186 protein-coding genes (1 of these 186 cut by a window edge) are annotated in these 202,971 nt (G+C 65.4%); 88 read left to right on the forward strand and 98 right to left on the reverse strand.

Features of this window, described 5'->3' with window-relative positions:
• Positions 1–91, reverse strand: partial view of a TRAP transporter substrate-binding protein gene (locus ACFWP0_RS12870; RefSeq protein ID WP_377842492.1) — the start only. 932 nt of this gene lie to the left of the window's left edge; only the first 91 of its 1,023 coding nucleotides appear in the window; its start codon is at positions 89–91; the stop codon falls past the left edge of the window.
• Between the two features lie 112 nt (positions 92–203).
• Here ACFWP0_RS12870 and ACFWP0_RS12875 point away from each other — a divergent pair, with 112 nt between their 5' ends.
• Positions 204–1,265, forward strand: a complete 1,062-nt coding sequence (locus tag ACFWP0_RS12875) for a LacI family DNA-binding transcriptional regulator (RefSeq protein ID WP_377842493.1) — start codon at positions 204–206, stop codon at positions 1,263–1,265.
• A gap of 23 nt (positions 1,266–1,288) precedes the next feature.
• Here the strand turns inward: ACFWP0_RS12875 and ACFWP0_RS12880 are convergent, their stop codons facing one another.
• Together ACFWP0_RS12880 and ACFWP0_RS12885 are read right to left on the reverse strand one after the other, a co-directional pair.
• Positions 1,289–1,705 carry a VOC family protein gene (locus ACFWP0_RS12880; RefSeq protein ID WP_377842494.1) on the reverse strand — a complete coding sequence of 139 codons (417 nt, stop codon included), beginning with the start codon at positions 1,703–1,705 and terminating at the stop codon, positions 1,289–1,291.
• Complete coding sequence (locus tag ACFWP0_RS12885; RefSeq protein WP_377842496.1) at positions 1,702–2,229, reverse strand: helix-turn-helix transcriptional regulator; 528 nt, start codon at positions 2,227–2,229, stop codon at positions 1,702–1,704. Before ACFWP0_RS12885 ends, ACFWP0_RS12880 begins: the two co-directional genes overlap by 4 nt.
• Before the next feature lie 92 nt (positions 2,230–2,321).
• Here ACFWP0_RS12885 and ACFWP0_RS12890 point away from each other — a divergent pair, with 92 nt between their 5' ends.
• The gene (locus tag ACFWP0_RS12890) at positions 2,322–2,807 is read left to right on the forward strand and encodes a GNAT family N-acetyltransferase (protein ID WP_377842781.1); all 486 of its coding nucleotides are present in this window, start codon (positions 2,322–2,324) and stop codon (positions 2,805–2,807) included.
• A 246-nt stretch (positions 2,808–3,053) separates the two neighbouring features.
• On the opposite strand, the gene ACFWP0_RS12895 is transcribed toward ACFWP0_RS12890, so the two are convergent.
• On the reverse strand, positions 3,054–4,274 hold the full coding sequence (locus ACFWP0_RS12895) for an alpha/beta hydrolase family protein (RefSeq protein WP_377842497.1): 1,221 nt from the start codon (positions 4,272–4,274) through the stop codon (positions 3,054–3,056).
• A gap of 96 nt (positions 4,275–4,370) precedes the next feature.
• Positions 4,371–7,748 carry an autotransporter outer membrane beta-barrel domain-containing protein gene (locus tag ACFWP0_RS12900; protein WP_377842499.1) on the reverse strand — a complete coding sequence of 1,126 codons (3,378 nt, stop codon included), beginning with the start codon at positions 7,746–7,748 and terminating at the stop codon, positions 4,371–4,373.
• A 357-nt stretch (positions 7,749–8,105) separates the two neighbouring features.
• Here ACFWP0_RS12900 and ACFWP0_RS12905 point away from each other — a divergent pair, with 357 nt between their 5' ends.
• The gene (locus tag ACFWP0_RS12905; RefSeq protein WP_377842500.1) at positions 8,106–8,564 is read left to right on the forward strand and encodes a MarR family winged helix-turn-helix transcriptional regulator; all 459 of its coding nucleotides are present in this window, start codon (positions 8,106–8,108) and stop codon (positions 8,562–8,564) included.
• A 78-nt stretch (positions 8,565–8,642) separates the two neighbouring features.
• Positions 8,643–10,190, forward strand: a complete 1,548-nt coding sequence (locus ACFWP0_RS12910; RefSeq protein WP_377842502.1) for an MFS transporter — start codon at positions 8,643–8,645, stop codon at positions 10,188–10,190.
• 7 nt (positions 10,191–10,197) lie between these two features.
• Here the strand turns inward: ACFWP0_RS12910 and ACFWP0_RS12915 are convergent, their stop codons facing one another.
• The 7 genes from ACFWP0_RS12915 to ACFWP0_RS12945 all read right to left on the reverse strand — a co-directional run bounded on the left by ACFWP0_RS12915 (position 10,198) and on the right by ACFWP0_RS12945 (position 19,036).
• Entirely contained in the window at positions 10,198–11,460 is a 1,263-nt protein-coding gene (locus ACFWP0_RS12915; protein ID WP_377842504.1) for a nitrate- and nitrite sensing domain-containing protein, read from the reverse strand.
• 13 nt (positions 11,461–11,473) lie between these two features.
• The gene (gene cobA, locus ACFWP0_RS12920) at positions 11,474–12,253 is read right to left on the reverse strand and encodes a uroporphyrinogen-III C-methyltransferase (protein ID WP_377842505.1); all 780 of its coding nucleotides are present in this window, start codon (positions 12,251–12,253) and stop codon (positions 11,474–11,476) included.
• 17 nt (positions 12,254–12,270) lie between these two features.
• A complete protein-coding gene (locus tag ACFWP0_RS12925; protein WP_377842507.1) occupies positions 12,271–14,019 on the reverse strand; it encodes a protein kinase in 1,749 nt (582 codons plus the stop codon).
• Positions 14,020–14,032: 13 nt separating this feature from the next.
• On the reverse strand, positions 14,033–14,845 hold the full coding sequence (locus tag ACFWP0_RS12930) for a formate/nitrite transporter family protein (protein WP_377842508.1): 813 nt from the start codon (positions 14,843–14,845) through the stop codon (positions 14,033–14,035).
• Positions 14,846–14,895: 50 nt separating this feature from the next.
• On the reverse strand, positions 14,896–15,246 hold the full coding sequence (gene nirD, locus ACFWP0_RS12935; RefSeq protein ID WP_377842510.1) for a nitrite reductase small subunit NirD: 351 nt from the start codon (positions 15,244–15,246) through the stop codon (positions 14,896–14,898).
• Positions 15,246–17,807, reverse strand: a complete 2,562-nt coding sequence (nirB, locus tag ACFWP0_RS12940; RefSeq protein WP_377842511.1) for a nitrite reductase large subunit NirB — start codon at positions 17,805–17,807, stop codon at positions 15,246–15,248. The genes nirD and nirB overlap by 1 nt, the downstream gene beginning before the upstream one ends.
• 341 nt (positions 17,808–18,148) lie before the next feature.
• The gene (locus ACFWP0_RS12945) at positions 18,149–19,036 is read right to left on the reverse strand and encodes a LysR family transcriptional regulator (RefSeq protein ID WP_377842513.1); all 888 of its coding nucleotides are present in this window, start codon (positions 19,034–19,036) and stop codon (positions 18,149–18,151) included.
• Positions 19,037–19,276: 240 nt separating this feature from the next.
• Between ACFWP0_RS12945 and ACFWP0_RS12950 the strand changes: the two genes are divergently transcribed.
• A complete protein-coding gene (locus ACFWP0_RS12950) occupies positions 19,277–20,896 on the forward strand; it encodes a GMC family oxidoreductase (RefSeq protein ID WP_377842514.1) in 1,620 nt (539 codons plus the stop codon).
• Between the two features lie 62 nt (positions 20,897–20,958).
• On the opposite strand, the gene cfa is transcribed toward ACFWP0_RS12950, so the two are convergent.
• Positions 20,959–22,149 (reverse strand): cyclopropane fatty acyl phospholipid synthase, encoded by a 1,191-nt coding sequence (gene cfa / locus ACFWP0_RS12955; protein ID WP_377842515.1) that lies wholly within the window; start codon positions 22,147–22,149, stop codon positions 20,959–20,961.
• Positions 22,150–22,406: 257 nt separating this feature from the next.
• Between cfa and ACFWP0_RS12960 the strand changes: the two genes are divergently transcribed.
• From ACFWP0_RS12960 to greB, 3 genes are all read left to right on the forward strand, one after another.
• A complete protein-coding gene (locus tag ACFWP0_RS12960; protein ID WP_377842516.1) occupies positions 22,407–23,342 on the forward strand; it encodes an alpha/beta fold hydrolase in 936 nt (311 codons plus the stop codon).
• A 68-nt stretch (positions 23,343–23,410) separates the two neighbouring features.
• Positions 23,411–24,256 carry a 3',5'-nucleoside bisphosphate phosphatase gene (locus ACFWP0_RS12965; protein ID WP_377842518.1) on the forward strand — a complete coding sequence of 282 codons (846 nt, stop codon included), beginning with the start codon at positions 23,411–23,413 and terminating at the stop codon, positions 24,254–24,256.
• Between the two features lie 68 nt (positions 24,257–24,324).
• On the forward strand, positions 24,325–24,876 hold the full coding sequence (gene greB, locus ACFWP0_RS12970) for a transcription elongation factor GreB (RefSeq protein WP_377842519.1): 552 nt from the start codon (positions 24,325–24,327) through the stop codon (positions 24,874–24,876).
• 124 nt (positions 24,877–25,000) lie between these two features.
• Here greB and ACFWP0_RS12975 read toward each other — a convergent pair whose 3' ends face one another.
• The 3 genes from ACFWP0_RS12975 to ACFWP0_RS12985 all read right to left on the reverse strand — a co-directional run bounded on the left by ACFWP0_RS12975 (position 25,001) and on the right by ACFWP0_RS12985 (position 27,946).
• Positions 25,001–26,029: a DctP family TRAP transporter solute-binding subunit gene (locus tag ACFWP0_RS12975; protein WP_377842521.1), complete on the reverse strand. Its 1,029-nt coding sequence runs from the start codon at positions 26,027–26,029 to the stop codon at positions 25,001–25,003.
• Positions 26,030–26,111: 82 nt separating this feature from the next.
• Positions 26,112–27,410 (reverse strand): TRAP transporter large permease, encoded by a 1,299-nt coding sequence (locus ACFWP0_RS12980; RefSeq protein WP_377842522.1) that lies wholly within the window; start codon positions 27,408–27,410, stop codon positions 26,112–26,114.
• Positions 27,407–27,946: a TRAP transporter small permease gene (locus tag ACFWP0_RS12985; RefSeq protein WP_377842524.1), complete on the reverse strand. Its 540-nt coding sequence runs from the start codon at positions 27,944–27,946 to the stop codon at positions 27,407–27,409. The genes ACFWP0_RS12980 and ACFWP0_RS12985 overlap by 4 nt, the downstream gene beginning before the upstream one ends.
• Before the next feature lie 349 nt (positions 27,947–28,295).
• Here ACFWP0_RS12985 and purL point away from each other — a divergent pair, with 349 nt between their 5' ends.
• The gene (purL, locus tag ACFWP0_RS12990) at positions 28,296–32,345 is read left to right on the forward strand and encodes a phosphoribosylformylglycinamidine synthase (protein WP_377842526.1); all 4,050 of its coding nucleotides are present in this window, start codon (positions 28,296–28,298) and stop codon (positions 32,343–32,345) included.
• A gap of 105 nt (positions 32,346–32,450) precedes the next feature.
• On the opposite strand, the gene ACFWP0_RS12995 is transcribed toward purL, so the two are convergent.
• Positions 32,451–33,374, reverse strand: coding sequence for a LysR family transcriptional regulator (locus ACFWP0_RS12995; RefSeq protein ID WP_377842527.1), 924 nt, complete (start codon positions 33,372–33,374; stop codon positions 32,451–32,453).
• A gap of 222 nt (positions 33,375–33,596) precedes the next feature.
• Here ACFWP0_RS12995 and ACFWP0_RS13000 point away from each other — a divergent pair, with 222 nt between their 5' ends.
• The 12 genes from ACFWP0_RS13000 (at position 33,597) to ACFWP0_RS13055 (ending at position 46,970) form a co-directional block, all read left to right on the forward strand.
• Positions 33,597–34,757 carry an ABC transporter substrate-binding protein gene (locus tag ACFWP0_RS13000; protein WP_377842783.1) on the forward strand — a complete coding sequence of 387 codons (1,161 nt, stop codon included), beginning with the start codon at positions 33,597–33,599 and terminating at the stop codon, positions 34,755–34,757.
• Positions 34,758–34,834: 77 nt separating this feature from the next.
• Positions 34,835–35,350: a phosphonopyruvate decarboxylase gene (locus tag ACFWP0_RS13005; RefSeq protein ID WP_377842529.1), complete on the forward strand. Its 516-nt coding sequence runs from the start codon at positions 34,835–34,837 to the stop codon at positions 35,348–35,350.
• Between the two features lie 15 nt (positions 35,351–35,365).
• Positions 35,366–35,962, forward strand: a complete 597-nt coding sequence (locus ACFWP0_RS13010; protein ID WP_377842530.1) for a thiamine pyrophosphate-dependent enzyme — start codon at positions 35,366–35,368, stop codon at positions 35,960–35,962.
• A 31-nt stretch (positions 35,963–35,993) separates the two neighbouring features.
• Entirely contained in the window at positions 35,994–37,424 is a 1,431-nt protein-coding gene (locus ACFWP0_RS13015) for an aldehyde dehydrogenase family protein (RefSeq protein WP_377842532.1), read from the forward strand.
• 18 nt (positions 37,425–37,442) lie between these two features.
• The gene (locus ACFWP0_RS13020; protein WP_377842784.1) at positions 37,443–38,390 is read left to right on the forward strand and encodes an NAD(P)-dependent oxidoreductase; all 948 of its coding nucleotides are present in this window, start codon (positions 37,443–37,445) and stop codon (positions 38,388–38,390) included.
• A 150-nt stretch (positions 38,391–38,540) separates the two neighbouring features.
• Positions 38,541–40,166, forward strand: a complete 1,626-nt coding sequence (locus ACFWP0_RS13025; protein ID WP_377842533.1) for a methyl-accepting chemotaxis protein — start codon at positions 38,541–38,543, stop codon at positions 40,164–40,166.
• A 204-nt stretch (positions 40,167–40,370) separates the two neighbouring features.
• Complete coding sequence (locus tag ACFWP0_RS13030) at positions 40,371–41,843, forward strand: M20 family metallopeptidase (RefSeq protein ID WP_377842535.1); 1,473 nt, start codon at positions 40,371–40,373, stop codon at positions 41,841–41,843.
• Between the two features lie 5 nt (positions 41,844–41,848).
• Positions 41,849–42,406: a DUF1415 domain-containing protein gene (locus ACFWP0_RS13035; protein WP_377842536.1), complete on the forward strand. Its 558-nt coding sequence runs from the start codon at positions 41,849–41,851 to the stop codon at positions 42,404–42,406.
• A 281-nt stretch (positions 42,407–42,687) separates the two neighbouring features.
• Complete coding sequence (locus ACFWP0_RS13040) at positions 42,688–43,677, forward strand: Bug family tripartite tricarboxylate transporter substrate binding protein (RefSeq protein ID WP_377842538.1); 990 nt, start codon at positions 42,688–42,690, stop codon at positions 43,675–43,677.
• Positions 43,678–43,686: 9 nt separating this feature from the next.
• On the forward strand, positions 43,687–44,991 hold the full coding sequence (locus ACFWP0_RS13045) for an alpha/beta fold hydrolase (protein WP_377842539.1): 1,305 nt from the start codon (positions 43,687–43,689) through the stop codon (positions 44,989–44,991).
• A gap of 178 nt (positions 44,992–45,169) precedes the next feature.
• Entirely contained in the window at positions 45,170–46,090 is a 921-nt protein-coding gene (cnbCb, locus tag ACFWP0_RS13050) for a 2-aminophenol 1,6-dioxygenase subunit beta (RefSeq protein WP_377842540.1), read from the forward strand.
• 61 nt (positions 46,091–46,151) lie between these two features.
• Positions 46,152–46,970, forward strand: coding sequence for a tRNA U-34 5-methylaminomethyl-2-thiouridine biosynthesis protein (locus tag ACFWP0_RS13055; RefSeq protein ID WP_377842542.1), 819 nt, complete (start codon positions 46,152–46,154; stop codon positions 46,968–46,970).
• 19 nt (positions 46,971–46,989) lie between these two features.
• On the opposite strand, the gene ACFWP0_RS13060 is transcribed toward ACFWP0_RS13055, so the two are convergent.
• Positions 46,990–47,574, reverse strand: coding sequence for a YceI family protein (locus ACFWP0_RS13060; protein ID WP_377842543.1), 585 nt, complete (start codon positions 47,572–47,574; stop codon positions 46,990–46,992).
• Positions 47,575–47,744: 170 nt separating this feature from the next.
• Between ACFWP0_RS13060 and ACFWP0_RS13065 the strand changes: the two genes are divergently transcribed.
• Complete coding sequence (locus ACFWP0_RS13065) at positions 47,745–48,227, forward strand: MaoC family dehydratase (protein WP_377842545.1); 483 nt, start codon at positions 47,745–47,747, stop codon at positions 48,225–48,227.
• Between the two features lie 4 nt (positions 48,228–48,231).
• Here the strand turns inward: ACFWP0_RS13065 and ACFWP0_RS13070 are convergent, their stop codons facing one another.
• Complete coding sequence (locus ACFWP0_RS13070; protein WP_377842546.1) at positions 48,232–49,533, reverse strand: UDP-N-acetylglucosamine 1-carboxyvinyltransferase; 1,302 nt, start codon at positions 49,531–49,533, stop codon at positions 48,232–48,234.
• 119 nt (positions 49,534–49,652) lie between these two features.
• A complete protein-coding gene (locus ACFWP0_RS13075) occupies positions 49,653–50,798 on the reverse strand; it encodes an MFS transporter (RefSeq protein WP_377842786.1) in 1,146 nt (381 codons plus the stop codon).
• A gap of 250 nt (positions 50,799–51,048) precedes the next feature.
• Between ACFWP0_RS13075 and ACFWP0_RS13080 the strand changes: the two genes are divergently transcribed.
• Positions 51,049–51,660, forward strand: a complete 612-nt coding sequence (locus ACFWP0_RS13080; protein ID WP_377842548.1) for a TetR/AcrR family transcriptional regulator — start codon at positions 51,049–51,051, stop codon at positions 51,658–51,660.
• Between the two features lie 15 nt (positions 51,661–51,675).
• On the opposite strand, the gene ACFWP0_RS13085 is transcribed toward ACFWP0_RS13080, so the two are convergent.
• On the reverse strand, positions 51,676–52,386 hold the full coding sequence (locus ACFWP0_RS13085) for a GNAT family N-acetyltransferase (protein ID WP_377842549.1): 711 nt from the start codon (positions 52,384–52,386) through the stop codon (positions 51,676–51,678).
• Between the two features lie 104 nt (positions 52,387–52,490).
• On the opposite strand from ACFWP0_RS13085, the gene ACFWP0_RS13090 reads away from it, so the two are divergent.
• Positions 52,491–53,453: a GlxA family transcriptional regulator gene (locus ACFWP0_RS13090; RefSeq protein ID WP_377842551.1), complete on the forward strand. Its 963-nt coding sequence runs from the start codon at positions 52,491–52,493 to the stop codon at positions 53,451–53,453.
• A gap of 15 nt (positions 53,454–53,468) precedes the next feature.
• Here the strand turns inward: ACFWP0_RS13090 and ACFWP0_RS13095 are convergent, their stop codons facing one another.
• Positions 53,469–54,425 carry a GlxA family transcriptional regulator gene (locus ACFWP0_RS13095; RefSeq protein WP_377842552.1) on the reverse strand — a complete coding sequence of 319 codons (957 nt, stop codon included), beginning with the start codon at positions 54,423–54,425 and terminating at the stop codon, positions 53,469–53,471.
• A 167-nt stretch (positions 54,426–54,592) separates the two neighbouring features.
• On the opposite strand from ACFWP0_RS13095, the gene ACFWP0_RS13100 reads away from it, so the two are divergent.
• Complete coding sequence (locus ACFWP0_RS13100; RefSeq protein WP_377842553.1) at positions 54,593–55,204, forward strand: cysteine hydrolase family protein; 612 nt, start codon at positions 54,593–54,595, stop codon at positions 55,202–55,204.
• Between the two features lie 30 nt (positions 55,205–55,234).
• Here the strand turns inward: ACFWP0_RS13100 and ACFWP0_RS13105 are convergent, their stop codons facing one another.
• The 3 genes from ACFWP0_RS13105 to ACFWP0_RS13115 all read right to left on the reverse strand — a co-directional run bounded on the left by ACFWP0_RS13105 (position 55,235) and on the right by ACFWP0_RS13115 (position 57,045).
• Positions 55,235–55,720, reverse strand: coding sequence for a hypothetical protein (locus ACFWP0_RS13105; RefSeq protein WP_377842554.1), 486 nt, complete (start codon positions 55,718–55,720; stop codon positions 55,235–55,237).
• 25 nt (positions 55,721–55,745) lie between these two features.
• The gene (locus tag ACFWP0_RS13110; protein ID WP_377842555.1) at positions 55,746–56,354 is read right to left on the reverse strand and encodes a hypothetical protein; all 609 of its coding nucleotides are present in this window, start codon (positions 56,352–56,354) and stop codon (positions 55,746–55,748) included.
• A gap of 208 nt (positions 56,355–56,562) precedes the next feature.
• Positions 56,563–57,045 carry a nucleoside deaminase gene (locus ACFWP0_RS13115; protein ID WP_377842557.1) on the reverse strand — a complete coding sequence of 161 codons (483 nt, stop codon included), beginning with the start codon at positions 57,043–57,045 and terminating at the stop codon, positions 56,563–56,565.
• A gap of 82 nt (positions 57,046–57,127) precedes the next feature.
• Between ACFWP0_RS13115 and ACFWP0_RS13120 the strand changes: the two genes are divergently transcribed.
• Positions 57,128–57,769, forward strand: a complete 642-nt coding sequence (locus ACFWP0_RS13120) for a glutathione S-transferase family protein (protein ID WP_377842558.1) — start codon at positions 57,128–57,130, stop codon at positions 57,767–57,769.
• 16 nt (positions 57,770–57,785) lie between these two features.
• Here ACFWP0_RS13120 and ACFWP0_RS13125 read toward each other — a convergent pair whose 3' ends face one another.
• A complete protein-coding gene (locus tag ACFWP0_RS13125; protein ID WP_377842560.1) occupies positions 57,786–58,379 on the reverse strand; it encodes a YSC84-related protein in 594 nt (197 codons plus the stop codon).
• A 132-nt stretch (positions 58,380–58,511) separates the two neighbouring features.
• Here ACFWP0_RS13125 and ACFWP0_RS13130 point away from each other — a divergent pair, with 132 nt between their 5' ends.
• On the forward strand, positions 58,512–58,814 hold the full coding sequence (locus ACFWP0_RS13130) for a hypothetical protein (protein ID WP_377842561.1): 303 nt from the start codon (positions 58,512–58,514) through the stop codon (positions 58,812–58,814).
• Positions 58,815–58,955: 141 nt separating this feature from the next.
• A complete protein-coding gene (locus ACFWP0_RS13135) occupies positions 58,956–59,114 on the forward strand; it encodes a hypothetical protein (RefSeq protein WP_377842563.1) in 159 nt (52 codons plus the stop codon).
• Between the two features lie 22 nt (positions 59,115–59,136).
• On the opposite strand, the gene ACFWP0_RS13140 is transcribed toward ACFWP0_RS13135, so the two are convergent.
• Both ACFWP0_RS13140 and ACFWP0_RS13145 read right to left on the reverse strand, forming a co-directional pair.
• Entirely contained in the window at positions 59,137–59,892 is a 756-nt protein-coding gene (locus ACFWP0_RS13140; protein WP_377842788.1) for a DUF899 domain-containing protein, read from the reverse strand.
• 212 nt (positions 59,893–60,104) lie between these two features.
• Positions 60,105–61,004 (reverse strand): LysR family transcriptional regulator, encoded by a 900-nt coding sequence (locus ACFWP0_RS13145; RefSeq protein ID WP_377842564.1) that lies wholly within the window; start codon positions 61,002–61,004, stop codon positions 60,105–60,107.
• A gap of 112 nt (positions 61,005–61,116) precedes the next feature.
• Between ACFWP0_RS13145 and ACFWP0_RS13150 the strand changes: the two genes are divergently transcribed.
• Positions 61,117–62,145 carry an NADP-dependent oxidoreductase gene (locus tag ACFWP0_RS13150; protein WP_377842566.1) on the forward strand — a complete coding sequence of 343 codons (1,029 nt, stop codon included), beginning with the start codon at positions 61,117–61,119 and terminating at the stop codon, positions 62,143–62,145.
• Between the two features lie 58 nt (positions 62,146–62,203).
• Here the strand turns inward: ACFWP0_RS13150 and ACFWP0_RS13155 are convergent, their stop codons facing one another.
• Together ACFWP0_RS13155 and ACFWP0_RS13160 are read right to left on the reverse strand one after the other, a co-directional pair.
• Positions 62,204–62,626, reverse strand: a complete 423-nt coding sequence (locus ACFWP0_RS13155; protein WP_377842790.1) for a hypothetical protein — start codon at positions 62,624–62,626, stop codon at positions 62,204–62,206.
• Between the two features lie 128 nt (positions 62,627–62,754).
• A complete protein-coding gene (locus ACFWP0_RS13160; RefSeq protein WP_377842568.1) occupies positions 62,755–64,266 on the reverse strand; it encodes a M81 family metallopeptidase in 1,512 nt (503 codons plus the stop codon).
• 283 nt (positions 64,267–64,549) lie between these two features.
• Between ACFWP0_RS13160 and ACFWP0_RS13165 the strand changes: the two genes are divergently transcribed.
• Positions 64,550–65,440: a LysR family transcriptional regulator gene (locus tag ACFWP0_RS13165; RefSeq protein ID WP_377842570.1), complete on the forward strand. Its 891-nt coding sequence runs from the start codon at positions 64,550–64,552 to the stop codon at positions 65,438–65,440.
• A 178-nt stretch (positions 65,441–65,618) separates the two neighbouring features.
• Here the strand turns inward: ACFWP0_RS13165 and ACFWP0_RS13170 are convergent, their stop codons facing one another.
• Positions 65,619–65,795: a hypothetical protein gene (locus ACFWP0_RS13170; protein WP_377842572.1), complete on the reverse strand. Its 177-nt coding sequence runs from the start codon at positions 65,793–65,795 to the stop codon at positions 65,619–65,621.
• Between the two features lie 32 nt (positions 65,796–65,827).
• Between ACFWP0_RS13170 and ACFWP0_RS13175 the strand changes: the two genes are divergently transcribed.
• From ACFWP0_RS13175 to ACFWP0_RS13205, 7 genes are read left to right on the forward strand one after another with little or no spacing between them, the layout of a single operon-like run.
• Positions 65,828–66,901, forward strand: a complete 1,074-nt coding sequence (locus ACFWP0_RS13175; RefSeq protein ID WP_377842574.1) for an ABC transporter permease — start codon at positions 65,828–65,830, stop codon at positions 66,899–66,901.
• Between the two features lie 9 nt (positions 66,902–66,910).
• Entirely contained in the window at positions 66,911–67,813 is a 903-nt protein-coding gene (locus ACFWP0_RS13180) for an ABC transporter permease (RefSeq protein ID WP_377842575.1), read from the forward strand.
• Positions 67,814–67,820: 7 nt separating this feature from the next.
• A complete protein-coding gene (locus ACFWP0_RS13185) occupies positions 67,821–68,678 on the forward strand; it encodes an ABC transporter ATP-binding protein (RefSeq protein WP_377842577.1) in 858 nt (285 codons plus the stop codon).
• On the forward strand, positions 68,675–69,439 hold the full coding sequence (locus ACFWP0_RS13190) for an ABC transporter ATP-binding protein (protein WP_377842579.1): 765 nt from the start codon (positions 68,675–68,677) through the stop codon (positions 69,437–69,439). The genes ACFWP0_RS13185 and ACFWP0_RS13190 overlap by 4 nt, the downstream gene beginning before the upstream one ends.
• A gap of 10 nt (positions 69,440–69,449) precedes the next feature.
• Complete coding sequence (locus tag ACFWP0_RS13195) at positions 69,450–71,276, forward strand: S9 family peptidase (RefSeq protein WP_377842581.1); 1,827 nt, start codon at positions 69,450–69,452, stop codon at positions 71,274–71,276.
• 38 nt (positions 71,277–71,314) lie between these two features.
• Positions 71,315–72,916 (forward strand): ABC transporter substrate-binding protein, encoded by a 1,602-nt coding sequence (locus ACFWP0_RS13200; RefSeq protein WP_377842583.1) that lies wholly within the window; start codon positions 71,315–71,317, stop codon positions 72,914–72,916.
• A 9-nt stretch (positions 72,917–72,925) separates the two neighbouring features.
• The gene (locus ACFWP0_RS13205) at positions 72,926–73,921 is read left to right on the forward strand and encodes a serine hydrolase domain-containing protein (protein ID WP_377842584.1); all 996 of its coding nucleotides are present in this window, start codon (positions 72,926–72,928) and stop codon (positions 73,919–73,921) included.
• 33 nt (positions 73,922–73,954) lie between these two features.
• Here the strand turns inward: ACFWP0_RS13205 and ACFWP0_RS13210 are convergent, their stop codons facing one another.
• From ACFWP0_RS13210 to ACFWP0_RS13230, 5 genes are all read right to left on the reverse strand, one after another.
• Positions 73,955–74,941 carry a tripartite tricarboxylate transporter substrate binding protein gene (locus tag ACFWP0_RS13210; protein WP_377842586.1) on the reverse strand — a complete coding sequence of 329 codons (987 nt, stop codon included), beginning with the start codon at positions 74,939–74,941 and terminating at the stop codon, positions 73,955–73,957.
• A gap of 38 nt (positions 74,942–74,979) precedes the next feature.
• On the reverse strand, positions 74,980–76,128 hold the full coding sequence (locus ACFWP0_RS13215) for a mandelate racemase/muconate lactonizing enzyme family protein (protein ID WP_377842587.1): 1,149 nt from the start codon (positions 76,126–76,128) through the stop codon (positions 74,980–74,982).
• Between the two features lie 76 nt (positions 76,129–76,204).
• Entirely contained in the window at positions 76,205–77,113 is a 909-nt protein-coding gene (locus ACFWP0_RS13220) for an NAD(P)-dependent oxidoreductase (RefSeq protein ID WP_377842589.1), read from the reverse strand.
• A gap of 31 nt (positions 77,114–77,144) precedes the next feature.
• Positions 77,145–78,605, reverse strand: a complete 1,461-nt coding sequence (locus tag ACFWP0_RS13225; protein ID WP_377842590.1) for an NAD-dependent succinate-semialdehyde dehydrogenase — start codon at positions 78,603–78,605, stop codon at positions 77,145–77,147.
• 24 nt (positions 78,606–78,629) lie between these two features.
• Complete coding sequence (locus ACFWP0_RS13230; RefSeq protein WP_377842592.1) at positions 78,630–79,610, reverse strand: 2-hydroxyacid dehydrogenase; 981 nt, start codon at positions 79,608–79,610, stop codon at positions 78,630–78,632.
• Between the two features lie 175 nt (positions 79,611–79,785).
• Here ACFWP0_RS13230 and ACFWP0_RS13235 point away from each other — a divergent pair, with 175 nt between their 5' ends.
• Positions 79,786–80,574 (forward strand): FadR/GntR family transcriptional regulator, encoded by a 789-nt coding sequence (locus ACFWP0_RS13235; RefSeq protein ID WP_377842593.1) that lies wholly within the window; start codon positions 79,786–79,788, stop codon positions 80,572–80,574.
• Between the two features lie 52 nt (positions 80,575–80,626).
• Here the strand turns inward: ACFWP0_RS13235 and hpaH are convergent, their stop codons facing one another.
• The 5 genes from hpaH to ACFWP0_RS13260 all read right to left on the reverse strand — a co-directional run bounded on the left by hpaH (position 80,627) and on the right by ACFWP0_RS13260 (position 84,597).
• A complete protein-coding gene (hpaH, locus tag ACFWP0_RS13240; protein WP_377842595.1) occupies positions 80,627–81,409 on the reverse strand; it encodes a 2-oxo-hept-4-ene-1,7-dioate hydratase in 783 nt (260 codons plus the stop codon).
• Positions 81,399–82,286, reverse strand: a complete 888-nt coding sequence (locus ACFWP0_RS13245) for a fumarylacetoacetate hydrolase family protein (RefSeq protein WP_377842596.1) — start codon at positions 82,284–82,286, stop codon at positions 81,399–81,401. The genes hpaH and ACFWP0_RS13245 overlap by 11 nt, the downstream gene beginning before the upstream one ends.
• Positions 82,283–83,155, reverse strand: a complete 873-nt coding sequence (locus ACFWP0_RS13250) for an amidohydrolase family protein (RefSeq protein WP_377842598.1) — start codon at positions 83,153–83,155, stop codon at positions 82,283–82,285. Before ACFWP0_RS13250 ends, ACFWP0_RS13245 begins: the two co-directional genes overlap by 4 nt.
• Positions 83,156–83,167: 12 nt before the next feature.
• A complete protein-coding gene (locus tag ACFWP0_RS13255) occupies positions 83,168–83,548 on the reverse strand; it encodes a RidA family protein (protein WP_377842599.1) in 381 nt (126 codons plus the stop codon).
• An 80-nt stretch (positions 83,549–83,628) separates the two neighbouring features.
• Entirely contained in the window at positions 83,629–84,597 is a 969-nt protein-coding gene (locus ACFWP0_RS13260) for a Bug family tripartite tricarboxylate transporter substrate binding protein (protein ID WP_377842600.1), read from the reverse strand.
• A 248-nt stretch (positions 84,598–84,845) separates the two neighbouring features.
• Between ACFWP0_RS13260 and ACFWP0_RS13265 the strand changes: the two genes are divergently transcribed.
• Both ACFWP0_RS13265 and ACFWP0_RS13270 read left to right on the forward strand, forming a co-directional pair.
• A complete protein-coding gene (locus ACFWP0_RS13265) occupies positions 84,846–85,478 on the forward strand; it encodes a flavin reductase family protein (RefSeq protein WP_377842602.1) in 633 nt (210 codons plus the stop codon).
• A gap of 38 nt (positions 85,479–85,516) precedes the next feature.
• Positions 85,517–86,269 (forward strand): IclR family transcriptional regulator, encoded by a 753-nt coding sequence (locus ACFWP0_RS13270; protein ID WP_377842791.1) that lies wholly within the window; start codon positions 85,517–85,519, stop codon positions 86,267–86,269.
• Between the two features lie 1,181 nt (positions 86,270–87,450).
• On the opposite strand, the gene dgt is transcribed toward ACFWP0_RS13270, so the two are convergent.
• From dgt to ACFWP0_RS13285, 3 genes are all read right to left on the reverse strand, one after another.
• On the reverse strand, positions 87,451–88,905 hold the full coding sequence (gene dgt, locus ACFWP0_RS13275; RefSeq protein ID WP_377842603.1) for a dGTPase: 1,455 nt from the start codon (positions 88,903–88,905) through the stop codon (positions 87,451–87,453).
• 171 nt (positions 88,906–89,076) lie between these two features.
• On the reverse strand, positions 89,077–90,069 hold the full coding sequence (locus ACFWP0_RS13280; protein WP_377842605.1) for a DUF6896 domain-containing protein: 993 nt from the start codon (positions 90,067–90,069) through the stop codon (positions 89,077–89,079).
• A gap of 333 nt (positions 90,070–90,402) precedes the next feature.
• Complete coding sequence (locus ACFWP0_RS13285) at positions 90,403–93,801, reverse strand: TM0106 family RecB-like putative nuclease (RefSeq protein WP_377842606.1); 3,399 nt, start codon at positions 93,799–93,801, stop codon at positions 90,403–90,405.
• Between the two features lie 544 nt (positions 93,802–94,345).
• On the opposite strand from ACFWP0_RS13285, the gene ACFWP0_RS13290 reads away from it, so the two are divergent.
• Positions 94,346–95,680, forward strand: a complete 1,335-nt coding sequence (locus ACFWP0_RS13290) for a deoxyguanosinetriphosphate triphosphohydrolase (protein ID WP_377842608.1) — start codon at positions 94,346–94,348, stop codon at positions 95,678–95,680.
• Between the two features lie 413 nt (positions 95,681–96,093).
• Positions 96,094–97,221 carry an HNH endonuclease gene (locus ACFWP0_RS13295; RefSeq protein ID WP_377842609.1) on the forward strand — a complete coding sequence of 376 codons (1,128 nt, stop codon included), beginning with the start codon at positions 96,094–96,096 and terminating at the stop codon, positions 97,219–97,221.
• Between the two features lie 872 nt (positions 97,222–98,093).
• Here ACFWP0_RS13295 and ACFWP0_RS13300 read toward each other — a convergent pair.
• The 11 genes from ACFWP0_RS13300 to ACFWP0_RS13350 form a co-directional block, all read right to left on the reverse strand.
• Positions 98,094–98,930, reverse strand: a complete 837-nt coding sequence (locus ACFWP0_RS13300; protein WP_377842611.1) for a class I SAM-dependent methyltransferase — start codon at positions 98,928–98,930, stop codon at positions 98,094–98,096.
• A gap of 142 nt (positions 98,931–99,072) precedes the next feature.
• A complete protein-coding gene (locus ACFWP0_RS13305; RefSeq protein ID WP_377842612.1) occupies positions 99,073–99,348 on the reverse strand; it encodes a hypothetical protein in 276 nt (91 codons plus the stop codon).
• Positions 99,349–99,645: 297 nt separating this feature from the next.
• Positions 99,646–100,821 (reverse strand): CMD domain protein, encoded by a 1,176-nt coding sequence (locus ACFWP0_RS13310; RefSeq protein WP_377842614.1) that lies wholly within the window; start codon positions 100,819–100,821, stop codon positions 99,646–99,648.
• 24 nt (positions 100,822–100,845) lie between these two features.
• Positions 100,846–102,177 (reverse strand): acyl-CoA thioester hydrolase/BAAT C-terminal domain-containing protein, encoded by a 1,332-nt coding sequence (locus ACFWP0_RS13315; protein WP_377842615.1) that lies wholly within the window; start codon positions 102,175–102,177, stop codon positions 100,846–100,848.
• A 3-nt stretch (positions 102,178–102,180) separates the two neighbouring features.
• Positions 102,181–103,764, reverse strand: coding sequence for an ABC transporter substrate-binding protein (locus ACFWP0_RS13320; protein ID WP_377842617.1), 1,584 nt, complete (start codon positions 103,762–103,764; stop codon positions 102,181–102,183).
• Positions 103,765–103,839: 75 nt separating this feature from the next.
• Positions 103,840–104,853: an ABC transporter ATP-binding protein gene (locus ACFWP0_RS13325; protein WP_377842618.1), complete on the reverse strand. Its 1,014-nt coding sequence runs from the start codon at positions 104,851–104,853 to the stop codon at positions 103,840–103,842.
• Positions 104,850–105,860: an ABC transporter ATP-binding protein gene (locus tag ACFWP0_RS13330; protein ID WP_377842620.1), complete on the reverse strand. Its 1,011-nt coding sequence runs from the start codon at positions 105,858–105,860 to the stop codon at positions 104,850–104,852. The genes ACFWP0_RS13325 and ACFWP0_RS13330 overlap by 4 nt, the downstream gene beginning before the upstream one ends.
• The gene (locus ACFWP0_RS13335; RefSeq protein ID WP_377842622.1) at positions 105,857–106,774 is read right to left on the reverse strand and encodes an ABC transporter permease; all 918 of its coding nucleotides are present in this window, start codon (positions 106,772–106,774) and stop codon (positions 105,857–105,859) included. The genes ACFWP0_RS13330 and ACFWP0_RS13335 overlap by 4 nt, the downstream gene beginning before the upstream one ends.
• A complete protein-coding gene (locus tag ACFWP0_RS13340; RefSeq protein ID WP_377842624.1) occupies positions 106,771–107,745 on the reverse strand; it encodes an ABC transporter permease in 975 nt (324 codons plus the stop codon). The genes ACFWP0_RS13335 and ACFWP0_RS13340 overlap by 4 nt, the downstream gene beginning before the upstream one ends.
• Positions 107,742–109,211: an NAD(P)-binding domain-containing protein gene (locus ACFWP0_RS13345; RefSeq protein ID WP_377842625.1), complete on the reverse strand. Its 1,470-nt coding sequence runs from the start codon at positions 109,209–109,211 to the stop codon at positions 107,742–107,744. The genes ACFWP0_RS13340 and ACFWP0_RS13345 overlap by 4 nt, the downstream gene beginning before the upstream one ends.
• Entirely contained in the window at positions 109,208–110,185 is a 978-nt protein-coding gene (locus ACFWP0_RS13350) for a LysR family transcriptional regulator (protein ID WP_377842627.1), read from the reverse strand. The genes ACFWP0_RS13345 and ACFWP0_RS13350 overlap by 4 nt, the downstream gene beginning before the upstream one ends.
• Positions 110,186–110,413: 228 nt before the next feature.
• Between ACFWP0_RS13350 and ACFWP0_RS13355 the strand changes: the two genes are divergently transcribed.
• Positions 110,414–111,103 (forward strand): hypothetical protein, encoded by a 690-nt coding sequence (locus ACFWP0_RS13355; RefSeq protein WP_377842628.1) that lies wholly within the window; start codon positions 110,414–110,416, stop codon positions 111,101–111,103.
• 116 nt (positions 111,104–111,219) lie between these two features.
• On the opposite strand, the gene ACFWP0_RS13360 is transcribed toward ACFWP0_RS13355, so the two are convergent.
• The 3 genes from ACFWP0_RS13360 to ACFWP0_RS13370 form a co-directional block, all read right to left on the reverse strand.
• Complete coding sequence (locus ACFWP0_RS13360; RefSeq protein WP_377842630.1) at positions 111,220–111,486, reverse strand: hypothetical protein; 267 nt, start codon at positions 111,484–111,486, stop codon at positions 111,220–111,222.
• Positions 111,487–111,578: 92 nt separating this feature from the next.
• On the reverse strand, positions 111,579–111,962 hold the full coding sequence (locus ACFWP0_RS13365; RefSeq protein ID WP_377842631.1) for a hypothetical protein: 384 nt from the start codon (positions 111,960–111,962) through the stop codon (positions 111,579–111,581).
• A 43-nt stretch (positions 111,963–112,005) separates the two neighbouring features.
• Complete coding sequence (locus tag ACFWP0_RS13370) at positions 112,006–112,554, reverse strand: DUF4189 domain-containing protein (RefSeq protein ID WP_377842633.1); 549 nt, start codon at positions 112,552–112,554, stop codon at positions 112,006–112,008.
• Between the two features lie 211 nt (positions 112,555–112,765).
• Here ACFWP0_RS13370 and ACFWP0_RS13375 point away from each other — a divergent pair, with 211 nt between their 5' ends.
• The gene (locus ACFWP0_RS13375) at positions 112,766–113,188 is read left to right on the forward strand and encodes a CopG family transcriptional regulator (protein ID WP_377842634.1); all 423 of its coding nucleotides are present in this window, start codon (positions 112,766–112,768) and stop codon (positions 113,186–113,188) included.
• A gap of 26 nt (positions 113,189–113,214) precedes the next feature.
• Positions 113,215–114,315: an alpha/beta hydrolase family esterase gene (locus ACFWP0_RS13380; protein WP_377842636.1), complete on the forward strand. Its 1,101-nt coding sequence runs from the start codon at positions 113,215–113,217 to the stop codon at positions 114,313–114,315.
• A gap of 23 nt (positions 114,316–114,338) precedes the next feature.
• Here the strand turns inward: ACFWP0_RS13380 and ACFWP0_RS13385 are convergent, their stop codons facing one another.
• Positions 114,339–114,680, reverse strand: a complete 342-nt coding sequence (locus ACFWP0_RS13385; protein ID WP_377842637.1) for a hypothetical protein — start codon at positions 114,678–114,680, stop codon at positions 114,339–114,341.
• Between the two features lie 18 nt (positions 114,681–114,698).
• On the reverse strand, positions 114,699–115,157 hold the full coding sequence (locus ACFWP0_RS13390; RefSeq protein ID WP_377842639.1) for a hypothetical protein: 459 nt from the start codon (positions 115,155–115,157) through the stop codon (positions 114,699–114,701).
• A gap of 112 nt (positions 115,158–115,269) precedes the next feature.
• Here ACFWP0_RS13390 and ACFWP0_RS13395 point away from each other — a divergent pair, with 112 nt between their 5' ends.
• Positions 115,270–115,716, forward strand: coding sequence for an Imm1 family immunity protein (locus ACFWP0_RS13395; protein ID WP_377842640.1), 447 nt, complete (start codon positions 115,270–115,272; stop codon positions 115,714–115,716).
• Here ACFWP0_RS13395 and ACFWP0_RS13400 read toward each other — a convergent pair.
• From ACFWP0_RS13400 to ACFWP0_RS13425, 6 genes are all read right to left on the reverse strand, one after another.
• Positions 115,706–116,206, reverse strand: coding sequence for a hypothetical protein (locus tag ACFWP0_RS13400; RefSeq protein ID WP_377842641.1), 501 nt, complete (start codon positions 116,204–116,206; stop codon positions 115,706–115,708). The genes ACFWP0_RS13395 and ACFWP0_RS13400 overlap by 11 nt on opposite strands.
• Before the next feature lie 52 nt (positions 116,207–116,258).
• Entirely contained in the window at positions 116,259–116,636 is a 378-nt protein-coding gene (locus ACFWP0_RS13405) for a DCC1-like thiol-disulfide oxidoreductase family protein (RefSeq protein WP_377842643.1), read from the reverse strand.
• A gap of 166 nt (positions 116,637–116,802) precedes the next feature.
• A complete protein-coding gene (locus ACFWP0_RS13410) occupies positions 116,803–117,030 on the reverse strand; it encodes a hypothetical protein (RefSeq protein WP_377842644.1) in 228 nt (75 codons plus the stop codon).
• A gap of 117 nt (positions 117,031–117,147) precedes the next feature.
• Positions 117,148–118,518 carry an HdeD family acid-resistance protein gene (locus ACFWP0_RS13415; protein ID WP_377842646.1) on the reverse strand — a complete coding sequence of 457 codons (1,371 nt, stop codon included), beginning with the start codon at positions 118,516–118,518 and terminating at the stop codon, positions 117,148–117,150.
• Positions 118,519–118,591: 73 nt separating this feature from the next.
• Entirely contained in the window at positions 118,592–118,780 is a 189-nt protein-coding gene (locus ACFWP0_RS13420) for a hypothetical protein (RefSeq protein WP_377842647.1), read from the reverse strand.
• A gap of 99 nt (positions 118,781–118,879) precedes the next feature.
• Positions 118,880–119,494, reverse strand: coding sequence for a DUF2239 family protein (locus ACFWP0_RS13425; protein ID WP_377842793.1), 615 nt, complete (start codon positions 119,492–119,494; stop codon positions 118,880–118,882).
• Between the two features lie 198 nt (positions 119,495–119,692).
• Between ACFWP0_RS13425 and guaB the strand changes: the two genes are divergently transcribed.
• Together guaB and guaA are read left to right on the forward strand one after the other, a co-directional pair.
• Complete coding sequence (gene guaB / locus ACFWP0_RS13430; protein ID WP_377842648.1) at positions 119,693–121,153, forward strand: IMP dehydrogenase; 1,461 nt, start codon at positions 119,693–119,695, stop codon at positions 121,151–121,153.
• 102 nt (positions 121,154–121,255) lie between these two features.
• A complete protein-coding gene (gene guaA / locus ACFWP0_RS13435) occupies positions 121,256–122,848 on the forward strand; it encodes a glutamine-hydrolyzing GMP synthase (RefSeq protein WP_377842650.1) in 1,593 nt (530 codons plus the stop codon).
• Positions 122,849–123,088: 240 nt separating this feature from the next.
• On the opposite strand, the gene ACFWP0_RS13440 is transcribed toward guaA, so the two are convergent.
• The 11 genes from ACFWP0_RS13440 to ACFWP0_RS13490 form a co-directional block, all read right to left on the reverse strand.
• Entirely contained in the window at positions 123,089–124,702 is a 1,614-nt protein-coding gene (locus tag ACFWP0_RS13440; RefSeq protein ID WP_377842651.1) for an NAD(P)/FAD-dependent oxidoreductase, read from the reverse strand.
• A 153-nt stretch (positions 124,703–124,855) separates the two neighbouring features.
• On the reverse strand, positions 124,856–125,533 hold the full coding sequence (locus ACFWP0_RS13445) for an ArsR/SmtB family transcription factor (protein WP_377842653.1): 678 nt from the start codon (positions 125,531–125,533) through the stop codon (positions 124,856–124,858).
• A 212-nt stretch (positions 125,534–125,745) separates the two neighbouring features.
• Positions 125,746–126,306 carry a dihydrofolate reductase family protein gene (locus ACFWP0_RS13450; protein WP_377842654.1) on the reverse strand — a complete coding sequence of 187 codons (561 nt, stop codon included), beginning with the start codon at positions 126,304–126,306 and terminating at the stop codon, positions 125,746–125,748.
• 163 nt (positions 126,307–126,469) lie between these two features.
• A complete protein-coding gene (locus ACFWP0_RS13455) occupies positions 126,470–127,255 on the reverse strand; it encodes an enoyl-CoA hydratase/isomerase family protein (RefSeq protein WP_377842656.1) in 786 nt (261 codons plus the stop codon).
• 62 nt (positions 127,256–127,317) lie between these two features.
• Positions 127,318–128,913 carry a class I adenylate-forming enzyme family protein gene (locus tag ACFWP0_RS13460; protein WP_377842657.1) on the reverse strand — a complete coding sequence of 532 codons (1,596 nt, stop codon included), beginning with the start codon at positions 128,911–128,913 and terminating at the stop codon, positions 127,318–127,320.
• The gene (locus tag ACFWP0_RS13465) at positions 128,914–129,720 is read right to left on the reverse strand and encodes an SDR family NAD(P)-dependent oxidoreductase (RefSeq protein ID WP_377842659.1); all 807 of its coding nucleotides are present in this window, start codon (positions 129,718–129,720) and stop codon (positions 128,914–128,916) included.
• An 11-nt stretch (positions 129,721–129,731) separates the two neighbouring features.
• Positions 129,732–130,703, reverse strand: a complete 972-nt coding sequence (locus tag ACFWP0_RS13470; RefSeq protein WP_377842660.1) for a Bug family tripartite tricarboxylate transporter substrate binding protein — start codon at positions 130,701–130,703, stop codon at positions 129,732–129,734.
• A gap of 27 nt (positions 130,704–130,730) precedes the next feature.
• A complete protein-coding gene (locus tag ACFWP0_RS13475) occupies positions 130,731–131,702 on the reverse strand; it encodes a Bug family tripartite tricarboxylate transporter substrate binding protein (protein ID WP_377842661.1) in 972 nt (323 codons plus the stop codon).
• A gap of 38 nt (positions 131,703–131,740) precedes the next feature.
• A complete protein-coding gene (locus ACFWP0_RS13480) occupies positions 131,741–132,523 on the reverse strand; it encodes an SDR family NAD(P)-dependent oxidoreductase (protein ID WP_377842663.1) in 783 nt (260 codons plus the stop codon).
• A gap of 69 nt (positions 132,524–132,592) precedes the next feature.
• Positions 132,593–132,907: an NIPSNAP family protein gene (locus ACFWP0_RS13485; RefSeq protein ID WP_377842664.1), complete on the reverse strand. Its 315-nt coding sequence runs from the start codon at positions 132,905–132,907 to the stop codon at positions 132,593–132,595.
• Entirely contained in the window at positions 132,904–133,635 is a 732-nt protein-coding gene (locus ACFWP0_RS13490; RefSeq protein WP_377842666.1) for a GntR family transcriptional regulator, read from the reverse strand. Before ACFWP0_RS13490 ends, ACFWP0_RS13485 begins: the two co-directional genes overlap by 4 nt.
• A 170-nt stretch (positions 133,636–133,805) precedes the next feature.
• On the opposite strand from ACFWP0_RS13490, the gene ACFWP0_RS13495 reads away from it, so the two are divergent.
• Entirely contained in the window at positions 133,806–134,033 is a 228-nt protein-coding gene (locus tag ACFWP0_RS13495) for a hypothetical protein (protein WP_377842667.1), read from the forward strand.
• 66 nt (positions 134,034–134,099) lie between these two features.
• Positions 134,100–135,029 (forward strand): endonuclease NucS domain-containing protein, encoded by a 930-nt coding sequence (locus tag ACFWP0_RS13500; RefSeq protein WP_377842669.1) that lies wholly within the window; start codon positions 134,100–134,102, stop codon positions 135,027–135,029.
• A 90-nt stretch (positions 135,030–135,119) separates the two neighbouring features.
• Here ACFWP0_RS13500 and ACFWP0_RS13505 read toward each other — a convergent pair whose 3' ends face one another.
• Positions 135,120–135,503: a YybH family protein gene (locus tag ACFWP0_RS13505; RefSeq protein WP_377842671.1), complete on the reverse strand. Its 384-nt coding sequence runs from the start codon at positions 135,501–135,503 to the stop codon at positions 135,120–135,122.
• A 131-nt stretch (positions 135,504–135,634) separates the two neighbouring features.
• Between ACFWP0_RS13505 and ACFWP0_RS13510 the strand changes: the two genes are divergently transcribed.
• The 8 genes from ACFWP0_RS13510 to ACFWP0_RS13545 all read left to right on the forward strand — a co-directional run bounded on the left by ACFWP0_RS13510 (position 135,635) and on the right by ACFWP0_RS13545 (position 143,746).
• A complete protein-coding gene (locus ACFWP0_RS13510) occupies positions 135,635–136,627 on the forward strand; it encodes a GlxA family transcriptional regulator (protein ID WP_377842673.1) in 993 nt (330 codons plus the stop codon).
• Positions 136,628–136,826: 199 nt separating this feature from the next.
• Positions 136,827–137,525: an ABC transporter permease gene (locus ACFWP0_RS13515; RefSeq protein ID WP_377842674.1), complete on the forward strand. Its 699-nt coding sequence runs from the start codon at positions 136,827–136,829 to the stop codon at positions 137,523–137,525.
• A complete protein-coding gene (locus ACFWP0_RS13520) occupies positions 137,522–138,487 on the forward strand; it encodes an ABC transporter ATP-binding protein (protein WP_377842676.1) in 966 nt (321 codons plus the stop codon). The genes ACFWP0_RS13515 and ACFWP0_RS13520 overlap by 4 nt, the downstream gene beginning before the upstream one ends.
• 2 nt (positions 138,488–138,489) lie before the next feature.
• Complete coding sequence (locus tag ACFWP0_RS13525) at positions 138,490–139,131, forward strand: ABC transporter permease (protein ID WP_377842677.1); 642 nt, start codon at positions 138,490–138,492, stop codon at positions 139,129–139,131.
• Between the two features lie 50 nt (positions 139,132–139,181).
• Complete coding sequence (locus ACFWP0_RS13530; protein ID WP_377842679.1) at positions 139,182–140,081, forward strand: glycine betaine ABC transporter substrate-binding protein; 900 nt, start codon at positions 139,182–139,184, stop codon at positions 140,079–140,081.
• 57 nt (positions 140,082–140,138) lie between these two features.
• Positions 140,139–140,951, forward strand: coding sequence for a nitrilase-related carbon-nitrogen hydrolase (locus ACFWP0_RS13535; RefSeq protein ID WP_377842681.1), 813 nt, complete (start codon positions 140,139–140,141; stop codon positions 140,949–140,951).
• Positions 140,948–142,138 carry an acyl-CoA dehydrogenase family protein gene (locus ACFWP0_RS13540; RefSeq protein ID WP_377842682.1) on the forward strand — a complete coding sequence of 397 codons (1,191 nt, stop codon included), beginning with the start codon at positions 140,948–140,950 and terminating at the stop codon, positions 142,136–142,138. Before ACFWP0_RS13535 ends, ACFWP0_RS13540 begins: the two co-directional genes overlap by 4 nt.
• Before the next feature lie 18 nt (positions 142,139–142,156).
• Positions 142,157–143,746, forward strand: coding sequence for a class I adenylate-forming enzyme family protein (locus ACFWP0_RS13545; RefSeq protein ID WP_377842684.1), 1,590 nt, complete (start codon positions 142,157–142,159; stop codon positions 143,744–143,746).
• 21 nt (positions 143,747–143,767) lie between these two features.
• On the opposite strand, the gene ACFWP0_RS13550 is transcribed toward ACFWP0_RS13545, so the two are convergent.
• The 3 genes from ACFWP0_RS13550 to ACFWP0_RS13560 all read right to left on the reverse strand — a co-directional run bounded on the left by ACFWP0_RS13550 (position 143,768) and on the right by ACFWP0_RS13560 (position 147,871).
• Positions 143,768–144,343, reverse strand: a complete 576-nt coding sequence (locus tag ACFWP0_RS13550; RefSeq protein WP_377842686.1) for a c-type cytochrome — start codon at positions 144,341–144,343, stop codon at positions 143,768–143,770.
• A complete protein-coding gene (gene soxC, locus ACFWP0_RS13555) occupies positions 144,330–145,658 on the reverse strand; it encodes a sulfite dehydrogenase (RefSeq protein ID WP_377842687.1) in 1,329 nt (442 codons plus the stop codon). The genes ACFWP0_RS13550 and soxC overlap by 14 nt, the downstream gene beginning before the upstream one ends.
• A gap of 140 nt (positions 145,659–145,798) precedes the next feature.
• Entirely contained in the window at positions 145,799–147,871 is a 2,073-nt protein-coding gene (locus tag ACFWP0_RS13560) for a helix-turn-helix domain-containing protein (RefSeq protein WP_377842689.1), read from the reverse strand.
• Positions 147,872–148,071: 200 nt separating this feature from the next.
• On the opposite strand from ACFWP0_RS13560, the gene ACFWP0_RS13565 reads away from it, so the two are divergent.
• The 7 genes from ACFWP0_RS13565 to ACFWP0_RS13595 are packed head-to-tail and all read left to right on the forward strand — an operon-like array spanning position 148,072 to position 154,766.
• A complete protein-coding gene (locus ACFWP0_RS13565) occupies positions 148,072–149,373 on the forward strand; it encodes an ABC transporter substrate-binding protein (protein ID WP_377842691.1) in 1,302 nt (433 codons plus the stop codon).
• 25 nt (positions 149,374–149,398) lie between these two features.
• Positions 149,399–150,304, forward strand: coding sequence for a branched-chain amino acid ABC transporter permease (locus tag ACFWP0_RS13570; RefSeq protein ID WP_377842693.1), 906 nt, complete (start codon positions 149,399–149,401; stop codon positions 150,302–150,304).
• Positions 150,304–151,260, forward strand: coding sequence for a branched-chain amino acid ABC transporter permease (locus ACFWP0_RS13575; RefSeq protein WP_377842694.1), 957 nt, complete (start codon positions 150,304–150,306; stop codon positions 151,258–151,260). Before ACFWP0_RS13570 ends, ACFWP0_RS13575 begins: the two co-directional genes overlap by 1 nt.
• A complete protein-coding gene (locus ACFWP0_RS13580) occupies positions 151,257–152,012 on the forward strand; it encodes an ABC transporter ATP-binding protein (protein ID WP_377842696.1) in 756 nt (251 codons plus the stop codon). The genes ACFWP0_RS13575 and ACFWP0_RS13580 overlap by 4 nt, the downstream gene beginning before the upstream one ends.
• Positions 152,009–152,767, forward strand: coding sequence for an ATP-binding cassette domain-containing protein (locus ACFWP0_RS13585; RefSeq protein WP_377842698.1), 759 nt, complete (start codon positions 152,009–152,011; stop codon positions 152,765–152,767). The genes ACFWP0_RS13580 and ACFWP0_RS13585 overlap by 4 nt, the downstream gene beginning before the upstream one ends.
• Positions 152,764–153,996 (forward strand): CaiB/BaiF CoA transferase family protein, encoded by a 1,233-nt coding sequence (locus tag ACFWP0_RS13590; RefSeq protein WP_377842700.1) that lies wholly within the window; start codon positions 152,764–152,766, stop codon positions 153,994–153,996. Before ACFWP0_RS13585 ends, ACFWP0_RS13590 begins: the two co-directional genes overlap by 4 nt.
• Positions 153,996–154,766, forward strand: coding sequence for an enoyl-CoA hydratase/isomerase family protein (locus tag ACFWP0_RS13595; protein ID WP_377842702.1), 771 nt, complete (start codon positions 153,996–153,998; stop codon positions 154,764–154,766). The genes ACFWP0_RS13590 and ACFWP0_RS13595 overlap by 1 nt, the downstream gene beginning before the upstream one ends.
• Here the strand turns inward: ACFWP0_RS13595 and ACFWP0_RS13600 are convergent.
• A complete protein-coding gene (locus ACFWP0_RS13600; protein ID WP_377842703.1) occupies positions 154,739–155,533 on the reverse strand; it encodes an APH(3')-II family aminoglycoside O-phosphotransferase in 795 nt (264 codons plus the stop codon). The genes ACFWP0_RS13595 and ACFWP0_RS13600 overlap by 28 nt on opposite strands.
• Before the next feature lie 189 nt (positions 155,534–155,722).
• Between ACFWP0_RS13600 and ACFWP0_RS13605 the strand changes: the two genes are divergently transcribed.
• The gene (locus ACFWP0_RS13605; protein ID WP_377842705.1) at positions 155,723–156,997 is read left to right on the forward strand and encodes a hypothetical protein; all 1,275 of its coding nucleotides are present in this window, start codon (positions 155,723–155,725) and stop codon (positions 156,995–156,997) included.
• 1 nt (position 156,998) lies between these two features.
• Here ACFWP0_RS13605 and ACFWP0_RS13610 read toward each other — a convergent pair whose 3' ends face one another.
• The 8 genes from ACFWP0_RS13610 to ACFWP0_RS13645 all read right to left on the reverse strand — a co-directional run bounded on the left by ACFWP0_RS13610 (position 156,999) and on the right by ACFWP0_RS13645 (position 164,323).
• Complete coding sequence (locus tag ACFWP0_RS13610; RefSeq protein ID WP_377842706.1) at positions 156,999–157,565, reverse strand: hypothetical protein; 567 nt, start codon at positions 157,563–157,565, stop codon at positions 156,999–157,001.
• Entirely contained in the window at positions 157,562–158,143 is a 582-nt protein-coding gene (locus ACFWP0_RS13615) for a hypothetical protein (RefSeq protein WP_377842708.1), read from the reverse strand. The genes ACFWP0_RS13610 and ACFWP0_RS13615 overlap by 4 nt, the downstream gene beginning before the upstream one ends.
• A complete protein-coding gene (locus ACFWP0_RS13620) occupies positions 158,140–158,733 on the reverse strand; it encodes a hypothetical protein (RefSeq protein WP_377842710.1) in 594 nt (197 codons plus the stop codon). Before ACFWP0_RS13620 ends, ACFWP0_RS13615 begins: the two co-directional genes overlap by 4 nt.
• A 155-nt stretch (positions 158,734–158,888) precedes the next feature.
• Entirely contained in the window at positions 158,889–159,728 is an 840-nt protein-coding gene (locus tag ACFWP0_RS13625) for a class I fructose-bisphosphate aldolase (RefSeq protein WP_377842712.1), read from the reverse strand.
• Positions 159,729–159,745: 17 nt separating this feature from the next.
• A complete protein-coding gene (locus ACFWP0_RS13630; protein ID WP_377842714.1) occupies positions 159,746–160,726 on the reverse strand; it encodes an aldo/keto reductase in 981 nt (326 codons plus the stop codon).
• Entirely contained in the window at positions 160,723–161,763 is a 1,041-nt protein-coding gene (locus ACFWP0_RS13635; RefSeq protein WP_377842716.1) for an ABC transporter permease, read from the reverse strand. The genes ACFWP0_RS13630 and ACFWP0_RS13635 overlap by 4 nt, the downstream gene beginning before the upstream one ends.
• Entirely contained in the window at positions 161,763–163,286 is a 1,524-nt protein-coding gene (locus ACFWP0_RS13640; protein ID WP_377842718.1) for a sugar ABC transporter ATP-binding protein, read from the reverse strand. Before ACFWP0_RS13640 ends, ACFWP0_RS13635 begins: the two co-directional genes overlap by 1 nt.
• Positions 163,283–164,323, reverse strand: a complete 1,041-nt coding sequence (locus ACFWP0_RS13645) for a substrate-binding domain-containing protein (protein WP_377842720.1) — start codon at positions 164,321–164,323, stop codon at positions 163,283–163,285. Before ACFWP0_RS13645 ends, ACFWP0_RS13640 begins: the two co-directional genes overlap by 4 nt.
• Positions 164,324–164,504: 181 nt before the next feature.
• Here ACFWP0_RS13645 and ACFWP0_RS13650 point away from each other — a divergent pair, with 181 nt between their 5' ends.
• The 9 genes from ACFWP0_RS13650 to ACFWP0_RS13690 all read left to right on the forward strand — a co-directional run bounded on the left by ACFWP0_RS13650 (position 164,505) and on the right by ACFWP0_RS13690 (position 177,425).
• Positions 164,505–165,995 carry an FGGY family carbohydrate kinase gene (locus tag ACFWP0_RS13650; RefSeq protein WP_377842722.1) on the forward strand — a complete coding sequence of 497 codons (1,491 nt, stop codon included), beginning with the start codon at positions 164,505–164,507 and terminating at the stop codon, positions 165,993–165,995.
• Positions 165,992–167,761 carry a glycerol-3-phosphate dehydrogenase/oxidase gene (locus ACFWP0_RS13655; protein WP_377842724.1) on the forward strand — a complete coding sequence of 590 codons (1,770 nt, stop codon included), beginning with the start codon at positions 165,992–165,994 and terminating at the stop codon, positions 167,759–167,761. Before ACFWP0_RS13650 ends, ACFWP0_RS13655 begins: the two co-directional genes overlap by 4 nt.
• Positions 167,758–168,513, forward strand: a complete 756-nt coding sequence (locus ACFWP0_RS13660; protein WP_377842726.1) for a GntR family transcriptional regulator — start codon at positions 167,758–167,760, stop codon at positions 168,511–168,513. The genes ACFWP0_RS13655 and ACFWP0_RS13660 overlap by 4 nt, the downstream gene beginning before the upstream one ends.
• A gap of 327 nt (positions 168,514–168,840) precedes the next feature.
• Positions 168,841–169,554, forward strand: a complete 714-nt coding sequence (locus tag ACFWP0_RS13665) for a gluconate 2-dehydrogenase subunit 3 family protein (protein ID WP_377842728.1) — start codon at positions 168,841–168,843, stop codon at positions 169,552–169,554.
• Between the two features lie 3 nt (positions 169,555–169,557).
• Positions 169,558–171,333, forward strand: a complete 1,776-nt coding sequence (locus ACFWP0_RS13670; protein ID WP_377842730.1) for a GMC family oxidoreductase — start codon at positions 169,558–169,560, stop codon at positions 171,331–171,333.
• Positions 171,334–171,345: 12 nt separating this feature from the next.
• Positions 171,346–172,659 (forward strand): c-type cytochrome, encoded by a 1,314-nt coding sequence (locus ACFWP0_RS13675; RefSeq protein WP_377842732.1) that lies wholly within the window; start codon positions 171,346–171,348, stop codon positions 172,657–172,659.
• Positions 172,660–172,931: 272 nt separating this feature from the next.
• Positions 172,932–173,480, forward strand: coding sequence for an AAA family ATPase (locus tag ACFWP0_RS13680; RefSeq protein ID WP_377842734.1), 549 nt, complete (start codon positions 172,932–172,934; stop codon positions 173,478–173,480).
• Between the two features lie 34 nt (positions 173,481–173,514).
• Positions 173,515–175,158 (forward strand): VRR-NUC domain-containing protein, encoded by a 1,644-nt coding sequence (locus tag ACFWP0_RS13685; RefSeq protein WP_377842736.1) that lies wholly within the window; start codon positions 173,515–173,517, stop codon positions 175,156–175,158.
• Positions 175,155–177,425, forward strand: coding sequence for an ATP-dependent DNA helicase (locus ACFWP0_RS13690; protein WP_377842737.1), 2,271 nt, complete (start codon positions 175,155–175,157; stop codon positions 177,423–177,425). The genes ACFWP0_RS13685 and ACFWP0_RS13690 overlap by 4 nt, the downstream gene beginning before the upstream one ends.
• Positions 177,426–177,432: 7 nt before the next feature.
• On the opposite strand, the gene ACFWP0_RS13695 is transcribed toward ACFWP0_RS13690, so the two are convergent.
• On the reverse strand, positions 177,433–177,795 hold the full coding sequence (locus tag ACFWP0_RS13695) for a group III truncated hemoglobin (protein WP_377842795.1): 363 nt from the start codon (positions 177,793–177,795) through the stop codon (positions 177,433–177,435).
• A 132-nt stretch (positions 177,796–177,927) separates the two neighbouring features.
• Entirely contained in the window at positions 177,928–179,457 is a 1,530-nt protein-coding gene (locus ACFWP0_RS13700) for an MFS transporter (RefSeq protein ID WP_377842739.1), read from the reverse strand.
• Between the two features lie 93 nt (positions 179,458–179,550).
• Here ACFWP0_RS13700 and ACFWP0_RS13705 point away from each other — a divergent pair, with 93 nt between their 5' ends.
• From ACFWP0_RS13705 to ACFWP0_RS13750, 10 genes are all read left to right on the forward strand, one after another.
• A complete protein-coding gene (locus ACFWP0_RS13705; RefSeq protein ID WP_377842741.1) occupies positions 179,551–180,435 on the forward strand; it encodes a LysR family transcriptional regulator in 885 nt (294 codons plus the stop codon).
• Positions 180,436–180,521: 86 nt separating this feature from the next.
• Complete coding sequence (locus tag ACFWP0_RS13710; protein WP_377842743.1) at positions 180,522–182,123, forward strand: enterochelin esterase domain-containing protein; 1,602 nt, start codon at positions 180,522–180,524, stop codon at positions 182,121–182,123.
• 134 nt (positions 182,124–182,257) lie between these two features.
• Entirely contained in the window at positions 182,258–183,724 is a 1,467-nt protein-coding gene (locus ACFWP0_RS13715; RefSeq protein ID WP_377842744.1) for an amidase, read from the forward strand.
• A gap of 196 nt (positions 183,725–183,920) precedes the next feature.
• Positions 183,921–185,540, forward strand: a complete 1,620-nt coding sequence (locus ACFWP0_RS13720) for a methyl-accepting chemotaxis protein (RefSeq protein WP_377842746.1) — start codon at positions 183,921–183,923, stop codon at positions 185,538–185,540.
• 8 nt (positions 185,541–185,548) lie between these two features.
• Complete coding sequence (locus ACFWP0_RS13725; RefSeq protein WP_377842748.1) at positions 185,549–186,064, forward strand: chemotaxis protein CheW; 516 nt, start codon at positions 185,549–185,551, stop codon at positions 186,062–186,064.
• Positions 186,061–187,344, forward strand: coding sequence for a CheR family methyltransferase (locus ACFWP0_RS13730; RefSeq protein WP_377842750.1), 1,284 nt, complete (start codon positions 186,061–186,063; stop codon positions 187,342–187,344). Before ACFWP0_RS13725 ends, ACFWP0_RS13730 begins: the two co-directional genes overlap by 4 nt.
• Positions 187,337–187,999: a chemotaxis protein CheW gene (locus tag ACFWP0_RS13735; RefSeq protein ID WP_377842752.1), complete on the forward strand. Its 663-nt coding sequence runs from the start codon at positions 187,337–187,339 to the stop codon at positions 187,997–187,999. The genes ACFWP0_RS13730 and ACFWP0_RS13735 overlap by 8 nt, the downstream gene beginning before the upstream one ends.
• Complete coding sequence (locus ACFWP0_RS13740) at positions 187,996–190,260, forward strand: hybrid sensor histidine kinase/response regulator (RefSeq protein ID WP_377842753.1); 2,265 nt, start codon at positions 187,996–187,998, stop codon at positions 190,258–190,260. The genes ACFWP0_RS13735 and ACFWP0_RS13740 overlap by 4 nt, the downstream gene beginning before the upstream one ends.
• Complete coding sequence (locus tag ACFWP0_RS13745) at positions 190,257–191,267, forward strand: chemotaxis response regulator protein-glutamate methylesterase (protein WP_377842755.1); 1,011 nt, start codon at positions 190,257–190,259, stop codon at positions 191,265–191,267. The genes ACFWP0_RS13740 and ACFWP0_RS13745 overlap by 4 nt, the downstream gene beginning before the upstream one ends.
• Before the next feature lie 34 nt (positions 191,268–191,301).
• Positions 191,302–192,315, forward strand: coding sequence for a diguanylate cyclase (locus ACFWP0_RS13750; protein ID WP_377842757.1), 1,014 nt, complete (start codon positions 191,302–191,304; stop codon positions 192,313–192,315).
• 29 nt (positions 192,316–192,344) lie between these two features.
• Here the strand turns inward: ACFWP0_RS13750 and ACFWP0_RS13755 are convergent, their stop codons facing one another.
• The 5 genes from ACFWP0_RS13755 to ACFWP0_RS13775 all read right to left on the reverse strand — a co-directional run bounded on the left by ACFWP0_RS13755 (position 192,345) and on the right by ACFWP0_RS13775 (position 196,778).
• On the reverse strand, positions 192,345–193,004 hold the full coding sequence (locus ACFWP0_RS13755; protein ID WP_377842758.1) for a GntR family transcriptional regulator: 660 nt from the start codon (positions 193,002–193,004) through the stop codon (positions 192,345–192,347).
• Positions 193,005–193,104: 100 nt separating this feature from the next.
• On the reverse strand, positions 193,105–194,166 hold the full coding sequence (locus tag ACFWP0_RS13760; RefSeq protein WP_377842760.1) for a hydroxyacid dehydrogenase: 1,062 nt from the start codon (positions 194,164–194,166) through the stop codon (positions 193,105–193,107).
• A complete protein-coding gene (locus ACFWP0_RS13765) occupies positions 194,163–194,840 on the reverse strand; it encodes an RraA family protein (protein WP_377842796.1) in 678 nt (225 codons plus the stop codon). The genes ACFWP0_RS13760 and ACFWP0_RS13765 overlap by 4 nt, the downstream gene beginning before the upstream one ends.
• Before the next feature lie 35 nt (positions 194,841–194,875).
• A complete protein-coding gene (locus ACFWP0_RS13770) occupies positions 194,876–195,841 on the reverse strand; it encodes a Bug family tripartite tricarboxylate transporter substrate binding protein (protein WP_377842762.1) in 966 nt (321 codons plus the stop codon).
• Between the two features lie 61 nt (positions 195,842–195,902).
• Positions 195,903–196,778 carry a DUF1932 domain-containing protein gene (locus tag ACFWP0_RS13775; RefSeq protein WP_377842764.1) on the reverse strand — a complete coding sequence of 292 codons (876 nt, stop codon included), beginning with the start codon at positions 196,776–196,778 and terminating at the stop codon, positions 195,903–195,905.
• Between the two features lie 259 nt (positions 196,779–197,037).
• On the opposite strand from ACFWP0_RS13775, the gene ACFWP0_RS13780 reads away from it, so the two are divergent.
• Complete coding sequence (locus ACFWP0_RS13780) at positions 197,038–198,321, forward strand: cystathionine gamma-synthase family protein (RefSeq protein WP_377842765.1); 1,284 nt, start codon at positions 197,038–197,040, stop codon at positions 198,319–198,321.
• Positions 198,322–198,342: 21 nt separating this feature from the next.
• Here the strand turns inward: ACFWP0_RS13780 and ACFWP0_RS13785 are convergent, their stop codons facing one another.
• A complete protein-coding gene (locus ACFWP0_RS13785) occupies positions 198,343–199,863 on the reverse strand; it encodes an MFS transporter (protein WP_377842767.1) in 1,521 nt (506 codons plus the stop codon).
• A 162-nt stretch (positions 199,864–200,025) separates the two neighbouring features.
• Between ACFWP0_RS13785 and ACFWP0_RS13790 the strand changes: the two genes are divergently transcribed.
• Both ACFWP0_RS13790 and ACFWP0_RS13795 read left to right on the forward strand, forming a co-directional pair.
• A complete protein-coding gene (locus ACFWP0_RS13790) occupies positions 200,026–200,898 on the forward strand; it encodes a LysR family transcriptional regulator (protein ID WP_377842768.1) in 873 nt (290 codons plus the stop codon).
• A 481-nt stretch (positions 200,899–201,379) separates the two neighbouring features.
• Positions 201,380–202,971 (forward strand): type VI secretion system Vgr family protein (locus ACFWP0_RS13795; RefSeq protein WP_377842770.1); only part of this gene is annotated, 1,592 nt, incomplete at its 3' end.

A 202,971-nucleotide genomic window follows, 5' to 3' on the forward strand; every position in this document is an offset into this window, starting at 1 on the left:
GGGCGATCAGCGGAAAACCGCCGCCGGCCAGGGCAAGGGCGGGAACCGCGCAGAGGCGGCGCAGGGCACTGCGGCGTGTAAGCAGCTTCATGGTTGTCTCCATAATCGTAGTTATGATGTTTTTTGATGTGCCACAAATACGCCAAAGCCATGCGGCAGAGTGGACAATAGTGAATAGGCGCTATCATCGTCAAACCTTATTCATGATGGTTTTTGATGTGAATAGAGATCCCTCCGAACGCAAGCTCGCCCGTCTGGCGGATGTGGCAGCCCGTGCCGGCGTATCCACCGCGACCGCCGACCGGGTGCTGAACCGCCGTCCCGGCGTGCGCACCGCCACCGCGCAAAAGGTCTTCAAGGCGGCCGTCGAGCTGGACTACCTGCCCGAGCAAGAGGTCTATGCCGCCGCCGCGCCCGAGCCGATGCGGCTGGTGTTCCTGCTGCCGCGCGGCAGCAACCGCTATCTGCGCATGCTGGGCGACACCGTCAGCTACGCCCACGAACACTTCGCGCCGCTGAACGCGAAGTGCCAGGTCGAGTACGTGGAGAGCTTCAACCCCGACGCGCTGGCCCAGGCGCTGGCCAAGCACGGCAAGCGGGCGGACGGCATCGCCTTCATGGCGCTGGAGCATCCGGTGGTGCGCGAGGCCGTCAACGCCCTGGCGCAGCACGGCGTGCCCACGGTGACGTTGATTTCAGATATCGCCAACAGCGCCCGAACGGCCTACGTGGGCCTGGACAACCGCGCCGCGGGCCGCACCGCCGGCTACCTGATCGCGCGCTTCATCGGATCGCGCGCGGCGCACGTGGCGCTGATCGCCGGCTCGCGCCACTACCGCGCGCACGAAGAGCGCGAAAGCGGTTTCCTGCAGCTATACGCGGAACAGTTCCAGGCCATGCAGGTGGTAGACCTGCGCGAAGGCTACGACGATGCGCAGCGGAACTACGAGCAGACCCGGCAGCTGCTGGAGCAATACCCGCAGCTTGCCGGCATCTACAACATCGGGGGCGCCTCGGACGGCGTGGCGCGGGCGCTCAAGGAGGCGGGGCTCCAGCACAGGGTGGTGTTCATTGGCCACGGCCTGACGCCCGACACCCGCTCCCTGCTGATCGACGGCACGATGGATGCCGTCATCACGCAAAGCCCGATGGAAGCGCTGATGAGCTGCGTGCGGATCTTCAGCAACCTGCGCGACAAGCGCAGCGCCATGAACGGCGTGGAGCTGGCCCGCAGCCAGGTGATCTTCCGGGAGAACCTGCCCTAGGCGGCCGGGCCGGGCACAGGCGCCTATGCCGATGCTTTCGGGGCCTGGACCATTTTCCAGCCGTTGCCGGCGGGGTCGCGGAATCCGGCGTCGACGCTGCCGTAGCGGTCCGTCGGCTCCTCGGTGAACTCCACGCCCAGCGCCTTCATCCGGGCGTAGCTGGCGCGGCAGTCGGCCACCGAGAGCACCAGCGGGGGCATGGCGCCCTTGGCGACCATGGCGCGCAGGGTTTGCGCGGTGGCGTCGTCGTGGATGGGAGGGCCCGGCCGGAACAGGCCAAGCTGAAACGAGGGCTGATCCGGATGCTGGACCGTGAGCCAGCGGTAGGGTCCATTGCGCACGTCCGTGTGCACCCGGAACCCGAGCTTGCCGACGTAGAAGGCGAGCGCCTCGTCCTGGTCGTCGACGTACAAGCCTGCGACATTGATACCTTCGTTCATGACTCCTCCTTGGTGGATGGCCGGACTGTACCCGTGGCCATGCGGCGGCGCTTCTCCAAAACTGCGATGCTGAGATCGGGGCGCTGCGCGGCCTTCATCACACAGGCGGGGACGCCGCCGGCCTGGGGCATGCTGGCGCGGGCCTCGACGCGCATGGCGCCGGGGCTGCGGCCCGTGATGTCGCGGAAGATGCGGCCGAAGGTGCCCAGGCTCTCCCAGCCGGTCGAGTAGGCGATATCGGTGATGCTCATTCCGGTATCGCGCAACAGGGCGATGGCCCGCTCGATGCGCCGCGTCAGCAGATAGCGGTGCGGCGGAAGGCCGAAAGCCCGCTTGAAGGAGCGCGCGAAATAAGCCTCGGATACGCCGCTGACCTCGGCCAGGCGCCTGACGGGCCAGGCCTCGTGCGAAGCGGCGTCCATGCGGTCCTTGGCGCGCAGCAGGCGGCGCAGCAGGGCTGCATCCTGCAATGCGCCCGGGGAAGGGGCAGGCGGCTGCGCGTCACGGGCGTCGCGAGATGGCATGATTTCCAAAGACTGGCGAGATGCGGATAGTTTATGGGACGGGCGGGCCTGAAGGTAAACTGCCAACACCAGCAAATCAGGGTTTACGAGTGATGGCCAGCGAATTAAAGGTGCGAACCGCGCAACCGGGCGACCACGAATGGATCGTTGCCGCGCATGGCGATGTCTACGCTACGGAGTTCGGTTTTGACAGAAGTTTCCAGGACCGGATCGCCGAGAAAATGTCCGCATTTCTTGAGCTGCCCGGCGCGTTCAACCGCGTCTGGGTGGGATGGATAGGGGACGAGCGCGCGGGGTCGATTGCCATCTCGGACAGGCCCGGCGATGTGGCGTTTCTCAATTTCGTCCTGGTCTTGCCGCAGCATAGAGGCAGAGGCGTCGGGCATGCCCTGATGCGGACAGCCATCGAGCACGCCCGCGCGCACGCCTTGAAAGAGGTGCAGCTTGAAACCTATAGCTGTCTTGTCGACGCGCGAGCGCTCTATAAACGCCTGGGATTCCGCACGACGCAGGCCGCGCCCGCGGAACAGGCGTTCGGGCAGGCTTTCGAGCAAGAGTTCTGGGCCCTGCGTCTTTAGGATCCGCTTCGCGGCCCTGGTCCCCGAACTGGATGTCTCCAATCTGGATGCCAGTCTTGAATTCTGGTGCGGGCTGCTCGGGTTCGAAATCGCCTACGCGCGTCGGGAGGCGGGCTTTGTCGATTGGCCGCTCTTTCGCCCCATCGAGGAAAAACGCTACCGGGTTGGCTCGGGCTGGTCGTCATGCAAGGAGTTCCTGGTGCAGGACCCGGACGGCTACCTGTTGAGGTTCGCTGCCGACGCGGCTTAGCGCCCGCCGCTACCCAATACGCCGTCAAGCCAATCCAGCACACGGCGGTTCAGCAGCGACCGGTTTGCCGTCTCGCAGTGATCGCCGGCGCCTTCGGCGGCGGTAAAGCGCAGCAGCTCCTTGGGGCAGCGGAGCCGGTCAAAGAAGGACTGGGTGCCGCCCGCCAAGGGATCGTGTTCGGCAAGCGTCATCAGCGTGGGGCACGAGATCTCCTCGGCGCGGTCGTCCATCGTGAACGGCTCGATCGCGCGCAGGTAGTCGCGCAGGTTGCCGACGCCGTGGACCCAGAACCCGCGTTGGACGATTTTCCATCTGAGGGTGGGGTCGGACGACGCGATCTGCGTCAACCGGTCCAGAACCGGCTGCCCGAGTTCGGCCAGACTGGCTGCGTCTTGCGGCGCGACGCCAAACTTGAGCGCAAATTGACGGAACTGCCCGGCAAGGCTCCATTGCCCCGGGTCGGCGATGCAGGCGGCCAGGCGATGCTCGCCAGAAGCGGCCCGCGGTGCGAGGTGCCCGCCCAGGCTCCAACCGCTCAGCACCAGGCGCCGGGCGTCGACCACGGGAAGTTCCACGACATGATCGACAACGGCCCGGACAACCGTCTCCCAGTCGGGACGCAGGCGCATGTCCTGCTCATAGAGCATCTCGCCCTGGCCGGGCCCGTCGAACACCAGGCAGTGATAGCCGCGGCGGCTCGCGGCCACGGCGGAGGCGAAGTACATGTCGGTGACGGTAGCGTCGTATCCGTTCGTCAGGATGATGAGCGAACGGACCTCGGTCTCTTGTCCCCTGGCTGGGATCAGGTAGGCGGGCATGGAAGTGCCCTCGAATGGAACGCGCAACGGAACCACGGGAAATCTGGAAAGGGCGAGCCCATTGTTGAACGCGGCAATCTGCTTGCGGAATGCGGCCACAAGACGCGGATCCGCCGGCGCGCCATAGAACGGGCGATAGGAGGTCGCGTAGAACGCGCTTGCGCGCAGGAACGATTCGCTGGCGCTTTCCCTGAGGCCGCGGCGCTCCGCTTCCCGGGCTTGCGCCGCCAGCCGGTCGCCGGCGGCGATCCAGGCCTCGTGGAAGGCCAAGTCGCCGCCATCCCCGACGGCGCGCCCGACCGCGAGGATTTCACCGAGGTCCGCGCCGCCATAGGGGATGTAGGCCACCGGCCGCGTGCCGAATTCGTCGTGGAGTTCGTTCTTGAAGGCCAGGCCCATGGTGATGCTCCGTCTCTGTTCAGGCATGCACGTCACAAAGGGTGCGGGGCTGTCCACACGCATGGTCCCCGCCCCTTGCAGGCTACATGAGCAGCGCTAGAACAGGTAGGAAAAGTTCAGTGTTCCGCCATAACCGCGCTGGCTGTTGCTGCCCTGCTGTCCGAACAGCTGGCCGGACACCTTGACCGACCGTGTGATCTGCCCTTCGGCGCCTACCTTGAGCTCCAGTGCGTTGCGCGAAGGCGTCATGTCCAGCGTACTGGTTCCCATCCGCACCGATGCATCATCGAAGCTGTGCAGCCAGTTGGCTTCCAGGAACGGGCGCACGGCGCCTTGCTGCTTTTCCTGCGTCGTGTACGGATAGATCCGCACCCCGGCGCGCGACGTGGCCGCGTTGGCGCTGCCATTGCGCAAGCGTGTGCCTTGAAGGTCGGTGTCGTCAGCGCCGTAGTGGCCGTAGATCAGTTGCGCGTGCGGTTCGACAACCATGCCGCCCAGGGCGGCGTCCGGTGCGAACGGCAGCATCGCGTAGCCGGACTCGATCGATGCGGACCACACATTGGAGTGGTAGCGCGCCGAGCCAAGCTCGCTGCTGATCTGGTTGGAATAGCGCCCGAACTGCAGCCAGCTATCGAAAAATGCGCCCAGGCGGGTCTTGTCGTTGGCATAGTAAGTGCCGTAGATCCCCATGGAGTAGCCTGTGACTTTGCCGTCGGCGCGGGCCTTGGCGGTGCTGTTGGCGGCAGGCAAATACAGGGTGGATACTGAATCCGTGCGCGCCTCGCCGTAGCCCGCCATGACGCCCGCATAGATCACGCCGTCCTGGCCGACTCTGTGCTGCAGAAGATCGCCGCCCAGTTGCAGAAGGGTTTGATCCGTGTCGAACTCCACCTTGCCGTCAGCCATTGTCATCCCGGTATCGCGGCGGCCCTGGGCGCGCGCCCACAGGCTGGAGCCCTCCGCATCGTCTCCGGGTGCCACGCGAGCGGTCTGGCGATCACGCAGGCTGTGATTGAACAGTGTGATCGCAGCCGACCTGTTGCCCAGATAGGCGCCGGTCTCCGGCGAGACGTTCTTGAAACTCGGGGCGACGACATCCGGCAGCGCGGGTTCGGGCGCAATGATGGGCGTAGCGGGGTCTGACGGGTCCTCATGGATGACGGGTTCGATCGGAGGCTCTGGGGGATCGACAGGCAAACCAACAAACTCCGAGGAAAGGTACCAATCGGATTCGGCGCCGCCGTCACCGCCGCGCAACAGCGCATAGTCGTAGCCGTTGAGAGCGACCGTGCCCGCGCTGGCCCGGAAACCGGATGAACCCGGATCCAGGTGGAATGCATCGGCCGTCGTCGTGCCTCCATTGATGGCTTGAACCACTCGGATTCCGTGCTCCGTTGCCGCGCCGACGCCTCCGGCGTTGACGATTCGCATGGCGGTGTCGCCGGTGGCGGCGCCTCCGTCAATGACCAGCTTGTCCGTGGGCGACGCGTCGTCGCCCAACCGGGTATTGAGCACCAGCGTGCCGCCGCCGGAATAGTCGTTTACGGTCAAGGTCTTGAAGCCGCCGGCCGCGCCTGGCGACATAAAGGCCACGGTGCCCGAGTTGTTCAGGGCGCCCACCGAGGAGTCGCTGCGGACATTCCAGGTACTGGAGGCATCCAGCGTCAGGCTGTTGACGCGGCCCGTGCCGCTGGAGGCGGCGCCGCCCGTCAAGACGGTGCCTCCATGCAGCAGCAGGTTCACGGCGCCGCTTTGCGCCAAGACATCGCCCGTGAGGCGGGAACCGGAGGCGTCCAGATTCACCACGCCAGTCTCGATGACCGTCGTCACGCCGCCGCTGCTTACCGAGACCGGACGCGATTGCAGGAACATGCCGCCATCTTCCTGGCCGCCGCTGCGGCCAACCATATCGACGTTTCTGAGCGTGAACGCATGATCGCCACCCGAGGCCAACAGGGCGGCGCCGTCCTGCGTGCTGATCGAGCCTCCAGTCATCGACAGGCTATTGTTTGCGCCCGCTGCGGTGATGAAGCTCCAGATGCCGCGGGCATTGGCGCCGGATGTGCGCAGAACGACGCTTTCCAATGCCACGAGGGCGCGGTTGCTGGCGGCCAATGCCGACGCGCCGGCGCCTTCCGTTGCGACCGTGGTGTTCGAAGCATTCAAGACGGCGCCCGTCCCGCTGGCATAGAGCCCATAGCCGGAATCGCCATGCGTCACGACCGACGAGTCGCGCAGTGTCATCGAGGCGCCGCCGATTCGGGACATCGCGCCGACGGCTCCCACTCCAAAGGTCTCCACGTCGACGTTGTCCGCCGTTAGCGTGGCGGCGGCGCCGTATTCGTGCGAGACGTACAGGGCGTGGGCATTGGCGCCAAGTGTGGTGACGGACCCGTTGGCCAGGGTCGCGGTGCCCGAGCGGCTGTCTATGCCCACGGCATTGTCCGAGCCCTGGGTAAGCACGCTGAAGTCGCGGGCGTTGAGAGTGGTGTTGACGGAAGGCATCCAGATGCCTTGAGCCAGGACGGCAGACCCGCGGACGCCTGCGACGATATCGACGTTGTTCAGCGTTGCCGACGATCCTGCGCCGTTGATGTTGAGCCCGTATCCGTTGATGGACGTCAAACTCGCGTCGGAGATGTTGGCCGTGGAACTCGGGCCAAGGAGGATGGCATCGCCATTCGCTGTGGAGATGCGGCCCCCCTTCATGATGAAGGCCGAGCCCGAGCCGAGGTTCGCGCCCCGGCCAGTGGAGGTGACCGTGGTGTTGATGGCGGTGATCGTGGTGCCCGAGCCCCAAGCGGCCATGGCATCCATGCCGGATCCCGTAGCGCTTTGGATGATTGTTGCGCCGTCCAAAGCGACCACCCCGCCGTTGTTCGCGGAGACGGGTTGGCTGGTGATGCCGGTGCTGCGGATCGTCAGGTTTTTTGCACTGACTTCCGATCCCGCGTCGACAGCATACACGCCATAAGATACGACTCCCTTGACGGATATCTCGCCGCCGTCCAGGCTGATCTTGCCTTTATCCTTCGCATACGCGCCGTGGGAGGAGTAGCCGCTGGTTGACACCTCAGTGCCGCTGGTTTCAATCGAACTGCCCTGGCCGGTCGACACCAGTCCATATCCGTAATTCGGGCTCAGTGTCTTGACGATGCTGTTGGTCAACTTTACCGACCCGCCAGCGCTCGCCGTCACGCCGGTCACGCTGTTGACGGCAGCCGAACCCGCTGTCACGGTGATGTGGTCGCCCGTTACGCTGTTGCCCGTTGTCGAAACATTAATGGCGCCCAAGCCGGTTGAGGATGCCGGAGCATAGGTGACGGTATCGCCTGCGTTTAGATTGAGGTTGGTTCCGCCGGGCTGGTTCGTGACGCTGACTTGCCCGAGTTCTGCTGACCAACCCGAGAGGGGTACGGTCGGAAGCAGGCCGCCGAGGATGCTTAGCACCAGGGGGTGAAGCTTGAATTTCATGATCGTATCGCGCCGCGGCCGCCTCATTCGGGGGACGCCTCGCTTGTCAGGTGGATAACGGAATCATCTTCTGTCCTACGGGTTTACCCGGGCTGTAGGAAATTTCAGATTCAGTTCGCGATGCTTCCTCAAGCGGTTTTCGCGCCAGGCGCATGGGGCAAGGCTGATGTGCCTTGGCTGCGGAGGCAGCCTCCCGGCGAGCGCGGCGGTCGGCGCGTCCTCCGAAGGGAGGAAGCCCACACGGGACTTCGCGGCGCTGGTCGCCGAACTGAGCGTCTGGAGAACAATGCGCTTGCTATTTTGCTGCCTAGGCAGTTAATATCCGGGCGTTGATCCCGGACGGCATGCGCCAAGGTCATGATGAGCAAAGCTACCTCTTCCGTACTGAGTGAATTGTGCACCGGCGAGCTCGGCTTCCTGGTGACGTCCGTGCGCAACGGCATCCATGCCGCGCTGGACCGCGAACTGGAGCCCCTGGAGATTACGGTGCAGCAATATGTGGTGCTGAACTGCCTTGCCAAGGGGTGGGGCCGCACGCTCAGCGATTTCTGCCGCGTGCTGGCCTATGACTCCGGCGCCATGACCCGTCTGCTGGACCGCATCGTGGCCAAGGGGTTCATCCGCCGCGTGGAAAACGAGGCCGACCGCCGCAGCTCGCTGATCGAACTCACCGAGCGGGGGCAGGCGGCCTTGCCGCAGGCGCGCCAGGTGACCGAGGTGGCGTTTCGCCGGCTGCTGGCCGGATTCTCGGAACAGGACGCCGAAACGCTGCACAAGCTGTTGTCGCGCATCGTGGTCAACGCCAGTTCGGACTGACGCCTTCAGTCCGTTTTTTTTTGTTTATTTATCTGCCTAGGCATATACAGCCTGGGCACAAAGATAGGCCTAGCCGTCATGCAAGCCCCGTCCCCCGCCCAAACCTTGGCCAAGCCGCCGATCGCGCTGCTGGCGACGATCGGCGCCCTGACCTTCATCGATTTCCTGCAGAACGGCATGGTGGCTTTCGCCGCCGCGCCCATCATGGGAGAGATCGGGGCCAGCCCCGAGGAATACGCCAACGTCGCCGTCGTGTACGCCTGCGTTGCGGTGGTGATGATCGCGCTGCAGGGCTGGCTGGTGCATCACCTGGGGCTGCGGCGCTACCTGCTTGCGTCGCTGGCCTCGACGGCGGCGGGCGCGCTCGTCTGCGCGCTGTCCCGCGATGAGGCGGGATTTCTGCTGGGCCGGGTGCTGATGGCGGTGGGCTGCGCGGCGATGTTGACGTCTTCGCGCCTGGCGGTGAACCTGATTCCGCCAGGTCCGGCGCGGTTTCATGGCATCAAGGCGCTGGCGACGGGGCTGTGCACGGGCACGGCGCTGGCGCCATGGCTCGCGTCGGTCGCCGTGGACCACGACGGCTGGCCGCTGATGTTCTGGCTGGCGGCTGCGCTGGCGATGCTGGCGATGGTTCCGGTTGCGCTGGCCATGCCGGGCAGGGAAGGCGGCGCCACCGTTGCGGGACAGGCGCGGTTGGCGCCGATCGCCGCGCTGGGGTTGGGCAGTTTCCTGTTGCTGCACGCCTTGCAGCGTTCCTACTACGACTTTTTCAGCGAGCGCTGGCTGTTGCTGCTGTATGCGGCGGCGGGACTGGCGGCGCTGGCGTACTTCGCGCATTCGGAAACGCGCAACGGCGCGCCGCTGCTCAAGCTGGGCGGCATGAAGGAGGCGCGCTTCCTGAGCGGCCTGGCGCTCTTCATGCTCTGCTACCTGATGCTGGGCGCCAACGGCTATCTCGTGCCGCTGATGCTGCAGCGGGGGCTGGGGCAGTCCTGGTCCACGGCGGGCGAGTTCTTTGCGCTGGGGCTGGGGGCCGGCGTGCTGACCTTCGCCATGATGTCGCAGCTGCTGCCGCGCTGGCCCTCGCCGCGCAAGTTCTTCGTGGCGGGCTTTCTGGCGCTGGCCGCGTTCGGCGCCCTGATGTCGCGGCTGACGCCCACCGCGAACCTGTGGGCCGACGTGTTCCCCGCGCTGGCCTGCTACGGCATGTTCATCATGATCGTCATGCCCACCACCGCCATGCAGACCTTCACGGGCCTGACGCGGGATCCGGCGGTGTTCGCGCATGCGCAGCAGGTGAAGAACATGCTGGCGCAGATTGGCCAGGCGCTGGGCATCATGGTGGCCACGGTGGGCCAGCAGTGGTTCGCATCCAGGCACTACGACGCGCTGACGCGCGGCATCGCCGCCGGCAACGCGCGCTTTGAGGCGGCGATGCGCCAGTTGACCGACTATTTCTCGACGATGGCCGACCCCGTCCAGGCGCAGCAGATGGCCATGGCGCAGATCGCGCAGATGGTCAGCCAGCAATCGGCGCTGCTGGCCAACCTGGATCACTTCCGCGTGCTGGCGGCGGTGGCGCTGGCCGGGGCCCTGGTCAGCCTGGCGCAGCGGGTTTTCCGCTAGCGCCGGGTCAGTTGCCAGCCAACTGGCCGATCACCTGCCGCGCCACGTCCGATAGCGACAGGCCGCCGTCCATGGCCGCGCGCTGCAGGCGCTCGTGGGCGGCTTGCTCGGTCAGGCCGTATTGGCTGATCAGCAGCAGTTTGGCGCGGTCGATGCGCTTTTTCTCTTCCAGCGCGCCGCGCACGCTGCTGAGCGCATCGTCGGTGCGCTGCATGCGCAGCGTCTGCTCGCGCATCATGTCCAGGATCGAACGTTCCAGCTCGCTGCCCACGCCATCGGGGGGCGGCGCGTCCAGGAGGCGGCTTTGCACGCTGAACACCATGCTGGGCGCGCGGCCGCTGGCATGGTCGGCATACCGGCTCAAGAGCAGCCGGCGGTCGTCCAGTTCCTGGCGGGTCTCGGCGATGCGGCGTTCGCATTGCTGCGCCAGCGCCCGGGCCAAGAGGCTCTCGACCTCGCGCATGGCGTCGATGCGCGCGGTGTAGAGGTCGAACCACAGCTCGGCCAGCGCCCCGTCCACACGTTGGGCGGCAGCGGTGTGCTGGGCCATTTCGCGCATGCGCTGCACGGGCTGGCCCTGTTGCTGGATCCGTTCCCAGCATTGCAGCGCTTCGCCTTCCGCGTACTGGGCGTAGATGTCGAAGCTGCGCCCCTGGTTGGCGGCCAGGCCCAGCATGCGCGCCTTCTGGGCGTCGGTGAAAAAGCCGGCGGTAAAGCCCATGACGCCGCAGGCGCGTTCCTGGCCGCTCAGTTCCTTGCCCTGCATGAAGTTGAGCAGCGCCACCAGGATGCGGGTGACGCCGGGGTCCAGCGCCGAGTCGGCGGCTTCGAACACCACCGCCAGCAGGCTGCCGATGACCTGGGTGAAGCGCGCGTCCGCTTCCGCGGCGGGCAGGGACTGGTCGCGTACCTGGCGGCGCAGGGCGGGCAGTTCGTCCAGGCGGAACAGCGCAAAGGCGATGCAATTGAGCAGGCGGGCCTTGCCGCTGCTGTGCGCGGTGTCGGCCGCCAGGCCGTCCAGGAAGCGGCGCGCGTCGGCTTCGACGCCGGCGGCTTCCTCGCTCAGGCCCGCGAGGGTCTGCAGCAGGCGTTCCTGCGGGCCGCAGAGCGTCAGGTTGGAATAGCCGCGTTCCTTTTGCAGCGCATGCACCAGGGCGCTTACGCGCACCACCAGTTCGCACGTGCCCGCCAGGGCCTCCAGTCCATGGAGTTCGCTGCGCCGGGCGGCAAGCAGGAAACGCAGCGGGGGCGGCATGTGGCGTTCGGCCATGGGACTTCCGGATTCAGGCGCTGCGGCGAAGGTCGGGCGCAAAGCGGGCCGGCGCCGGCATGGGCGCATCCGCGGCGCCGTACAGCTGGCAGGCGGCGACCTCGCCGATGATCAGCACGGCGGGGCTGCGCAGCCCGAAGGCCGCCGCGTCGTCCGCCATGGCGCCCAGGCTTGAGCGGCATTCGCGCTGGTCGGACAGGGAGGCGCGTTCGATCATCGCCACGGGAGTGTGGGCGGCCATGCCGGCCGCCAGCAACTGGCTGCTCATGTCTTGCACTTTCGCCACCCCCATGTAGACCACCAGCGTCGTGCCGCTGCGCGCCAGGCCCGCCCAGTCGGGCATTGTGCCGTCCTGGGAATGGGCGGTAATCAGTGTAACGCCCTGGGCCATGCCGCGTTGCGTCAGCGGAATGCCGCAAGCGGTGGCCGCGGCCAGCCCGGCCGTGATGCCGTTGACGATTTCGCAGGCGACGCCGTGATCGCTCAGCCATTGCGCCTCTTCGCCGCCGCGGCCAAAGATGCAGGGGTCGCCGCCTTTCAGGCGTGCCACGCGCAGGCCCTGGCGCGCATAGCGCAGCATCAGTCGCTGGATGAATTGCTGCGGCGTTGAACGGCAGCCGCCGCGTTTGCCGACATAGACGAGGCGCGCCTGCGGACAGTAGTCCAGCACCTGCGGGTTGACCAGGTCGTCGACCAGGACGACATCGGCCTGGCCGAGCGCCTTGACCGCTTTGAGGGTCAGCAATTCCGGGTCGCCGGGGCCGGCGCCGATCAGCCAGACGGTGGGATTCATGTTGGGAGCTCCAGGCTTCAGGGTTTGATGAGCAGGATGGCGATGACGATCAGCTGTATCAGGCACAGGCCTTTCCAGAAGGCCAGCGGATTGCGTTCCAGCAGGGGCAGGCGTTCGCCCTTGCGCGCGGCGTCGTCCGGATGGCGCAGCGCGTACGTGAATTCGGACAGTTCAGGGGTGCGGGCCCGCGGATCGGGATGCAGGGCGCGGCTGAGCACGCTGTCGATCCAGGCGGGGATCTCGCGGTCGCGGTCCAGCACGGAAACATAGGTCAGGCGCAGCTGCGCGGCGCGGCTGCGGGCGCGGGCCGCCTCGGCGCCATAGGGCAGCCGCCCGGACAGCATCTGGTAGAGCATCGCCGCCAGCGCGTAGATGTCCGACCGCGTTGTGCCGGCTTCGCCCAGGAAGTACTCGGGCGCGGCGTACTGCGCGGTGCCCAGGACGGGCGGCGGCGCGTCGTCGGGCTGAGCCAGGTCCTCGATGCCGGCCGTTCGGGTCGAGCCCAGGTCGATGATTTTTGCCGTGCCGTCCGGCGTGATGATGATGTTGTCCGGCCGCAGGTCCTGATGCACGATCTCCAGCCGGTGAAACGCCTGCAGGCCGCGCGCGATCTGTTCGATGATGGCGATCGCCGGTTCCAGCGCCGGCCGCGGGTTGGCGGCCATCCACTGCGTCAGGGTGCGGCCTTCGATGTATTCGCTGACGGTATGGAGCGTGCGGCGCGGGCGGGTGCGCGGCCAGGCTCGCACGACGTGGCGGCTGTCGATGCGGCGGGCGATCCATTCTTCGGTCAGCAGCCGTTCCAGGTAGGCCGGGTCGTGGCGCAGGTCCAGCGACGGGATCTTGATGACGACGGTGTCGCCGCTGGCGATGTCCTGCGCCAGGTAGACGTGGCTGCGGCTGCTGGCGCGCAGTTCGCCGGTGATGCGAAAGCCCTCGAACTCCTGGCCCACGTCCAGCAGGGGCGGACAGGGCAGGTTGCTGGAATACCGGGCGATTTCGCCGGCCTGGCGCGCGGGCAGGGCATCGATGCGCACGATCTGCATGGTCAGGTTGTCGTCGCTGCCGCGCTCCAGGGCCAGCCTGACCAGCGCGCGGGCGGCGTCGTCCAGGGCGTCGGCGTGCGCCGCGACGGCGTCCTTCATGTCCTGCGCGTCGATGTGCTCATACACGCCGTCGGTCGCCAGCAGGAAGACGTCGCCCAGCTCCACGGGCTGGGTGTGATAGTCGATCTCCAGGTGCGGGGATAGGCCCAGCGCGCGGCCCAGATAGCTTTTGTCGTGCGCGACCCAGACGCGGTGGTCGTCGGTCAACTGTTCCAGCATGCCGCCGCGCAGGCGGTAGATGCGGGCGTCGCCGATATGCAGGATGTGCGCCGTGGTCGCCTTGAGCACCATGACGGTCAGCGTGCACACGTAGCCCCGGTCCTGGTCCTGGCCATGGCGCTGGCGGCTCTGCGAATGCAGCCAGCCATTGGCCGCGCTCAGCACCTTCTGCGCGGACTTCTTCACCGACCAGGTTTCCGGGGTGCAGTAGTAGTCCTCCAGGAAGCTCGCCACGGCGGTTTCGCTGGCGATATGGCTGACGTTGCTGCTGCTGATGCCGTCGGCCAGCGCGATCGCGATGCCTTTTGCTCCCAGCAGCGGCTCCCCAGGCACGCACAGGCCATGGAAATCCTGGTTGACGGGCTTGACGCCGGGCTCGGTGTGCTGGCCGACCGCCACCTTCAGGGAGGCGGCGAGGGCGCCGGGCGCGTAGCTGTCCATGGCGCGCGCGGGCTCAGCTGAAGCGGCGCTTCGGCGCGGTCTTCATGTGCGTGGTGTAGAGCGTCAGGCCGGTCAGCGAGAGGCCGCCGATCAGGTTGCCGAGCACCACGGGGATTTCGTTCCAGATCATGTAGTCCATGATCGAGAAATTGCCGCCCATGATCATGGCCGACGGGAACAGGAACATGTTGACGATGGAGTGCTCGAAGCCCATCGCGAAAAACAGCATGACCGGCATCCACATGGCAATGACCTTGCCGCTGACGGTGGTGGAGATCATCGCGCCCACCACGCCCAGCGACACCATCCAGTTGCACAGCACGCCGCGGATGAAAATCGTCAGCATGCCGCCCGCGCCGTATTCCTTGTAGCCCAGCGTGCGGTTTTCGCCGATGTGCGAGATGACCTGGCCGACCTTGTTGGGCGGCACGGAAAAGCCGTAGGTGAAGACGATGGCCATCAGCACGGCCACGGTCAGCGCGCCCAGGAAGTTGCCCACGAAGACCAGGCCCCAGTGCTTCAGGATGGCGTTGACGGTAACGCCCGGGCGCTTGTCGAACAGCGCCAGCGGCGTCAGGACGAAAACGCCGGTCAGCAGGTCGAAGCCCATCAGGTACAGGATGCAGAAGCCCACGGGAAACAGGGCGGCGCCCAGGATGGGCGAATCCGTCTGCACGGTGACCGTCACCGCGAACACCGCGGCAATCGCCAGGATGGCGCCCGCCATGAAGGCGCGGATCAGGACGTCGCGGGTCGCCATGTAGATCTTGGACTCGCCGGCATCCACCATCTTGGTGACAAACTCGGAAGGAACTAGGTAGGACATGATGTTTCCTGTTGCTGGGCTGATATGGAAAATGGGTCCGGCGGCGCCCGTCAGGCGATTTCCACCGCGTCGCCGTTAAAGCGCGCCTGCCAGGTCCGCAGGCGCTGTTCGGGGTATTGCACGCAGCTGCCGTCCGCCAGGCGGAAGTGCTGCTTGTAGAGCGGCGAGGCCACCACCAGGTCGCCGCCCAGATGGCCGACGATGCCGCGGCCGATCACGTTGGCGCCCGACTTGGGGTCGCGGTTGGACACCGCATACAGGCTTTGCCCGGCGGCGTCCGGCAGGTAGAACAGCGCCACCTGCATGCCGTCCACCAGCGCGACCACGCCGGAGTTCGGCACCAGGTCCTGGCGGTCGCAGGCGTGGAGCCAGGCGGGTTGTAGGGAGGCGGGTGCGCGCATCAGACGATCTCCTCGGCAATCGGGATGACGCGCGGGGTGGCGCGCGCCGGGGCGGGCTTGGGCTGGCCGCGTTCCTCCACGAACTGGATGTCGGGGTCGCCGCCCCGGTCGTTCACGAAGGTGCGGAAGCGCTTGAGCTTTTCCGGGTCGTTGACGGCGTTGGCCCATTCGCATTCGTAGCGGTCCACCACCAGCTGCATCTGCGCTTCCAGTTCGGCGGCGAGGCCCAGGCTGTCTTCGATCACCACCTGCTTGAGGAAATCCAGCCCGCCTTCCAGCGACTCGCGCCAGACCGAGGTGCGCTGCAGCTTGTCCGCCGTGCGGATGTAGAACATCAGCACGCGGTCGATGTAGCGGATGAGGGTTTCGTCGTCCAGATCAGTGGCGAACAGCTCGGCGTGGCGCGGGCGCATGCCGCCGTTGCCGCACACATACAGGTTCCAGCCGTTTTCCGTGGCGATCACGCCGATGTCCTTGCTTTGCGCCTCGGCGCATTCGCGGGTGCAGCCGGACACGGCGAACTTCAGCTTGTGCGGAGAGCGCAGGCCCTTGTAGCGGTGCTCGATGTCCAGCGCCATCTTCACGCTGTCCTGCACGCCGTAGCGGCACCAGGTGCTGCCCACGCAGGACTTCACCGTGCGGGTGGACTTGCCGTAGGCATGCCCGGTTTCGAATCCCGCGGCGATCAGCTCCGACCAGATCGCGGGCAGCTCGTGCAGCTGCGCGCCGAACAGGTCGATGCGCTGTCCGCCCGTGACCTTGACGTACAGCTTGTACTTCTTGGCGACGGCGCCGATGGCGATCAGGCCGTCCGGCGTGACCTCGCCGGCCGGAATGCGCGGCACCACGGAATAGGTGCCGTTCTTCTGCATGTTGGCCATGAAGGTGTCGTTGGTGTCCTGCAGCGGCACCAGGTGCGGGTCCTGGATGGGGCGGTTCCAGCACGACGCCAGGATCGAGCCCACGGCGGGCTTGCAGATGTCGCAGCCCACATGGCCGCGTCCGTGGCTGGCCAGCAGTTCTTCAAAGGACTCCATGCCGCCGACGCGCACGATCGCGTACAGCTCCTGGCGGGTATAGGCGAAGTGTTCGCAAAGGCTCTTGTCCACGGCCACGCCGCGGCTGGCCAGCTCATGTTCGACCACCTGCTTGAGCAGGCCGGCGCAGCCGCCGCAGCCCGAGGCCGCCTTGGTGCATCCCTTGACGCCGGTCAGGTCCGTACAGCCTGCGTCGATGGCGTCGCAGATGGCGCCCTTGTTCACGTTGTGGCAGGAACAGATCGTGGCGGTGGCGGGCAGCGCGTCCACGCCCAGCAGCGGGGCGGCTTGCCCTTGCGGCAGGATCAGGCTGGAAGGGTCCGCGGGCGGCGCGATGCCGTTCTGCGCGTATTGCAGCAGCGTGTCGTAGTAGCTGTTGTCGCCGACCAGGACGGCCCCCAGCACGCGCTTGCCGTCGGCGGACACGACCAGCCGGCGGTAGCTGGAGCCGGCCTCGTCGATGTAGCGGTAGCTGCGCGAGCCCGGCGTGGCGCCGTGCGCGTCGCCGATGGAGCCGACGTCCACGCCCAGGAGCTTGAGCTTGGTGGACATGTCGGCGCCCGTGAAGGGCTGCTCGGGGGCGCCGCACAGGTCGGCCGCGACGATGCGAGCCATCTGGTAGCCGGGCGCCACCAGGCCGAAGACGCTGCCGTTCCAGGCCGCGCATTCGCCGATGGCGTAGATGTGTTCGTCGCTGCTGCGGCAGTGGTCGTCGATGGCGACGCCGCCGCGCTCGGCCAGCGCCAGTCCCGCCTTGCGCGCCAGCGCCACTTGCGGGCGGATGCCGGCCGAGAACACGATCAGGTCGGTTTCCAGCGGCGCGCCTTCGGCAAAGCGCATGCGGTAGCGGTACTGGGTGCCGGGCTTGATGTCCTGCGTGGCGCGCGACAGGTGCACGCCCACGCCCAGCGATTCGATGCGCGCCTTGAGCGCTTCGCCGCCGGCTTCGTCCAGCTGCACCGGCATCAGGCGCGGCGCGAACTCCACCACATGCGCTTCCAGGTTCAGCGACTTGAGCGCGTTGGCGGCTTCCAGCCCCAGCAGCCCGCCGCCCACGACCACGCCGCGGCGCGCGCCGCTGGCGGCTTCGCGGATCAGGTCTAGGTCGTCGATGGTGCGGTACACCAGGCGCGACGCGCCCTCGGCGCCCGCGATCGGCGGCACGAAGGGATAGGAGCCGGTGGCCAGCACCAGCTTGTCGTAGGCGGTGCGCCCGCCGGCCGTGACCACCGCTTGCTGATGGCGGTCGATCTCCAGCACGGGTACGCCCAGATGCAGGGTGACGCCGTCGTGTTCGTACAGCGAGGCCTCGCCCAGCGCCATCGACTCGGCATCGCGCCCGTTCAGGTATTCGGACAGATGCACCCGGTCATAGGCGCGGCGGGGCTCCTCGCCAAAGACGTGGATGCGATAGCGCTCCAGAGCGCCGCGCGCGATCAGCTGCTCGACGCAATGGTGGCCGACCATGCCGTTGCCGATGACAACCAGCGTCTGCAAAGAATCGGAAGTGGCCGCTACATTCATGGGATATCCCCAGGCTTGGATATTCGGGTTTCAGAAGACAAGCGGCGCCCTGGACCTTTCGGTCGGGGCGCCATTGCCGGTGCTGCTCAAGTTGTCTTGCCGGCCTTGCGGCCCGCACAAGAGTCATCAAGCAAAGTCCGTGCCAGAAATTCCTGGGGGTAGTGAAACGGAGGAATTTCCCTGTGGATTCATAGGGAAAGTGGGGGCGGCAAGCCGGACCGCGCGCTTGTCGGCCCGCCGGGGCGCACCGCGGCGCATGCCTCGAATCGGTGCATATCCTTGTGCGCCTTGCACCCGTTTGGCGCAGCGCAACATGGCCGTGGGGGCCGCAGGGCGCGGCTTTAGCCGAATGCGGCCTGCACCGCGGCAAACGCGGCGGCGACGAGCGGATCTTCCCGGCGCGAGGCCTGGGTGATGAAAGACAGCTCCGCCTGGATCGACAGCCCCTTCACCAGCAGGAGCCCGCTGGCCTGGGACTCGCGCAGCGCGATGGAGTCGCGGACCAGGGACAGTCCCACGCCCGAGCGCACCAGGTCCAGCATGGAGGCCTCCTGGTCCACTTCGGCCACGGCATTGGGCGCGATGCCCAGCGCGTCGAACTTGTCCGAAAGCAGCCGGTGGTGCACGGAGTCGGGCGGCGTCCAGATCCACGGCAGCGCCGCGATCTCGGCCCAGCCCCGGCCCGCCACCTGCGCGCCCCAGCCCTTGGGCGCCACCACGTAGTACGCAAAAGCCGCCAGCGGCAGCGCGTCCAGGCCGGCGGCGCTTCCGGCCGGTTCCTGCGGCCCCAGGGAGAAGCCCACGTCCAGGTCGCCCGAGCGCACCTGCCTGGCGACCGACCCGGACATGCCGTGGCGCAGGGTGGGGCGGATCTTGGGGTAGTGCTCCACCAGATACTGCAGCGTGGCGCCCAGGCGCAGGAATTCCGGGTCCAGGATGGTGCCGATGCGCAATTCCCCTTGCACCGTGTCGCGCAGGGCGCCGATGGCGCGCTGGAAGTCTTCCAGCGCGTCCAGTATCCGCAGCGCCGACGGCAGCAGCGCCCGGCCGTCCGCATTGGGCGCCAGGCCCTGCGCGGTGCGCGTGAACAAGGTCAGGTCCAGCGACTCCTGGAAGCTCTTGAGCTGCAGGCTGAGCGCGGGCTGGGTCAGGTGCAGGTGCTCGGCCGCGCGCGTGAGGTTGCCCTCTCGGGCCACGGCGGCGAAGGTGCGGATGTGCTTCAGGTCCATGGCATACCCTGGAAAAAATGCCCCTAGGCGGCTCACGCTACGCATGCTCGCAGCCGGCGGCAAAAAAATAACGAACCATTATTAGAGTTTCTTATAAGCCGCTTTTCAACAATTCATTGGACAGCCACAGGCGGCTGCGCCAGAGTCTCGGAAGATGCCCGGCGCACACTCGTTGCCGCAGCCGGGTCGGCTCATTGTGCGGGCGCCTGTCCGGCGCTGGCGACTTGATAAGAAGAGCTTATGGAGACATACGACTACATCATCGTGGGCGCGGGCTCGGCGGGCTGCGTGCTGGCCAACCGCCTGAGCCGCGATCCCGCCGTGCAGGTCTTGCTGCTGGAGGCCGGCGGGCGCGACAACTACCACTGGATCCATATCCCGGTGGGCTACCTGCACTGCATCGGCAACCCGCGCACGGACTGGATGTACCGCACGGCCGAAGAACCGGGCCTGGGCGGACGGTCGCTGATCTATCCGCGCGGCCGGGTGCTGGGCGGCTGCTCGTCGATCAACGGCATGATCTACATGCGCGGCCAGCGCGAAGACTACGAAGACTGGGCGGCGCTGTCGGGCGATCCGGCCTGGAGCTGGGACCAGGTGCTGCCCGTCTTCAAGCGCAGCGAGGACTATCACCGCGGCGCGGACGAGCATCATGGCGCGGGCGGCGAGTGGCGGGTGGAGTCGCAGCGTTTGCGCTGGGACATCCTGGAGGCCTTCGCCAGCGCGGCCGAGCAGGAAGGGATTCCGCGGGTGCAGGATTTCAACCGCGGCGACAACTTCGGCAGCGGATACTTCGAGGTGAACCAGCGGTCCGGCTGGCGCTGGAACACGTCCAAGGCGTTCCTGCGGCCGGTGCGCAAACGCCAGAACCTGCATGTGATGACCGGCGCCCTGGTCGAGCAGCTGGAATTCGAGGGCAAGCGCTGCGTCGGCGTGCGCCTGAACCGCGGCGGGCGCGCCACGACGCTGCGGGCGCGGCGCGAAGTAGTGCTGTCGGCCGGCGCCGTGAACACGCCGCATCTGCTGGAAGTCTCGGGCATCGGAGAGCCCGCGCGCCTGCGCGAAAGCGGCATTGCGCTGCGCCATGCCCTGCCCGGCGTCGGCGAGAATCTGCAGGATCACCTGCAGTTGCGGGTCATCATCAAGGTCAACGGCGTGAAGACGCTGAACCGCATCGCCTCCACCTGGCTGGGCAAGGCGGGCATCGGCCTGGAATACCTGGTCAGCCGCAGCGGCCCGATGAGCATGGCGCCTTCGCAACTGGGCGCGTTCGCCAAGTCGGACCCTGGCCAGGCCCGCGCCAATGTGGAGTTCCATGTGCAGCCCTTGTCGCTGGGCGCGTTCGGCGAACCCCTGCATGGCTTTGACGCCTTCACCGCCAGCGTCTGCAACCTGCGTCCCACGTCTCGCGGCAGCGTGCATGCCCAAGGACCCGCGGGGCAGAAGGGCGCCGAGGCGCCCGTCATCCGCCCCAACTACCTGAGCACCGAAGAAGACCTGCAGGTGGCGGCCGATTCCATCCGGCTGGTGCGCCGCATCGCCGCCGCGCCGGCCCTGCAGCGCTATAAGCCTGAGGAGTGGCTGCCGGGTCCGGCCTTCCAGACGGAGGCCGAACTGCGGCAGGCGGCCGGCAAGATCGGCACGACCATCTTTCATCCGGTGGGCACCTGCGCGATGGGGCGGGACGCGGACAGCGGCGCGGTGGTGGATGCGCGGCTGCGCGTCCATGGCCTGGAGGGCTTGCGCATCGCCGACGCGTCGGTCATGCCGCTGATCACCTCGGGCAACACCAATTCGCCGACGATCATGATCGCGGAACGCGCCGCCGACATGATCCGGGAAGCGGGCGCGGGGCGTTAGGGCCGGACAATGCAAAGGAGCCGCTTCCGGGCGGCTCCTTGCTTTTCGCGGCGATGCCGCCTTCAGCGCAGCGAACGGTACGTCTGCTGGCGTTGCGGGTGCGTCAGCATCACTTGCCAGAGCTGCCCCTCGCGGGACCGGAAGAAGCCGGCGCAGCACATCAGATAGTATTTCCACATCCGGTAGAAGCGGGTGCCGTAGCGGGCCTCCAGCGCGGGCCAGGCCCGGTCGAACCTGTCCCACCACGCCATCAGCGTGCGGTCGTAGTCGGCGCCGAAGTTGTGCCAGTCCTCGATGATGAAGCGGCCTTCCACGGCCGTCGCGATCTCGCGCGCGGACGGCAGCTTGCCGTTGGGGAACACATAGCGGTCGATCCACGGATCGGTGCTCTGGCTGGTGGAGGCGATGCCGATCGTGTGCAGCAGGAACGCGCCTTCCGGCGCCATCAGGCGCTGCACGTTGGTGAAGTAGGTGTCGTAGTTCTTCGGGCCCACGTGCTCGAACATGCCTACCGAGACCACCTTGTCGAAGCGGCCCTGCAGGTCGCGGTAATCCTGCAGCAGCAGCTCCACGGGCAGGCCCTTCACGCGTTCCTGCGCCAGGGCCAGTTGTTCCTTGGACACCGTCACGCCGGTGACCTTGACGCCATAGCGCTCGGCCGCGAACTTGGCCAGCCCGCCCCAGCCGCAGCCGATGTCAAGGAGCGTCTCGCCTTCTTTTAGCTGCAGCTTGCGGCAGATCATGTCCAGCTTGGCCAGCTGCGCCTCTTCCAGCGTCTGGGCGTGTTCCCAGAAGGCGCAGGAGTAGATCATGCGGCTGTCCAGCATGGCCTCGAAGACGTCGTTGCCCGCATCGTAGTGCTGCTCGCCGACTTCAAACGCCCGGTTCTTGGATTGCAGGTTGAACAGCTTGTGGCGCAGGTGTTCGGCGATCAGCTTGATGCGCGCCACGCCCAGCGCCGCATCGCCCATGTCCGCGCGCAGCAGGCGGGTGAAAAGCTCGTCCAGTTGTTCGCAGTCCCATTCGCCGTCCATGTAGGACTCGCCCAGGCCCAGCGACCAGCTGGCGAAGACCCGCTCGTACATATGCTTGTCGTGGACCTGGATATCCCACGGGCGCGTGCCGTTGATCTGGACGTCCGCGCGCGCCAGGACGTCCTGGAGGACTTTGGGCGGTTGGGGAGGAGGGGGGCTGGCGGAGGAGTGATCGGTCGGGTGATCGGTCAGCTGAGACGCGGGACTGCTTTGCTGCATACGGACTCCATATCAATTTTGGGATGACTGATCTGGCAATGCCTGAAGCTTTTTACTGTCGTCCTGTCGGGCGCGCAACGCCAATTTAAATGTTGGATCGCGCCGATAGGCAATGGCAATTTCCGGAGCGCCCGGCCGTGGGGGCGCCGGTCTGGATGGGGAGATCGTAGCGACGACCGGGCGGATAGTCCAGCGGATGGCGCTAAGATACCGGCCTAGCCGCCGCATCGGCGCGCGCGGATTCGTGGAGTGGATTGATGGTGGACGCCAGGCTGGAACCCCGTTTGGACTTTGTCACGTGCGCCAGCCCGGCGGGCTTGCACCGCATGGCCTACTGGGAATGGGGCGACCCGGCCAACGAGCGGGTGTTGCTTTGCGTCCACGGCCTGACCCGCAGCGGCCGCGACTTCGATGCGCTGGCGCGCCGGCTGGCCGACCGCTATCGCGTGGTGTGCCCGGACGTGGTCGGGCGCGGCCGGTCGGACTGGCTGGTCAATCCGGCGTATTACACGGTGCCGCAGTACCTCTCGGACATGGTGACCTTGATCGCGCGCGTCCGGCCGGCCCGGCTGTCCTGGGTGGGCACGTCGATGGGCGGGCTGATCGGCATGGCGTTGTCGGGCGCCGCCGTGTTCGCCAAGGCCATGCTGGCGATGCGCCCGCACGCCGGCATGCTGCCGCCCGCGCAGGGCATCCGTTTCGACAAGCTGGTGCTCAATGACGTGGGGCCGCGCCTGGAGAACGGCGCCTTGTCGCGCATCGGCCAATACGTGGGCGAGCCCGGCGAATTCGCGTCGTTCGAACAGGCCGTGGCCACGATGCGCGTCAACTCCGAAACCTTCGGGCCGCACACCGACATGCAGTGGGCGGAGCTGGCGAAGTACCTGTATCCCGAGCAGGGCGGAAAATGGGTCAAGCACTATGACCTGGCGATCGCGCAGGCGCTGGCCTCCCAGACTCCCGAAGAGCTTGCGGCCGGCGAACAGATCCTGTGGCGCTCGTATGACGCCGTAGACTGCCCGGTGCTCATCGTGCGCGGCGAACGGTCCGACCTGCTGACCCGCTCCACCGTCGACGAAATGCTCAAGCGCAATCCGCGCGCCCAGGCGCACGAGGTCGCGGGCGTGGGCCATGCGCCTACGCTGATCGCCGACGAGCAGGTGGATCCGGTGGCGAATTTCCTGCTGGCCTGAGGGCAGCGCGGCAATATAGGGACGGCACGGCGCTATCCTTGGCGCCGGGCCTTCTCTACAATAGCCCCATGAAATCGCCCACCCTGAACATCGATCTGCATTGCCATTCCACCGTGTCCGACGGCGCGCTTGCGCCCCGGGACGTGGCGCGGCGCGCGCACGCCAACGGCGTGGATGTCTGGGCATTGACCGACCACGATGAAGTGGGCGGCCTGGCCGAAGCCGCCAGCGCGGCCCGGGACCTGGGCATGCGCTTTGCCACCGGCGTCGAGATCTCCGTGACGTGGGCGGGCCTGACCGTGCATATCGTGGGCCTGCGCTTCGATCCCGAAAACACCGGCCTGGTCGAGGGCCTGCGCAAGACCCGCTCCGGCCGCGCCGAACGGGCCAAGCGCATCGGCGACCGCCTGGCGGACATGGGCATGCCCGGCGCCTACGAAGGCGCGCTGCCGTTTGCCGGCAACCCGGAACTGATCAGCCGCACGCACTTTGCGCGCTACCTGGTGCAGGCCGGCTACTGCCCGGATGTGCAAGCCGTGTTCACCCGGCACCTGGGCGACGACCGGCCGGGCCATGTGCCCATGCAATGGGCCACGCTGGCCGAGGCCGTGGGCTGGATACGCGGCGCGGGCGGCCAGGCCGTCATCGCGCATCCGGGCCGCTACAAGTACACGCCCATGCAGTTTGCCGCGCTGTTCGACGAATTCCTGCAACTGGGCGGCGTGGGCATCGAGGTCACCACGGGCAGCCATACCGTCGAAGAAGCCCGCCAGTATGCCGACGTGGCGCGCCGCTACGGCTTTCTGGCCTCGCGCGGCTCGGATTTCCATAGCCCCAAGGAAAGCCGGATAGACCTGGGCCGCCTGCCGGCGCTGCCCTCCGACCTGAAGCCGGTCTGGCACGACTGGTTCTGACGCGGGCGGCGCGCGCCGTCCATCCTGCAAGCCATCGACAGTCATCGCGCCGCCGCGGCGCAACCGCCATGAATAAAGCCTTTGTTAAAGAGTCCGACCACGAGGACGACGACGATCTGCCGCAAGCCCAGGCCTTGCCCGCAGGCACGAAGAACTACATCACCCCCGAAGGGTACGAGCGCCTGCGCGCCGAACTCACGCACCTGATGAACGTGGAGCGTCCCTCGGTCGTGCAGGTGGTGTCCTGGGCCGCGTCCAACGGCGACCGCTCGGAAAACGGCGACTACCTCTACGGCAAGAAGCGCCTGCGCGAGATCGACCGGCGCATGCGCTTCCTGACCAAGCGGCTGGACATCGCCGAGGTCGTGGACCCGAAGGCCCAGCCTAACCGCGACCAGGCGTTCTTCGGCGCGACGATCACCTACGTGGACAAGGCGGGCGAAGAGCATACCGTCACCATCGTCGGCGTCGACGAGGCGGAACCCCTGGCCGGCAAGATCAGCTGGATCTCCCCCGTGGCGCGCGCGCTGATCAAGGCCCGGGAAGGCGACACGGTCGTGCTGCGCACGCCGGGCGGCATCGATGAGCTGGACATCCTGGAAGTCAGCTATCCGGACTAGAAAAAAATAACGGGCGCCAGCTTGTGGCCGGCGCCCGTCTGGTGGGCGGGATCTGACGTCCCTGCCTCGGTTGGCGGCTTGCGCCGCCGGTTCCCCTGGGGCTTGCTGCGAATCTGTTGCGGGCTTACTTCTTGCGTTCGGCGATGGACTTTTCGGCCATGTTGACCAGGTCTTCGCCGATCTGCTTCTTCCACTTTTCGTAGACGGGCTTGGTGACCTTGACGAAGGCGTCGTGGTCCGCCTGGGACAGCGAGGTCACGGTGACGCCGTGGCCGGCGATTTCCTTCAGCAGCGACGGGTCTTCAGGCGTGACGCCCTTGCGCGCGATCACGATCTGCTGCTTGCCTGCGTCCAGCGCGGCCTGGCGCACGATGTCGCGGTCCTTCTCGGACCAGGAATTCCAGACTTCGCGGTTGACCACGAAGATCAGCGGATCGGCCACGTAGTTCCACAGCGTCAGGTACTTCTGGCCCACGGTGTACAGCTTGGAGCCGGTGTAGATCGACAGGGGATTCTCCTGGCCGTCGACCGCGCCGCTGGCCAGCGCAGGCTGAGCGTCCGCCCAGCTCATCTGCGTGGGATTGGCGCCCAGCGCGGTGAACGTGTCGATGTACAGCGGCGAACCGACCACGCGCAGCTTCATGCCCTTCATGTCTTCGGGCTTCTTGATTTCGCGCTTGGAGTTGCTGACCTGGCGGTAGCCGTTCTCGCCCCAGGCCAGCGGCACCACGCCGGCCTTTTCAATGAGCTTGAACATTTCCTTGCCCACGTTGCCCTGCACCAGCGCGTCGATGGCGGCGTAGTCGGGCATCAGGAAGGGCAGGGAGAACAGGTTGAGCTGCTTGACCTGCGGCGACCAGTTGATGGTGGAGCCCACGGCCATGTCGATCACGCCCTGGCGGATGGCGGTGAATTCGCGGGTCTGGTCGCCCTGGACCAGCGAGGTGCCGGGGTAGACCTTGATGTTGATGCGGCCCTGCGTGCGCTCGCGCACCAGGTCTGACCAGATTACCGCGCCCTGGCCCCACGGGAAGGTGGTGCCCACGACGATGGAGAGCTTGTACTCGGGCTTGTAAGTCTGCGCGTGCGCGGGCGCCATGCCCACCACGGCGGCGGCGCACAGCGCGGCCCCGATCAAATTGCGGAATTTCATGTTGCGTCTCCTCTCTTTGCGAGTCTGTCTGTTGTTGTAATGAATATCCGTGCAGCCTTCCGGGTCGCCCCTTCCGGCCTTCTCAATAGCCCAACTTGCGCGGCAGCCACAGCGCCAGCTCAGGAAACACCAGCACCGCGACCAGCACCAGGAACATCGCGCCCAGCAGCCACACCACCCAGCGCACCGTGGACTCCATGGGCACGCGCGCGATGCGGCACGACACCATCAGGTTCACCGCCAGCGGCGGGGTGAACTGGCCCAGCGCCACCTTCAAGGTCAGGATCACGCCGAACCACACCGGATCCCAGCCGTAGGCATTGGCGATAGGCATCAGCAGCGGCACGAAGATCAGGAAGATCGAGATGCCGTCCAGGAACATGCCCACGGTCATCAGCAGCAGGATCAGCAGCGCCAGCACGCCCCATTCGCCCAGTCCGGAATTGACGATGGCGTGGGTGATCGGGTCGATCACGCTGAGCGTGGACAGCGCCCAGGCGAAGATGCCCGCCAGCGTCACGACCAGCATGATGACGGCGGACAGCTCGGCGGCTTCGCGCAGGATGGTGTACAGGTCGCGGAATTTGATCGTGCGGTGGATGAAGCCGCCGACGAACAAGCCATAGAACACGGCCACCACGGCGGCCTCGGTGGGCGTAAACCAGCCCATCCGCATGCCGCCCAGGATCAGCACGGGCGCGGCCAGGCCCCAGGACGCTTCGCGCAGGCTCCTCCAGAAGGGCGGACGCGGCAGGTGGGATTCCAGCGCGCCCATCTTGTATTTGCGCGACAGCCAGACGGCGGGCACGATCAGGGCGAAGCCGGCCAGGATGCCGGGGATCATGCCGGCGGCGAACAGGGCGGGCACGGACGCGCCCGGCACCAGCACCGAATAGATGATGAAAGCCACCGACGGCGGAATCAGGATGTCGGTGGCGGCGCCCGCCGCGACCACCGAGGCGGAAAACGAGCCGGGATAGCCCGCGCGCGACATGGCGGTGATCATCACCGCGCCCACGGCCGCCGCGCACGCCGGCCCCGAGCCCGAGATGCCGCCCAGGAACATGGCCACCGCGATCGACACCAGCGGCAGCATGCCGGGGCCGCGGCCCACAATGGCGATCGCAAAGTCCACCAGCCGCTTGGCCACGCCCGAGCGGTCGAAGATGGAACCCACCAGCACGAACATGGGGATGGCCAGCAGCGGGTACTTGGCCAAGCCGGCGTAGAAGTTCTGCGGCACGGTCAAGAGGCCATACCAGGGCGTGTCCAGGTTGGACAGCACGATGGCGACGGTGCCGCCGATGCCCAGCGCCACGCCGACCGGCACGCCGATCAGCATCAGGGCGATGAAGACGACGAAGAGAATGGTGGCGATCATTGCTGCCCTTCCCGCGGCGCCTTGGCGATGCGGCGCAGCGTGCCGACGGTACGCAGCGAGATCGCCGCGGCCATCACCGGCAGCCAGATCGAATACCACCAGGTGGGCACGCCGATCGCCGGCGAGGTTTCCTCGTACAGGTATTCGTCCAGCACCAGCTTCACCGACAGCACCGTCAGCAGCAGGAAGAACGCCAGCACGCAGCCGTTCGCGATCAGCGCCATGATGCGCTGGCGGCGCGGCGAACCGGAGTCCGCCAGGATCTCGATGCGGATATGGTGGTTGCGCACAAAGGCCACGCTGCCGCCCGCCATGGTCAGCACGATCAGCAGGAACACCGAGATTTCTTCCGTCCAGGCGAAGGACTGGTCGGTGAAATACCGCACCAGCACGTTCAGGAAGGTAATGATGGCCAAGGTCGCCAGGAGGATCACGGCCAGCCAGTCTTGGATGGCCAGCGGCACCTTCACGGCGGGATCTGCTTCTATGGGGATGATCGGTTCGACAGGCTCGGCGGGGGCTTCGGGGCGGGACATGTGAGGCAACGGCCAGCGCGCGCAGGCGCTTTATTAGTAGGGTCGCTGCATCCTACCGTTGCCCCGCCGGGGCGGGTCTTCGTGTTTTCCCGCGGTGCGGGGCGGCAGCAACATGGTGCATTGCATCAAGCACACGCAGCCGGACCGTTGCCGCTATGAATAAACCGGGGCGGCGCCACCGCTTTACCGGGATATTGCTCTGCACCATGCGGAGCCATCGCTTGTGGAATTCTTTTGTAACAATAGCCGGAATGGGCCGGTGGGACGCTTCTTGAACAACGGCTCCGGGAAAACCCCTTAAACGGGTAAAATCGATTCTTTGCACCCCTCTTTATACGGCGCCCGCATCGTGTCCCTAGTTCAGCATCTGCCTGGTTCCTCCGTCCTGTCCTCCTTTCGACGTGATCGCCTTCTGGCGCAATTGAAGGAAGCCGGCCTGCCGGTGGCCGACATATCCGCCCGCTACGAGCACTTCGTCAGCACCGACGCCGCCCTGACGGCCGAACAGCAGCAACACCTGACCCAGCTGCTGGACTACGGCACGCCCAGCACGGCGGACGCCCCGGCCAAGAGCCTGTCCCTGCTGGTGATCCCGCGCCTGGGCACCATTTCCCCGTGGGCCAGCAAGGCCACCGACATCGCCCACAACTGCGGCCTGTCGTCGGTGCACCGCATCGAACGCGGCGTGCGCTACGTGATCACGCCCGAGCGCGGCCTGCTGGGCACGAAGACCTTCGACGACGCCATGCTGGCCCGCGCGGCGGACTGCCTGCATGACCGCATGACCGAAACCGTGGTGGATGCCGGCTTCGACGGCCAGGCGCTGTTCCAGCCGCTGGCCGGCAAGCCCATGCGGACCGTCGGCGTGCAGGCGCGCGGCGCCGAGGCCCTGGCCGAAGCGAACATCTCGCTGGGCCTGGCCCTGTCCGAAGACGAAATCGAATACCTGGCCAAGTCCTTCACCGACCTGGGGCGCGACCCCACCGACGTGGAGCTGATGATGTTCGCGCAAGCCAACAGCGAACATTGCCGCCACAAGATCTTCAACGCCGAATGGGTGATCGACGGCCAGGAACAGCCCAACACGCTGTTCGGCATGATCCGCGCCACGCACAAGGCGCAGCCCGAAGGCACCGTGGTCGCCTACTCGGACAACGCCGCCATCATGGAAGGCGGGCCCGCGCAGCGCTTCCAGGCCGGCGTGCCCGGCGTGACGGGCGAGGGCGCCGAAGGCGCCAAGTACATCCGCCGCGACACCACCGTGCACACCCTCATGAAGGTGGAAACGCACAACCACCCGACCGCCATCGCGCCGTTCCCCGGCGCCTCGACCGGCAACGGCGGCGAGATCCGCGACGAAGGCGCCACCGGCCGCGGCTCCAAGCCCAAGGCCGGCCTGACGGGCTTCACCGTGTCGCACCTGCGCTTCGACGACGCCCTGCAGCCCTGGGAAGCCGACCACCACGGCCTGCCCGAGCGCATCGCCTCGCCCTTGTCCATCATGATCGACGGCCCCATCGGCGGCGCGGCGTTCAACAATGAATTCGGCCGGCCCAACCTGCTGGGCTATTTCCGTTCGTTCGAGCAGACGGCCGGCGGCACGCGCTGGGGCTACCACAAGCCCATCATGATCGCGGGCGGCCTGGGCAGCATCGACGCGGGCCTCACGCACAAAGACGTCATTCCGCCCGGCGCGCTGCTGATCCAGCTGGGCGGCCCGGGCTTTCGCATCGGCATGGGCGGCGGCGCCGCCTCCAGCATCAGCATGGGCAGCAACTCGGCCGAACTGGACTTTGATTCCGTCCAGCGCGGCAACCCCGAAATCGAGCGTCGCGCGCAGGAAGTCATCGACCGCTGCTGGCAGCAGGCCGAGAACAACCCCATCATCGCGATCCACGACGTGGGCGCGGGCGGCCTGTCCAACGCCTTCCCGGAACTGGTCAACGACGCTGGCCGCGGCGCCATCTTCGACCTGAAGCGCGTGCCGCTCGAAGAGTCGGGCCTGTCGCCCGCCGAAATCTGGAGCAACGAATCGCAGGAACGCTACGTCCTGTCGATCCTGCCCAAGGACCTGGAACGCTTTGACGCCATCGCGCGCCGCGAACGCTGCCCCTACGCGGTGGTGGGCGTGGCCACCGAAGAACGCCAACTGCGCGTGGTGGACGGCGAAGGCCTGCCCGGCCTGGACGCCATCCGCCCGCAAGGCGAGGCCGAAGTGCGTCCCGTGGACGTGCCGATCGACGTGATCCTGGGCAAGCCGCCGCGCATGACGCGCGACGTCAAGCGTTTGCCCGGCGTGTCCGGACCCCTGGACCTGGCCGGCATCGACCTGACCGAAGCCGCCTACCGCGTGCTGCGCCACCCCACCGTGGCCAACAAGTCCTTCCTCATCACCATCGGCGACCGCACCGTTGGCGGCCTGTCCAGCCGGGACCAGATGGTCGGCCCGTGGCAAGTGCCGGTGGCTGACTGCGCCGTGACGCTGGCCGACTACGAAGGCTTCCGCGGCGAAGCCATGGCCATGGGCGAACGCAGCCCCATCGCCATGCTGGACGCCCCGGCCTCGGGCCGCATGGCCGTGGCCGAAGCCCTGACCAACCTGGCCGCCGCCGACGTGGCGCGCCTCGAAGACATCAAGCTGTCGGCCAACTGGATGGCCGCTTGCGGCGTGGCCGGGCAAGACGCCGCGCTGTACGACACCGTGTCCGCCGTCAGCGAACTGTGCCAGGCCACCGGCCTGTCCATTCCCGTGGGCAAGGATTCCTTGTCCATGAAGACGTCCTGGGAACAGGACGGCGAGCAGCGCCAGGTGGTGGCGCCGGTGTCGCTGGTGGTCACGGCGTTCGCGCCGGTGGCCGACGTGCGCGCCAGCCTCACGCCGCAGCTGCGCACCGACGCGGGCGACAGCGTGCTGATCCTGATCGACCTGGGCCGCGGCCGCCACCGCATGGGCGGCTCGATCCTGGCGCAGGCCTACAACCAGATCGGCGAGACCGTGCCGGACATCGACGCGCCGCAAGACCTGCGCGCGTTCTTCATCACCATCCGCACCCTGGCCGAAGCCGGCACCATCCTGTCCTACCATGACCGCTCCGACGGCGGCCTGTTCGCCACGCTGGCCGAAATGGCCTTCGCCGGCCGCACCGGCATCTCGGTGAACCTGGACATGCTGACCTTCGATCCGCAATCGGCGGACTGGGGCGACTACAAGATCCGCCCCGAACAGGTGGCGGTGCAGCGCGACGAGCTGACGCTCAAGGCGCTGTTCACCGAAGAAGCAGGCGCCGTGATCCAGGTGCCGGCCTCGCAGCGCGACGCCGTCATGCAGGTGCTGCGCGGCGCGGGCCTGTCGGCCCACTCGCACGTCATCGGCGGCCTGAACGGCGCCGATGAAGTCGAGTTCTACCGCGACGGCAAGAAGATCTGGGGCCAGCCGCGCGCCGACCTGGGCCGCGCCTGGAGCGAAGTGTCCTACCGCATCATGTCGCGCCGCGACAACCCTGCTTGCGCCCAGGCCGAGCTGGATGTCTGGAACGACACGAAGGATCCGGGCATGCGCCCGAACGTTTCCTTCGATCCGCAGGAAGACGTGGCCGCGCCGTTCCTCAACCTGGCCAAGCGTCCGCGCGTGGCGATCCTGCGCGAGCAGGGCTGCAACAGCCAGGTGGAAATGGCCTGGGCGTTCGACACCTCGGGCTTCGAGGCCATCGACGTCCACATGACCGACCTGCTGTCCGGCCGCGTGGACCTGGCGCAGGTGCAGGGCCTGGTCGCCGTGGGCGGCTTCAGCTACGGCGACGTGCTGGGCGCGGGCGAAGGTTGGGCGCGCACCATCCGCTTCAACAGCAAGCTGTCGGACCAGTTCGCCGCGTACTTCGCGCGTCCCGACACCTTCGCGCTGGGCGTGTGCAACGGCTGCCAGATGATGGCCGCGCTGGCCCCGATGATCCCGGGCGCCGAGCACTGGCCGCGCTTCACGCGCAACCAGTCGGAAAAGTACGAGGCCCGCCTGTCCATGCTGGAAGTGGCCAAGTCGCCGTCGATCTTCTTTGCCGGCATGGAAGGCGCCCGCGTGCCGGTCGCCGTGGCCCACGGCGAAGGCTTCGCCGACTTCTCCCAACAGGGCGACGCCGGCCGCGTGCTGGCCGCCGCGCGCTTCATCGACAACAACGGGCAAGCCTCCGAAGCCTATCCGTTCAACCCGAACGGCAGCCCTGGCGGCCTGACCTCCGTCACCACCGCCGACGGCCGCTTCACCGTCATGATGCCGCACCCGGAACGCGTGACCCGCAACGTCATGATGTCGTGGGCGCCCGAGAAATGGGGCAATGCCGACACGGGCGGCGCGTACAGCCCGTGGATGCGCATCTTCCGCAACGCGCGCGTCTGGCTGAAGTAAAGGCTGACGCTTCCGCCGGGGTGGTTTTCCCGGCGCATGCGCGACACACCCCGCCGCCTGGGCATCCTGCCCGGCCGGCGGGGTGTTTTTATTGGGCCGCCGCGGCTATTTGCGGATCTTGAGCGACTTCATGAAGCGCTGCGCGCGCGACACGGCGTCGTGCGCCTCGGACGCAAGCGCGGCGACGAAGCGTTGCGCGGCCAGGCTCAGCGGGCGGCGCGGATGGTTGACCACCACCAGTTGCCGCTGCATGTCGGCGTGGATCCGCCGCACGGACAGGGCGCCCGCGTCCAGTTCATGCGCGATGGCGCTGATGGGCAGGATGGTGGCCCACGCGCCCGACTTGACCAGTTCCAGCGTAGGGGTCAGCGCGTCCATCTCCAGCCGGGGACGCGCGCCGGGGCTGCGCTTCTTCAAGACCGGATCGATGATCGCGCGCAGGCCCTGGCCCAATGACGGGACGATCAGCGCGTCGATGGGCAGCTCGCCGAATTCCACGTTGCGCAACGCGCTGTCCGACGCCGTGACCAGCACCAGTTCCTCGCTGACGAGCGGCGTGGTTTCCAGGCTGCGCACCGGCTGGATGAGATTGACGATGGCGACATCGAGTTCGCCCGCATCCAGCCGTTCCACCAGCCCCGCGCTGTAGGCCTCGGTCAAACGGATGGTGACGTCCTTGTTTTCGGCGGTGTAAAGAGAGAGGGCGCGCGGCACGATGCTGGCGCCCAGCGAGGGCACCGTGCCGACGCGGATGAGGCCCGACGTGCCGCCGCTCAGGTCCAGCATGCGCTGGCGCACGCTCTCGACCTCCTTGGACAGGGGCAACAGCATCTTGTAGAGATCGACGCCCGCGGCGGTGGGCGTGACTCCCCGGCTGGAGCGCTCGAACAGCTGGACCTTCAAGGTCTTTTCCAGCTTGGCCAGTTGCGTGCTCAGGGCGGATTGGACGATGCCCAATTCGGCTGCGGCGCGCGTCATGCCGCCGTTCCGGTACAGGCAAAGAAAGCACTCGATCTGGCGCAGATCCATGGTGTGTGGCGTGGAGTTGGAAAACCGGATTATAGGGATGAGGCCGTGTCGCTGGGCCCCGCTCTACGGGTTAACGATATGCCGATAATAGATTGTAGATAGATATATTATTAAAAAAAGAGATGGCTTTGGCGATCCTGCGGCAAGGCCGACATAGCGAGGAGACAAGACGTGGAAACCAGTACGAAAGTGTTAGGTGCCGTCGCGTTGGCGGTAGTCGGCATGTGCGGGGCGGGGGGCGCAAGCGCCCAGAGCGACAAGGTGAAGATCGCCTTCGTCACCGACATGAGCGGCCCGTACTCGGACTTTGACGGCGCGGGCGGCCTGGACGCCATACGCATGGCGGTCGCGGACTTCGGCGGCAAAGTGCTGGGCAAACCCATCGAGATCCTGTCGGCCGACCACCAGAACAAGGCCGACATCGCGTCGAACCGCGCCCGCCAGTGGTGGGACCAGGACAAGGTGGACCTGGTGGTCGGCGGCTCCAATTCGTCGGCTTCGCTTGCGATCAGCACGATCGCCGCCGAAAAGAAAAAGGTCTTCATCAGCGCGGGCGCGGGCGCCGACAGCCTCACCGAAGAGGCCTGCACACCCTACACGGTGCGCTACACCTATTCGACGTCCGCGCAGGCGCGCGGCACGGCGGCGGCCATGGTCCAGCAGGGCGGCAAGAGCTGGTTCATGCTGACCGCCGACTATGCGTTCGGCTATTCACTGGAAAAGGCCAGCATGGATGTGGTGCAGGCCAGCGGCGGTTCGGTCACGGGGTCGACCCGTCATCCGCTCAATACGTCCGACTTCTCTTCCTACCTGATGAAGGCGCAGGCATCCAAGGCGCAGGTGCTGGGCCTGGCCAATGGCGGCGGGGACCTGATCAACTCAATCAAGACCGCCAAGGAATTCGGCGTCAGCGACAAGATGCGCCTGGCCGGCCTGATGGTCTTCATCACGGACATCCACAGCCTGGGCCTGGACACGACCGCGGGCATGTACCTGACCGACGGCTGGTACTGGGACCTGGACGACCGCTCGCGCGAATTCAGCAAGCGCTTCCATGAGCGCAACAAGAAGATGCCCACCACCTTCCAGGCGGGCGACTACTCCGCCGTCACGACCTACCTGAAGGCCGTGGAGCGCGCCGGAACGACGGACTCGGACGCCGTCATGAACGCGCTCAAGTCCATGCCGATCGACGACATGTTCACCAAGGGCTATATCCGCGCCGACGGCGCCATGGTGCACGACATGTACCTCATGCAGGTCAAGTCGGCCGCAGCCTCCAAGGGCGAATGGGACTACTACCAGAAGGTGGCCACGATTCCGGGCGAGGATGCCTACGCGCCCACCAAGCCCGGCATCTGCAAGCTGAACGCGCGGATCTGAACGGACGCGGCGCAAGCCGTTTGCGGCGGGCTCGCGCCGCAGGCAAGTCTTCATCCACACACCAGAGGGAACGAATCATGGCAGAGAGTTGGCCCGAAATGGTCTATCAAAACCTGAAGGAGGCCGGAATCACGCAGATGGCGTACGTGCCGGACGCGGGGCACAGCCAGCTGATCAAGCTGTTCGAGGCGGATCCGGGCGTGGAAGCGATTTCCCTCACCACGGAAGAGGAGGGCGTGGCGATGCTGGGCGGCGCCTGGCTGGGCGGAGCCAAGGGCGTCTTGCTGCTGCAATCCAGCGGGGTCGGCAACTGCATCAACATGCTGGCCCTGATTCAGGAGTGCCGCATGCCGTTCCTGTGCCTCATCACCATGCGCGGCGAATGGGGCGAGTTCAATCCCTGGCAATGCCCCATGGGCCAGTCCACCGAGGCCGCGCTGCGCGGGGCCGGCGTGTTCGTGCAGCGGGTGGAGCACGGCAGCGACGTGCCGGAAACGGTGCGCGCGGCAAGCCTGCTGGCGTTCAACTCGAACCGGGCGGTGGCCGTGGTGATCTCCCAGAGCATCCTGGGCATCAAGAACTTCAACAAGTAGCACGAGGCAAGCGATATGAACGCTAGCGCGACAATGAACCGGCGGGCGGCGGTGGCCCGGATACTTGAACAACGGGGCGATGCCCTGGTGGTGGCAAGCCTGGGCAATCCCACCTACGACGCCTCGGCCGCCGGCGACGACGACCGGAATTTCTACGTGTGGGGCGCGATGGGAGGCGCCTGCATGGTGGCCCTGGGCCTGGCGCTGGCGCAGCCGCGGCGCCAGGTGCTGGCCTTTGCCGGAGACGGCGAGATGCTGATGGGCATGGGATCCTTCGCTACGATAGGCGTGCGCGCGCCGTCGAACCTGAAGATCATCGTGATCGACAACGAGCACTACGGCGAAACCGGCATGCAGCCGGCCCATTCGGGACGCGGCGTGGACATCGCCGGGATCGCCCGGGCCTGCGGCATCGCCGATTGCGCCACGCTGCGCAGCGAGCGCGAACTGGAGGAGAGAATCCCCGGCCTGTACCAGCCGGGCCTGCAATGCCTGGTGTTGAAGGTGGCGGCGGCGCCCGAACCCAGCAGCCTGCCGCCGCGCGACGGCCCCTACCTGCGCTCGCGGTTTCGCGAGGCAGTGCTGGGCCAGGGCAAGGGCGGCCATGCATGATCCATCAACGATTCATGACGAGGAGCGGACAGTGACGCAGAAAGCGAATTTCATCAATGGAGCATGGGTAAATGGCGACGCCACCTTGGCGAACCTGAATCCCGCGGACCCGCAGGATGTGATCGGCCAGTACGCCTGCGCCAGCGAGGCGCAGATGCGGCAGGCGGTGGAGGCCGCCCGCGCCGCCGCGCCCGCCTGGGAACGCAGCACCACGCAGTCGCGCAGCGACATCCTGTTCCGCGCCGCCAACGAGATCCTGGCGCGCAAGGAAGAACTGGGCGCCCTGGTTTCGCGCGAAGCCGGCAAGACGCAGGCCGAAGGGCTGGGCGAGGTCGTGCGCGCCGGGCAGATATTCCAGTTTTTCGCGGGGGAAGCGGTGCGCTATGGCGGCGAGAACCTGCCGTCCGTGCGCCCGGACATCGGCGTGCAGATCAGCAGGCACCCGGTTGGCGTGGTGTCCATGATCACGCCGTGGAATTTTCCGATCGCGATTCCGGCCTGGAAGATCGCGCCGGCGCTGGCCTTCGGCAATACGCTGGTGCTCAAGCCCTCCGAGCACACGCCTGGCGTCGCCTGGGAACTGTTCAATATTCTTGAGCGCGCCGGTCTGCCTCCCGGCGTGGCCAACCTGGTCAATGGCGAAGGCGCGGCGGCTGGCCGAGCCTTGCTCGAGGGCGTGGACGCCGTCAGCTTTACGGGCAGCGTCGCCACCGGCCGCAAGATCGCCGCCGCGGCATCGGAACGCATGATACGGGTGCAGCTGGAGATGGGGGGCAAGAATCCGCTGGTGGTGCTCGATGACGCCGACCTGGACGTGGCGGTGGAGTGCGCCCTGAACGGCGCCTTCTATTCGGCGGGCCAGCGATGCACCGCAAGCAGCCGCCTGATCGTTGCCGAGGGCATACATGACCGCTTCGTGGAGACGCTGGCCGGACGCATGCGCAAGCTGGTGGTGGGCGACCCCCGGGACCCGGCCACGCAGATCGGGCCGGTCATCAATGCGCCGCAACTGGAGAAGATCCTGGGCTATATCGAGTTGGGTCGCGGCGAAGGCGCCACCGTGGCCGAGGGCGGCAAGCGGGCCGATGCATCCACCGCCGGCCATTTCCTGCGGCCGACCCTGTTCACGGACAGCAGCAACGCGATGCGCATCAACCGCGAGGAGATCTTCGGCCCGGTCGCCGCCGTGATCCGGGTGTCCGGCTACGACGAGGCCCTGCAGGTCGCCAACGACACGCCCTTTGGCTTGTCGTCGGGCATCTGCACCACGTCGCACAAGCATGCCAACCATTTCCGGCTCAATGTGCGCAGCGGATTGACGATGGTGAACCTGCCCACCGCCGGCCTGGACTACCACGTGCCCTTCGGCGGCGTGAAGGCCTCCAGCTTCGGCCCGCGCGAGCAGGGCCGCTATGCGGTGGACTTCTACACGTCAACCAAGACCGCCTACATCGGCTTTTGATCCATCAACCGCAGGACGATCCGGCGCGACAGACGCCGGCAGGAGACAGGCATGGAAAAGATCGGATTTATCGGCTTGGGGCGCATGGGCAAGCCCATGGCGCTGAACCTGCGCCGGGCAGGGTTCGAGCTTGTGGTGCTGGACATCAACCAGAAGGCGGTGGATGAGCTTGTCACGGCCGGCGCGGCGGCCGGCGCCAGCGTGGCGGACGTGGCGCGGCAGTGCGGCATCATCGTGACGATGCTGCCTTCGTCCAAGGAAGTCGAGCAGGTGGCGCTGGGCAGCGGCGGGATTTTCGCCAACGCCGCCAAGGGCAGCGTGCTGATGGACATGAGCACCATCGACCCGCTGGCGACCGACCGCCTCCAGGAGCAGGCGCTGGCCCTCGGGCTGAGCGTGGTGGATGCGCCTGTCGGCCGCCTGGCCGAACACGCGGACCGGGGCGAGTCGCTGTTCATGGTGGGCGCAAGCGAGGCCGACTTCGCCAGAGTCCGGCCGCTGCTCGACGCCATGGGCACCACCACCTACCATTGCGGGCCGGTGGGTACGGGCGGGCGTACCAAGCTGGTGAACAACTACGTGGCGGTCACCCTGTGCCAGGTGAACGCGGAGGCCCTGGCATTGTCCCAGCGCTTTGGGCTGGACATCACCAAGACGCTGCAGGTGCTGTACGGCACGTCCGCCTCGAACGGGCAGCTGCGGATGAACTTCCCTAACAAGGTGCTGGTGGGCGACACCGCGCCGGGCTTCACCATCGACCTGGCGCACAAGGACATGTCGCTGATCGTCGCCGCCGCGCATGCCGCCAAGGTGCCGATGCCGGTGGCCGCGGCCGTGCACGAGTCCTTCAGCCTGGCGCGGGCGGGCCAATTCGGCGGAATCGACTTCTCGGGCATCGCGGACGCCATCTGCCATTTCGCGCAGATCGAGAAGCCGCGCGTTCCGGAAGGCTGGAAACCCGGTTGAACGTCGAGCCCTGGCCGCGCGCGTTTCCCGGCTGCGTCAGCGGCCGGGGCGCGGCCATGAAAATGTGCGTGTAACCCAATGAGATATTTAACTTTTCATTGCATTGAGCCGTTAAGGGGATAGCGTTATGCAACCCCCGGAGTGGCTTCAATGTTCAAGAATTTAAGTATCCGCGCAATCCTGACGACCGCCTTGGGCGTCTTCTTTGCACTCTTTCTGGTGACCGGCATCGCGGTCTATCAGCAACTCACGTCCAACCGCACGTCCATCGAGGTGATGCTGGACACCAACCTGGTCCGCGCCAACTCGCTGGACGACGCCGCGTCGGAACTGCTGCGGGCCCGCGTGGTGCTGTTGTCGGCGCAAAGCGCGCTGCTGGAAGGCAAGAGCCTGGACAACATGGCCAGCATGCAGCGGCTGGACGGCTACGTGACTAAGGCAACCGGCCTGATCGACACGGCGCGCAAGCTGCCGGAACTCACGCCGGCGGGCAAGCCCCTCTTCGACGCCGCGCTGGCCGCCTATGACGTCTACGCGCGCGAAGCCATCGTGCCGCTGATCGTCGCCATCCGCGCCGGCAATGCCAAGGAGGCCGGCCGCATCAACCTCGAGAAGGTCACGCCGATGGGCATCTCGTTCACGCAGGCAATCCAGCAGTATGTGGACTACGCGGACGCAGTGGGCCAGCGCGTCGCGAGCGAAGCCGCCACGCGCATCAACGGCGCGATCGTTTTCCTGATCTGCCTGCTGGTGGTGGTGGGGGTGCTGGTGGTGGGCCTGTACGCCGTCTTCGCCCGCTCGGTCTTCCGCCCGCTGCATGAGGCCGGCCGCTTGTTCGACCGCATTGCCGGCGGCGACCTGACCAACCGCATCGAACAGCGCGGCAACAACGAGATCGGCGTCCTGTACGCCGCCGTCAAGCGCATGCAGGACAGCCTGGCGCGCACCGTGTCCGCCGTGCGCCTGGGCGTGGAAGAGATCCACACCGGTTCGCGCGAGATCGCCGCGGGCAACATCGACCTGTCCTCGCGCACGGAGCAGCAGGCCGCCTCCCTGGAGGAAACGGCCGCCAGCATGGACGAACTGTCTTCCACCGTGAAGAACAACGCCGAAAGCTCGCGCAACGCTTCGCAGCTGGCGGTGGCCGCGTCCGCGGTGGCGACGCGCGGCGGCCAGGCCGTGAGCGACGTGGTCGGCACGATGCGCGGCATTGCCGACAGTTCCAACCGCATCGCGGACATCGTCGGCGTGATCGACGGCATTGCCTTCCAGACCAACATCCTGGCGCTGAACGCCGCCGTGGAAGCGGCGCGGGCGGGCGAGCAGGGCAAGGGCTTCGCGGTCGTGGCCAGCGAAGTGCGCGCCCTGGCGCAGCGCAGCGCGGCCGCCGCCAAGGAGATCAAGGGCCTGATCGACGACTCCGTGCAGAAGGTGTCCGTCGGTTCGGACCAGGTGGAAGCCGCCGGCGCGACCATGCAGGAGATCGTGACCTCGGTGCGCCGCGTGACGGACATCATCAACGAGATCTCCAGCGCCTCCGAAGAACAATCGCAAGGGATCCAGCAGGTGAACCAGGCGGTGTCGCAGATGGACAGCGTGACGCAGCAGAACGCGGCGCTGGTCGAAGAGGCCGCGGCCTCCGCTGCCTCGCTCGAAACCCAGGCGCAGCGCCTGCGCGAGGCCGTGGCGGTGTTCAAGCTGCAGACCGGCCGGGTGATCGACGCCGATGCCCCGGCCCTGGGCCGCGGCGGCGAGCCCGCGCTGATCGGCGCCTGAGCCGCGATTGCAAAAGCCGGCCAGGGCGGCTGGCCGCAACACCCCGGAAAAGGTGTCAGACACCTAAAAAGGTGTCTGACACCTCAGCTTCCTCCGGTGTCAGACACCGTCCCACATTAACAAATAGGGACGAAAGATGCCGTCCGGCGGACCCAGGCATAAAATAGCGGATTGCCCATCCCCGCACACACAGGATCCCGCGCCATGAACGCACGTATCCCCGAAGACGCACTGCCGCCCACCCTTGATCCGAAAGCCCTCCAGGCCTTTGTGGACGACAAGTGGGACAACGAGATCATCCCCGCGCTGACCGACTACATCGCCATCCCGGCAAAGAGCCCGGCGTTTGACGCCGATTGGGAAAAGAACGCGTTCATCGAGCGCGTGGTGCGCGACGCGGCGCAATGGGTGGAGGCGCAGAAGGTCTCGGGCCTGAAGCTGGAAGTGGTGCGCCTGCCGGGCCGCACGCCCGTCATCTTCTTTGACGCGCCCGCCACCCGCAGCGACAACGGCGACACGATCCTGCTGTACGGCCACCTGGACAAGCAGCCCGAATTCTCGGGCTGGCGCGCGGGCCTGGGCCCGTGGACGCCCAAGTACGAAGACGGCAAGCTCTATGGCCGCGGCGGCGCGGACGACGGCTACGCCGTGTACGCCTCGCTGACCGCCATCATGGCGCTGGACAAGCAGGGCGTTCCGCGCCCGCGCTGCGTGGGCATCGTCGAGACCTGTGAAGAATCCGGCAGCTACGACCTCTTGCCCTATGTGGACGCGCTGCGCGACCGCCTGGGCAACGTGGCCCTGGTGGTGTGCCTGGACTCGGGCGCCGGCAGCTACGACCAGCTCTGGATGACCACCTCGCTGCGCGGCATGGTGGCCGGCACGCTGGAAGTCCAGGTGCTGGACGAAGGCGTGCACTCGGGCGACTCCAGCGGCGTCGTGCCGTCGTCGTTCCGCATCCTGCGCCACCTGCTGGACCGCCTGGAAGACAGCGCCACCGGCCGCCTGCTGCCGCAAAGCCTGCACTGCGAGATTCCCGCCGAACGCATCGAACAGGTGTCCGCCACCGCCCGCATCCTGGGCGACGAAGTCTGGCGCCGGTTCCCCTGGAGCTGCGGCGCGGAAGGCGGTTTCGTGCTGCCCATGACGACCGAACCCGAAGAGGCCCTGCTGAACCGCACCTGGCGCCCGACGCTGTCCGTGACCGGCGCCGAAGGCCTGCCGCCCTTGTCCAGCGCCGGCAATGTGCTGCGTCCGCGCACCGCGTTCAAGCTGTCGCTGCGCCTGCCGCCGCTGGTGGATGCCGTGGCCGCCTCGCAGGAAATCAAGGAACTGCTGGAAGCCGACGCGCCCTACAACGCCAAGGTCATCTTCAAGGCCAACGAAGGCGCCGCCACCGGCTGGAACGCGCCCGCATCCGTGCCCTGGCTGACCCAGGCCCTGGATGCCGCGTCCCAGCAATACTATGGCGCGTCTTGCGGCTACATCGGGCAGGGCGGCACCATTCCGCTGATGAGCATCCTGCAGAAGGGCTTTCCCAAGGCGCAGTTCATGGTCTGCGGCGTGCTGGGCCCCAAGTCCAACGCCCACGGCCCCAATGAATTCCTGCACGTGCCCTATGGCAAGAAACTGACTGCAGCCGTGGCCCAGACCATGGCCGCCATGCCGGCCGCCTGACCCAGATGATTTCCACTTCCGACGCTTACGCCAATGTGGTTGCCGAAACCCGCCATTGGCTCAACCAGGCCGTGATCGGCCTGAACCTCTGTCCTTTCGCCAAGGCGGTGCAGGTCAAGGACCAGATCCGCTTTGCCGTCAGCGACGCCACCGACGCCGAAGGCGTCCTGACCGACCTGCAGGACGAATTGGCGCTGCTGGCCGAGGCCGATCCCGAAAAGATCGACACGACGCTGCTGATCCTCCCCGACGCGCTGGACGACTTCCTGGACTTCAACGACTTCGAGGACCTGTCGGACCGCCTGCTCAAGCGCATGCGCCTGGTGGGCGAACTGCAGGTCGCGACCTTTCACCCGCAGTTCCAGTTCGCCGACACGCAGCCGGACGACATCGAGAACTACACCAACCGTTCGCCATACCCCATCCTGCACCTGCTGCGCGAAGACAGCATCGACCGCGCGGTGGAGTCCTTCCCGGACGCCGCCGACATCTACGAAAAGAACATCGAGACGATGCACAAGCTGGGCCTGGAAGGCTGGAAGAAGCTGATGGCCAAGGCCTGACCAGCCGAAGCCCGCGGGGCGGCTGAGCGGCACCCTTGGTCGCCAGCCGGTCCCCTGCGATCGCATACCAAATACCGTTTAGCGAAATCGCTGCAACGCAGACCCAAAGGGCCGCCCCGGGATATCCCTAGATAGCCCATCCGTTGTATTGCATACAACATACGATCCATGTGACCGCCGCCGTTCGGCGACCGGCCTGTACGTCCTTCCCCATTTCATCGTCTTGCCTCGCGGCCGTTCCCTGGCCGCGCGTTGGCCTTTGCCCCAGTCTGGAGAGCCGTATGCGATTCACCCGCCGTCATGCCCTGGGCGCGCTTGCCGCGCTGCCCCTGATCTCGCGCCCGGCCTGGGCCCAGCAGAACTCCTTTCCGACCCGGCCCGTGCGCCTCCTGGTGGGCTTTGCGCCCGGCGGCCTGACCGACATCGCCGCGCGCGCCCTGGCCGAACGCATGGGCAAGACGCTCAAGCAAAACGTCGTCGTGGAGAACCGCCCGGGCGGCCAGGCCATCATCGCCACCGTGGCGGTGGCGAGGGCCGAGCCCGACGGTTACACGCTGGGCTTCGCGGGCACCAACGGGATGATCCTGAATCCCTTGCTCTACAACAACCTGCCGTACCAGCCGTCGGACTTCAAGCAGCTGGGCTCGATGGGCAAGTCGCCCATGCTGCTGATCGTGCATCCCGACCTGGGCGTGAAGAACGTGCAGGAGTTCATCGCCCTGGCCAAGAAGAAGCCCGGCGACATCACCAGCGCGCACGCCGGGCGCGGGGTGATCAATCACCTGGCCCTGCTGCATTTCCAGTCCAAGACGGGCACGCAGTTCCAGGACGTGCCCTACAAGGGCAGCGGCCCCGCGCTGCTGGACCTGATGGCCGGCACCGTGCAAAGCACCTTCGACTTTCCGACCTCGGCGCTCGCGAACATCAAGTCGGGCAAGCTGCTGGCGCTGGCCGTCACCGCCGACAAGCGCCTGTCCAGCCTGCCGGATGTGCCCACCATGAAAGAGGCCGGCGTCGACGACTTCGAGCTCTACACCCGCATGATGATTTCCGGCCCCGCCGCCATGCCCGCCGCGGTGGCGACGGTGCTGGAGAACGCGGTGCGCGAAGGCACGCGCGACCCCAGCCTGGTGCAGCAGTTCGCCGAGCAGGGCGTGGCCGTGGAGTTCACGTCGTCGGCGGATCTGGACAAGGTCATCGCCGACGAGTCCGCCATGTGGGCCCAGGTCATCAAGGCCAACGGCGTGCCCAAGACCGACCTGAAGGCATAAGGAGGCGCCATGACGCAACCCCGCATTGCCGTAACGCCCGAACGCGCGCTGATCGACGTCGAGCGCGACATCCGCATCGAAGGCTTTCCCGCCTACGCCTTCATCACCGTCACTGCCAGCATGACGATGTGCGGCGCGGCCTGGCGCTCCGAGGCCGTGTTCGTGGCGGGCCACGACGGCCGCCTGGACCTGCGCCGCGATTGCCCCGTATCGGGCGCCTACGCCGAGCCGGCCGCCATGGGCATCGTGTGGTCCATGGCCTGCCAGGACATGGACCGCGTGGTGTTCCCGCCCGACAGGACCGACGCGCTGACCGTGCGCGTGCGCGCCGAAAGCGGCGCGCTGTCCGCCGAGGCCACGCTGGTCCAGGACTTCCTGGCCGACGGCGTCACGCACCGCGCCGTGCGCGAGGAACTGGGCGGCATGACCGTGTCGGGCGAACTCTACACGCCCGCCGGGCCGGGGCCGCATCCCGTCGTAATCTACATGAACGGCTCCTCGGGCGGCGTGAATGCGCCGCGCGCGGCCTTGTTCGCGGCTCGCGGCTACCAGTGCCTGGCGCTGGCCATATTCAATTACGACGGCCGGCCCAAGTACCTGAACGACATGCCGCTGGAGTATTTCGAAGCGGCGCTGAAATGGGTGCGCCAGGCCCTGCAGCCGCGCGGCGGCTTCGTGGCCGTGTCGGGCATCAGCCGGGGCGGCGAGACCTCGCTGCTGGTGGCCTCGCACTATCCGGAACTGGTCAGCGCCGTCGTCGCGTATGTGCCGTCGCCCGTGATGCATGGGGTGGTCAGCGCCGGCGCGCCCGGCACGGGACGCAACGCCCAGGTGTGGACCAGGCAGGGCGAGCCTTTGCCGCACCTGTGGCGGGACAACGCCACGGCGGACTGGGAAGCGGCCTATGCGTCCGAGCCGCCGTATCGCCAGACCCTGGCCTTCCTGAGCGCCACGCGCGATGCCGCCGCGTTCGAGCGCGCGCGCATTCCGGTGGAGAACTATCCCGGCCCGATGATGCTGGTCAGCGCCTCGGACGACGGCTTCTGGCCCAGCACGGCCTATTCGGAAATGGTGGTGCGCCGGCGGCAGGCCGATGCGCTGCCGTCGTTCCACTACGTGTGCGCGGGGGCGGGGCACCATGTCCACTATCCCCATCTGCCCGCCACCCTGATCAGCAAGCCGCATGCGATGTCGGGACTGCTGCTGGACGCGGGCGGCACGCCGTCGGCCAATGCCGCGGGCAACGAGGGGTCCTACCGGGCGGTGCTGGATTTCCTGGCGCAGGCGCAGCGCGGGCAAGCCGAATCCGACTAGTCCGGAAGACGCGACAGGGGGGATGCGCCCTACAGGGATTTTCCCTAGGCGCATCCGCCGGTTTTTTGGGTTATTTGTACGTATACGTAATGAATGCCGCCACAGAGCGGCCCCGACATCACGCGTCAGTCCGGCCGCAGGTCGAATGGCAAGACCCGTAGGCCACCACGGAGACACCATGAAAGACGGCGAAATCCTCTCGGGCTTCCTGGCCCCGCATCCTCCGCACCTGGTCTACGGCGAAAACCCGCCCCAGAACGAACCCCGCTCGCAAGGCGGCTGGGAAATGCTGCGCTGGGCGTACGAACACGCGCGCGACAGCATCGAACGGCTCAAGCCCGACGTGCTGCTGGTGCATTCCCCGCATTGGATCACCCAGGTCGGCCATCACTTCCTGGGCGTGCCCGAGCTGGCGGGCAAGTCCGTGGATCCCATCTTCCCCAACCTGTTCCGCTACGACTTTTCGCTGAACGTGGATGTGGAACTGGCCGAGGCCTGCTGCGAGGAAGGCAGGCGCGCCGGCCTGGTCACGAAGATGATGCGCAACCCGCGCTTCCGGGTGGACTACGGCACCATCACCACCTTGCACATGGTGCGGCCGCAATGGGACATCCCGGTCGTGGGCATTTCCGCCAACAACACGCCTTACTACCTGGACACCAGGGAGGGCCTGGGGGAAATGGACCTGCTGGGCCGCGCCACGCGCGAAGCCATCCGCAAGACCGGGCGGCGCGCGGTGCTGCTGGCCAGCAATACGCTGTCGCACTGGCACTTCCACGAAGAGCCTGCCATTCCCGAGGACATGTCCAAGGAGCATCCCGAGCGCTACGACGGCTACAAGTGGGACATCCGCATGATCGACCTGATGCGCCAGGGCAGGATGCGCGAGACCTTCCAGCTGCTGCCGCAGTTCATCGATGAGGCTTTCGCCGAGGTCAAGTCCGGCGCCTTCACCTGGATGCACGCGGCCATGGACTATCCCGAACTGCCCGGCCGCTTCTACGGCTATGGCTCCGTCATCGGCACCGGCAACGCCATCATGGAATGGAATCTGCAGGACGCCGGCCTGTCGCGCATCGCCCAACCCGCCGGCGCCTGAGCGCGCCCATTGCCGGAAGAGGGCGCGCCGGACGCGCCCCAGGCCTCTCGGAGAAATCGCCATGACCGTCGTATCCGCATTCCTTGTCCCGGGCAGCCCCTTGCCGCAGCTGCGTCCCGACGTCGCCCCCTGGGGACGGCTCGCCTGCGCCATGCGCGCCGCGGGCGCGGCGCTGGCGGCATCGCGCCCCGACTGCGTGCTTGTCTATTCCACGCAATGGATGGCCGTGCTGGACCAGCTGTGGATCACACGCGCACGCAGCATCGGCCTGCACGTGGACGAGAACTGGCACGAGTTCGGCGAACTGCCGTTCGATATCGCCAGCGATGCGCCATTGGCGCAGGCCTGCGTCCAGGCTTGCGCAACGGCCGGCGTTCACGCGCGCGGAGTCGACTACGACGGTTTTCCTGTCGATACCGGCACCATCGCCGCCAGCACCATGATGGGCTTCGGCGGCACGTCTTTGCCCACGGTGATCGCCGCCAACAACCTTTATCACGATGGCGCGCAGACCGAGGCGCTGGGCCGGCTGGCCGCCGAGTGCGCGGGCCGCCAGGGCAAGCGCGTTGCCGTGCTGGGCATCGGAGGCCTGTCGAACTCCATGTTCCGCGAACCCGTGGAACTGGAGCAGGACCGCATCATCAGCGAGGCGGACGATGCCTGGAACCGGCGGATCCTGGACATGATGGAAGCTGGCGATGCGGCCGGACTGCGCGACCAGATCCCGCACTACGCGCGCGAGGCGCGGGCGGACATGGGGTTCAAGCACTTTTACTGGGTGCTGGGGGCGCTGGACGGCAGGCTCCAGGGCGCAAGAGTGCTTGAGTATGCGCCCCTCTACGGCAGCGGAGGGGCGGTGGTGGAGATGATGGCGAACTGAGGCGGGCGGAAGGCCTACTTCAAGGGCGCCGCACCGCCTCCACCTGGATCTCCAGTTCCACCTCGGGCTTGAAGCCCATGTCCAGGCCGAAGGTCAATCCAAAGTCCTTGCGGCTGAATTTCGTGGACACGTCGGCGCCGCATACCTCGCGTTTCTGCATGGGGTGGTCGATGCATTTGAAGTCGTCGATGTCCATCTTGACCTGCCGTGTGACGCCGCGCAGGGTCAGGTCGCCGGTCGCCTCCTTGGGGCGGTCGCCGTCGAACTTGGTGAACTTGCCCTTGAAGGTGGCGGTGGGGTATTTGGCCGCGTCGAAGATGTCTGGGGCGACGGCGTGCTGGTTCATCTCGTCGTGGCCAAAATCCACCGAGTTGATGTCGACCGTGACTTCCACCGTGCCGGTGCGCGCCTCGCGGTCCAGCACGACCACGCCGCGGGACTGGTTGAATTTGCCGCGCCAGGTGGAAAGGCCGCCGAAGTGATCGGCCTCGAAGCTCGGGTAGGTATGCGAGGGATCCAGGTCATAGGTCGCTGGCGCGGCCGTGGCGGCAGCGGCCGGCATCAGCGCGGCGGCGCCCAGCAACAGGGACGGGATCAACTTCATTGCGGCTCCTTGTGTATGGCGATCTGACCCGCGGGCGGGGCGCGGGCGTGAGCAGACGCATCACAATAACATTCAGGAAGAAGTCAGAAGTCGCGCTCCGGGCGAGGCAATAATTTAAAATTGCGAACGGCCGCCCACTCGTTCGACACGGGGCCGCAGGAGATATCAGCATGGCATCCACACCAGGCCCGCAATCGCTCTTCTATGAAGACCTCGCGGTCGGCGACGTATTCGTCAGCCAGCCGCACCAGCTGGACGAAGGGCAGGTAATCCGCTTCGCCGAGCAATTCGATCCCCAGCCCTTCCACCTGGACGCCGAGGCGGCCAAGGACTCGTTCTTTCAGGGCCTGGCCGCCAGCGGATGGCATACCGCCGCGATCACCATGCGCCTGCTGGTCCAGAGCGTGCCCCTGGCGGGCGGAGTCATCGGCGCCGGCGTCGAAATCAGCTGGACACGGCCCACGCGGCCGGGGGACGCCTTGAAGGTGACCAGCACGATCGCCAGCATTACGGCATCGCGCTCCAAGCCGGATCGCGGGATCATCGTGCTGGAGAGCATTACCTCGAACCAGCTCGGCGAAGACGTGCAGAAACTGGTGAGCAAGGTCCTCTGCTTCAAAAGGCCCGAGCAAGGCGCCAAGCCGGCAGCCTGAGGCCTTATTCCTCGTTGGCCCACTCCACCTGCACGCCCAGGCTGCGCAGGTTCTCGACAAAGCGCGGATGGGCGCGGCGGATCGGCGTGGCGTTGCGGATCTCCGAACGGCCCTTGATGCTGCTGGCCACCATGAACAGGGCGATCGCTACGCGGATGATGTAGGGGCTTTCAACCACCGCCGGCGTCAGCGGCGTGCCGCCAAAGGTCACCACCCGGTGCGGGTCCGACGAGAACACATGCGCGCCGAACTTCGACAGCTCGCCGGTCCAGCCCAGCGCGCCGTCGTAGACCTTGTTCCAGAACATCGCATTGCCTTCGGCGCATACGCCCAGCGCGATGAAGATGGGCAGCAGGTCCACCGGGAAGTACGGCCACGGCGCCGCCTCGACCTTGGTCAGCACATTGCTGGTGAAGGGCGTCTGCACCTTCAGCGGCCCCGAGCGCAGCGCGCGCGACCAGCCGTTTTCGTGCACGATCTGTACGCCGAACTTGGCGAACGTGCGGTCGATCAGCGGAAAATTGCCGGGCGTGCTGTTGCGCACCACCACGTCGCCGCCCGTGATCGCGCCCAGCGCGAGGAAGGTCGTGATTTCGTGGAAGTCTTCCTCGAAGGTGAACTCGCCGCCGCCCAGGCGCACGCCGCCGCGCACCGTCAGGCGCGAGGTGCCGATGCCGTCGATGTCGGCGCCCATCATCGCCATGAAGCGGCAGAATTCCTGCACATGCGGCTCGGAGGCGGCGTTGGTCAGCGTGGACTCGCCTTCGGCGGCCGCCGCGCACAGCACGAAATTCTCGGTCGTGGTCACCGACGCGTAGTCGAGCCAATGATGGGTGGGCTTTAACGGGCCGCTCGCGCGGACCAGCAGGGAACCGCTGGCGCGTTCGACTTCGCCGCCGAACGAACGGAAGATGTCCACGTGCGGATCGATCTCGCGCACGCCCAGCGTGCAGCCCTTGACGTTGTCTTCCAGGCGCGCCACGCCAAACCGGGCCAATAGCGGCGGCACCAGCATGATCGAAGAGCGCATCTCTTCGGGCAGCCGGTGAACGGCGGCGTCAAACGCGGTGTCGCGGTGGTGCAGCTCCAGCGTGCGCGTCGCGTCGTCCAGCCGGATCTCGCTGCCCAGCGTGCGGAAGATGTCGAGGATCTTGCGGACATCGGTGATGTCCGGAACCCCGTGCAGCCGCAGCGGCTGGTCGGTCAGCAGCGTGGCGCACAGGATCGGGAGCACCGCGTTCTTGTTGGCCGAAGGGACGACGCGGCCGCGCAGGGGCGTGCCGCCGTGGACGATGAGATTGGACATGGGGGTGTGGCCGGCCGGGAAAGAAATTAGAGGAATCGCCGGGAATTGTACCGGCGTCCTTTAGAAGGGGATTTAGACCAAAAGCCCCCAAACGTTTCAAACTGAAATGCTCGCCCAGCCTAGTGGCCGATGGCCACCGCGCCGGCGCTGCGCAGTCCGGGCCGGAAGGCATGCGCATGCGACGACGAGACGATGGCCAGCGCGATCGCCGCCAGGATCACCAGTGCCCACGGGAAGGCGCCGACCCCCCAGGTTTCCAGCAGCATGCCTCCCACCACGCCCGCCGCCGCAATGGCGCCGTTCCATGCCACGACATTCATCGAAAGCGCCACATCGGCGCCCTTGCCCGCGGCGTCCGCCAGCGCGGTCTGCAGCAGCGTCGCCGCGCCGCCAAAGCTCACGCCCCATACGGCCATGCCCAGGTAAACCACGGCAGGACTGGCCGCCGCCAGGCCGAACGCCAGCGCCGTGAGCGCAAACGCGGCAAGGCTCGCCAGCACCGTCGCGCGCAGGTGGCGGTCAACCAGCTTGCCCGTGATCCAGATGCCGACGAGCGCCGCCGTACCGAATATGAGCAGCACGAGGTCTACCCGCCCGGCCAGTCCGGCAGGCGCGACGAAAGGGGCAATGTAGGTATAGAGGATGTTGTGGGCGAGCATCCACGCCACCACCACAGCCAGCACGGCCCGGACCCCCGGCGTCGTGAACACCCTGCGCAGCGGCATCCGTTCATGGGCGGACTGCCCGGGATAGTCGGGCACCTTGGCAAGCACCCAGGCGATCAGCGCCAGCGTCAACGCGGACATGATCCAGAACGCCATGCGCCAGCCCACCGTCGACCCCAGCAATGTCCCCAGCGGGACGCCCAAGGACAGGGCGATGGGCGTGCCCACCATCGCAAGCGCCAGTGCGCGCCCCTGCTGATAAGGGGCGACCATGCGCCGCGCATAGCCCGCCAAAAGACTCCAGGCCAGCCCCGCGGCAACCCCGGCAAAGAATCTCGCAACCAGCGTCAGCCAGTAATTCGAAGACAGGGCAGTGGCGGAATTGAAGACCAGGAATCCCACGATGGTCATCAGCAGGACGTTGCGGCGGCGCCAGCCGCGCGTGGCGATCGTCAGCGGTATGGCGGCCAGCAGCGAGCCCAAGGCATAGGCCGTGACCATCTGCCCCGCGAGCGACTGGCTGACCCCCAGCCCGTCGCTGATCTGCGGGAGCAGGCCCGCGGGCAGGGTCTCGGTCACGATGCAGATGAAGCCGGTCATGGCCAGGGCCAGGAGCCCGGCGATGGGGAGGCGGTCGGACTCAGGCTGTCCGGTATGAATGAAAGAGTGACTCACGCAAGAATCCTTAAGAAGATGAACCCGGATCGAGACGGCAGGCAACCGGGCTGGTCCGCAGCGGCGGGATTGCCTTAGTTATGTATCGATCAGTACAAATGTAGTCGGGCCGGCTTCGCGTTGTCAACGACTTATGTATCGAGTAGTATTTATGTCGGGATCAAGGAGGGCTGAAATGGCGCAGATGGGCAGGCCTCGCGCATTCGACCGCGAGCAGGCGGTCGACCAGGCATTGAATCTTTTCTGGGAGCAGGGCTACGAATCGACCTCGCTTGCCCAGCTCAAGGCGGGCATCGGCGGGGGCATCTCCGCGCCCAGCTTCTACGCGGCCTTTGGGTCGAAGGAAGCCTTGTACGCAGAAGCCGTGCAACGCTACCTGGACACTTACGCGCGCGTGAACGACAGCCTCTGGGACGATGAAATCGCCCCTCGGAAGGCCATCGAACTCGCGCTGCGCCGGTCGGCGAAGATGCAGTGCGAATGGGGGCATCCCAAAGGCTGCATGGTGGCCCTGGGCGTCATGAGCGCGCCCACTCCCGAGCACGCGGCGGTCGCCAAGCCTCTGGCGGACTCGCGCCAGCGGACCCGCGCCGGGTTCCTGCGCTGCGTCGAGCGCGGCATCGCCAGCGGCGAGCTCAGCGCCGATGCCGACGCGCGGTCGCTCGCGACCGTTTTTGACAGCTTCCTGGTGGGGGTGTCCACGCTGGCGCGCGACGGCGTCCGTTACCCGAACTTCGATGCCGCAATCACCCAGGTCCTGAAAGTCTGGGATGCGGCGCAATCCTAGGCATGGACGCGCCAGCTATGCCAGGTCCGGGCCCTGTTCGGCGAGTCCGATCAGGCTGAGAAAGAACGTCTGCCGCAGCGCGAATCCCAGGCGTTCGTACAGCGCGATTGCATTGCGGTTGTCGCTCAGCACATGCAGGAACGGCGATTCTCCCCGCTGCTGGATATCCCGTTGCAGCCTTTGCACCAGGCGCGCGGCAATGCCCTTGCCGCGCCACGCGTCGTCCACGCAGACCGCGCTGATCTCGACGTGGCCGGCCGGGTGCATCCGCTCGCCCGCCATCGCAATCAGGCGGCCGCCCACGCGTATGCCGATGTAGTTGCCCATTTCGTGCGTGCGCTTGCAGAAGGGACCCGGCTTGGTCTTGTGCGCGAGGTCGAACATGTCGTTCGCATCGGCGTGACGCAAGGGGATCACATCCGGATCGTCCGCGCCGCCGGGCTCGGGGCCGGTCGCCACCATCTGGTGGATCACGCCCACCGGCTGCGCCCGAAGCGAATCGGGAGGCGAGGGCGGTTGGGGGGAAAGCAGCGCAACCTGGTGGCCGGACGGCAGCAGCCGGCCAAGCGCCAGCCAGGCCTGGGGGGTTTCGGACTCCATCGCGGCAAACGGCGCAACTTCAGGGTGGTAGCGGCAGGCAAGAGCGTTGCCCAGGCCGAGGTGGGCCTGTTCCGTGGAAAGCGCCGTCCAGATCGGGTTGTCGAGGCTATGCGGTAGTTGGTCCATGCCGGTTCCTGTAGTTCAGCGAGTTGCGTACTTGGGGCTCACTGTAGACAGGAACGGACGTCCGCTCTATTGTCGTAAATGACATTTTTGGAGTTATTCCCGCCATGAAGCTAACGGTGCTGGCCCTGGACGGCTGTTTCGACACGGGCCTGTCCGCGATATTGGATGCCTTCACCACCGCCAACGAGCTGGCCGAGATCCAGCAACCCGGCGAAGGCCCCCGGTTTGACATCAATGTGGTCGGCATGCGCGGCGAAGTGCGCACGGGCCTGGGCATGCGCGTCCCGGTCAAGCCCGCCAGCGCAATGGGCAAGCCCGACTGGCTGATCGTGCCGGCAATCGCCGCCAAGATGCCGGACCAGCTGGTGCCGGCGCTGGCCCGGCGCGACGTGCGGGATGCGCTGGCGCTGCTGCGCGAGGCCCGCGCCGAAGACGTGAAGATCGCGGCCGCCTGCATCGGCACCTTCGTGCTGGCGGAATCGGGGCTGCTGGATGGCCAGGAGGCGACGACTTCCTGGTGGCTGGCGCCGCTGTTCCGCCAGCGCTATCCCGAGGTGTGCCTGGACAGCACGCGGATGATGGTGCCTTCGGGCAACTTCACGACGGCCGGCGCCGCAATGGGGCATCTGGATCTGGCGCTGTGGCTGTTGAACCAGGCCAGTCCCGCCCTGGCTTCGGTGGTCGTCCGCTACCTGCTGGTGGACGCGCGGCCCTCGCAAGCGCCCTACATGATTCCGGACCATCTGGCGCGCGCCGATCCGCTCGTCGAGCGCTTTGAGCGCTGGGCCCGCGACCGGCTGGCCGAGGGCTTTTCGCTGGACGCGGCGGCGGATGCCCTGGCCACCAGCACCCGCACCTTGCAGCGCCGCATCGAGGCCGTGCTGGGAAAATCCCCCTTGTCGTACTTCCAGGACCTGCGCGTGGAGCGGGCCGTTCATCTTCTGCGAACCAGCCGCCTGAACATCGAGGCGATCGCGGCGGAGGTCGGCTATGCGGACGGCGCAACCCTGCGCAGCCTGCTGCGCCGCCGCCTGGGACGCGGGGTGCGGGAGTTGCGCCTGGGGTGACAGGGCGGGGCGAGCCTACCGGGACAGGCCGGTGAACTGCCTGCGGTACGCCGACGGCGAAATCGAAAACGTATGGGTGAAGTGCTGCCGCAACGACACGGCGGAGCCGAAGCCCACGCTGTCGGCAATCAGGTCCACGCCCTTGTTGCTGGTTTCAAGCAGCCGCTGGGCCGCGGCCAGGCGGTGGTTGAGCACCCATTGGGACACCGTGGCGCCGGTCTTGGCCTTGAAGCGGCGGGTGAAGTTGCGCCGGCTCATGCCGGCTTTGCCGGCAAGCAGGTCCAGCGTCAGCGGCTGGCGCAGGTTCTCCATGGCCCAGTCCAGCGTGGCGCTGAGCTTGTCCGACCCGTGCTGGTCGGGCAGCGGCTGCTCGATGTATTGGGCCTGTCCGCCGTCGCGGTGCGGCGCCACCACCATGCGCCGCGCCACGCGATTCGCGATTTCCGCCCCGTGGTCGCAACGCAGCAAATGCAGGCAGCAGTCGATGGCGGCGGCCGTGCCCGCCGACGTCAGGATGTCGCCGTCGTCGATGTACAGGGATTTGCGGTCCAGCCGGACCTTGGGAAAGCGCCGCACGAAATCGTCGCTCCAGGCCCAATGCGTGGCGGCGCCGCGGCCTTCCAGCAAGCCGGCTTCGGCCAGCACGAAGGTGCCCAGGCACAGCGCGACAATCCGCGCGCCCCGCGCATGGCCGGCCCGCAAGGCTTTCAGCAAGGCGGGCGGGGCGGGCTCTTCGGGATCGCGCCAGGCGGGCATGATGATGGTGTCGGCCTCTGCCAGCGCCGACAGGTCGTGCTCCACCTCGATCTTGAACCCCGACATGGTCGGGATCGGCCCGGTCTTCTCGCCGCAGATCAGCAGCCGGTAGCGCGGCACGCCGAGCCTGGCCAGGTCGTCGCCAAACACCATGCAGGGCACGGACAGGTGAAAAGGGCTGATGTCTTCGAAGGCGATGACGGCGACGGTATGCATCTTTTGATCGAGCCAGAGGCAAGGGGAAGGTTGGCCCGATTCTATCAATTGTTGTCCATCGGGCCACTATCGCCAAAGCGGCTCCGGCGGGACACTGAGGTCTGCATCCAACTTGCGGCTACCCGTCGCGGGCCGCCGCTACCGTTCAACATCGCAGAGGGCAAACCATGAACCATCCCACTATCCGCACCCTGGCCGGCGCCACCGCCCCGGCATCCATCGACGCGTCCACCACCGCCTTGCTGGTGATCGACTTCCAGAACGAGTACTTCAACGGCAAGATGCCGATTCCCGACGGCAAGGCGGCGCTGAGCAATGCGCAGCGCCTGATCGCGCATGCGGACGAGGCCAAGATTCCCGTGTTCCATATCCAGCACGTGACGCCCGCCGGCAGCCCGGTCTTCGCCGACCAAAGCCCCGCGGGCGAGTTCCATGTCGACCTGCAGCCGGCCCCGCATCACACGGTGGTGCGCAAATCCTCGGTCAGCGTCTTTCCCACGACCGACCTGGACCAGCAATTGAAGGCCGCCGGCGTCAAGACCCTGGTGATCACCGGCCTGATGACGCACGCTTGCGTGGCCGGCGCGGCGCGCGACGCCGTGCCCTTGGGCTATGAGGTCATCGTGGCGGAGGACGCGTGCGCGACCCGGGACCTGGACCGGGCCGACGGCAGCGTCGTGGGGCACGACAGCCTGCATCGCGCCGCCTTGGCCAGCATCGACGACACGTTCGGGGATGTATTGACGACCGAGCAGGTGCTGAAGCTGCCGGTGGTTTGACAAGGCGCGCCCTGGCGGGCGCGCCCGGCCTTATGAAACGGCCGGCTTGTCGCGATTCTTGCGGATAAGCACCGTGCCCGCGATCGTCAGCAGCAGGCCGCCGCCCAGGTAAGGCAAGCCAAAGATCAGCATGAAGAAGAAAAGCGCGGTCTTCGCGTCCCGCGCGTCCGCGGCCGAGGGGCCATAGACGGCGGGATCCATCAGCAGCAGGTTGACGGGTATCGTCGCCAGCAAGGCGACGCCCAGCAGCAGGCATCCCCAACCGATCAGGCGCCGCATGTTGGAGATGCGAGCCAACGCCACGGCGACCGCGATGGCGATCAAGGCGTATAGAACTACGCTCGCCAGCTGCATCCTTTCCATGACGGCGGGATCGGAGGGAACGAATGGCTCGCCCGCCGGCTGATGCAGCCCGAACACGATCAGCAACAGCGGGTGGGTGACGCTAAACGTGGCGCTGCCGACAAGCAGCCCGAACACAATGCTGGAAAGCCATTTGATCGCGGTAGGGGGCATATGGGCCGTGGCGGTTGTCTGGCGGTTAATAGTAGATATCGACGTAGTCGGTCAGGCGACCGCAGCTTTCCATCTGCTGCAGGCGCCAGTACTTGCGCTTGCCGGTTGCCTTGAACTCGAAGTCGCCGGTGCGCTCGCACCTGCGGCCCTTGTCCGGCGCATCCAGGATCAGGATCGTGCCGCGAAACAGGAAGCGGTCGCTGTCGATCGAGACGATCTCGCCGTTGACCTTCAGCGTGCCTTCGAAGTTGGCCTGCGTGCCGTCGATGCGCACCACGTCGTTTACATCCTTCGCGCTCAGATGGCCGCGCTGCGCGGACCAGAGCCACTGCACGGAAACGCCGCTGTTGTTCAGCAGGCGTTCGTAGGCGGCCTGGCTCTTGATGTCGGTCTTTTGCACGGGCGCGAGGGCGGACGCGGCGCCGGCCGGCGCGGGTGCTTGCGGCGCGGGCGCTTGCGTTGCGGGCGCTTGCGTGGCTTGGTGAGCGCGCTGGGGCAGAACGGCCGCGCCCGGATCCTGTGCGGCAATGGCCGGCGCGGCGGCAAAGGCTACGCCCAACGCGAAGAGTAGAAAGCCGGACTTGCGTTTGATTCCCGATGCGTTGCTGGTGTCGCGATCAACGTTGGTTTGCATGGTCTGTATCAAGAGGGGAATAAGGGAGCGCCGTGGCTTTTTCGTTGAACGGGGTCAGGACCGATTGGCCCTGACCCCGATTACGGCACGGGCGCCAACTTAGCATGACCATTACGCTCAAATAATTGCTGTCTTCCGAGGATATGTATCTGTTCGTTAGCCAGCAAACCTATTCCCCCGAAACCCCTCAGGCCCTTCCTGCAGCGTGCTAAGCCCGGCGTCGCACCTTCTCCTGATGCAGCAAGCGGACCTGCTCGGCAAATTCCGGCACCGGCCCCTCGACCTCCACGCCTTCCACGACCTGCGCGATGGACAAGGGCCGCACGCGCGACGCCGGGACTCCCCAGCCCTGCATCCATTCGGCGTACTGCCTGGACGAGGCGGCGTACACAATCCGGCCCAGTCCCACCCATCCATGCGCCGCCGAGCACATGGGGCAGTGCTCGCCCGACGTATAGACCGTGCAGGTCCCGCGCTCGGCTTCCGGCACGTTGTTGGCCGCCCAGCGGGCGATCTCGAATTCCGGATGCTGCGTGTGGTCCCCGCCGGCCACGTGGTTGTGGTCTTCAAACAGCACCCTGCCGTCGGCGGACACCAGCACCGATCCAAAGGGCTCGTCGCCGGAATCCAGCGCCTGCCTGGCCAGCGCGACGCATCTGGCAAGGTGCTTCTTATCCTGTTCGTCAACCATGTGGAATCTCCTTGTGCAGCGGGGAAAAGGGTAGAGTAGCTCGACTATCCGCAGGCCCATCCAAACAGAAGGAGCCGTCGCCATGCTGACCGTCCATCACCTGGGAAAATCGCAATCCGAGCGCATCGTGTGGCTGTGCGAAGAGCTCGCCATCCCGTATGAACTGAAAGTCTACACACGGGACCCCGTCACGCGGCTGGCTCCGCCCGAGTACAAGGCCCTGCATCCGCTGGGCACCGCGCCGATCATCAACGACGGCGGCATTGTGCTGGCGGAATCCACCGCCATCGTCGAGTACATACTTGCCAAGCACGGCAAGGGCGCCCTGGCGCCGGCGTCGGGCGATGCGGCTTTCGTGGATTATCTGTACTGGTTCCATTTCTCCAACGGCAGCCTGCAGCCCAGCCTGATGCGGAGCATGGTCTTGAGCCGCGCCAACGTGCCGGCGGACAATCCGACGGTGCAGTTCGCGGACGCCCGGCGCAAACACGGCCTGGGCTTGGTCGAAAAACGCCTTGGCGCGGCGGACTATCTGGCGGGCGACGCCCTGACTGCGGCGGACATCGTCGCGGTGTTTTCCCTGACCACGATGCGGCTGTTCTTTCCGTTCGACCTGTCGCCGTATCCGAATATTCTGGCTTACCTGAAGCGCATCGGCGCACGCGACGCCTATCGGCGCGCCATGAAGAAGGGCGATCCGGATATGGCGCCGATGCTGACCTGAACCGATCCAGCCGGGGCTACAGCAGCAGCGGTGAAATCTTGCTGCCGTCCACGGACACGCCGGCCATCAGGCCGCCGTTATTCATGACAAAGCCCACGATCGGTTGCTGGGCGGTGTTGGAATCAATGCTGCCATTGACGCCCACGTTCGCCACGGCGACGGTGGCGTCGGCCCCTATCGTCCAGCCGCTGCTGGCGCGGAACTTGGCCAGGGCGTCATCCGTCATGAACAACACCACCATGGCCTTGGACTGAGCACCCGCCTGCAAGCCGATGGAGCCGCCGGTGATGCTGTAGTAGCCGGTGTCCTGGCCGTTCATCCGCAAGACGCCCGTTCCATGCTGGGCGCCCACGATGAAGCTGGCGCTCAGCACGGCCGGAAACACCAGCACGCCGCGGGCGCGTTCCACCAGCTGCCTGGACTGCGGCGAGGACTCGTACAGCTTGGACAAGGTGGCGTCGGTGGCGGCATCCAGCTCCTGCCTCTTTTCGGCCGGGGTGGCCGTCGCCCGCGAATCCGTCGTCGTGCAACCTGCAAACAGCACGCTGGCCATGCCCAGCGTCAGGGCGGCCACGCTGGTTCTGCGCAATTTTGAAGAGATATCAAGCATATAAGCTTCCTTTTGGTTGCCGGCCCACGATTCATGCCCGTGGCAGCAGATTACTCCGGTCCGCCGCGTTAAGGCGCGGTTCCCAACCCGCCACGAGAAAAAACGCGCCCGTCGCCGGTTTAACATCGCGCCATGCTACTCATCATCTTCCTCTGGATTGCGCTAGCCCTCGTGGTCGGCGTCCTGGCGTCCGGCCGGGGGCGCCACGGCTTCGGGTGGACGATGCTTGCCTGCCTGATCAGCCCGCTGCTCGCGGGCATCTTCCTGCTGGTCATCGCCGACCGTTCTCCGCACGCCAAGCGTCCTGTTCCGGCGACGCATGTCGACTGCCCCGAATGTGGCGGACGCATACTGCGGGAGGCGCGCGTCTGCCGCTATTGCGGCGCTACGCTGGCCATTCCACAGGAGCCTCCGACGCTGCATGGCGATCCATAAGCACGGGATGTTGCCAAGAACATCGCTGACGCATCGACGCTAAACTGTGCCGCGCTCTCGGCAGCGCTTCCCGCGGGCCATCCATTCAACATCAGCATTCATGCCTACACCACGCTTTGCCCTTGTCCTCGCGATCGTCCAGTGAGCTCCAGTCTTGAAGGCTTCTGGTTCGACCCCGCCGACGCGTCCATAGCCCTGGAAAGGGCACTGCGGCGGCGCGCCGAAGCGATCGATGGGGACAAGGCCTACACGCTGATCGAAGAAGACGGCGAAGTCGAGCAAGCGTTGGCGCCCGCGTGATCCCATGCGCCCATGACCCCGATCACACCTGGCGCTTTGATCCTTTGCTTTGATTCCTGAACGCCTTCTCCCCCGCGTCGGATATCTCCACCCACTTCTTGTCCGGCGGCGCGTCCGGCACATAGCTGTCGTGCCAGTTCCACCATTTATAGGGCGGTGTCTGGGGGTACCCCTCGGGTGAATCCTCCCAGGCCTCCTGCCGGCCCAGCGGCGTGATGTCCAGATAGTTCCAAGTGCCGCCCATCTGCTCGTCGCCGCGGTTGTTCAGGAAATACGTGCGGAACACGCGGTCCCCGTCGCGGATGAACACGTTCGTCCCATGCCACTCATCCACCCCAAAATCCGCATCGAAACTGTCGGTGAGGGTGAACCACGGCATCTTCCAATTCATCCGGGCTTTCAGGCGGGCGATGTCGGCTTGCGGGGCGCGCGAGACGAAGACCAGCGTGGTGTCGCGGGCATTCAGGTGGGCCACGTGCGCGACCTGGTCGGCCACCATGGAGCAGCCGCGGCACGCGTGCTCGGGCCAGCCGTAGACGCCAGGCTCGAAGAAGGCGCGGTAGACGATGAGCTGCCGGCGGCCGTCGAAGAGGTCGGGAAGGGCGAGGGCGCCGTTGGGGCCTTCAAACACGTACTGCTTGTCTATGGGCGTCCATGGCATGCGGCGGCGTTCCGCGGCGAGGGCGTCGCGGGCGTGGGTGTGGGCTTTTTCCTTGATCAGAAGTTGCTGGCGGGCGGATTCCCAGTCTTGGGAGGAAACGAGCGGGGGCGTGCGCATGGCGGATTGGGCGCCGGCGCTGTCGCGTGTGGGGGACTTGGTCATGGCTTTGAACCTCCTGGCGTATGTCGATGTCCTCTTCGGCATGGTTGAACGGCGATTGCTTGGGCCTAGGGATAGTTTGGCACCAGGCGCCGGCGCGCAGGAGTAACAGATGTGGCGCTATTTCAATGGCCTACATTGCCTTCTGGCGGCAAGCGGACAAAGACGCGTCAGGCCGGCACGAGCCCCGCATCGCGCGGCAACCTGGGCGCGGCCCATCCCTGCAGGCTTTCCCGCAATAGCGATACGGCGGCCTGGCCGCTCTCGTTCAGCCGCTTCGACGCGTACATCCCAAACTGCGCGCTCAGGGCCGGCGCGCCATCGGGCCCGATGGAAATGATCCGCATGGTGTCCGGCCGCAAGCATTCGGTCGTCAGCACCGCAACGCCCAGGCCGTTCTCGACGGCCGCGATGGTGGCGCCCACGTTGTGGCTGGTCAGCGAGACCCGGAAGTCGCGCCCCGCCGCCGTCAGCGCGTCGAACACCAGCCGGCGCCACGAGCAGGGCTCGGCATACACGATCAGGTCCAGCGGCTGGTCCGGGGCCGGCGTGTCGTCTATGCCGCACACCCAATGCAGGTCCACCGACCACGTCTCCACGGGCTCATCCACAAATGCGGCGCAGACGCCTATGGCCACGTCGAGCGCACCCTCCTGCCAGCGCGTGGCAAGCCGCTCGCCATCGTCGACCACCACTTCCAGGTGCAGCTGGGGGCAGGAACGCTTCAAGCGGCCCAGGGCGGCAGGCAAGGCCGCCACCGCGACGTCCTCCGACAGGCCGATACGCACGCTGCCCGCAACGGCGCGTTCGCGCAGCCGCGCCGCGGCCGTCTCGCCCAGCGCCAGGATGCGGTTGGCATAGCTCAGCAGCAACTCGCCTTCGGTGGTGGGCGACATCCCCCGGCCCGTGCGGTGCAGCAGCCGCTTGCCCACCATTTCTTCCAGCCGCCGGATCTGCGTGCTGAGCGCCGACTGGGCCCGACCGGCCTGATCCGCGGCGCGGCTCAGGCTGCCATGGCGGCAGACGGCAACAAAGGTGCGCAACAGGGCCGGGTCAAAGTCGCCTGACATTATCAATCCGTTAAGTCTGAATTATTGGATATCAGTCTACCTTTATCTCTTGGAGATGCCTAGGATCGGGTTGTCGCTAATTGGCTGACCTAATCCACGGAGGTTCTTTCCCATGTCTGATACCCAAAACCTGCGCGTCGTCCTCGCATCCCGCCCCGTCGGCCGCCCGAAACCCACCGACTTTCGCTTCGAGCTTGCGGCTATCCCCGAACCCGGCAACGGCGAGGTCCTGCTGGAAACGCAGTACCTGTCGCTGGATCCCTACATGCGCTGGCGCATCAGCGCCGCCAAGTCCTACGCGCCGCCCATCGAGATCGGCGACGTGATCGTCGGCGGCACGGTCGCCCGGGTCAAAGCGTCCCGCCATGCCGATTGGCGAGAAGGCGACATCGTCCTGTCCGAATCCGGCTGGCAGCGCTACGCGTTGTCCGACGGCAGCAACCTGCGCCGGCTGGATCCCGGCATCGCGCCGCCGTCCACCGCGCTTGGGGTGCTGGGCATGCCGGGCTACACCGCCTACGCCGGGCTGCTCAACATCGGCCAGCCCAAACCCGGCGAAACCGTCGTCGTCGCCGCCGCCAGCGGCGCAGTCGGCTCGGTTGTGGGCCAGATCGCCCGCATCAAGGGCGCGCGCGCCGTGGGCATTGCCGGCGGCCCGGAGAAGTGCGCCTTCGTGAAAAACGAGCTGGGCTTTGATGTCGTCGTGGACCACCAGGCGCCCGATTTTGCGCAGAAGCTGGCGCAAGCCTGCCCGGATGGCATCGACGTCTACTTCGAGAATGTCAGCGGCCACGTGTGGGATGCGGTGCTCCCGTTGCTGAACAAATTTGCCCGCGTGCCGGTGTGTGGGCTGATTGCCAACTACAACGATGGCCCGTCGATCCAAAGCGGGCCGGATCGGCTGCCCGCGACGATGCGCGAAATCCTGGCCAGGAGCATCACGCTGCGCGGATTCATCGTGTACGACTTTGCCGGGGCGCAGGAGGACGAGTTCCAGCGCGAGGCTGCGGGTTGGATCGCCGAGGGCAAGCTGCGCTGGAGGGAAGATGTGGTTGACGGGCTGGAGCAGGCGCCCGAGGCGTTTATCGGCCTGCTGGAAGGGAAGAACTTTGGGAAGTTGGTGGTGCGGCTAGGGGACTAGCCCAAGGCTGGCCGGCGTGATCCTTCTGCAAGGGCGCGCCGGCGCGACTGGAAATCGCTTACTCGTCAGTGCGCCAGGACTTGCGGCGCCGTGATTTCGGTTTGGGAACCACCCCCAGGCGCGGATCCCGCGCCAGCGCCAGCGCGACGAGCTTTGCCGCAATGGCCTCGAACGCCTCATCGGTCTGCGGCAAATGCAGCCACTTCCCCAGCTCGGGGTGGGGCGCCAGGCTCGGCATTTCAGCTATCAGCGCTGCGTGGCGTTCATGCGAGGTGCACACCATGACGCCGTTCCAGGGTTCGTCCCGATCTGCAACGACGAGGTAGAGCTTTTCGTCCAGGTATGCGGCATCGCAGCCGAACATCTTGCGGCGGATGTAGTTCGCGTCGCGCTCCAGGGGATCAAGGATCCAAAGGAGCGAGTTCAGGCGGGCGGCGCGCTGCCTTTTGGGCGGGGCGAATGGGTCGGGCTGGTTGCGCATTTGGGAAGTGTAGCCAATGGGGCGTCCCGCCTGCACGTTGCTGCGATGTTCAGCAAAATCGCCTCCCGTCGTTGGATAGGTAGAACGCGCGCCGCGCGCATCCTGCCCGGCCGGCAACGGGGGGCGTGTCATGTTGCCGGCGGCCACTCAGGCGATCCATAGGGGTAGAAGTTCTTGAGGTCGAGGTTCTCGTACCGCAACCCGTCCAGGCGCACCGTGCCCAGAAAAGGTTCATCGGGCTCGACCAGCAAAATGGCTTTGGCGAAGCCACTGTCGTCAAAGCCGCGCCGAAAGTGCACGCGCGATTTGATCGCCAGAATATCGAAGCCTGCCGGATCGGCTTCCAATTTGCCGATCTCTTCCAGTTCTTTGGCCTGGACAAGATAGCGGCTGAGAATCAGCAGATTTCCATCGCCAAAAGCGATGTTGACGCTGTCCAGATAGCGCTGCCGGCCAGTGCCTTTCTCGCCGACGTGAACGATCTCGCCCGCGACACGCACCGGCTCGCCGGAGGAGGGATCGACGCGCCCGCCCACCGCCATATCGAAATGCTGTCCGACCTGAACGCCGGCTTCCTGCAGCGTCTGGATGGCTTGCTCGTCAGCGATCGTGGCGATCAGCGTGCGCGACAGGTTTTGCTCCAGCACCTGCTCCAGAATCCAGGTGGCGTAGCCCGAGCGATCGCTATGGTCCGCGAGTACGACGGGCTTGCGGCCTTCGGCGGCAAATTTCTTGGCCTGCTTCACGCCATCGGCAATGGACAGGACCTTTGTCGTGTCGAGCAGGTCTTCACGCCTGCGCCAGATCCATTCGCTCATGTCGTCGACTACCTTGCGCGCCAGGCCGGGATTGCCATTGGTCAGCGCCTGGACGGTCATCCCGGCATCCGGCACGTCCGCCCACGGAAAGCCGAACAGCACATTGACGAACAGATCGGGTTCGCGGGCCTCCCAGACGAGCGCGCGCTGAATCATGTCCATCCATGGCGACGCGCCGGTCCATTGCTGCACGGTGGCGGAAATGATGGGAACCTTGCGTTGGAAGTTGACCGGCTTGAAATCGCCCCGTATTGCGCGGATCAGCATCCGCGCGGCGCGCTCGCCTTGCAGGTGGCAGTCGTAATGAGGAAAGTACTTCACCGAGAAAGCCATATCGGCCGACTCCAAGAAGGCTTCGTCCTCGTTGGCATGGGGATCGAACGTGGCCGAAATGAATGCGGCCGGCCCGATCACGTCGCGTACGCGACGCGCAAGTTCGGCTTCGGGACGCGCTATGCCGCGCACCGCCATCGCGCCATGCACAGCCAGATAGACGCCATCGAACGGGCCTTGCGCGCGCAGTTCGCGCAGCATGATGCCCACGAAGTGCTCGAAGGCCTCGTGGGTAATCCAGCCAGATCCCGTTCCGGTCTTGGGAAACAAGGGCGATTCGATGCCTGTCACTTCCACATCCGGATACTCGCGCGCCACCTTTACGAATCCGCCGACATAGCCGCGCGTGTCGGAAGCCAGCAGTTCCTCGCCACGCGCCGGAGATCCTTCGTAGATGAAATCATCCAGTGTCGTGTCGTTGCCCAGGAAGGTGACGGTCTCGTGCATGAAGTGCAGTACGGCAACGCGGATCTTTTTTTCGAGTTTCATGGATAGGGAGGCTGGGTGGCTTTGAGACGTCTGTTAGTCTTCCGTAGTGCGCGCAGACAGTCCAGTACCGATTGTGGAAGGGCCATTGCAAAAAATTGAAAGCTCCCGCGCCGCAGTCAAAATGGACAGTCCCCATCGACGCCCGCGCCCGACAGGAACCCGTGTGTCGTGAGATAAAATTTCGTCGGATTTTCCGGGGTTTCCCTTAAATTTTCGCGTTCGCCCTTCACCTGTTTGCACCGGTGACTATCGAATGCGGACCGCCCAGAATTCACTCGTTCCCATGATCAGCTCGGCCCTTCGATATTTTCTTCAAGTCGCCAATTGCGGCTCAGTCACATCGGCAGCGGAGATCTTGCATGTCGCTCCTTCGGCGGTCAGCCGGCAGATACAGGGCCTGGAACAGAAGCACGGCACCGCGCTATTTGAGCGAAATGCGCGCGGCATGCGTTTGACTGAAACCGGCGAACTCCTTGCCGTCTATGCGCGCAGGGCCATCCTGGAGTCAGAGCGCGTCAGCGAGGAAATCTCGGCCAGGTCGCGTCTGGGCAGGTCGACCATCCGAGTCGGCGCCAACGAAGGCTTCGGGCGGGAGTTCATCCCGCACGCCATCGGCGAGTTCCGCAAGGCCTCGCCCGAGGTGAACTTCGACATGCGCATGATCAGGCGCAGCGAGGTGCGAAAGGCGGTCATGCTGGGCGAGGTCGATCTTGGCATGGCCTACAGCATGCTTCCCGTGGAGGGCGTGGACGTTATCTTTTCGCAAAGCGCTCCGCTATACGCGGTCATGTCCCCCGCGCACCCGCTGGCCAGCCGGGACATCCTGTCGCTGCACGATATCGCTGCCCACGATGTGGTCATGTCCGGTGTGGACAGCAGCACTCGAACCTTGGTCGACTACTGCTGCATGCGTGCGCGCATCGAACTGAACTATGTCTTCATTTCCGATTACTCGGGCGCGCTGCAGCACTACATCCGCGACTACGAAGCGATCACCCTGGCCGGCAAGCTGGCCGTGTGGTACGCGCTGGAGCGCGGCGACGTGGTGGCCGTGCCTCTGACGGATTCGGATATCTACGATCGAACGGTGCAGATCTACACCATGCAGGGCCGGCAATTGCCTCGCTCAGTCGAGGAATTTGCGCAATTGCTTGTCCAGATGGCAAGCCGCTGAGCGCTGCGCGAGAGTCAAGCCATGCAGGAACACTCTCACTAGACAAAACGCCATGTTTGCGCCATTCTAAAAAAAAGAACTCACGCACGATGACTATGCGTCATCGATTGCATTTGGGGAATTTATGCAGATGGGCACTAATCCCGCCAGGGATTGCGTCGCGGCTATTTTCGAGTATTCAACCAGCCAGCCCCATCAGCACCCATCTCATTGCCATATTGGCCATGGCCCTTGCGTTAAGGGCAACACTCAAAACCCAAAAAGACAAGCGCGCTCGCACCGTGGTGTGGCGGCCGTCGTTCAACGCGGCCGCGTTGCTGCCGTCCGTCATGCTGCCGACGGCCGTTTCCTGCATGAATCCCGCATCTATTGCGTCGAGGTCTCGATATGAATGTGGCATCTCCTGTTTCCGGCGGGGCAGTCGCGCGCCGGCGGCGCAAGACCGTCCTATCCCCGAAAGCCGGCGCGATTCTCGCTCGGCTCGGGTCTATGGCCGTAACGCTGGTCGGCCTGGCTGCGCTGACTTTCTTCATAGGAAGACTGCTGCCGCTGGACCCGATTCTTGCCGTGCTTGGCGACAACGCCACTAAGGAAGCATACGACCGGATGTATGTGCAGATGGGGCTCGACCAGCCGCTCATCGTCCAGTTCGGAAACTACCTGTGGAACATCCTGCATTTGGATTTTGGCAATGCGCTGCTTTCCGGCCGCCCGGTCAGCGAAGAGATCGCCCGTACGTTTCCGGCGACCATAGAGCTGGCCACCGTCGCCATGCTGATCGGCACCTGTCTGGGCGTGCCGCTGGGGGTGGCCGCGGCCGTCTACCGGAACAGCTGGGTTGATCACGTCGCGCGCGTGCTTTCGCTGCTGACGTATTCCGCGCCGAACTTCTGGCTGGGGCTGATGGGCCTGGTCCTGTTCTATTCGACGCTAGGCTGGGTCGGCGGCCCGGGCCGCATCGATATGGTCTACGAGTTCGACCTGGAGCCGGTAACCGGGTTCTTCCTGGTCGACTCGCTCCTGTCGGGAAACATGGAAGTCTTCCGCAATGTGTTTTCACACATCATCCTGCCCGCGTCGATTCTCGGACTGGGCTCGATGGCCTATATCAGCCGCATGACGCGCTCGTTCATGATCGAGCAGTTGGAGCAGGAGTACGTCATTACCGCCCGGACCAAAGGGCTCAGCAAGTGGCGGATGATCTGGGTGCATGTGTTCCGCAACATCGCCATCCAGGTCATTACCGTCGTCGCGCTGTCCTATGCCTTCTTGCTGGAGGGCGCGGTGTTGACGGAGACGGTCTTCGCCTGGCCGGGCTTTGGCCGCTATTTGACGAACTCGCTGCTCGCGGGCGACATGAATTCGGTCGTCGGCTGCACGTTGCTGATAGGCGTGATTTTCGTCACGCTCAATCTCATCTGCGACCTGCTGTATTGGGCGCTCGACCCGCGCACCCGCTAAGGACAAGGCATGCTGAATCAAACCACGCTTGCGCCGGCTTCGGCGCAGGGGGCAAGCACTACGCGCGAAGCCCGCGCGCAGCAGTTCAAAGTCATGGCTCTGAAAATGCGCCGGAACACGTCGGCGATGATCGGACTCATACTGCTGATCATCATTTTTGCGGCTGCGATCTTCGCGCCCTGGCTCGCCACTCACGACTACACCGCCCAGGACCTGGCGAACCGCCTGGCCATGCCGTCCGCGGCGCATTGGCTCGGCACCGATGAACTGGGCCGGGACATTTACTCGCGGCTGTTGCACGGCGGGCGCATCACGCTCTACATCGCCTGCCTCACCGCGCTGATTTCCGCGCCCATCGGATTGCTGGTCGGCGTGGTCTCCGGCTATTTCGGCGGCTGGATCGACATGATCCTGATGCGCATCACCGACATCTTCCTGGCATTGCCTTCGCTCATTCTGGCGCTGGCGTTCGTGGCGGCGCTTGGCCCCAGCATCGAGAACGCGATCATCGCGATATCGCTTGCGTCCTGGCCCCCGATCGCGCGCCTGGCGCGGACCGAGACGATGATGATCCGCAAGGCGGACTACATCGCCGCCGTCCGGCTCCAGGGCGCTTCGTCACGGCATATCCTGCTGCATCACATCGTTCCCACCTGCATTCCTTCCGTGATTGTGCGGCTGACGCTGAACATCACCTCGATCATCCTGTCGGCGGCTGGCCTTGGGTTTCTGGGGCTGGGAGCGCAGCCTCCGTCGCCGGAATGGGGCGCGATGCTTTCTTCCGCCCGCCAATTCATTCTCTCCAATGGCCATATCGCCGCCGCGCCCGGGATCATGATCCTGCTGACGTCTATCGCGTTCAATCTCGTCGGCGACGGCCTGCGCGACGTGCTCAATCCGCGCCAGGAGTGAGGTCCCCGTGACGAATCCCATCATCTCCGTCCGCAATCTCAATATTCATTTCAATGGCGCGCTGCGCACGACCCACGCGGTGCGAGGGGTCAATTTCGACCTGGGCCATGAAAAGCTGGGCATCGTGGGCGAATCCGGCTCCGGCAAGAGCCAGACCGGGCGCGCGATCATGCGGCTGTCCGCCAGCACCGCCAAGGTGACGGCGGACAGCATGAGCTTTGGCGATGTCGACCTGCTGCAAGCCACGGAAAAGCAGATGTGCGCCGTACGGGGCCGCGACATCGCGATGATTCTGCAAGACCCGAAATTCTCGCTGAACCCGCTGATGAAAGTGGGGGACCAGATTGCGGAAGCCTACCTGACCCACCACAAGGCCTCGAAGGGCGAAGCGCGGGAAAGGGCATTGGCGATGCTGGAGAGCGTGCATATCCGCGATCCGAAACGGGTCTACAACGTATTGCCGCATGAAGTGTCCGGCGGCATGGGCCAGCGGATCATGATCGCCATGATGCTGATCCCGGAACCGAAAGTGATCATTGCCGACGAGCCGACCTCGGCGCTGGATGTCACGGTGCGCCGGCAAGTCCTGAATGTTCTCGACGAGCTTGTGGACCGCACGGGAGCCAGCCTGATCTTCATCAGCCACGATCTGAACCTGGTCGCCGATTTCTGCGACCGGGTGCTGGTGATGTATGCGGGGAGGGTGCTGGAAGACCTGCCGGCGAAGGAACTGGGGAAGGCGAGGCATCCCTACACCCGCGGGTTGCTGGACAGCCTGCCGCGGCTGGACAAGCCCTGCGATGAATTGCCGGTGCTGCGTCGTGATCCCGCCTGGCTGACCGAATCGCTTAGGGGCTCGCAATGAACGACACCCTGCTGGAGGCAGCGAACCTGGAGGTTTCCTACGGATTGGGAGCAACCGCCATTACCGTGGTTCACGAAACGGATTTCCGCGTCGCAAGAGGCGAATCCTACGGCTTGATCGGCGAGTCCGGTTGCGGCAAATCGACCATACTCAGGACTGTCGCGGGGCTGAACCCGAATTACGAGGGGCGCATCCTGCACGCCGGACGCGAATTGCCGCGCGTACGAAAGCGCGAGCACTATCGTGTCATGCAGATGGTCTTCCAGGACCCTTACGGCTCGCTGCACCCCTACAAGATGGTGCAGAACGTGCTGGCCGAGCCCGTGAAGCTGATGGGCCTGGGCGATGTGCAACGCCGCATCGACGAGGTGCTGGGCAACGTGGGCCTAGGGCCACAATTCAAGTACCGGTATCCGCATGAACTCTCGGGCGGCCAGCGCCAGCGGGTCGCCATTGCGCGGGCCCTGATCGTCGAACCGAATCTGCTGCTGCTGGACGAACCGACCTCCGCGCTCGATGTGTCGGTGCAGGCAGAGATCCTGAATCTGCTGACCCGGCTGCGGCGCGAGCTTGGGCTGACCTATCTGATGGTCAGCCATGACCTGGCCGTGGTTGCGCACATGTGCGACCGGGTCGCCATCATGCAGCACGGCCGGATACTGGAAGAGCTGACGGGCGACGACCTGCGCGCCGGCCGGATGACGGCGGACTACACAAGGGAATTCCTGGCCGCCAGCGTCCCCGCGCTGGCTCGCAACTAGGCAGAGCGCCATGACCGATTTTTCCACTGAGCAAACTGTTGCCCGCACTGACATTCCCATCGCGGATTTGATCGATCTGCGCGAAACCCGGTCCCAGGCGCTTGCGCCCGATGGCGGTCTTATGGCCTGCATTTCAAACCGGTCAGGCTTGCCCCAGATCTGGTTCTGCGACCCGGATGGCGGGAACATGCGCCAAGCGACCGACCTGCCGGAGCGGGTGGATCAGATCGCGTTCTCGCCCAAGAATCGCGACCTGCTGTTCACCACCGATGTCGGGATGGATGAACGCTTCCAGCTCTGGCTGCTGCCGCAGGCATCGGGACAGGCGTATCCGCTGACCTCGGCGCCTGGCGTGGTGCACAAATGGGGCGCCTGGAAGCCGTGCGGCACCCAGATTGCCTGGACGGCCAATGACCGGGATCCCTATCTGATGGATGTCGTCGTCATGGATCTGGCCACCGGTCAAACCGAGAGGGTACGAAAGGGCGCCGGTTTTCAAGAAGTGCTGGCATGGACGCCGGATGGCGGCAGTCTCATCCTGCGCGACTCGACTCGCGGAACCGCTGATCAGGATCTGTTGCTGTTGTCGCTGCAGACGGGCGAGGTCCGGCCATTCCTGCCGCGGGCCGGACGAACGATTTTCCGTTCGGTCAAGCTGCACAAGGACGGATCCGGCGCCTTCGTGCTGTGCGACCAGGCGCGCGATTTCCATGCGGTGCAATGGCTGGATTTCGCGGAGCAACGCGTCAGCGTGCTTGCCTCGATTGAAGGACACGACATCGACGCCTTCGCGCTCACGCCCGATCATGCCCGCATGGCGCTGGCCGTCAACCGCGACGGCTACACAACGTTGATGGCGACTGGGGACACGCTGGCCGATCTGCGCGAAATTGCCTTGCCGTTTGCCGGCGTGGCAACGTCGCTGGCCTGCGCCCCGGATGGCGACCTTCTGGCCACCCTTGAGAGCCCGGTGCAGCCTCCGTCCGTTTGGCGCTGCAACCCGGCTACCGGCCGCTGCACCCAGGTCACGCCGCCCGTCCCGGGCAAGGTGGATCTGCGGTCGCTGGCGATGCCGGAGCCCGCGCGCCTGGCAAGCTTTGACGGCACCGTGGTGCCTTATCTGGTGTACCCACCTATGGGCGAAAAGCCCGCGGCAGGCTGGCCGGTGCTCTTCATCGTTCATGGCGGGCCCGAGATGCAGTGGCTGCCAAACTTTCGCGCCGACGTGCAGCATTACCTGTCGCGCGGAATCATGGTCATCGCCCCGAATGTACGCGGATCGACGGGCTACGGACGTCCATATCATCAGGCCGACGACGCAGGCAAGCGCATGGATGCGGTGGGCGATCTGCTGGAGCTTGCGCGCGCCATTGCCGCGCGGCCCGACGTGGACGCTTCGCGGATCGGGGTCATGGGCCAGTCCTACGGTGGATTCATGGTGCTGGCCGCGTTGACCGAGGCGCCGGAGCTATGGCGCACTGGCGTCGATATCTACGGAATCTCCAACTTCACCACGTTGATGGAGACCACCGGCCCATGGCGGCGGGCGATGCGCGCCGCCGAGTATGGAGACCCTGTGCGCGATGCCGGCTTTCTTGCAAGCATTTCGCCCGTGCACGCGCTGCGACGGGTAAGGGCGCCCTTGCTGGTCGTGCATTGCGCCGACGATCCGCGCGTGCCGCCGGAGCAGGGCGAACAGGTTTTCTCGCGTCTGCGGGGTTTGGGCTATCCGGTCGAAATCCTGCGTGTGCCACATGAGGGTCATGGCTTCTCAAGAGTCAGCAGCAAGCAGCGCGCTTATGGCACGGTCGCCGCATGGCTGGCCAACACCCTCTAACCGTAGCAGTCGTACAACTTTGCTCAGGAGTTCATATCTTGAAGAACGGTGTCAAACGCAATATCGCCCTGCTTTCGGCGCTGAGTGCATTCACGCTGCCGGCCGCCGGCGCCACCCCCGGCAACGCGCTGGTCATGGCCAGCAACATCGATGCGATCTCGACCTTTGACCCGGCGCAGGTGGCCGAGGCTCTCACCGCGGAGATCTTGGCAAACGTCTGCGACGCGCTGGTGGCATCCGACCCGCAAGACGCGTCGAAGTATGTTCCGGCCCTGGCCAAGAGCTGGGAAGCCTCGGAAGACGGCAAGACCATCACGTTCCACCTGCAGGACAACATCGTTTTTCCGGACGGCAGCCCCGCGAAGGCCAGCGACCTGATCTGGTCGATGCGCCGCGTGCTTTCCCAAGGCTTCGGCAATGCCGCGACCCTGACCGAGTTTGGCTTCGACAAGCAGAACATGGAGCAAACGATCACGGCGCCCGATGACAAGACCATCGTGCTCAAGCTCGACAGGCCCTATCCGGTGGAGCTTGTCGTGGGGTCCATCGCCGAAAACCGCGTGGCGTACATGCTCAACCGCAAAGCCGTCGAATCCCGTGCCAAGGGCGACGACATGGGCAACGGCTGGCTGAACTCGAATACATCCTGTGTCGGTCCCTACAGCCTTGCGCGCTGGAACCAGGGCGAATCCGTGGTCCTGCAAGCCAACGAACACTATAGCGGTCCGTCCGGGAACAAGCTCAAGCGGATCGTCATCCGCCATGTGGCCGAGGCCGGCACCCAGCGCCTCTTGCTTGAGAAAGGCGACATCGATGTTGCGCGCAACCTGAATCCCAACGACCTAAAAGCCATAGCCGCGAACGACAAGCTCCAGGTTTCGAGTTCGCTGCAGCCCACGATGTACTACCTGGGAATGAGCCTGTCGGATCCGATTTTTGCCAAAGAGAAAGTGCGTCTGGCGATGCGTTACCTGATCGACTACCAGGGCCTCGCGGCCAGCGTGATGAAAGACATCGGCGTGCCGCGCGCAAGCTTCGTGCAGCTTGGCGCCTTTGGAGCGCTGGACCAGAAAGAGGGCCAGCCTTTCAAGCTGGATGTGGAGAAGGCCAGGCAATTGCTGGCCGAGGCCGGCTATCCGAACGGCTTCAGCTTCAAAATGATCATAGGCTCGGACCCCTATGCCGACCCCATCGCCCAGACGATGCAGCAAGCCGCGGCGAAGGCGGGCATTACGATGAGCATCGAAAGAATGGCCAATGCCCAACTCTATGCCAAGACCCGCGCCCGCGATTTCCAGGGCGCGCTGCTGGGCTTCAAGGCCTCGGTCGCGGACGCAAACAGCATGGCATCGCGTTTCGTCGCCAATCCCGACAACGCGTTGGAGGCCAAGCTGACGCAGTATCCCAGCTGGCGCTCGTCTTACTACAGCGAAGACATGAACAAGGAAGTCGAAGCGGCGCTCTTCGAGCGCGACCCGGCTAAGCGCCAGCAGATGTACCACGACCTACAGCGCGAGATCATGCAGAAGGGGCCGATGGCCTACATCATGCAGATCCAGCACAACGCCGCCATGTTGAAGACGGTGCACAACTGGAAATGGAACGGCTTTCGCGTCTACTACGGCGACGCGACGAAATAAGGCGCCAAGATGACTGAACTTGATTGCACCAATCCCGAAGGTTCCTGGGAAGGCGCCGACCCGATAGCCGCCGGCTGGAAGGCCGGCGGCCTGGACGCCGTGAAGTCTCTTTGCGAAACTCAGGAGACCGACTGCCTACTGATCGTCCAGGGCGGAAAGATCGTCTGGTCCTGGGGCGACATCACGCACAAGTATCTTTGCCATTCGATGCGCAAGTCGTTCCTGGCGGCGATGATGGGCGAGGACATTGCCTCGGGCGTCATCCGGCTGGAGGCGACCCTCGAAGAGCTGGGCATAGACGACAACGAAGGGCTGTCCATCATCGAGAAGCGCGCGGATGTCCACGACCTGCTCACCGCGCGTTCGGGCATCTATCATCCTGCCGGCTATGAAACCGAATGGATGAAGATGATCAAGGAAAAGCGCCATTCGCACTCGCCCGGCACCTTCTGGTGCTACAACAACTGGGACTTCAACGCCCTGGGCACGATATTCGTTCAGCAGACCGGAAAATCCGTCGCCCAGGCCTTTGCCGACCGCATCGCCAGCCATGTGCGCATGGAAGATTTCAGCCTGGAAGGCGAGAGGCCGGACGCGTGGCTCGAGACCTTCGAGGAAAGCCGGCACAACGCCTATCCTTTCCGCATGTCTTCGCGCGATCTGGCGCGCTTTGGACAGCTCCTGCTGCAAAAGGGACGCTGGTCGGGGCGCCAGGTGCTGCCCGAAGGCTGGGCCGAAGAAAACGTCCTGCCTTATTCGCATGCCGGCCAGCAGGGCGCTTACGGCTATATGTGGTGGCTGGAGCGCGACGGTGTCTTCGTGCCGGGCTGCGTCACCCCGAAGGGCAGCTATGCCGCGATGGGAGCAGGCGGGCATTACTGCCTGGTGGTCCCGGCGCTGGATATGGTGGTGATACACCGCGTGGATACGGACATCAAAGGCCGCGCGATCAGCAAGCCTGGGTTTGGCAGGCTGCTGAAGGCGATATTTGCGGCCAGGGGGTGATGGCTGGCCTTCGCTTTTTGGCCATGCCGGCGGTTACTCGATCTTGATTCCCGCGCGATCGATGACGCCGGTCCATTTCTGGACTTCGGAACCGACCAGCTTCTTGAACTCAGCCGGGGAGCTGGCCACGATTTCCACGCCCTGTTTGCCGAATCTATCGATCACGTCTTTATCCCGCAGCATGCCCGTCATGCCCGCATTCACTTTCTTCACGACATCCGCGGGCGTGCCTGCCGGGGCTTGCATGCCAAACCACACCGTCACCTCATATCCGGGCACGCCAGCTTCGACCACGGTTGGAACATCGGGCAGCAGCGCAGGACGCTTGGCGCCCGTGGCAGCCAGCCCGGCGAGCTTGCCCGCCATGAGGTTGGGGTAGACGTTCGGCAAGTTGTCGAACAAGACATCGATATCCCCGGCAAGAAGGGCGGAAACAGCAGGAGCACTGCCCTTGTAGGGAATGTGGGTCATCTTGGTGCCCGTCAATTCCAGGAACAGCTCCATCGACAGATGGTTCGATGAACCGGAGCCCGTCGAGCCATAGTTGAGCTTGCCCGGGTTGGCCTTGGCGTAAGCGATAAGCGCTTTGACGTTCTTGAACGGCGAGTCGGCACGCACGGCAAGAATATTCTGTGTGCTGCCCGCCCAGATCACCGGTTCGAAATCCTTGAGGGCGTCGTAGGGCATCTTTTCTCGGTAAAGCCCAGGCAGCGCCGAGAACGGCAGCGGCGTGATCAATAAGGTATAGCCGTCCGGCGCCGACTGCGCGACGATGGTGTTGCCGATCAAGGTGTTTCCGCCGGGCTTGTTCTCGACGACCACCGACTGTTTCCATGCCTTGGTGAGGTACTCGCTGGCTGTCCTGGCGAGCGTGTCGTTGAACCCGCCTGGCGTATAGGGAACAACGATCCGGACAGGCTTGCTGGGGTAGGTTTCCGCCGCGTTGGCCAGGAATGGACTGGCCGACGCTAGCGCGAGACTCAGGCCACCCAGCAGCGAGATCAGTTTTTTAATGTTCATGATTGTCTCCTCGACCCTGGGGTCTTGTGTCTATTGATCTAGAACTTCACGACATATCCCGGCCCATCCACTGCTGGAAACTTGTTGAATATGGACTCGTCGACGTCCACCCCCAGGCCGGGCCCGGTGGGCGGTTCCACGCAACCGTCCGCGCCGATCGCGAAGGTTGAGCCGAACATGTCCCGGAACGGATTGAAGTGCGAAACGCAGGCTTCGAAATACCCGGCGTTCTCGGTTGCCGCCAGAAAATGCAGCGTTGCGGCGTGATTCAGGCCGGTTGCCGAGCTGTGCGCATTGATGGGGATACGGAAGGCGGAAGCCATCGCGGCGATCCGCAGGGCCTCGGTAATGCCGCCGGTCTTCGAGAGATCCGGTTGCCAGACCTGTACCGCTCCCGCCTCAAGCATCTGGGCGAACTCAAACCGCATGAAGTGGTTTTCGCCTGCGGCAAGCGGAACAATCGGAGTGATCTTGGCCGCTTCGCGATAGGAGGCGAAGTCGTTGCACGCAAACGGTTCCTCCAGCCAGCCCGCCTGAATGTCCGCCAGCACCGGCAGCACGCGGCGCGCCTGGGCAATGGTGTAGGCCGTGTTCGCATCGGTCAGGATATCGATGTCGTCTCCCAGCACTTTCCGTACGTGCAGGCAGCGGGCAATATCGTCCTTGACCGTGTCGCCGATGCGCAGCTTGACCGCGCGGTAGCCTTGCTCGATGTATGACTGCGCTTCTTCCGCCAGGGCTTGCGGTGCCTGGTATCCCAGGGCAATGCCGCCGGCGTAGGCAGGCAGGCGCTTGCGCGAGCCGCCCAATAGTTCATAGAGCGGCATGTTGGCCGCTTTGCCGCGGATGTCCCACAAAGCCATATCGATGCCGGACAACGCCAGGGCGGTGCCGGCCCCCAGGCCATGGCTCGAAAACTGCATGCGATGCACACGCTGCCATGCGCCCACGACGTCGGTCGCGGGCATGCCGACAAGCAGCGGCGACAGTGTGTTGTGGATGAGGCTGACAATGGCCCCCGGGCTGCGCCCAGGATGCGATTCGCCGTAGCCCACGATGCCTTCGGATGTTTCCACGCGCACGACGATGGCATCGCGCTTCAACGTACTGCCCACTCCCATGGTCACTGTCTTGCCTTCGGGCAGACGGTAGGAAATTGGCACTGCGGTAATGTGGGTGATTTTCACGGGATCTCCTTTTTTACACAGCATTCACGATTGACGGGACGGACCGGGCGATACGCGCGGCTTTGGTTGGGTTGAGTCATTTCCCTGCGGCGGCAGCGGGTGGCGCGCCGCCAAGACGGTCAATCAGCACAGGCACCGGAGATTGTCCGAGGCCTGCCTGGGTGGCGTCTTCATATAGCTGCCTGACTGCCAGGGCAAGCACATCATGAGCGCTTTGCTCTTCGGCCATGGTGCAGTAGTAGCCCATGTCCTTCAGCGCATTGGATATCGAGAATCGGAAGCCCGAAGGATCTTCGGATTCGATATAAGGGCGCAGGCGATTCAGCACGACGCCGCCACCGCCGCCCGCGGCCAGAATGTCGCAGAATGTCTTCGGGTCCGTTCCCGCCTGCTGTGCGCACGCGGCTGCTTCGGCCAACACAGCCGAGAATCCAAGAGACACATAATTGTGCAGCAGCTTCATCTGGTGGCCGCTGCCCACGCCGCCTGCGTAGGCAATATTCTCGGCATAGCTCCGGAGCACGGGCAGGCAGCGCTCGTAGACCTGCCTGTCGCCGCCCACGATCAGGTTCAGGCGGCCCTCCGCGGCTTCCTTGGGTGTGCGCGTCATCGGGGCATCCAGGAAGTATCCGCCCGCATCCTGAACGGCTTTGGCGATCTTGCGGGTAGAAGAGGGGATGGCTGTGGAGCAGTCGATCACCGTGGCGCCGCGCCTCAGGCCCTGCAGCACGCCATTCTGCTGGAAGAGAACCTCTTCCACCTGGGGAGATCCCGTCACGCAGAGAATCAGGATGTCGACCTCGGCGGCCAGATCCGAAGCCTGGCGGCGGGTGTTCGCCCCGCCTGCAAGCAAGTCATCCAAAGGCTGGTTGCCGGGATGCTCCAGCACGGTCAAGGGAAAGCCGTTGCGCAAGAGGCTGGCGCCAATGCCCGAGCCCATCATGCCGGCGCCAATCAGGCCGATGCTCGGCTTTTTTTCTGTCATGGGGATTGCTCCTGAAACCGTCCAGTCCGACCTAGGCGGCGCCCAGGCCGCCGGCGCAGATGTATTTGATCTCGACGTAATCGTCCACGCCGTACTTCGACCCTTCGCGGCCGATGCCGGATTCCTTGATGCCGCCGAAAGGCGCCAATTCGGTCGAGATGATGCCCTCGTTCAGGCCCACGATGCCGGTCTCGAGCGCTTCCGCGACGCGCCAGGCGCGGCGGTAGTCCGACGTGTAGAAATAGGCGGCAAGTCCAAACGGCGTATCGTTTGCAAGGTCGATGACTTCCTGTTCGGCGCTGAACCGTATCAGCGGGGCAACGGGTCCGAAAGTCTCTTCCTGCATCAGCTTTGCCTGCCGCGAAACATTCACGAGAATGGACGGCTCGTAAAACAAGCCGCCAAGTTCATGCGTGCGGCCGCCTATCAGCGCGCTCGCCCCGCCAGCAATGGCGTCGTCCACATGCTCTTGCACCTTGTCGACAGCCGCCTGGTCGATCAGTGGGCCGAGATCGACGTCCTCTTGAAGGCCGGCGCCCACTCGCAAGGACAGCACTGCCTGCTTGAGACGCTCGGCGAACGCGTCATAGATGCCGTCCTGCACGAAAATCCGGTTCGCGCACACGCAGGTCTGGCCTGCATTGCGAAACTTCGATGCCATGGCGCCGGCCACGGCCAGGTCGAGATCGGCGTCATCGAACACGATGAAGGGCGCATTGCCGCCCAGCTCCATCGATACTTTCTTCATGGTGCCCGCGCACTGTTGCATCAGCAGCTTGCCGACGCTGGTCGAGCCGGTAAACGACAGTTTGCGGACCAGGGGATTGCTGGTGATTTCTTCACCGACGGTTCCGGAGTTTCCCGTTACCACGTTGAGCACGCCTGGGGGAATGCCGGCTTCCTGAGCCAATGCGGCAAGCGCGAGCGCAGAGTAGGGCGTGGACGTGGCGGGCTTGATGACTATCGTGCAGCCGGCGGCCAGCGCCGCGCCGGCTTTGCGGGTGATCATCGCGTTAGGGAAGTTCCACGGCGTAATGGCGGCCACCACCCCGACAGGCTGCTTGATGACGATAATGCGGCGGTCTGCCGTGGCTGCCGGAATGACGTCGCCATAAACGCGCTTCGCCTCTTCCGCAAACCACTCCAGGAATGACGCGCCGTAGGCGATCTCGCCACGGGATTCCTTGATGGGTTTGCCTTGTTCCAGCGTCAGCAGCGTGGCCAGGTCTTCCTGGTGCGCCATGCACAATTCGTACCATCGGCGGATCAATTGCGCGCGCGGCTTGGCAGCCATTGCACGCCACGCCGGCAGCGCGCGGTTCGCGGCCTCGATGGCCTGGCGCACATCAGGCCCGCTGAGCGAGGGCACCGTGCCGAGCACGGTTCCGTCCGCGGGGTTGGCGACGTCTATGGTTTTCCCGCTGGACGCATTGATCCATTGGCCGTCTACATGGCATTGCTGCCGGAATAGCTCAGGTCGTTTCAGGTTCATCAGGAGTCTCGTGACATGGGGGGGCTAGCGTGGATTGAGCAGGTTGTCGGGTACGGCGCCGCGGTAGAGGGCGTCCAGACCATTGATCAATAGCCAGCCCATGGCATCGCGGGTTTCCTGGGTGGCGCTGCCGATGTGCGGAGACAGGAATACGTTGTCCAGCTCGCGGTAGCGCGGGTCGATATTGGGCTCGTTGGCGTACACGTCCAGCCCCGCCGCAAACAGGCGCCCGGTCGATAGCGCGCTGGTCAATGCGTCGTCGTCCACCAGATCGCCGCGCGAAATATTCACCAGCACGGCGCGCTCGGGCATGCACGCGATGCGTTCGGCGTTGATGATCCCTTTCAATTGCGGGGAACCGGGAGCCGCTATCACCAGCACATCGGCAATTCGCAGTGCCTGGTCGAGGTTCGCGTGGTAGATGGCGCCAGCGGCCTGTTCGGGCGCAAGCGCGCGCCGGTTGTGATAGTGGATTTCCATGCCGAAGGCCTGGGCCCGCGCCGCGACTTCCCGGCCTATGCGGCCCATGCCGAACACCAGGACCCGCTTTCCCTTCAGGCCGATTCCCAGTAATTGCGTGGGGCTCCAGCCCGGCCAGCGGCCGCCGCGCACCATGCGGTCCGCTTCGTGTCCACGGCGGCATGCGTTGAGCATCAACATCATTGCGACTTCAGCGCAGGCGTCGCTCAGCACATCGGGCGTGTGCAAAACGCCGATGCCCAACTCGCGCGCGGCAGCCATATCGATGTGGTCGTAGCCCACTGAAAGCGTTGCGACGTAGCGCAAGGTTGGGGCTAGTTGGCGTAGAACCTGCTCGTTGATCTGCTCGGTCGCACTGGCGAACAGCACTTCGGATCCCCGCGCCGATTGCACGATTTCGTCAGGAGACAAGATGCCGTCCGGCTCGTTGAGCCGCAAGTCGTAGCGTTTTGCCAGGGCGGCTTCGACACTTTCGGTGAACCGGCGGCATAGGTATGCCCGGGGCGTTGTTGCGTTGGCTGCCATCTCCCGCGATGCCTCCCTTGTGATTTTTTGATATTATTAATTTGTCGTACCAATTTATCAACAAACAAAATTTCGAGCTGCTAGTAGTTGCCCTAACCGCCGCGGCCAGCCCGCCAGGCGAGAGGCCAAGCTTCCAGCCCGCAAGACGGAAGGATCAAAGGGCGCTCGTCGAGTCATGCAAGAGAACAAGCAAAGCGGTGAAAGAACGCTGGCCGACCGGCTTACGGACATGCTGGCCGAGGAGATCCGCCGTGGCGCATATCCGGTGGATTCCAGGCTGCCCACCGAAAGATTCATGACGCAGCAGTATGGCGTCAGCCGTACCGTCGTCCGGGAAGTGATTTCGCGCCTGAAGTCAGCGGGTCTGGTGGATACCCGCCAGGGTAGCGGGACGGTCGTGCTTGACCCCGCATCCAGCGACGCTTTCCGGCTTGGCCAGCCTGACGAAGACCCTGCCCGCGGGGTGCTGCGCATCATTGAATTGCGTCGCGGCCTGGAAGGGGAAATGGCAGCTTTGGCGGCGGAGCGGCGCACCGCGCAGGACATGCTGCGCATCAATCGGGCGCTCGTCGACATCGACAACGCTGTCGACTTGGGCGGTGATGGCGTGGAGGAAGACCTGGCATTTCATATTGCCATCGCCCGCGCCACCGGCAACCCGCATTATCCGGAGTTGCTTGGCATGCTGACCCGGGCCCTGAAAGATGCCATACGGGTCACGCGCGGCAACGAAGCGCGCCAAGCGCAACTGGCCGACGACGTGCGCAGCGAACACGAGGCGATACGTGCCGCAATCGAAAGCCAGGACATCGACGCGGCCAGGGCTGCGGCGTTTCACCACATGCTGAGCACCGCAAAGCGCATTCAGAATGTGGACCCCGAGTATTGGCAAGGCGCCAGCCGGGCGGCGGCCGGCAGGTTGGCGCGGACCCGGTTGGCGGCGGAGCTCAGGAAAAGAAAATAGGCATGCCATGCAAGGCCCCCGGGCTTGCGGCGGCAACACTCCCCGCAGCGTCCTAGGAAAAATGCACCGAGATGCTGCCGAGCTTGCCGTAGTCGGCATGCAGGGTGTCGCCGCTTTTCACCGCCACGGTGCGGGTAAACGACCCGGCCAGCACGATCTGCCCGGCGGCCAGGCCCGTGTCGTGCTGGGCCAGCTTGTTGGCGAGCCAGGCGATGCCCAGCGCCGGATGCCCGAGCACGGCGGCCGACACGCCCGACTCCTCGATCACGCCGTTCTTCAGGAGCAGGGCGCCTACCCAGCGCAGGTCGATGTCCAGCGGGCGCACGGGCCGGCCGCCCAGCACGATGCCGGCGCAGGCGGCGTTGTCCGCGATGTTGTCGACGATGCGGCGCGGATACTTGCTGCGCCCGTCAATCAATTCGAGCGCCGGCACGACGTAGTCGGTGGCGTCCAGCACGTCGAACAGGCTGACATCGGGGCCGTGCAGGGGCTTGCCCAGCACGAAGGCCAGCTCCACCTCCACGCGCGGCACGATCAGCTTGCCCATCGGGATGGTCTCGCCATCCTGATAGAACATCGTGTCCAGCAAATGCCCGTAGTCCGGCTCGTCGATTCCCACCGTGCTCTGCATGGCCTTGGAGGTCAGGCCGATCTTGTGGCCGCGCAGCCGGGCCCCGCCGGCGATCTTCTCGTCGATGATGCGTTTCTGGATCGCGTAGGCGTCCGCAATCTCAATGCCCGGAAAGGCCTGGTCGAGCTGGGTGGTGGGCACACCGCTGCGCTCTGCCTCCAGCAGCAGGCCTGCGGCGCGGGCGCGGTCTTCTTCATTGAGCATGGCGGGCTCCTTGTGCGGGTGCGGCCGGTTCGTCGGCCACGGGGTTGGACAGGATGCCGATTCCGGCCACTTCCACCTCGACCACGTCGCCCGGCTTCAGAAAACGCGGCGGGGTGAAGCGCACGCCGGCGCCTATCGGCGTGCCAGTCGAGATCACGTCGCCGGGCTTGAGCGTGGTCCAGATGGAGATGTAGCGGATCAGTTCGGCGAAGGGAAACATCAGGTTGTCGGTCGTGTCCTGCTGGCGCAGCTCGCCGTTCACCCGCGTGCTGACGGTGAGCGGCGCGGCCGGATCGAACTCGTCGGCCGTCACCAGCCACGGCCCCATCGAACCGCTGGCGTCGAAGTTCTTGCCTTGGGTCACGTTGAACTTGCCGTGCTTGATCCAGTCGCGCACCGTGCCCTCGTTCAGGCAGGTCAGGCCCGCGACGTGACTCCAGGCATCCGCCGCCGAGATGCGGCGTCCGGCCTTGCCGATCACGATGGCGATCTCGCCTTCGTAGTCGAGCTGCTCCGACTCGGGCGGGCGCAGCAAGGGCTCTCCGTGCCCCACGAAGGACCCCGGAAAGCGCGGGAACACGCTGGGATAGGCCGGCGGCGCGCTGCCGTCCTGGTATTCCTCGTTGCGCTTGCCGTAGTTCACGCCTACGCAGATGATCTTCTCGGGCGCGGGGACAGGCGGCAACAGCCGCACCTGGTCAAGCCTGTGGGTGACGGGCAGCGCCTCGGCCAGGCGCGCCAGCGCGGGCAGGTCGCCTGCTTCCAGCGCAGCGCGCAGGCTGTCGTGACCATGGCCATCCAGCGCGACGATCTCGTGCTGGCCGCGCAGGGCGCCAAAGCGGGAGCGGCCGTGATGGGTAAAGCTGAGCAGTTTCATTCGTCGAATCCAAACAGGCGGGCGGGGTTGTCGACCAGGATTTTCTTGAGCGTGGCTTCGTCGCCCGCATAGCGCGCCAGCTGGTCCAGCAGGCGGCCTTCGTCGGGTGTGGCCTTCACCGACACCGGATGTGGCCAGTCGCTGCCCCAGACCACGCGGTCCGGATTGGCGGCGATCAGGGATTGGGCCAGCGGGATCACATCGTCCCAGGGCGGGCCCGTGCGCGAGATCTTCTCGGTCAGCGACAACATGATCCAGAAGTTGCCGCGCGCCAGCAGCGCTTCCAGCATGCGGCGGGTAGGATCGGCCGCGCCCGCGCTTGGGTCCGCGCGGCCCATGTGGTCAAGCAGCACCGGAATCTCCAGCCGCTCGAACTGCGCCGCCTGCGCCATCATGCCGTCGGGCTCGGGCTGGAACTTGGCGTACCAGCCCAGCTCGCGAATGCGGGCGATGGCGCGGTCGAACACGGCCGGCGCCATGCTGATGCCCAGGCCCTGGCGCGTGAAGCGCGCGCCGCGCACGCCCGCATCGTGCAGCTTCTGGATGTAGTTGTCGTCGCGCTCTGCCAGCACCACCGCGTTCGCGCAGCCGCGATACGAAGGGCCGGCGGCGGCCAGGCCGTCCAGCACCACCTGGTGATCCGCGCCGTAAGTGGTGGCCTGCACGATCACACCGCGTTCGATGCCCAGCAGCCGGTGCAGGCCCAGCGCGGTCTCGATGGTGGCGCTGGGCATCTCATAGGCCGCGCCCGGACGCACCGGATAGCGCTCCGCGGGGCCGAACACATGAAACTGGCTGTCGCACGAGCGCGGCGGCAGGCGATACGCCGGGGCGGTCGGATGGGAATGGAAAGGCTGGTATTGCGTCATCGTTCTGCGTCCTTATCCGATCACGGCCACGAAATCGCACTCGATGAGCTTGTCGCCATCAAGGTCGGCCTGCATGGTGTGGCGCGCCGGGCGGTTCTCCGCATCCGGAAACGCCTGCAGCCACGCGGTGTTGAGCGCCGAGCGCTGGCTGCGGTCGCGCATCCAGACCGTCATCTTGGCGATGTGGTCCAGCGAGCCGCCGCCCGCCTCCACGATGCGCCGCACATGGTCGAACATCAGCTCGCACTGGCGTTCCAACGACGCGCCGTATGCGCCGGTCGCCGGGTCGGTGCCCTGGATGCTGCCGGAATACAGCATGGAGCCGATCCGGCAGGCGGCGGGAATGGGATTCTTGTGGCTGAAGCCTTCGGCGTAGACGCTGCGTCTGCTCATGGGGGGTTCCGTGTCGGTTCGATATGAGGGAAGGGCGGCCCCGCAAAGATCCGCGAGGGATCGGAGCGGGTTGCCTTGATTTAGTTGGCCGTGATGCCGGCGCGCTTGATGATCGGCGTCCAGCGCGCGTCCTCCGCGGCCAGATAGCGCGTGAACTCCTCGGGTGAACTGCCGCGCGCCTCGGCGCCCAGCTCGTCAAAACGCTGAATGATCGCCGGCTGCGCCAGGATCTTGCCCAGCGCCTCGCTCAGCCGCGCCAGGATGTCGGGCGGCGTGCCCTTAGGGGCAAGCAAGCCGGTGAAAGTCGCCGCCTCCATGCCCTGCACGCCGGCCTCTGCAAACGTGGGCACATCGGGCATGGACGGCAGGCGCTTGGCCGTGGTCACGGCAAGTGCGCGCAACCGGCCGTCCTTCACGTAAGGCAGCGCCACCGAGATCTGATCGAAGTTGAAGTCCACCTGCCCGCCCAACAGATCCGTCGTGGCCGGGGCATTGCCCTTGTACTGCGCCGTCGTCCAGCGAGCGCCCGTCAGCGACTGCAGCAGCTCGCTCACCAGATGATTCGTCGTTCCCGCGCCAGGAGAGGCCATGTTCAGCTTGCCCGGATCCTTCTTCGCCAAGTCCAGCAACTCAGCCAACGTGTTCGCAGGTAAGCCCGGCTTCACCTGCAACACCAACGGCGTGTACGACACCGAACTGATCGGCGCAAAGTCCCGATCCCACTTGTAGGCCTCGCGCTTGAAAATCAGCGGCGAAAACAGCAGCGGACCATTGGCCGCCATGAACAAGGTGTAGCCATCCGGCTCCGACCGCGCCACCTGCTCGCCAGCAATCATTCCGCCCGCGCCCGGCTTGTTCTCCACAATGAACGGCTGCCCAAACGCCGCCTGCAAACCCGGCGCAATCAAACGCGCCGCCACATCCACATTGCCACCCGGCGGGTAGGGCACAACGATCTTCACAGGCTTCTCGGGCCAGGCGGCGTGCGCCAGCGAAGTCAGAACGGTCAGCGCCACCGAGGCGCAGGCGCGAAGCGCATTGCGATGCATGGTTTGTCTCCTGGTCGTGTCATCACGTTTTGTTTGTTGTGTTTGACGACACTCTAGGAATTTGCGCGCGGCGGGACAACGCGAATCTTTTAAAAAGTTCCAGATGTTGGACTCTTTTGCAAGGTCGGGGGGCGGGCGGTGTTGGGCCGGGGGCGATTTCTACGCAGAATTACCCTGGGCGCATATTGCGCGCGCGGATTTATTCATTGTTGAATGTTCAATATCCGGACTACGGAGACACCCCCACCATGCACTTTCCCGCAAGCGACCTGAACCCCGAACAAACCTACCGCCTGATGAGCGGCATCGTCGTGCCCCGGCCCATTGCCTGGATCAGCAGCGTCAACGTCCTGGGCGGCGTCAACCTGGCACCCTTCAGCTGCTACACCTTCGTCTCGAACAAACCCCCGATGATCGGCGTGAACATCGGCCGCAAGGCGGGTAAACGCAAGGACACGGCGGAAAACATCATGGCTAACGGCCACTTCGTCGTGAATATCGGCGACGAGACACTGCTGGACCCGCTGCATGACAGCGCACAGGAACATCCCCCGGAAATCAGCGAGGTGGACGTGCTGGGCCTAAGCGTGCTTCCCGGCGAAGTCATCGCAACGCCCCGCCTGGCCGCCGCACCGATCAGCCTGGAATGCCGCTTTCATAGCGTCACGCCGTTTGGAGAAACCGGCGCGGAGTTCTTCGTGGGCGAAGTGGTGATGTTTCATATCCGCGATGGACTGCTGCAAGACGGCAAGATCGATACAGCCTTACTGCGCCCCATCTGCCGCATCGGCGGGCCGAACTACGCATCGCTAGGCCCCATCGTCACCAAGCGCAGTATTCAACAAACCCCCAAGTCCGTCATCAAACTGGAGGCCGCGTGAGCGAACCAGAAGATAAAAGCGCATCCGGCGCACAGACCGTGCGCAGGGCCTTGGCGCTGCTGCGGCTGATTGCCTGCGGACAAGAGCGCGGGGTAAGGCTGGTGGATTTGGAACGGATGTCTGGCTTGAATCGGCCCACCGTGCATCGATTGTTGAAGACCTTGGTGCAAGAGGGCGCGGTTGAACAGGATTCAGAGACGAGAAGGTATTTGATCGGGCAAGAGATCAGTTTGCTGGGGCTGGCCAGGACGCGGCGGTTTCCGCTGCTGACGCTGGCGGATCCATATATGAGCGAGCTGGCCGATCAGGTGGGGGATACGGTGTTTTTGAGTATTCGACATGGGCACGATTCGATATGTATTGGACGGCGCACGGGCAGGCATCCGATACAGGTGCTGTCGATTGAGGTGGGGGTTAGACGGCCGTTGGGCGTTGGGGTGTCGGGGGTGGCGTTGTTGGCGAGTTTGGGTGTGGAGGAGAGTGTGGAGTTGGTTAGGGGGAATGCGGCGAGGTTGGAGGTGATGGGGGAAAGAGTGGAGGATGTGATTGGGAGGGTGGAGGTGGCGCGGAGGGAGGGGATTGCGTATGCGGCGATGGGGTTGATGCCGGGGACTAGTGCGGTGGCGGTGCCGGTGTTGACGGAGAAAGGGGAGGCGCTGGGGGCGATTACGGTGACGGCGATGGCGGAGAGGTTGGGGGTGGAGAGATTTGGGATGGTGGTGGAGAGGATGAAGGCGGCGGCGGGGGGGATTGCGGGGAGGTGGGGGAGGGTGGAGGGGCGCGGCGGATAGTGAGCGGCCCTCCGATTCAGGGGCAGTCAGAATTTATGCGTTCTAGGTCAGCCTTTGCCGAAGTTGCCGCTCGTGGCCTCTTAAAGAGCGTCATTAATAGCGCGCAGTAAGACGTTCCGGAAGGTGATCTACAACTTCAGGCAAATCGAGCAGTTGGGGCATGGCAGCCGACCTCGTCGGCCACGGCGTCGAACCCAATAATGCCGAGCAAGGTGAGTCAATTTAGCGCTGAATGGGCCGCGCGACGCAATACGCTCGAATATAACGACCCGAGATGATTTTCGAGGCACTTGCCGAGAGGTATACCGTAAAAGGCATTTCGACCACTGCATCGAGCGTAAGCTAAATCCTCACGCGTTCATCGAACGCGTCAATCGTACTCGCAGTGCTAAATACGCGCCTGCTCGCAACCTCGAGCACGTCCGAGCGAGTATCGATCGATGGTCGGTCGGCTGAATCCACCTCCTTCCGCACATGCCGCTGGCGTGGCTCATGTCTGTGAGCTAGGGTCTATTGGATCGGGTTAACTAAGACTTCTTATCACCCTGGTAAAAATGAAGATTGACCATTATGACTTGGCTTGGAAATAATGTGGAAATGGATTAAGTAACAGGGGGCTTAACCAGTGATGGGGGCAAAATGTAGTAATCCGAGTTTTTTGTCCACCTTAATGATGAGTATCCCGCAATCAGCCTATGTCCGATCCACCTGGGGTCAACGGTTGGCTCCATCTTCGGCTTGTTAGCAAGCAATAATAACCCCATGAAGCGTACCCATTCTTGCGTTGTTAGAAGATTAGTGCCATAGCCATGGAAAGATCTTCCACTTTTAAACCAAGCGATACTTTCGAATTCTCTCTCGCCAACCAGGCCTCTAAGCTTTTCCAAATGTGCTTGCGATGAGGTAGACATATCTACCATGAATAAATGTCTTTCTTCGGATTCGTTTAGCCGCATGTTGGATTGTAGCGCTAGCTCGTGGCCGAACGGAGTGTTGGCGATAATCTCAGAAATAATTCTAGGTTGAGTAAACTCGGATGCCGGAAGTTCCCAAATAATTCGATTGTCTTCCACGGTTTGTGGCCGATAATTATAATAACTGAAGGTGAGATATTGGATGTCTGCTCGCCGCTCCACGACGGATTTTACATGCCAATAGGGATGAGAAGAGTGAATCATAATCTAGAGTCGCATGCCGCTTAGCGATTGATAGGTTGTCATAGCAAAATCATCGGTCATTCCAGATACAAAATCGACTATCAGATGTGCTCTTGCATTCCATTCTAGATAATCAGAGTCGTCCCTGTCAGCAATGCTGCTTAGATGATGTTTATAAACTTTAATGTAATTTTTTGGATACAGGCTTAAGAGCTTTGATTCGATAACTATTGAGGTCCCTAGGGCATCCCTCTTGTGATTTTCGAGTGCCTTAGCGAAGCTGGCACGCGACATCGTAAGGAGTGGCTTGTATAGATCTAATAGGCCGCGAATCGCTGTATATCCTGCCAGTTCGGTGAGTTGAACCGTGGCGTGGCAATAAACATGATTCCGGCAGTATTGCTTCAGCGCTTCAAGGATTGCCCCAGGTGATTCCGAGCGTGGCAAAAGTGAGTCTAGTGTGCCGCTAAAAATTTCCGCTTCTAATTCGACATATTTATTAGCCACATAGGTTACCAAAGTGCGGTTCAATGTTGTTCTAAAGTCAGTATAGGTGAACCGCTTGCCATCAGCTCTTTGTCCGTTTTTTACTGCCTCGAGTGCCTCTGTTATTTTTTGCTTGATAGGGTCGGTTTCGGGCAGGTTGTTGCTAGTGAAGTATTTTTCTATTTCTTTAATAGCAGAAGATTTTTCCACGAGCCTCTTTTCTACCGAGTCTTCCAGGTCACTAATGCAGTAGGCTATATCATCAGCTGCCTCCATTACATACGCCAGTGGAAAGCGCTGTGGCGCGGTAAAACCAAACTCTTCCCTGATTGATTCGACGATTGAACTTTCAGTTGAGAAATATCCGGCTTTGCTGGTGAATAATCCATTCTCCTTTTCACCTGCACATCGAATATATTTAAGAAATGATGCCAAGGTGGTTTTTGTTAGGTTCAGGCCGTACTCATCGGAGTTCCATTGCAGGCGTGTAACGACTCGAAATCCTTGAGGGTTTCCGTCGAATTCATAAAAGTCGGCAAGATAATGTTCTACTTCTTCCACGTTGGGGTGGGATGTTGCTTTTTGAATGCAATCATTGCCATTGTCGCGAAACCACTTCTGGATGGCAGCTTCACCAAAATGTCCGAACGGAGGGTTTCCGATGTCGTGAAATAAACAAGCGGTTTCGATAAAGTTAACGTACGAAACCATTTGGTCGGGTTCTAGCCTGCCCTTCAGACGCGCACATATTTCGTCGCCGATAAATCGGCCAAGCTGTGAAACCTCCAGTGAGTGTGTCAGCCGGCTCCGGACGGCGGCATTCGGTTCCATTGAGAATACTTGTGCCTTTTGCTGCAATCGACGAAACGCAGGAGAGAAAAGTACCCTCCCTCTGTCGCTTTCTGATTCAGTTACTATCGTACGGCCAGACACCTCGCTTTCACGAAGTCTAGTTGTACTGAGAATTTTGGAATATTGCTTTTCAACGGGCATTGGGATTTCTTGTTTGATGGTAGATAGGGCTATATAGCGATGAAAATTTGACAATGAAGCTATCAGCCTGCGATTTTGCAGTGTATAGCCTGCTGGGCTGTAGGCTGATAGCGTTATTTCTGCCGGGGAGGGTGAACCGATCCCGCAAAGCTCTGGGCCTTTGCTGGGTCGTTATTTTATATTTAATGAGTAACTTTGAGGAGGTTCTCGCGTGACGCGCAGTTCCCCAAGACGTCCGTTGAGCGCGTAATGTGTTTCGCACTTTAGGCGATAGGCCGCGAAAAAAACCGTGAACGCGTCGTGCAACTCTCGGGCCCATAGAACTCTGCCGGCGTCAGGAGCGAAGAATTTTCGAATTGCCTCCGGGTTTTCTCGGAGATGGAACGTTTTGTTTCGGTACTCCCGAAGTGGAGTGCGGTGCCGTTTAACCAGTTTTCCTATGGCATCGGTCCTCTGAATCAAATCCCGAAAGGCCGCTGGGCGACTATTCTGTAGGAGGAGGCGCATTCCGATATTTTCGAAACCTTCACAAGTCACAGCAAGAAATCCTAGCCAGGAAGACATATAGATTCGCAGATCGATGATCTTTCGGTGGCCTAATTTATTATTTATTTTCCATTTTCGGTACAGATTGTCGTGATTTTCTAGCATTAATTCCGCAGCTTGAAAGTAATGGCTGTGAAGTACCATCACGATGTCCAAATTGCGGGCAGGAAGCGAGTCACCTGGCAACCTGCAATCAATGTCAACAGCCAATGCACGCGCAAGATTCGCAACGTACAACAGTGAGTCGTCTGAGCAAACCAAATGCCCTTCAGAGACTTCTGCTTCCAAGTGTTCGACGAGATCCTCGTAGCTTTCGAAGCCGTATGAACATGAGTTATCCCTGGCGTAGATGTACAGTCGCCAAGCGTCGAATCCGTTAGCTTCTCCATGAAATCCGAAGTCAAAATCGACCTTTCCATCAGGGAAATAAACCGTACAACCAGCTCCATGCTTCAGGTATTCGATACCACCATCCAGTAGCCCTTTTTGGGGAATATCGGCTTCAATCCACCGTAGGCTTGAGTTAGGCATGCGGATGCCGGATCGCTGCATTAGTACTAGAGCTTCGTGGACCTTCGTCTGATAATCAAGAATCAGTTCAGCTATTTTCTGGTTCACGGCTGATGCTACTCCTTTCAACCTTCTTAGAATAGACTGCAATTGTTATTGCACTTGGTTGCACGAGCCGCTCGCGGTTTTCTTAACCGATTTACAGCGTCAGTTAGTTCTTTGGGTCAATAATCTTGAATAGACGCCCATTATTATTCTTCTATTGATTTCGGCAACTGCAAGATTTTTTGCAGCGCTTACGTTCAATGGGAGGTCGTAAATTGTTCGATCTCTGTGCTTCATTGTGAATAATCGCTACTCTAGGTCTCAACGAGCCTCATAACGTCCCCGCCATATCTCTCCAATTAGGCCTCAACGCTTGACGGACAAGTTGGTATATATTTAGTCGGACAGTTGCCGTTGCGGCGAACAGCCAACCGACGCAATCCAACAGAGAGTGTTTACAAGGCTCATCTGTTCCGGTGTAGAGCATTTGATAGCCATCAAGGCAGGGTTGGCCACGAGTATCGCCAAGGACTTTGCCCGGGACACCGCCACGTTGAGACGGTTCTTGCTAAACAAGAACTCCATGAAACGGGGTAACTCGGCCTCGCTTGAAGTGGTCATTGAGATGAGAATGACTTCGGCTTCCTGTCCTTGGAACTTGTCGACAGTTCCAACTCGAGCACCAGCAGGAAGCGTGGTCCGTAGCAGGTTAACCTGCATGTTGTAGGGAGCCACGACGAGTATGTTCTCTGGCGCCATTGGGTGAATGCAGCCATCGTTTTTGGTGTAACTCTGGCGCAGAAGATCCTCGTATAGCCGGCTGATGAGTTCAGCCTCCTCAATGCTCTGCTGTGAGCATCCCTCATGGTCCACTGACGCGAATACGATCCCGGCAGGCTTAAGAATCGGCGCCGCGTCGTCCCGCAGAACGAGAACCCGATTCTGGTTCTTGGGTTCGGGTTGTAGTCGAGAGTCGTAGACTGCTTCTGAGATGAAGGTGCAGACGTCAGGATGCATCCTCCAGGTTGTCTCCAGGAAGATGCCGCGATTTGGCTCAATCGTGGCCGAGCCTTCTAGCAAGTACTCGAGGGATGAGTCGCCCGAGCGTCCCGGATGGACTCCTTGCGTGGGCTGGGAAAGCTGCATCTGGTCTCCTAGCAAGACGAGGTTGTGGGCGCTGGTGCCCACGGCGATCAGATTGGCGAGCGATACCTGGCCGGCCTCATCGATGAACAGGTAGTCGAGGTATTGATTAGCATCAGGCCTAGAAAATAGCCATGCCGTCCCTGCTACCAACTGGGCACCACAGGAGAACACCTCGTCGTTGTCATAGATGTTCTCGATGCCCTCCCCAGGGTATTCCGTTTCGTCCCCCTTGCCCGACTTTTTAACGCCCTTGAATCGCAGCCCTCGCATCTTCGCTACCTCGGCGACCTTTTCGAGCAAGTGATTAATAGGCCGATGAGAATTGGATGTGATGCCTACCCTCTTGCCGGCGGCGAGCAGCTCGACAATGACGTGAGAACCGGTGTACGTCTTGCCGGCGCCAGGGGGGCCCTGGATGAAGAGGTAGCTGTTCTGCATGCCCTTCACCACCGCAGTGCAGGCCTCGATTGTGGCCTTACCGGTAATCATGGGGGCGTCGGCATCCTTGCCAGCAATGCGAGGAACTTCCCGACGCAGCAAGCTTTCAAGAGCGGGGTACAAGTGGGTGCCGTCGATCACTGTGTCAGAAAAACGGAATAACGCCTCTTGTATGACCTTGCTAGACACCGGGCCACCTGGCCCCAAAGCGAGCCGCGCGGGCGGTGGTTCTTTGGAAGGACCAACCTTAAAACGAATACGACGCGCCTCGCCATCCATGTCCAATTCGCCTAGGGATTCACCGGTGTCAGTCCGCGTGATGTTGCTACCGCTGCGGAGCTTTGTTTCCTGCGCTGGATACTTGTACGTGTACAGCGTGGACCTTTTCACTGCCGTTGGCGGCGACTGCGGATCGCACTCCAGCCCAGCCAGGCACTCCGGATCCTCCAGAAGCTCGTCTTCGGTCATGTCCATGCGTTGGAACATTGCCCAATAAGCTGGTTTGTCTGCGCGGCGGTGAAAGTCTAGGAGCTGGTAGGTCAACTCCTGGGAGAAGTCCTCTGCGGTCCAGGCTAGGCGGTCTTGCGGCAGCGGCTCGACCAATGCTCGGCGGTATGGAACCAGGCGGGCCTCGGCATCGGTGAGCGGTTGGCTAGACGAGGTTTCAGCGCTCACCTTGTTTGCTCCGGCATTTGGTTGGGTCCACGGCATACCCTGCGGGCGCAGCGTCAGTAACCAGTCGCGCAGTTCCTGCGTCGAGCGCACATCGTCCTCGTTGTACATCTGAATGGAGTCCAAGAGCGACTGTTCCCCGGTCTCCTTCCACCTCTCGTACCAGACGATGCTTGCACCAGCACTGGTGACATCGCCTTCGCGCGCCTCCAGATAGAAGTGTTCGATGTTTTTAATCGAGTACCGCGGCTCCGACACCATGATGCCTTCGCGTACCACTTGGTAGAGGTCGACGAGCACTCCGCGGCGTAGCCAGTTGTCTACCTCGGCCTCGCGCGTGGCGTGCAGCGTCATCAGCTTCTTTAGCGCGGTCTCCTCGTATTTCGCATAGTGGTAGACGTGAGCCCCTGCATATGTTTTGAGGCGGGCCACAACGAAGTCGACGAACTCCTCGAAGGCGACGCGCTCCTCTGGACGGCTATGGGCCCAGAAGCCCTTAAACCTCCACTGATTATCGTCAAAGAAGTACAGGCCAAACAGATACTCCAGGCCGCCTTCCTCAAGCGGATCTCCCTCCATGTCGAAGAACATATCCCCGACGTTCGGCTCGGGCATTCGAAGGAGACCTCGGCCTGGTTCTTGCGGTAGCAACTCGACAATGCGTTTGCCCGTGCGTCGGGCCTCGACCTGCAGAAACGCCTGATGCCGCAGTCTTTTCAGCGTGCCGGCTTGGAGCTTGTTCCCCCCGGCCTCTGGAGACAGCGCAGCCAGCTTAGCCATTGTGTTTATGCCGGCACCATTAAGCTTAAGTATCTGGCCGCGTGAGATGTTGGCGACCTGACTGAGGTGATCGTCATCCAGCCATTGCTGTTTGCACAGATGATTCCAGCGGCAAAGATCGCAGTAGCTACAGGGCTCTGGATAGGTGGTCTTGCCTTCTTCCTCCATGCGAGACAAGAATCGCGCCAGCAACGCCTCGAAGTAGTGAGCATAGTCCGCACACCGGTAGCTTTTACGTGACCGGTCCCCGAGGATAACGTGCATCGAAACTGGGGCGACCCCTTGCACTTCAGTCAGCAGCTTTGAATAGAACGACATCTGCACCAAGAACTTTGCCTTAGACTTGCGCGAGAGCTTCGTGTCCGAAACCTCGTAGCTGTAATTGCCTAGGGAAGAAGGCCTCTCGACCTTGATGAGAAAATCCGCAAAGCCCGCCAGGTTGTTCTGCAGCAATGTCGCTTGAAAGACTACGTCGACGCCGGCGCTCATTGCCTGGAGGGTGGCGGTCACTTTCGCGTCAAGACTCTCATTGCCCTCAGCGATGTCGACCACGGTCAAGCCTTGGTCACGCAAGTGCCGAACGTACGCATCTTCATGGTCATAGCCCTTCTGCTGAATGAGTTGAATCGACTCGTCCACATCGGCTTGCGGTAGCGGGCAATGCAGATTGAGCAGATCGAGCGACGTAACGTGTTCGCACTCGAGAAAATTGACCAGATCAGTCGCCGAGTAAAGCCGACTTGAGCCTCGGTTCTGCATGACGCCTCCTGTTTGTAACTTCTGTGTTACGGTAGCGTGGATGCTGCCCTGAGCCTTCCATGCGCAACCTCCCCGCCGCCCAACTTTTATTCAGCGAGATACGGGTTTACGAGACCGCGTTGTCGACTAAGCAGCCATCAACCACTCGATGTGCAGGCGAGAGCTTGAGCCGAAGCAAAACTCCCTTCCGTCACCAGCAAGTCCGAGTTGTCGGATGATCTGATTCTCTTTGCCATATGTATCTATTGGTGCTAAATATATCCCATCCTCAGGTTTAGTGGTTGGAGAGATGAATAAATACAGGGGAAGGGTGCTCCAGGGAGGGCGCTAGTACCACTCGGACTGAACCCAATTCATTGCGATGAAGCCAAACGCATGGGGGGCGCATGACGTGGTTCACCTGCGAGGTCGACCTGAAGTCGCCGATTTTGATTGCCATAAACTGACTTTCAGACGCAAAACAATCCACTAATTGCCCGTGGACTGCTGTTCGAAATATCAGCTCTGGAAAATCCTGGAATAAAACTCAGAGGAGGGATTGAAGATGGATTGGGTACGACTGCTATCAACTAAACGTCTCGGACGTCCTGCTAATGGCGACAATGCGCTCCCATTAAGGACGGAGTTCACTCGCGACTACGACCGAATAATATTCAGTTCTGCTTTTCGTCGAATGCAGGACAAAACGCAAGTATTTCCGCTGGCCAAGAGCGATTATGTTAGGACGCGACTGACTCATAGCCTAGAAGTCGCAAGCGTAGGACGCTCACTTGGCATGCTTGCTGCTGACGCGATCGTGCAAATAGACCCTGCGCTAAAAAATGTAGTTAATCCTTACGATCTGGGGATAATTGTTGCGACTGCTTGTCTTGCGCACGATATTGGTAACCCCCCTTTCGGTCACGCCGGCGAGTCAGCGATACAAGAGTGGTTCGAGACCAGCGATATTGTCACCGAGCTGAGTGAAACGGAGCGTCGCGATTTAATAAAGTTCGAAGGAAATGCTCAGGGTTTTCGAACATTGTGCAAACAGCTATACGTACCTAAGAGAGTAGGGCTGGAGCTTACTTGCGCAACACTTGGGGCATTCGCGAAGTACCCCCGAGCGTCCGCCGTGGAGGACGTACAGAAGACCGGCATAAGCGCGAAGAAGTTTGGTTTTATGCAGAGTGAATCAGAGCTTTTCCGGGAATTAGCCGACGAATTGGGTTTGGTTCGCAAGCCTGGAGCCACCGACGCTTGGCATCGCCACCCTTTAGCGTTTCTGGTGGAAGCGGCTGACGATATTTGCTATCACGTAATGGATGTTGAGGATGGCTACAAAGCGGGATGCTTGTCTTTTGATGAAATCGCCGAGTTATATCGTCCTTGGCTGCCCGAGAAGCGTTGGGAGTATGGTCGGCAGATTGAAGATTTGGGTCGCCGCGTTGAATTTTTTCGTGCGCTAACGGTGAATGCAATGGTCGAGGCTGTAGTACAAGCCTTTAAAGAAAATTACAACGGCTTGTTGGACGGAACCTTTGACAAAGAGCTCACCGCTTGCATTCCATTGAGCAGAGAGTTTTCAGCGTTTAAAGACCTTGCCAAACTTAAGGTGTACACCGCGAGGCCCGTTGTTGAGATTGAGGCTTGTGGTTTTGAGGTTATAGCAGGATTGCTAGAGTCGTTTTGCAATGCGATTGATATCAAGGCGAACAATCTTGAAAAAGGGCAAGCTAAGGCTCGTACTCTTCTCGGCTTGATGCCAGAAATTAACCGTGATTTTACAGAGCTAACTTATTACGAGCGAACTCTTCTCGCCACGGATTTTGTTTCAGGTATGACTGATTCGTTTGCAGTCGAACTTTACCAACGAGTGCGCGGAATTTCGCTTCCATGAGCTAATAAAACAAGGCATTAGACTGCAATTTCGCAATGGGTGGGCGGAATAGTTGCAGGCTGAAATTTATACTTGGCAGCGACGTCCATACTCCATTTTGGAACTCTCTGTTGTAATTTTGTTTTTTGGTCGATATGGTCTCGACTGTTCAGGCTTGGCTTTGGATGAAGAAGTCGATAGGGTGCGGCTCGCTGATTATTTTGAAGAGCGACAGGTATGGGCGTTGCTGAGGGAGGAGGCTTACATGCCTTCAGCACTTTTTGTATTAGGTTCCTTGGTTTGATTTGGCCGCACGGCGCAGTTAATTAATTTTCACAGGAGCAGATGTTCGACTGTGGAAGTGTCGCCGGCGAAAAACTAGATTTATTTTGATATGGTTGAGCCGGATTTTTGCCAGGCAGGCGTAGGAAGATATGGGGAAATTTTGGGGCAATGAAGAGCTTCTCGCTTCTGTTGAAGCTTATCGGTGGATGGCGAAGCAGCAGGAGGACGGAATTGGCTTCACAAAAAAGCAGGTATATCAAGAACTGGCGGCCAGGTTCGGTCGTACCGCGAAAGCGTTCGAGTATCGAATGCAAAATATCTCAGCAGTTCTCGACGAGCTGAATTTGCCGTGGATTCCCGGACTGAAGCCAGCCAAGAATGTCGGCACCGACATGAAGGCCAAGCTCATTGAATACGTTCAAGATGCTGAATTTATGAATGCTACTGCGATTGATGACCTGGAAGGCAGACTTGAATGGGAGAAGGCGCTTGCTGCCGTAACGCAACTTGGGGGAAATGCTAGTCGAAAGCAGGTCGAGGATTGGATCCGCGCTCGAGACCCGGGGTATAACAAAAAGAATTTGACAGACCTATACATGATGGCCGTCAATTCTCCTGCCCGCACTGGTTACTCGCAGAATCGTAAGCCTCGAAGAACTGATGAAGGTAACCGCTACGACATGCTCTTCAAGGTTGGCGAGGGACTCTTCGATATTTACGATCCGTCCAAGCATGGTGTCTGGGAAATCTATTCAGACGCTCTATCGGGGAGTCGACATGGGGTCTCAATTCGACGGATTTCGAGTCCTATGGAGAGCGCATTAGCAGTCGCGGAGAGGAATGCTGAACAAACAGCGACCTTTGACCCTACCGACGTGGCCGATGCGAGAAGGCGCGTAAGTGCTGACATTGTTCGTCGTAGAGGACAGCCTGCTTTCCGCAAAGCTCTGCTAGACGCCTACGGCAACGCCTGTGCCATTACCGGGTGTAGCGTGCCTGCAGTACTTGAGGCTGCCCATGTCCTTCCTTATAAAGGCGACCACACTAACGTTGTATCCAATGGGCTGTTGCTGCGGGCAGACATCCATACTTTGTTCGATCTAGGGGTGATCGCCATCCAATCTGAGAGGATGGTCGTGCGGGTTTCACCGGAACTGGAGAACACCGAGTACGGAAGGTTGGACGGCTCCCCGCTCCGGCTCCCAAAACAGAATTCGCAACGAGTCAGCCTGGATGCCTTGGATTGGCACTGGAATCATCGTAGCTGGTGCGACTAAGCGAGGAAATTTTTCTCGCCACTTAGCGGGGTTGGGCATGAGCGTCCTGGCCGATGAGGCTAACCGTCGCATCGAAAAGGAAGCTTGCATATCTCGATACCCGACGCGACTATCCGGTTTGAATCTCTGTGCTACATCCATCTGAATAGTTATACGAAGGCAGGTGGAGCCGACATTGGTTATCTGTCGGCTCAGTCGGATGGGCTTTAATGGACTGGCGTTATCGTTTTTATTGTCTCTGTACGGCTCGACAATGGTTCATCGGGCACAACGGTTACGAGTCCCGCTAGGTGATCGCAAAGACTCTCGACGCCACCCATCAAGTTCGACATTACCCAAGCATCGAGCGGTCGCGCACCGGAGGCCCCTGGCTCGTTCACACTATTCCCGACAATCCGTGCAATCGCCCAGATCCCCTGGCAAGCGCGTTCCATCTTCCTCAAATCATCAAACCGCACAACGCCAAACTCCGGATCATCCGGCGTGGCCCATCGGTCATACGTCAAAGGGTTGTCTTCCATCTCAGCCTCCTGTTCAGTCAGACCCGCTCCCCGCTGTCAATCGGGGTGGGCGGGCACAAGGCCGGGTTGACAGACCGGTAACAGGAGCAACCGGCGCACGCGAGCGTGCCCCGGCCAAGGCCCGCCCATAGCATGGACGTGCGTCGGCCTACGGACGTAAAAATGCCGCTATTGCAGCGGCTGTCCGCTTCCTGTTAGAACCGGCTGTCAAACCGGGCGGTCATTGGTGTGACCGCAGGGCGAGTATACGGCGGATCTCGCTCAATGCATCAATGCCGCAAAGTGGCAGTTTTGTCTCGGCCGGGGCAACAGCTCAAAAAGCAAAAGGGCTCCGAAGAACCCTTTATCGCTTTACGCCGAAACCGGCACAAAAAACCGATCCTTCAACTCCTGCAACCCAATCCTCTCCAACATCTCCGTCAACCTCTCCGCAGGCTTCCGGGTCGGCAGATTCTTGTACTGCGCGATGATCAGCTCATTCTTCATAGAATGCTCCCACCCCACCAGCTCCGTCACACTAACCTGATACCCATGCGCTTCCAGCTGCAAGCACCGCAGCACATTCGTAATCTGGCTCCCAAACTCCCGCGTATGCAGCGGATGCCGCCAGATCTCCGCCAGCGGGTCGGCCAAGGCCTTCCCCTTATTCTTCCTCAACACCGAAGCCACCTCAGCCTGGCAGCAAGGCACGACCACGATGTGCTTGGCCTTCTTCTCCAGCGCAAAGTGAATCGCGTCGTCGGTAGCGGTATTGCAGGCGTGCAGGGCGGTGACCACGTCGACGGTGGCGGGCAACTTGTCGGACGTAATTGAATCCGCCACGGACAGGTTTAGGAACGACATTCCGGCAAAGCCCAATCTCGAAGCCAGTTCTTCGGACGTCTTGACCAGTTCCTCCCGGGTCTCGATCCCATAGATATGCGACGCGTCCTTCAAGTCTTTGAAGAACAGGTCATACAGGATGAAGCCCAGATACGACTTGCCCGCGCCGTGGTCCACCAGCGTGACTGCGCCGCGCTCGTCTTTGACGTCTTTCAATAGCGGTTCGATGAACTGGAACAGGTGGTAGACCTGCTTCAATTTGCGGCGGCTGTCCTGGTTCATCTTGCCGTCGCGGGTCAGGATGTGCAGGGCCTTGAGCAGTTCGATCGATTGGCCGGGGCGGATGTCGTGGGTTTTTTCGGACATGGGGTAAGGCAATGCGCCCCGCTAGGGGCGGGGCGCAGGGGAAGGCGGAAAGTGGCAGTTTAACGCTTCCCCGGGGGGGGGCAGTCCCAGCAGGAGTGTCAGACCCGCAACGTGCGGACCCCGCTGCACCGTAAACGGAAGGCTAGGGCTTGCCGCCGTATTCCTGTTCGCTGCGCGTGGCGCCTGGGCATTGCGCGTCGAGCGATGCGCGGTAGGCGATGCAGCCCCGCATGAACTGGGGCCAGGCGGGCACGATGGGTGGTTTGCCTGCTTGCTCGGGCAGCAGGTCCCATAGCTGGGGGTGGTGCCAACAGAGGTCGTGGCCGGTGGCGTCGCGGTGGGCGCGCACGCCGGCGCGCAGTTTTCTGACTTCGCTGATGAGCTGCTCGCGCGTCATGGCGTCAAGGTCATGGTCCATGGCTGGGCTCCGTGTCTTGTTCGCGTGGGGGCTGCCGTGGCGGGCCGAAGGGGGAGGCACGGCGGGCGGCAGGGTGACTGGCGGCGAGGGCTGCCGCCGGAACCAGTGTACGGCGAGGCGTGCGGTGTCAGACACCCGGGAGCATTCTTGCAGTGCCACCGCCGTCTCGTACGGGTGTCAGACACCTGGGGCACCTTGGGGCACGGCCGCTCACGGGCGGTGTCAGACACGCACGGTGTCTGACACCGGGTCAGTGGAAAACGCTGACGCGGCCGCTGGGCGGCGAAAAAGCGGGTCTTAGCCTACGGTGGCAAAAACCGGTTCGCCCAGGTTCAGCATCAGGCGGTTCGCCCAGGCGAAGATCGCGTCCGAGTGCAGCAGGTCCAGCACTTCGCCTTCGCTCAAGCCCGCGTCCTTCAATGCCTGGATGCTGTTGGCGTTGACGTCGGCCTGGGCTTCGGTGATCTGGATCGAGAATTGCCCAATCGCCAGTTCACGCGCCGTGGTGCCGGCGGTGTAGGGGTCTTCGAAGACCTGCGCGATCACTTCGTTGCGCTTGGCGAGTTGTTCGAAGCGCTGCGCGTGGACCGATGCGCAGTACACGCAGCCGTTTACGCGGGAAACCACCGTCGAACCCAGTTCGCGTTCGGCGCGCGACAGGCCGCCCGGGGCGTACATGATGGCGTTGAAGGCGGTGGAGCGCTGGCGCAGGATTTCCGGTTGGTGGACCAGGAACAGGTAGTAGTCCGAGACCTTGGCCTTGGGGTGGCTTTCTTCCAGGACGGCGACTTGCTCCGGGGTGGCGGTGTCGACGTTGACGACGTCGAGCCATGCCTTCCACTCCAGCACTTCGTTGGTGAAGCCGTGGGCTTTGATGACCGCGCCGGGTTCGGTGGCGGCGGTGTTGGGCTCGAAGGGTGCGGGCGGGACTGCCAAAGCGCGCGGGGCTTCGCCTTCCAGGTCTTTCATCGCGACTAGGCCGGCGACCAGACGGGTCTGGTACGACAGGAAGGCGATCAGTTGCGACAGGGTGACCACCGCGGGCGTGGAGACGCCTGCGGCGGGCAGCGTCTTCAGTGCCGCTTCGTCGCCTTCGACGGGGTTTTCGATCAGCTTGCGCGTGAATTCCAGCACCGCAGCCAGGCGCGGGGTGGAGGCGTCGGACGGCTTGCCGGATTCGGCGGCGGCGATGTCGGAGGGAGCTGCGTCGGTTTCCGCCAAACGAGCGCGGTAGTGCGACGCCAGCAGCGGCGACGGGCTGATGCGGGTGGCGTACAGGGCGACCAGCAGGCGTTCGGCCAGCGACAGGCCGGGCAGGGCGGGGTCGAACAGGGCGTCGTAGCTGCCTTGGGTGGCGGCGGCGACTTTTTCGCGTTGGTGACGGACGGCGAACGTGTTGCTGTCGGCGGTCAGGCCAACGAGGCGGTCCACGAGGTCATTCGCGGCGTCGTAGACGATGGGTTGTTGTGCCATTGAGGAAGTCTCCTTGGATGTCGTTTAGCCGGCGTGGCGGGGTGTGGCCGAGGCGCTGGAACCGGCAGCGGCCTTCACCGCCGCTTCCAGGAACGTCTTCACGCCTTCCCACGATTCCTGGTCGGCGCGCGCGTTGTCCTTGGGGTTCCCGCCACTCGTGCTGATCTTGCCGGACACGGGGTGGGCGTAGACGAGCTGGGTGGTGGGCACGTAGGGGAACAGGATGGAGTGGCCGCCGTTTTCGTAGTCCAGCCATTCGACCGGATACGGGTGCCGCACTTCCGTCAGCTTGTCCTGCACCATCTTCGAGTACAGGCTGGACGGCCAGGAGCCGTCGTCCGTCCCGGACAGCAGCATGACCGGGCCTTCGATGTCTTCCACGCGAATGCGAGCGCGGGCCACGGCGTCGGGATCTTGCAGGGCGGTCAGGATGGCCTTTTCGTGGCGATGGGGCGAGGGGCCGTCATCGAACGGGGCCCAGGTAGCGGTGCGGTTGTTTTCCCAGACGTGGGGGATGGGCTTGCCGCCCAAGAGCCACGTCGGGCCTTCGCGGCCGATCTTGGGGTCGCAGGCGTTCTGGCCGCTGTGGACGACGGCGCCGGGCACGTAGGCGACGACGGCCGAAACTTCCTTGGGGAAGGTGGCGCCCAGCAGCAGCACCAGCTCGCCGCCGCGGGACTGCCCGCTGATGGCAACGAAGTCGTCCTTGGGGCTTACCTTCTTGCGCAGCCAGCGCAGGCCGGTCTGGAAGTACTCCAGGGGGGTGTTGGAGATGTAGTCGGACAGGCCTGGGGCCTTGAAGTAGGCCAGCGCGAAGGCGGCGTAGCCGCGCGATGCGTAGAGCGCGGCGCGCGGCTCGTTGATGCCGCCGCCCGAGCCGTTCAGGATCATGACGGCGGGGTGCGAGCCCGGTTTGCTGCCGGCCGGCAGATACAGGGTGCCGACCAAACCTTCTTCGCGCACGTCCAGGCGGGTGACGCCGTCGGCTGCCAGGCGCTGCGTGAAGCTGGCTTGTGCTTGCGCGCCCGCCACGCGGGCGACCACGTCGGTGACGAGGGCCTCGGTCACCGGGTGGTTGAAGTGTTCGCGGCTGGGCGAGTCCACGGGGGACTGCGACCAGACGAGGCCCATGGGGGCCACGCCGGTGTAGTCGCCGGAGACGGGCGCGTCGCGGGTCAGGTCGACCACGCCGTCTTCGCCCGCCGTGTAGGCGGCTTGTGCTTGCCAGAGCACGCCGTTGCGGCGGGTCAGGGCGGTGATTTCCACCGTCTGGCCCGGCGCGACGTGCTCGACCCGGATCTGGCGCGGCACGTCGATCAGGGCGTCCGAGGGGGTGATGGTTAGGGTCGGCACCATGGCTTACTTACCCGCAGCGGCGGCCGCTTCCTTGGTGACCATCATGGCGGCCGTGCGGTCGCTGGTCATCGGGGTGACCTTCAGGCCCTTCTTGGTGGCCCAGATGTTCTTGTAGTGGAAGAGCGGGATGATGCCGACGTCGTCGGACACGATCTTGACGGAGTCGCGCAGGATGGCTTCACGCTTGGCCACGTCGAATTCGGACGTGGATTGTTCCAGGGCGGCGTCGACCTTGGGGTTGGTGTAGCGGCCCCAGTTGGAGGCGCCCAGGCCCTTCTTGGCGTCGGCGGTGGCCAGGATGTTGACCAGCGCGTAGCTGCCTTCGCCGGTGCCGTTGCCCCATGCCAGCATGCTGACGGCGAATTCGTTCTTGTTGGCGCGGCCCGAGTACACGGCCCACGGCACGACTTCCACCTGGGTCTTCACGCCGACGCGGGTCCAGAACTGCGCGACCGCCTGGGCCGTTTCCGGGCCTTGCGGGTAGCGGTCATTGGGGACGTGCATGGTCAGCTTGAAGCCGTCGGGAAAGCCCGCTTCGGCCAGCAGCTTCTTGGCTTGCGCGACGTCGTTGGGGATGTCCTTGACGTCGGGGTTGTAGCCGATGGTGCCCTTGGGCATCCATTGGTTGGCTTCGGTGGCGGCGCCTTGCAGGATGCGGTCGGCGATGGCCTTGCGGTTGATGGCCAGGTTCAGCGCCTGGCGCACGCGCACGTCCAGCAGCGGATTCTTGTCCAGCGGCTTGCCGTTGTTGTCGGTGATGTACTGGTTGGGCGCGGGGTTGAAGCTGGGCTGCAGGATCATGACGCGCAGGCCGTCGTACGGATAGACCGAGACGTTGGGGGCCTTTTGCAGCTTGGCCAGGTCCGACACCGAAACCTTGTCGATCACGTCCACGTCGCCGGCCAGGAGCGCGGCGGTGCGGGCGGCGGCGTTGTTGATGTAGCGGTAGTTGACCTTGTCCCAGATCTGCTTGTCGCCCCAGTAGGCGTCGTTGCGTTCCATGAGGACGCGGTCGCCGGGGGTGTAGGACACGAACTTGTAGGGGCCGGTGCCGATCATGGCCTTGCCCGAGTTGTAGTCTTCGGTGGTGGACTTTTCGCCGACGTGCTTGCTGACGACGTGCACGGACGCCAGGTTCAGCGGCAGGTCGGGGTTGGGGGCCTTGGTCTTGACGATGAGGGTCAGCGGGTCCTTGGCGGTCATCGTGTCGATGGTGCGCAGATAGCCGGCGTAGGTCGCGACGCTGCCGGGCACGCCGCGCGCGCGGGTGTAGGAGTAGATCAGGTCGTCGGCGGTGAACGGCGTGCCGTCCTGCCACTTGACGCCTTCACGCAGCTTGAATTCCCAGGTGGTGTCGTCCAGCGGCTTCCAGCTGACGGCCAGGCCCGGCTGCAGCTTGTTCCACTTGTTCTCGATCAGCAGGTCCCAGAAGTGCAGGGCCACCGAGCGGTCGCCGGCGTGGTTGTTCAGCTGCGGGTCCAGCGAGGACAGCGGGTCGGCGAAGCCAATCGACAGGTTGTCGGCGGCGGCGGCGGCGGACGCGCCGAGGATGGCGGCGGTCAGGGTGGAGAGAATCAGGCGTTTCATGTCCGGGGTCCTTGGGTAGAGGGGGGAACGAGCTTGGGTCCAGCGCCGCGGCAAGGGCGCCGCGGCCGGTGATCGTCAGGCCATGTCGTTCAGGTGACAGGCGCTCAAGTGGTTGATGGCGATTCCCTTCAACGTGGGAACCTCGGTTTTGCAGCGCGGCATCGCATGCGGACATCGCGGGTGGAAGTGGCAGCCGCCGGGCGGGTTGAGCGGGCTGGGGATCTCGCCCTTGATCGCGGTGAAGATCTTGTGGCGCGACTTCAGGGTGGGGATCTCGGCCAGCAAGGCTTGCGTGTACGGGTGGTTGGGGCGCAGGAAGACTTCTTCCACGGTGGCCGTTTCCACGACGCGGCCCAGGTACATGATGACGACGCGGTCGGACAGGTGTTCGACCACGCCCAGGTCATGGCTGATGAAGAGATACGTCAGTCCCAGGTCTTGCCGCAGGTCCATGAACAGGTTCAGGATCTGCGCCTGGATGGATACGTCCAGCGCGGCCACGGCTTCGTCGCAGACGAGCATGGACGGCTGCACGGCCAGCGCGCGGGCGATGCCGATGCGCTGGCGCTGGCCGCCGCTGAACTGGTGCGGATAGCGCTGGCGCAGGGCCGGGTCCAGTCCGGCGCGTTCCATCTGGGCGCTGACGTAATCGTCGAAGTCGCCATTGCCAACCAGGCCGTGGATGCGGGCCGCTTCGCCGACGATCTCGTCCACGCGCAGGCGCGGGTTGAGGCTGGCGTAGGGATCCTGGAAGATCATCTGCACCTTCAGGCGGGCGGCATGGGCTTCTTTCGCGTTCATGTCCGCGGGGCGCATGCCGTTGATGCGGACCTCGCCGCCCGAGGGCGTCAGCAGGCCCGCCGCGATGCGGCCCAGCGTGGACTTGCCGCAGCCGGATTCGCCGACCAGGCCCACGACTTCGCCGGGGTTCACGATCAGGTCCACGTGGTCCACGGCGCGGGTGACGGCGGGCGGCTTGGACAAGCCCAGCTTTTGCATGGCGCGGCCGGCTGCGCCGGTCTTGCGTTCGCCAAAGCGCTTGCTGACCTGGCGCAGGTCGATCAGCGGGGTGGGGGCCGGAGCATTCATGCCGTCACCTCGCTGTTCTGGGTCGTGGGATGGAAGCAGCGCACTTTGTGTTCGGGTAAGGCTTCGGTGATGCCGGGTTGCTGGCCGCAGGCGGCGGTGGCGCGCGAGCAGCGCGCCGAGAACGCACAGCCGGCGGGCAGGTGCAGCAGGTTGGGCGTCATGCCGGGGATCTGGCGCAGGCGCTGGCCGCGCTGGTTGTTGCTGGGCAGGCTGTCGATCAGGCCCACCGTGTACGGGTGCTGCGGGCGGTCCAGCACGTCGTCGACCTTGCCGTGTTCGACGATGCGGCCGGCATACATCACCGCCACGTCGTCGGCCAGGCCGGCGACGACCGACAGGTCGTGCGTGATCCAGATGAGGCTGGTGCCGTGCTGCTGCGCCAGCTTCTGCACTTCGGACAGGATCTGCGCCTGGATGGTGACGTCCAGCGCGGTGGTCGGCTCGTCGGCAATGATCAGGTCCGGGCGGTGCAGCATGGCGATGGCGATGGCCACGCGCTGGCGCATGCCGCCCGACAATTGGTGCGGGTAGGCCAGGAGACGCTCTTCGGGGCTGGGTATGCCCATCATGCCCAGCGTGTCGCGGGCCAGCGCGCGGGCCTGGGCCTTGCTCATCTTGTTGTGGGCGCGCACCGTTTCGATCATCTGCACATCCACCCGCAGCACGGGGTTCAGCGTCATCATCGGATCCTGGAAGATCATGGCGATGCGGTTGCCCTGCAGGCGGCGCAGTTCGCGCGGCGATAGCTTGGTCAGGTCGCGGCCCTGGAACAGGACCTCGCCGCCGACGATGCGGCCCGGCGCGTCCACCAGGCCCATGATGGAGAAGCCCGTGACGGATTTGCCGGAGCCGGACTCGCCGACCAGGCCCAGGATCTTGCCGCGTTCCAGGGTGAAGGAAACGTCGTCCACCGCGGGCAGCACGCCCGCGCGGGTATGGAAGTGGGTGCGCAGGTTGCGCACTTCAAGCGTGGCCGGCGCGCCAGCGGAGGCGGAGCGGGCGGTCATTTGTGGGTCCTCGGGTTCAGCACGTCGCGCAGGCGGTCGCCCACCATGTTGATGGCCACGATGGTGATCAGGAGCGCGATGCCGGGGTAGAAGCTGATCCAGTATTCGCCGGACAGCATGTATTGGAAGCCATTGGAAATAAGCAGGCCCAGCGACGGTTCCGTCACCGGCACGCCCAGGCCCAGGAAGCTCAGCGTGGCTTCCAGCGTGATGGCGCGCGCGATCTGCAGGGTGCCGATCACGATCAGCGGCGGCAGGCAGTTGGGCAGGATGTGCTTCAACATGATCCGCCAGTTGGGGATGTCCAGGCAGCGGGCGGCTTCGACGTATTCGCGGCGGCGCTCGACCAGGGCCTGGCCGCGCGCGGTGCGGGCGTAGTAGGCCCATTCCAGGATCACCAGCGTCAGCACCACGTTGCCCACGCCCTTGCCCAGGTAGGCCAGGATCATCATGGCGACGAGGATGGACGGGAACGACAGGATCAGGTCCACGAGGCGCATGATGAAGGCGTCGACCTTGCCGCCGGCGTAGGCGGCCAGCAGGCCCAGCAGCGTGCCGATGACGCCGGCGATCAGCGCCGAGCCCACGCCCACCATCAGGCTGATGCGCAGGCCGTACAGGATGCCCGACAGCAGGTCGCGGCCCTGGCCGTCGGTGCCCAGCCAGTAGTGGAAGGTGTCCAGGCCGTTCATGCTGCCTGGCGGCAGGCGCGAGTCCAGCACGTCGATCTGCAGCAGGTCATACGGGTTCTGCGGCGAGATCCAGGGCGCCAGCACGGCGGCCAGGATCAGCAGCGTGGCCACGGCCAGGCCCAGCACGGCGGTCTTGGATGACAGGAACTCGGCCAGGTTGCGGCGCCAGGGCGATTCGCGGCGCAGGGCGGGCGCCTGCGCGGGATTGGATACGGAACTCATGCCGAGGCCTCCAGCCGTACCCGGGGGTCCAGCACTTTGTACAGAATGTCCACGATCAGGTTCAGCGTCACGAACAGGCACACCACCACGATCAGGTAGGCCACGATCACCGGGCGGTCCAGCGCGTTCAGGCTGTCCAGGATCAGCTTGCCGGCGCCGGGCCAGGCAAAGATGCTCTCCGTGATGACGGCGAACGCGATGGTCGAGCCCAGTTCCAGGCCCAGCACCGTCACCAGCGGAATCATGGTGTTGCGCAGCACATGCACACAGACCACGCGGAACGGCGACAGGCCTTTGGCGCGGGCGAACTTCACGAAGTCCAGCGGCATCACGTCGCGCACGCCGGCGCGGGTCAGGCGGATCACCAGCGAGATCTTGAAGAGCGACAGGTTCAGCGCCGGCAGGATCAGGTGGAGCCAGCCGTCGGCCGTCAGCCACGACCACTGGAAGCCCAGGAACTCCACCGTCTGGCCGCGGCCGCTGGCCGGCAGCCAGCCCAGCGACACGCTGAACGTCATGATCAGCATCAGCGCCACCCAGAAGGTGGGCAGCGAGAAGCCGACGATGCTGCCCGCCATGATCATCTTCGAGAAGCGGCTGTCGGGATACAGCCCGGCGATCAGGCCCAGCGGCAGGCCGATGATGACGGCGAAAGTCAGGGCGGAGATGGCCAGTTCAAGCGTGGCCGGCAGGCGCTGGATCACCAGTTCCACGGCGGGGATGTTGTAGACGAAGCTGTTGCCCAGGTTGCCGTGCAGCGCCCCGTTCAGAAAGCCCAGGTACTGTTGCCACAGGGGCTTGTCCAGGCCGAGTTCGGCGATGATGCGGGCGCGGTCCACCTGGTCCACGTCCTGGCCGATCAGGATGTCCACGGGGTTGCCGATGGCGTGCAGCCCCACGAAGACGATCAGCGTCATCAGGAACACGACCACGGCGGCCTGCGCCACGCGGCGTAGCAGCCAAGCGGTCATTGCGCGGTCTCCGCCTGCGGGGCCGGGGCGGGGGCCGGCGTCCATTCGTCGCCGAACACTTCGGGTTCGGCGAAAGCTTCCATATTGGCGTAGTGCGTTTCGACGTCTTCGCGGTAGAAGAGGCCCGCGATGCCTTGCGCCAGGCGCTTGGCGCCTTCGCTGATGGCCGGGATGTCGCCGGAGATCGTGCCCTGCGTCAGCGCGGCGGGGTACGAGAAGCAATGCACGCGGTCCAGGCCCGGGCAGGCGCCCGGCGTTTTTTCCTGAAGCTCGAACACGGCGCCCAGGTCGGGCGAATCATGCAGCTCCTGGTCTTCCTCGCCGGCGGCCGGCGTGTAGCGGTCGCCCCAGGCGCGCACGTGAGGCGCAAGCGGCGCGAATTCCGGACGCACGGTCCAGTCGATGCGAAAGCCTGTCGAGAAGATCAGGAAGTCCAGCACGAACACGCCCTTGGGCGTGGCGACGTGGATCTCGTCGCCGACCAGCGCCAGGTCCTCCACGCCACAGCCCAGGTTGAAGCGGGCGTTCGGAAAGCGCGATACGCGCAGGGTGCTGCCGCGCGGGGGCGGCACTTGCGCGGCGTTGATGTAGTGGCGGATCTTCCACTTCCATGCGTCGGGCAGGGTCAGGTGGCCGTGGGTCAGGCCTGGATTGCCCGCGCCCTTGCCCTTGTTGATGCGGGGGATGTCGTTGCGGCGGATCAGCAGGTCCACGCTGGCCGCACCCGCTTCCAGCGCCGTGCCGGCGCTGTCCATGGCGGAAGCGCCCGCGCCGACCACGCCCACTCGCTTGCCGGCAAGCGTTGCGTAGTCCATCACGTCGGACGAATGGGCCCAGCGGTTGCGCGGCAGCTTCTTTGCAAAATCAGGCACATAGGCGCCGCCCAGGCCGTCGCGGCCGGTGGCCAGCACCACGCGGCGCGCCAGCACGGTGCCGCGCCCGGCGGGGGATTCGATGTCCAGCTGCACCAGCTGGTCGGCGCGCGGCTGCACGGCCAGGATGCGGTGTTCGTTGCGCACGTCCAGGCCCAGCACGCGGCGGTACCAGCGCAGGTAGTCCATCCATTGAAGACGGGGGATCTTGTCCAGCGCATCCCAGGCCTCGGATCCGAATTGCGACTCGAACCAGGCGCGGAACGTCAGCGCCGGCAAGCCCAGGGCAGGGCCCGTCAACTGCTTGGGCGAACGCAGCGTTTCCATGCGCGCGGTGGTGGCCCAGGGGCCTTCATAGCCTTCGGGCGCCTGATCGAAGATCGGCGCATCTATGCCCAGGTGCTTGAGCGAAGCCGCGGCCGCCAGTCCGGCCATGCCGCCGCCGATGATGGCCACGTCCAGCACTTGCTGGCCGTCCACGAGGCGGGGCGTCACCCAGTTCTTGGCGGGAATCTCCAGCCATGACAGGTCTTGCCGCAGGCGCGCCTCCAGGGCGGCTAAGCCTTGCGGCGGGGTGGCGATGGGCAGATTCATATTGCGGGGGTTTCCATAACAGGGGCGTCATCGCCGTAGATCGACTGCAACAGCGCCGAATGCTCGCAGGCGTCGTGCAGCACGAAGCCCGGCAGCAGTGCTGCGGCGGCCTCGGCCAGCGCGTCCGCCATGGCCTGGCAGGCCGGCGTCAGCGTTTGCGACTGCGGGGTGATGACCCCAAAAAAGAAGGGAATGTCCAGGTCGATGGGCCGGATCGCCACGCCCGCCATTGGCGCGCCATAGGCGGTGATCGGTTCCAGCACCGACACGCCCAGGCCCGCTCGGACAGCGGCCAGGGCGTTGACGGACGAATTGGTTTCGATGGTGCCCAGCGCCTGCACGTTATCGGCCAGCGCCGCGTCCAGGCGACGGCGCAGCCGGAACGGGTTGGCCATCGTGATCAGGCGGCGTCCGGCCAGTTCCGACACCGGCACCACGGCATGCCTGGCCACGGGGTCGTCTTCCGGCAGCGCCACGACACAGGGGGCCTGTCCGATCCAATGCACGGTCAGGCCGCGATGCTCCAGCGGCAGGCTGGTGGCGCCCAACTGGGCGGCGCCGGTCAGAACCGCGTGCACCACGCGTTCGGGAGAGGCGCTGCGCAGCTGAATGCGCGCGGCGCCCGTCTGGGATTCGATGCGCTTGAGGGCCGCGGGCACCAGCCCGGCCGCCAGCGCGGAGGTGGCCGCCAGCAACAGCGGCTGCGCCTGCCCGCGGGCGATTTCCTCGGCCCGGCTGCGGATCTGCCGCAGGCTGGACAGGGCGCGCTCCACGTCGTCATACAGCAGGAAACCCTGCTCGGTGGGCGTCACGCGCGGGCCGCTGCGCGCAAACAGCGCGTAGCCGATCTCGGCTTCAAGCTCTTGCAGCAAGCGGCTGATCGCGGGCTGCGAACGGCCGAGCAGACGCCCGGCAGCGGTGACGCTGCCCGTGGACATGACGGCCGCGAAGGCCTCGAGTTGACGAAGTTCCATCTGTCTTGCTTTATGCTCAGGACGAATTCTTGCCCGGCAAGTATGCGCTCTACAAATAATTAAAAGGCATAAGTAAATTCCCTAATTGGGATTTCCTCAGCCCTTTTAATTACTGTGAGTTATTTCAACGACTTAGTGGCGCTGCCCCCGACGGTGCGGGTGGGCGTGCTGACACCTCGCAAGCGTTGAGATACGATTTTTTGGAAGATCTACCCGGGGAGGCGACCAATGAAACGCTGCAATGCTGGTTTGGCGTGGGCAGTCGCAATTGCCGGGGTAGCAGTAGGCGCGGGCGTGGCGTTGCGCGGCCGGCCCGACTGGCCCGAGGCCGGCGGGCAAGCCTGGGCGGCGTGGGTGCAAGCAATAGGGTCGGTTGCGGCGATCTGCGTGGCGATTTGGGTTGCCCATGACCAGCACGCCAAGGCCGAACGCCGGCATCGGGAAATCCAGGACGGCGAAGTGCGGAACTTCCTGGCCGGCCTGAGGGTGGAGCTGGATGTGCTCTGGTCGGAGTACATGGTTCAGGTCGGAGATGACTTGAACAGCACGCCCAAGGGTCAGATCGCCTACATGCGTTGGCCGGCGCCTGAACAGCCTTTCAAAGTCTACGGGGCGACAGTCGGCTTGATCGGCCGGGTAGGCGACGACTCCCTGCGAAAGTCGATCATCATGACCTACGCGGTGGCCGGCGGGCTGATGCAAACCTGGCAGACGCACAACAGGATGCTTGAGGAGTTCGTGGAGGCGAAAAAGAACACGAGCCGCGAGGAGGCCGCAAGTAGCCAGGCGATATCGGGGCGCAGAGCCAGCCTCGTTGCGTACGGCGAGAAACTGCGCGCGCATCAGGACAACGCTTCCAGGCTGATCGGCGCAACGATCAAGGCCATTGACGCGCATCTGTCGGCTGGCGGGGCCTAGCATTTGCCTGCCTTCGTCACGCCGGAGCGTTGTTTCAGCGTTCGCGGGGAAGATTCAGAACGCCCATCGCCGCAACCGGGCGGCGTCGTCAGCGCATGTTGGATTGCCCGTGCGGCCTATGCCGAAGATGCCAGCAATGCCCGGCCTTTTGCCGTGAGGACGACGACCGCTTCCCCGCGCACGGTGCTTTCCTCATGCGTCATATCGACAAGCCCGTTGGCAGTGGCGTCCTCCCAGGCTGAAAGCCGGGGGCAGGTCGTCTGCCAGGCTTCGATGGTCTCGGCATAGGTGCGCGGCTTGGCTGAGATCCACAGCAGGAACTGCACCAGGTTTCCCAGTTGGGATGTGTCGGCCTCGATTTCTGTCGTTGGAATGTCAGGCATGGTGCGTCTCCGCTCAAGGGTGCGTCTTGACGATACTCCCGAAAGCGCCTGGCCTCCAGCGTTCAGCGACGCGCCATTCAGGCGCCTTCATCTTACCGGCGCTTGGGACGGTTAGGCGGGGGCAGCGGAGCGCCGACGTGGCTGGCCAGCCAGTGTTCGATCTTGTCGTCCCGGCGGGCGGCCCAGTCCTTGCCGATTTCAAGAATCAGCAGGTTGCGGGTGTCGCCATAGTCCTGGCCGGGCGCCTTCTGGAACATTTCGCGCCAGATCTCGGAGGCGACCAGCTCCGTCGTGACCAGAACGCCGATGCCCTTGGCGTCGATCCACAAGGGTGCGGCGCGTTCGTCCACATGGGCTTTGATGTTTTCAAGAATCTTCTGCGCGAGCGCTGCGTTGTCTTTCGATGCCGCGATCAGGACCAGATATTGCCGGTGGTCGCTGGACGGTTCGTCGGAATCGCCAAAAGGGTTTTCCATGGTTTGTTCCTTAGGGATGAGCGGTGTCTGGCCAGACTGTAGTTCATCGGGGAACAGGGGGCGCGCGATAGGCCTGAAAACCCTTGGTCCAAGGGGCGTCCGGGCTTGCCTCGGCACTGTGGTCCGCGGCCTTTTGCGCTTCGGTTGAGCACGCGCTGATCAGCAGCTTGCATTCGGAGCCCGTTTTCTCGCGGCACAGCCGCAGGCTGAAATCGCGCGTCTGCCGCTGGTCCCAATCCTTTTCGCCGGTCGCGACAAAGTGGTGCCGGCCAATGCCGGCCACGGCGACGCATTGGTTCTTGAAGCTCGAATACACCGCGCATTTTGCGTCCGGCTCATTTTCCTTGCAGTGGGCGAGGGCGCTTTGCCGGGCTTGGGATTCGCTGGCGTACAGGATGGACGCGTAGTAGCGGTAGTTCGAGGACACGATCAGGGCGCCGTGCAAGTCGGATGGCGCGGGCGCCGGCTTGTCGGCAGACGCGGCCGCGCATGCAAGGAGCAAAAGCAAACCTGGAACCAGGCGCAGCGCCGCGGCTGGACGGGCCGGCGGCAAGGGCAAGGCATCGGGCACGGGCGTGCGTTTGGCGTGCATGGCGCTCCTCCCAGGGTTCTTCATTCAGGACGACAGTAGCGGAGCGTCGCCGATCCGGCTACCGGTTCTTCGCAGCAGCCGCAGCAGGCGTTTGCCATAGTCCGCCTGAGGCGTTTGGGCTCATTCGCCTGCGGAAGTTGAAGGGTTTCCCGGGATCTATCAAATTGAAACATCCATGGACCATCCAAGTGGATGGTTTAACATCCATTCCATGCCTCCTCGCACACCACACCTCGCCTCCGTTCCCAAGCCCGCCGACGAAAAGATCACGATCAACCTGGGTTATGTCGACCTGGGCCAGATCGATCTTCTGGTCCAGGAGGGGTTCTATGCGAACCGGACCGACCTGATCCGCACCGCCATCCGCAACCAGCTCGCCACGCATGGCGACGCCGTGCGGCAGGCGGTCAGCCGCAAGACGCTGGTCCTGGGCATCCAGCACTACACCACCCGGGATCTGCTGGCGGTCCAGGCGGCGGGCGAAATGCTCCAGATCCGGGTGCTGGGCCTGGCGACGATAGCGCCCGATGTCACGCCAGAGCTTGCGCTCGCCACGATTGAATCGCTCACGGTCTTGGGGGCGCTGCATGCCAGCCCCGCCGTCAAAGCCGCCCTGCGCCAGCGCATCCGCTGACACCCCAGACGTACGAAGGTCACTCCATGCACCCTGAATTCCAGCAACTCATGAGCCAGGCTACCCGGCTCACGCGCGCCGGCGATCTGGTTGCGGCAACCGCCGCCATCCAGGCCGCCTTGCGCGGAGGTCCGCCCGTCGCTTGTTCCCGGCAGGACGATTCCGACGTTATCGATGTCGAAGCCTGGGAGATCCCGGACGCCGCCGGCGCGCCCCGCAAGGCGGAAGCTCGCTTTGACGAAGTCGTCACCCCAGTGCGCAAGCCCGCCGTTTCCGGCGATACGTTCACCGCGGGATCGTTCCGCAATTCGGCGGGCCTGCGCGGCTACAAGCTGTACGTGCCGCCCAACCCGGGCGGCGAGCCCCGGCCCCTGGTGGTCATGCTGCATGGCTGCACCCAGGACGCCGACGATTTCGCCGCCGGCACCGCCATGAATGACGCGGCGCGGGAGCAGGGCTTCTACGTGCTGTATCCGGTGCAATCGCGCGAGGCCAATCCCCAGAAGTGCTGGAACTGGTTCAAGCACAATCACCAGCAGCAAGGCCGCGGCGAACCCTCCATCCTGGCGGGCATGACGCGCGAGGTGATCGGAACCCACGCCATCGATGCCCGGCGCGTCTATGTGGCCGGCCTGTCCGCGGGCGGAGCGATGGCGGCCATTGTGGCCAGCGCCTATCCGGATCTGTACGCAGCGGCGGGCGTGCATTCCGGGCTGGCGCCCGGCGTCGCGTCGGATCTTCCGTCGGCGCTCGCGGCGATGAAGGGCGCCGGCATCCGGATGGCCGGGCCGGCGGGCAGCGGCGTGCCCACGATAGTCTTCCATGGAGACCGCGACGCCACCGTGCATCCGGGCAATGCCGAAAGCGTGATCGCGGCTAGCGCGGGGCCCGCCGCCCGCGCCGTCACGCAGCGCGTGCCGGGCGGCGACAACAAGCGCCACAGCACCAGGCATGTGTATCGCAACGAAGCGGGCGCCGTCGTCGCCGAACGCTGGGACGTCCATGGGGCCGGCCATGCGTGGGCCGGCGGGACGGACAAGGGCTCCTATACGGACCGCGCCGGTCCCGACGCCACGGCCGAGATGCTGCGGTTCTTTTTCGAGCGCACCTTGGCCGGTAAGCCGTAAACCGCGCCCGGCGAGCGGGGGCGTCAGGCTTTCAGATGAGGCCCCGGCGCCACGTTGAAGTTTCCTGCCGGGACGTTGATTTCCTGCCGGTTCTCGAAAGAGCCGAACGTGATCCAGTGGTTGGGCATGGGCGCGAAACTGCTGGAGAAATGCTTGCTGACCGAAGTTGCGGTCCACGGACCGGCAAGCACGTCAGGCGGAAGCGAGAACGACGCGTCGGTGAAGGTGGTCTTTAACGATGGCGCGGATTCGTTCATCGCGCCGGTCCACGACGGATTCCTGAGCACAATCGGTTGGGGCGTAAGGTCGACACGAGTAAACGTCTGGGCGATGCCGTCCGCCTGAAATGGGTTGACCGAGACCATGGGTTTGTCCTTGAGGGTTCAGGCGACGACGCGTTGAGAGGCCAGCAGGGGATTGCGGGGGGCGCTGGAATTTGCGCTGGCCAGATTGCGGTAGGCGGCCAGCGCCTGTTCGGCCAGCGCGCCGAAGTTGGCGACGGTATTGCGGAAATAGGGGAAATCCATCCCGGCCATTTCACCGAAGTACCGGTAGGTCAGCGTGCCGTCTTCGGAATTGATGCCGAACGCTCCGGCCGTCAGCGCCGGGCGGTTGTTCAAGGCCAGCAGGTTCGCCAGCAGTTCGCGCGGGCAGTCGGGCGCAAGGCGGTCGATTTCCACCGCCAGGATGAAAATGTCGCCCGCCGCGCCCGGATGCAGCACATAGAGCGGCAGCGAGGATGAGCTGCTTGCCACTACGGCGACGTTGTTTGCGTCCAGCCCGGCGCCGCCGGTCAGTTGTTGCAACCAGGTGTTCAACGTCAATCTTGCGTCTTGGCTCATGGAATGTCCCGGCGTTGCCGGCGTAATGGGCGGGCCCGGCGGTTGCGGACCTCTCTTGCATAAGTAACGCAATCTCCGGTTTCGGTTCCACCCGATGTAGTATCGGTCGAGCTTGAGTTTCCCTTATCGCGCCGCCGCTGGCGGCTCCTGGAATGCCGTGAAAATAATCAGAATTCTCGAAGATCTGCGCCGGGACGACCGGATGGAGACGCGCGCGCAGGAAAGCCCCACGGAGAGCGAGTTGCTGGCCGCGCTGGACCGGCTGGACGGAGCGGCTTTCAGTTCGACCGCCTTCGTGATCGACGACGATACTGTCCTGTCCATCGGCGGCGGCGACGGCGGCTACATCGTGTTCATCTCTTTAGGCGGCGATTTGGAGATACACACGCTGATCGACCCGACCAAATCGGAAGACTTTGATCAGAACCTGGTCGCAGGCGGCCAGCGTGGCAGCTATCCGCAATTCCAGTGCGTGGATCGGACGCTGGCCGCGTCGGCGCTCCTGCATTTTCACCAGCATGGATCGCCTTCGCCGCAACTGCGGTGGGTCAGCGAGTAGGCGCGCGCTTGCCGTAGAGCAGCCGCGCGCAGATCAGCCCGGCGGCGGCGCCGGGCAGGGCGCCCATGTACAGCGGAAGCCCCAGCTTGGACCAGGACAGGTCGCGGTGGGCGAACACCAGTATGAAGGCAAAGCCATACAGCGCGCCCAGGAGGCCCATGCGCAGGTTGGCGCGCCAAGACGGCGCGAGCGGCTTGAGGGCGCCCGCGGCCAGCCCGCAAAGCAAGGCCGGCACGATGCCGAAGAGATAAGACCAGGGCAGGCCGTAAAGCGCCATCATCAGGCTTTCCAGGCTTCTGGCGGCGATGGCTGTGATCAGGGCAATCACGGCCATGCCCACGGCCGGCCCCACGAAGGCGTAGATGGCGGCGCCGGCGACCATGTCGCCGGCCATGGCGCGGGCGGAGTCCCCGGGCCTGCGCTGCATGCGGCGATACACCGCAGCGCCCAGCGTAAGCGCCAACAGCAAGGCGCCAAAAGCGTACGTCATCCGGTCATCCCTTCATCGAATTCACACAAGACCTTGATCGGCATGCCGCGCATTACAGCATTTTCTTTTTGCCCAGCAGCGTGAGCGTCAGGCTGCGGCCGGTGCGCATGAAGGGATAAAGCGCCTTGGACAGGCAGGAACTGCTGAAAATGGCCGCGTTCACCCGGTTGAACAGGTCATTGCCGGTGCTGAGCAGGGCCAGCCGATGGATGCAGTCCGCGCCCCAGTAATCCCGCCCGTCCAGGTGCAGGAGCATGCCCTGGTTCAGGTCGTAGCCTTGCGCCCGGTGCCTGGCGGCCAGATCGGGGTGGTCGCGCATATTCAGGATGGCGATCGGGCCCGCGGCCTTGCGCAGCTGCATCATCCGCACATAGTTGGAGCAGAAGGGGCACTCGCCGTCGTAGAGGAGATAGTTGTCGTCGGGTTGCATGGTCTGGATCTACCGGTAGTTTCATGACCATACCTCATAAATCCGGCGCGCAGCTCCGGCGGCGCATTATGGCCGCGCGCGCCTTCGCCCGCCGGCTCCAGGCAAGACCATCGGGCGGGCGCAAGCAGGCGAGAAACGCGGCGCCGGGTCGGGCCGCGACCCGCCGCTAGCCGCCGCGATGTCCGTGATAGCGCGGCGCGGCGACGCTCCGGGTGTTTTCCTTGTGCTGGGATCCGACCAGCGCCTTGCGCCTGGCCTCTTCATGCTGGTGATCCGACTTTGCGCGTTCTTTTTCCGCCTGCGGGGGCACATGCGTCTCGGGCGCGGCGGCGTCGGGCGCGGCGGCGTCGGGCGCCGGGTGGCGCGGATCGGGGCGGGGAGTGTTGGGCGTCATGATGCGTACCTGTACAGGTGCCGCGGCATATGCCGCTAAAGTCCACGTTACGCCCGCTTTTTGCGATTCTCCAGGGATCAATTGCAACAGCGATGCGCGCGGATCGGGCCAGGCCGGTCAGGCTCTGGGGCGGCGCGGCGCCTCTTTGTCTTGCGCGCGCCAGCCTTCGCGCAGGAGCGCGATCCGGCGCAGCGCGCTCTGCGACATCTTCCACCAGCCGGACGGCCGCGGATCGGCCAGCATGCTCATGGCGCGGGCGTAGTCCAGGGTCAGGCCCGGCGTCCAGGCCATGGTCTGGGCGCGCTTGCGGATCTGCGACGCCACCCAGAGTTCCGGCGTCAGCAACAGCCGTATCAGCACCCGCCCGCCGGCCTCGTGCCCATGCAGGCGTCCGACGACGCCGTCCAGCGCCGCGTCCAGCGCCCGCGCGACCGTGCTGGAGCAGTTGCGGTGCGTGAGGTTGTAGGTGGAGTTTTTGCGGTATTCCTCCCAGAACGCCGCCAGCTTTTCCGCATCGTAATTGCGGATCCGCACGCGCACGGTCGACGGGCACCAGGCCTTGGATTCGGTGGCGTAGTCGGGCTGGTAGACGCCCGGGATGTCGTTTTCGGCGGTGGCCCGGAGCAGCGCGCTGAAGTCGTCGGGCGACCGGTCGATTTCCTCTTTGGGATACAGGCTGATGTAGATGCCTTCGGGGGATTCAAGCGCGGCGTGGCCGGTGGAGATCACGCCGTTGACATCCACCGCAGCGATGTAGCGGTCCACCACCGGATAGCTGCGCGTCTGCGCCTTGGCCGAACCGGAAGGCGTCCACACGTGAACGGTGAGCGCCCGTTCGGAATCGGCGGGCGGGCCGTCCCATACCGGCGCCGGGGTTTGCGAAGGCGCGGTCGGCGTGAACGCGGGCGAGCGGTTGGCGGCAAACGCCGGATTGGAGGCCAGGTGCCTGACGCGGCGCGCCAGCCACAGCAGCTTGATGCCCGCGATGCCCAAAAACAGGCCCAGGCAATACGGCACCGTGCCGACATAGTTGGTGGGAAAGGGCTGGAAGAAGAAGATCGCCAGCAGCACCTCGGCCACGCCGCCGGCAAACGCATAGCGCCAGCGCTCGTAGCGCACCACGTAGCCGGCAATGCACTGCAGCAGCCCGTCCACCAGGAACAGCGCGCCGAAGATCATCGACAGCACGAAGTGGCCATGATGGTGGCCTGCCAGGATCAGGCTGCCGGCCGCCACCACGAAGAGGCCCTTGGCATAGCGCAAGACCCGCTGGCCGCCGACCCCCGTGGACGCGATCAGCAGCGTGCCCAGTCCCTCGATGATGAACAGCGCCGCAAAGGCGTTCAAGGGAAAGTAGGGCGCCCCATCGAGCGCGTCGATGAAGACGATGATGCCCGCCACCAGGAAGACGGCCCCCGCAATGGACAGCGCGCGCCAGCGCTGGCGCAGGTACTTGACTCCCAACAGCAGCAATACCAGTTGCGGCATGAAGACGGCCCCGGTGTAGGTCGATAACGTGCTTGGGAAAATATAGGCTGAGGGCGGGGGCGTCAATGCGCGCCTAGTTCCAATCGGTATCCTCTTCCAGATACCAATCGCCCGACAGGGGCGTAACCGCCAACTGCGGGTGCGACGACACCCAGGGCTTGCCTGGAGAATACACATACCAGAGCAGATGCCGGCCGGCGATGCCCAACTGGGCCACGCTGATTGCGCCCGTCTTGTCGTACTGGATGTGAACGGTGTCCACAGCCAGTCCCAGTTCCCGGATCCGTTGCTGCAAGCTGGCGTGCAGCGCGCGGCTGGCCGGGTCGAAGGTCGGGACGTCCGTATTGCCAGGGAAACCGCTTCAGGCGGTGGCCGGCTGCCCAGGAGCCGCCCACGCCAGGCTCATCGCGTAGCCGCGCACATCCTGCGGCCATTGCGCGACCAGCCGCGCGAAGCGTTCGCGGTCCTCGGCGTACAGCGCGCGCGTCGCTTCCTCGAAGCCCGGCAGGTCGCCGGCCATGCTGGACATGAAGCGGTAGGCGGCCTCCTGACGCTGACGCCGCGCATCCTGCGCCTCGTTGTCGCGGCGGGCCTGTTCCACCAGCTTGCGCAGCGCCACCGAGGCGCCGCCGGGCTGCGCGCCCAGCCAGTCCCAGTGGCGCGGCAGCAAGGTCACTTCACGCGGCACCACGCCCAGCTTGGGCCGCCCGCGCCCGCGGGGCGTGGCCTCGTCTTCCGGCTCGGGGGCGGCAACGGCGCCTGCCGGCGCGTGCCGCGCGATGACCTGGGCGTCGTTGCCGCTCAGGTCCAGATCCACCTGTTTGCCCGACAGGTCCTGGAAGATGAGAATGGTCTTGTCGCCGCGCGCAGCCATGGCTTGCTTGACGGCCAAGGCCACGTCGGCCAGCGGGCCGGCGGCAATAACGCGAGTGCCTTCGAAGGCGGTATGCGGGTCGGAGGGAAGGAGGGCGGTCATCATGTGGCTTTTTATCCGGGTGAATTTATGGGGCGATTATTACCCCGGTAAAAATGTCTGTCAATATGATCCGGGTAAAATTTTCCGGGTCCGGAATGGCTCGCTTCCCAGGCATAAAATTTCCGTTCAAACCTAGGGTCAACACCTAGTCAAAACATACAGGCGGCGTATAATCTTGCTTTGCGCCCGGAGTTACCCATGCGTCTCGTTCAAAAAGCGCTCACCTTCGACGATGTGTTGTTGGTGCCTGCGTATTCCGAGGTGTTGCCGCGCGACACCTCCCTGGCCACGCGCCTGACTCGCAATATCAGCCTGAATATCCCGCTTGTGTCCGCCGCCATGGACACCGTCACCGAATCGCGCCTGGCCATCGCCATGGCGCAAGAGGGCGGCATCGGGATCATTCACAAGAATTTGTCCGCCGATGCCCAAGCCCGTGAAGTGGCTCGCGTCAAGCGCCACGAATTCGGCATCGTGATCGATCCGGTCACCGTCACCCCCCAAATGAAAGTGCGCGACGCCATTGCGTTGCAGCGCCAGCATGGCATCTCGGGCCTGCCGGTCGTCGAAGGGCGCAAGCTGGTCGGCATCGTCACCAACCGCGACCTGCGCTTTGAAGAAAACCTGGACCAGCCCCTGCGCAACATCATGACGCCGCAGGAGCGCCTGGTCACCATGAAGGAAGGCGCCACGCTCGACGAAGCGCAGGCCCTGATGCACAAGCACCGTCTGGAACGCGTGCTGATCGTGAACGACGGCTTTGAGCTGCGTGGCCTGGCCACCGTCAAGGACATCGTCAAGAACACCGAACACCCGATGGCCAGCAAGGACACCCAGGGCCAACTGCGCGTCGGCGCGGCGGTGGGTGTTGGCGCCGGCACCGAAGAGCGCGTGGAGAAGCTGGTTGCCGCCGGCGTCGACGTGCTGATCGTCGACACCGCCCACGGCCACTCCAAGGGCGTGCTGGAAGGCGTGCGCTGGGTCAAGCAGAACTACCCCAAGGTTGAAGTCATCGGCGGCAACATCGCCACCGCCGCCGCCGCGCGCGCACTGGTCGAGTACGGCGCCGATGGCGTGAAGGTCGGCATCGGCCCCGGCTCCATCTGCACCACGCGCATCGTGGCCGGCGTGGGCGTGCCGCAAATCCATGCCATCTCCGAAGTCGCCAAGGCGCTGGAAGGCACGGGCGTTCCGCTGATCGCCGACGGCGGCATCCGCTACTCGGGCGACGTCGCCAAGGCGCTGGCCGCCGGCGCTTTCGCCTGCATGATGGGCGGCATGTTCGCCGGCACCGAAGAAGCGCCGGGCGAAGTCGTGCTGTTCCAGGGGCGTTCGTACAAGTCCTACCGCGGCATGGGCAGCCTGGGCGCCATGACGGACGGCTCCGCCGACCGTTACTTCCAGGACCCGTCCAACAACGCCGACAAGCTGGTTCCGGAAGGCATCGAAGGCCGCGTCCCCTACAAGGGCAGCGTGCTGGCCATTATTTTCCAACTGGTCGGCGGCATCCGCGCCTCGATGGGCTACTGCGGCGCCGCCACCATTGACGACATGCGCACCAAGGCCGAATTCGTGGAGATCACCTCCGCGGGCGTGCGCGAGTCCCATGTGCACGACGTGCAGATCACCAAGGAAGCGCCCAACTACCGCGCCGACTGATCCCCGCACAGTCAACTACAATGTCATGCATCACGCACCGGCAGAACCGCAAAGATCAGCGGATCTGCCGGTGCGGTTTTATTTCCAACCGGTAGAGTCTCCATGCACCAGCGCATCCTCATCCTTGACTACGGTTCGCAAGTCACCCAGCTGATCGCCCGCCGCGTCCGCGAAGCCGGCGTCTATTCCGAAGTCCACCCCGGCGACGTCGACGACGCCTTCGTGCGCGACCAGATGGCGCAGGGCCTGAAGGGCATTATCCTGTCCGGCAGCCACGCCTCCGCCTACGAAGAAGGCTCCATGCGCGTGCCGCACGCCGTGTTCGAGCTGGGCATACCCGTGCTGGGCATCTGCTACGGCATGCAGTCCATGGCGCAGCAGCTGGGCGGCGTGGTCAGCTTCTCCGATCACCGCGAATTCGGCTACGCCGAAGTCCGCGCCCACGGCCACACCAAGCTGCTGGAAGGCCTGGAAGACTTCAGCACGGCTGAAGGCCACGGCATGCTCAAGGTCTGGATGAGCCACGGCGACAAGGTCACCGCGCTGCCCCCGGGCTTCAAGCTGATGGCGTCCACGCCGTCGTGCCCCATCGCCGGCATGGCCGACGAAGACCGCCGCTTCTACGCCGTCCAGTTCCACCCCGAAGTCACGCATACCGTTCAGGGCAAGGCCATGCTGGCCCGCTTCGTGAACGAGATCTGCGAATGCCAGGGCGACTGGAACATGCCCGACTACGTCTCCGAAGCCGTCGCCCGCATCCGCGAGCAGGTCGGCACGGACGAAGTCATCCTGGGCCTGTCCGGCGGCGTGGACTCGTCGGTTGCCGCCGCGCTGATCCACAAGGCCATCGGCGACCAGCTCACCTGCGTGTTCGTCGACCACGGCCTGCTGCGCCTGGACGAAGGCAAGCAGGTCATGCAGACCTTCGCCGAAAACATGGGCGTGAAGATCATTCACGTCGACGCCACCGCGCAGTTCATGGGCAAGCTGGCCGGCGTCGCCGACCCCGAAGCCAAGCGCAAGATCATCGGCCGCGAATTCGTCGAAGTGTTCCAGGAACAGGCCGGCAAGCAGCAAAGCGCGAAGTGGCTGGCCCAGGGCACGATCTACCCCGACGTCATCGAATCCGCCGGCGCCAAGACGGGCAAGGCGACTTCGATCAAGTCGCACCACAACGTGGGCGGCCTGCCGGACACGCTGAACCTGCAACTGCTGGAACCGCTGCGCGAACTGTTCAAGGACGAAGTCCGCGAACTGGGCGTGGCGCTGGGCCTGCCGCCGCAGATGGTCTACCGCCATCCGTTCCCCGGTCCGGGGTTGGGCGTGCGTATCCTGGGCGAAGTGAAGCATGAATATGCCGAGCTGCTGCGCCGTGCGGATGCGATCTTCATTGAAGAACTGCGCAATACCAAGGACGAGGCCAGCGGCCTGACCTGGTATGAACTGACGTCGCAGGCGTTTGCCGTGTTCCTGCCGGTGAAGTCGGTAGGGGTGATGGGCGATGGGCGCACGTATGAGTATGTCGTTGCGCTGCGTGCGGTGCAGACGTTTGACTTCATGACCGCCGATTGGGCGCCGCTGCCGCATCCGTTGCTGGCCCGGGTTTCTTCGCGGATTATCAATGAAGTGCGCGGGATCAACCGGGTGGTTTACGACGTGTCGAGCAAGCCGCCGGCGACGATTGAGTGGGAGTGATCCTGCGGGTTGTTTTGCGGTAATAGAAAAGGCGCTTCGGCGCCTTTTCTATTGTCGCGATCATCGCGACTCGTGCCCCGCGCATCGCCTTCTCGAATCCTCATCGCTGCCAACCAGCTCGGCGCAGAGCTGCAAGCCGCCCGCAAGGCCAAGGGGCTGCCCCAGTCGCGCTTGCGGCGATGGCGCCGTGAGAGGCCGGGATTATCCGCTTACGCCCTCCCACGGCTTGCCAACGTCGGCTTACCCTTGCCGCCCTGTGATGCTCAACGCCACCGCCTCGGCGATCTTGATTCCATCCACCCCCGCCGACAAGATCCCGCCCGCATAACCCGCGCCTTCCCCCGCGGGGAACAACCCCTTGGTATTGATGCTCTGCAGCGTCTCGTTGTCGCGCTTGATGCGGATGGGTGAAGAGGTCCGCGTTTCCACGCCCGTGAGCACGGCGTCATGCATGCCAAAACCCTTGATGGTCTTGTCAAACGCCGGCAGCGCTTCGCGGATCGCGGTGATGGCGAACTCGGGCAGTGCGGTGGCCAGGTCGGTCAGGTGCACGCCCGGCGTGTACGAGGGCAGCACGGAGCCAAACTCCGTCGACGCCTTGCCCTCAAGGAAATCGCCGACCAGCTGGCCCGGCGCGCTATAAGTGCGGCCGCCCAGCTCAAACGCCTGGGATTCCCACTTGCGCTGGAAGTCCACGCCCGCCAGCACATGCTCTGGGTAATCGACTTCGGGCGAGATCCCCACGACGATGCCGGCGTTGGCGTTGCGTTCGTTGCGCGAGTACTGGCTCATGCCGTTCGTGACCACGCGATTGGGTTCGGAGGTTGCCGCCACCACCGTGCCGCCCGGGCACATGCAGAAGCTATACACCGAACGTCCGTTGCCGGCGTGGTGCACCAGCTTGTAGTCCGCGGCGCCCAGGATGGGATGGCCGGCATTCGGCCCGAAACGCGCCTTGTCGATCAGCGATTGAGGGTGCTCGATCCGGAAGCCGATCGAGAACGGCTTGGCCTCCATGAACACGCCCTGGTCGTGCAGCATCTGGAAAGTGTCGCGCGCGCTGTGGCCTACGGCCAGCACGACGTGGTCTGCCTCGATATGCTCGCCGCTGGCGAGCGTTACGCCGGTGACCTGGCCGTTCTCGCGCTGCAGCGTTTCCACCTTGCTGGAGAACCGCACCTCGCCGCCCAGCTTGGTGATGGTGTCGCGCATGACTTCCACCATGCCCACCAGTCGGAATGTGCCGATGTGCGGTTTGGCCACGTACAGGATTTCTTCCGGCGCGCCGGCCAGCACGAATTCCTTTAGGACTTTCTCGCCGTAGTGCTTGGGATCCTTGATCTGGCTGTACAGCTTGCCGTCGGAGAAGGTGCCCGCGCCGCCTTCGCCAAATTGCACGTTCGACTCCGGGTTCAGGATCCGCTTGCGCCACAGGCCCCAGGTGTCCTTGGTCCGTTCACGCACCGCCTTGCCGCGCTCCAGGATGATGGGCTTGAAGCCCATCTGCGCGAGGATCAGCCCCGCAAACAGGCCACAGGGGCCGGTGCCGATGACAATGGGGCGCTTGCTCAGGCTGGCGGGCGCTTGGGCGACGAACTTGTATTCGGTATCGGGCGTGGGCTTGACGTGGCGATCGTCATGAAAGCGCTGGAGCAGCGCCGCTTCATTTTCGACGTCGATGTCCAGCGTGTAGGTCAGCAGGATATTGTGTTTCTTGCGCGCATCGTAGCTGCGCAGGAAGATGGTGAAGCCGTGAAGGTCGCTGACCGGGACGCCCAGTTTTTTTAGAATCGCGGCGGGCAATTCTTCCGGCGTGTGGTTCAACGGCAGCTTGATTTCAGACAGTCGCAACATGCTTTGGTCCAGATGGTGGGCGATCACAACGTCGCCAAACCCGGATTGTACTGGACCGCCGCGAGGGGCAGCCGCTAGCGATTGGCGTGCTGGATCAAGCGTTTAGGGGCATGCAAAGAGGGGGCATCCATCCCGCTGCGTGACGCCAAACGATCATTCCGCGTCCGTCGCCGGCAGCTCCACCCGCAGGCCCGCGGCCTTCCATTCCGGAAATCCCGCATTCAGCCGATGCGCCGACAAGCCGCGTTCGCGAAGGGCGCGTACGGCGTCCGTGGATAGCACACAGTACGGCCCGCGACAGTAGGCCACGATCTCGACATTCTTTGGCAGCTCCGCCAGGCGCCGTTCCAGTTCCTCGGTCGGGATGTTGACCGCGCCGGGCAAATGGCCAAGCGCGTACTCTTCGGCCGGGCGCACGTCGAGCACCACGACATTCTTCATGCGATCGAGCAATTCTTCGACGGAGATGCCTTCCAGGCGCTCGCGCTGATGCACGCTGTCTGCGATGACGCCCTGCATTTCGGTTTGCTGATGCGCCGCGTAGTCTCGCAGGGAGGCCAGCACATTGGCTATCGGGCCGCTGCCCAGCCGATAAAGCACGCGCTTGCCGTCACGGCGAGTTTGCACCAGCCCTGCGCGGCGCAGTTGCTGCAAATGCTGGGAAGCGTTGGCGATTGACAGCCCCGAGAGCTCCGCCAGACGCTCGACGGGGCGCTCGCCCTGCTGGATGTGTTCCAACAGGACAAGCCGATGGGGATGCGCCAGCGTTTTGGCGACATCCGCCAGCGCGTCAAAGAGAGGAGAGGGCTGAGGGGCGGCCGGGGAGTTCATTGACGGCAGGCTAGCTGCAATCGGCTCTGGGCGCAGGCATTGCCGCGTCGAATCCCCCTCGGCCCTTCGTGGCGCGCTGCCGGAGGCTGATGTGGGAATGTATGTTGCGGCCTGGGCCGTTGCCCTTCTGTTTTCTTGGTGAATCGAAGCGAAGGACTCAGGTGCTCGCGCCCCGAAGCCGGCCTGAATCAACGAACCGACAAGGCCGCGGTTCAGGCCGCGTGCCGCACCGCGTAGGTATTGATGATCGCGCCATTCTCAAGACGGCGCGTCTGGGCGAGGTCCAGCCGCAGCTCCCGGCCTGGCTTGAAAAACAGCGTACCCTCGCCCAGGATCACGGGCACGACGCAGAGCATCAGTTCGTCGACCAGGCCGGCTTCAAGCAGGGAATGAGTGAGCTCGGCGCTGCCGAAGACATAAATCGTTTTCGTCTGCTCGGCCTTCATGCGCTGGAGTTCCGGCACGATGTCCGCGGTGACCCGGCAGTTGTTCCAGTCGACCGACGTCAGCTTGCGGGAGGCAACCAGTTTCGGCAGGGCGTTCATGTAGGCGGAGACTTTGCTCGGTTCGGCCTGGGGCGATTTCCAGTAGCTGGCCATTCCTTCGTAGGTCACGCGACCGAAGACGAGCGCTGCGGCGTTGTCGCCGAATTCTTCGCTCAGCTTGTTTAACTCCGGGCCCCAGGCGAGGTTGTGGAAGTCGAGGTCCCACTTCTTGGCGCCTTCGAAATAGCCATCCACAGACACGAGATTCCAGACGATCAGCTTGGCCATGTGCGTTCTCCGGTGGAACTGCTTGCGGGTTTCGATCAGTCCAGGGTATAGCCAAACAGATCCGGGAGCGCAACAGTCATGTTTTTGGGGACACCATTGGGGGAGGCAAGCCGGTCCGATGGGCAGATGCTGGGCCATGGGACCGGCGCTATGGGCAAAAGCGCTAACGCCCGGTGAACACCGGCTTGCGTTTCGCCGCAAACGCCTCCACGGCTTCGGCATGGTCTGCGGTCCGGTTGGCCAGGCATTCGTACGCGATCCCCGCATCCATATGGGAATGCGCCACTTGTCGCAGCGGAATGGTGTAGCCGGCCTTGGTCCAGCGTATGGCTTTGGTTGCGCCGTTGCGCAGCTTCTGCAAGACGGCGTTGACCTTTTCGTCGAGCTGGTCGGCTGGCAGCGCATGTCCGATGGCGCCCAGCTTGACGGCCTCTTCGGCCGACAGCAGGTCGCCGGTCAGCAGCAGTTCGCGGGCTCGGCCATAGCCGATCATCTGCGGCCAGAGAAAGCCGCCACCGTCCGCGGCATTCAGGCCGACCTTCACATGCGGGTCGCCGATGCGCCCCTCCGCATTCATGATGGTGATGTCGCACAGCAGGGCCAGCGTGGCGCCCAGTCCGACGGCATCGCCATTGATGCGGCCGACGATGGGGATCTCGCAGTCGAGCATGGAATAGACGATGCGTTTGGCTTCCCAGGTGACGACTTCGAATGAGTCGGGATCCCGGATCGCGGCACGCATCCATTCGATGTCGCCGCCCGCGCAGAAGGCCCGGCCGACGCCGGTCAGGACGATCGCCTTGATATCGCGGCGTTCGCCCAGGTCGATGAACACGCGGGACAGCGCCGTATGCAGTTCGGCATTGACGGCATTCAGGGCCTCGGGGCGATTGATGGTCACCCACGCGACCTGGTCGATGGTTTCCACTTTCAGTGCAGGTTCAGACATGTCGGTTTGTCCTTAGTGACAGGTTGGGAATGCGCCGCCGGTTTTTCCAGAGCCGGTGTGACTTAAGCGGGGGCGCCCGTGCCGCCCTCGGGCATATGGCGAACCATCTCCCTCAGGTCGCGCTTGAGGACTTTGCCCATCGGATTCTTGGGAAGTTGCTCGAACACGTACCAGTGCCGCGGCACTTGATAATCGGCCAATTGCCCCCGGCAATACTCGCGCAAGGCTTCGATGTCGGGCGTGGGAAGGGCGGTGGCTATGCACGCGGCAATGTCCTCGCCGAGGTCGGGATGGGGCACGGCGATGACCGCGGCTTCGATGACGCCGGGAAACCGGTGCAACACGTTCTCGACCATGACGGAGGCGATTTTGGTGCCGCCCCGGTTGATCAGGTCTTTCTTGCGGTCGAGAAAATGCAAATGGCCGTCTGCGTCGCAGCGGGCGATATCGCCCGTGCGCACCCAACCGTCCACGAAAGTCTCGGCGGTTGCCGCGGCGTTCCTGAAATACCCCTTTGCGCTGGAAGGCCCGTGAAACAGGAGTTCGCCCGGTTCGCCCTGTGGCGCCGGCGCGCCGGCGGCATCCACGACCTTGAGTTGGCAGCCCGCTTGCGGGCCGCCGATACAACCCGGCTTCCGGGTGGCCAGCCAGGGCGGCAGATAGCTGCCGGCGGGTCCGGTCTCCGTCATGCCCCAGATGTGGATCTGGTCGGCGTGGGGGAACAGCTGGTCGAGCCGCATGACGAGATCAGCCGGCATGGCGGCGCCGCCGTAGCCGATGCGCCGCACTCCGCCCAGGTCATAGCCCCCTTTGGCATATTCCTTGACCAGGAAGCCCAGCACGGAAGGCACGCCGTGATAGACCGTCGTGCCTTCGCTTTCGATCAGCCGCAGGCGCTGGGCGTTGTCGGCCGAGGCCGGTTCCAGCGCCACGGCGGCGCCTGCGACCCAGGCGCCCATGCAAGCTAGGTTCAGCACGGAGCTGGTGTAGACGGGCCACGCTCCCTGATAGATGTCGTGGCCGGTCAAACCGATTGCGCCCGCGATGGCGTAGCCGCAGTAGAGCTGGCTGCGATGGCAATGCACGACCGCCTTCGGACTGCCCGTGGTGCCCGACGTAAACAGCATCGCGCTGGGTTGCTCGGCGTTGGGCAGCGGCGGCAACTCCGCCTGATCGTGCGTGGTTTCGGGGTCCGGCCATTGCCGGCCGGCAGGGACATCGCTACCCAGTTCCATGACGCGCGCCGCCGGCCACAGTCGGGCAAGCCGCCCGGCGTGGTCGGGCGTCGTCACGATATGCGTCGGTTCGACAAGCGCCAGTCCATCCCCGGTTTCGGCCGGGCTGGCCCGGGTGTTGAAGGGGACGACCACCGCGCCCAGCCGGTAGCAGCCCAAGGCGGTCAGGACTGCTTCGCGCATGGCATCGTTGGTCAGATACAAGGCAACCCGCTGGCCGGGGCGCACGCCCCGAATCCACAGCGAACGCGCCATGGCCTCCATGCGCAGTACGACTTGTCCGTAGGTCAGCCGATGGCGTCCGCCGCCATGGCTGGGCGCGGATAGCGCCAGCGCCGTGGGCCGGGCCAGCGCGTGACGCTGCAGCAGGCCGGGTACGGTCAGGCCATGGAGCGATTGGTGGAGGTCAGCGGGGCCATTCATCTAGGCCGCTCCGTGCGTCGGCGCCGCGTCGGGCAGCCAGGCATCGGACGCGGCGCCCCAGGCCATGTATCCGCCATCGACGGGCAGTGTCGCGCCCGTGATGAATTCCGACTGCAGGGACGCGAGAAACAGCATGGCATGCGCAATGTGCTGCGCCGTCCCAAAACGGCCGGCCGGAGTGCGCCTGAGTATTTGACCGGCGTCGAGCTTGCCCTCGTCGATCAGGCGCTGCAGGAAGGGCGTCATCATGTAGCCCGGCGCAATGGCGTTGACTCGCACGCCGTGTTGCGCCCATTCGCATCCCAGCGTCCGGGTCAGCATGCCCACGCCGGCTTTGGCCGCGCTGTAGGCGTTGCGCGGGGCCAGGCCCAGTACACCCGCAATCGAGCTGAGATTGATGATGGAACCCTGCCGCTGCGACAGCATGGGAACCGCCGCCGCTCGGCTGACCAGATACGTTCCCACGAGATGAACATCGATCAGCCTTCGGAAGCTGTCGACGTCCTGTTCCAGGGTTGGCTTGAACGTGTCGGGCACGCCCGCGCAGTTGACCACGACATCCAGCCGCCCATGGATGGCGAGCGTCTGCTGCACCGCTTGCCGGACGTCCGACTCCACCGATACGTCGCCGCTGACGCATCGGTGTTCCCGGCCAAGTTCCTTGGCGCAGGCATGTCCGGCCGCTGCGCTCAGGTCGAACACCACGACTTTCATGCCTTGATCGGCAAAGGCTTGGGCCGCCGCGCGACCCAGCCCGCTTGCCGCGCCGGTTATTAGCGCGACCTTTCCTGGCAGGTCCGTATACATGCGTTGCTCCGTCATTCCAGTTTGATGCCCGCTTGGCCGATGATGTCGCGCCACTTCGCGGTTTCGCTTCGAACGTGTTCGTTGAATTCAAGGGGCGGCATCAGGAAGGGCTCTACCCCCAGGTCCGCCAGGCGCGTGCGCACGGCAGCGTCTGCCAGCGCCTTGGCCAGCGCGTCGGCCAACATTGCGGCCCGGTCGGCGGGGGTGCCGGCCGGCGCTGCGAGTCCTTGCCAAGCATAGGCTTCGAAGCCCGCCACGCCGGCTTCGTCGAAGGTCGGCACGTCCGGCAAGCTGGCCAGGCGTTCGCGGGACGCCACCGCCAGCGCCCGGACTTTGCCGGCCCGGATATAGGGCAGGGACGCCGCGGTGTTGACCAGGTACATGTCCACTTGTCCGCCAATGAGGTCTTGCAGCGCCGGCGCGTCGCCCCGGTAGGGGACGTGCAGCAGCTTGATGTCCGCCATCTGCTGCAGCAGTTCCATGCCCAGGTGATTCGGGCCGCCCGCGCCCGGCGTGGCGTAGGAAAGGGGCTTGGAAGACGACCTGCCCAACGTCAGCAGCGATGGCAGGTCCTTGGCCGGTATGGCCGGATTCACCACCAGCACGAAGGGGAAGCGGGCGGTGCCGCCCAGGTACTGGAAATCCTTGTTCGCGTCATAGGCCACCGTGGCATAGAGGTTGGGGTTCAGGGCCACGGTGGACACGTCGACGGTGCCCACCGTGTAGCCGTCCGAGCTCGCTCGCGCAACTTCCGCTGCGCCGATCATGGTGCCCGCGCCGGGCTTGTTCTCGACGATCAAGCTCTGGCCCAGGGAGGCGCCCATGGCTTCGGCCAGCATCCGCGATACGACGTCCGTCCCGCCGCCGGCCGCGAACGGCACGATCCAGCGTATCGGCTTGTCGGGATACGCCGACATTGCTGGCGGGCAAAACACCAGGAGCGCCATAGCCAGCGCGCAGCACTTTCTTGTCCATGCCATCATGATCTTCCCCTTGGGCGGCTCGCCGGTTCAAGCCTGCAGCGTGATGCCGGCTTCTTTGATAACGCGGCCCCACATCCTGGCCTGCTCCCGGGCAAAGGATTCGAAAGCTTCGGGGGTGCTGGGCGCGGCCTCGACCGACATGGCGGCAAGCGTTTCTTTCACCTTTGGATCGCCCTGGGCCTGGATCAATGCGGAATTCAGGCGCTCGATGACCGCGGGCGGCGTGCCGCGCGGGGCGATCATGCCTTGCCAGGAAAAGGCGACAAAATCGGCTACGCCCGCTTCCGGGAAAGTCGGCACATCCGGCAACCTGGCCAGCCGGGTTGGATTGGATGTGGCGATGGGGCGCACCTTGCCCGAGGCGATGTAGGGCATGCTCGATGCCGTGTCGATCAGCGAGAACTTGATCTGGCCCGCCAGCAAGTCCTGCATGACGGGCGCTGCCCCGCGGTAGCTCACGTGCAGGAACTTCGCGCCGGTCTGCTGCTGCAGCATCTCCATGGCGACGTGGTTGGGTCCGCCCATGCCCGGCGATCCATACGATATCGCGCCCGGCTCGGAACGGCCGAGATCAAGCAGGTCCCGCAACGATTGGACTGGCGAGGACGGGTGCACCACCAGCACGTACGGAAAACGCGCCAGTCCGCCCACATACGAGAAGTCCCGCTCGGGGTTGTAGGCCAGGCTGGGGAACAGGTGCTGGTTCAGCGCCAGTGTGGCGTTGTCGGCGCTGCCCACCGTATAGCCGCCCGGTTCGCTGCGAGCGATCTGGGCGGCGCCGATCGCGGTATTTGCGCCAGGCTTGTTTTCCACCGCGATGGGCTGCCCAAGCGCTCTGCCCATGGCTTCGGCCAGCGCGCGGGCAACCACATCGGTGCCGCCTCCGGCGGCATACGGAACGACCCAGGAAAGGCCGCGCTGCGGATACTGCGCCGCGCGGGCCAGGCTGGGCAAGGCGGCCGCGAGCGTGCAAGACACAAGAAAATCTCGGCGTTGCATAGGTTGTCTCCTCCATCCGTTTTTTTTGCTATATGGGACTAACGACTGCGATAAGCCGGCCTGACTCCCCCAAAAGTGTTCCAGGAGCCGGACAACAGCCAGCCGGCGTCAACGGGAAGATTGACGCCCGTGATGACGCTTGCTTCGTCTGAAAGCAGAAACGCAATGGCGTGCGCGATGGCTTCGGGCTGTATGAGTACGCCCAGCGCGCTGTTGCGTGTGAGTTTCTCGGGGTCGCGCAGCCCGCGCTCCATCTGGTCGCGCAATGCCGCCGTCACCGTGTAGCCCGGAGACACCGCATTGACCCGGACTCCCGAGCGGCCCCATTCGCCGGCCAGGCACTCGGTCAGGCTGATGACCGCCGCCTTGGCGGGCGAGTAGGCGTGCAGGGGCATCGAACGCATGCCGGCCACCGAGGCGACATTGACGATCGAGCCATATCCGGCCTGGGCCATGGCGGTGCCGAACACCGAGCAGAAATGGTACGTGCCGTCCAGGTCGACAGCGAGCACTCTGCGATAAGTTTCGGGCGGCAGGTCTTGCGGAGCGAGCGGGTCCTGGACGATGCCGGCGCAGTTGACCAGCCAATCGACCCGCAGGTCTTGCTGCCGGAGTCGGTCCGCCAATGCCTGGACCGCCTCCAGCGACGCGGCGTCCAAGGCAAAGGCGTTCGTCGGATCGCCTGCTGCCGCGGCAGCCGCGGCCTGGTCAAGATCGGCCACCAGCACTCGCGCGCCCCGGGCCTGCAACAGCTTGACGCAGGCAAGTCCTATCCCGCTGGCGCCGCCTGTCACCAGCGCGGTCCTGTCGTGGCATGCCATCTTGTCTCTCCCCTTATTTCCCTGCTTGCCGTCGAAGGCGAGTCTGTCGGGATCAGCGCCCCGGCAGGCTTATTGCAGCGGCGAAAAGCGCGTCGGGCGCAGCAGCCTGGACTCCATCCGGACGATCCAGGGCATGACTTTTTCGGCATAGGCCTGCCACGCCGGGTCATTCCAAAGCGCGTGGCGGCGCGCCAGGCGATCTTCGAAAGAGTCGTAGCGCCAGATGTGCACCGCGGTGTTGAGCTCGCCGGTTTCAGAGGTGAAATAGCCCACCAAATGGCCCAGACGGGACACCATGATGTCCAGGCCCTCGGCCTCGAAGAGTGCCAGGAAGGGCTGGAAGCGGGCAGGCTGGAACAGGTAGCAGCGCTCTTCGTAGATCATGCTTCTTTCCCTTGCTTGTCCGTCGTGGCCAGGGCAAGGCTTTGCGCCCTGGCGAGTAGACCGGGCCAGCACTCTTTCATGACTTGGCCCGCCTCGTAGACGTGTTCGCGCATCAGCATCTCTGCCCGCGTGCCTTGGCCATTGAGCACGGCATCCAGAATGCGTACGTGGGCGTCGTGAGAACGCTGCACCACCGCCAGCGAGGACCACATCACGGTGCGGTCTGAGGCCAGCGGGATTTCGTTGGCGCGGCGGACGAAATCGCCCAGTTGATGGTTGTTCGAGGCCTGCAACAGCAAGCTATGGAAATCGACATTAAGTTGCTGATAGGCCTCGTGGTCGGATTCGCGCAATGCGTCGCCGGACACGATGCGTTCGCCGATTTCCAGGCAGCGGCGCAACAGGCCGGATGCGCTTGCCGGCACGCCGTGTTCGGCCGCCAGGCGGCATGCCATGCCTTCGAGCGTGCCCCGTATGTCGTACGCCTCGAGCACTTCCTCAATGGAGAATTCGCGTACCCAATATCCCCGGTTGCTGGCATAGCGCACCAGGCCTTGCTCAGTGAGCGCCTTCAATGCGGCGATTACGGGCGTGCGGGACGTCTTCATGTCCTCCGCCAGGCCCAGTTCGGTCAGCCGGCTGCCCGGAAGGTAACGGCCCGACAGGATGGCGGCGCGCAATCTGCCTATCACCGTCTGGGCTAGTGTGAACGAGCTGGTGCTGGTCATGTTTTTCCGTATTGAATTCAATCAGATATTTTTTTGCATGATCCTGGACATTAATGGCTAGATATATAGTGGAATACCCTGATAATTTATTCAGTTCTGATATTAATTGAATTCAATCCGTCGTTTGAAAGCCGTTCAGCGGAAGGCGCGCGGGTACGACAGCGCATGGATTGACGCTCAATATCAGCGCGGCGGACAATGCGATGGATCTGGCTCGCTCGGTGGCCCATTATTTCCGTTTGTCGGGGAGCCAAGCCAACGAGATCATCAGCCGACAGCAGCAAATAGGCTCGCAATGGGACACCATTGCGGCATCCCTGGGTATTCCGACGGTGCAACGAGGGCAGTTCTCGATTTCCTTTCGGCTTGCTGAGCAATCGGCGATGAGCAGTGTGTGAAATGGTGATGCGCCAACCCGTCGACGCGGCGGGCGTGACGCGCGTAATGTGTTGGATGGGGAGAAAATGAAGAGTTACTACCGGGTCATGCTAGGACGCAAGAGTATTCACGCGTCCGATTGTTTTTCTGGCGGGTTCATCGGCACCAACTACGACATGCATCACGATCTGACCGGGAAGCTGCTGGATGCATGGCGCGACTTTAACAAGGCGTGGATTCCAGTGTTTCTGGCGCAGAACCCAGACAAGACCAAGATCGGTGCAGGTCTGGCGTGTGGCGCGATCTGGACGGTTTCCAAAGGCCTGCAAAAGGGCGACATCGTACTCTGCCCTGATGGCGCGGGAGCCTATCGGTTTGGAGAGGTGGCGGGAGATTACTACTATGCGGCCGGACAGATCCTGCCGCATCGACGGCCGGTGCGCTGGTTGGACAGCGTGGTGGCGCGTTCTTTGATGAGCGAGCCATTGCAAAACTCGACCGGCTCGATTGGGACGGTGAGCGATGTGAGCGCGCATGCGCCCGAGCTGGAAAAGCTCGTTGGGACGGTGCCCTTCGCCGCTACGGTGATCGCCACGTCGCCAGAAATCGAAGATCCTGCCGCATTTGCCATGGAACAGCACCTAGAGGCTTTTCTGGTCGCTAATTGGGGGCAAACTGCTCTGGCCAACGATTATGCGATCTTCACCGAGGACGGCGAGATCGTGGGCCAGCAGTACCGCACCGATGCAGGCCCTATAGACATCTTGGCGATCAGCCATGATCGCAAGCGTATCCTGGTGGTGGAGCTCAAACGCGGACGCGCCACTGATGTGGTCGTCGGGCAGATATTGCGCTACATGGGCTACGTGAAAGAGCAGATCGCCGAGTCGAATCAAGTGGTAGAGGGCGCGATCATCGCGCTCAACGACGACCAGAAGTTGCGCTGGGCGCTTGCGGCGGCGACGAACATCGCGTTCTACCGATATCAGATCAGCTTCAAACTGACGAAGGCGTGACGTGATTGCCATAGGCCAGCTCGGACGCATCAGGCAGAACCGTGATGGTCCTGTCTCGCTTCCGCGGCAGCGAAGCGATCATCGGATTGATCAACCCCGTGCAGTCATAAGATTCGCATCGCGCGCCAGCCGCCACTGGCCGTCGGGTTCCTTGCGCAGCAACGTCAGCGTATAGCCGGAACGCCGCACCGGGTCGCCATCCGGCGGGGTGGCGGTCATGTCTATCCGGTTGCGGATGAATGCCCATTCCCCCAGCACCTGGATTTCGACGATCTCGGCGGCGCCTTCCATCTGCATGCCGGCCATGCTTTTGGAGGCCTCGGCAAACGCCTGCTTGCCGAATGGTTCCTGGCCCGGGACCATGAAGATCACATCGTCGGTCATCAGGTCCAGGACGCGGGCGAGGTCGCCGCTTGCGCTTGCCGTCATCCACGTTTGGACGACTTGCCGGATGGCATTTTCGTCGTTCGTCATTTGCGCCTCCACTATCAAGAGAGTCATTGCTTAGCCTAGCTTGCCGGGTCCTGGCTGACAAGAACGGCCGCGGTCGGCTGCTGTGGAGTCGCTATAGAATGCTCCCGAAGCAGGCTTTGCCAGAGGCGCTCATGCCACCCAGACCCGATACCGACCGCCCTGAAACCGCCACGGCATCCAAGCCTCAGCAGTTTGGCTTCTTGCTGCTGCCGCAGTATTCGATGATGGCGCTCAGCTCGGCCACCGAACCCTTGCGGTCGGCCAACTACATCAGCGGCAAGCCCTTGTACCAGTGGCATTTGCTGACGCCGGGCGCCGGCAATACCGCGTCGAGCAGCCTGTTCGAGATCAATGCCCAGACGCCTTTCGCCGATGCGCCGCCGCTGGACATGCTGTTCGTGGTGGCTAGCCTGGGGGTGGTGGACTATCACGACGAGGCGGTGTTCGACTGGCTGCGGCAGTTCGCGGCCAGCGGCAGGCCCGTGGGCGGGATCAGCCTGGGGACGCTGATCCTGGCGCGCGCGGGGCTGCTCAAGGAGCACTATTGCACTATTCACTGGGATTCGCTGCGCGCGTTTGCGCTGGAGTTCCCCAAGGTGGATTTGCGCCGTGACCTGTACTGCATCGATCGCGACAGGTTGACCTGCGGAGGCGGGACCTCGGGGATGGACATGATGCTGGATCTGATTGCCCGCGTGCATGGCAAGAAGTTCGCCATCGATGTCGCGGACCAGTTTCTTTATACGCGCCTGAGAACCTCGACCGAGGGGCAGAAAATGTCGGTGCAGTGGCGCTACGGCATTGACGACCGCCGGCTGGTCAAGGCGCTGACGCTGATGGAGCAGAACATCGAGACGCCCATCGCCATGCACGTGATCGCGTCGCTGGTGGGGGTGTCGTCGCGGCAGTTCGAACGCCTCTGGGTGCAGAACTTCAGCGAGTCGCCGTCGCGGTTCTACATGACGTTGCGGCTGAAGGCGGCGCAGAAGCTCCTGCAGGAATCGACGTACTCGCTGCATGACGTCGCCATGCAATGCGGCTTTGCCAGTCCGTCGCATTTAGGACGGTTCTATCGGCAGTTGTTCGGGCATACCCCAGGGCAGGAGAGAAAGGGAAGGCATTGATCTATAGAGGTTAAATGGTTGTTCCCGGCTTTTCTTCCTGAAGCAGATGATTGCGGCAGAAAATCAAATGTCGCATTCGTGACGTAATTTGTCGGGTCCATATTAACGTCCGGCCGCCTCGCTTGCCTATAGTCTGGCTAAGCGCAAATGCGCTCATAAAAAAACATAACGCCACCCGGAACAGGGGGCGGGAGACAAGATGGAAACCCTGGTATTTCTCTATGAGAATGCCGGCCTGGTCGCGCAATTGACATGGCAGCATGTGCAGATTGTGGCGGTCGCGGTTGGCGCAGCCATTCTCACCGGCGTGCCGCTGGGCATTGCCATATCGCAGAACGAGCGCGCCGCCCGCGCGGTGCTGTACGTGGCGGCGGTCTTGATGACGATTCCGTCGGTGGCGCTGTTCGGCCTGATGATTCCCGTCCTGTCGCTGATCGGCCAGGGCGTGGGTTTTCTGCCGACCGTGATCGCGCTGTTCCTCTATTCCCAATTGCCGATCATCCGCAACACCTACACCGCGATCCAGAACTTCGATCCGGCCTTGCGCGAAGCGTCGCGCGGCATGGGCATGACCACCTGGGAGCGCTTGTCGCAAGTGGAACTGCCGATCACGGTGCCCATCATCATGGCCGGCGTGCGAATGGCCGTGGTGATCAACATCGGCATCGCGACGGTGGCCACCTATATCGGGGCGGGCGGGCTGGGCAAGCTGATCAGCCGCGGCATTTCCCAATCGGACCCTCGCCAGCTGGTGGCGGGCGCCATCATGGTGAGCCTGCTGGCGATCGCGGCGGACTATTTCCTGGCGCGCCTGCAGCGGCGCTTCACGCCCGCAGGCATGCGCGACACGTCTCAGGCCCTCACCTCAAGCCGCGGCGCCGGCAGGACATTCCCATGATCACCATTGAAAACCTCGTCAAGCGCTATACCCAGGACAACGCGGACTTCCTCGCGGTCGACAACGTCAGCATGGAAGTGGGCAAGGGTGAAATCTGCGTGCTGCTGGGCCCTTCGGGCTGCGGCAAGACCACGACGCTGAAGATCATCAATCGCCTCATCAGCCCGACGTCCGGCAAAATCTGCATCGATGGCCAGGACACCGGCAAATTCGACGTGGTCGCGCTCAGGCGCAGCATCGGCTATGTGATCCAGCAGGTCGGGCTCTTTCCGAACATGACCATCGAACAAAACATCGGCGTGGTGCCCAGGCTGCTGGGCTGGGACGCGTCCCGTATCCGGCGCCGCGCGGCGGAGCTGCTGGAGATCGTCGCCCTGGATCCCGCGGTGTTCCTGAAGCGTTATCCCAAGCAATTGTCGGGCGGCCAGCAGCAGCGCGTGGGCGTGGCGCGCGCCTTGGCGGCGGACCCGCCCGTGATGCTGATGGACGAGCCCTTCGGCGCCATCGATCCAATCAATCGCGAGGCCATCCAGGACGAGTTCCTGAAGATCCAGCGGGCCGTGAAGAAAACCATCATGTTCGTCAGCCACGATATCGACGAAGCCGTCAAGATGGCGGACAAGATCGCGATCTTCCGCGCGGGCAAGCTTGAGCAGTTCGACGCGCCGGACCGGATCCTGTCTGCGCCGGCCAACGAGTTCGTGGCCAACTTCGTGGGCCGGGACCGCGCGCTCAAGCGGCTGCGCCTGTTGACGGCCGCCGATGCGTTGGCGCCGGGTTTCGCGCCCGGCGCGGGCAGGGCGCCCGCGACATTGAGCGCCACGGACGACCTGCGCATCGTCGTGTCGCTGCTGTACACCCATGGCGTGAACAGCCTGCCTTGCTCGGACGAGGCGGGGCAGCACGTGGGGTACGTGACGCAGCAGCGCATTGGCGAGCTGCTTGGCGCGGCGCGGAGCTGAGCATGTGGGAAGACATTCTCAGCCATCAGGAAGACATCGTCTACCTGGCCAAAGAGCAGATGGCCATGGTGCTCATCGCCGGCGCGCTGGCGATAGCGGTGGCGGTGCCCATCGGGGTCTGGCTGAGCCGCCCCTGGATGCGCCGCTACGCCGAGCCCGTGATGCAGCTGCTGAACGTGGGCCAGGCGGTGCCCAAGCTGGCCCTGCTGGCGCTGGCCATGAGCCTCATGGGCATCGGCGTGTGGCCGGCCATTTTCGGCTTGTGGGTGGCCACCTTGCTGCCGATCGCGCGCAACACGTATGAAGGGCTGCTGGCCGTGCCGCGCCATTACATCGAGGCGGCGCTGGGCATGGGCATGACGCCGGCCCACATCTTGTTCAAGGTCGAACTGCCCAATGCGCTCTATGTGATTTTTGCGGGTGTTCGAACCGCGCTGGCGATTACGGTGGGCACGGCTCCCCTTGCTTTCCTGATCGGAGGAGGGGGCCTGGGCGAGCTGATTTTCACCGGAATCGATCTCAACGATCTGGCCATGATGCTGGCCGGCGCGATTCCCACGGCATTGCTGGCAATCTTGACCGACGCCGCCCTGGGCCTGTTGCAGCGCCAACTGGTGTCGCGGGGCGTCAACCCGGAACGCTGAGTCATCTCACAACAGTCAGAGGCGGATACGCCCAATTCAGGAGACAAAAAATGTCAGGAAAGACCAGGTTTGGAAAGTGGCTGGGGGCGGCGGCGATGGCGTTGCCCTTGCTATGGAGCGCCGCGAGCCATGCGCAGTCCGTGGTGGTGGGCGGCAAAAACTTCACCGAGCAGCAGATCATGGCGGAGCTCACCGCGCAACTCTTGCGCAAGCACGGATTCACCGTGGAAAAGCGCGATGGCCTGGGCAGCACCGTGCTGCGCACCGCCCAGGAGAACGGGCAGATCGACGTGTACTGGGAATACACGGGCACGTCGCTCATCAACTACAACAAGATCACTGACCGCTTGTCCCCTCAGGAGACCTACGAGACGGTAAAGAAGCTGGACGCGGCGAAAGGCCTGGTGTGGCTGGATCCTTCCAAGGCCAACAGCACCTACGCGTTCGCAATGAACCAGGACCAGGCGCAAAAGCTGGGTATCGCGACGATCAGCGACCTGGCCGCGGCGATGGACAAGGGCCAGAAAATGACCTTCGGTTCGAACGCGGAATTCTACGCGCGGCCGGACGGCTTCAAGCCGCTGAGCAAGGCCTATGGGCTGAATTTTCCCCGCGAGGCGGTCAAGCGCATGGATACGGGTTTGACGTATTCGGCGCTGAAAGAGCGCCAGATCGACGTGGCGCTGGTCTTTGCGACCGACGGCCGGGTGCCGGCCTTCAATTTTGTCCTTCTGCGCGACGACAAGCAGTTCTTTCCCTCGTACGCCTTGACCCCGGTCGTGCGCCAGGCGGCGCTGGATGCGAACCCGAAAATGGGCGAGCTGTTGAACAAGCTCTCGCACGCGATGGATGACGCCACGATGGCGCGCCTGAACGCGAACGTGGACGTAGACAAGAAGTCCATCGCCGGCGTGGCGAAGGATTTCCTTGAATCCCAACAATTGATCTGAGCGCAACGCGAGGACGCCGTGTCTGCAGAATTCATATCATCGCCCAGGCGCGACAGCTTGCTTGCCGCCGCCGTGCAGCTCGAAACGCTGCGGGGCGACCTGGCCAGAGGCCTGGACAGCCATCTTGGGCTGATAGCCGACGCCCGCGCGCAAGGCGTAGACCTGCTGGTCTTTCCCGAACTGTCCTTGACGGGGCATGGCGGCGGAGACCAGGCCTTGGCGCTGGCCCGCCGCCAGGACGATGACATGCTGCGGACGCTGGCCGAGGCCAGCGGCCCGATGCATACCGTGTTCGGCTTTATCGAGGAAGGCGAGCCGGGCATGTTCTACAACAGCATGGCGACGGTAGGGGGCGGGCGTCTGCGCCATGTGCATCGCAAGCAGAATCTGGCCACTTACGGCCAGTTGGAAGAAGGCAAGCACTACGCGCGCGGAGGCATGCCGCAGGCATTCGACCTGTGTCCGGATTGGAAGATGGCCACGCCCATATGCGCCGATCTCTGGAACCCCGCGCTGGTGCACGACCTTGCCTGCCAGGGCGCCGGCGTGCTGGCGGCTCCCATCAGTTCGGCGCGCGAAGCCGTGGGCGAGGGTTTCGACAATCCGGCGGGCTGGTCCGTCAACTTGCAGTTCTATGCGATGACCTACGGCTGCTATGTCGTGATGGCCAATCGCAGCGGCGCCGAGGGCGATCTCACGTTCTGGGGCGGCTCGCGGATTTTGGATCCCATGGGGCGCACGCTCGCCGTGGCGCAAGGGGCGCACAGCCAACTGGTCTGCGCGCCCCTGGCGCGCGAGCAGATCCGCCGCGCAAGATTTTTGTTGCCGACGGTGCGCGATGCGCGGGCAACGGGTTGGGGAAGCCGATGAAAGACTTTTTGCTCAATGACGCCGATAAGGCGTTCAGAATGCAGGCCCGCGAATTCCTTCTGCGGGTCCTGGCGCCGCGAGCCCAGGCGATCGAGGACCAGCAGGATTGGGACGCCGTCAAGGACGTGGTGCGGGCGCTGGGCGAAGCCCAGTATCTGCGGCTGATGTTTGCGGATCTGTACCGGGGGCCGCTGGAGAACCCGGGACTGACGCACGCCACCATCCTTTCGGAGGAAGCGTCGTATCTGAACTACGCATTCGAGACGACCATCGCCACCGCGCTCAGTTGCGCCTATCCCCTGCATCGCTACGCCAGTCCCGCCATTCGTGAGCGCTATCTGACGCCGATACTCGACGGCCTGAGCATAGGCGCGATAGGCGTGACGGAGAAAAACGTGGGCAGCGATTCGGCGGGCATGGAGACCCGGGTCGAGTTCGATGAGCGCACCCGGGAATGGGTGATCAACGGCTTCAAGCGCTACATCTCCAATGCCTCGGTGGCGGATGTGTACATCGTCTATGGCATCAGCAATCCGGCCGTGCCCGCTTCCAAGGGCATGAGCGCGGTGGTGGTGCCGGGCGGCCATCGGGGAATGTCGTTCCCCCGGAACTACGCCTTCATGGGGCGTCGGGGCTGCATCGTCGGCGAGGTGGAGTTCGTTGACTGCCGCGTGCCCGCGGACCATTTGCTGGGCGAGCAGGACAATGCGTTTCGGATCATGCTGAGCATGTTCAATTTCGAGCGGGCCATCCTGGGCGGCTCGGGCCTGGGCGTGGCGCGCAGCGCGTTCGATATCGCCACCGCGCATGCGCAATCGCGCAGCGCCTTCGGCCAGCGGCTGGGCGCCAAGCAGCTGGTCTGGGACTGGGTTGCGGAAATGAGCTGGCGCATCGACGCCGCCGAGCTGCTGACGTATCGGGCCACGAAGATGTACGACAGCGGCGTGGCCGGCAAGGACCTGATGAAGCAGGCGGCGATGGCCAAGCTGGTGGCTACGGAAACCGCCAATTTCTGCGCGGACCGTTGCGTGCAGACGCTGGGCGGGGATGGCCTTACCAAGGAGTACGGCCGCGCCGAGCAGATCTACCGCGACGCGCGCGCGATGACCATCGTCGGCGGCACGTCGGAGATGGCCAAGTACCTGATTGCCAGCCGCGATCTGCCCGATCTCAAACCCAACCTCTGACCCTTGCCGCGGCTCACCATGCTGACCATCAAGAATCTCTTTGAACAGACCGTCGCCAAGTATCCCGACCGCCTGGCCCTGGTGTATGAAGACCAGCGCTGGACCTATGCGCAATGGAGCGCGCGGGTGCGCAGCCTGGCCCAAGCGTACCGGGATCTCGGAATCCGGCCTTCGGACCGCGTGGCGATCTTCCTGAAAACCTCCGAGGCCACGGCCACGGCATACCTGGCGTGCCAATTGATCGGCGCCGTGGCAGTGCCGATGAATTTCCGTCTGGCGGCGGGCGAAGCCGCCTACATCCTGCGCGACAGCGGAGCCCGGGCGCTGGTCTACGATGCGTCCGTCCAGGCAACCGTCGAGAAAGCGGTGGAATCCGTGCCGGCGCTGTCCCTGTTCATCCACGCCGGCTCCGCGATGGCGCTGCCGGCCGATGGCCGGCACTGGTCGATGGAGGCGCTGATCGAGGCGGCGGTTGCGGCATCCGACGAGTCGGGCGCGGACGCGGCGGGCCTGGGCGCCCTGGGGCAGGCGCCGCAAAGCGACGATATCTCCGCCCTGGTGTACACCTCAGGCACCACGGGGCGGCCGAAGGGCGTGATTCACACCCACGCCAACGATGTGGCGATTGCCAGCAATTGCATCATGGAGTATTGCCTGACCCGCTGCGACGTGGCGCTGCATATTGCGCCGCTCTATCACGTGGGGGGCATGCAGGCGTATTTCCTCCCGCATCTGGCGGTGGGTGCGGCGAACGTGATCCAGCCGCGCTGGGACGCCCTGCAGACCCTGAACATGATCGAGCTGCACGGCGTGACGACGCTGTTTGCCGTGCCTACGCAAATCCAGGACATGCTGTTTCATCCCCGATTTGGCCAGATCAACACGCGCAGCCTGAGGTTGATCACCACGGGCGGGGCGGCCATTTCCAGCGCCACGATGGCCCGAGTGATCGCGGAGTTCTGCCCCAACATTTACAACGGGTATGGCATGACGGAAGCCAGCCTGACCCTGCTGCTGCATCCTACCGACGCCTTGTCGCGCCTGGGGTCTTGCGGCAAGCCCACGCTGATCAGCACTTGCAGGGTGGTGCGGCACGCGGCCGACGGCGCCGCGTCGCCTGACGAGCTTGCGGCCGCCGGGGAGATCGGGCAACTGCTGGTGCGCGGCCCGCAGATGACGCGGGGCTACTGGAACAACCCGGCGGAGACGGGCAAGAAGGTGCGCGAGGGCTGGCTCTACACGGGGGATCTGTTCAGCGTGGACGAGGCTGGCTATTACCATTTTCATGGGCGCGCCGACGACATGATCATCTCGGGCGGCGAGAACATCTACCCGCGCGAGATTGAAGAGGTTCTCTATCGGTGCGCCGGCGTGCAGGAGGCCGCGGTCATTGGAATGCCCGATCCGCGCTGGGGGCAGGCGGTGACCGCCTTCGTGGTGCGCAGCGATCCCAACCTGACGGCGGCGGACATCGATGCCTATTGCAAGGGCCACGACGACCTGGCCGCCTACAAGCGCCCGCGCAGCGTCGTGTTTGTCGACCGCCTGCCGGTCAACCCCAGCGGAAAGGTGTTGCGGCGGGAGTTGCCCGCGCTGGCGGGCGCGTAGACGGGGCGAAAGCGCGCCGGATCAGGGTTGCTTCACGCAGTCTCGATAACAGGCCGCGTTCTTCGCGTCGGGCCTGTCGTCGACGTAGAAGCCGTCCCGATTGGGCATCTTCACGGATTTGAGGGTGGCCGCGTTGACGGTGGCTTTGGCGTCCAGCAGCTGGTTCGCATGCAGGACATAGCCCGTGACCGCGTAGACCTCGTCGTTGGTCAGCGACTGGGGCGCCTGGAAGGGCATGGCGCGCCGGATGTAGTCGAACAGGGTGGTGGCGTAGGGCCAGTAGCTGCCCACCGTCTTGAACGGCTTGGCCGATGTCAGCGAGCCTTGCCCCCCGGCCAGGGCAGGGCCCAGGCCGCCTTCCAGCCTGGCGCCGTGGCAAGCCAGGCAGGCTTGCTCATAGACGGATTTTCCGCGGGCGACGGTTCCGCTGCCCGGGGGCAGGTTCTTGCCGTCTGGCGCGACGTCGATGTTCCAGCCGGCGATCTGCGCGTCGGTCGCGCGCGTGCCGATGGCGTAGCGGGGCTGCGCCAGCGCGTGGCCGCCGACGGCCAGGCCCAGCGCAACGGCGGCGAGCAGAACCGACTTAGGCGCGGCCATTGGCGACCTCCCCGCTTGCGCTGATCTTCCAGGGTTGGATGGCGTTGTTGTGATAGAACGAGACCTTGCCGCGGGCGTCGGCGAGCTGTTCGATCGTGGGCTGCACGTAGCCGGTTTCGTCGATGGCGCGGCTCATGATCATCAGTTCTTGTCCCTGCCATTCGAAGGGCGCGTGGAATGCCGTCAGCGCCTTGTCCAGGACCGGGTCCTGCAAGGCGGCGGCGTACCAGTTGTTGCCGCCGTCGATGGAAACGTCGACCCGGGCGATCTTGCCGCGGCCGCTCCAGGCGATGCCGCGCATTTCGTGCATGCCCTTGCGCGTCAGCCTCTGCGTGCCGGAAGGGGCGGTGATGAGGGATTTGCACTCCATCACGAAGGAGAACTTGCGCGCCTTGCCGTCGGCCATGAGGTCGGTGTACTTGGCGGTTTCCTCGCGGCTATGGACGGGCTCTTCGGTTACATGCAGCCGGCGCAGCCATTTGATGTGCGTGTTGCCTTCGTAGCCGGGCACGAACAGGCGCAGCGGGTAGCCTTGTTCCGGGCGCAGGCGCTCGCCGTTCTGGCTGTACACGACCAGCACATCGTCCAGGCATTTTTCCATGGGGATGCTGCGGTTCATGGCCGCGCCGTCCGCGCCTTCGGCGATGATCCATTTTCCCTCGGGCTTGAGGCCGGCCTCATGAAGCAAGGTCTTCAGGGGCACGCCCGTCCATTGCGCGCAGCTGAGCAGGCCGCAGACTTCGGCGGCGGTCTTGCCCCATGGGGGCAGGAATGAGGGGTTGCCGGAGCATTCCATGAAATAGATGTGGGATTCGGCCGGGAACTGGCGCAGCTCGTCCAGGGTGAAGATGAGGGGGCGTTCGACCAGGCCATGCAGCATCAGGCGATGCTGGGCCGGATCGATCTCCGGCACTCCGGCATGGTGGCGTTCATAGAAAAGGCCGTTCGGGGTGATGATGCCGTCGAGCTCTTGCAGGGGCGTGGTGCTGTAGGCCGACATGGGTTCGGTCAGCCCCGGGTAGAGCTTGCGTATGGCCTGGGTTTCGAATCTGGAGGGCTTGCCGTAAGGAGCGGCCGTGGGGGCGCCTAGCTGGCGGGTCCAGGCGGGAACATTGGGGGGAAGATTGGCGTCGGCGGCGGGCGCCGCGCCTTGCGCCGCCGCGCGCCCGCCCATGCCCATGGCGGCGGCCGCCCCGACCATCGCGCCTCCGGTCGCCAGGAATTTGCGGCGCTGCAGCGTTGGGCCGGGGGAAGCCGCGGCCTCCGGGTCCGGCGGGGATATCGGCGCTTGCGCATCTTGCGGTCTCGCGGTCATGGCACCCTCCTTAAGGAATGGCGCGGGCCATTCGGGCTTTTGTGCTGCGGCAAACCGACAGGTCAGTCGGTTTTTGGAGTGTATGCGCGAGGATGCTTGAAGAAGAGGGTCTGTTGCCGGCGTTTGGTCTGATATTGCGGCTAGCCCCAGCCGGCCTCTCCGCCCGACGGGTCATTCGTATTCCCGGTTGCCGCCGCGTCGCGCAAGCCCCTGCGCAGCCTGTGCAGGCGCAGCGCGACGTGCAGTTCAAGAAAGCGTCCTCCGTGCCGCCATCCCTTGAGCAGGTCGTCAACGATCTCCAGGCGCTGTCGCAGCGTGTTCACGTGGATCTGCAGATGATCGGCTGTCGACCTGGCGTTCTGCGCGTGTTCCAGATAGGCCAGCAGCGTGTCCGCCAGGCCAGCGTTGCGGCGCTGGTCGTGAGCGACGAGCCTTCCGACCGTGGCGTCGATGAAGCCGGAAACATCCGCCACCTGCCGCTGCTCGAACAGGAGCGAATACATGGACAGTCCCGCCTCGGCGACGATTTCACGCGAGCGGCCCAAGGCCTTGAGTATGTCGATGCCCCGTTTGAGCGAACGGAAGCAATTCGGCAGCGCGTCCACCCGGGGCAGCGTGGCTGAGACAACGCCGAGCGTGGCGAGGCGCTCGTCCGCGAGCAGGGTGTCGCCAAGCGCGCGCTCCAGTTGGTCGTATGCGCCCTCGGCGCAGATGGCGACGATGAAGCCCTCGACATTCTCCAGCAGCGTTGCGCGAGGTATCCCCGCGCGCAGCCGGCGCAATGCGTATTCGATATTCCGTTCCTCGACGCTCAAGACCGCCATGCGCAGCGGCTCGGAGAGATTGAGTCCAAAGGGATTGGCTCTGGATTGAAGGGCCGACAGGCTCTCTTGCTGCCAGCTCACCAGCGCGCGGATCGCCGCGGCGGATTCGTTGCTCACCACGAGTTCGCTGCGCTCTTGCGACAGCAGGACGACGCCGGCCACCAGCGCGCTGCGTTCGAAGATGCGGATCTGCGTAGGCGTCATGGGGCCGGCCGATGCGATCAGCATGACCCCAAGCAGGCGGTCGGCGCCCATGAGCGCGGCGGCGCGGATGCGGATGTCTGCTTCGCATTCGACCTCTTGCGATCTGCCCGTGCGGCGGCATGCGGACAGGGCGAAATGGACCGCGTCCTGCGTGCGCGTCTGTTGCAGCAGGGCGGCCAGCTGATCGCCGGCGCGGGCCTCGGCGTTGCCCGCGCGGGTGCGCTGGGTAGGCTGCTCCGCTTCGTCCAGCAGGACGATGTGGCCGTCGAGCAATGCCGCCACCATGTTCAGGAGGTCCAGCACGGTGCAGCCGCTGGCCACCAGCTTTGTCATCTGTTCCTGAGCCTGCGCCGCGGTCTCGATTTCAGCGGCTTGGCGATGCAGCGAAGCGTTGGCCTCGCTTGCGCGCTGCAGCGCCACCTGCGCCTCCTGGAACAGGCGCGCGTTCTCCATGGCAATGGCTGCCTGGGCGGCCAGCGTGGACAGCATGGCGATCTCCCAGGGCGCGTGATGGCGCGGCTGCCTGTCGCAGATGCACAGGACGCCTATGCAATGGTTGCCGACCATGAGAGGGGCGCCCAGCAGGGATTGGACGCCTTCTTCCTGGACCGCGAGGTCGATCCCGCCGTCATGCGCAAACCCGCCGTCCGTGAGGTAGTCGCTGCAGTGATAGGGCGTCTTGTGCTTGAGGACGTGCCCGCAGATTCCATGTTCCGGCGGCACCCGGACGTTCTTGAACCGCTCGGAGATCGCGCCGTCGGTGGCCCGGATGTAGAAATCGTTTCGGATGCGGTCGAAGTTGGTGAGATAGCCGATGTCCGACGCGAAGATCTGCCGGGCCCGCCGGACGATGGCCCCCAGCACGAGCTCCAGGTCGCGTATCGCCGTCAGGTCGTTGACGCTTTCGAGCACCACCAGCAGACTTTTCTCGCGGCGCTGCTGCAAGGCCTGCTGCTCGCAAATCGCGATGGCGGCGCGGATGCTGCCCAGCAGCCGGGCGCGCGCGGCCGCATCCTGAACGTCGGCCTCCACGCGGGCCAGCATCGAGTCATAGTCCCGGGCGCCGGCATTGCGCGCAAGCATGGCCAGCAATTCGGACTGCAATTCCCCCGGATCAAGCGCCGGGGGCGTGGCGGCGGGGGCCTCCCGGGACGCAATGGAAGTGGCTGCTCGACTTTTCGGCATGGGTGGATCTCGCGTGAAGACTGTCTTTGGGGAAGTTCAGTGAAAACCCTGAATGGAGCAGGTCTGTAGCCAGTGCGATGTATTTGTACGACACAAGAATATGAGAATTATGTGTTTTTCGTACATGTCCCTCTTGCTGCTTAGCCGTCATCATTCACTCACTAAAACATTATCAGTCCGAAGGCTGAGGAGACAAACCCATGAAATCGCTAGCCAGAATCCTGGGCGCGGGCGCCGCCTTGCTTGCGCTGTCGGCGACGTCGTTCGCGCAGCAAAGCCGCCCCGCCGAACTCAAGCTCGGCATGAGCACCTTCATGACGGGCTCGGCCTCGGTGCTGGGCGCGCCCGCGAAAGTGGCGGCGGACATGTGGATCGAGGAGTTCAACGCCGCGGGCGGCATCGATGGCGTCAAGCTCAGGCAGACATGGATCGACGAAGGGCAGGGCGCGGAAAAATTCCTGTCCGAGTACCGGCGCCTGGCGCAGGAACCGGGTGAAAAGCTGATGCTGTCGGCGATATCCAGCGGCTATTGCAATGCGCTGGCCCCGGTTGCCGAAGACCTCAAGATCATCAACATCCTGTGGGAATGCTCCAGCGAGAAGGTGCTGGAGGACCGGCGCTACCGCTATGTGTTCCGGACCGGTCCCAACGGCACCATGGAAATGGTGGCGGCCGTGCTGCACTTGCTGCGGACCAAGCCCGACTTCAAGACGCTGGCCGTGGTGAACCAGGACTATGCCTGGGGACGCGATTCGTGGGAGGTCTTTCGCCACACCCTCCAGGCGCTAAAGCCGGACGTCAAGATCGTGGCTGAACTGTTTCCCAAGTTCGGCGCCCCGGACTACTCCAGCGAAGTCACGCGCCTGCAGGCCTTGCGCCCGGACGTCGTGCTCTCGACGGCCTGGGGCGGCGACCTGGATACCTTCCTGCGGCAGGCCTCCCAGCGCGGACTGCTGAAGAATTCGCAGTTCGTGCTGCCGCTGGCCGACTCGTCGCTGGAGCGGCTGGGCGATGCCGTGCCGCCGGGCGTCATCGTCGGCTTCGTGGGGGATGGCTACTTCGCGGACCCGGAGTTCACGGGCGACCCCGAAGTGAGCGCCTTCGTGCAGAGGTTCAAGCAGCGCACCGGCGCCTACCCGAACTTCGCCGTATATCACATGATCCAGGCGCTGAAGGCCTCGACCGGCGCCTACAAGAAGGCGCTGGCGGACAACGGCGGAAAGTGGCCGACGACGGATGAGGTTGCCGCCAGCCTGCGTTCCCTGGAGTACCGCGGCCTGTCTCGCCCCATCCGCATGCGGGAGGACGGGCAGGCGCTGCAGGGCCAGCTCTACGGCGTGACGCGCAAGGATGGTTCGCAGGCCTTTCCGGTGGTGGGCGAGCTGGCGTTCTATCCCGCCGACATCGTTGCGCCGCCCGTCGGGCAGAAGTCGGTCGACTGGGTCAAGACGCTCAAGCCCGAGCTGTTGCAGAACAGCCAGATAAAGCGCGTGGGCAACTGAACTTCCGTTGCGGCGCACACCTGTCATGGATCTCAATCTGCTCTTGCTGGCGGGCGTAGACGGCGTGTCGTACGCCAGCCTGCTCTTTCTCATCTCGCTGGGCTTGACGCTGATCTGCGGCGTGTTCGGCGTGGTCAACGTCGCGCATGGCAGTCTCTATGCCTTTGGCGGCTACAGCGCAGCCACGCTGCTGGCCTGGCTTACGCCGCATACGTCCTCGACGCCTGTCATGGTGGCGGCGCTGTTCGCGGCCGCGGCGGTGGTCGGAGGATCGCTCGGCATGCTGCTGGAGCGCGGCCTGCTGCGGCATTTCCAGGACCGCGATCCCGTCCTCCAGCTGCTCGTGACCTTCGCGGCGTTCATGGTCCTGGAAGACCTGCAGCGGATGATCTGGGGGGCTACCCCGGTCAACGCGGGCAATCTGGCCGCGCGCATGGGGACGACGGAGCTGGTCGGCGTGACCTTCATGAACTACCAGCTGCTGTTCGTGCCGGGCGTCGCGCTTGCGGCCTACGCGGCGCTGCAGTTCCTGTTGAAGCACTCGATAGCGGGCCGGCAGATCGTTGCCGTCATTCATCACAGGGAGGTCGCCACCGCCCTTGGGATCAACGCCGCGCGCGTGGGCATGCTGACCTTTGGGCTGGCCGGCGTTCTTGGAGCGCTGGGCGGCGCGCTCTCGGTTCCGCTGACTTCCTTTGTGCCGGGGCTGGGCGCGGAAATGATCGTGACGTCCTTTGCCGTGATCGCGACCGCGGGCCTGGGCCAGATCACCGGCGCGCTGGTGGCGGCCCTGCTCATCGGGCTGGCCAGGGCAATGGCGGTTTATACGCTGCCGGAGCTTGAGGTTGTCATGCCCTATCTCATGATGGTCGCGGTGCTTCTGGTTCGCCCGCATGGCCTTTTTTCCGCAGCCACGGCTCGGAGGATCTGATGCAACGCTACATTCTTGCGCCGGCTGTCGCGCTGGCTTTCCTGGCGGCGCTCGCGGCGTGCTGGCTGTGGCCGGGGCTGCGAGTGCCGGCCGTCAGTTTCCTGTGCGCCGGACTTGCCGCGCTGGGCTTGACCGTCCTGCTGCGCGCCGGCCAGGTGTCCTTTGGCCATGCGATGTATGCGGCCATCGGCGGCTATGGGACCGCGTTCGCCGCCCGGCACTTCCCCGGGGCCGACGCCCTGGTCGTCGTCGGGGCCGGCACGCTGGCCAGCGTATGCGCCGGCGCGATCGCCGCGGCGTTCGTCTCGCGCTATCGCGGCATCTTTTTCGGGATGCTCAACCTGGGCATCTCCATGGTGCTGTTCGCGCTGGCCGGCAAGCTGTATGCCTGGACGGGCGGCACGGACGGCCTGCGGTTTGAACGGCCGGCCTTCCTGGGCATGACGCTGGACCGCGGCGAATTCGAATTCGCGGTGCTGGCGCTGGCCCTGACGCTGGCCGTTTCCCTGGCCTTGCTGGTCCAGCGCTACTTCGCATCTTCCGCCGGCCAGGTGATGCTTGCGATTCGGACAAACGAAACGCGCCTGGAGTACATCGGCGTGTCGGCGCGGGCGACGCTGGCGCAAGGGTATGTCCTGTCTGCGGCGCTGGTCGGACTGTCGGGCTCGCTGCTCAGCCTGGAGCAGGGCCTGGTGACGCCGGAGAGCGGCTATTGGATCCGGTCGGGCGAGTACGTCTTCATCGCCATCCTGGGCGGGTCCGGCCATGCCATCGGCGCGTTCTTCGGGGCGGCCGTTTTCGAGGTGATCAAGCTTACGGCGGCCGTGTATTTCACCAATGCCTGGCAGTTGCTGCTGGGCTTGACGCTGATCGCCGTGATTTTCTTCGCGCCCACCGGAATCGTGGGGTGGCTGGGACAAGTCCGTACGCGCATCGCCGCTGGAGGAACCCGATGAAATCGTCCCAAGCGGAACTGCTGCGCACCGAGGGGCTGACACTGCGCTTTGGCGGCGTCAACGCGGCGGACCAGATCGACTTCGCACTGAACCACGGCGAACACCTGGCGGTGATCGGCGCAAACGGCGCTGGCAAGACCACGTTCATCAATATCTGCACCGGATACCTGAAGCCCACGAGCGGCAAGGTCTACCTCGAAGGCGTCGACATCACGCGCCACGGCCCGCGGCAGATCGCCAGGCTGGGCGTGGGCCGGTCGTTCCAGCTGCCCCAGCTGTTTCAGGACCACACGGTCCGGCAATGCCTGGAGCTGGCTTCAGCGAGCCGGCGGGGCGCGTTGTCCCGCTGGACCGCGCTGTCCCGCTCCGCCGACCAGAAGGCGGTGGCCGAAATGCTGGAACTCGTGGAACTGCAACGATATGCGGGGCAGCCGACAACCGTGCTTCCGGAAGGGCACAGGAAGCTGCTCGATGTTGCGATCGCCCTGATGCTGGAGCCCAAGCTGGTCATCATGGACGAGCCCACCAGCGGCGTCGCATCCGAGGACAAGCATGGAGTCATGCAGACGCTGATGCGGGCGCTGAAGCTGCGCAACGTCACCAGCTGGTTCGTGGAGCATGACGTGGATATTGTCCTGAAGTACGCGACGCGGGTCGCGGCATGGATAGACGGCCGCATCGCCGCCGACGGCGATCCGCGGAAGGTCTTTGCGGACCAGGTGGTCCGCCGCGAAGTGCTGGGGGTGCGATGAGTCTGCAAATCCAGGCAATGAATGTGGACCTGGCGGGGCACGCCGTGCTGCGGGGTGTCGATGTCCTGCTGGAGCCCGGACAGACCGTGGCGGTTGTCGGCAGGAATGGCGCGGGAAAGACGACGCTGCTGCGCAGCATCATGGGCCTTGTGAAGTGGAAGTCGGGCCGGCTGCTGCTCGATGGCGAGGACATCGCGCATCGTCCGGCCTCGGGCCGGGCGGCCCATGGCTTCGGGTATGCGCCCGAGGACCGGGTGATCCTGCCGACGCTGACGGTCGAGCAGAACATTACGCTGCCCTGCGATGTGCTGAGCGTGCCCGCCCGGGAAATCCGGCAGCGCCTGGATGCCGTGCTGACGAGCGTGCCGCAGCTGAAGGCGCTGCTCCCGCGCTCCGGCGCAGCGCTGTCGGGAGGGCAGGGAAAGATCGTCGCGCTTGCGCGCGCGCTGATGGTCGGCACGCGCTTCGTGCTGCTCGACGAGCCGTTCCAGGGCCTGGCGCCGGCCTTGGCGCGCCAATACGGCGATTCGCTGCGCGTGCTGCGGGTCTCTCATCCGCATCTGTGCGTGGTGGTTACCGAGTCGAATGCATCCTTGCTTGAGGATGTGCAGAGCAGGACGCTGTACATCGAGCGCGGACACGTTGGAACGGCGCTGCCCGGCGCGCATTCGTGCGCCGGCGACGCCGTGTCCGCCCCTGAATTTGAGCGCATGGAAACCATGTCCATGGGCGTCGCACCGGAGGAAACGAAGTGAATCATGATCTGGCGCAACTGCCGTTAGGCGTAGGTCCCCTGCGGGGACTGGTGGTCATCGACGTGACGCGAGTCGTGGCGGGTCCGTACTGCACGATGATGCTCGCCGACCTGGGAGCCACGGTGATCAAGATCGAGAATCCGGCCGAGCCCGACTATGTGCGGACCTTCCCGCCGTTCGTCCAGGGAACCCATGGACAGGCCAGCGCGTTCTTTGCCCAATACAACCGGCACAAGCTGGGAGTGAGCCTGGACCTGAAGTCCGAGCAGGGGCGGGCGCTGCTGCGCGAGCTTGTCGGCAAGGCCGACCTGCTGGTGGAGAACTTCCGCCCCGGAACCATGGCGCGCATGGGGCTGGACTACGAGACGCTGAAGGAAGCCAACCCCAGGCTCATCTACGTGTCGATCAGCGGCTTCGGCCAGACCGGCCCCAATGCCCGGCGTCCGGCCTATGACAACAGCGCCCAGGCGACGGGCGGCTTGTGGTCCATCAACGGCGAAAAGGGCAAGGCGCCGCTGCGCGTGGGCACGATCATCGGCGACCTGTCCGCGTCGTTCTACGCGGCCATCGCCGCGCTGGCGGCTGTCATCGACATGCGCAGCACGGGCCAGGGCCAGCTGGTGGATGTGGCCCAGCAGGATTCGGTGGTCACGCTGACGGAGCATGCCGTCGTCAACTACACCGTGGACGGGATCATCGGGGAGCCCTTGGGCAACGACCATCCCTTCGTGAAGCCCTATGGGCAATATGCCTGCAGGGACGGGTTTGTGTTCTTTGGCGCGTACACGGACAAGTTCTGGGGCGAGGCGTGCCGGCTATTCGGAGAGCCGGAGCTGACCGCCGACCCGGAGATCGCCACCATGGCCCAGCGCTTTGATCCGGAGATCTACGCAAGGCGGGTGCAGCCCATCGTCCAGGGATGGTGCGGCACGCGGACGAAGGCGGAGCTGGAAGCCATTGCCGGCGATGTCATCCCGCTGACGCCCGTCAAGACCATCGCCGAGGTGGTGGACGACCCCCACCTGAAGGCCCGCGACATGTTTGTGCCCGTCGAGGTGGACGGCGCCGAGGTCCAGGCCTTTGGGAGTCCCATGAAGCTGTCCCGCACCCCGGTGCGCGCGCAGGGATCGGCGCCGGGCTTCGGCGAACACAATGAAGTGGTGCTGAAAGGCTGGCTCGGCGTCGGCGCCGCGGACTATGACCGCTACGTGGCTGAGGGAGTCGTCTGATGAGCATCTCTTACCGCGTTGACGAGGCGATCGCGCACATCCGGTTCAACCGGCCGGAAAAGCTCAATGCGCTGACGCTGGCCATGTACGAAGAACTGGGCCAGGCATTCGTCCGGGCCCACGAGGACCCGGAGGTGCGGGTGGTCCTGCTTGGCGGCAACGGCGACAGGGCCTTTTGCGTGGGGGCCGATCTGGGCGAGTCCATTCCGGCGCTGGCGGAAGGGCGCTTCGACATATCGGAATGGGACGGCGCCCACATCAAGCAGGCGGGTTTCCATAAGCCCGTGGTGGCGGCGATCAATGGGCTGTGCCTGGGCGGCGGCTTCGAGATCATGCTGGCCGCCGACATCCGGGTAGCCGCGGACACGGCGGTCTTCGCCTTGCCCGAGGCTGCGCTTGGGTTTGTCCCGGCCGGCGGCACGCTGGTGCGGCTGGTCCGGCAGATTCCGTTCGCGCTGGCCATGGAACTGATGCTGACCGCCGAGCGCTTTCCCGCGGCCCGGCTGGCGGAAATGGGTCTTCTGAACCGCGTGGTCGCGCCCGATCAGCTTGAGTCCGCGGCGCTGGAGTATGCCCGCGCCATCGCCGGCAAAGGGCAGGTCGCCGTCTCGGTCATCAAGGAGGCGGCGCTTACGCTGGGGCATCTTTCCCTGGACGAGGCGTTCCGCCGCGAGGCCATCCTCGGGCAGCGCGCATTTACCTGCGACGAAGCGAAGGAGGGCCTGCGGCGGTTCTCCCGCGCTCAGAAGAACTCGTCCAGCAGGCAGTAGAACGCCAGGCGCTTCTCGTCCGGTTCCATGCCGTAAGCGCGAAAGAAGGGCGCTACCCATTCCTGGCCCAGGTTGCGGGCGATGCTGCGCGCGGCCAGCGCAAGATCCTGATGGCGGTCGCTGACGCCCAGGCGCCCGCAGTCGATGTAGCCCGTGAAGACGTTTTCCCGCGCCATGAAATTGGGCAGGCAGGCGTCCCCGTGGGCCACCACCAGATCATGGGCCTGGGGCTGCGTCGACAACAGCTCGGCGTAGGCGTCCTCGGCGGTGCGCCCCAGCCGTTCATCGTCGAAATCCTCCTCGTCCACGAGCCCGGCGTCCATGGCGAGCCTGGCGGCAGCCATGCGGCGGGGCAGCCGGTGATCGAAGGGGCATTGCGCGACAGGCACGCGATGCAGGGCGCGCAACGCCGCCGCCACGATGTCGATGACCCGCGAGGGCGGCAGGCGGGCGGCGCTGGCCAGATCCTGCCCGGCGATGGCGCTCATGAGCAGCCAATGGCGTTCATGTTCCGTGGCGACGTCCAGCACGACTGGCGCCGGCAGGCCGAGCCGCGCCATCCATTGCAGCCGTTCGATCTCGTCCGGCAGCTCGCATGGCGTCCCGGCGGGTTCCGACTTCAGGAACCGGTCTGGCTGGCCCGCCCGGCGGATACGGAACACCTGGGCCGCGGATTCCCCGATGGATTGCTGTTCGACGAGCGCGCCGGCGAATTCGTCGCCCCATTGGGCGGGCAGGCGCATCGTGTCGCGGGTCGGCTGTTGCATGAAGTCCATTTCTCCGTCGGGTTGCGGGTCGCTCGCGCGCCAGAGAGATTATCGCAGCGCCAGGATCTTCGTCCGCCACGGCCTGGCCCGTTGACACCCTGTGCGGAATCGTGGCGAGCCGTAACATTCAGCCCCCGGGGGCGGCATTAACATCGGCTGCTTCAATCCGCGCAATAACAGGGTGGCGAAATGCTCGAGCCCGTTCTCGCGCCATGGGCGCTCACAGGCCGGCTGTGGCTGAGGTTCTGGCCGCAATTGATGGCGCTGGTGCTGGCGGGCGCGCTGGCCCATGAGGTGCTGCTGTGGCTGGCGGTGCGAACGGGCTTTGCCAACCATCTGGCCGGACTGGCCGTGCTCACGCTGGTGGCGCTGGCCCAATTGGTTACGACGGTGGCGATGTTCCTGGTGCTTCTGCCGGGCCTGCCGGCCTTGCGCGGCGCGCAAGAAGCGGCGCGTGGCGGCGAGAGCGCGCCGCGCAGCGCAAGAGGCCGGCTGGGGCAGGCGCTGACGGTGGCCTTGCTGCCTTTCTTTGCCTATTACGCCGCCTGGGGCTTTTTGGGCGACACGGTGCGGCAGTATTCCCGCCTGGCCTACGGGCTGGATCCGCTGGGCGAGCACGGCAACGTGCTGGATGCGCTGGATTCGCGCTGGCTGCTCGCGTCGGTTGCGGTGTCGTGGCTGGTGCGCAAGGGGGCGGCGGCGGCGCGGGAACGCACCGGGCACGCAGGCTGGCAATGGCTGGTCGTGCTGTGCGAGACCAATTGGATACTGATCGGCCTCTACGTCATCAGCCGCTGGAAGGACCAGGCTTGGCAATGGCTGGTTGACCGGCGCGGCTGGGAAACGCTGTCGCAGTTCTTGCAGACCCTGTTCACGCCCATCTCCAATGCCTGGTCGGCGGGCGTGACGCCTGCGGAAATGCAGGGGCCGGGTTGGGGGGCGGCGCTGGCCAGCCTGTTCTTCTATGCGCTGCTGCCTGTCATCTGGCTGGTGATGGCTGCGCTGATCTATGGCTACGACGTGCGCGAGGACGCGGACCTGCGGCGCTATGAAAGGCTGCAGCGCCTGGGCGACCGCTATCGTTCCGTGCCGCGCTTCCTGCGCGACTTCGTCGAGCACTTCGTGGCCGGCTACCGCAAGCGCTACCTGCCGCTGGCCAATGGCGTGCGGCTGGCTTTCCATAGCGGCGCGCTGCTGCTCGTGACCCTCATCGTGGGCTATCGCCTGATCGACTGGGGGGCGGCGTGGCTGTGGTACGGCGCGGCGCGCCTGATCGGGCCGCATGACCTGGATACCTGGCAGGTGCTGGCGCACGGCGTGTCGCTTCTGTTCGGCAGCCCGTTCCGGGATTCCTCCACCGGCTTGCTGATCGAACCCTTGCGCATCTGCTTTCTGGCGGCCGTGCTGGAAAGCGCATTTGCGCCGTGGCAGACGCGGCGCGCGTCGATGGCGCAGGCGGCCTGAGTCAGCCCGCCTGGTCCGGCGGGGAGAAGCGCAGGTACGCCGGCCGCTCGCCAGCCACGGAGACCGACATCGTCCAGGGCGGGGCAGCGCCGGCCGGCACCATGAAGGCTTCCATGATGACCATGCTGGACCCGGGCGCGACGCCGCGGTGGGCGGCGGCCACGCATCCGCGGGCGGCGCCGGGCGGCAGGCGCAGCGCCGGGCCGGCGGCGGGCAGCCAGGTGCGTCCATTGCCGTCGTGCAGGGCGATCCGGCAGCCCCGCCAGCGCGCGGGGAGGTCGGCGGCCTGCACCTGCACCTTGAATGCGGCCAGGACCGCGCGCGAGCCGGGCAGCCAGCCTTTGCCGGCGGGCGGCTCCAGGACGCCGAACTGCTGCAATTGCCATTGCGCGCCGGCCAGCGGGGCCTGCTCGCCGGCCGCCACGTCGCGCGCCCGTAATTCGCGGCCTTCAAGCCAGCGGGCAGCGCTCTCGCGGCCGTTCCAGAACAAGGCCAGCGCCAGCAGCAAGGGCAGCAGCCACATGCTGCGGCGGCGCCAGCGGCGTTCGTCCGGCTGGGCGGCGTTCACGGGGCGGCCTCTGCATCCAGGTCGTATCGCGCCACGGCCGCGGGACGGCCGTCCGCGCCCACCGGAACATAGTCCAGCGCGATGCGCGCCTGAGAATCCAGGCGCGGGCCATAGCGCGGGGAGAGCAGCAGGGTGGCGCCGCGCGCCTGGTCGGGACGGATCTCGAACACGAGCCGCACCGTGCGCGGCAGGCCGGGATCCAGGGCATAGGGAGGCGTCCCGCGCGCGAGCATGAGGCGATCGGTGTGGCGGTAGGTCAGGCCATCCGGTCCCAGCCAGGCCGCCTCGCCGACGCTGGCCGACGTGTCCGTGGCGGCCAGGCGCAGCCACACGATGGCCCATACGCCGCCCGTCTCGCGCGTTTGCGAGGCGTCCAGACGCCGATAGGCCAGCTGTTGCGCGAACTGCACGCGCTGCACCGTGGCTTCGAATTGCCTTGTGCGCACGGCTTGGCCCATGGCGCCGCGTTCGACAATCGGTCCGGTCAGCGCCATGTAGCGGGGAGTGCTGCGCTGCATGCCGTACAGGACCAGCGCCGCGGCCAGCACCAGCAGCACCGAGCCCAGCCGCGCGCTCACGAGGCGGACTCCCGCGCGCCGTCCCGCGCGACCGGCAGTTCCACGCGACCCACGTTGGCCGGATTGAACCAGCCGGGGGCGCCGTACAGATTGTCGACGGGCTTGTAGGTCTTGCTTTGCACCGCGAAGGCGGCCTGCGCGGGCGCGGCGGCGGCGGGAGGCAGCATCCAGACGAAGGCCACGCGTTCGGGCAGCCCCGGCTGCAGATAGGGCATTTGCTGCGCGTCGCGCACGCCAACCACCATGGGTTTGCCCGCGCTGACGCCGGCCGGCGCGTTCCAGCGCAGCAGTCCAAGATAGTCCACACTTGATTCGGCGCTGCGGTTGGTCAGGTCTGCCTCGACCACCAGCGCCGTGGTTCCGGCTTTGACCGGCACGTCGTAGACCTTGGCCCCCGTGGTCCAGGCGCGGCGGGGCACCAGATGCCACTGGCCGGTCTGGATGGCCGCGCCGGGGCCGAACACCGGCTCGGGCGCGCGATTGACCTTGCCATATGCGGCATAGAGGGCAACGCTGGCGGCGGCGGCCAGCGAGCCGACGCCCGCCAGCAAAGCTGCGACACGGGCTTTGAACGAGTGCAGGACGCGCATCCGGGCTCCTGCCGCGCATCGGCGGCGCGGATCAAGCTTCACATCGTAGGCGCGCCGTTTCGCGGGGGAGTTATCGGGATGTTTCCAAGCGTGTCGCCCGCGTCGACGGCGCACGCATGCGCCAGGTTTTGAAACAATTGCCGGCGCGAGCCCCTTCAGCCCTCATAGATCGCCCAGGCTTCCCTTGCGCTGGCGCCCCGGTGGATCATCGCCATCAGCGCCCGCACCACCGCCGACGGATTGGCGTGCTGGTAGACATTGCGCCCGTACACCAGGCCGACCGCGCCCTGGTCCAGCAGTTCGCGGGACCGCTCGAACACTTGCCGCAGGTCCTCCCGCCCGCCGCCGCGCACCAGCACGGGACAGCGCGCCGCCTGCACCACGCGGTGGAAATCCTGCGTGTTGCTCGTGGGGTCCGCCTTGACGATGTCGGCGCCCATTTCGCGGGCAAGACGCACCAGCGTCACGATCTTTTCGGCATCGCCGTCGACCATGTAGCCGCCGCGCGCCGAATGCGGCGCCATGGCCAGGGGTTCTATCATCAGCGGCATGCCATAGCGGTCGCAGTCGGCGCGCACGCGGGCGATGTTGGAGACGCACTGGCGGAAGAGATCGGGTTCGTCCGGCAGCATGAAGAGGTTGACGACGACGCAGGCGGCGTCCATCTGGACGGCGGGCAGCACCGGGTCTTGCGTGTTTTGCAGAACCGCCCACATGACGCGATGGGTGGTGGCGTTGTAGGGATTGCCCATGTCCAGGCGCATCACGAGCGCGGGCTTGTCGCGCCCCGGGCGCTGCTGCAGCAGGTCGGCCTGGCCGTAGTTGAGCTGGATGGCGTCCGGCTGCGCCGCGGCGAGCTGCTCGATGACGGCGGGCATGTCTTCCAGCCCGTCCAGAAAGCCGGGTTCGTTGCAGACGCCGTGGTCGACGGCGATGTCCAGGCAGCGCCCGGCGTTGAGCAGGCGGTTCAGGCGCGCTTCCTTGTTGTGCGGCATGGCGGGGTCCTTGTTGTTCAGTCCAGCGTGTTGAGATGGCGGGCGGCCGCCGCATCGATGGCGGCAATGGCCGCCGGGTCCAGCGTCAGCCGCGCCGCGGCGGCGTTCTGCATGGCCTGCTGCGGCGTGCGCGCGCCGCACAGGGCGACGCTGACGCCGCCCGCGCGCGTGGTCCAGGCGATCATCAGCTGCGCGTACGAGCAGTCCAGGCGCTGCCGCAGGGGCGCTAGTTCCTCGAAGAATGCTTTCAGGCGTTCGCGGTTGGCGGCGGAGAAGCGCGGGTTGCCGGCGCGCTGGTCGTCGCCGGTGAATTGCCGCGCCGGATCGGTGGGGCCGGCCAGCAGGCCCAGCGCCAGCGAGGAATAGCCCAGCGACGCCACGCCATGTTCGCGGCACAGGGGCAGCAACGTGGATTCGATGTCGCGGTCGATCAGGCTGTAGCGCTCCTGGATGGCGTCCACCGGGCCGCAACGCAGGTACTCCGCCAGGATGTCGGGCGTGGCGTTGCTGACGCCGATGGCGCGGATCTTGCCCTGGCGCTTCAGGTCCAGCAGCGCGTCCATGGTTTCGGCGACGGGCGTGGTGCCGTCCTGCCAGTGGGTGATGTAGAGGTCGATGTAGTCCGTCCGCAGGCGGGCCAGGCTTTGTTCGGCTTCGTGGAAGATCGACTCGCGGCCCAGGTGGCGGTGCACGGGCTGGTCCGCTTCGTCAAAGAAGTGCGTGCCCAGCCGGGTGTGCCACACCAGTCCGCACTTGGTGGCGATGACGGCCTCGTGGCGGCGTCCCTTCAGGGCCTCGCCGACCAGCGTTTCGGCGTGGCCCAGGCCGTAGGCGGGCGCGGTGTCGATCAGGCGCACGCCCGCATCCAGCGATGCGCGGATGGCGGCTACCGCCGCGGCGTCGTCGTTGCCGCCCCACATCCAGCCGCCCATGGCCCACGTGCCCAGGCCCGCGGCCTCGCATTCGATGCCCGAGGCACCCAGTGTCGTGATGTTCATCGGTGTCCTTTCTTGACGTTCATGAGATGGTCGACGGTGACGGCGGCCAGCAGGATCAGGCCCTTGACCACGTCCTGCCAGTAGGGGGAGACGTCCAGCAGGATGAGCGAGCTGGTGACCACCGACAGCAGGGCCAGCCCCAGCACCGCGCCCAGCACGGTGCCGGAGCCGCCCTTCAGGCTGGCGCCGCCGATCACCACGGCGGCGATGACGTTGAGCTCCATGCCCAGGCCGAAGTTGGGCGTGGCGGCGCCAAAGCGCGCGGTGTAGACCACGCCGGCCAGGCCCGCCAGGGCGGAGCACAGCACGGTGACCCAGAACTTCACGCGGCCGGTGCGGATGCCGGAATAGAGCGCGGCCTTTTCGTTGCTGCCGGTGTAGAACACCTTGCGCAGGAGGGCCGAGCGCCGGAGCGCGAAGTCGCTGACGATGACGATGAGCGCGAAGATGAGGATGACCGCCGGAATGCCCGCGATGACGCCCTGGCCGATGAACTTGAATTGCGGCGGCAGCGAGAACAGCGATTGCGGCGTGCCCTGGGTGATGGCCAGCGACAGGCCGCGCACGATCACCATGAAGGCCAGCGACGCGATGAAATGGCTCAGCCCGATGCGCGTGACGCACAGGCCGATCAGCGCGCCGACCAGGGCGCTTGCGGCGATGGCGGCCAGGCTGGCGGACCACGGGTCCACGCCCATCAGGAACAGCTTGCCGGTGATGACCATGGCCAGGCACACGACGGAACCCACCGACAGGTCGATGCCGCCCACGATCACCAGCAGGGTCATGCCGACCACGACGATGCCTTCGATGGAGAACGACAGCAGCATCGCGCGTATGTTCTCCCAGGTCAGGAAATGCGGCGACGCGAAGCTCATGCCGATGGCGAGCAGGGCGATGATGAGCAGCAGGCCGGCTTCGCGCATGCTGGCCAGCCGGTGCCGCAGCCTGGGCTCGGAGGCCCCGGGCCTGGGCGCCAGGCCTGCGTCGGCCAACAGGGCGGCGTCGGCCGCGGGGGAGGGTTTGAGTTCGGACATCAGTTCATCTCCTCGGCGCTCAGGCCGGAGGCCAGCCGCAGCAGCCGCTCTTCGGTCATCTCGCTGGCGGCCAGCTCGCCGGCCAGCCGGCCGTCGCGTATCACCAGGGCCCGGTCGCACAGGCCGATGATTTCCGGCAGCTCGGATGAGATGACCACCACGCCCACGCCCTGGTTGGCCAGGTCCCGCAGGATGTGGTGGATCTCGGATTTGGCGCCTACGTCCACGCCGCGCGTGGGCTCGTCCATCAGCAGCACGGCCGGCTGCGTGGCCAACAGCTTGGCGATGGCCACCTTCTGCTGGTTGCCGCCGGACAGGCTGGCGGCATCGATGGCCACGCCGTCCGATTTGAGCTTGAGCCGGGCGCCCAGGTCGACGGCCAGGCGCCGCTCGGCCTGGCGGCGCAGCAGGCCGAAACGCGAGCTGATGCGGGCAAGCGCCATCGACGACACGTTCTGTTCGATGGGCAGGTCCAGGAACAGGCCCGCCGCCTTGCGGTCTTCGCTGAGGTAGGCGATGCCGTGGCGCAGCGCGTCGCCGTAGCGGCGCAGCGCCAGCGGCGCGCCGCGCAGCCGGACCGTGCCCCGGCGCGCGCGGCGCAGGCCGCAGAGCGTCTCGGCCAGTTCGCTGCGTCCGGCGCCCATCAGGCCGGAGATGCCCAGGATCTCGCCGCGCCTGAGCGTGAACGAGATGCCGTGCACGCTGACGCCGTCGGCGATGCCGTCGACTTCGAGCAGAGCCGCGGGCGGCTCGTCGCCGACGACTTGCCTGGGTGGGTAGTAGCTGCCCAGGTCGCGCCCGACCATGCTGCGCACCAGCGCATCGGGCGTGATGTCCGCGATCCGGGCGCACAGGACGTCGCGTCCGTCGCGCAGCACCGTGACGCGGTCGCTGTGCTGGAAGATCTCTGCCATGCGGTGGCTGATGTAGATGATGCCGATGCCCTGCGCCTTCAGGTCGTGCAGCACGCGGAAGAGGGCGACCGATTCCACCTCGGTGAGCGCCGCGGTGGGCTCGTCCAGGATCAGCACCTTGCAGTCCAGCGTCAGCGCCTTGGCGATCTCCACCAGCTGCTGGCTGGAAATGCCCAGTTCGTCCACGCGCAGGGCGGGGTCGATGCGCTGGCCCAGCCGCGCCAGCACCTGGGCCGCGCGCGCGTTCAGGCTGGCGTAGTCCATCCAGGCGCGCGGGCGGGCGGCGATCTCCGGCATGAAGATGTTCTCGGCCACCGTGGCGTCGCCGCACAGCGCGATTTCCTGGTGGACCAGGCCGATGCCCAGGCGCATGGCGTGGGCGGGGCCGTCGATGACGACGCGCTCGCCGTTCAGGCGCATTTCGCCTTCGTCGGGCGCGTGGATGCCGTCGATGATCTTCATCAAGGTCGATTTGCCGGCGCCGTTCTCGCCGCACAGGGCATGGATTTCGCCCCGGCGCAGCGAGAAATGCACGCCGGCCAGCGCCCGCGAGGCGCCGAAGCGCTTGGCGATGCCGTGCAGCTCCAGCAGCGGCGGGGGCGCGCTCATTCGTTGATGCCTTTCGTGCCGCGGCGGGCCAGGTACTTGTCCCAGTAGAAGTCGTCGGCGTTGGCCTTGCTGACGATGGACAGGCCGTTGTCCAGGAAGGGCACGGCCATCGGGTTGGTGCCGTTGCGCTTGGCGTCGTTCATCGGGTCGATGAGCTGCTGGTTGCGCGCCAGGAACAGCAGCATCATGCCCATGTAGCCCTGCACGCCCTGGTTCGGATTGACGGAGCCATAGACCTCGCCCGACTTGATCATGTCCAGGATCTTGGCGTTGACGTCGCAGCACAGCACCTTGATGTTCTTCTTGGTCTCGATGCTGGCTTGCGCCGCGCCCAGGGCGGAGTTGGCCTCGGGCATGAAGAGCGCGCCCAGGTTGGGGTTGGCCTGCGCCAGGCTCAGCGTGGCCTGGTAGGCCTTGTTGGGATCCTGGTTGCTGGCCGCGCGGCCCACCAGCTTCATGCCGGGGTGCTGGGTCTTCATGCGGTTGATGAAGGCGGCGATGCGGCGGTCGTGGTTGTCCTGGCCGGGGTTTTCCAGCACGGCGTAATCGCCCTTGCCGTTCAGCGCGCCCGCGATCGCGTCGGCGGCCTGCGCGCCTTCGCGCTCGTTGTCGGAGGTGACGAAGGACACGCGCTTGGAATTGGGCGAATCCGCCGCGAAGGTGACGACCGGGATGCCCATCGCGGCCGCGCGGTTGATGGGTTCGATGAACGGATCGGGGTTCATCGGGTGCAGCAGGATGCCGGCGGGCTTGCGGGCCAGTTCCTGCTCAAACGACGCGAGCTGCTTGTTGACGTCGTATTCCGGCGTGCCCGAGTAACGCGTCTTCACGCCCAGCGTGTGGCCCAGCTGCTTCATCATTTCATAGACCGGGAACCAGTATTCCACCCCGGACACCATGACGTTCATCACATAGACGTCGCCGGGCGCGCCCTTCAGGCCGGCGGCCTGGGCGCCCGGCGCGGCCTGCGCAAAGGCATGGGCTCCTGCGAGGCTGGCGCCCGCAGCGGCTACGGTCTTCAAGAATTCTCTTCTCATGTTGCGCTCCTTTTCCTCGCATTGATCCAGTGCCTGATGGCGTGGATACCGGGTGGTGGCGAGCCTGATGGGCTCGACTAGTTGTTATGACATCGAGTGAACTATATGGCAGCGGAATTATTTCTTTTACTAGGGGAAACACTGCTATGCTGCCAAAAATTTATGTAGACAATGTCATAACATGAAAACCGACATATTCCTGGGTATCGACATGGGGTCCACCGGCCTGAAGGCAGTCGCCTTCGAGGCGGGGACGGGCGCCACGCTGGCCGCCGCGGGCGGCGCGCTGCCTTATGCGCACCTGCCCGGGGGCGGCTGCGAGCTGAGCGCGGATGCCATCGAGTCCGCGCTGATGCAGGCGCTGCGCGGGGTGGCCGCGCAGCTCGGTCCGCGCGTGGCGGACATCCGGGCGCTGTGCTGCACGGGGCATGGCGCCGGGCTTTACGCGCTGGACGGGCAGGGCCGCTTGCTGGAGGGGCGGGCCGTGGCGTCGACCGACCAGCGCGCTTCGGCCCGCGCCCGGGCGGTGGCCGCGCAGTGGGGCGACGCGCTGTACCAGGAGGTCGGCTGCCGGCCCTGGTCCGGCCAGCCTAGCCTGGTGGCGGCGCAATTGTTCGACGCGCAGGCCGGCGGGTATCGCGCCATCCGTCAACTGCTGTTCGCCAAGGACTACCTGAGCCTGCTGTTGTGCGGGGAGATCGCGACCGACGCCAGCGACGCCAGCACGGCGGGTCTGCTGTCCCTGCAATCGGGCGAATGGTCGGTGCTGGCGTTCGAGGCGGCGGGCGTGTCCGACCTGATGGCGCGCGCCTTGCCGCCCATCGTGCCGGCGGGAACGGTGATCGGGCGTTTGCTGCCCGCGCGCGCCGCCGCTTGCGGGCTGCCTGTGGGATTGCCCGTGGCGATGGGCGCGATCGATCTGCTGGCGTCCCTGTCGGCGGTAGGGGCCGTGAAAAGCGGGCATGCGGTGGCGGTGTTCGGCACCTGGTGCGTCAACGCTGTCGTGGCGCCTGCCCGAGAGCCCAAACCCGAGGTCGGCGCGATTGTGCGCCATGGGCCGCCCGAGCAACGGCTTTATCTGGAGAACAGCCCGTCGTCGATGGCCAACGTGGCGTGGCTGGCGCGCACGCTGCAATTCGCGGACGCGGCGGCGGTGGTCGATTGCGCCATGTCGGCGCCGCTGGGCGCGCAAGGCCTGCGTTTCCTGCCCTTCATCAACGGCGGCGGCGTGGCCTTGGGGGCGACCGCCGGGTTCGTGGGCCTGAAGGGGCATCATGGGCGCGCGCACATGGCGCGCGCCGTGGTGGATGCGGTCGTGGCCCTGCATGCCTGGCATCTGAAGCGCCACGCCGCGCGCGGCCTGGGCGCGCCGGGACGGGTGGCCGCCCTGGGCGGCGGCGCGCGCGACCCGAGGCTGGTGCGTCTGCTGGCGGGCTTTCTGGGAGTGGCGGTGGAGCGCTGCGGCGACGACGAGACCGGCGCGCGCGGCGCGGCGGGCTACGCCGCCCGGTCGCAGGGACTGTGCGCGGACGACGCGCTGCCGGTGCGCTGCGAAACCGTGGAGCCGGAGGCCGGCGCCGCGCAGGCGCATGCCGATTTCCAGGCCGGCTTTGATGCCTTGATCGCCAGCATGGCGCCCGCGTTTGAACACCTGGCCAGGCCCGCCCGATGACGGCGCGCACCTTGCCCCATGTGCGCCCGGCTTCGCTGGCGGGCCGGCATTTTTCGACGGTGGTCGTCGGCGCCGGCATCAACGGCGTGGGCGTCTTTCGCGACCTGTCGCTGCAGGGCGTGGACTGCCTGATCGTGGACAAGGGCGACTTCGCCGCCGGCGCCAGCAGCGCGCCGTCGCGCATGATCCATGGCGGATTGCGCTACCTGGAAAGCGGCGCGTTCTCGCTGGTGGCCGAAGCCACGCGCGAGCGCAACCTGCTGCTTCGCAATGCGGCCCACCTGGTCCGCCCGTTGGAAACCGTGGTGCCGCTGTCCAGCCGCTTCGGCGGACTGCTGGGCAGCGTGCTGCGCTTTGCCGGCTTCACGGCGTCGCCCGGCGCAAGAGGCCTGTTCGTCGTGGCGCTGGGCCTGAGGCTCTACGACCGCCTGGGGCGGCGGCAGCGCGTGATGCCCGGCCACCGCATAGGCCGGGCGCCGGCGGCGGACGAAGCGCTGTTCCGCGATTCGGTGCGCTGGACGGCCACCTACTTCGACGCGTGGATCAGCCATCCCGAATGGCTGATCCTGGAATTGCTGGCCGACGCGCACGCCGACCAGCCCGCGTCCGTCGCCGCGAACTACTGCAGCGTGACCGGCTGCCGGGGCAAGGCGCTGAGCCTGCGCGACGAGATCACGGGCGACACCGTCGAAGTCACGGCCGACGTCGTGGTCAATGCCACGGGCGCATGGCTGGACCGGTCGGCCGGCGCGCTGGAAGGCGCGGGCTCGCGGGTCATGGGGACGAAGGGTTCGCACCTGATCCTGGAACATCCGGCGCTGCACGCGGCGCTGGGCGGCCGTATGGCGTACTTCGAGGCCGGCGACGGCCGGGTCTGCATCGTCTATCCCTTCATGGACCGCGTGCTGGTGGGCTCCACCGACATTCCGGTGGACGACCCGGACCTGGCGGCGACCGATCCGGCCGAGATCGATTACCTGCTCGGCGTGCTGGGCGAGGTCTTTCCGCGCCTGCGCTTCACGCGTGGGGACGTGGTCTACACTTACGTCGGCGTGCGTCCGCTGGCGCACTCGGATGCCGACAAGCCCGGACAGATTTCGCGCGATCACGCGGTCGTCGTCGACCCGCCCAACTCGCTGCGCGACGTGCCGCTGGTCTGCCTGGTCGGCGGCAAGTGGACCACCTTCCGTTCGCTGGCGGAGCTGGCCGCGAACCAGGCGCTGGCGTTGCTGGGACGCAGCCGCCTGCGTTCGACGGAGTCGCTGCCCATCGGCGGCGGCGCGGACATGCCTGCGGACGCGGCGGCGCGGGATCGCCTGATCGACGGCATCCGGGCCCGTTCCGGCCTGACGCGGGCGCGCGTTGCAGAACTGGTCGGCCGCTACGGCTCGCGCGCCGGCACGCTGGCGCAGGACTTCGCCGCGGCGGGCGATGCGCCGCTGCGGCATGCCCCGGACTATACGGCGGCCGAGATCCGCAGCCTGTGCCTGGACACCGGCGTGCGGCGCCTGGACGACCTGGCGATCCGCCGCACGCTGCTGGCGATACGCGGGCGCGTCAACGGCGCCGTGCTGTCGGAACTGGCCGACCTGGCCGCCGCCGCGCTGGGCTGGACCGCCGAGCGCCGCCGCGAAGAATGGCTGGCCTGCTCGGCAATCTTGCGCGAGCGGCATTTTGTAGACCTGTCCGCGGGCGCGGCGGCAAAGGCACCGGGCCTGGATGCCGCCTCGCCCACGGATTCGATTTCTAGCCCTATCACGACATGAGCAGCTCCATTCCTACCCTAGACGTCCTGGACCGCAACGCCGGAGCGCCGCTCTGGACGCAGTTCCGCGATGTGGTGCGCGGCAAGATCCTGCAAGGCGAACTGGCCGTGGGCGCCAAGTTGCCCACCGAGGCCGAGTTCGGCGAGCAGTACGGCATTTCCCGGATCGTGGTGCGCGAAGCGCTGGCGGACCTGGTGCGCAACGGCCTGATCTACAAGATCCGGGGGCAGGGCGCCTTCGTGTCGGCGCGCGAGCGCGACGAAGACTTCGTGTCGACGGTGCTGGGGTTCTCGGACGAAATGGCGCGCAAGGGCCGCACGGTCCGCACGCAGGTGCTGGCGCAGGACCTGCGCGCGCCGACGCAGCAGGAGGCCGCGGCGCTGGCGCTGTCGGACGGCGATATGGTCGTGGCGCTCAAGCGGCTGCGCAGCGTGGATGGCGAATTGCAGTTGCTGGTGGAAACCGCGGTGCCGGCCGACCTGGCGCCGGGCCTGCATCGCGCGCGGCTGGAGAACCGGTCGCTCTATGACCTGCTGCGCCGCCAGTACGGGCTGCGCATCGTCCGGGCGGAGCGGTGGATAGACGCCGTGGCGCCGGATGCGCAGACCTGCGAACTGCTGGGCATGGCCGGCGCGGAACCCTTGCTGCGCATCGAATCCATCGCCTACGGCGTCAACGGACGCCCGCTGGAATACTACCGGGCGCTGCACCGCTGCAAGTCGAGCCGGCTGCACGTCCAGACCACGACCTGAGCCGACGCGCAGCGGCCGGCGCCGCGCGCAAACATACAGAATCCATTCACCCGGCTGTCAGAAAAGCCCGCTTTTGCGGGCTTCTTACGTTGTCCTTAATGCAAATGACTTTCCCATGTCAAGAAATTCGAACTGATATGGTTGTTCGAGCGGATCAGATGCGTTTAAGAGCGCATAATGCGTGCACCTTCTCTTACGTCCCTTTCAAGAGCAGGTTCAATTTTCTGTAAGCAAAGAGCGTGTTGTCACTAGCTCGGCAGTTCGTGTTTCCAGGTCTCATGTTCGGGTAGCGCGCTAGGACAACTTGGAATATTCACGGAGATGTCTATGACGGAAGATGCACAGCCGCGCCGCCGGTTTCTGCAGACGCTGGCCATTGTGCCTGTGTCGACGTTGGCGGTGGGCGCACTGGCCACCGGCTGCACCAACGCCGCCGACGGCAAGACCGCGCAGGCGGCCAAGCCCTACGAACCCACCTATTTCACCAAGCCCGAATGGGCCTTCATCGTTGCCGCGGTGGATCACCTGATCCCCGCCGACGAGTACGGCCCAGGCGCGATCGCGGCCGGCGTGCCCGAGTTCATCGACCGCCAGATGGAAACGCCTTTCGGCCACGGCAAGCTCTGGTACATGCAGGGCCCGTTCCATACCGACCAGGTGCCCGAACTGGGCTATCAGCTGAACCAGAATCCGCGCGAGGTCTACCGCCACGGCATCGAGGCCTGTGACGCCTGGTGCGTGAAGACGCACGGCAAGGTCTACGCGGAGCTGGACAAGGCCTTGCAGGAGCAGATCCTGAAGGACCTGCAGGCCGGCAAGGTCGAACTTGAATCCGTTCCGTCGAAGACGTTCTTCAACTTCCTGCTGTCCAACACCAAGGAAGGGTTCTTTGCCGATCCGATCTACGGCGGCAACAAGGACATGGTGGGCTGGAAGATGGTGGGCTTTCCCGGCGCGCGCGCCGACTTCATGGACTGGGTCGACCAGCCCAACGTCAAGTACCCCTATGGCCCGGTGTCGATCTCTGGGGAGAAGGGTTAAATCATGGCGATCAAGAAAGATAAAGTTGATGCGGTGCTGGTCGGGTTCGGCTGGACCGGCGCGATCCTGGGCCAGGAACTGACCGAGGCGGGCCTGCAGGTGCTGGCGCTGGAGCGCGGCGGCATGCAGGACACGCCGAAGGACGCCGAGTACCCCAAGGTGATCGACGAGCTGAAGTACTCCGTGCGCGGCTACCTCTTCCAGGACCTGTCCAAGGAAACCGTGACGATACGCCATGGCGTCGACGACGTGGCCGTGCCGTATCGCCAGAATGGCTCCTTCCTGCTGGGCACCGGCGTGGGCGGCGCGGGCTTTCACTGGAACGGCATGCACTACCGCGTGCTGCCGGAAGAGCTGGAGCTGCGCACCCGCTACGAGACCCGCTACGGCAAGAAGTTCATCCCGGAAGGCATGACCATCCAGGATTTCGGCGTGACCTACGACGAGCTGGAGCCGTACTTCAGCAAGTTCGAGTACGTCTGCGGCACGTCCGGCAAGGCCGGCAACCTGAACGGCAAGATCGTCGAAGGCGGCAATCCGCTGGAAGGCAAGCGCAGCAAGGAATTCCCGCTGCCCGCGCTGCCCAACACCTATGGCGCCCAGCTGTTCGAGAAGGCCGCGCGCGAAGTCGGCTTCAATCCGTATCCCGCACCCGCCGCCAACGCGTCCGGCCCGTACACGAACCCGTATGGCGTGCGCCTGGGCCCCTGTAATTTCTGCGGGTTCTGCGAGAACTACGGCTGCTACATGTATTCGAAGGCTTCGCCGCAGACCACCATCCTGCCGGTGCTGCTGAAGAAGCCCAACTTCGAGCTGCGCACGCATTCGCAGGTGATCAAGGTCAACCTGGATTCGACCGGCAAGAAGGCCGTCGGCGTGACCTACATCGACGCCCAGGGCCGCGAGGTCGACCAGCCCGCCGACCTGGTGATCCTGTCGGCCTACCAGATGCACAACGTGCGCCTGCTGCTGCTGTCGGGCATCGGCAAGCCGTATGACCCCAAGACCAACGAAGGCGTGGTCGGCAAGAACTACGCGTACCAGATGAACGGCGCGGTCAACGTGCTGCTGCCCAAGGGCACGCAGCTGAACCCGTTCGTGGGCACCGGCGCGGGCGGCGTGGGCATGGACGACCTGAACGGCGACCAGTTCGACCACGGCCCGCTGGGCTTCGTGGGCGGCGCCAGCATCCGCCACGTGCGCTACGGCGGCCGTCCCATCAAGCAGACGCCCACGACGCCGGGCACCCCGAGTTGGGGCACGGCTTGGAAGGCGGGCGTGCAGGACGCGTACCAGCGCTTCATGACCATCGGCATCTCCGGTTCGGTGATGTCGTACCGCGACGCCTACCTGTCGCTGGATCCGACCTACAAGGACGCCTATGGCCAGCCCCTGCTGCGCATGACGTTCGACTGGCACGACAACGAGTTCGACATGCTGGGCTACATGGGCAAGCGCATGGAGACGGTGGCCAAGGCCATGAACCCCGAGAAGCACTTCGTTGCCGTGCGCAAGAAGGGCGCGCGCTACGACACGCGCGTCTACCAGAGCACGCACAACACGGGCGGCGCCATCATGGGCTCGAACCCCAAGGAAAGCGTGGTCAACAAGTACCTGCAAAGCTGGGACGTGCCCAACGTGTTCGTGATGGGGGCCTGCGTGTTCCCGCAGAACATGGGCTACAACCCGACGGGCCTGGTCGGCGCCCTGGCCTATTGGGCCGCGCAGGCGATCCGCGACCAGTACTTGAAGAACCCCGGCCCGCTGGTCCAGGCTTAAGGAGACGGAACAATGATTAAGCAGACCATTGTTGCGGCTTTTTCGGCCCTGGTTGCCAGCGCCGCTTTTGCCGCCGACGGCACGCCGGCGGCAAGCGATGCGCAGATGATCAAGCAGGGCGAATACCTGTCGCGCGCCGGCGACTGTATCGCCTGCCATACGGCCAAGGGCGGCAAGCCCTTCGCCGGCGGCCTGGGGATCGATTCCCCGCTGGGCATGATCTACTCCACCAACATCACGCCGGACAAGGAAACGGGGATAGGCGGCTATACGTACGAGGACTTCGACCGGGCCGTGCGCCACGGCGTGGCCAAGGACGGACATTCCCTGTACCCGGCGATGCCGTACACGGCCTACGCCAAGGTCGCGCCCGAGGACGTGAAGGCCCTGTACGCCTATTTCATGCACGGCGTGCAGCCCGTGAAACAGGAAAACAAGGACACCGACATTATCTGGCCGATGTCGATGCGCTGGCCGCTGACCGTGTGGCGCTGGATGTTCGCGCCGGACGTCGCGACGGCGCCCGTCACGGCCGACCTGAGCGGCGCCGACAAGCAGGCGCTGCTGCGCGGCCAGTACTTCGTCGAGGGCCTGGGCCATTGCAGCACCTGCCATACGCCGCGCGGCGTCGCCTTGCAGGAAAAGGCGCTGACCGACGCGGACGGCTCGGCATTCCTGTCGGGCGGCGTGGTGGAAGGCTGGCTGGCCAAGAACCTGCGCGGCGACGCCGCCGACGGCCTGGGCAACTGGAGCAAGGAAGACATCACGGCCTTCCTGAAGTCCGGCCGCAACGGCCATTCGGCGGCCTTCGGCGGCATGGCCCAGGTGGTCGAGGAAAGCACGCAGCACCTGACGGACGCCGACCTGAACGCCATCGCGGTGTATCTGAAGAGCCTGCCTCCGGTGAACAAGGACGCGGCCAAGCCGCTGGCCTATGACGAATCCGTGGCGCAGGCGCTGCGCACCGGCAAGGACCAGGGCGACGGCGCGATGGCCTTCCTGAACAACTGCGCGGCATGCCATCGCAGCACCGGCAAGGGCTACGCGGAGACCTTCCCGCAGCTGGCGCTGAGCTCGACGGTGAACTCCGCCGATCCGGCCTCGCTGATCCACATCGTGCTCAAGGGCGCGCAGATGCCGGGCACGGCGACGGCCCCGACCGCCTACGCGATGCCGGGCTTCGACTGGCGCATGACCGACAAGGAGGTCGCCGACGTGGTGAGTTTCGTGCGGTCGAGCTGGGGCAACAAGGGGGCGGCGGTCAGCGCCTCGGATGTGGCCAAGGTGCGCAAGGACGTCGGCGCGGCGCCGCAGCCTGCGCGTTAAGCGGCTGCATCGGCGCGCGCTGCGCGGCGACACGCGGCGCCGGAAAGCCCAGGCTTTCCGGCGCCGTTTTTCATGCGCGGAATTGACAGGCGGCGGGCGAGGGCGCAAGCTTCGGTTCATGTCCCGACCCCTGACCCCGCTCGCTCTGATTATTACCACCATCAGGATCATGGTGGGTTAGCGCGCGTCCGGACATCGCTACACAAACCCGCCAACGAGGCGGGTTTTTTGTTGGCCCGCCTCCTGTACTTGTCGCCTCACAGGAGCTTTCCATGCCGTCCTCCCAACCTTCCACCGCCGCCACGCCGGCGCTGCACTTCCTGTGCGGCAAGATCGGCGCGGGCAAGTCCACGCTGGCCGCCCGGCTTGCCGCGCAACCCAAGACCCTGCTGCTCAGCGAAGACGGCTGGCTGGCGGCGCTGTACCCGGGCGAGATCGTGGACGTGAAGGACTATGGGCGCTGCGCCAGCCGCCTGCGCGACGCGATGGGCCGCCACGTGCCGGCGCTGGTGGCGGCGGGGCTGTCGGTGGTGCTGGATTTTCCGGCCCATACGCGGCGCAGCCGCGAATGGGTGCGCGCGGTGGCGGACGCCGCGGGATGCCCGCACACACTGCATTACCTGGACGTGCCGGACGCGGTGTGCAAGGCGCGGCTGCGCGAACGCAATGCCTCGGGCGCCCATCCCTTCACCACCAGCGAAGAGGAGTACGACGCCATCACGGCGTATTTCGTGGAGCCGGACGCGCAGGAAGGGCTGCGCATCGCCAGGCATGCCTGGGCGGGGCCGGACGCGGACGCGGCGGCCGGCGGCCTGCTATGATTACTGGATAAATACCCAGTTATCGGGCCCGCCGATGTTCCCCCCGCACCGTTACTACTATCTGCACAATTTCCAGCGCGCGCTGGCGTGGGTTTCCGACCGCTACGCCGACTTGCTGGACGCGGACGAACGCCGCTTCCTGACGGATTTCGGCGCCTTGCCGCAGGCGTCCCAGGCCCTGATGGCGCGCATGCTGATGCGGCGCGGGCCGTGGTTTCGGGCCAGCCGGCTGGTGTACGAGGAGATCGGCGGCATCGAGGCCGCCGCCGCGCCGCTGGCGGCCTTGGGCTGGCTGGACGCGCAGGCGCCGATGACGCTGGACGAACTCTTCGGCCTGCACACCAAGCCGGAGCTGTCCCGCCTGTTCGCCGAAGCGTCCGCCAGGCCCGCCGCGCGCAAGGCGGACATGCTTGAAGCCTTGCGCGCCGGCCAGCCGGCGGCGCAACCCTACGCCAGCTGGAATCCGGACGCTGGCGAAGCCGTCTGGCGCGTGACGGTCGGGGAACGCTGCGAACGCCTGCGCCTGATGTTCTTCGGCAACCTGCATCAGGACTGGTCGGAGTTCGTGCTGGCCGACCTGGGCGTGTTCCAGTACGAGCCCGTGCCGTTCGACGCGGCCTCGCGGGCGTTCCAGACGCGGGCCGATGTGGACTGCTATCTGGCGCTGCATGCCTGCCGGCAGGCGCTGGACGAAGGCGCGCAAGTGGATGCCTTGCTGCGGGCGGTGCAGGACTGCGCCAGCGGCAATGCGTGGCTGGAGAAGCGCCGCGCCAAGGTGCTGCTGCGGATCGGGCAGGCCTGCGAGCGCACGCAGGATTGGGAAGCCGCGCAGCGCGTGTACGCCTGCTGCGCTTATCCGGGCGCCCGGCACCGCCGCATCCGCGTCCACGAACGGATGCAGCGTTTCGAGGACGCGATGGCGCTGGCCTTGCAGGCGCAGGAGGCGCCGGAAAGCGAGGAAGAGAGCCAGCGCGTGGCGCGCATGATGCCGCGCCTGCGGCGCAGCCTGGGGCACGACGCGCCGGCGCGGCCAGCCGGGCCTGCCTTGCTGCGCACGGAGCTGGCGCTGCCGCGCCCGGTCCAGCCCGCGTCCGTGGAATACGTCGCGCGCGACCACCTGCATCGCGACGATGCCCCGGTGCACTACGTGGAGAACGCGCTGATCAATTCCCTGTTCGGCCTGTTGTGCTGGCCCGCCATCTTTGCGCCCTTGCCGGGCGCGTTCTTCCATCCGTTCCAGCGCGGCCCCGCCGACCTGGATGCGCCGGACTTCCATGCGCGGCGCCAGGCGCAGTTCGCGGACTGCCTGGCGCACCTGGATACGCCGGCCTACCGCGACGCCATCCTGCGGCGCTATGCCGACAAGTCCGGCGTGCAGTCTCCCTTTGTGTTCTGGGGCGCCTTGTCCGAAGCGCTGCTGGCGCAGGCGCTGGACTGCCTGCCCGCGGCGCACCTGAAGCTGTACTTTGCGCGGCTGCTGCGCGACGTCAAGGCCAACCGGTCCGGCCTGCCGGACCTGATCCGCTTCTGGCCCACCGAACGCCGCTACGAACTGATCGAGGTGAAGGGGCCGGGCGACAAGCTGCAGGACAACCAGATCCGCTGGCTGCAGTACTGCGTGGCCCACGGCATGCCGGTGCGGGTATGCCACGTCAGCTGGCTTGAGGAGGGAGCATGAGCTATGCGGTGGCGGTGCGCGCGCTGTGCGAATTCACGGCTCGGGCGGGCGACCTGGACCTGCGCTTTACGCCTGCGCCGACCGGCCTGGAGGGCATGGCGGGCCATTCGGTGGCGACAGGCCGGCGCGGGCCGGGCTACGAAACCGAAGTGCCGCTGTCGGGCAGCTTTGAGAACCTGCTGGTGCGCGGCCGCGCCGACGGCTACGACCCCGCCGCCAATCAGCTCGAAGAAGTGAAGACGTATCGCGGGCAGCTCGACAGCGTGCGCGAGAACCATCGCGTGGTGCATCGGGCGCAGGCGCGGGTGTATGGCCACCTGCTGTGCCAGTCCCGCGGGCTGGAGCGCCTGCGCGTGGCCGTGGTGTATTTCAACGTGGCCACCGAAGAAGAGACGGTGCTGGCTGAAACGCACGAGGCCGCCGACCTTGCCGCCTTCTTCCAGGAACAGTGCGGGCGCTTCCTGGCCTGGGCCAAGACCGAGCTTGCGCACCGGCAGGCGCGCGACGAGGCGCTGGACAAGCTGGCGTTTCCGCACGGCGAGTTCCGCGCCGGGCAGCGCGAGCTGGCCGTGGCCGTCTACCGCGCGGCGCGAGACGGCCGCTGCCTGATGGCGCAGGCGCCCACCGGCATCGGCAAGACGCTGGGCACGATCTTCCCGCTGCTCAAGGCCAGCCCCGGCACGGGCCTGGACAAGATCTTCTTCCTGGCGGCCAAGGGTTCGGGGCGCGGGCTGGCCGTGCAGGCGCTGGACACCGTCAACGCGCAGCCCGCCGCGCCCGGGCTGCGGGTGCTGGACCTGCAGGCCCGCGACAAGACCTGCGAGCATCCCGACCTGGCTTGCCACGGGGACTCCTGCCCGCTGGCGCGGGGGTTCTACGACCGCCTGCCGCAAGCCCGCGCGGCGGCGCTGGAGCACACCCGGCTGGACGCGCCGACGGTGCGCGCCACGGCGCGCGAGCATCAGGTGTGCCCCTACTACCTGTCGCAGGAGCTGATCCGCTGGAGCGACGTGGTGGTGGGCGACTACAACTACTACTACGACTCCACCGCGATGCTGTATGCGCTGACCCAGGCGCACCAGTGGAAGGTGGCGGTGCTGGTCGACGAGGCCCACAACCTGGTGGACCGGGCGCGCCGCATGTATACCGGCGAACTGGACCAGAACGGCTTGACGGCGGCGCGCCACGCGGCGCCCAAGGCCCTGAAGAAGCCGCTGGACGGCCTGCACCGCTCATGGAACGCGCTGAACAAGAAGCAGGCCGAGCGCTACCAGGCCTACGAGGCCGCGCCCGCCGGCGTGTTGGCGGCGGTGCAGAAGGCGGTGGCGGTCATTAACGAATACATGGGCCAGTCGCCGCTGCCGCAAGACGATCCCCTGCTGGGCTTTTACTTCGAGGCGCTGCATTTCATGCGCCTGGCCGAGCAGTTCGGCTCGCATGCGCTGTTCGACGCGACGCTGAGCGACGCGGGTGTGGCCAGCGCCAAGACGCCGCCGTCGACCTTGTGCGTGCGCAATGTGATCCCGGCGCCGTATCTGGCGGCGCGCTATGCGGCGGCGCACGCCACCGTGCTGTTCTCGGGCACGCTGAGCCCGCAGCAGTTCTATCGCGACACGCTGGGGCTGCCCAAGGATGCGCCCTGGATCGACGTGGCCGCGCCGTTCCAGGCCGAGCAACTGGCGGTGCGGGTGGTGGGCAACGTGTCCACGCGCTACCGCGACCGCGAGCGGTCGCTGGCGCCCATCGTGGACCTGATCGCGCGGCAGTACGCCGAGCGGCCCGGCAACTACCTGGGCTTTCTCAGCAGCTTTGATTACCTGCAGCGGGTGGCCGACCTGATGCGCCAGCGCCATCCGCAGGTGCCGATCTGGCTGCAGACGCCGCGCATGGACGAACCGGGCCGCGCGGCCTTCCTGGCGCGTTTCACGGAAGCGGGGCAGGGCGTGGGCTTCGCCGTGCTGGGCGGCGCGTTCTCGGAAGGGGTGGATCTGCCGGGCAAGCGGCTGATCGGCGCGTTCATCGCCACGCTGGGCCTGCCGCAGGTGAACCCGGTGAACGAGAACATGAAGCGCGCCATGGACCAGCGCTATGGCGAAGAGAACGGCTACGACTACACCTACCTGTACCCCGGCATGCAGAAGGTGGTGCAGGCGGCGGGCCGCGTCATCCGCACCGAGCAGGACGTGGGCACGGTGCACCTGATCGACGACCGCTACCGCCGCGCCAAGGTGCGCGGCCTGCTGCCGGGCTGGTGGCGGGTGGACTGAGCCTGCCCTACGCGGGCCGCAGTTCGGTCAGCGGCTGCGAGGGATCGCGGCTGAGCTGGTAGCCGTACCAGAGGCTGCGCGCCATGCGCTTGGCCATTTCCCGGGCGGCGTCGCCCAGCGCGCGGTTGGGCAGCGCATCGGCGGTTTCTCCGAACAGCACCAGCCAGCGTTCGAAGAGTTCGGCCTTCAGGTCGGGCATGGCGGCATGCTTGGGCATGGGCATGCCCGAGAAGCGCCGGGTGCCCAGCAGCACCGCGGACCAGAAATCCGACAGCGTCGCCAGGTGCTCGTCCCAATCGTGGACCATGCCGTTGAAGATGGGGCCCAGCGCCTCGTCGGCGCGGGCCTTGCCGTAGAAGGCATGCACCATGTCCTGGATTTCGGCTTCGGTGCAGAGGTCGGCGGGTGGGGTCAAGATCGTCTCCGGGCGGGGGGCAGGAGGCGATGTTAGGGCGGGTGCGGGAGCCGGCGGTTTGATCTGGCTCAAACGCGCCGGCGGAACTTACGCCGGCGCCTGTTCCTGCGCGGCGGCCTGGCGGCGCGGACGCCCCAGCAGCGCGTAGATGGCGATCGCCGTCAGCACCGCGACGCCGGCCAGCGCGTGCAGCACCTTGCGAAAGGCCGTGTCGTAGCTGCGCTGCAGCAGGTCGGCCGCGCCCGGCAGCAGGGTGGCGGCTTCGGCCAGCTGGCCCAGCGCGCCGCGGTTGGCGGCTTGCAGGATGGTCCGGCTGTCCGCCGCGCCGCCCAGGGCGGCCGTCAACTGCGTCTGGATCAGCAGGGCCAGCAGGGCGCTGACCACCGCGATGGCGACCCCGTCGGCGGAGACGCGCACCGTGTTGAAGATGCCCGTGGCCATGCCGACATTGCGCTGGTCGACGACGCTGACGGCCATCGCGTCCATCAGGCCCCACGGCACGCCGATGCCGATGCCGATCAGGCCCATGGGCAGCCACAGGCCGGTCGCGCCGGTCGCCAGCACATTGGCCAGCCATGCCAGGCCGCCGGCAACCGCCAGCAGCCCCATGGCGGACAGCAGCCCCGGATTGCACCAGCGCGTCAGCAGCGCGGCCAGAAAGGGCACGACCAGCAGCGGCGCGGCCAGGCCGATCATCAGCTGCCCGGCCTCAAGCGCGCCGTACCCGTCGATGCCGATGAAGCGGCCCGGCAGCAGGGCGATCAGCACGATGAACAGGAAGGCGGGCGAGGCGGCCAGCACCTGCACGCCGACAAAGCGCGGGTCGCGGAACAGGTGCAGGTCCAGCATGGGGCGGGCAACGCGGCGCTCCACGCGGACAAACAGGACGGCGAGCAGGACCGATGCGAGCAGGGAGCCGATCACCCAGCCATCCGTCCATCCGGCCTCGGGCGCCAGCAGCATGCCGTAGGTGTAGAGGCCGAGCGCGCCCGTGAAGCTGGCGGCGCCCGGCCAGTCCAGTCGGCCCCGCGCGGTTCCGGGCGTGCGGGGCACGCTCGCCGCCACCAGGAGGCCGCCCGCCACGCCGACAAAGCCGGTGGCGAGAAACACCCATTCCCAGCCGGCGGCCTGCACCATCCAGCCCGAGGCCAGGGGCCCGAACGACAGGCCGATGCCGAAGGTGGTGCCCAGCAGGCTGAAGGCGCGCGTGCGCGCCACGCCGTGGAACAGCGGCGCCAGCGAGGACATGGCCGCGGCGAAGGCGGCGGCCCCGCCCATGCCCTGCATCAGCCGCAGGAAGTCGATCCAGCCCGCTGTGGGCATGAGCGGGATCGGGAAGGTGGCGGCGCAGAACCAGGCCAGGCCCGCCAGCCATACGCGACGCGGCCCGTACAGGTCCGTCAGGCTGCCGGACACCATGATGACGCTGCCATAGGCCAGGATGTAGCCGTTGAGGATCCAGTTCAATTCAACCGGCGTGCCGCCCAGCGCGTGGCTGATGGATGGCAGGACGACGGCGGGGCCGGTAAAGCACAGGGGAATCAGCAGCGCGGTCAGGCTTGCCGACAGCAATTGCAGCCAGCGGCGGCCGGGGGGAGGGGAGTCGGGAATTTGCATGAGGCGAAGAATAGGCGTCCGCCGATAAAAGAAAAACAGGCTAGGATTCCGAATATTCCGGACAATTCTGTCCGCATTGAAGGAGGGCTTGCGATGGACAGCCTGAGCGGCATCAGCGTGTTCGCGCTGGTGGCGGAGACGCGCAGCTTCTCCGAAGCGGGCCGTGTGCTGGGCGTGTCGCCGTCCGCCGTCGGCAAGAGCGTGGCGCGCATGGAAGAGCGCCTGAAGGTGCGGCTGTTTCACCGCAGCACGCGGCACATCGCCTTGACGCCGGAAGGCGAGAAGTTCCTGGAGCGATGCCGGCGCATCCTCTGCGAGGTCGAGGCCGCGGAGCTGGAACTGTCCGAAGCCACGGATGCGCCGCACGGCAAGCTGCGGGTGAGCCTGCCGCGCTACAGCGGATTGTTCGAGCAGGCCATTGCGGGCTTCATGCGTCAGTATCCCGAGGTGGAGCTGGACCTGGACTTCACGGACCGCATGGTCGATGTGATCGGCGAGGGCTTCGACGCCGTGGTCCGCACCGGCGAGATGGACGATTCCGGCCTGAAGCGCCGGCGGCTGGGGCCGTTTCGCCGCATCCTGGCGGCCTCGCCCGATTACCTGCGCCGCCATGGCGTCCCCAGGCGCGCCAGCGACCTGATGCAGCACGCCTGCCTGCATTACCGCTATCCCAGCACCGGGCGGCTGGAAAAGTGGCCGCTGAAGCTGGGGCCCGGCGCGCAGGCGCCGGAGCTGCCGCTGACCCTGGTCTGCAACAGCGTGGAAATGCGCATCTTCCTGGCGCTGGGCGGGCAGGGCATCGTATGCCTGCCGGATTTCACGATCAGGAAGGAACTGGCCTCGGGCAAGCTGCAGGCGGTGATGGAGGAGCGCACGCGCGGCAATGGCACGATGTGGGCGCTATGGCCCGCCAGCCGTCATGCCTCGCCCAAGCTGCGTGTGTTCATCGATTATCTGGCGCAGCATCTGTTTGCCTGAATGCGCCACGCGCGCGGACCGGAGCCACGGGCGTTTTAGGTAATAATGATACCTATTCTTATTAAAGATGATCGTGAAGCAACGGGATGCATATGCGACAAGTGAAGGGCAGCGGGTGGCGGGAACGGGTGTCGTCGGCGGCGCTGGCGGCCGTCTTGGCAGGCATGGCGCCGGCCATCGCGGCGGCGCAGTCCGCGCAGGGCGCGGTAACGGCGCAGGCGCATGCGGACGAACGGATTTCTTTGCAGAAGGGGGAATTCGTGGCGGGCACGTGGGCCGCGGACAGCGGCGTGACGCTGGATCTGCTGGACGCCGCCGGCCGCCATGTGCGCAGGCTGAGCGACCGCGAAAAGCCCGCGGGCACGCTGATGCTGGTGGCGCCGGCCGATGGCGTCTATACGCTGCGGGCGCAGGGGCAGGGCGCGTACCAGTGGGCGGTGACCGAACGCTTGCCCCTGTCGGCGCAGCGCGCGCCCGCGCCGGCGGTCGACAGCCCGCGCCTGGCCGCGCTGGTGGCGACGCTGGCGCAGGGCGGCACGACCGGCGCGTTCTGGGAAGAGGTGGCCCGGCAGGGCGCGCCGCTGGTCGAGCGCGTGGACGCCGGGCATGACCGCGTGACGTTCCTGTGGCGCGGCGCCGAACGCAATGTGCGCCTGTTTGGCGGCCCGTCGTCGGACCATGTGCAACTGGCCCGGCTTGGCGGCTCCGACGTCTGGCACGCAAGCTTCGTCGTGCCGCGCTCGGCCAGGCTGTCGTACCGGCTGGCGCCGGACGTGCCCGAGCTGCCGGGCTCCGGCATGGCGCGGCGCCGCGCGATCCTGGCCACGGCGCAGGTCGACCCCTACAACGCCAAGGCCTATCCCGAACGGGGCATCGACGCCTTCCAGACCTATTCCGTGCTGGAGCTGGCCGATGCGCCGCCGCAGCCCTGGGTCGAGCCTCGCGCGGGCGTCCCGGCGGGCACGGTGCAGGCGCTGGATTTGCGCAGCGACATCCTGGGCAATACGCGCAAGATCCATCTTTACCGCCCGGCGGGATGGCGGCCGGACGGCCCGGCCAACCATGTGCTGGTGCTGTTCGATGCCGGCGCCTACCTGGGCCGCGTGCCCACCCCGACCATCCTCGACAACATGATCGCCGCCGGCGCCATTCCCCCGACCGCGGCCTTGCTGATCGACAATCCCACCGCGGATTCCCGTGGCCGGGAATTGCCGCCGAATCCGGACTTTGCCGACTTCCTGGCCCGGGAGCTCATGCCGTGGGCGCGCAAGCAGGGCATCGGCGCGCCGGCGGCGCGCACGGTAATCGGCGGCTCCAGTTATGGCGGACTGGCGTCGGCCTACGCCGCGCTGCGCCATCCGGAGGTCTTCGGCAACGTGCTCAGCCAGTCGGGTTCCTATTGGTGGGCGCCGCCCGGCGAAGAGGACCAGTGGCTGACGCGGCAGTTCGTCGCCGTCCGCAAATTGCCGGTGCGCTTCTTCCTGGGGGCGGGCCTGTTCGAATCGGGGCGCGGCGGCCAGCCCGGCATCCTGGAAACCAACCGGCACCTGCGCGACGTGCTTCTTGCCAAGGGCTACCTGGTGACGCACCGCGAGGTCGCGGGCGGGCACGATTACCTGAGCTGGCGCGGCACCTTGTCGGACGGGCTGCTGGAACTGATAGGCGCGCGCCGGCAGGCCAGCCGCTAGCAGGGCCGTCCCTCCATCGGGCGCGGCGCGCCCGATTTGCGTAGTATTGTCGCCATGCGCGGGCGGCCGGCCGCCGCCGCGCACGACGACAATATGCGCCCGGCTGTCCCGCGGCGCGCCACAAGGAGACATGCATGCCTACCGCCGCCCCGCTGAACGAGATCGTGGCCTTGCCCGCGCACGCGCTGTCGGACGCGATCCGCGCGCGCCGCGTGTCCTGCCGCGAGGTGATGCAGGCGTACCTGGCGCACATCGACCGGGTCAATCCCAAGCTGAACGCCATCGTCGCGCGGCGCGACAGCGACGAGCTCCTGCGCGAGGCCGGCGAACGCGACGCCCAGCTGGCGGCGGGCCGGTGGCTGGGCTGGCTGCATGGCATGCCGCAGGCGCCCAAGGACCTGACGGCGGTGCGCGGCATGGTCACCTCCATGGGTTCGCTCGTCTACAAGGACCAGGTGACGGCGCACGATTCCATCATGGTCGAGCGCATGCGCGCCGCCGGCGCCATCTTCATCGGCCGCAGCAACGTGCCCGAGTTCGGCCTGGGCTCGCATACCTATAACAAGGTCTACGGCGCCACCGGCAATCCCTACGATGCCGCCAAGACCGCCGGCGGCAGCAGCGGCGGCGCGGCCGCGGCGCTGGCCGCCCGCATGTTGCCCGTGGCGGACGGCAGCGATTTCGGCGGGTCGCTGCGCAACCCGGCGGCCTTCTGCAACGTCTACGGCATGCGCCCCTCGGCGGGCCGGGTGCCGCCCGGACCCGCGCCGGAGGTGTTCCTCAAGCAGCTTTCCTATGAGGGCCCCATGGGGCGCACCCCGCGCGACGTCGCCCTGATGCTGTCGGTGATGGCGGGCCACGACCCGCGCGCGCCCTTGTCGCTGACGGACGACCCCGCGCAGTTCGCGCAGCCGCTGGACGCCGACCTGGCCGGCAAGCGCGTGGGCTGGCTGGGCGACTGGGGCGGCTACCTGCCAATGGAGCCGGGCATCCTGGACCTGTGCGCGCAGGCCCTGGGGGACCTGGAGACCGCCGGCTGCCGCGTCGCGGACTACCAGGTGCCGTTCGCGGGCGACCGGCTCTGGCGCATCTGGCTGGCGCACCGCCATCTGATGGTGGGCGGCCAATTCCATGCCCTGGTCCAGAACCCCGAGACGCGCAAGCTCGTCAAGCCGGCGCTGATCTGGGAGGTTGAAGGGCTGGACGGCATGACGGCGCGCCAGGTCTACCAGGCCACCGAGGAGCGCAGCGCCTGGTACCAGACAGTGCTGCGCATGTTCCAGGACGTGGACTATCTGGCCGTGCCGTCCGCGCAGGTGTTCCCGTTCGACGTGGAACTGGACTGGCCCAAGGAAATCGCCGGGCGGCCCATGGACACCTACCACCGCTGGATGGAAACCGTCACGCCCTGGACGCTGGCGGGCTGCCCGGTGATCAGCGTGCCCGTGGGATTCAATGCCGCCGGCCTGCCCATGGGCATGCAGCTGGTCGGTCCGCCCCGGGGCGACCTGGCCGTGCTGCAACTGGCGCATGCGTATGAGCAGGCCCGCGACTGGGTGCAGGACCGCCCGCCCGAGGCGCTGTGGACGGCCGCTGCCTGAACCCAGCTTTCGTACGTCCTGTCACAGCAAAGCACAAGCCCTTGTAAGAGGGCTTTGCTTTTTTCCGACGAACCGGGCCATGTTTTGGGGATTTCCCGTATTTTTCATGGCTGCCGGGCTGCGCCTTTGTAATAATTGTCGGAATTTTCCGCCTCCTGGAAATTGACGAGTTGAAACAGCACAAAGGTCTCCCGGCATGAAGAATCTGACGCTCCGCCAGCGCATCCTGGCCAGCTTCCTGGTCATTCTGGCCATCATGGCGCTGATGGTGGTGGTGGACTACCGGCGGCTTCTGCACATCGAGGCGGAAGTCGACATGATCAACAACGACGCCGTGCCGGGGATCTACTACAGCACCTCGATCCGCGCCTCGTGGTTCGCCGGGTTCGTCGTGGTGCAGGACGCCTTCAATACCGGCAGCGAACAGGAGCGTCGCCTTGCGCTGGAGGCGCTGCCCAGGAACGACAAGCTGCTCGACGAGCACATCGAGTTCTACCGCCGCACCATCGGCCGGCAGGACGACCGGCGGATGTTCGACGAGTTCCAGAGCCAGCTGCAGGACTACAAGCGCATCCGCGCCGAGATCCTGGCGCCCGCCATGCTGGGCGACACGCAGCGCGCGCAGGCGCGCATCCAGGCCGACCTGCGGCCCGCGTTCTACAAGGGCCGGGACACCCTGGCCAAAATGGTTGCCGAGAACAAGCAGCTGGCCGACGATTCCGCGGTCAGCATCCAGCGGGCCGTGAACACGGCCGAAGTCGGCATGCTGGTGTCGCTGGCCCTGGCGATTGCCGCCGCCATCGTCTGCGGCATTTTGCTGATGCGCGCCATCGCCAACCCCATGCGCGTCATCGTGACGACGCTGGAATCCACGGGGGGCGGCGACCTGACCCGGCGGCTGACGCTGGCGCGCAAGGACGAATTCAACGCCATCGAAACGGGCTTTAACGGCATGCTGGACGAGCTGACCGGCCTGGTCGGCAAGACGCAGCGTTCGGCCGTGCAGGTGGCGACCTCGGTGACCGAGATCGCCGCCACGTCCAAGCAGCAGCAGGCGACCGCCTCCGAAGTGGCGGCCACCACGACGGAGATCGGCGCGACCTCGCGCGAAATCTCCGCCACCTCGCGCGAGCTGGTCCGCACCATGACGGAAGTCTCCGGCGCCGCCGAGCAGACCGCCTTGCTGGCGGGTAGCGGGCAGGTGGGCCTGGCGCGCATGGAAGACACGATGCGCAACGTGGTGGGGGCGGCCGGCACGGTCAACGCCAAGCTGGCCATCCTGAACGAGAAAGCGGGCAATATCACGCAAGTCGTCACCACGATCACAAAGGTGGCCGACCAGACCAACCTGCTGTCGCTGAACGCCGCCATCGAGGCCGAGAAGGCCGGCGAGTACGGCCGCGGCTTCGTAGTGGTGGCCACCGAGATCCGCCGCCTGGCCGACCAGACGGCGGTGGCCACCTACGACATCGAGCAGATGGTGCGCGAGATCCAGTCGTCCGTCTCCGCCGGCGTGATGGGCATGGACAAGTTCTCCGAGGAAGTGCGGCGCGGCATGGCCGACATGCAGCAGGTGGGCGACCAGCTGTCGCAGATCATCCAGCAGGTGCAGACGCTGGCGCCGCGCGTGCACATGGTCAACGAAGGCATGCAGGCGCAAGCGACCGGCGCCGAGCAGATCAACCAGGCCCTGCAGCAGCTGAGCGACGCCGCCCAGCAGACCGTGGAGTCCCTGCGCCAATCCAGCCTGGCCATCGAAGAGCTGACGCTGGTGGCCAATGACCTGCGCAGCGGCGTTTCGCGCTTCAAGGTGTGAACGCCGTCATGGCAGAACCCGCTTGCGACGCGCCGGCGTCCGCCGCCCGACGGCTCTACCTGCTCTTTCGCATCGGCGGGGACCGCTATGCGCTGGACGCCGGGGACATCGTCGAGGTGCTGGGCCTGCGCGTGTTCAAGCAGGTGCCGGGCGCGCCGCACTGGGTGGCGGGCATGCTGGACCGGCGCGGCGCGGCCGTGCCCGTCATCGACATGAGCGCGCTGGCCGGCGCCGGCGCCGCCGCGGCCGTGACCAGCACGCGGCTGGCGGTGGTGCGCTACCGGGCCGATCCGCGGGCCGGCGAACGCGCGTTGGGCCTGATCCTGGAGCAGGCGACCGAAACCGTCCACTACGATCCCGCCGCGTTCCAGTCCGGCGGGCTGGACAATCCCGACGCCCGCTATCTCGGCCCGGTGCTGAGCGATGCGGGCGGCATGGTGCAGGCCGTCAGGGTCGGCGACCTGCTGCCGCGCGAGGCGCGGGCGCTGCTGTTTCCGGCGGCCGCGGACGAGGCGCGCCCATGAGCCGCATCGACGAATTCAGCGGCCTGCTCAAGCGCAGGATGGGGCTGGACAGCGGCTCCATTGGCCAGGCCGCCGTGGAGCGCGCCGTGCGCCACCGCATGAACGCCGCCGGCGTGGGCGACGAAGAAGACTACCTGATGCGGGTGCAGGCCTCGCCCGAGGAAATGCAGCAGCTGATCGAAGCGGTGATCGTGCCGGAGACCTGGTTCTTCCGGTATCCGGAATCGCAGGCCGCCATGGCCGCGCTGGCGCGCGAACGGCTGTTCGCCGCCGGCTGCGCGGAGCGCGTGCTGCGGGTGCTGAGCGTGCCCTGTTCCAGCGGCGAAGAACCCTATTCCATCGCCATGGCGCTGCTGGACGCCGGCGTGCCGGCGCATCGCTTCCAGGTGGACGCCGTGGACATCAGCGAACGGATGATCGCGTTTGCCCGGCGCGCCGTGTATGGCCGCAATTCCTTTCGCGGAGACGACCTGGCGTTTCGCGACCGCCACTTTTCGGAAACGCCCGATGGCCATCAATTGGCTGCGCTGGCGACCGGGCGCGTCCGCCTGCAGCCGGGCAATCTCTTCGATCCCCATCTGCTGGCGGGCGCCGCGCCCTACGACTTCGTGTTCTGCCGCAACCTGCTCATCTACTTCGACGCGGCCACGCAGGAACGCGCGGTGCAGGTCCTGCGGCGCTTTACCCGCGAGGACGGGGCGATCTTTGTCGGCCCGGCCGAGACCAGCCTCTTGACCGGACGGCGCCTGCCGCCGGTGCCCATCGCGCGCGCGTTCGCATTCCGGTCCCAACCCATGCCCGCGCCCGCCGGCGCGCCCGCGCCGCGGCTGGCTCCCCAGCCCATCGTGCATGGCTGGACGCCGTCGCGGCGGCCGGCCCCGCAGGCGCCGGCGGCTCGCCTGCCGCTGCCGCACGCCGCGATCGCCGATCCACCGGCCATGCGCGACGCCCAGGCGCCGGCGCAGGCGGCCGAGGCGTCCTTGCGCCATGTCGCCGCCCTGGCGGACCTGGGCAGGGTGCAGGACGCGCTGGCGCAGTGCCGCGCGCACATCGGCATCCACGGCGCCAGCGCCGGGGCCATGTATCTGCAAGGCCTGCTGCTGGATGCGGCGGGCGAGGCGCGGCAGGCGCAGGCCGCCTACCGCAAGGCGCTGTATCTGGACCCGGCGCATCGCGAGGCCCTGCTGCACCTGGCCGCGCTGGTCGCGTCCGACGGCGACCATGAAGGCGCCCGCCGCCTGCAAGCGCGCGCGGCGCGACAGGAGGCGCGACGTGAGTGAGTCCATCGCGACGCTGTCCGGCGTGGACGACTGCTGGAACCGCATCGGCATCCGGGGCGACAAGAGCTGCGTGCAGTTGCCGGGGCATGTGCATTGCCGCAACTGCCCCGTGTACGCGGCGGCGGCCAAGCGCATCCTGGACCGGCTGCCTCCGCAAACCGAAGCGCGCGACGACGGGGTGGCGGCGCATCAGGCCGCCAACCTGTCTTCGCTGCTGGTGTTCCGGGTGCACCGCGAATGGCTGGGCCTTCCCACCCGGGGGCTGGACGAAGTGGCCGGGGCCCGCGGCATCATGGCCTTGCCGCATCGCCGCGACCCGGCGGTGCTGGGCGTGACCAATGTGCGGGGCACGCTGACCGTGTGCGTGTCGCTGTCCCGCCTGCTGGGCCTGGACGCCGCCGCGCCGGACCTGCGCGAGCGGCCCGCGGCGGCGCGCATGCTGATATTCGGCGGCGCGGGACGCGCGGTGGTGCTGCCCGTGGACGAGGTGGAAGGCATGCACGCCGTTGACCTGGACGCGCTGGAGCCGCTGCCGGCCACGGTGGAGGGCGCAAGCCTGAAGTATTCGCGCGGCGTGGCGCGCTGCGGCGACCGCAGCGTGGGCGTCCTGGACGAGACCCTGTTGATGCAAGCCTTGGAACGGAGCCTGGCGTGAACCCGGATCAGATGCGCGATGCCTCGCTGCTGGAGTTGTTCCAGCTTGAGACCCGCACCCAGGTGCAGGTGCTGAACCACGGCCTGCTGGCGCTGGAGCATGACCCCGCCTCGGCGGCGCAACTCGAGGCCTGCATGCGGGCCGCCCATTCGCTCAAGGGCGCCGCCCGCATCGTCGACCTGCATCCCGCCGTGCGCATCGCGCACGCCATGGAGGACTGCCTGGTGGCGGCGCAGGAAGGGCGTGTGCTTCTGCAGGCCGCCGATATCGACGCCTTGCTGATGGGCGCCGACCTGCTGCAGCGCGTGGCCACGCCCGGCGTGGAACTGGGCGGGGAGATCGACGAACTGGTGGCGCGCCTGAGCGGCGCGCCGGATGCGCCGCCGGCGCCCCGGCCGCGCGCGCCCCGGCCCGCGGATTTCCTGCCCCCCAGCCTGCGGCGGGAGGACGATCCGCCCGCGCCGGCTTCCGCGCCGCCGCTGCGGCGCAGTTCCGACCAGGGGCTGGGCGAAGGCGAACGCGTGCTGCGCGTCACCGCCGACACGCTGAACAAATTGCTGGGCCTGTCCAGCGAAACGCTGGTGGAGTCGCATTGGATCGGGCCTTTCAGCGCCTCGATGCTGCGCCTGCGGCGCATGCAGGCGGGCGCCGCGCAGGCGCTGGACGGGGTGCGCGCCGCGCTGGCGGGGCAGCAGGTGGATGCGCGCGCCCAGGCATTGCTGGACGACGCGCAGCGCATCGTCCAGCAATGCCAGCAGGAGCTGACGCAGCGCGCGGGCGAAGTCGATGAGTTCGGCTGGCGCATGAGCCATCTGGCGCAGCGCCTCTACGACACCGCGCTGGCCTGCCGGATGCGGCCGTTCGGCGACGGGCTGGGCGGCATGGCCCGCATGGTCCGCGACCTGGGCCGCTCGCTTGGCAAGCAGGTGCGGCTGGAGATCGAGGGCGAGAACACGCAGGTGGACCGCGACATCCTGGAGAAGCTGGATGCCTCGCTCATGCACCTGCTGCGCAATGCCGTGGACCACGGTATCGAGATGCCGCAGGACCGCATCGACGCGGGCAAGCCGCCCGAAGGCCTGATCAGGCTGTCGGCGCGCCACGCGGCGGGCATGCTGCTGATCGAGCTGGCCGACGACGGCCGCGGCATATCGCTGGACCGGCTGCGTAACGAGGTCGTCGAGCGCGGGCTCACGAATGCCGAGACCGCCGCCCGCCTGAGCGAGGCCGAGCTGCTGGAATTCCTGTTCCTGTCGGGCTTCAGCACGCGCGGCGTGGTCACCGAGATCTCGGGACGCGGCGTGGGGCTGGACGTGGTGCAGAACGTGGCGCGGCAGCTGCGCGGCGCCGTGCGGATCCACCAGCAGACCGGCCAGGGCACGCGCTTTGTGCTGGAAATGCCCTTGTCCCTGTCGGTGGTGCGCAGCCTGCTGGTCGAGGTGCAGGGCCAGATCTACGCGTTTCCGCTGGCCTACGTCAACCATGCGCTGCAGCTGCGGGCGCAAGACATCGAACAGCTTGAAGGCCATCAGCATTTCCGCTTCATGGGCCGGCAGGTCGGCCTGGTGTCGGCGCGGCAGATCCTGCGCGCGGGCGAACCCGCGCCGGCGGCCGACGCGCTGCCGGTGGTGGTGGTGGGCGACCACGACCGGCTCTACGGCATCGCCGTGGACCGTTACGTGGGCGAGCGCACGCTGGTCGTGCAGCCGCTGGACCCGCGCCTGGGCAAAGTGCAGGACGTGATGGCGGGCGCGCTGATGGACGACGGCACGCCGCTCCTGATCCTTGATGTGGAGGACATGCTGCTGTCCGTGCAGAAGCTCATCGAAGGCGGGCGCCTGACGCGGGTGGACGGGGGCGCGGCGGCCGCGCAGGCGCGGCGCCCCAAGCGCGTGCTGGTCGTGGACGATTCATTGACGGTGCGCGAGCTGGAGCGCAAGCTGCTGCTGAACCGCGGCTTCGAGGTGGCGGTGGCGGTGGACGGCATGGACGGCTGGAACATGCTGCGCAACGAGGCCTTCGACCTGGTCGTGACCGACGTCGACATGCCCCGCATGGACGGCATCGAGCTGGTGTCGCGCATCAAGGCGGACCCCCGCCTGCAGAGCCTGCCGGTGATGGTGGTGTCGTACAAGGACAGGGAAGAGGACAGGCGGCGCGGGCTGGATGCCGGCGCCGACTACTATCTGGCCAAGGGCAGCTTTCACGACGATGCGCTGCTCGATGCCGTGGAAGACCTTATCGGACGGGCGCGGACGTGAGAATCGGGATCGTCAACGATCTGCCCATGGCGGTAGAGACCCTGCGGCGCGCGATCGCGCTGGAGCCGGGCCTGGAAGTGGCGTGGGTGGCGTCCAACGGCCAGGAGGCCGTGGAGCAATGCGCGCGCGACCGGCCCGATGTGGTGCTGATGGACCTGATCATGCCGGTCATGGACGGCGTCGAGGCCACGCGCCGCATCATGGCCGAAACGCCTTGCGCCATCGTTGTGGTGACGGCGGACGTGGCGCGCCATACCCCGCGGGTCTTCGACGCCATGGGCCATGGCGCGCTGGACGCCGTCGATACGCCCGTGGTCGGCGGCGCGGACATGCGCAGCGCGGCGGCGCCGCTGCTGCGCAAGATCCGCAACATCGGCTGGCTGATCGGCCGCTACGGCAGCCGCCCGGCCCTGAGCCCCCTGGCCAAGCCCGAGCAGCGCCCGGACGCCCAGCGCCTCCTGGTCATCGGGGCCTCGGCCGGCGGGCCGGCGACGCTGGCCCAGCTGCTGCGCGACCTCCCGATGGATTTTCCGGCGGGCATCGTGCTGGTGCAGCATGTGGACGCGTCGTTCGCGGCGGGCATGGCGGACTGGCTCAACGACCAGGTGTCGTTGCCCGTGAGGCTGGTGCGCGCGGGCGAGCGGCCCCGGCCCGGGCAGGTCCTCCTGGCGGGGACCGACGATCATCTCCAGCTGCTGGCCGATGGTACGCTGCGTTACACCGAGGACCCGAAGGAAAGCCTGTACCGGCCTTCCATTGATGTATTTTTTCATAGCGTGGCGCAGCACTGGCGCGGCCTGGCGGTCGGCGTGCTGCTCACCGGCATGGGGCAGGACGGCGCGCGCGGCCTGAAGGCGCTGCGCGAACGCGGATGCCTCACCATTGCGCAGGACCAGGCCACCAGCGCCGTCTACGGCATGCCCAAGGCGGCCGCGGCCATGCAGGCCGCCGTGGAAATCCGGCCACTCGAACAAATCGCGGCCCGCGTGATCCAGGCGTTTGCCTGAGCCGCGGGACACCGTTGGAAATCAAGGACTCACTATGCACCCTCCCATTGACGGCCCGGCCTCGGCGAATCTGCATTCGCATGCAGCCATGGTGTTGCTCGTCGACGACCAGGTCATGGTCGGCGAAGCCATCAGGCGCGCGCTGGCCTCGGAGGAAAACATCGATTTCCACTATTGCTCGGACCCCTACAAGGCGCTGACCGTGGCGGTCCAGACCCGGCCCACCGTCATCCTGCAGGACCTGGTGCTGCCGGGCGTGGACGGCCTGAGCCTGGTGCAGGAATACCGCGGCCACCCCGTGACGCGGGACATCCCCATCATCGTGCTGTCGACCAAGGAAGACCCGGCGATCAAGAGCGCCGCCTTCGCCGCAGGCGCCAACGACTATCTGGTGAAGCTGCCCGACTCCATCGAACTGGTGGCGCGCATCCGCTACCACTCGCGTTCCTACCTGGCGCTGGTGCAGCGAGACGAGGCCTACCAGGCCTTGCGCCAGAGCCAGCAGCAGCTGCTGGAAAGCAATATGGAGCTGCGCCGGCTCACCAATTCGGACGGCCTGACGGGCCTGGGCAACCGCCGGTATTTCGATGAATACCTGAACGCCGAATGGCAGCGCGCGCGCCGCGACGGCCGCGAGATCAGCATGCTGATGATCGACGTGGACCACTTCAAGACCTACAACGACACCTACGGGCATATCGCGGGCGACGAAGCGCTCAAGCGCGTGGCCAACACCATCTTCTCAAGCTGCGACCGTTCCACCGACCTGGCGGCGCGCTTTGGCGGCGAAGAGTTCGCGCTGGTGCTGCCGGGCACGCCGGCCGGCAGCGCCCGCCTTGCGGCGGAGAAGCTGCGCCGCGCGATCGAAGCCATGCAGATTCCGCACAAGGACGCGGGCGCCAGCCCCTGGCTGACGGTCAGCGTGGGCACGGCAACGGGGGTGCCCAAGGCCGAGCAGCCCTGCACCGACCTGATCCAGGTGGCCGACCGGAGCCTCTACGAGGCCAAGCGCCAGGGACGCAACCGGGTCGTGCCGGGGCAGCTGTAGCGCACGGCTTTCGGCCGCCGCAACGTGCCTCACCCTTCCGTCTTCTTGTCCTTCCGATGCGTCCGGAACAGGAGGTGCGTGGCGGCCAGATGGAAGCGCATGGCAATCTGGGCGCATTCGGGATCGCGGGCGCGCAGCGCGGCGATGATCTGGCGATGGTGTTCCACGCTGCGCAGCATGTCGTCCCGGCCGTAGAAGTAGAACGAGCCGATGATGATGGGCATGTCCAGCAGGTTCTCGACCAGGGCGCGCACCCGGGCCGATTGCGCGGCCTCCAGCAGCGCATGGTGGAACAGGTTGTTGTAGTGCTGCACCTGGGCGACCCGGTCGGGGGCGTCGGAATTGACCGCGTCGAGCATGCATTGATTGATGCGCTCGAGTTCCTCGATTTGTTCCGGGGTCGCGCGTTCAGCCGCCGCCTGGGCCGAGTAGGGTTCGAGCAGCATGCGCAGCTCGAAGGCTTCGTCGATGTCCCGGTCCTGCCAGCCCAGCACGACGGCCCCGCGGCGGCCTTCGCGGGTCGCCAGGCCGTCGGCGATCAGGCGTTCGATGGCGTTGCGCACGGGCGTGCGGCTCACGTTGAGCTGGGTGGCGATGTGTTCTTCGCGCAGCGGTTCGCCCGGCAGGAACGATCCTGCCATCAAGCGGCGACGCAATTCTCCGTATACGTAATCACTGGCGCTCGACATGACGGCTTGCCATTTCGGATTCTAAACACTCGACTATACCAACGGCGGCCGGCGGCTGCGCCGCGTCCCGCAGCGGCGCGGCGCGAAGTTGCGCAGACGCCTAGCTGTGCTGCGCGTTGATGCCGGATTGCGACAGGCGCTGCAGAAAGCGCGGCCAGGCCTCGGGATTGAGCAGGCGGGCGGGCGCGCGGCCGGCAAGCATGTCCATGATCTGCCTGGCCGAGCCCTGCGCCACTTTGCGCCGGCCTTCGTGCGTCACGCCGCCCGTGTGGAAGGCGGCGACCACGTCGGGGCGCTGCAGCAGCCCGCTGCCGGGAGGCGGCGGTTCCACTTTCCATACATCCAGCCCCGCGCCTGCCAGATGCCCGGCTTCCAGCGCGGCGAGCAGGGCGTCCTCGTCATGGATGCCGCCGCGCGCGGTGGAGATGAACAGCGCGCCGCGCTTCATGCGCTGGAACGCGGCGGCGTCGAACATTCCCCGGGTGCCGGCATCCAGCGGGCAGTGCAGGCTGACGATATCGGCCTGTTCAAGCAGCGCCTCCAACGCGACGGGCTCGGCGCCGCGCTCGACGATCTGCGCCGCCGAGATGAGCGGGTCGAACGCGATGACCCGCAGCCCGAACCCCGCGGCGATCCGGGCCACCTTGCGCCCGATCTCCCCGATGCCGACGATGCCGAGCACGCGGCCTTCGATTTCGCGGCCCATCAGGGCCTCGCGGCTGACGGCCGTGCCGGCCCTGAGCGCGGCTTCCGACTCGCCCAAGCGCTTGACGAGCGACAGCAGCAGGGCAAAGGTCATTTCCGCGACCGAAGCGGCGTTTGCGCCCGCCTGATTCACGACGGCCACGCCGGCCCGGGTGCAGGCCGCGACGTCGACCGTGTCGTAGCCGGCGCCGCCAGAGGAAACGCATAGCAACTGGGGACACTGCATCAAGAGGTCCGCCGACACCTGCCAGCGGGCAGGCACTTCGTCCTTGGCCGCGCTGACGTGGTAGGCGTGCGCGCTTGCCAGGCCCGCCGCCGTCACGGCATCGCCGTTGCCGGTAAGCACCAGGAGGTCCAGCGTGGAGTCCTGGCTGATCGCGTCGTCGAATGCCGGATCGATCCAGAGGTCGAGCCGCGCGACCCGCAACCGCGGCGCGGCGCCTGCCGGTGCGCTCATGACTGGATACCCGAGCAGCCCAGCGCTTGGAGCCGGGCGTCGATCCAGGAAGTATCGAGGGTTCCGGCGGCGATGTCGGCCAGCATTTTGGTTTCCAGTTCGTGCTTTGCCGAGGCCGCCTGGTAGAGGGCCTCTGCCTGCTCGTACGGAATCGCAAGCAGCCCGTCTTCGTCGCCGAGGATCAGGTCGCCCGGGGCGATCGTCATGCCGTCGAGCGCGACGACGCAGTTGATCTCCCCCGGCCCATCCTTGTACGGCCCGCGATGGGTGACGCCCGCGGCATAGACGGGGAAGGCGCTGCGGCGGATCGTGCCGGAATCGCGGATGGCGCCATTGATGACGATGCCTGCAATGCCGCGCCGCTGCGCGTAGGTGGTCATGATTTCGCCGATGATGGCGTTGGTGAGGTCGCCGCCCGCGTCCACCACGATGACGTCGCCCGGCTGCGCCAGATCCAGGGCCTTGTGCACCAGCAGGTTGTCGCCGGGGCGCGCGCGGACGGTGAGGGCGGGGCCGGCCAGAGGCTGGCCGTCGTGCATGGGACGCAGGCGCGCGCCGCCTGCCGTCATGCGCGACATGCAGTCGCTGACGTTGGCGACCGGGACGCGGCTGAACTTGTCGACGAGTTCTTTGCTGACAGCGCGCCGGCGGGGGTGGATTTCAAAGCCTATCATCATTGCTCCTGGTTCCTGGGGAGGTACGGTTCCGACTACTGTTTGGGAATGCCGGCTTCTTGCACGACCTTGCCGAAAGCGTCGTGGTCGGCGCGATGCTGCCGGGCGAGGTCTTCGGGCGAGCCTTTCATGACGCTGTAGCCGGCGTCTTCGAGTTTCTTGATCAGATCAGGGTTCGACTGGACCTTGCGCAGCTCGCCATTCAGCGCGGCGATGACGTCGTCGGGCGTCTTGCCCGGCGCCATCAACCCCCACCAGATCGACTGGTTGATGGTCTTGAAACCGCTTTCGGGGAAGGTCGGCACGTCGGGCAAGGCGGGAGAGCGCTCATTGGCGACGACGGCGAGCGCGCGGACTTTGCCGCCGCGAATCTGCGGCAACAGCGACGCCACGGATCCGACATACATGTCGATCCGTCCGCTGGCCAGGTCCGGGAACGCCTGGCTCCAGCCGCGGTAGGGCACATGCATCAACTCCATGTTTGCCGCCTTGCGCCACAGGTAGCCGGTCAGGTCGCCGGTGCCGCCGATGCCCGGAATCCCGAGCGAAACCTGGTTGGGGCGCGCCTGGGCGGCCTTGACCACGTCGCCGACCGTCTTGAAGGGGGAGTCGGGAAGCACGACGAACACGCTGGGCGAGGAGGCCACCGGACCTACCGGCTTGAAGTCCTTGAACGTGTCGTAGCTGAGCTTGCTGTAGAGCCAGGGGTTCAGCACGATGTTGTCGGTCTGCGCCATGACGAGCGTGTGACCGTCCGGATTCGCGCGCGCCGTCGCGTCCAGCGCCAGGTTGCCGCCCGCGCCAGGCTTGTTTTCCACGACGATGTTCCAGCCGGTGTCCTGGCCGATCGCGGTGCCGATCATGCGCGTCAGGGTATCGGTGCCGCCTCCCGGGGGGAAAGGCGATATCAGCGTGATGGGCCCCTTGCCCAGGTCGGCGGCCTGCGCGGCGGCGCAGCCCAGCACCAGCGTTGCGGCCAGCAGTTTCTTGAACAGTTTCATTGTCTTCCTCACACGGTTTTATTTAGGATCGGGACCGCGCTCTATGGCGCGGCGCGGGGGGTCAGGGCTGGCGCGCCAAGGTGGTCAGCCAAGCCAGGCGCGCTTCTACGGAATCCGGCGCCTCGGCCTGGCCGCCCGCGCGCGCGGCGTGGATGCCTTGCGTGGTCCGGTTGAACAACTGCTCGACGCCGTTGAGCACCAGCGGCTCCAATCCGGCTTCATGCAGTTGATCGCGGGCTTCGCGCACTTCCGCCAGGCGGCGCGGCGCGTGCAGGACGTGCGAACGGACGAAGGAATCCATGAACGCCGTGAGCGGAGTGCGGTCGATATCGGCCAGCACTTCGTACAGGGATGCGCGCAGGCCCATGCGCTCGGCGGCCACCATGCATTCCACGGCCAGGCTTTCCATTCCCTTGGTCATCACACTGCGCAGGAGCTTCAGGCGCACGGCGTCGCCCGGCTTGCCGTCGATGATCCGCACGGGCGCGCCGGCGCTTTCCCCCAGCGCCGCCACGGCTTGCGAACCGTCTCCCGCGCACAAGAGCGGCGTTTTCTCCGCCAGCAGGGCGATGGCGCCCATGATCGCCACGTCCGTGAACGAGACCGGCCAGGGCGCGGCAGCGGCGGCGGCGGCCTGCATGTCCGCCGCGCTGGCGGTGGTGAAGTCGGCGTAGACGGCGCCCGCGCGCAGATGCGGGAAGGCATGGCGGGCGACCTCGCCTGCGTTGTAGCCATAGACCGCGGAGACGACAACATCCGCTTGCGCCAGCCAGGAGCCCGGTTCGGCGTGCAGGCCGGCGCCAACCGCCTGTGCGCGCGCGGTCATCTCGCTGTCTTGCCGCAGCTCGCCGATGCCGACGATGGCGTGTCCGGCAGCGGTCCAGGCCCGGGCGTAGCAATGGCCGACCTCGCCGCATCCAATCAATGCGATTTTCATATTAAAAACACATAAAAAAAACAATACGTGTTTATAAAGCGGCGATAATTGGGCGAAAAGGGGGTATTTACCCTAGGTTTTTCGTTTAAAAAGTACAGAAAAAAAACAAAATAGTTCTTGAGGGTCGCCGTTTACGCACGCTTCGGGTCGCGGGCGCGGGTCACATACTGCAATGCATCCGGCAGCGCTCGGCGCTATCGTCTTCGCATGCGTGACGCGCCTGCCCGGTCGGCTGGAACACCAGAGAAAGAGGCACACCATGACTTACTCGAACTACCACAAGAAAGACATTTTCGGCCGTCCCCTGCATGCGGAAACGCAGATGATGTCTTACGGCTACGACCCCTTTCTGTCCGAGGGCGCGGTCAAGCCGCCGGTGTTCCTGACCTCTACATTCGCCTTCAAGTCGGCCGAGGACGGCGCGGCGTTCTTTGACCTGGTGTCGGGCCGCAAGCCCTTGCCGCAGGGGGAATCGGCGGGGCTGGTGTACAGCCGCTTCAACCACCCGAACCTGGAAATCGTGGAAGACCGCCTGTCGCTGCTGGACGGTTCGGAAGATGCCGCGGTGACGTCCAGCGGCATGTCCGCGATCAGCGCGGTGCTGATGGCGTTCCTGCGGCCCGGCGACCAGCTGGTGCAGTCCGTGCCCCTGTATGGCGGCACCGAGACCCTGCTGGCCAAGATCTTCCCGGAATGGGGCATCGGCTCGCATCCGGTGGCGGACGGCCTGTCGCCCAAGGCCATGCGCGCCGTGCTGGAGGACGCGGCGGCCAAGGGGCCGGTGAAGGTGTTCTACATCGAGACGCCCGCCAATCCCACCAACGCGCTGTTCGATTTCGAGGCCATGAAGAACGAGCTGGACGCGTTCCAGGCGCGGCACGGCTACCGCCCGATCTCGGTCTGCGACAACACGCTGCTGGGGCCGATCTTCCAGAAGCCGGCCGAGCATGGCGTGGACCTGTGCGTGTATTCGCTGACGAAATACGTGGGCGGCCACAGCGATCTAGTGGCCGGCGCGGTCACCGGCAGCAAGGACCTCATCAAGAAGGTGCGCGCCATCCGCAGCGCCTTCGGCTCGCAGCTGGACCCGCATTCCTGCTGGATGATCACGCGCTCGATGGAAACGGTGGTGCTGCGCATGAAGCAGGCGGCGCGTTCGGCGACCAAGGTGGCGCAATGGCTGTCGGGCAATCCGCACGAGAAGGTGCAGATCTTTCATCCCGAGATGATCGCCGACCGCGCCTACCAGGAAGTCTATAAGCGCCAGTGCACGGGCCCGGGCTCGACCTTCGCCTTCGTGCTGGAAGGCGGCCGCTCCCGGGCGTTCCGCTTCATCAACGCCTTGCATCTGTTCAAGTCGGCGGTGAGCCTGGGCGGCACCGAGACGCTGGTGTGCCATCCCGCGTCGACCACCCATTCCGGCGTGCCGGCGGCGGAGCGCGACGCGGCCGGCGTGTCCGAAGGGCTGATCCGGATTTCCATCGGCCTGGAGCACGAGGAAGACCTGATCGCCGACATGGACAACGCGTTTCGCAACAGCTGAGCGCGGGGCGCGGTCGCGCCGTCACGCGCGCTGCGCCGGCCGGCGCGCGCGGTTGAGCAGCACAAAGGCGGCCGTCGCCAGCAGCATGACCGTCGCCGTGGCGATCACGGCGGCGTAGCCGGTCTCGAACGCCGTCTTGGCCAGCCGGGTCAGCGTGGCGGCCAGGTCCGCCGGCAGGCTTTCGGCCACGATCAGCGCCTCGTCCAGGCTGTCGCGCGCGGCGGCGGTGTCGGCCACGCCGGCCGGCACGGCCAGCGACTGCGCATAGACGCCGGACAGGATCGATCCCATCAGGGTCACGCCCAGCGCGCCGCCCAGCTCGTACGACACTTCCTCGATGGACGCCGCCATGCCCGCGCGGTCGGGCGTGGCGCTCTGCATGATGGTGCTGGAGGCCGCCGTCATGGTGGCGCCGATGCCCAGGCCCAGCACGCTCAGGCTGATCATCTGGGGCATGACCGGGCCGTCGTAGCTGAGCAGGTAGCCGCCCATGCCCGCGCCCGACACCAGCAACGACAGGAACAGCAGGCGCCTGCCGCTGACGCGGCCAAGCAGCAGGCCCGCCAGCGGACCCGCCACGAAGGCGGCCAGCGGCAGCGGCAGGACGAAGAGGGCCGACTGGATGGGCGACATGCCCAGCACCAGCTGCAGCCGCTGACTGAACACCAGCTCCATGCCCAGCAGCGCGGCGGCGGCGAACAGCGCGGCGGCCACGGCCGAGCTGAACGAGGCGTTGCGGAAGATGGCGAAGTCGATCAGGGGATGGGGCCGGCGGCGCTGGCGGCGCACGAAGACGACCAGCATGGCCGCGCCCGCCGCGCAAGCCAGGGCCGCGTGCAGCCACGAGGCCGACGCCTTGCCCAGCTCTTTCAGCGCGTAGGCGCAAAGCACCAGCCCGGCCATCACCTGCAGCGATCCGGCCAGGTCCCACGGGCGCGTGGCGTCCGGGCGGCTGGCGGGGATGTAGCGCCGCGCCAGCGGCAGCGCCAAGAGGACGATGGGCACGTTGATGAGGAACACCGATCCCCACCAGAAATGCTCCAGCAGTACGCCGCCCACCACGGGGCCCAATGCCGCGCCGCCCGAGGCCACCGACGCCCAGACGCCGATGGCCACGGCGCGTTCGCGCTCGTCGGCAAAGGTGAGGCGCAGGATGGACAGGGTGGCGGGCATCATCATGGCCGCGCCCACGCCCAGCAGCGCGCGCGCCGCGATCAGGGGGACGGCGCCGGGCGAATAGGCGGCGGCCAGCGAGGCCACGCCGAACACCGCCAGTCCCATCATGAACAGCCGCTTGTGGCCCAGCCGGTCGCCCAGGGTGCCCATGCCCAGCAGCAGGCCGGACACGACCAGCGCGTACACGTTCACGATCCACAGCTTGGCCGACGCGGTGACGGCCAGCTCGTGCGTGAGGCGGGGCAGGGCGGTGTACAGCACCGTCATGTCCACGACGATCAGCAACAAGGCGCTGGACACGATGGCCAGCACCAGCCAGCGGCCGGGAGCGGCCGTGGCAACAGCGTTCGAATGAGTCCGCTGCATGGTTCTACTCTCCTGATTTGATTGCCGGAATCCGCGGACGCCGCCTGGCGCGGGGCCGGCCCGGCAGGCGGGCGCGCGAGTTCCGGTGTGCATTATTCATCTGTATATTTGAATTAAAAAGTTGGATTCCATCTATACAATAGATGGATTAAAGGAGCCTGCATGCAATGGACCCTGGATCAGCTCCGCCACTTCGTCGCGGCGGCGGAGTCCGGCTCGTTTTCGGCGGCGGCGCGCCGTATCGGCCGCGCGCAGTCGGCGGTCAGCACGTCCGTGAGCCTGCTGGAGGCGGACCTGGGCGTGGAACTGTTCGACCGGTCGCGCCGCAACGCCACGCTGACGCCCGCGGGCGAGGTGATGCTGCAAGAGGCCAGGGAGCTGCTGCGCCAGGCGGGCGGGCTGAACCAGCGCGCGCTGTCGTTCGCGGGCGGGGAGGACGCGCGCCTGTCCATCGCGCTGGACGAGGCCTTGCCCTACCTGGTGCTGGGGGCGCTGGTGGTCGAGCTGGCCGGGCGCTTTCCGGCGCTGGAACTGACTCAGTTGAACGGCACGGCGACGGAAGTGGCCGACTACGTGCGGCAGGGGCGGGCCAGCATCGCCTTCCACTTTGACCGGGGCGACCCGGGCAGCGCCTTCGCGCACCGCTACCTGGGCAACGTGGCCCAGGGCATTTTCGTGGCCTCGGGGCATCCGCTGGCCGCGCAGGCCGAGGTGACGCGCAAGGACCTGGCGCGGCACCGGCAACTGGTCATGCAGATGGAAGGGGTGGACGACGTGGTGCTGAGCCCCACGGCGTGGCGCACCGACAGCTTCTACAGCATTGCCGGCATGGTGGCCGACGGCCTGGGCTGGGCTATCCTGCCGCTGAACATTGCGGAGTACGAGAGCTTTCGCACCACGCTGACGCCGGTGCCGTGCGCGGGCCTGTCCCTGCCCATGCTGTCCGTGCGCACCCTGTGGCTGCAAGGCGCCACGCTGAACGAGACGGAACGGTGGCTGCAGCAGCGCATGGAGCAGCTGCTGCGGGCGGGCTAGGGTGGGTCCCCAGGTCGCGATGCGCGTGGCCTGCGCTGGCGCGTCGGCGCCGATCATTGTGGACATGCGATTAATCAATATTGCTATGCCACATTCGACTTATGAAAATAAATAAATCCTAAATACACTCGGATGGGAAATTGAAGGGATGCTCTTTGGGCTCGACCTGAAAATCGGCGCGATCAGAGCATTCCGAGCGTCCTGCTACACGTCCAAGACCCGACGGGTGGGATTATTGCCGGTAGATCAAAGTGGCCATGGCTCACCCAAGATTTGGACTGGTCGCTGGCACGGTAATTCGGGGGAATGGCGCATGCCGTCTTAAGGCTATGTCGAATCGCATTCTCGAACAAATCCTATATCGATGGCATGGACTTCAGCAGATACTCTCGCTCGATAAGCGTCATTGGTCACGGCCAGTTCTATCCCATACATGGCCGGAACGCTTTCTCCTGGCGTTCCGGGTTTCCAGGATTCCGACATGCCCCGATTATCCGATGTGCGCTTTACCTTTACCCCGTCCGCCGCTAGCGCGGACTTCGAGGTCGTCGAGTTCACGCTCGACGAAGCCTTGTCCGAGACCTTCCTGCTGCGCGTGGAGCTGTCGAGCTTTGATGCGGCGGTGGATTTTGGCGCGCTGCTTGATCAGCCTGCGCTCTTTACGATCTGGCGCGGCGACACGCCCGTGCGCCATGTACATGGAATCCTGACCGGCTTCGAGCAAGGAGACAGCGGGTTCAGGAGAACGCGCTATCGGGCGGTGGTGGAACCGGCCCTGGCGCGCGCGGACCTGTGTTCGGATTGGCGCATATTCCAGCAGCAATCGGTGCCCGAGATTCTTGAACAGGTCCTCAAGTCGCACGGCATCACGGACTACGAGCAGGTCACAACCAACGCACACCTATCGCGCGAATACTGCGTGCAGGCCGGCGACACGGATTTGCAGTTCCTCGCCCGCCTGGCAGCAGAAGAGGGGTTCTTCTATCGCTTTGCGCATACGGACAAGGGCCATCGGCTGATCCACGGCGACCGGATCTATGTGCATGGTGCAATCGAGGGAGGACCGGTCACCTACAACCCCACGCCCGGCGGCGATCAGCCCGAACCCGCGCTGCGCAAGCTCACCTACGCCGAGCAGGTGCGCACCGCGCGCCAAACGCAGCGCGACTATACCTACACGCATCCACGGTACGACCAGGAGCATTCGCCGGTCGCCACGGACCTGGATCACCAGGACAAGCGCTACGAGCGCTACGTCTACCCTGGGCGATACAAGCGCGACGAGGCCGGTAAACCGTTTACGCAAAGTCGTCTCTTGGGCCTGCGTCGCGATGCCCGCATGGCGCGGGTCGAAGGCGACGATGCGCGCCTGGTGCCAGGCGTGGCGTTCGACCTGACCGGCCACCCGCGCGAAGACTGGAACCACGGCTGGCGCCCGGTGCGCATGCAGCATCACGGCGTGCAGCACACGAGCCAGCAGGAAGAAGGCGCCGAAGCGTCGCAAGGCACGCAGTACCGCTACACCGCGGACATCGTGCCTGACCGCGTGGACTGGAAGCCCGAGCCCGCCTGCAAGCCGCGCATCGACGGTCCGCAGATTGCGTCGGTCGTGGGGCCGGCAAATGAAGAGATCTACTGCGACGACTTCGGCCGCATCAAGGTCCAGTTCCCCTGGGACCGCCTGGGCAAGAACGACGAGCACAGCTCCTGCTGGATTCGCGTGTCGCAGAACTGGGCCGGCGCGGCCTGGGGCCACATGGCGATACCGCGCATCGGACAGGAGGTAATCGTCGACTTCCTGGATGGCGATTGCGACCAGCCGATCGTGACGGGCAGGACATACCGGGCCACGAACCTGCCGCCGTACGAGCTGCCCAGGCACAACATCCTGAACACTGTCAAAAGCAAGGAGCATAAAGGCGACCGCGCCAACGAACTGCGCCTGGACGACACGTCGCAGCAGATCAGCGCGGCGCTAATGAGCGAGCATGGCGCAACCCAGTTGCACCTGGGGTACCTGACGCATCCACGCCCCGATGGCGGCCAACCTCGGGGCGAAGGATTCGAGCTGCG

The sequence above is a fragment of the Achromobacter sp. NPDC058515 genome, assembly GCF_042721735.1.
GTDB lineage: Bacteria > Pseudomonadota > Gammaproteobacteria > Burkholderiales > Burkholderiaceae_B > Achromobacter.

Coding starts and splice junctions, on each gene's coding strand:
- ACFWP0_RS13105 (WP_377842554.1), bottom strand. CDS start 55,720: ATGCCCCCTACCGCGATCAAATGGCTTTCCAGCATTGTGTTCGGGCTG.
- ACFWP0_RS13315 (WP_377842615.1), bottom strand. CDS start 102,177: ATGGTGCCGACCCTAACCATCACCCCCTCGGACGCCCTGATCGACGTG.
- ACFWP0_RS12890 (WP_377842781.1), top strand. CDS start 2,322: ATGGCCAGCGAATTAAAGGTGCGAACCGCGCAACCGGGCGACCACGAA.
- ACFWP0_RS13025 (WP_377842533.1), top strand. CDS start 38,541: ATGTTCAAGAATTTAAGTATCCGCGCAATCCTGACGACCGCCTTGGGC.
- ACFWP0_RS13145 (WP_377842564.1), bottom strand. CDS start 61,004: ATGTCAGGCGACTTTGACCCGGCCCTGTTGCGCACCTTTGTTGCCGTC.
- guaA (WP_377842650.1), top strand. CDS start 121,256: ATGCACCAGCGCATCCTCATCCTTGACTACGGTTCGCAAGTCACCCAG.
- ACFWP0_RS13210 (WP_377842586.1), bottom strand. CDS start 74,941: ATGAACATTAAAAAACTGATCTCGCTGCTGGGTGGCCTGAGTCTCGCG.
- cnbCb (WP_377842540.1), top strand. CDS start 45,170: ATGAAAGACGGCGAAATCCTCTCGGGCTTCCTGGCCCCGCATCCTCCG.
- ACFWP0_RS13415 (WP_377842646.1), bottom strand. CDS start 118,518: ATGCCGCAACTGGTATTGCTGCTGTTGGGAGTCAAGTACCTGCGCCAG.
- ACFWP0_RS13310 (WP_377842614.1), bottom strand. CDS start 100,821: ATGGCACAACAACCCATCGTCTACGACGCCGCGAATGACCTCGTGGAC.
- ACFWP0_RS12950 (WP_377842514.1), top strand. CDS start 19,277: ATGGAGACATACGACTACATCATCGTGGGCGCGGGCTCGGCGGGCTGC.
- ACFWP0_RS13245 (WP_377842596.1), bottom strand. CDS start 82,286: ATGAAACTGCTCAGCTTTACCCATCACGGCCGCTCCCGCTTTGGCGCC.
- ACFWP0_RS13525 (WP_377842677.1), top strand. CDS start 138,490: ATGTGGGAAGACATTCTCAGCCATCAGGAAGACATCGTCTACCTGGCC.
- ACFWP0_RS13095 (WP_377842552.1), bottom strand. CDS start 54,425: ATGCATACCGTCGCCGTCATCGCCTTCGAAGACATCAGCCCTTTTCAC.
- ACFWP0_RS13010 (WP_377842530.1), top strand. CDS start 35,366: ATGAACGCTAGCGCGACAATGAACCGGCGGGCGGCGGTGGCCCGGATA.
- ACFWP0_RS13365 (WP_377842631.1), bottom strand. CDS start 111,962: ATGGAAAACCCTTTTGGCGATTCCGACGAACCGTCCAGCGACCACCGG.
- nirD (WP_377842510.1), bottom strand. CDS start 15,246: ATGCGCGCACCCGCCTCCCTACAACCCGCCTGGCTCCACGCCTGCGAC.
- ACFWP0_RS13345 (WP_377842625.1), bottom strand. CDS start 109,211: ATGAATCTGCCCATCGCCACCCCGCCGCAAGGCTTAGCCGCCCTGGAG.
- ACFWP0_RS13585 (WP_377842698.1), top strand. CDS start 152,009: ATGAGTCTGCAAATCCAGGCAATGAATGTGGACCTGGCGGGGCACGCC.
- dgt (WP_377842603.1), bottom strand. CDS start 88,905: ATGCCCGTTGAAAAGCAATATTCCAAAATTCTCAGTACAACTAGACTT.
- ACFWP0_RS13510 (WP_377842673.1), top strand. CDS start 135,635: ATGCCACCCAGACCCGATACCGACCGCCCTGAAACCGCCACGGCATCC.
- ACFWP0_RS12960 (WP_377842516.1), top strand. CDS start 22,407: ATGGTGGACGCCAGGCTGGAACCCCGTTTGGACTTTGTCACGTGCGCC.
- ACFWP0_RS12910 (WP_377842502.1), top strand. CDS start 8,643: ATGCAAGCCCCGTCCCCCGCCCAAACCTTGGCCAAGCCGCCGATCGCG.
- ACFWP0_RS13685 (WP_377842736.1), top strand. CDS start 173,515: ATGTTCCCCCCGCACCGTTACTACTATCTGCACAATTTCCAGCGCGCG.
- ACFWP0_RS12905 (WP_377842500.1), top strand. CDS start 8,106: ATGATGAGCAAAGCTACCTCTTCCGTACTGAGTGAATTGTGCACCGGC.
- ACFWP0_RS13075 (WP_377842786.1), bottom strand. CDS start 50,798: ATGACCGGCTTCATCTGCATCGTGACCGAGACCCTGCCCGCGGGCCTG.
- ACFWP0_RS13385 (WP_377842637.1), bottom strand. CDS start 114,680: ATGGTCTCGGTCAACCCATTTCAGGCGGACGGCATCGCCCAGACGTTT.
- ACFWP0_RS13400 (WP_377842641.1), bottom strand. CDS start 116,206: ATGACGTACGCTTTTGGCGCCTTGCTGTTGGCGCTTACGCTGGGCGCT.
- ACFWP0_RS13670 (WP_377842730.1), top strand. CDS start 169,558: ATGGCGATCAAGAAAGATAAAGTTGATGCGGTGCTGGTCGGGTTCGGC.
- ACFWP0_RS12975 (WP_377842521.1), bottom strand. CDS start 26,029: ATGAAATTCCGCAATTTGATCGGGGCCGCGCTGTGCGCCGCCGCCGTG.
- ACFWP0_RS13485 (WP_377842664.1), bottom strand. CDS start 132,907: ATGATCTACGAAGAGCGCTGCTACCTGTTCCAGCCTGCCCGCTTCCAG.
- ACFWP0_RS13690 (WP_377842737.1), top strand. CDS start 175,155: ATGAGCTATGCGGTGGCGGTGCGCGCGCTGTGCGAATTCACGGCTCGG.
- ACFWP0_RS13390 (WP_377842639.1), bottom strand. CDS start 115,157: ATGAGCCAAGACGCAAGATTGACGTTGAACACCTGGTTGCAACAACTG.
- ACFWP0_RS13250 (WP_377842598.1), bottom strand. CDS start 83,155: ATGACGCAATACCAGCCTTTCCATTCCCATCCGACCGCCCCGGCGTAT.
- ACFWP0_RS12895 (WP_377842497.1), bottom strand. CDS start 4,274: ATGGGCCTGGCCTTCAAGAACGAACTCCACGACGAATTCGGCACGCGG.
- ACFWP0_RS13755 (WP_377842758.1), bottom strand. CDS start 193,004: ATGTCGAGCGCCAGTGATTACGTATACGGAGAATTGCGTCGCCGCTTG.
- ACFWP0_RS13090 (WP_377842551.1), top strand. CDS start 52,491: ATGAAGCTAACGGTGCTGGCCCTGGACGGCTGTTTCGACACGGGCCTG.
- ACFWP0_RS13620 (WP_377842710.1), bottom strand. CDS start 158,733: ATGCGCGTCCTGCACTCGTTCAAAGCCCGTGTCGCAGCTTTGCTGGCG.
- ACFWP0_RS13055 (WP_377842542.1), top strand. CDS start 46,152: ATGACCGTCGTATCCGCATTCCTTGTCCCGGGCAGCCCCTTGCCGCAG.
- ACFWP0_RS13515 (WP_377842674.1), top strand. CDS start 136,827: ATGGAAACCCTGGTATTTCTCTATGAGAATGCCGGCCTGGTCGCGCAA.
- ACFWP0_RS13540 (WP_377842682.1), top strand. CDS start 140,948: ATGAAAGACTTTTTGCTCAATGACGCCGATAAGGCGTTCAGAATGCAG.
- ACFWP0_RS13150 (WP_377842566.1), top strand. CDS start 61,117: ATGTCTGATACCCAAAACCTGCGCGTCGTCCTCGCATCCCGCCCCGTC.
- ACFWP0_RS13305 (WP_377842612.1), bottom strand. CDS start 99,348: ATGGACCATGACCTTGACGCCATGACGCGCGAGCAGCTCATCAGCGAA.
- ACFWP0_RS13380 (WP_377842636.1), top strand. CDS start 113,215: ATGCACCCTGAATTCCAGCAACTCATGAGCCAGGCTACCCGGCTCACG.
- ACFWP0_RS13775 (WP_377842764.1), bottom strand. CDS start 196,778: ATGAAAATCGCATTGATTGGATGCGGCGAGGTCGGCCATTGCTACGCC.
- ACFWP0_RS13780 (WP_377842765.1), top strand. CDS start 197,038: ATGACTTACTCGAACTACCACAAGAAAGACATTTTCGGCCGTCCCCTG.
- ACFWP0_RS13425 (WP_377842793.1), bottom strand. CDS start 119,494: ATGACCGCCCTCCTTCCCTCCGACCCGCATACCGCCTTCGAAGGCACT.
- ACFWP0_RS13175 (WP_377842574.1), top strand. CDS start 65,828: ATGAATGTGGCATCTCCTGTTTCCGGCGGGGCAGTCGCGCGCCGGCGG.
- ACFWP0_RS13520 (WP_377842676.1), top strand. CDS start 137,522: ATGATCACCATTGAAAACCTCGTCAAGCGCTATACCCAGGACAACGCG.
- ACFWP0_RS13655 (WP_377842724.1), top strand. CDS start 165,992: ATGACGGCGCGCACCTTGCCCCATGTGCGCCCGGCTTCGCTGGCGGGC.
- ACFWP0_RS13125 (WP_377842560.1), bottom strand. CDS start 58,379: ATGCTTGATATCTCTTCAAAATTGCGCAGAACCAGCGTGGCCGCCCTG.
- ACFWP0_RS13530 (WP_377842679.1), top strand. CDS start 139,182: ATGTCAGGAAAGACCAGGTTTGGAAAGTGGCTGGGGGCGGCGGCGATG.
- ACFWP0_RS13325 (WP_377842618.1), bottom strand. CDS start 104,853: ATGAATGCTCCGGCCCCCACCCCGCTGATCGACCTGCGCCAGGTCAGC.
- ACFWP0_RS13070 (WP_377842546.1), bottom strand. CDS start 49,533: ATGTCCAATCTCATCGTCCACGGCGGCACGCCCCTGCGCGGCCGCGTC.
- ACFWP0_RS13725 (WP_377842748.1), top strand. CDS start 185,549: ATGGCAGAACCCGCTTGCGACGCGCCGGCGTCCGCCGCCCGACGGCTC.
- ACFWP0_RS13570 (WP_377842693.1), top strand. CDS start 149,399: ATGGATCTCAATCTGCTCTTGCTGGCGGGCGTAGACGGCGTGTCGTAC.
- ACFWP0_RS13035 (WP_377842536.1), top strand. CDS start 41,849: ATGATTTCCACTTCCGACGCTTACGCCAATGTGGTTGCCGAAACCCGC.
- ACFWP0_RS13695 (WP_377842795.1), bottom strand. CDS start 177,795: ATGGTGCATGCCTTCTACGGCAAGGCCCGCGCCGACGAGGCGCTGGGC.
- ACFWP0_RS13165 (WP_377842570.1), top strand. CDS start 64,550: ATGATCAGCTCGGCCCTTCGATATTTTCTTCAAGTCGCCAATTGCGGC.
- ACFWP0_RS13475 (WP_377842661.1), bottom strand. CDS start 131,702: ATGCAACGCCGAGATTTTCTTGTGTCTTGCACGCTCGCGGCCGCCTTG.
- ACFWP0_RS12915 (WP_377842504.1), bottom strand. CDS start 11,460: ATGGCCGAACGCCACATGCCGCCCCCGCTGCGTTTCCTGCTTGCCGCC.
- hpaH (WP_377842595.1), bottom strand. CDS start 81,409: ATGCTCAATGAAGAAGACCGCGCCCGCGCCGCAGGCCTGCTGCTGGAG.
- ACFWP0_RS13545 (WP_377842684.1), top strand. CDS start 142,157: ATGCTGACCATCAAGAATCTCTTTGAACAGACCGTCGCCAAGTATCCC.
- ACFWP0_RS13580 (WP_377842696.1), top strand. CDS start 151,257: ATGAAATCGTCCCAAGCGGAACTGCTGCGCACCGAGGGGCTGACACTG.
- ACFWP0_RS13575 (WP_377842694.1), top strand. CDS start 150,304: ATGCAACGCTACATTCTTGCGCCGGCTGTCGCGCTGGCTTTCCTGGCG.
- ACFWP0_RS13230 (WP_377842592.1), bottom strand. CDS start 79,610: ATGGCAGCCAACGCAACAACGCCCCGGGCATACCTATGCCGCCGGTTC.
- ACFWP0_RS13790 (WP_377842768.1), top strand. CDS start 200,026: ATGCAATGGACCCTGGATCAGCTCCGCCACTTCGTCGCGGCGGCGGAG.
- ACFWP0_RS12995 (WP_377842527.1), bottom strand. CDS start 33,374: ATGGATCTGCGCCAGATCGAGTGCTTTCTTTGCCTGTACCGGAACGGC.
- ACFWP0_RS12875 (WP_377842493.1), top strand. CDS start 204: ATGATGGTTTTTGATGTGAATAGAGATCCCTCCGAACGCAAGCTCGCC.
- ACFWP0_RS13440 (WP_377842651.1), bottom strand. CDS start 124,702: ATGTTGCGACTGTCTGAAATCAAGCTGCCGTTGAACCACACGCCGGAA.
- ACFWP0_RS12880 (WP_377842494.1), bottom strand. CDS start 1,705: ATGAACGAAGGTATCAATGTCGCAGGCTTGTACGTCGACGACCAGGAC.
- ACFWP0_RS13730 (WP_377842750.1), top strand. CDS start 186,061: ATGAGCCGCATCGACGAATTCAGCGGCCTGCTCAAGCGCAGGATGGGG.
- ACFWP0_RS13630 (WP_377842714.1), bottom strand. CDS start 160,726: ATGAACATCACGACACTGGGTGCCTCGGGCATCGAATGCGAGGCCGCG.
- ACFWP0_RS13255 (WP_377842599.1), bottom strand. CDS start 83,548: ATGAGCAGACGCAGCGTCTACGCCGAAGGCTTCAGCCACAAGAATCCC.
- ACFWP0_RS13470 (WP_377842660.1), bottom strand. CDS start 130,703: ATGATGGCATGGACAAGAAAGTGCTGCGCGCTGGCTATGGCGCTCCTG.
- ACFWP0_RS13195 (WP_377842581.1), top strand. CDS start 69,450: ATGACCGATTTTTCCACTGAGCAAACTGTTGCCCGCACTGACATTCCC.
- ACFWP0_RS13065 (WP_377842545.1), top strand. CDS start 47,745: ATGGCATCCACACCAGGCCCGCAATCGCTCTTCTATGAAGACCTCGCG.
- ACFWP0_RS13760 (WP_377842760.1), bottom strand. CDS start 194,166: ATGAGCGCACCGGCAGGCGCCGCGCCGCGGTTGCGGGTCGCGCGGCTC.
- ACFWP0_RS13335 (WP_377842622.1), bottom strand. CDS start 106,774: ATGAGTTCCGTATCCAATCCCGCGCAGGCGCCCGCCCTGCGCCGCGAA.
- ACFWP0_RS13700 (WP_377842739.1), bottom strand. CDS start 179,457: ATGCAAATTCCCGACTCCCCTCCCCCCGGCCGCCGCTGGCTGCAATTG.
- ACFWP0_RS13140 (WP_377842788.1), bottom strand. CDS start 59,892: ATGCGCACGCCCCCGCTCGTTTCCTCCCAAGACTGGGAATCCGCCCGC.
- guaB (WP_377842648.1), top strand. CDS start 119,693: ATGCGTCTCGTTCAAAAAGCGCTCACCTTCGACGATGTGTTGTTGGTG.
- ACFWP0_RS13715 (WP_377842744.1), top strand. CDS start 182,258: ATGCCTACCGCCGCCCCGCTGAACGAGATCGTGGCCTTGCCCGCGCAC.
- ACFWP0_RS12885 (WP_377842496.1), bottom strand. CDS start 2,229: ATGCCATCTCGCGACGCCCGTGACGCGCAGCCGCCTGCCCCTTCCCCG.
- cobA (WP_377842505.1), bottom strand. CDS start 12,253: ATGAATCCCACCGTCTGGCTGATCGGCGCCGGCCCCGGCGACCCGGAA.
- ACFWP0_RS13650 (WP_377842722.1), top strand. CDS start 164,505: ATGAAAACCGACATATTCCTGGGTATCGACATGGGGTCCACCGGCCTG.
- ACFWP0_RS13160 (WP_377842568.1), bottom strand. CDS start 64,266: ATGAAACTCGAAAAAAAGATCCGCGTTGCCGTACTGCACTTCATGCAC.
- ACFWP0_RS13640 (WP_377842718.1), bottom strand. CDS start 163,286: ATGAGCGCGCCCCCGCCGCTGCTGGAGCTGCACGGCATCGCCAAGCGC.
- ACFWP0_RS13300 (WP_377842611.1), bottom strand. CDS start 98,930: ATGTCCGAAAAAACCCACGACATCCGCCCCGGCCAATCGATCGAACTG.
- ACFWP0_RS13000 (WP_377842783.1), top strand. CDS start 33,597: ATGTGCGGGGCGGGGGGCGCAAGCGCCCAGAGCGACAAGGTGAAGATC.
- ACFWP0_RS13170 (WP_377842572.1), bottom strand. CDS start 65,795: ATGCAGGAAACGGCCGTCGGCAGCATGACGGACGGCAGCAACGCGGCC.
- ACFWP0_RS13505 (WP_377842671.1), bottom strand. CDS start 135,503: ATGACGAACGACGAAAATGCCATCCGGCAAGTCGTCCAAACGTGGATG.
- ACFWP0_RS13320 (WP_377842617.1), bottom strand. CDS start 103,764: ATGAAACGCCTGATTCTCTCCACCCTGACCGCCGCCATCCTCGGCGCG.
- ACFWP0_RS12900 (WP_377842499.1), bottom strand. CDS start 7,748: ATGAAATTCAAGCTTCACCCCCTGGTGCTAAGCATCCTCGGCGGCCTG.
- soxC (WP_377842687.1), bottom strand. CDS start 145,658: ATGACCGCGAGACCGCAAGATGCGCAAGCGCCGATATCCCCGCCGGAC.
- ACFWP0_RS13040 (WP_377842538.1), top strand. CDS start 42,688: ATGCGATTCACCCGCCGTCATGCCCTGGGCGCGCTTGCCGCGCTGCCC.
- ACFWP0_RS13180 (WP_377842575.1), top strand. CDS start 66,911: ATGCTGAATCAAACCACGCTTGCGCCGGCTTCGGCGCAGGGGGCAAGC.
- ACFWP0_RS13360 (WP_377842630.1), bottom strand. CDS start 111,486: ATGCCTGACATTCCAACGACAGAAATCGAGGCCGACACATCCCAACTG.
- ACFWP0_RS13130 (WP_377842561.1), top strand. CDS start 58,512: ATGCTACTCATCATCTTCCTCTGGATTGCGCTAGCCCTCGTGGTCGGC.
- ACFWP0_RS13120 (WP_377842558.1), top strand. CDS start 57,128: ATGCTGACCGTCCATCACCTGGGAAAATCGCAATCCGAGCGCATCGTG.
- ACFWP0_RS13675 (WP_377842732.1), top strand. CDS start 171,346: ATGATTAAGCAGACCATTGTTGCGGCTTTTTCGGCCCTGGTTGCCAGC.
- ACFWP0_RS13465 (WP_377842659.1), bottom strand. CDS start 129,720: ATGTATACGGACCTGCCAGGAAAGGTCGCGCTAATAACCGGCGCGGCA.
- ACFWP0_RS13770 (WP_377842762.1), bottom strand. CDS start 195,841: ATGAAACTGTTCAAGAAACTGCTGGCCGCAACGCTGGTGCTGGGCTGC.
- ACFWP0_RS13500 (WP_377842669.1), top strand. CDS start 134,100: ATGAAGAGTTACTACCGGGTCATGCTAGGACGCAAGAGTATTCACGCG.
- ACFWP0_RS13710 (WP_377842743.1), top strand. CDS start 180,522: ATGCATATGCGACAAGTGAAGGGCAGCGGGTGGCGGGAACGGGTGTCG.
- ACFWP0_RS13190 (WP_377842579.1), top strand. CDS start 68,675: ATGAACGACACCCTGCTGGAGGCAGCGAACCTGGAGGTTTCCTACGGA.
- ACFWP0_RS12980 (WP_377842522.1), bottom strand. CDS start 27,410: ATGATCGCCACCATTCTCTTCGTCGTCTTCATCGCCCTGATGCTGATC.
- ACFWP0_RS13235 (WP_377842593.1), top strand. CDS start 79,786: ATGCAAGAGAACAAGCAAAGCGGTGAAAGAACGCTGGCCGACCGGCTT.
- ACFWP0_RS13350 (WP_377842627.1), bottom strand. CDS start 110,185: ATGGAACTTCGTCAACTCGAGGCCTTCGCGGCCGTCATGTCCACGGGC.
- ACFWP0_RS13085 (WP_377842549.1), bottom strand. CDS start 52,386: ATGGACCAACTACCGCATAGCCTCGACAACCCGATCTGGACGGCGCTT.
- ACFWP0_RS13680 (WP_377842734.1), top strand. CDS start 172,932: ATGCCGTCCTCCCAACCTTCCACCGCCGCCACGCCGGCGCTGCACTTC.
- ACFWP0_RS13565 (WP_377842691.1), top strand. CDS start 148,072: ATGAAATCGCTAGCCAGAATCCTGGGCGCGGGCGCCGCCTTGCTTGCG.
- ACFWP0_RS13265 (WP_377842602.1), top strand. CDS start 84,846: ATGCACTTTCCCGCAAGCGACCTGAACCCCGAACAAACCTACCGCCTG.
- ACFWP0_RS13410 (WP_377842644.1), bottom strand. CDS start 117,030: ATGACGCCCAACACTCCCCGCCCCGATCCGCGCCACCCGGCGCCCGAC.
- ACFWP0_RS13460 (WP_377842657.1), bottom strand. CDS start 128,913: ATGAATGGCCCCGCTGACCTCCACCAATCGCTCCATGGCCTGACCGTA.
- ACFWP0_RS13480 (WP_377842663.1), bottom strand. CDS start 132,523: ATGGCATGCCACGACAGGACCGCGCTGGTGACAGGCGGCGCCAGCGGG.
- ACFWP0_RS13660 (WP_377842726.1), top strand. CDS start 167,758: ATGAGCAGCTCCATTCCTACCCTAGACGTCCTGGACCGCAACGCCGGA.
- ACFWP0_RS13205 (WP_377842584.1), top strand. CDS start 72,926: ATGACTGAACTTGATTGCACCAATCCCGAAGGTTCCTGGGAAGGCGCC.
- ACFWP0_RS13490 (WP_377842666.1), bottom strand. CDS start 133,635: ATGACCAGCACCAGCTCGTTCACACTAGCCCAGACGGTGATAGGCAGA.
- ACFWP0_RS13445 (WP_377842653.1), bottom strand. CDS start 125,533: ATGAACTCCCCGGCCGCCCCTCAGCCCTCTCCTCTCTTTGACGCGCTG.
- ACFWP0_RS12965 (WP_377842518.1), top strand. CDS start 23,411: ATGAAATCGCCCACCCTGAACATCGATCTGCATTGCCATTCCACCGTG.
- ACFWP0_RS13705 (WP_377842741.1), top strand. CDS start 179,551: ATGGACAGCCTGAGCGGCATCAGCGTGTTCGCGCTGGTGGCGGAGACG.
- ACFWP0_RS13370 (WP_377842633.1), bottom strand. CDS start 112,554: ATGCACGCCAAACGCACGCCCGTGCCCGATGCCTTGCCCTTGCCGCCG.
- ACFWP0_RS13290 (WP_377842608.1), top strand. CDS start 94,346: ATGGATTGGGTACGACTGCTATCAACTAAACGTCTCGGACGTCCTGCT.
- ACFWP0_RS13550 (WP_377842686.1), bottom strand. CDS start 144,343: ATGGCCGCGCCTAAGTCGGTTCTGCTCGCCGCCGTTGCGCTGGGCCTG.
- ACFWP0_RS13765 (WP_377842796.1), bottom strand. CDS start 194,840: ATGATAGGCTTTGAAATCCACCCCCGCCGGCGCGCTGTCAGCAAAGAA.
- greB (WP_377842519.1), top strand. CDS start 24,325: ATGAATAAAGCCTTTGTTAAAGAGTCCGACCACGAGGACGACGACGAT.
- ACFWP0_RS13375 (WP_377842634.1), top strand. CDS start 112,766: ATGCCTCCTCGCACACCACACCTCGCCTCCGTTCCCAAGCCCGCCGAC.
- ACFWP0_RS13225 (WP_377842590.1), bottom strand. CDS start 78,605: ATGAACCTGAAACGACCTGAGCTATTCCGGCAGCAATGCCATGTAGAC.
- ACFWP0_RS13295 (WP_377842609.1), top strand. CDS start 96,094: ATGGGGAAATTTTGGGGCAATGAAGAGCTTCTCGCTTCTGTTGAAGCT.
- ACFWP0_RS13110 (WP_377842555.1), bottom strand. CDS start 56,354: ATGCAAACCAACGTTGATCGCGACACCAGCAACGCATCGGGAATCAAA.
- ACFWP0_RS13060 (WP_377842543.1), bottom strand. CDS start 47,574: ATGAAGTTGATCCCGTCCCTGTTGCTGGGCGCCGCCGCGCTGATGCCG.
- ACFWP0_RS13635 (WP_377842716.1), bottom strand. CDS start 161,763: ATGTCCGAACTCAAACCCTCCCCCGCGGCCGACGCCGCCCTGTTGGCC.
- ACFWP0_RS12925 (WP_377842507.1), bottom strand. CDS start 14,019: ATGGACAGCTACGCGCCCGGCGCCCTCGCCGCCTCCCTGAAGGTGGCG.
- ACFWP0_RS13080 (WP_377842548.1), top strand. CDS start 51,049: ATGGCGCAGATGGGCAGGCCTCGCGCATTCGACCGCGAGCAGGCGGTC.
- ACFWP0_RS13155 (WP_377842790.1), bottom strand. CDS start 62,626: ATGCGCAACCAGCCCGACCCATTCGCCCCGCCCAAAAGGCAGCGCGCC.
- ACFWP0_RS13785 (WP_377842767.1), bottom strand. CDS start 199,863: ATGCAGCGGACTCATTCGAACGCTGTTGCCACGGCCGCTCCCGGCCGC.
- ACFWP0_RS13605 (WP_377842705.1), top strand. CDS start 155,723: ATGCTCGAGCCCGTTCTCGCGCCATGGGCGCTCACAGGCCGGCTGTGG.
- ACFWP0_RS13595 (WP_377842702.1), top strand. CDS start 153,996: ATGAGCATCTCTTACCGCGTTGACGAGGCGATCGCGCACATCCGGTTC.
- ACFWP0_RS13285 (WP_377842606.1), bottom strand. CDS start 93,801: ATGCAGAACCGAGGCTCAAGTCGGCTTTACTCGGCGACTGATCTGGTC.
- ACFWP0_RS13260 (WP_377842600.1), bottom strand. CDS start 84,597: ATGCATCGCAATGCGCTTCGCGCCTGCGCCTCGGTGGCGCTGACCGTT.
- ACFWP0_RS13450 (WP_377842654.1), bottom strand. CDS start 126,306: ATGGCCAAGCTGATCGTCTGGAATCTCGTGTCTGTGGATGGCTATTTC.
- ACFWP0_RS13100 (WP_377842553.1), top strand. CDS start 54,593: ATGAACCATCCCACTATCCGCACCCTGGCCGGCGCCACCGCCCCGGCA.
- ACFWP0_RS13600 (WP_377842703.1), bottom strand. CDS start 155,533: ATGCAACAGCCGACCCGCGACACGATGCGCCTGCCCGCCCAATGGGGC.
- ACFWP0_RS13625 (WP_377842712.1), bottom strand. CDS start 159,728: ATGCCGCACAACAAGGAAGCGCGCCTGAACCGCCTGCTCAACGCCGGG.
- ACFWP0_RS13355 (WP_377842628.1), top strand. CDS start 110,414: ATGAAACGCTGCAATGCTGGTTTGGCGTGGGCAGTCGCAATTGCCGGG.
- ACFWP0_RS13720 (WP_377842746.1), top strand. CDS start 183,921: ATGAAGAATCTGACGCTCCGCCAGCGCATCCTGGCCAGCTTCCTGGTC.
- ACFWP0_RS13750 (WP_377842757.1), top strand. CDS start 191,302: ATGCACCCTCCCATTGACGGCCCGGCCTCGGCGAATCTGCATTCGCAT.
- ACFWP0_RS13030 (WP_377842535.1), top strand. CDS start 40,371: ATGAACGCACGTATCCCCGAAGACGCACTGCCGCCCACCCTTGATCCG.
- ACFWP0_RS13665 (WP_377842728.1), top strand. CDS start 168,841: ATGACGGAAGATGCACAGCCGCGCCGCCGGTTTCTGCAGACGCTGGCC.
- ACFWP0_RS13045 (WP_377842539.1), top strand. CDS start 43,687: ATGACGCAACCCCGCATTGCCGTAACGCCCGAACGCGCGCTGATCGAC.
- ACFWP0_RS13405 (WP_377842643.1), bottom strand. CDS start 116,636: ATGCAACCCGACGACAACTATCTCCTCTACGACGGCGAGTGCCCCTTC.
- ACFWP0_RS13455 (WP_377842656.1), bottom strand. CDS start 127,255: ATGTCTGAACCTGCACTGAAAGTGGAAACCATCGACCAGGTCGCGTGG.
- ACFWP0_RS12945 (WP_377842513.1), bottom strand. CDS start 19,036: ATGGACCTGAAGCACATCCGCACCTTCGCCGCCGTGGCCCGAGAGGGC.
- ACFWP0_RS13645 (WP_377842720.1), bottom strand. CDS start 164,323: ATGAGAAGAGAATTCTTGAAGACCGTAGCCGCTGCGGGCGCCAGCCTC.
- nirB (WP_377842511.1), bottom strand. CDS start 17,807: ATGAATGTAGCGGCCACTTCCGATTCTTTGCAGACGCTGGTTGTCATC.
- cfa (WP_377842515.1), bottom strand. CDS start 22,149: ATGCAGCAAAGCAGTCCCGCGTCTCAGCTGACCGATCACCCGACCGAT.
- ACFWP0_RS13220 (WP_377842589.1), bottom strand. CDS start 77,113: ATGACAGAAAAAAAGCCGAGCATCGGCCTGATTGGCGCCGGCATGATG.
- ACFWP0_RS13005 (WP_377842529.1), top strand. CDS start 34,835: ATGGCAGAGAGTTGGCCCGAAATGGTCTATCAAAACCTGAAGGAGGCC.
- ACFWP0_RS12930 (WP_377842508.1), bottom strand. CDS start 14,845: ATGTCCTACCTAGTTCCTTCCGAGTTTGTCACCAAGATGGTGGATGCC.
- ACFWP0_RS13340 (WP_377842624.1), bottom strand. CDS start 107,745: ATGACCGCTTGGCTGCTACGCCGCGTGGCGCAGGCCGCCGTGGTCGTG.
- ACFWP0_RS13115 (WP_377842557.1), bottom strand. CDS start 57,045: ATGGTTGACGAACAGGATAAGAAGCACCTTGCCAGATGCGTCGCGCTG.
- ACFWP0_RS12985 (WP_377842524.1), bottom strand. CDS start 27,946: ATGTCCCGCCCCGAAGCCCCCGCCGAGCCTGTCGAACCGATCATCCCC.
- ACFWP0_RS13560 (WP_377842689.1), bottom strand. CDS start 147,871: ATGCCGAAAAGTCGAGCAGCCACTTCCATTGCGTCCCGGGAGGCCCCC.
- ACFWP0_RS13330 (WP_377842620.1), bottom strand. CDS start 105,860: ATGACCGCCCGCTCCGCCTCCGCTGGCGCGCCGGCCACGCTTGAAGTG.